The organism is Acidovorax sp. 100, from assembly GCF_003688355.1.
GTDB classification, from domain to species: Bacteria; Pseudomonadota; Gammaproteobacteria; order Burkholderiales; family Burkholderiaceae_C; genus Acidovorax; species Acidovorax delafieldii.
The window spans coordinates 1,474,597-1,700,708 of sequence record NZ_REFD01000001.1 but is presented as its reverse complement, the minus strand read 5'-3'; the positions used below and the strand labels follow the sequence as shown (position 1 = coordinate 1,700,708).

Sequence of the window (226,112 nt, the reverse complement as noted above, 5' to 3'; positions counted from 1 at the left end):
CACCGAAGAAACCGCCACGGTGGGCGGAGCGTTCCAGCTGAAATCACGGCGCATGGCAGCGGCAGGCTCGGCAGCGGGAGCCACTTCAACGGCCAGGCCCAGTTGCGCCGGGATGGAAAACCACAGCGGCGCCGAACGGCCATATTGCGCGGCAAAGTCGATGGCCAGGGTGTCAAAACGGTCGTGCTGCCCGGTGGCCCGGTAAAGGTCGAACAGCGTCATCCAGATTTCCAGCTGCTGCGCTGGATCGTCCTGCTGGTGCTGGGCCAGCACCTCCAGCAGGCCAGACTCGGCCCCTGCATGGTCACCATTGGCAAACCGGATGGCGGCTTCTTCAAGATCGGGTTCGTGCACGAATTCCTCCGGTTCGAATGCGGGCGCGGGGGCAGCCGTGGGAGCCGCAGGGCTGAAGGATGCTTCGACGTGTGGGGCGCTGCCGGGCAGCATGGTGGCGTCCGTGCCACCAAAGCGGCCAATGGCCATGCTGTCATCAGCGAACAGAGGCTGAACGGCGGGTTTGGTATCCAGCGGAGCAGACAGGCTCCCGGGCACCGTGGGCGCATAGGCACGGGCTTGCTCTTCCGCAGACGCCTCCGTGCTGGAATCCGGCATCACCCCTGGCTGGGTGGGTGCGTCGGCGCCCTGCTTGCTCTTCCACCACTGCTGGGACATCTGCGCTTCGATCTCGTCGATCTTCTTGAGCGTGACGGCCCGTTCGTCGGGCGATGCCATGCTGCTCTGGAAAAACGAGGGGCGCCCTGCGGCATCTTCCACCCGCTGCCCGTGCAAGACCTCGCGCTGGCGCAGCTTGCGCAGCTGATCAAACTCGCGGCGCCGCACAAAATCGTTGCGGCGCTTGCGCTCGATCATCTCCTTGAGCATCTGCTTGCTGTACTGGCTCTCCCGGTCGTCCTGGAGGGAGTCCAGCTCCGTCCAGTTGACGGTCGGATTCTTCACGAACCGCACCACCTTCGATAGCAGGCCGCCAGGGGTGGATTCTTCCTTGCTCATGGCTCAGGGTGCAGAGTGCGCGCGTTGATCAACAGGCGGGGGCCTGCTCAATCCCCAAACATCTTCTGCTTGAGTTCGCGGCGTTGCTGCGCTTCGAGCGACAGCGTGGCGGTGGGACGTGCGATCAGGCGGCCCACACCAATGGGCTCACCGGTTTCGTCGCAGTAGCCGTAGTCACCCGCATCGATGCGGGCAATGGATTGCTCGATCTTCTTGAGCAACTTGCGCTCCCGGTCGCGGGTGCGCAACTCCAGTGCGTGCTCTTCTTCGATGGTGGCGCGGTCGGCCGGGTCGGGCACCACCACGGTGTCCTCACGCAGATGCTCAGTGGTTTCTCCGGCACTGTTGTGGATGTCCTGCTTGAGTTGAACGAGCTTGAGGCGGAAGAACGCCATCTGCTTTTCGTTCATGTACTCGCTGTCGGGCATGGCCATGACTTCAGCGTCGGTCAGCTCGGCGACGGACTTGGTTTTCCAGTTGTTCGCCAGCTTGGGGTCTTTTTTGGCAGCCGTGTAAGTAGGCTGCGCTTGCGCGGTCGTGGGCATGGTGTGTTGATAACTGGCTTTGGCAGCTGTCGAAGCCACCGTCTGTGCCATGGATGGTACGGTCAATTGGGCCAATCGGGAAGAAGGCCGGGTTGTGCGCACGGGTACCTGCGAGCCCGCTTGCAGTGCGGGCGCCGGAGCGGGTGCCGCCACTGCCGGGGGCGCGACCACCTTGGGTGCTGCAGCAGCCTTGGCAGTGGCCTTCGCAGCAACTTTGGGTGCCGCTGGGGCGGCGGCGCTTTTTGCCGCGGCAGGGGTTGCCTTGGTGGCCCCCTTGGATTTGCTGGTGTCGGCTTTCACTTCCTGGTCTCCTCGCAGTACGGGCGGGCCCCAGCTGCATTCGCAGCCAAGGGCGTGTGGCAAGCCTTCCGGGGTCTAGAACCTGTTCACAGGTTCTTGCCGGGGCGCGATTGTATCGACCTGGGCTGACGCAAACGGAAACGTTGCAGATACAACACAAATCGGGCTCCATCGCCCCCTCGGAACCGGCGAACAGGTCAAACCAGGCTTTGCTCCAGCCCCTGCAGGAAGATGTCCTTGGGCAGGTCAATGCCAATAAAGACCATCTTGCTGGTACGCGCCTCGCCCTCGGCCCACTGGGGGCCCAGGTCGCTGCCCATGAGCTGGTGCACGCCCTGGAATATGACCTTGCGTTCAGTGCCCTTCATATTCAGCACCCCTTTGTAGCGCAGCATGCGCGGGCCGTAAATATTGACGATGGCGCCAAGGAAGTCTTCGAGCTTGGCCGGATCGAACGGGCGGTCCGATCGGTACACAAAACTCTTCACATCGTCATCGTGGTGATGGTGATGGCCATGGCCGTGCTCATGCTGGTGGGAGGGGTGGCTGCAGTGCTCGCCATGTTCGTGGTCATGGTCGTGGTGGTCATGCCCATCCCCTTCTTCCTTGAGGAAGTCCGGGTCGATGTCCAACTTGGCATTGAGGTTGAAGCCGCGCAGGTCCAGCACCTCCTTGAGCGGCACTTCGCCAAAATGCACGGCCTTGATGGGCGCGCGCGGGTTCATGTGCTTCAGGCGATGGATCAGCGCGTCGGTCTCGTCCTTGGACACCAGGTCGGTCTTGGACAGGAAGATCTGGTCCGCAAACCCCACCTGGCGGCGGGCCTCCTGCCGGTCGTTGAGCTGCTGTGGCGCATGCTTGGCATCCACCAGCGTGATGATCGAGTCGATGAGGTAGGTTTCGGCGATCTCTTCGTCCATGAAGAAGGTCTGTGCCACGGGGCCCGGGTCGGCCACGCCGGTGGTCTCGATCACGATGCGGTCAAAGTCGAGCAAGCCCTTGCGCTTTTTGGCCGCCAGCAGTTGCAGCGTCTCGCGCAGGTCTTCGCGGATGGTGCAGCAGATGCAGCCATTGCTCATCTGCACGATCTGCTCCTTGGACTCGGTCACCAGGATGTCGTTGTCGATGTTTTCTTCGCCGAATTCGTTCTCGATCACGGCGATCTTCTGGCCATGGGCTTCGCTCAAGAGGCGCTTGAGCAACGTCGTTTTGCCCGAGCCCAGGAAGCCGGTGAGGATGGTGACGGGGATCAGTGCCATAAATCTGTCTTTCAAGGGAATCAAATACTTGCGCTGCGCGGCGCAGTGCCCCACCCAGGGGCATCTTTTTCAGTGTACCGAGGCTGTCAAGCCCCTGCTGGCACCGGAAAGCTCACCCCTTGCGCATCACCACCAGCCCCTTGAGGTACTCGCCCTCCGGAAACTCCAGCGTCATCGGGTGGTCGGGCGCGCCGCCCAGGCGCTCCAGGATGTAGCCGTCCACCCCCGCATCGGCGCCAGCCGAGGCCACGATCTTGTGGAACAGGTCGGCGCTGATGCCGCCTGAGCACGAGAAGGTGAACAGCACCCCGCCGGGCGACAGCAACTGCAGCGCCAGCCGGTTGATGTCCTTGTAGGCGCGCGCGGCCCGCTCGGCGTGGGCCGCCGTGGGGGCGAACTTGGGCGGGTCCAGGATGATGGCGTCAAAGCGCTGGCCTTCCTTGAGGAACTGGCGCAGCGAGGCATTCACGTCGGCATCGAGGAAGGTGGCCCGGTTCGGATCAAACCCGTTGAGCGCCACATGGGCCCGGGCGCGCTCCAGGGCCGGGCCCGAGGAATCGATGGAGGTCACGTGCCCGTCGGCCACAGTGCCCGCTGCACGCATGCCCGCCAGCGCCGCCACGCTGAAGCCGCCGGTGTAGCAAAAGCAGTTGAGCACATGCTTGAAGCCCAGGCGCTGGGTGTAGTCGGCAAACCGCTGGCGGCTGTCGCGCTGGTCCAGATAGAAGCCGGTCTTGTGGCCCTCAGCGATGTTGAGCGTCAGACGCCACTGGTGTTCACGGATCGTGAGTTCGAGCGGCGGCCCCTCGCCATCACCTGCCGCACCCGTGGGCCCACCGCGCAGCCAGCCGGTGGCGGGCTCCAGGCCCTCCAGCGAACGCACGCTGGCATCCGAGCGCTCGTAGAGCTTGGTCAGCCCCGTTTCGCGCAGCAGCGCATCGGCAATCACGCCCTTCCAGCGCTCGGTGCCGGCGCTGGTGAACTGCGCCACCAGCGTATCGCCATAGCGGTCCACGATGAGCCCGGGCAGGCCGTCGGACTCGCCATGCACCAGACGTACGCCATCGCTTTGCACGTCAAAACGTGCCCTGGCGATGATGGAACGTGCGCAAGCAGCTATAAAAAACGGAGCATCAATGCGTTGTGCCTCATCAAAGCTCCACACCCGGGCACGGATGCGCGAGCTGGGGCTGTACGCAGCCCAGGCCAGAAACTGGCCTTCGTGCGATTCCACGCGCACGGTCTCGCCGCTGTCGCCGCCGCCCTTGGCGATGGCCGATTCAAAGATCCAGGGATGGCGGCGCAACAGCGAGCGCTCTTTGCCCGCGCGGAGTCGAAGGGTTTTCATGACCCGGATTGTGCGTGCTGGCGGGCACGGGTGAGCCACCCGCCGATGGAAAACTGCGCGCAAAAGCTACCCACGCCCCTGGTCACACCCCCATCAGGCAGGCCCAGCCAGCCCTTCCCAGCCCGGCAGGAACGCAGCCGATCTGCCGCATTGAAATCGCATATTTGACAAATATGATTTGCAATCGATAAAATTGCGTAAATTATCATTTTTATCACAAACACTCCGATGACCACCTCTGCCACACGCCCCAGCATCACCCGCCTGGCCCCCGCGCCCGGCACGGCCCAGGCCGTGATGACCGACCTTCGCGAATTTCTGGCCTTCAAGATAGGCAACGAGGAATACGGGGTGGACATCCTGCGCGTGCAGGAGATCCGGTCGTACGAGAAGCCCACCACCATCGCCAACGCGACCGGTGAGCTTTTGGGCGTGATGAACCTGCGCGGCGTGATCGTGCCCATCCTCGACCTGCGCCTGAAGCTGGGCCAGACCGCTGTGCAGTACGACCACCTGAAGGTGGTGATCGTGCTGCACATCGGCCAGCGGACGGTGGGTGTGGTGGTGGACGGCGTGTCCGACGTGCTCACGCTTGAGCGCGAACAGCTGCGCCCCGTGCCCGCCCTGCGCGGCGACGTCAAGCCCGAACACCTGCTGGCCATCGGCTCGGTCGGCCCGCGCATGCTGATCCTGCTCGATATCGAGAAATTTCTTGCCAAATCGGTAGCGAGTGATACACCTGCCACCAGCCACTGAGCGGCTGCATCACCCACAAGGAACTGCTAATCATGAACTTCAATGACCTGAAGATTTCTACCCGCCTGTCTCTGCTGCTGGCCGTACTTTGCGTGCTGACCGTTGTGATCGGCAGCGCAGGCCTCACCGGCATGCAGCGCGCCAACGCGGGGCTCAATACCGTGTACCAGGACCGCGTGGTGCCACTCAAACAGATCAAGCTGGTGTCAGACGCGTACGCCGTGAACGTAGTGGATACCGCACACAAGGTGCGCGACGGCGCGCTCACCCCGCAGCAAGGGTTGGATTCGATCGCCAGAGCCAAGAAGGACATCAGTGACAACTGGAACGCCTATCTGGCGACCGAGCTGGTGGCCGACGAAGTGCGCTTGGCAGCCCAATTCAAAGAGCTGCAGCCCAAAGCCGATGGCGCCGTCCAAGCGCTGGAAAACCTGATCGGTAACAAGGACCTGCCGGGCCTGACCGACTATGCAGCACGAGAGATGTACCCCGCACTCGATCCGCTGCAAGACGTGCTGGGCGCTCTGGTGCAGGTGCAACTGGACACCGCGCGCAAGGAGTATGACCAAGCGGTCGAGTCCTATGCCAATACGCGATGGTTCGTGGCGCTGGCTATTGCCAGTGGTGTGCTATTCGCCCTGGGCTTTGGCTACCTCGTGACCCGCAGCATCGTGGGCCAGTTGGGCACCGAGCCGGGCACTGCTGCCGCACTGGCGCGCAGCGTGGCGCACGGCGACCTGACCGTGGCCATTGACCTCAGGCCCGGCGACACCTCCAGCCTGATGGCGCAACTCAAGCGCATGCAGGACAGCCTTGCCACCATGGTAGCCATGGTGCACCAGAGCTCCATCAACGTAGCCAGCGCTTCGGAACAAATCGCACAGGGCAACAACGACCTGTCTTCGCGCACCGAAGAGCAAGCCAGTGCGCTCGAAGAGACAGCCGCCTCCATGGAGCAGCTCAACGCCACTGTGCGCCAGAACGCCGAGAACTCCCGCCAGGCCAACCAGCTGGCCCAGACCGCCACCTCGATTGCAGTGCAGGGTGGCGAGGTGGTGGCTGACGTGGTGCGCACCATGAAGGACATCAACGACAGCAGCAACAAGATCTCCGAGATCATCGGGGTCATCGACTCCATCGCGTTCCAGACCAATATCCTGGCGCTGAACGCGGCGGTGGAGGCCGCCCGCGCCGGCGACCAGGGCCGGGGCTTTGCCGTGGTGGCCACCGAGGTGCGCGTGCTGGCGAGCCGCTCGGCCGAGGCCTCCCGCGAGATCAAGGGCCTGATCGGAACCAGCGTGGAGCGCGTGGAAGCCGGGTCTGCCCTGGTGGACCGCGCCGGTCAAACCATGAGTGAGGTCGTTGCCTCCATCCGCCGTGTCACCGACATCATGGGCGATATCACTGCCGCCAGCACCGAACAGAGCCAGGGGGTGGACCAGATCAACGAAGCGGTAACGCAGATGGACCAGGCCACACAGCAAAACGCCGCACTGGTGGAAGAAATGGCCGCAGCCGCTGCCAGCCTGAACCAGCAGGCGGGCGAACTGGTCGACACGGTTGCCACCTTCAAGCTGCCTGCGGTCCAAGCCCTCGTCCACGTCCATGAGCCACTTGCTGTCGCGCAGCACCGGCCCGTACGCCGCCCCTCGCTCGGTCACGCCCATCCGCCGATGGCAGCCGTCTGAGCCGCGCGGCCAGGCGTGCAGGCCGCGCCCCTGATGAACTGGAGGGACTACAGCGCCTTGCCAAAGCGCTCCAGGCGCGGCGCCCAGTGGCCCAGCACATCGGCCGACAGCAGCACGCGGTGCGCCTGCCCGATGAGCAGATGGCGTGGCACCAGGCCGATGTAGCGCGAGTCGGCACTGTTGTCCCGGTTGTCACCCAGCACCAGGTATTCGCCCTCGGGCACCTGCACCGGATCGAAGCTGCTGCGCGCAGTCACGCCCTGCAGCCACTGCACACGGCGCTCATGCCCCAGCAGGCGCTCTGTCCAGCGCGTGGCCGTGAGCGTGTGACCTGGCAGCACCGGCTCCTGCACAGAATCGGGCATCTCGTATTCGGCCGCCTGGCCGTTGATGTAGAGCACCTCGTTGCGCATCTCCACCGTGTCTCCGGGCAAGGCCGCAATGCGCTTGATCAGGCGGGTGCCATCCAGCGGGGACGAGAAGGTGACCACATCGCCGCGCTGCGGATCATCGATGTGTGCCAGGATCATGTCCGTGAGCGGCAGCTTGAGGTCGTAGGCCAGGCGATTGACCAGCACCACGTCCCCCTCCAGCAGCGTGGGCCGCATCGAGCCCGAAGGGATGGGATTCCAGTCGGCCACTGCAGTGCGAAAAACACCAAAGCACAACAGCAACACGATGAACCACCGGTTCGATTGGATCCATTTCAGCAGCATGAGGACAACTCCAGGGCGCTCCACAGCGGGCGCCACGTTGCTCGGAGGCGCCTGGTTGTCACTTGGTTCCGCCAGGCCAGCAGGCGCGCCGCCCTTTGGAGGGACGCCGCACGGCAACTCAGGGGGATTTCTTTCGCGCGCGCGGGTGGGCCGCGTCATACACCTTGGCCAGGTGCTGAAAGTCGAGCCGCGTGTACACCTGCGTGGTCGTGATGTTGGCGTGCCCCAGCAGCTCCTGCACCGCACGCAGGTCGCCACTGCTTTGCAGCAGGTGGCTGGCAAACGAGTGGCGCAGCATGTGCGGGTGCACCGGCGTGGTCAGCCCCGCCTGCTGGCTGCGCTGGCGCAGGCGCAGCCAGATGGACTGGGCGGTAAGGCGTTTGCCGCGCTGGCCCACGAACAGGGCGGTGTCCAGCCGCACAGAGCCCTCGACCCCAAACGGTGTGGCCCGCAGCTGCAGCCAGGCCTGCAGCGCGGCTGTGGCAGCCGCGCCCACCGGCACGCTGCGCCGCTTGCTGCCCTTGCCGAACACATGGGCCTCGCCCGCTTGCAGGTCCACCCAGCCACGGCCCTGGCGCTGGGTGTCGGCGTTGGGGATGGCATCGAGCCCCGCCAGTTCGCCCACGCGCAGGCCGCAGCCGTACAGCAGCTCCACCATGGCTGCATCGCGCGCCTCGAGCCAGGGGTCGGCGCCGGTGTTGTCGAATTCGGCCAGCCGCACGGCGTCGTCCACCCCCAGCGCCTTGGGCAAAGGCTTGGGTGCCTTGGGGGCGCGCACGTCCTGCACCGGGTTGTGCGGGATCAGCCCCTGCCGCCCCGCCCAGATGAAAAAGCCGCGCCAGCCCGACAGGATGAGCGCGATGCCCCGCCCGCTGCGGCCGCCGCTGTGCATCTGCGCGACGAAGCGGCGAATGTGAGCGGTTTGCAACTGCAGCATCGGCACATTCACGCTGGCCGCAAACTGCGCCAGTTTTTCGAGGTCGAGGGTGTAGAGCGTGAGCGTGCGCGCAGCCAGCCGCTTTTCGACGCGCACATGTTCCAGATAACGCAGGACATGGGGGTCGAGCGTGGTGGGTGCCGCGGGCGTTTCAGGCATGGGGGCCGTGGCTGAGACGCCGTTGGGTTGGCAATGGCGGCGGGGCTTGCGACTGCTTACTGAAGCCGCAGAAGGGCTGCGCTCGCCAGCTCTGCCATGCGCGACAAAAAGTCGGTGCCCATCGTGGCATCAAAACGCTGTGGATCGTGCGACCCCAGCACCAGCAGGCCAAACGCAGGCGTGGCGCTGTCGATGGCGCCTGCGCGCAGCGGCAGCAGGGCCAGCGACTGTGCGGGTTCACCGGCCTCTTGCGCCAGCCAGCCCGCAGGCTCAAAACCCAGGTTGGGCCCGCAGAACGGCATGGTCAGCGACGACGCAAAGGCCCGCGCGTCCTCGCTCGCGCCCTGGGTGAAGTCGGCGTCGATATAAGGCGCTGCCACCTCCCATACACGCACCGCCGCCTGGGGCACGTCGAAGAGGGTGCGCACGCCATCGACCACGGCCTGGGGCAGGTCGAACGGGTCGCGCACCTGCAGCAGGCTGCCAGTCCATTGGTGCACCTTCTGGGCAATGGCGGCGTTTTCGGTGCTGTTGCGCACCATTTCCATGATGCGATGCTCCAGACCCTTGATCTTCTCGCGCAGCATCTCGGCCTGGCGCTCCTGCAGGCTCACCGCACGCGCGCCGTGCGGGCTGGTGATCTGCACACTGGCCAGCACCTCGGCATGGCGCTCGAAGAAGCCGGGCGTGTTGGTGAGGAACTGGGCGATGTCGTCTTCGGTGATCGGTGGGATGTGGGTAGTCATACGAGCGTGTCGGGAATGTCGATCTGGCCCTCGAACACCGTGGTGGCGGGGCCTGTCATGAAAACGGAATCGGTGTCGGCACCGCTCCACGCAATGGTGAGGCGGCCGCCGCGCGTGTCCACCTGCACCTCGGGGTCGAGCAGCCCCAGGCGGATGCCGCTGGCCACTGCCGCGCAGGCGCCGGTGCCACAGGCCAGGGTCTCGCCTGCGCCGCGCTCGAACACACGCAGGCGCACATGGGAGCGGTCCACGATCTGCAGGTAGCCGGCGTTCACCCGCTGGGGGAAGCGCGCGTGGCGCTCGATCAGCGGCCCGGTCTGCGCGACCGGAGCGGTGTCCACGTTGTCCACCAGCTGCACCGCATGCGGGTTGCCCATAGAGGCAACAGCTATTAAAACAGAAGCACCAGGGGCATATTCTTCTAGCGCCAGCGGCCATTTTTGCCCCAAACCCTGCTGCACGGACGTGAGACCGGTGGTGTCGAACGGCACCTGGGCGGGGTTGAACTCGGGACGCCCCATGTCCACCGTGACGCGGCCGTCGCCCGTGAGGCGGGGCGCGATCACGCCGCTTTTGGTCTGCACGCGGATGGTGTCCTTGCCCGACAGGCCCCGGTCATGCACAAAGCGCGCAAAGCAGCGCGCGCCGTTGCCACACTGCTCCACCTCGCCGCCGTCGGCGTTGTGGATCACGTATTCGAAGTCAATGCCGTCACCAGGAGAAGGCCGCACGGTGAGGATCTGGTCGGCCCCGACACCGAAGTGTCGATCTGCCAGGAAGCGGTATTGGGCCGTGTTCAGCCCCAGGCGGCCCTGGGTTTCGTCGAGCACCACAAAATCGTTGCCCGCGCCCTGCATTTTGGTGAAGCGAATCTGCATGGGATGGGATTATGGCCCCGCCCCTGCGCCAAACCACGTGCGGGCTTACGCTTGGCAGCTTCTCTCGATTCCACCGGCTTTTTCAGGAACCTCGCATGACCGATCTGTCCGCTTTTGCCATCACCCGCAAATGGCCCGCCCGGCACCCCAACCGCATCCAGCTGTATTCCCTGCCCACGCCCAACGGCGTGAAGGTGTCGATTGCACTGGAAGAACTGGGCCTGCCCTACGAGCCCCACCTGGTGAGCTTTGAGACCAACGACCAGACCTCCCCCGAGTTTCTCTCGCTCAACCCCAACAACAAGATCCCGGCCATCCTGGACCCGAACGGCCCGGACGGCCAGCCGCTGGCGCTGTTCGAGTCCGGCGCCATCCTGGTGTACCTGGCCAGCAAGACCGGCCAGCTGATGCCGCAGGACACCGCAGGGCGCTACGAGACCCTGCAGTGGGTGATGTGGCAGATGGGCGGCGTGGGCCCCATGTTTGGCCAGCTTGGGTTCTTCCACAAGTTTGCGGGCAAGGACTATGAGGACAAGCGCCCGCGCGACCGGTATGTCGCTGAATCGAAGCGCCTGCTCAAGGTGCTGGACGAGCGCCTGGCGGGCCGCCCATGGGTGATGGGCGACCAGTACACCATCGCCGACATTGCCATCCTGCCCTGGGTGCGCAACCTCATCGGCTTCTATGGCGCGGGCGACTTGGTGGAGTTTGGCCAGTTCGCCGAAGTGCAGCGCGTGCTCGATGCGTTTGTGGCGCGCCCGGCGGTGGCCCGGGGGCTGGCGATTCCGGCACGCGGCTGACGGCGGGCGCCAGGGCGCCTGGGTTTCTCATCGGCCCTTGATCTTGATCATGCCGCGCAGCCCGGCACCCGGCCGCCACGCACCTACCATGGGCCTCCTCAAAAAAACAGGGAGTGCCCCATGGGATTGACCGTTGATGTTCTTCAGGATCTGGACCTGCACGACCTGCAAGCTGCCGCCCGTGCAGCGCTGCAGGAAACGAACGCCATCGCCTTGATCGAGTTGCTGGAAATGCTGTGGAGCTGCGATGTGGAGGGTGCCAATGCCGTCATCGACGCGGTGCTCCTTCGCCTGCAGCAGCTGCGCGCATTGCGCTAACGGCGAGCCTGCAAGGCAGGCCTGCTCAGCCCAGACGCTCCTGCAGAAAATCCAGAAAACACGCGATGCGTGCCGCCAGCTGCGTGTTGCGGTAGTACACCGCGCTGATGGGCTGGCGCACCTCCACCGTGTCCTTGGCCAGCACCTGCACCAGGTCGCCACGCGCACGGTCACCGGCCGTCATGAAATCGGACAGGCACACGATGCCCACCCCCTGCAGCGCGAGCTGGCGCAACGTTTCGCCGTTCGACGCGGTGAGGCTGGGCACGATGGGCCAAGCATCGCCATGCTCGCCCCGCAGCGGCCAGTGGTTAAGCGACTCAGGCTGGTGAAAGCCCAGCAGCGTGTGCCGGGCCAGGTCCGCCACGCTCTTGGGCCTGCCCGTCCGCGCCAGGTAGTCGGGACTGGCCAGCACTCGCACGCGGCTGGTGCACAGGGGGCGCGCGTGCAGGGTGGAGTCCTGGAGTTGTCCGATGCGGATGGCCACGTCCGTGCGCCGCTCCAGCAGGTCGATGTACGTTTCGTCCGTGTCCAGTTGCAGCGTGATCTGCGGATACGCCTCGCGAAACGCTGGCACCAGGGGCACCACGGCATGCAGCATGAAGGGCGTGGCGGCATTCACCCGCAGGCGGCCTGCGGGCTGCTGGCGGCGCGCAGCCATGTGCTCCTCGGCGTCGTCGATGGAGGCCAGGATGGCGCGCGTGCGCTGCAAAAAGGCCTGGCCCTCCTCGGTCAGCTCAGTGCGGCGCGTGGTGCGGCGAAGCAGCGTGGTGTCCAGCTTTTTCTCCAGCCGCGCCAGTGCCCGGCTGATGCCAGAGACAGTCTGGCCCAGTGCGTCAGCTGCGGCCGTGATCGAACCGCCATCCACCACGGCGACAAAGGCCTGCAGTTCTTCCAGCGTGGTTTTCATGGGAGCTCCTGGCGCTTTGATTGTTGATTTTCAGTCAATTATCAATGGCGCCTCACCCTCTTTTTCTGCAAGACCCAAACACCCACACTCCAGAGCCCGAAAGCCTGAAAACTGGAGTGTTCCCATGCCCATTGCCTTGCTCGCGCTGACGCTCAGCGCTTTTGCCATCGGCACGACCGAGTTCGTGATCGTTGGCCTGCTGCCCACCGTGGCGGCAGACCTTTCCATCAGCATCCCCTCGGCGGGCCTGCTGGTCAGCCTGTACGCCCTGGGGGTCGCCGTCGGCGCCCCGGTGCTCACCGCACTCACGGGCAAGCTGCCGCGCAAGGCGCTGCTGCTGGCGCTGATGGCCTTGTTCACCGCCGGCAACCTGCTGGCCTGGCAGGCCCCCAGCTACGAGACACTGGTGGCCGCGCGCATCCTCACCGGGCTGGCGCATGGCGTGTTCTTCTCGATCGGCTCGACCATCGCCACCGGCCTTGTGCCGCGCGAAAAGGCCGCAAGTGCGATTGCCATCATGTTCACCGGCCTCACGGTGGCCCTGGTCACGGGCGTGCCGCTGGGTACCTTCATCGGCCAGCACTTTGGCTGGCGCGAAACCTTCCTGGCCGTGTCAACCCTGGGCGCGGCAGCCTTCATCGGCAGCGCCCTCTTCGTGCCGCGCAACCTGGCGCATACCCCGCCCGCCTCGCTGCTGCAGCAGGCCAAGGTGCTGGCCGAGCCGCGCCTGCTGCTGGTATATGCCAAGACGGCCATCGGCTACGGCGGCACCTTCATTCCGTTCACCTTTCTCGCGCCCATCCTCACCGACATCTCGGGGTTCAGCGCGGGTTCGGTGGGCTGGGTGATGCTGGTGTACGGCGTGTCCGTGGCCGTGGGCAACCTCTGGGGCGGCAAGCTGGCCGACCGGCTGGGCCCCATCCCGGCGCTGCGCATCATCTTTGCGCTGCTGGCGGCCGTGTTGCTGCTGCTGCAGTTCACCGCGCCCCACCCCTGGCTGGCTGTGGGCACCGTGCTGCTGTGGGGCGCCGTGGCATTCGGCAATGTGCCGGGGCTGCAGGTGTATGTGGTCAAGCAGGCCGAGCGCTTCACGCCGCAGGCGGTGGACGTGGCATCGGGCCTGAACATCGCAGCGTTCAACCTGGGCATCGCCGGCGCCGCGTGGGCCGGTGGTCTGATCGTGACGCACCTGGGCCTGCAGCACACGCCGTGGATCGGTGCGCTGGTGGTGCTGGTGTCGCTGGCCCTCACGCACTGGAGCGGTGTGCTGGACCGGCGCAGCGGCATCCCCGTGCGTGCCGCTGGTGTGGTGCCTGTGGGGCACTGAGCCCACGTCAGCCCGCCATCACCCGCACGAAAGCCGGCACCACGCCCAGCAGGTCGTCGCGCCGCTGCACCGCATGCACATCGGCGCGCGGCGCTTTGGCGCCCAGGGGCTTGAACACCACGCGCGGCCCGAACAGCATGCCCAGAGACGACGGCACCAGGGCCACGCCCAGCCCGGCCGCCACCAGGCTCAGCACGGCCGCCAGCTCCACCGTGGTCTGCGCCACCTGGGGCGCAAAGCCGGCCTGCACGCAGCACTGCACCATGTGCTCGGCATGGGCCGACGAGTCGCGGCGCAGCATCACGAAGGCCTCGCTGCGCAGATCCTTCAAGGCCAGTGCCTTGCGCGCCGCCAGCGGGTGGCCGGGCGGCAAAGCCGCCACCACAGGGTCGGGCCACAGCAGGGTGCTGGCGAGCTGGTCGTCGTTGACGGCCGTGCGCGAGATGCCCACATCGATGCGTTTGTCGCGCAGGGCCGCCTGCTGCAGCGAAGGCTGCATCTCGTGCAGCACCACATCCACGCCCGGGTGGCTTTGCCGGTAGCGCGCCAGCGCCGCCGGAAACGGCCCGAGGAAATGCGAGCCCGACAGCCCCACTTCAATGCGCCCGGCCTGCCCCTGGCCGATGGCCGCCACACGCTGGCGCGCCGTGTCCAGCCGCTCCAGCACCGCGCGTGCATCCACCAGATAGGCCTGGCCTGCCAGCGTCAGCTCCACGCGCCGGCTGGTGCGCACGAAGAGCTGGGCGCCCAGTTCTTGTTCCAGCTGGGCGATCTGCAGGCTCAGCGGCGGCTGCGAGACATGCAGGCGCTGCGCGGCGCGTGTGAAGCTCAGCTCTTCCGCCAGGGCGACGAAGTAACGCAGATGGCGCAGTTCCATTGATACTTTTCAGGTCTTGATCAAGACCAACAATATATTGGACTGCGGATTCGCTTGTTTCCACAATACCTTCACTACAACATCTGGTGGAGACGAACATGACGATCAAGCACAGCCTGCTGGCTGCCACGCTGGCCCTCTCGGGCCTGGCCATGGCGCAAGACAACTACCCCAGCAAGGCCATCACGCTCACCGTGCCCAACCCGCCCGGCGGCGTGGTGGACACCTCGGCCCGCCTGCTCAACGAGCCGTTGGCGCGTGTCATCGGCCAGCCGGTGGTGATCGACAACAAGGCGGGCGGCAGCGGCAACGTGGCCTACGGCGCCGTGGCCCGCGCAAAACCCGATGGCTACAACCTGCTGATCTCGTACTCGGCCTACCACGTGGGCAACCCGGCCCTCACCCCCAGCCTGCCCTGGGAGGCCAAGGACTTCGCCCCCGTCGCGCTGCTCACCGTGGCCACCAACGTGATTGCCGCTCACCCCTCGGTGCCAGCCAACAACCTCAAGGAATTCATCGCCTACCTCAAGGCCAATCCGGGCAAGGTGAACTACGCCTCGCAGGGCAACGGCTCGCTGTCGCACATCGGCACCGAGATCTTCAAGCAGCAAAGCGGCACCTTCATGACCCACATCCCCTACCGTGGCTCGGGCCCTGCGGTGGCCGATGTGCTGGCGGGCCAGGTGCAGGTGTTCATCACCACGCCACCGTCGGTCATGCAGCATGTGGTCAGCGGCAAGCTCAAGGCCTTTGCCGTCACCGGCACCAAGCGCCACCCGGGCCTGCCCAACGTGCCCACCGTGGCCGAGGCCGGCATGCCCGACTTCAAGCTCGAAGCCTGGGTGGGCCTGTTCGCCCCGGCCGCCACGCCACCCGCCGTGGTGGCCAAGCTCACGGCCGATGTGAAGAAGGCGCTCGACATGCCCGAGACGCGCCAGCGCGCCGACGCTGCCGGCATCGAACTGCGCTACCTGCCGCCCGACGCCCTCGGTGAGCTGGTGAAGACCGAAACCGCCTACTGGGCCAAGACCATCAAGGCCGCCGGTATCAAGGCCGACTGACCGGCCCACAGACATCCCCTGCGCGACCCCATTTCCGGCGCTCCGCGCGCCGGGCGGGCAGCGCTTTGCCCATTGACTCCTGAAAGACCACCATGCAACGCACCTACCGCATCGGGCAGATCGTGCCCAGCTCCAACACCACCATGGAGACCGAGATCCCGGCCATGCTGCGCGCCCGCGAGCAGATCCTGCCCGAGCGCTTCAGCTTCCACGCCAGCCGCATGCGCATGCAGAAGGTCACCAAGGAAGAGCTGGCCGCGATGGACCGCGACTCCGACCGCTGCGCACTGGAGCTGTCGGACGGCAAGATGGACGTGATGGGCTATGCCTGCCTCGTGGCCATCATGAGCATGGGCCTGGGCTACCACCGCGCATCCGAAAAGCGGCTGCATGAGGTCACCGTGGCCAATGGCAAGCCAGCGCCCGTGGTGTCCAGCGCAGGCGCGCTGGTCGAAGGGCTCGAGGCCATGGGCGCGAAGAAGGTGTCGGTGCTCACGCCCTATATGAAGCCGCTGACCCAACTGGTGGTGGACTACATCGAGCACGAGGGCATTGCCGTGCACGACAGCCTGTCGCTGGAAATTGCCGACAACCTGCAGGTGGGCGCGCAGGACCCCGCCGCCCCGGCCCAGCTGGTGCAACGGCTGGACACGCGCGGCGTGGACGTGGTGGTGATCTCGGCCTGCGTGCAGATGCCCTCGCTGGCGTCCGTGCAGATGGCACAGGACCAGTTGGGCATTCCTGTCGTGTCCGCTGCAGCCTGCACCACCTGGGCGATGCTCAAGCGCCTGGGGCTGGAAACGCGGGTACCCAACGCAGGGGCCCTGCTCTCTGGCGCCTACTGACCTCCCCAAGGGCAGGAGGCCGGTCCGTTGACGAAAGCAGCTGGCGGGCAGGCTGCAGGGCAACGCCGGATAATGGCCCGATGCCCCGCTCCAGCCAACAACTCCACCCCCACCGAGAACCGGTAGCCACCCGCCCCGCTGCCACCGTGCTGCTGCTGCGCGATGTGCCTGGCGGCGGCGGGCTCGAAGTCCTCATGACCCGGCGCTCGGCCACGGCCAGTTTTGCGCCTGGCGCGTATGTGTTCCCCGGCGGTGGCATTGATGCGCTGGACGCAGCACCCGCTACGCACGCCGCCGCCGACCGGCGCCCCACCCAAAGCGACCAGCAACTTACCCAGGCGATTGCCGCCATCCGCGAGAGTTTTGAAGAGCTGGGCGTATTGCTGGCGCGCCATGCAGAAGGCCCCCGCCAAGGGCAGATGGCCGATGCGCAGGACATTGCCGCCATCGACCGCCACCTGCCGTTTGCCGCGCAGTGCGCCGCACGCGGACTGCGCCTGGCGGCCGACGGGGTGTACCTGCTGGCCCACTGGACGGCCGACCGTGACCTGGCGCGCCGCTTTGAAGTGCCCTTTCTGGTGGCCCGCATGCCCGAGGGCCAGGAGCCCGTGGCCGACGAGGCAGAGCAGTTCGAGCCCGTGTGGGTGCGCCCTGCCGACGCGCTGGCGCGGCACGAGGCAGGGCAGTTCTTCATGATCTTCCCGACCATCCGCACGCTGCAGCGCCTGGCCCAATTTGCCAGCACCCAGGCAGTGCTGGACGCCGTCGCGCACGAGCAGCCCCTGTGGGTCAGCTGCCCGCGCGCAGGCCTGCTGGCAGGCAAGGAAGCGCGCTACATGGAGGACGACATGCCGTTTGGCGAGCTGGCGCTGGTCTGCCCCGACGGGCAGATCGTGCACCCGCTGGACTGGCAGACCGAGCGCCCCGTGCCGTTGCTGCGCAACGTGATGCGCCTGACCGCCCCCAACCCCGGCGTGATGACCGGCCCTGGCACCAACAGCTATCTGGTGGGCGACCCGGCCACGGGCTTCATCGCCATCGACCCCGGCCCGGCCGATGCCGAGCACCTTGACAAGCTCTGGCGTGCAGCGGGGGGCGACATCCGCATGATTGTGTGCACCCACTCGCACGCCGACCATTCTCCCGGCGCGGCGCCGCTGCAGGCGATGTGTGTGCAGGCCGGCAAGGCACGCCCGCCCGTTCTGGGCCTGCCGTCGGCCCCCACGGCCCGCGCGGCCAGCCAGTTCACCCCCGACCGGGCGCTACAAAATAATGAGCTGCTTGTGCTTGAAGGACTAGCGCCTGAGGGCAAAATCACCCACACCCTGCAGGTGATCCACACCCCGGGCCATGCCGCCAACCACCTGTGCCTGCTGCTGGTGGAAGACGCGCTGCTGTTCAGTGGTGACCACATCCTGAACGGCAGCACCACGGTGATCGACCCACCGGACGGCAACATGGCCGACTACCTGGATTCGCTGGACCGGCTGGATGCCGTGTGCGCCGAACACGGCGTGGAGTTCATCCTGCCCGCGCATGGCTACGTGCTGGGGGGCCCGGTCCTCGGTGCCCGCAATGCCATCGCCAAGCTCAGGGCCCACCGCCTGGCGCGCGAGGCCAAGGTGCTGGCTGCCATGCAGGCCCTGCCCCAGGGCAGCATGGACGACTGGGTGCGCCACGCCTATGACGACGTACCGCCGCGCATGTGGCCCGTGGCCCAGCGCTCGCTGCTGGCGCATGTGGAGCGCATTCGCTCGCTGCAACCCTGCAACAACTGAGCCACAAGAACACCAAGACCGCCTTCATTCAATGACCGACAAGAACCCCGACCCCACCCACATCCGCCTGGCCAAACGCGTGGCCGAACAGCTGAGCTGCTCGCGCAGCACGGCCGAGCAATTCATCGAGGGCGGCTTTGTGAGCGTGGACGGCCAGATCGAGGAGGCCCCCGGCGCGCGCGTGCGCCCCGATCAGGCCGTGACGGTTGCACCCGATGCCAGCCTGCTGGAGCTGACTCCAGTGACCTTGCTGCTGCACAAGCCCGCAGGGTTTGAAGCCGGCCTGGGCCTGCCGGGCGCCCCCACCGGGCAGGCGGCCCACGCAAGCCGCAGTCAGGGTGCGCAACAGGCGCTCACGCTGCTCAGCGCGGCGTCCCACCTGCCGGAAGACGCCTCGGGCATCCGCGTGCTGCAGCGCCACTTCAAGCAGCTCGAATGCTTCACCCCGCTGCCCACCGAGGCCAGCGGCCTCGTGGTGTACACGCAAGACAAGCGCATCGCGCGCAAACTGGCCGAAGACATCGAGTCGCTGGAGCAGGAGTGCATCGTCGAGGTCAAGGGCGACATCGCGCCCAATGGCCTGCAGCGCCTGTGCCATGGCCTCACGTTCAATGGCCGCCCCCTGCCCCCCATCAAGGTGAGCTGGCAGAACGAAACCAAGCTGCGCTTTGCGCTCAAGGGCATCCGCCCGGGCCAGATCCCGGCCATGTGCGAGGCGGTGGGCCTGACGGTGGTGGGCATGAAGCGCATCCGCATCGGCCGCGTGCCGCTGGCCAAGGTGCCCGAGGGGCAGTGGCGCTACCTGCAGCCTTGGGAGAAGTTCTAAGGCAACGCTGAATAAGTCCTCGCAGTGGCGCGCGCCCTGATTTGGGATGGGATGCAAGGCGCAAACCACAGCGATAGCCGTAGCTATCGCGAGGATTTGCAACGCGGCAGACCGCCCAAAGCAGGGGCGCGCGGTGCGCGAGGGACTTGTTCAGCGTTGCCCTAAGGGCTTGCGGGCCCAGCCGCACCCTGCCGATGCGCACCGGACAAGTCAAGCACATATGCTCCTGAAAACATAGCTACCAGCGCTTTTACAACAAGCGCTTCAAGCCTTTTTCATTTGAATTCCTTCGATCCGCACCGCTGCTACACTGCGCAGCACTCTGGAGGGAGTTCATGAACACAAACCAATCGTCTGGCGGCGCTGCGGGGCCGATGTCCACCTTCATGCCGATGAACATCGATGCCCACCCGCTCGAGTTCACGGGCAGCGGGGGCGAGTATTTCCGGGTCTGGATCGTCAACGTGCTGCTGTCCATCGTCACGCTGGGCATCTACACCCCCTGGGCGCGCCGCCGCACCGCCCAGTATTTCTACAGCCACACGCTGGTGGCCGGCAGCCCCCTCGAATTCACCGCGCAGCAACGCAAGATGGTGATGGGCTTTGTGCTGCTGATGCTGCTGACCATTGCCTACAACCTGGCCGCCAACACCGGGCAGGACACGGCGGTGGGCCTGTTCCTGCTGGCGGGCGCGGCGCTGGCGCCCTTCATCTGGGCCAGCGCCATGCGGTTTCGCCTGGGCGCCACGCGGTGGCGCGGGCTGCGACTGCAGTTCACGGCCAGCTGGAAAGAGGTCTACATCGCCAGCTGGCCTGTGTTTGCGCTGGCGCTGGTGTGGTTTGGCGTGTTTTATGGTCTGCAGCTGCTGTCGCCCGACCTGGCCCAGGCGCTGGAGGCCATCGAAGAAGAGGGCAAGAAACAACCCATGCCCCGCTTCACGCCCGCCATGGGCGGCCTGGTGCTGCTGGGCCTGGTGCTGTCGGTGCTGTGCGTGATCCGCACCGAATACAACTTCAAGAGCCTCTTGGTGCTCAAGGCCCAGGTGGGCGCCGAGCGAGGCCGCTGGAAGCCCGTGTACATGGACTTCGTCAAGGTGTGGATGGCCACCGTGGCTGTGTTCATCCTGTGCGTGGTGGGGTTCTCGGCGCTGATCGGCATCCTCGCAGGCAGCTCCATCGCCCTGGTAGCCAGCCAGAGCGACCGCCTGGGCCTGTGGATGTTTGTGGTGATCATCGTGTCCATCATCGCGGGTATCTTCATGCTGATCCTGGCGTCGGCACCGGCCCGCGCATACCGCGAGGCGCGCATGTTCCAGCTGATGTGGAACAACATCGGCGTGAGCCACGTGGCCCGCTTCAAGTGCCACCTCAAGAGCGGCCGCTACGTGTGGCTGCGCATCAAGAACATGCTGCTTACCCTGCTGACGCTGGGGCTGTACCGCCCGTTTGCGCGGGTCAGCGAGTACCGCATGAAGTGCGAGTCCGTCACCCTGCACGTCAAGGGCGGCGTGGAGCAGGTGACCGGTGCCATGGTGCGCCAGCAGCAGGGGGGCCTGGGCGATGCGCTGGCGGATGCGGCTGGCCTCGACCTTATCGGTTGAACATGTCGGCATCTGCGCACCCAGCCCTCGTCCCCGGGCGCTGGTTCGATGGCCAGAGCAGCAAGGCCCGGGCCGTGGTGGTGAGCCTGCGGCCCACGCCGCAAGGCCCCTCCTTGGTGCTGCACCCGCTCTCACAGCCCGGGGCCGAGCCTGTGGTCTTTGCCTGGAAACAGGTGGGCTGGCCCGAGGCCTGGAACGAGCGCAAGCCGCAGCCCCGCGTGGTCGTCGATCTGCGCGACCACGGCAGCGTCGAGATCGACGCCGTGGCCGAGTGGCGCGCTGCCCTGGCAGCAGCGGGCGAACGCCCCGGCATCGCACAACGCATGCAGACCCGCTGGCCCGTGCTGCTGGGCGTGACGGCCGCCGCCGTCATTGGCCTCACGCTGTTCTACCGCTACGGCACACCCTGGGCGGCCACGCAGCTCACGCGGTTTGTGCCCATCAGCTGGGAGACCAGCGTGGCCGAGAACGTGCTCCAGCAGATGGACAACGGCACCCTGAAGCCCAGCAAGCTGCCTTCGGCCCGACAAGACCAGCTCAAGGCGCGTTTTGACGCCCTGGTGCAGCAAACACCCCCTGGCCTGCAGCGTTACGCCGGCTACCGGCCGCCTTTGTCCCTGGAGTTCCGATCCGGCATGGGCGCCAATGCCTTTGCGCTGCCCGGCGGCAAAATCGTGATGACCGACGGCATCGTGAAGGCAGCGGCCGACAAGGGCCTGGACGACAACGCATTGGTGGGCGTGCTGGCCCACGAGGTCGGCCACGTGGTGCAGCGCCACACCACGCGCATGGTGGTGCAGCAGGGCGTGCTCAACATGGGCCTGGGGCTGGCGCTGGGCGATGTGTCCGGCATCGTTTCTACGGGTGCATCCTTGCTGACCGGCCTGGCCTACAGCCGCAGCCATGAGCGCGAGGCCGACTGCTATGCCATCGCCGTCATGCGCCACGCCGCACTGCCCACAGCGCCCATGGGCCAACTGCTGCTGGCGATTGCGCGCGATGAGGACAACGAAGAGGCCCAGAAAAAAGACCAGGGCAAGGGCCCGACCGCCGCAGCATCGGCGCCCTCCTCCGGGGCCAGCACACCCGATGCAGCGCGCCAGCGCAAGGTGGCTCAGGAGATCGGCTCGCACCCTGTCTGGTCGCTGCTGAGCAGCCACCCCGACACGGTGGAGCGTGCAACAGAGCTGGAGCAGGGGCAAGCCCCCCATTGCGCAAAAAACTGAACACAGACGCGCCACAGGGGCGGCGTGCTCACCACACGACCCTTGGCAAGTCGGGGTAAAAATAAAGTGTGAAGCGCGCCGATAAGCCGGATTCTGTGCACCACGGTTGCCCGCAGTGTGACCGCCATTAATCTGGGCCGGGTGTCGCCACCACGGCTCGGTGCTACCTACCCGCCAGCTCTGCGGAACCACATCAACGCTGGCCTACTTGGTATTGCTGCGCGTAGAGATTGCCCGTTTCACCCCCGGTGGTTTGCCTTGCGGCACTCCCCCGGGACTCGTCTCTGTTGCTCTGATCCTCACCTCACGGTGGGCAGCCGTTAGCTGCTACGCTGTCCTGTGCAGTCCGGACGTTCCTCCAGTGCCTGGTTTCCCAGATTGCACCAGCGGCGGTCTGGCGTGCTTCACGCATGGGATTATCGCCCAGCGGCCACGACGCGATCCCAGTCCAGACCAAAGCGCACAAGATACTTGCGCAGCCGGTCCGCGTCATTGACCACCGTGCGCTGCGTGCGCGAGGCCTGGAACAGCAGGCGCCCCGCGTCCGACAAAGTGCGCGATTGGCGGCAGACCTGCAGCACCGCCGCCAGTTGGAGCTGGTCGAAGAGGTCCATGGATTCCACCGCCTCGTCGCCCAACAGGGCCGCGAGTTCGTCGCGTCCCACCGTCCCTGTTGCAGATGCCAGCCCGCTGCGCGCATCGCTGGCGGGCTGCCACAGCCAGCGCAAACGGGCGATCTCGGCCTCGACCAGGGGCAGGCCGATGCGACCGCTGTCAGCCAGCGTGGCCAGGCGCGTGACGCTGGCCGACAGGTCGCGAAAGTTGCCGGTCCACAACGCTTCGGGCGACTGGGCATAGCGCAGGTAGGCGGCGCGCGCTTCGTTGGAAAAGCGCACGCTGCGTCCCAGTTCCGTGCCCGCACGCACCAGCAGGTGCTCCACGTTGGGCTCGATGTCTTCGGGTCGCTGGGCCAGGCCCGGCAGCACATAGCTCCAGAGGTTGATACGCGCAAACAGGTCCTCACGAAAGCGGCCGACGGCCACCTCGGTGCGCAGGTCGCGGTTGGTGCCCGCCACCAACTGGAAGTCGCTCTCCACCTCGCGGTCGCTGCCCAGGGGGTAGAAGCGTTTTTCCTCCACCGCCTTGAGCAGCATGGCCTGCTCGTCCGGGCCCAGCTCACCAATCTCGTCGAGGAACAACACCCCCTTGTGCGCCGTACGCAGCAAACCCGCACGGTCGGCCGCAGCGCCGGTGAACGAGCCTTTCTTGTGGCCGAACAGGGTGGACGCCGCGCCATCGCCATGCAGCGTGGCGCAGTTCACCTCCACAAATTCGCCCTCGACCTGGTGGCGGGATTTTTTCAGCTCATACATGCGCCGCGCCAGGTGCGACTTGCCTGCGCCCGTGGGCCCGGTGAACAGGATGGGCGCGCGCGAGCGCACCGCCACCCGCTCCACCTCGTCGATCAGCGCGTTGAAGCGCGCATTGCGCGTGGCAATGCCGCTTTTGAGGAACTGCACCGCATCCTGCTGCTCCTCGCCGAAGCGCTGCGCGATCACGTCGTAGCGAGAGAGGTCCAGGTCGATCAGCGTGTAGCTGCCAGGGTTGCCCATCTGCTGGCGCTTGGGCGGAGAGGTCTGCACCAGCACACCCGGAATGCGGCGCGACTCCACCAGCAGGAACAGGCAGATCTGCGCGACGTGCGTGCCGGTGGTGATGTGCGTCCAGTACTCCTCGCGCTCGGTGTCAAAGCGGTAGGCCTGCGTCCAGTCGTACAGCTGGGCATAGACCTCGCCAAAGTCCCACGGGTCGGCAATGGGCAGCGGCACCAGGTTCACCGTGGTCTCGGGCGAGGCAGTCGCCATGTCAGCGCGCACCTGGTGGGCCAGCTCGCGGTGCGGTGGTGTGTAGAGCAGCTCCAGCCGCTCGATCACCACGTCCTCATGCTGCACCAGCGATACGGTGGGGCGCCATTTCTCCCACCGCCCGGCGCCCCGGCCGGAGTCGAGCTGGGTGCCAAGGAATCCTATGACCACCTTGTTTTTGCGCATTTATTTTTGTCTATCTAACTAGCTTTCATTCTAGTTATTCTGAAAAGCGCATACCACACCAATTTCGCAAAACAAAAATATCACCATACAAATCAACAGCTTGCGCAAGTTGAATACCACTCACCACAAGCTGGCACACATCTGGCAATAGAAGAAGCATCCAGCGCAAGCGGTGACCGCTCACAGGCTGGGGTTAGGACAAATGTTCGCCCCACCGGTGCCGGGCGTCCGGGGCCTTCGGGTTCTGTTGATGTTCTGCATGCCGCACATCGCCAACGCTGGGTAGTGGCACGGTCGTGGTGACCACTCCGAAAGGAAGTGTCTGGTTCGACTCCAGGCGTGCCACCACTGGTAGCTCAGTCTGGTAGAGCCCCGCCGAAAGGCGGTTGTCGCAGGTTCGATTCCTGCCCACGGTCGCAAGACCTTGATTGGAAGTACCGGTCGAAAGACCACCCGCCGAACGCGGGGAGAGGCCCCGAGGTTGCGCAGCGACCGCAAGGGATTCACCCCGTCAGCCGGTGGCGGTTTGTGCCAGCACCCGGCACAGCCCGCGCCCGCAGCCAGCCGCGCTGCCGCCATTCCCGCTGGGGATGGGGGCAGCCACCACGGCGCACTGCACGGCCCAGGCTGCCCCCCCTGGCACCCCGCCATCGCTGTAACGGCAACCCGATACGACAACGAAGAAGAGAGAGGAAAAAGAGATGCTGACGAAGATGTTCCAACGCGCCACCGTCAAGAAGAACGAACGCGCCCTACTGCTGCGCAACGGCAGCTTTGACCGCGTGCTGCGCAGCGGCACCTACTGGCTGTTTGCGGGCACCGACCAGTTGCGCGTGGAGACCTTCGCCCTGGAACAACCCGCCTTCACCCACGGCCTGGCCGAGTACCTGATGGCGCAAGAGCCCGCGACGGTGGCCGCCGAGTTTGTGCAGGTCAACCTGTCGGAAACCGAAGTGGGCCTGCGCAGCGAAAACGGCGTGCTGGTCGAGATCCTGCCGCCCGGCACCCGCCGCCTTTTTTGGAAAAGCCTGGCGGAGGTGAGCGTGCAAGTGGTGGACCTGCAAGCGGGCGCTGAGTTACCCACCGCATTGGTGGCGCGATTGACGCAAACCCAACTGCGCCAGCGCAGCGTGACCGGCTTGGCCGGCGTGCTGCAGGTGCAGGTGCCCGAGGGCCAGTGCGCACTATTGACGGTGGACGGCAAGGTGGAGCGCCTGCTCACGGCTGGCACCTACGCCTTCTGGAAGTACGGCCGCACTGTGGCCGTGGAGATGGTGGATTTGCGCCTGCAAGCCGTGGAGGTTTCGGGCCAGGACATCATGACCCGTGACAAGGTCAGCCTGCGCCTGAACCTGTGCGCCACCTACCGCTACACCGATGTGCTGCGCGCTTTTGCCCAATTGCAAAAGCCTGCCGACCACCTGTACCGCGAGCTGCAGTTTGCGCTGCGCGCCGCCGTCGGCACCCGCACGCTCGACGAGCTGCTGGAGAACAAGACGGTGATCGACGACGTGGTGACCGCACACATGGCCGCCAAGCTGTTGCCCTACGGCATGCAGCTGGAAAGCGTGGGCGTGAAGGACATCGTGCTGCCGGGCGAGATGAAGACCATCCTGACCCAGGTGGTGCAGGCACAGAAGCAGGCCGAGGCCAACGTGATCCGCCGCCGCGAGGAAACCGCAGCCACGCGCTCGCTGCTCAACACGGCCAAGGTGATGGAGGACAACCCCGTCGCCCTGCGCATGAAGGAGCTGGAGACACTGGAACGCGTGGCCGAGCGCATCGACAAGATCTCCGTCTTCGGCGGTCTGGACCAGGTATTGAATGGATTGGTGAAGATGCGCTGAAGTGAGCAAAGCGCGAGGAGGAATGCGATGAAGAACAAAAAACTGACGCCCCGCGAAAAGCGCCAGCGGCGGGACAACGCTGCGGTCACCTGCGAATCCATTGGCCTCGACCCAGTGGTCTACAACGCGGCCCTGAGTTACCTGTTCGACCGCCCCGCATCCGACAAGAGCGGTCAGGAGTGGTACTGGGACATCGAAGAGCCCGCGTTCGAAGCCACGCCACTGCAATGGACGCACATCCAGACCGTGTTGTTCACCAACGCAGGAACCGACCTGGCGCCCTACAGCGACGATCAGGTCGGCATTGGGCTGAACCACGTGATGAGCAACAACGCCGGAGACATCCCGCACATGGTCAACGATCCGTCCGTGCCGCTGGCCGACGCGATGCGCATGGTGCAGGCGCTGCCCAGCTTGTGGCGTGAGTGTCTTGGTCCGCGCCTGGACACCGGGCCCAGCCCCATCGGGAGCCGAAGCGACCGACTCTACTTCGTGAGCTACATGTGGTTTGACGTGTGGCCCACGTTCTGGAACGCCAAGGACATCCCTGAATGGCGCGACGCGATGTGGCAGGTGTTCTGCGAAATGCTGGCAATGCCTTGGCGCGAAGCGCAGGTGTCGGCACTGCACGGGATCGGGCACGAAGGGTCACGCCTGAACAGACCCAAGGAATTGAAGGCACACATGGATGCCTTCATCCGCCAGTTGAAGAACGACGACGAACTGAAAAACTATGCCCAAGCCGCAGCGCGTGGAATGGTTCAATGAACAACAAAGACGAAAGAACAATATGAACAACAACTATGAACAACTCGAAGTCCCCAACGGCGTTCCCGTGAAGATGTGGACGAACGGCGTGCCCGTGGAAGAAGAAGCCAGGAACCAGCTGCGCAACATCGCGCGCCTGCCCGTCGTGTTCAAGCACGTGGCGGTGATGCCCGACGTGCACCTGGGAATCGGCGCCACCATTGGATCGGTGGTGCCCACCCTCAAGGCCATCATCCCCGCCGCGGTGGGGGTGGACCTGGGGTGCGGAATGATGGCGTGCAAGACCACGCTGACCGCGAGCGACCTGCCCGACAACCTGTCCGGCGTGCGAGCCGCCATCGAGCGCGCCGTGCCGGTGGGCATGACGCCCAAGCGCTTTGGCCGCGACAAGGGGAGCTGGGATACGCCGCCCGCTGAAACCGACCGCGCCTGGGCCGGTCTGGTGGATGAGTTCGAGGAAATTTGCGAGGCGCACCCGCGCATCAAGAACACCAACAACTACAAGCACCTGGGAACGCTGGGAACGGGTAACCACTTCATCGAGATCTGCCTGGACGAACACCAGAGCGTGTGGGTGATGCTGCACTCCGGTTCGCGCGGGGTGGGGAACGCCATCGGCACCCACTTCATCGAGCTGGCCAAGAAGGACGCAGAGATGAACCAGCGCAACCTGCCCGACAAGGACCTGGCGTACTTCGAGGAAGGCGCGCAGTACTTCGGTGACTACGTGAAGGCCGTGGGGTGGGCGCAGAAGTTTGCCGCCGCCAACCGCGAGGTGATGATGGGCCGCGTGATTGCCGCGCTGCGCAAGGTGATCACCAAGCCATTCGAGACGCACGTGGAAGCCGTGAACTGCCACCACAACTACGTGCAGCGCGAAACGCACTTCGGGCAAGACGTGTTCGTGACCCGCAAGGGCGCGGTGAGTGCCGAGCAAGGCAAGCTGGGGATCATCCCTGGGAGCATGGGGGCGAAGAGCTTCATCGTGCGCGGAAAGGGTCACCCCGAGAGCTTCAACAGCTGCAGCCACGGCGCAGGCCGCACCATGAGCCGCACCAAGGCCAAGAAGCTGTTCACCGTGGAAGACCAGATCAAGGCGACCGAAGGCGTGGAATGCCGAAAGGATGCGGATGTCATTGACGAGATTCCGATGGCGTACAAGAACATCGACGCGGTGATGGCGGCGCAGGAAGACCTGGTGGAGGTGGTTTACACGCTCAAGCAAGTCGTATGCGTGAAGGGATGAACGTGCAGCAACTGGACTTAGACGGCTCCACCGGCGAAGGCGGCGGCCAGATCCTGCGCACCGGCCTGGCCCTGTCCATGGTCACCGGCCGCCCACTGAACATCACGCGCATCCGTGCGGGGCGGCCCAAGCCGGGGCTGATGCGCCAGCACTTGGCCTGTGTGCAGGCGGCGGTGGCCGTGTGCGGTGGGCATGCCGAAGGCGCGGAGCTGAATTCGCAAACGCTGGTGTTCACACCCGGCGTGGTGCGTGCGGGCGACTACCGTTTTCAGATCGCGACGGCAGGCAGTTGCCTGCTGGTGCTGCAGACGGTGCTGCCTGCGCTGATGCTGGCCGATGGCCCGAGCAAGGTCGAGCTGGCGGGTGGCACGCACAACCCGATGGCGCCGCCGTTTGATTTTCTGGAACGGGCCTTTGCACCGCTGGTGCGGCGGCTGGGGGTCGGGCTGGAGTTGCAACTGCAGCGGCGGGGCTTCTACCCCGCCGGGGGCGGCGAGCTGGTGGCGCACATCATGCCCGCCACCGCCACCACGCAGCCGCTGGCGCCGGTGGATGTGCTGGAGCGCGGCCCGTTGCAAAACGGCTGGGGCGAGGCACTGGCACCCGGCCTGGCGCGCCACATAGCGACGCGGGAGCTGGAGGCGCTGGGCCAGCGCATGGGGTGGACGTTCGAGTCCGGCCAACTGCGCCAGCCATCCACACGCCAGAACGAGGGCCCTGGCAATGCGCTGATCGCCACGCTGGAGTATGCGCAGGTGACCGAGGTGTTTTGCCAGTTGGGCGAGCGCAGCCTGTCGGCCGAGCAGGTGGCCAAGCGGCTGGTGGACGAGGTGCGCGCCTACCAGCGCAGCACCGGCGCGCTGGGCCCGCACCTGGCGGACCAGTGGATGCTGCCGCTGGCCCTGTCTGTGTGGCGCAGTGGGCAGGCCGCGCGCTACACCTGCACCAAGGTTACGCAGCACACGGTTACCAATGCGCAGACCATCGCGCTAGGCTTGCCGGTTCAGGTTCAGATCACCCCCTCAGAGGATGCAATGCACGTTGAGATATCTCCCGTGCCCTGAAGGGCCAGCGCGGCATGGACCCATACCCTGGCTATATCCATATGACCAGGGCCGTAGAACAAGTGGTTCAGAATGCGCACCACACCCCTTCCCTTTGACCCATCCGACACCTCACAGGAGACGCCATGAAAGTTGACAACATTCTTCAGACCATTGGCAACACGCCCCACGTGCGCATCAACCGCCTGTTCGGCCCCGGCGCCAATGTGTGGGTGAAGTCGGAGCGCAGCAACCCCGGCGGCTCCATCAAGGACCGCATTGCGCTGGCGATGGTGGAAGACGCTGAAAAGTCCGGCGCGCTGAAGCCCGGCGGCACCATCATCGAGCCCACCTCGGGCAACACCGGCATTGGCCTGGCGCTGGTGGCGGCCGTCAAGGGCTACAAGCTCGTCCTCGTGATGCCCGACAGCATGAGCATCGAACGCCGCCGCCTGATGCTGGCCTATGGCGCGCAGTTCGACCTGACCCCGCGCGAAAAAGGCATGAAGGGCGCCATCGCCCGCGCGCAAGAGCTGCAGGCGCAGACGCCCGGCTCGTGGATTCCGCAGCAGTTCGAGAACCCCGCCAACATCGACATCCATGTGCGCACCACGGCGCAGGAGATCCTGGCAGATTTCCCCGACGGCATTGATGTGCTGATCACGGGGGTGGGCACCGGTGGACACATCACAGGCGTGGCGCGGGTGCTCAAAGCCAAGTTCCCCCAACTCAAGGTGTTTGCGGTGGAGCCCACGGCCTCGCCGGTGATCTCGGGCGGCGCGCCGTCGCCCCACCCCATCCAGGGCATTGGCGCGGGGTTCATCCCCAAGAACCTCGACACCAGCCTGCTCGACGGCGTGATCCAGGTCGATGCCGAACCGGCCCGCGAATACGCCCGCCGCTCTGCGCGCGAAGAGGGCATCCTGGTGGGCATCTCGTCCGGCGCTACCTTGGCCGCCATTGCCCAGAAGCTGCCCGAGCTGCCCGCAGGCGCCAAGGTGCTGGGCTTCAACTACGACACGGGCGAGCGCTACCTGTCGGTGGAAGGTTTCCTGCCGGCCTGATGGCCGCTGGCACGCAGCGCACTCACACCAGGGCCCTTCGGGGCCCCTTTTTTTTGGGCTGCGCAGCACAAAGCCACGGCCAGCCGTCCTACAGCGGCGGGGCACGCAGGCCAGAACAATCAGTGTTCGCACCGGCCCACCTCTGCGGTGATTTCGCCGGAGCCCTTCCCAACGATTGCAACTGCCCATGGCCCCGAACTCCGCGACAGACTCCCAGCCTATTGCGTTCAAGGTGCTCACCGTGAACGTGCACAAGGGCTTCACCACCTTCAACCGGCGCTTCATGCTGCACGAGCTGCGCGAGGCCGTGCGCGATGTGGCGGCCGACCTGGTGTTCTTGCAGGAGGTGCTGGGCACGCACCACCGGCACGCCAGCCGGTTCGCCAACTTTCCGCAGGTGCCGCACTACGAGTTTCTGGCCGACACCATCTGGTCGCAATACGCCTACGGCCGCAATGCGGTGTATGACAACGGCGACCACGGCAATGCGCTGTTGTCCAAGTTTCCGATCACGCATTACGAGAACCACGACATCTCGGTGAGCGGGCCCGAACGGCGCGGCATGCTGCACTGTGTGCTGCAGCCTCCCGGGCACCACCTGCCGGTGCATGCCGTGTGTGTGCACCTGGGCCTGCAGGAGTCGCACCGGCAGCACCAGTTGCGCCGCGTGTGCGATCTGGTCAACAGCTTTCCCGCCCACGAGCCTGTGGTGCTGGCGGGCGACTTCAACGACTGGCGCCACCGTGCCCACCGGGTGCTTCAGCACGAGGCGGGATTGCAGGAAGTGTTTGTGCAGGCCTTTGGCCGGGCGGTGCGCACGTTTCCGGCGGCGATGCCTCTGCTGGCGCTGGACCGCATTTATGTGCGCAACGCGACCGTGCACTCGCCACTGGCACTGCCCAAGAAACCCTGGGACAAGCTCTCGGACCATGCGCCCCTGGCTGCGGAGATCCTGCTATGAAACGCCCTACCTTCCGCGCGCCACGCTCGTCCCGCTGGGTGCCCGGCAACCATTTCGAGTTGCTCGAAAACGGCGAGGAGTTCTTTCCCCGCGTGTTCCAGGCCATTGCCGAAGCCCGGCGCGAGGTCATGCTGGAAACCTTCATCCTGTTCGAGGACAAGATCGGCCAGCAGCTGCACGCCGCTTTGCTGGCGGCCGCCCGGCGGGGCGTGGAGGTGCATGTGCTGGTGGACGGCTTTGGCTCGCCCGATCTGTCGGACCAGTTTGTCGGCAGCCTGGTGGAGGCCGGCGTGCACTTTCGCATCTTTGACCCGGGCCGCCGTTTCCTGGGCCAGCGGCTGAACCTGCTGCGCCGCATGCATCGCAAGATCGTGGTGGTGGACGGGCACCTGGGGTTCATTGGTGGCATCAACTACTCGGCCGACCATGTGGCCGACTTTGGCCCCGAAGCCAAGCAAGACTATGCCGTGCAGGTGCGCGGTCCCATCGTGGCTCAGATGCACCACTTCACCCGCGAGGCCGTGCTCAGCCGCCAGGACCGCAAGCGCCACCAAGCCGCAGGCATCACCGGGCGCCCGCACGCGGGCACGGCGCACGCGATGTTCGTGACACGCGACAACCAGCAGCACACCAACGACATCGAGCGCCACTACCGCGTGGCCCTGCGCGCAGCGCGCAGCCGGGTGGTGATTGCCAACGCCTACTTCTTCCCGGGTTACCGGTTCATCCGCGAGATGCGGCGCGCCGCGAAACGGGGGGTAGATGTGCGCATCATCCTGCAAGGCCAGCCCGACATGCCCATCGTGAAGACGGCAGCCAGCCTGCTGTACGACCACCTGCAGCGCGCAGGCGTGCGGGTGTACGAATACTGCGACCGCCCGCTGCACGGCAAGGTGGCGCTGGTGGACGAGGACTGGTCCACCGTGGGCTCCAGCAACCTTGACCCGCTGAGCCTGTCGTTGAACCTGGAGGCCAACGTGATCATCCAGGACCGCGCGTTCAACGCCCACCTGCACCGCCGCCTGTCGCACCTGATGGAGCACAGCTGCAAGCAGGTGCAAGCCACAGCCCCCAGCCGCTGGAACGGCATGCGCCTGCTGCGCAGCTATGCGGTGTTCCACCTGCTGCGCTGGTTCCCCGCATGGGCGGGCTGGCTGCCCCGCCACGAGCCCCAGATCACGCTCGCGAACCCGGGGGCGGGTGCGGCAGAGCCCACTGGCAGCCCCGCCACCTGAGCCGGCAGGCGCCCACCATGGCCACCCCCACGCTGCACGCGGACACCCAGGCGGGCGGCGCCACCGACGCCCTGCAGGCGCCATCCCGCAGGGGCAGCAACCGCCACACCCCCAGTGGATGGCGCCAATGGCCGCAGCAGGCCTGGTGGCCCTGGCTCACCCGGGGGCTCGCCCTCGCCTTCTTTGCGGTGGTGGCCGGACTGATCTTTCGGCAGGCGCGCTCGGTGGACTGGACCGCCGTGCTGCAGGCGCTGCGCGACCTGCCCGCCACCGCACTGGCGCTGGGCGGCGCGCTGGCGCTGCTGAGCCACTTCACCTACGGCAGCTTTGACTGGGTGGGGCGCCATTGCAGCGGCCACCGCCTGACGCGCGGCACCACGCTGGCGATTGCCATGACGAGCTATCCGTTCACGCTCAACCTGGGATCGCTGATTGGCGGCGTGGGTGTGCGCTACCGGCTGTACGACCGGCGCGGCGTGGACCCCGGCACCATCGGCCAGGTGGTGGGCACCAGCATCGTCACCAACTGGGTGGGCTACCTGATGCTGGCAGGCGTGCTGTCATGGCTGTGGCAGCCCCCGGCAGTGGCCGGGTGGACGGTAGCGTCCTGGCAATGGCACTTGGGCGGCACGGTACTGGGCGGCCTGCCGCTGGCCTACCTGGCACTGTGCGCGGTGCGCAGGGGCCGCGCGCTCACGCTGCGCGGCCATGCGTTTCCGCTACCGCACTGGCCCGTGGCGCTGTGGCAAATCGCGGCATCGGCCACCAACTGGATGCTGATGGGCGCCGCACTGTGGACGGTGCTGCAACACCAGGTGGCCTACCCCGCCGCCCTGGCCACGGTGCTGTTGGGCGCCGTGGCCGGGCTGGTGCTGCGCGTGCCTGCGGGCCTGGGCGTGCTGGAGGCCGTGGGCGTGGCGCTGCTGGCCACCGACGCATTGGGGCAAGAACAGGTGCTGGCGGCACTGCTGGCCTACCGGGCGCTGTACTACTTTGGGCCGTTGGTGCTGGCCGCCGTGGCACTGGGTGTGGCCGAGCTGCGCTGGCGCCAGGGGCCTGCGCAAGGCATGCAGCGCACTCCGTAGTCAGAATTTCAGCCAAAAGTGCCAGATGCGCTAGTGCATATTGGCCTTGTTGCTATCATTTTTATATAGCCCTGCCGCCCGATACCCCGGTAACTCGGTCCGACAGGGGTTCCGCCCGCTGCGCGGACCCCGTATCATCCCGGCCCCACGCCATTGCTTTTCGCCCGATCGACACGGGCCCGCAAGACCATGATCCGACTCTCCGAAATCCGGCTGCCGTTCACCGTGGCCGAGGCCCCCGAGGCGCCCCTGCGCGCCGCTGCCGCCCAAATCCTGGGCCTGGCAGACGCCGACATTGCCCACCTGCACGTCTTCAAGCGCAGCTTTGACGCGCGCAAGGCCGACCTGCTGGCGGTCTACATCGTGGACGTGACGCTGGCCCAGCCCGAGCGCGAAGCCGCGCTGCTGGCCCAGTTTGCTGGCAACCCACACATCCAGCCCACGCCCGACATGGCCTGGCACCCCGTGGGCCAGGCGCCTGCCGAGCTGCCCTTGCGCCCGGTGGTGGTGGGCTTTGGCCCCTGCGGCATCTTTGCTGCGCTGGTGCTGGCGCAGATGGGCTTCAAGCCCATCGTGCTGGAGCGCGGCAAGACCGTGCGCGAACGCACCAAGGACACCTGGGGCCTGTGGCGCAAGCGCGAGCTGCATGCCGAAAGCAACGTGCAGTTTGGCGAAGGCGGCGCCGGCACGTTCAGCGACGGCAAGCTCTACAGCCAGATCAAGGACCCGCGCCACCTGGGCCGCAAGGTGATGAACGAGTTCGTCAAAGCCGGTGCGCCCGAAGAAATCCTGTATGTCGCCCACCCGCACATCGGTACCTTCAAGCTGGTGAAGGTGGTGGAAAACCTGCGCGAACAGATCATTGCGCTGGGTGGCGAGATCCGCTTTGAGCAGCGCGTGACGGATGTGGTCATCGAAGGCACAGGCGGTGCGCGCCACCTGCGCGGCCTCAAGGTGCTCAACCAGGCCACGGGCGAGACGACTGAGCTGCGCGCCGACCATGTGGTGATGGCGCTGGGCCATAGCTCGCGCGACACCTTTGCCATGCTGTACCAGCGTGGCGTGGCCATGGAGGCCAAGCCGTTTTCCATCGGTTTCCGCATCGAACACCCGCAGGGCGTGATCGACCGCGCCCGCTGGGGCCGCCACGCAGGCCACCCGCTGCTGGGCGCAGCCGACTACAAGCTGGTGCACCACGCCGCCAACGGCCGCGCGGTGTACAGCTTCTGCATGTGCCCCGGTGGCACGGTGGTGGCCGCCACCAGCGAACCCCACCGCGTGGTGACCAACGGCATGAGCCAGTATTCGCGCAACGAGCGCAATGCCAATGCGGGCATGGTGGTGGGCATCGACCCCCGCGACTACCCGCAGGACGCGCAGGCGTTTGAAACCCACCTGGGCCAGACCTATGGCGTGGAAGCCCTGCCCGCCGGGCAGTTCCACCCCCTGTCGGGCAGCGTGCTGCAGCGCCAGCTCGAATCGAATGCGTTTGTGTTGGGCGGGCGCGACTACAGCGCGCCGGGCCAACTGGTGGGCGAGTTCATTGCGGGCAAGCCTTCGACCCAGCTGGGCAGCGTGGAGCCCTCGTACAAGCCCGGCGTGGCCCTGGGTGACCTGCACGCCGCCCTGCCCGGCTATGCCATCGAGGCCCTGCGCGAGGCGCTGCCGGTGTTCGGCCGCAAGATCAAGGGCTTTGACATGCACGACGCGGTGCTGACGGGCGTGGAAACGCGCACCTCGTCGCCGCTCAAGATTGGCCGTGGCGACAACTTGCAAAGCCTGAACACGCCGGGCCTGTACCCGGCGGGCGAAGGCGCCAGCTACGCGGGCGGCATTCTGTCCGCCGGCGTGGATGGCATCAAGGTCGGCGAGGCCGTCGCCCGGAGCCTGCTGGGCGCAGCGGGCTGACCTGCCTCCTGGCGGTGCCTGCCCGTGGCACCGCTTACTTGCGCTGCAAAAAGTCCACGGCCAGCGCCGCCAGCGAGCGAGCGCCCACGGGCAACTGGTCTTCGTCGATGTCGAACAGCGCAGAGTGGTTGGGCGGGGCCTTGGCAAAATCCTTGCCCTTGGGTGGCGCACCCAGGAAGTAGAAGAAGCCCGGCACGACCTTCTGGAACTCCGAGAAGTCCTCCGACCCTGCCACCTTCGGGATCACCATGGTCTTGCCGCCCATGGCCAGGTTCAGCGCGGGCAGCGAGGCCTGCGTGAGCGGCGCAGGGTTGGTGGTCACGGGGTAGGCCACGGGGCCAAAACGCACGCTGGCCTTGGCACCGCTGGCGGCGGCAATCGACTCGGCCGTGGTGGTGATGCGCTTGAGCGCTTCCTGGCGCATGTCTTCGTCAAAGGTGCGCAGCGTGCCCATCATCTCCACCTTGTCGGGGATGATGTTGTAGCGGGTGCCGCCCTGGATCTGGCCGATGGTGACCACCGCCGGTTCCTGGCTGATGTTGAGCTGGCGGCTCACCACGGTCTGCAGGCCCATCACCACCTGGCTGGCGGCCACTATGGGGTCGATAGTGGCCCAGGGCGACGAGCCATGGCCGCCACGCCCTTCCACATGGATGGTGATGTTGTCCGACCCGGCCATCAGCGGGCCGCTGCGGTAGCCCACCACGCCGCCTGGCAGGTTGGAGGTGATGTGCAGCCCGTATATGGCCTGCACGTCCTTGAGCGCACCGGCTTCGATCATGGCCTTGGCGCCGAAGCTGGGCACCTTGCCGTTGGCGTCGGGCTCCACGGGCGCGCCCTCTTCGGCGGGCTGGAAGATGAACTTGATCGTGCCGGGCAGCTGCGCCTTCATGCCCGCCAGCACCTCGGCCGCGCCCATCAGCATGGCGGTGTGGGCGTCATGGCCGCAGGCGTGCATCACGGGCACTTCCTTGCCCAGGTAGTTGGCCTTGGCCTTGCTCGCAAACGGCAGGCCGGTGTTCTCGGGCACGGGCAGAGCATCCATGTCAGCGCGCAGCGCCACCACCTTACCGGGCAGGCCCCCCTTGAGCGTGCCCACCACGCCGGTGCCGCCCACGCCGGTCTGCACGTCCATGCCCAGCTTCTTCAGGTGCTCAGCCACGAGCTTGGCCGTGCGCACTTCCTGGCCCGAGAGTTCGGGGTGGGCATGGATGTCGCGGCGCCAGTTGACCATCTTGGGCGCCACGGCCGTCACGGCGGCATCGATGGCCTGCAGGCCGGCGGCGTCCAGGGCCTGGGCCTGGGCGGACGATGCGAACGTCAGCCCGCTGAGAAGCAGGCCGGTGGCCAGCGAGATGGCAGAGAGGGGTTTGTGCATGAGACAGATCCGTGCAGGAAGTGAAAACAAAAGGGAATGCGACAAAAAACCGCACGTTCATGCTAAGAGCCCACCCCACGCTGCAGACAAGCGAAAATAGCCATCCACAGAGCCAATATCGCCATGCCCCGTTCTTCTGTCCCATCTGCGACGGCGCCAGTTTTTCGCATCGACATCCCGCTGCTGCCCGAATCGGCGGTGGGCAACGCACTGCAGTTCATCGACCTCTTGCGCAGCGCCAATCTGCTGGCCGGCTTGCGGGGCGGCGCTGGCTCGCCCCGCCTGGCCTGGCGGCTGCTGGACGCCCAGGGCCAGCCGCTGGCGCACCAGCCGGGCCCGCTGGCGGCCTACACGCAGCCCACGGCGGCACCTGCCGAGGGGCCGGCGTTCGCCTGGTTCATCCCCTCCTTCCACGCCGCCGACATCCCCGCCATCCGCAGCGTGGCGTCGCGCCACCGCGCCCTCTCGCGCCAGATCGGCATTGCGCTGGATGCCGGACACAAGGTGCTCACCGTCGGCAACGGTGCCTGGCTGGCGGCGCAGAGCGGGCGCCTGCAGGGCCGCCGCTGCGGCCTGCCGTGGTTCTACCTGGCCGGGTTTGAGCGCGACTTTCCCGACATCGACCTCGATGCAGGCCACGACCTGACCGATGACGGCCCCTGGCTCAGCTGTGCGCTGCCCCACAGCCTGGGAGAAATGGCCATCGCCCTGGTGCGCCACGCACTGGGTGACGCGCTGGCCCAGACCTGTGCCAGCGTGCTGCGGCCCGACCACGAACGCGCCCGGGCTGCGCTGCAGGCCAACGCGCAGCAACACATCCCCGCCACGCGCGACAGCACCCTGGCCCGCGCCATGGCCTGGATGGAGACCCATCTGGACGAGCCCTACTCGCTGGCCCGGCTGGCTGAGGCGGCGGCGGTGAGCCCGCGCACTTTGCTGCGGCACTTTCAACTGGAGCTGTCGCAGTCGCCGCTGGACCACCTGCACAGCCTGCGCTGCGCACGCGCCAAGGTGCTGCTGGAGGTGACGCTGGAGAGCGTGCCCAGCATTGCCACGGCCTGTGGCTATGCCGACCCGGCGGCGTTCCGGCGCATCTTTGTGCGCTACACCGGCATGGCACCGGCCGAGTACCGCAAGCGCCACGCACTGCGTGCGCCCCGGCGGCGCTGGCGGGTGGATCTGACGTGAAAGCCCGGTGTACTCTCGCCTAGCGAGGCAGCGCATTGCCCGAAGGCAGGCGAAACGCCTCCACCAGCTCGGCCAGCTGCTGCGCCTGCACCCGCAGGCCCTGTGCGGCGGCGGAGGATTCTTCCACCAGCGCGGCGTTCTGCTGTGTCATCTGGTCGAGCTGCGAGACCGCCTCACCCACCTGGCTCAGGCCCGTGGTCTGCTCGCGCGCCGCAGTGCTGATCTCGCCAATGATGGTGGCCACCTGCTGCACCGAGTTCACGATCTCGCCCATGGTGCCGCCTGCCGCGTGGACCAGCTGGGTGCCTTCGTCCACCTGCCGCACGCTGTCGCTGATCAGGCCCCCGATCTCCTTGGCCGCCGTGGCGGAACGCTGCGCCAGGCTGCGCACTTCGCTCGCCACCACCGCAAAGCCACGGCCCTGCTCACCGGCACGGGCTGCCTCCACGGCCGCATTCAGCGCGAGGATGTTGGTCTGGAAGGCAATGCCGTCGATCACGCTGGTGATGTCGGCAATGCGGCGCGACGACAGCGCAATGCCGTCCATGGTGCCCACCACGCGGTCCACCGCCTCGCGCCCGCGCTGGGCCACGCTGCTGGCGCCAGTGGCCAGGGTGCTGGCCTGCGCAGCCGCGTCGGCGCTGTGGCGCACGGTGGCCAGCAGCTCCTCCATGCTGGCGGCGATCTCTTCGAGGTTGGAGGCGGTCTGCTCGGTGCGGGCCGACAGGTCGCTGTTGCCTGCCGCGATCTCGCTGCTGGCACCGGCCACCGAGGTGCTGGCCTGGCGCATGCCCACCACCAGCTCGGCCAGCCGTGCCTGCATGCCCCCCAGGCGCGCCAGCAGGGCCTGCAGCTCGTCGCGGTTGCCCGCCTGCGGCGCGGGCACGGGGGAAGTGAGGTCGCCTTCGGCAATGCGGTCGGTCACCTCGGACGCATGGGCCAGGGGCTGCAGGATGGAGCGAGACAGCAGCCAGGCACAGGCCAGGCTCAGCAGCAAGCCCACCAACGAGCCCGCCGCCAGCAGCGTGATGCCCTGGCTTTCGCTGCGGGCGGCAGCGGCACGCGCTTCGGCCACACGCTGGCGCTGGTATTCGGCCAGCTTGTCCACGGCTGCGGCGTAGGCGTCTGCCGCAGGACGCAGCTGCTTGGCAATGGCGTCGGGCGGCAAGGCCTCGCCCGCCTTGCGGCGCTTGACGAGGTCGTCCCGCACCGTGCGAAAACCGTTGCCGGCCTTGTCGATGGCATCGAACAACGCCTGGGATTCCGGGTCTGCCGCCAGCTCGTCCAGGCGCTTGCGCACTTCGGACGAGCGGGCCGAGGTGGTCTTGCGGTCGGCGTCGATGCGCGCCGCGTAGTCGGGGTTGTTGTCGATCTCCAGCAGCGTTTCGGCGCGGGCGGAGCTGAGCACCACGATGGCGTGCAGCTCCCGCGCCAGCAGCGCGCGCTCGGACGACGCACCGCCCAGGTCGTCCGCAATGTCCTGCAGCCCGGCCAGCCGCCAGATGCCCACCGCCGCCGACAGGGACATGACGAGGCAGACCACACCAAAAGCCAGGGCCAGGCGGACAGCAACACGTGCGTGGGAGATGGACATGGGAGGCTCTCGTGAGGGTGAATGGGGCAACGCGGGACAGCGGCTGGGGGTGGCAGGCGTTGGGAATGTATCGACAAAAGGTTACAAGTCCTTGAGCCGGCCCACAACAGGCCACACCCTGCCGGAGCGCCAAAGCAACAGCCGCCACGCACCAACAAAAAGGCCGCCACAGTGCAAGACTGTGGCGGCCCTCGGGGCTGATCAGGCGTTGCGCCTGAGGCGGTTCGGTTTATTGCTGCTGTGCGTTTTGCAGCGCAGCAATGCGCTCTTCAATGGGCGGGTGGGTGCTGAACAGCTTGCCAATGCCACCGGCGATGCCCATGGCCGCCACGCTCTTGGGCAGCTCGCCGGGGTGCATGCCACCCAGGCGGGCCAGCGCGTTGATCATGGGCTGGCGGCGGCCCATCAACTGGGCAGCGCCCGCGTCGGCGCGGAACTCGCGCTGGCGGCTGAACCAGGCCACGATCATCGCGGCCACAAAGCCCAGCACGATGTCGAGCACGATGGTGGTCACGTAGTAGCCGATGCCGGGGCCCGAGCTGTTCTCGTCGTTCTTGCGCAGGAAGCTGTCCACCGCGTAGCCGATGACGCGCGACAGGAACACCACGAAGGTGTTCATCACGCCCTGGATCAGCGTCATGGTCACCATATCGCCGTTGGCGATGTGGGCCACTTCGTGGCCGATCACGGCCTCGACCTCGTCGCGGGTCATGCCCTGCAGCAGGCCGGTGGACACCGCCACCAGGGCGGAGTTCTTGAACGCGCCCGTGGCAAAGGCATTGGGGTCGCCTTCAAAGATGCCGACTTCGGGCATGCCGATCTGGGCCTGGTCGGCGAACTTGCGCACGGTCTCGACGATCCAGCGCTCGTCCGGCGAGCCGGAGCCGTCGATCACGCGCACACCCGAGGTCCACTTGGCCATGGGCTTGCTGATGAGCAGCGAGATGATCGCGCCGCCAAAACCCATGATGAGCGCAAAGCCCAGCAGCGCGCCCAGGTTGAGCCCGTTGGCCGTGAGATAGCGGTTCACGCCCAGCAGGCTGGCCACCACCCCCAGCACGACAACGACGGCCAGGTTGGTCATCACAAACAAAAGGATCCGCTTCATGGAATGGTTTCTCCGTGGGGTAAACAACAACGAGTGTTTGCTGGCTCAGATGGGGGCCGGGGGCGCCGCTTCAAGCGCCAGTCTCCAGGCGGCGAGGCCTGGCAGCCCCCCATGGCCGCGATTTCATCGCGCTATGGTAGGTGCAAACCCCGGCCGGGGCCTTATCACACAAGCCTTGGCGGGAATTACGAAACCGCCGCAGCCCGCAAGGGCCGGAACACCTGCGCATCGGCATAGAAGCCCGGCGCTGCATTGGCCGGCCACCAGCCGGGCACGCCCAGCACGGGCAGCGGCGTGAAGGGCTTGCTGGACCATGCCGAGGCCTCCACCTGCCCTTCCAGCCACGCATCCACCTCTGCTATGGAATCGATAGCTGCTGGTGCATGAAATACGTGCGCCACTATGGGTTTTCGCGGAAAAACCAGCTTTTCGAGCAGTGCGTGCCCGAATAGCACCAGCCGGGCCTGGCCCCACAGCGGGCGCAGGTCGATGAACAGGCGCTGCCAGTCCCTCGCCCGGAGCGCATCCCACAGGGCATCCGGCGCCTGCAGCAGTGCGCCGTTTTCATCAAACACCGTGAGTGCATCGCGCAGCGGTCCGCGCACGGCCTGCACGCCATCGGCGGCGATGGCCTGGGCCTGCAGCTGGTTCAGACGCCGCTTGGTGTGCGGAAACCGCAACCACACCAGGCCGTTGAAAAAGTCGTGCAGGTTGTCGCGCGTAGGCACGCGGCGGGTGTCCCAGATGTACTGCTCGTAGGCTGTGCCTTCGGGCAGCGCGGACTGGGGCACAAAGACCACGGGAGCACCCTGCGGCGCTGCGGTCTGCAATGCCTGGTGCACCGATGGGTCATCCTGCAGCAGCTGCCGGGCCAGGGGTTGGCCCAGGCCGCGCCACGGCGCCAGCCAGGGGGCGCTCCAGTCGATGGCGTCGAAGGGCGGACTTACACCAGCCGCCACGGCAGGGCTTCACCGGCGCGCAGGGGCTTGAGTTCGGCTTCGCCAAACGCAAAGCTGTCGGGCGGTGTCCACGACTCGCGGCGCAGGGTGATGGTGGTGGTGTTGCGCGGCAGGCTGTAGAAGTCCGGGCCGTGGAAGCTGGCGAAGCCTTCGAGCTGGTCGAGCGCACCCGCGTTGTCGAACGCCTCGGCATACATCTCGATGGCCGCGTGGGCGGTGTAGCAGCCCGCGCAGCCGGTAGCGTGCTCCTTGAGGTGCGCCGGGTGCGGTGCACTGTCGGTGCCCAAAAAGAACTTGCTGCTGCCGCTGGTGGCGGCCTGCACCAGGGCCACGCGATGGGTCTCACGCTTGAGCACCGGCAGGCAGTAGTAATGAGGGCGCACACCGCCAATGAAGATGGCGTTGCGGTTGTACAGCAGGTGGTGCGCGGTGATGGTGGCGGCGGTGAAGCGGTCGGCGCTGGCCACGTAGTCGGCCGCGTCCTTGGTGGTGATGTGCTCGAAGACGATCTTCAGCTCGGGGAAGTCGCGGCGCAGCGGGATGAGCTGCTGCTCGATGAACACGGCCTCGCGGTCGAACAGGTCGATGTCGCTGCTGGTCACTTCGCCGTGCACCAGCAGCAGCATGCCGGCCTTCTGCATGGCTTCCAGTGTCTTGTAGGTCTTGCGCAGGTCGGTCACGCCCGCGTCGCTGTTGGTGGTGGCGCCTGCGGGGTAGAGCTTGCAGGCCACCACGCCTGCGGCCTTGGCGCGCACGATTTCTTCGGGCGGGAGGTTGTCGGTCAGGTACAGCGTCATCAGCGGCTCAAAGCGCATGCCTGCGGGCACGGCGGCCAGGATGCGCTGCTTGTAGGCCAGGGCCTGCTCGGCCGTGGTGACCGGTGGGCGCAGGTTGGGCATGATGATCGCGCGCCCGAACTGGGCGGCGGTGTGGGGCACGACGGTGTGCAGGGGCTCGCCGTCGCGCACGTGCAGGTGCCAGTCGTCGGGGCGGGTGATGGTGAGGGTTTGGGGGGCTGCAGTCATGGGCGTCATTGTCCCATTGCGGACATGCCGCCTCCAAACGCTCTCAATTTCATAGCTGGCGAGGCATATGTTCGTAGCGCTACCGCATGAAACGGCTCATCACGGTAGCGCCAGGGGCATATCTGCCGGTTTATTCGGCGGTGATCCCTGCGCGTTTGACGACCGCGCCGAACTTCACCATCCGGTCCGCCATCATTTTTTCGAACGCGGCGGGCGACATCTCTTCAGGCACGATCACGCCACGGTCCTTGAGGTTGGCCACCATGGCGGGCGATGTGGCCACTTGGCGCACGGCCTTGTACAGCGTCTGCACCACCGCATCGGGTGTGCCCGCAGGCGCGGCCAGGCCTGTCCAGGAGGTGAGGTTGAGCTCGGGGTGGCCCACCTCGGCCATGGTGGGCACATCGGGCAGCTGCGGCAGGCGCTGGTCGGCCGCCACGGCCAGGGCGCGCACCTTGCCCGCCTGGATGTGCGGCAGCATGATGACCAGGTTGTCGAGGATGAACTGCACCTCGTTGCCCAGCACGCCCGTGATCAGCGGCGTGCCCCCACGGTAGGGAATGTGCGTGGTGAACACGCCCGTGGACACCTTGAGCATTTCCACATTGAGCTGGCCCATGCTGCCCACGCCGCCGCTGCCGTAGTTGAGCTTGCCCGGGTTCTTCTTGGCGTAGTCGATGAACTCCTTGAAGGTCTTGAACGGCAGGCTGCTGTGCACCACCAGCGCGTTGGGCTGGCGGCCCAGGATGGCGATGTTCTCAAAATCCTTGACCGGGTCGTAGCCGATCTTGGGCTGGGTCAGCGGGTTGGCCAGGTGGCTGCTTTGCGATGACACGACCAGGGTGTAGCCATCGGCCTTGGAGCGCGCCACATACTGCGCGCCCACCGAGCCACCCGCGCCGGCGCGGTTTTCCACCACGATGGGCACGCCCAGCACGCGCGACAGCGGCTCGGAATACTGGCGCGCCATGATGTCCACCGACCCACCCGGCGGGAAGGGCACCACCAGCGTGATCGGGCGCGAAGGGAACTTGTCTTGCGCCATGGCGGGCAGCGCGGCGAGGCCGGCAAGGCCCAGTCCGGTGGTCAGAAGATGGCGACGGGAAGGTGTGGTGTGCATGACGATCAAAGAACTCAAAAAAGGGGCGGGGAGGTACAAGAAATCAGGGGTGTGCCAGCACGGCCAGCGCCACGGCCTGCGCGCGTGGCACAAAGGTGGACAGCTCGCAGTACTCGCGTTCGGTGTGTGCGTGGCCGCCTACCGGGCCCGTGGCGCACAGCGTAGGCACGCCCACCGATGCCGTCAGGCCGCTGTCGGCCGCGCCGCCGGTGAACTCGCCTTGCACCTCAAAGCCCAGCGACCGCGCGCCTTGCTGGTACAGCGCCAGCAGGTCGTCCGGGGTGGGCTTCATGGGCAGGGTGCGGCGCGTGGTGGTGATGCGGCCCTGGGTGCGGGGCACGGACTCTTCTTCGACGATGGCACGCACGCGCTCCAGCAGTTCGTCGGGGTTGGTGTCGGCGGTAAAGCGCAGGTCCACCTCAGCGCGGGCGTGGGGGGCCACCATGTTGGGCACGATGCCCCCTTGCACCACGCCCACGTTGCAGGTGACGCCCGTGGCCGGGTCGGTCAGCGCATGCAGCGCAAGGGTCTTGCGAGCCAGGGCTTCGATGGCACTGGCGCCAGCGGCGTGGTTGATGCCTGCATGCGCGGCCACGCCCTGCACCTCGAACTCCACCACCATCGAGCCCTTGCGGCTGGTGACCACGTTGCCGCTGACACGGCCCGGCTCGGCGTTGAACACCACACGCGCCCCCCGCACGCGGGCCATGATGAGGTCGCGCGTGGCGGGCGAACCGATCTCTTCATCGCACGAGAAGAACAGGTGCAGCGGCGCCTGCAGGCCGCCGCAGCGCGCAAAGGCCTCGGCCACAAACACGTTGAGCACCAGGCCGGACTTCATGTCGGCCACGCCTGGGCCGTAGGCGCGCCCCGCTTCTTCGCGGTAAGGGCGCTTGGCCACGGTGCCATCGGGAAACACCGTGTCCATGTGCCCCATGAGGATGATGGGCGCGCCACTGGCTGCAGCGCCCTCTGCCGGGTTGACCTGCGCATGCAGCAGCACGCCATAGCCAGGCACGGGCTCGAACTGCACCGGCACACCGGCCGCCTGCAGGCGCTCGGCCAGGGCATGGGCCACGGCTGTCACGCCCGCCTCATTGCGGCTGCCGCTCTCGATATTGACCACTTTTTGCAACAGGTCTTGCATGGACTGTTGCTGTCTGGCCAGCCAGTCCAGGACCTGCGCACGCACCGGCAGCAGACCTTCGTTCAGGGTATTGAGCATCGTTGTCCTTGGGCAAGCCCCAGGTAGGGGCAAAATTTGGATCGCAGTGTTGCACGCGACCCGGGGTTCTGCAACGTATTTTGCACGAATGAGAATTTTATGAAATCATCATTGCACGAATCCAGCGCCTTGCTGACCGAGCGGCTGGCCCGCCAGGACGCCGACCTGACCGCCAGCGAACGGGCGCTGGCCGAGGCCCTGGGGCGCGACTACCCCCACGCCCTGCTGGAGTCCGCCACCGCCCTCGCTGCGCGCACTGGCACCAGTGCATCGACCGTGGTGCGGCTGTTTGCCAAGCTGGGCTACGGCAGCTATGCCGAGGCCCAGCGCGAGGCGCGGGCCGAGGTCACCGCCCTGCTGCAAACGGCGGGGCAGCGCGCGCCGGTCACCATCGGCACCCGGCGCAGCCTGCAGCAGTGTGTGGACGACGCGCTGCTGCACGACCAGCACAACCTCACCACCACGCGCGACGGACTGGACATGGCGGCCTTCGAGGCCATGGTGGCACGCATCGCACAGGGCAAGGGACGCATCTTTGTGCTGGCGCAGATCAACAGCGCCCCGGTGGCCGCCTGGCTGGCGCTGCACCTGAACATGTGCCGCCCGGGCGTGCACGAACTGGGGGCTGGCGCGGTGGACGCCACCGACCAGCTGCTGTGGATCCAGCCCGAAGATGCCTTGCTGGTCTTCAGCATCCGCCGCTACGCCAGCGGGCCGGTGAAAGTGGCGCAGCGCTTTCGCGACGCCGGGGCCCAGGTGCTGGCCATCACCGACAGCGCCGCTGCGCCCTTGGCCGCGCTGTCCCACCACCGGCTGCAGGTGCGCACGTCCAATGCGTCGCCGTTCGACTCTTACACCGCCGCGTTTTTCCTGTGCAATGCGCTGGTGTCGGCCGTGGCCCAGCTGCGGCACAAGGCGGTGTCCGAGGCACTGAAGCGGCGCGACGATCTGTGGACAGATTTCGAGTCGCAACTCATCGTGGAAAGCCCCTCGCCAGCCGGTCGGCGGAGCAAGCGCTAGCCTGCGCGCGGCAGACGTTCAGCCTTGAGTAGCCCCATGAAAAAAGCGCTCCGGAGAGCGCTTCTTTTTGTAGCCCCCAACCCTTGCGGCACGGGGGTGCAAGCACCGTTCAGTGCTGCAGGATCTTGTTGAGGAAGTCCTTGGTACGCGGCTGGCGTGCGTCGGGGTTGTTGAAGAAGTCGTCCTTGGAGCAGTCTTCCAGGATCTTGCCGCCCACGTCCATGAAGATCACGCGGTTGCTCACCTTGCGCGCAAAGCCCATTTCGTGGGTCACGCACATCATGGTCATGCCTTCGTTGGCCAGACCCACCATCACGTCCAGCACTTCACCGACCATTTCGGGGTCGAGCGCGGATGTGGGTTCGTCGAACAGCATCACGATGGGGTCCATCGACAGAGCGCGCGCAATGGCCACGCGCTGTTGCTGACCGCCCGAGAGCTGGCCGGGGAACTTGTCCTTGTGGGCGATCAGGCCCACGCGCTCCAGCATCTTGAGGCCGCGCTTCTTGGCGTCGTCCGCGCTGCGGCCCAGCACCTTGATCTGCGCAATGGTCAGGTTGTCCGTCACCGACAGGTGGGGGAACAGCTCGAAGTGCTGGAACACCATGCCCACGCGGCTGCGCAGCTTGGGCAGGTTGGTGCTGGGGTCATGCAGCTTCACGCCATCGACCGTGATCTCGCCCTTCTGGAAGGGTTCGAGCGCGTTGATGGTCTTGATGAGTGTGGACTTGCCAGAGCCCGAGGGCCCGCAGACCACGACCACTTCACCCTTGTTGATGGTGGCCGAGCACTCGTTGAGCACCTGCACCGGGCCATACCACTTGGATACGTTTTTGAGTTCGATCATTTCTTTTTCCTCAATCCAATCTCTTTTGCACCAGCCTCGATCAGCGGATGATCGCGATCTTCTGGTGCAGGCGCTTGACCGCCCAGGACAGCGCATAGCACATGATGAAGTACAGAACCGCAGCGGCCAGGTACGCCTCGATCGGACGACCAAAGTTCTTGCCCGCCACTTCAAAGCCCTTGAGCATGTCGTAGGCGCCAATGGCGTAAACCAGCGACGTGTCCTGGAACAGGATGATGGTCTGGGTGAGCAGCACGGGCAGCATGTTGCGGAACGCCTGGGGCAGCACCACCAGCTTCATGTTCTGGCCGTAGGTCATGCCCAATGCCTGGCCGGCGTACACCTGGCCGCGTGGGATGGACTGAATGCCAGCGCGCATGATTTCGCTGAAGTACGCTGCCTCAAAGGCAATGAAGGTGATGACTGCCGACACTTCCGCGCCAATGGGGCGGCCGATGATGGCGGGCACCAGCAGGAAGAACCACAGAATCACCATCACCAGCGGAATGGAGCGCATGCCGTTGACGTAGATGGTGGCGGGCACATCCAGCCACTTCTTGCCCGACAGGCGCATGAGTGCCAGCACGGTGCCGAACAGCACGCCCCCGATGGTGGCCACCAGCGTGAGGATCAGGCTGAAGTACAGCCCCTTGAGCACGAAGTTGGAGATCAGGTCCCAGTTGTAGAAGGAGAAATCGAGATTCATATCAATGCCCCCCTCCGGCCGCGCCACTCACGACCATGCCAGGGATGCGTGCGCGCTTTTCAATGAAGGCCATGATGCGGTTGATCGCAAACGCCGAGATGATGTACAGCGTGGTCACCGCCAGATAGACCTCGATGCCGCGCGAGGTTTCTTCCTGCGCCTGCATGGCGAACATGGTGAGTTCGGCCACCGACACGGCAAACGCCACGGACGAGTTCTTGAAGATGTTCATCGTCTCGCTGGTCAGCGGCGGAATGATGATGCGAAACGCCATGGGCAGCAGCACATAGCGGTAGGTCTGGAAGGTGGTGAAACCCATGGCCATGCCGGCATACCGCTGGCCGCGTGGCAGGGCCTGGATGCCCGAACGCACCTGCTCGGCGATACGTGCCGAGGTGAAAAAGCCCAGCGCCAGCACCACCAGCGCAAAACCGGGCACGCCCCGCAGCACCGGGAACAGGCTGGGAAGCACGTGGTACCACAGGAAAATCTGCACCAGCAGCGGAATATTGCGAAACAGCTCGACCCAGGCGTTGCCCAGCCGAACGATCATCGGGCGATCCTGCAAGGTGCGCAGCGTACCGATGAATGAACCCAACACAAGCGCCAGCAGCAAGGCCAGCAGCGAAACGGACACCGTCCAGCCCCAGGCCGACAGCATCCAGTCCAGGTAGGTGATCTCGCCGCCTTTGCCAAAGCAGCCCTGCACCACATCCCGGTCCATGGTGTCCTGGCAGAACACCTGCCAATCCCAACTCATAGGAGCACCCCTTTAATTTTTGGTTTTGCGCTGGGGGGCCCACTGGGCCGACCCAACAAAAAAGCCCCTTCAAACCAGCTGGCCGAAGGGGCACAAGCGTTGCAGAGCTTACTTCTTGGCGTAGTCTTCCATGGGCTTGTCGTTAGGCGATGCCCAGGCTGCCTTGGTAGCGTCGGACATCGGCAGGCCGATCTTGGTGTTGGTCGGTGGCACCGGTTGCATGAACCACTTGTCGTACAGCTTGGCCAGCGAGCCGTCGGCAATCTGGCGCTTGATGGAGTCGTCCACAGCCTTCTTGAACGCGGGGTCGTCCTTGCGCAGCATGCAGGCGATGGGTTCCACCGACAGCACTTCGCCCACGATCTTGTAATCGGCAGGGTTCTTGGACTTGGAGACGTTGGCAGCCAGGATGGAGCCGTCCATCACGAATGCGTCAGCTCGGCCGGTTTCCAGCATCAGGAAGCTGTCGGCGTGGTCCTTGCCAAACACTTCCTTGAAGTCGATGCCGCCAGCACGTTCGTGCTTGCGCAGGGTCTGCACGGAGGTCGTGCCGGTGGTGGTGGCCACGGTCTTGCCGTTCAGGTCCTTGATCGAGGTGATGCCCGAGTTGGCCTTCACCACGGTGCGCACTTCTTCCACATAGGTGGTCACGGCAAACGCCACGTCCTTTTGGCGGGCGGCGTTGTTGGTGGTGGAGCCGCACTCCAGGTCCACGGTGCCGTTGGTCACCAGCGGAATACGGTTTTGCGAGGTCACGGGCTGGTACTTGATATCCAGCTTGGGCAAGCCCAGTTGCTTCTGGATGTCGTGCAGAACGATCTCGCCCATTTCGGTGTGGAAACCCACGTACTTGCCGTTGCCCAGCGTGTACGAAAGACCCGAAGACTCGCGCACGCCCAGCGTCACGCTGCCGGAGGCCTTGATCTTGGCCAGAGTGTCATTGGCCTGGGCAAATACGCTGCCTGCAGCCAAGGCGGTCACGGCAACCGCGAGCAAATGTTTCTTCATAGGGATCTCCTTGTGTTGAAAACGAAAAAGGGGGGGATTTTAGAGACAGGGGCCAGCCGGGGGTAACCGGTCAGGACCGCACTCCAAAAAGGGGTAGCACGCAACCAGGGATATTAGTCAGAACGGGACCTGGTCGGTAGGGTATTTCCAGAAGTCGCGCAACAAGTAACTGACCGGCAGGCTCAGCACGGTATTGTTGGGCGGAATGGCCTTGTTGAACCACTTGTCGTAAATCGGGTAAATCTCGCGGCTGGTAATCAGGCGGCGCATTTCCTCGTCCACCAGCTTTTTGAACTCAGGGTCGTTCTTGGGCAGCATGATGGCCAGTGGCTCGGTGGTCATGAAGCGGCCCACCACCTTGAGCGCCTTGGGGTCGGGCCGCCCGGCCGCCAGGCCGTACAGCAGCACGTCGTCCATCACAAACGCATCGGCCTCACCCTTCTCGACCATCTCGACCGCCTTGGCATGGTCGGGTGCCTCGACGACGGTGATGCCCATCAGGCGCTCGCGGTTGGCTTGGTCGGCCGCCTTCAGGGGCGTCGTGCCCTTGGTGGACACCAGCTTCTTGCCGTTGAGATCCTCCACCCTGTCGATGGTGCTGGAGGACTTGACCAGCAGCCGCGCGCCGGTGATGAAGTGGGGGATGGTGAAGGCCACCTTCTGGCGCCGCTCGGCGTTGTTGGTGGTGGAGCCACACTCCATGTCGGCCTTGCCCTGCTCAATCATGGCAATGCGGTTGGCCGGCGTGACAGGCACCAGCTCGATCTCCATGTCCTTCTTGCCGGTCTTCTTGCGCACCAGCTCGGCCATGCGCAGGCACAGGTCCAGCGCGTAGCCCACGGGCTTGCCCGACTGGCTGTCGATGTACGAGAAAGGCACCGAGGATTCACGGTAGGCAATGACCAGCTTGCCACCGCCAGCCACGCGCTCCAGCACGCTGGCCTGCGCAGACGCACCGACCGCACAGCACAGTGCTGCGAGGCCCCAGGCCAATCCCCAATGCTGAACTTTCATACGATGCCTCTGTGAAGGAATGAACCGGGTTTGCAATCTTCGTGCCACCGTGGGGCCCTGCCAAGGCACACGCTGCTATCCACCGATCCGGCGATGGCGCAGACTGTACGTGTCGTTACGGTGAAATTCCAATGCCGTTTGCGCGCACAACTATGCAAAGTGTTTATGTCCGTATTTACCCTTAGCATGAGGCCGCTTGGGCCTGCAGGTAGGTCCACAGCGCCTGCGCCGTGCCTTTAGGGGTGTCCTTGCCATTGGGCTTTTCGCGGTAGGCACGCACATCCATGGTCATCTGCAGGCCTTCGGTATCGGGGGGCGCGGCGCTGACCAGGCGGCGCGAGCGCAGCTCCTTCTTCACGGCGCTGTGGGGCAAGAAGGCCACGCCATGCCCTTCTAGCGCCATGGCCTTGAGACCTTCGGCCATATCGGTCTCGTACACGCGCTCCAGGTGAATGGGCGTCTGCGATTGTTTGAGGATGAGTTCGGTCACCCGCCCCAGGTAGGCGCCGGGCGCATAGCCCAGGTAGGGCAGCGGCTGGCCTGCGCGGCCGGGCAGGCGGTGCACGGGCTGGCCATCGGCGTCGGCCTTGCTATAGGGCGACAACACTTCCTGACCCAGGCTGACCATCTCATACCGATCGGCATCGAGCTGAAAGGGCTGCGAGGGGTGGTGGTAGGCGATCAGCAAGTCGCACCCGCCTTCGACCAGGCGCATCACCGCGTCGTGCACATTCAGCGCAATCAGGCGGCTTTTGAACGGGCCGAACTTGTCGTGCAGGCTGGACACCCAGGCCGGGAAGAACGTGAACGCCAGCGTGTGGGGCACGGCGAACTCGATCATGTCCTTGCCTGCGCTGGTGTGCGCGCGCAGCATGGCACGCGTGTTCTGCAGCGACTGGAGCATTTCCAGGGCCTGGTCGTACAGGGTCTTGCCGGCCGGGGTCAGCCGGGTGGGGTAGGAGCTGCGGTCCACCAGGTCGGTGCCGGCCCAGGCCTCCAGCGCCTGGATGCGCCGCGAGAACGCTGGCTGGGTCACATGCCGCAGCTGCGCTGACCGGCTGAAGCTGCGGGTTTCCGCAAGACTGACGAAATCTTCAAGCCACTTGGTTTCCATCGGTGCATTATCCGCGCGCGGGCTACACCGTGCTGGCCGCTGGCATGAGGGTTTACACAGTGCTGACGCGGCGCACCAATGGTGTGCATGCATAGCAACCCATCGCATAATAGAAAGCGGCGCCTACAGCGCTCAGCGTCGAGGCCCCTGGTGCACAACACTGCCGGGCAGGGCGACCCGCATGCTCCCGTGTTTGTTCTCCTCCTTCCCCTGCCCCATGTCCTCCTCCTCCCCCCAAGGGCCTGCGACCGACGCACTGCCCGGCGCCGCGAGTCCCGAGGCCGAGCCCCGCTCGCTGCGCCTTGAAGACTGGCTCACCGTCATCGTCATGGCGGCCCTCGCACTCATCACCTTTGCCAACGTGCTGGTGCGTTACTTCACCAACTCCTCGTTTGCCTGGACCGAAGAAATCTCGGTGTTCCTGATGATCGCGCTGGCGCTCATCGCAGGCTCGGCCGCCGTGGCACGTGACCAGCACATCCGCATCGAGTACTTTGCCGAGGGCGGCTCTGCCCTGCGCAGCAAGCGCCTGTCCATGCTGGGCGCGGCCACTGTGGCCCTGCTGTTTGGCGTCATCGCCGTCCTGAGCGTGCGCGTGGTGTGGGACGACTACAGCTTTGGCGAAACCTCCCCCGGCATCGGCGTGCCGCAGTGGTGGTATTCGATCTGGCTGCCCGTGTTCTCTGCGCTCATCACGGCACGCGCCATCGGGCTGTTCATCCGCCGCAGCCGCGGCACGGTCAGCGATGCCGCCCCGGCGCACAAGGATGCGCAACCATGATCGCCACGCTGCTGTTTGTGGCCTTTCTGGGCCTGATGTTTGTGGGCGTGCCGATTGGCGCCGCGCTGGGCCTGGCGGGTGCCGCCGCCATCGCGCTGGCCAATGCCGACAGCCAGTGGTTCGGCCTGCTGGCCGTGCCGCAGAACTTCTACGCCGGGCTGGGCAAATACCCGCTGCTGGCCATCCCGATGTTCGTTCTGGTGGGCTCCATTTTTGACCGCTCGGGCGTAGCGCTGCGCCTCGTGAACTTTGCCGTGGCCATCGTCGGGCGTGGCCCGGGCATGCTGCCGCTGGTGGCCATTGCGGTGGCCATGTTCCTGGGCGGCATCTCGGGCTCGGGCCCGGCCAATGCCGCTGCTGTGGGCGGGGTGATGATCGCGGCCATGTCGCGCGCGGGCTACCCGCCCTCGTTCTCGGCCAGCGTGGTGGGGGCCGCTGCAGCCACCGACATCCTGATCCCGCCGTCCGTCGCCTTCATCATCTACTCGGTGCTCGTGCCCGGCGCCTCGGTGCCCGCGCTGTTTGCGGCCGGCATGATCCCGGGCATCCTGGCGGGCGTGGCGCTGATCGTGCCCGCCGTGTGGATGGCGCGCAAGCACAAGATGGGCGCGCTCGAAGCCACCATGCCCCGCCCCCCATTCTGGAAGAGCCTGCGCGAGGCCACCTGGGGCCTGGCCGCGCCAGTGCTGATCCTGGGCGGCATGCGTGCCGGTTGGTTCACGCCGACGGAAGCCGCCGTGGTCGCGGTGTTCTACGGCCTGTTCGTGGGCATGGTGATCCACCGCACGATTTCTGTGCGCGACCTGTTCCCCATCTTGCGCGAATCGGGCGAGCTGTCGGCGGTGATCCTCATCGTGGTGTCGCTCGCGGGCATCTTTGCCTACTCGCTGTCCACACTGGGCGTGATCGACCCGGTGGCCAACGCCATCGTGAACTCGGGCCTGGGCGAGTACGGCGTGCTGGCGCTGCTCATCGTGCTGCTGATCACGGTGGGCATGTTCCTTGACGGCATCTCGATCTTCCTGATCTTTGTGCCGCTGCTCTTGCCGATCATGCAGCACTACAAGTGGGACCCGGTGTGGTTTGGCGTCATCCTCACGCTCAAGGTGGCCCTGGGCCAGTTCACCCCGCCACTGGCCGTGAACCTGATGGTGTCTTGCCGCATTGCCGGTGTGCGCATGGAATCGACCGTGCGCTGGGTGGGCTGGATGCTGTTCGCCATGTTCCTTGTGATGGTGGCCGTGATCGCCTTCCCGCAACTGGCCCTGTGGCTGCCCGCCAAACTGGGCTACTGACCCCTTGCCGACGAATTTCTAACCAGGAGACTGAAACAATGAAACTGCGCACCTTCCTCACTTCCGCCGTGGCCGCTGCCGCCGCCCTGGCGTTCACCGCCCCTGCCGCCATCGCGCAGACCGCGTACAAGAGCGAGTACCGCATGTCGCTGGTGCTGGGCACGGCCTTTCCCTGGGGCAAGGGCGGCGAGCTGTGGGCCAACAAGGTGCGCGAGCGCACCCAGGGCCGCATCAACATCAAGCTCTACCCCGGGGTGTCGCTGATCCAGGGCGACCAGACGCGCGAGTTCAGCGCCCTGCGCCAGGGCGTGATCGACATGGCCGTGGGCTCCACCATCAACTGGTCGCCCCAGGTCAAGCAGCTCAACCTTTTCTCGCTGCCCTTCCTGTTCCCCGACTACGCTGCGGTCGATGCAGTGACGCAAGGCGACGTGGGCAAGCAGATCTTCACCACGCTGGAGAAGGCAGGTGTCGTGCCGCTCGCCTGGGGTGAGAACGGCTACCGCGAAATCTCCAACTCCAAGCTGGCCATCAAGAGCCCCGCCGACCTCAAGGGGCTGAAGATCCGCGTGGTGGGCTCGCCCCTGTTCCTGGACACCTTCACCGCCCTGGGCGCCAACCCCACACAAATGAGCTGGGCCGACGCGCAGCCCGCGTTTGCCAGTGGCGCCGTGGACGGCCAGGAGAATCCCATCGCCGTGTACCAGGCCGCCAAGCTGCATACCGTGGCGCAGAAGCACATCACCATGTGGGGCTACGTGAACGACCCGCTGGTGTTCGTGGTGAACAAGGACATCTGGGCTTCGTGGACCCCTGCAGACCGCGAGATCGTGAAGCAGGCCGCCATCGACGCCGGCAAGGAAGAAATCGCCATCGCCCGCAAGGGCATGGTCGAGGCCGACAAGCCCCTGCTCAAGGAAATCGCCGCCAACGGCGTGACCGTCACGCAGCTGTCCGCCGCCGAGCGCGACGCGTTCGTGAAGGCCACGCGCCCCGTGTACGAAAAGTGGAAGGGCCAGATCGGCGCCGACCTGGTGGGCTCCGCCGAGAAGGCCATTGCCGCCCGCAAGAAGTAATCCTTCAACGGACCCGGCACCGGTGCGTGGCAGTCGCCCGGTGTCTGCCCAAGCCCCGCCATGGCGGGGCTTTTTGCTGGGCGGGCATAAAGGCAACTGCGGGTGACAGGCCTGCGAGATTACTATCTATTTGATAGCAATCAAGGCATATTGCACTAGCGCCACCCGCCACTTTCACTTCAAATCATCGGGAACCGGGTGCTTGACCGCGTTTTTGCGCAGCTTGTTCTCCACCGCCTCGGCCAGGTCCACGCCCGCGTGGTCCGCCAGCTGCAGCAGGTACAGCAGCACGTCGGCCACCTCATCGGCAATGGGCTCTTTCAGCGCCGGGTCCTCACGCACCGCGAGCGACTGTTCCGGCGTCATCCACTGAAAGATCTCGGCCAGCTCGGCCGCCTCGACCATCAGCGCCATCGCCAGGTTCTTGGGGGTGTGGAACGGCTGCCACTGCCGCTCCGCCGCAAACGCGCGCAACCGGGTCTGCAGCGCCGTCAGATCGACAGACATTCCATTGCTCCTGATTCAATAGCTAGCAGCGCATATTCCACTAGCGCTATCGACCTGCACAGCCCCAAACCGGTCACACCGGCGTGACCGGCGCCTCACCCGCCAGATGGCGCCGGACGTTCTCCATGAACCGGTCTACCGAGGCCTGCACGGCTTCGGGCGACCAGCCCGCCACATGGGGCGTGAGCACCACGTTGTCCAGGTCCAGCAGCTCGGCCGGGGGGGCGGGCTCGCTCTCGTACACATCCAGCCCTGCGGCGGCAATGCGGCCGTCGCGCAGCGCTGCGGCCAGGGCGGTGGTGTCGATCACGCTGCCGCGTGCAATGTTGACCACCACGCCCCGCGCGCCGAGCGCCGTCAGCACGTCTGCGTTGACCAGGTGCCTGGTGCCCGCGCCGCCCGGTGTGGCGACCACGAGGAAGTCCGCCCATTCGGCCAGCGCGGTGACATCGGCAAAGTAGCGGTAAGGCACATCGGTGCGTGCACTGCGGTTGTGGTAGCCCACCTCGATCTCGAAGCCCAGCGCGCGCTGGGCAATCTTCTTGCCGATGGTGCCCAGGCCGATGATGCCCAGCCGCTTGTGCGACACGTTGGGCGGCAGCGGCAAGGCCGTGCGCCAGATACCGGCGCGGGTGGCCTTGTCCAGCGGCAGGATGCGGCGCTGCGCCGCGATCAGCAGGCCCCAGGTGTGGTCGGCCACGCAGTCGTCGTTGGTGCCTGCACCGGTGGCCACCACAATGCCACGCGCCTTGGCATGGGCCACCGCCACGTTCTCGTAGCCTGCGCCCAGCGCGCAGATGAGTGTGAGCGCGGGCAGCGCATCGATCTGCGCCGGGCTCAGGCCCACCGCACCGATGGTGAGCACCACACGCACGCGGCTGCCGTGCTGCGCGATGGCGGTGGCGGCCTGCGGTGCATCGGGGGCGTAGATCACTTCAAAGGTCTGGGCCATCTGCGCGATGTGCTCTTCAGACAAAAACATGAGGGCGAGAAGAACGGGCTTCATGGATGACAAATCGCGAAACAAATGAAAGAGAGAAAGACGCTGCTCAAGCGGCGGCATCACTTTGCTGGAGCGACCACATGCTGGCGTAGCGGCCACCCAGGGCCAGCAGCTGCGCGTGCGTGCCGCGTTCGATGATGCGGCCCGCGTCCATGACCAGGATCTCGTGCGCGTCCACCACCGTGGACAGGCGGTGGGCAATCACCAGCGTGGTCTTGTTCTGCGCCACGCCCTGCAGCTCGGCCTGGATGGCGCGCTCGTTGGCGGAGTCCAGCGCGCTGGTGGCCTCGTCAAAGATCAGGATGGGCGGGTTCTTGAGCAAGGTGCGGGCAATCGCCACGCGCTGCTTTTCACCACCCGAAAGCTTGAGCCCCCGCTCGCCGACCATGGTGGCGTAGCCCTTGGGTGTGCTGGCGATGAAGTCGTGGATGCGCGCGGCGCGGGCGGCGGATTCGATCTCGTCCTGCGTGGCGCCAGGGCGGCCATAGGCGATGTTGTAGGCCACGGTGTCATTGAACAGCACCGTGTCTTGCGGCACGATGCCAATGGCCTGGCGCACGCTGGCCTGCTTCACGCTACGGATCTCCTGCCCCGCAATGGTGATGCGCCCCTGCTGGATGTCGTAGAAGCGGAACAGCAGCCGCGCCAGCGTGCTCTTGCCCGATCCCGAGGGCCCCACCACCGCCACCGTCTTGCCCGCCGGGATCTCGAAACTGATGCCTTGCAGGATGGTGCGCCCGCCCTTGGCGTCATAGGCAAACACCACGTCCTCGAAACGCACGGTGGGCTGGTCCAGCCCCGCCAGCGGCTGGGCGCCCGGGGCGTCGGCCACCTCGCGCTCCTTGTCCATCAGCGTGAACATCTTGTCCAGGTCGGTCAGGCTCTGCTTGATCTCGCGGTAGATCACGCCCAGGAAGTTGAGCGGGATGTACAGCTGGATCATGAAGGCGTTGACCATGACCAGGTCGCCCAGCGTCATGCGGCCATCGACCACGCCCTGCGTGGCGCGCCAGAGCATGGCCACCAGGCCCACGGCAATGATGAGCTGCTGGCCGGTGTTGAGCAGCGACAGCGTGGTCTGGCTTTTCAGCCGCGCGCGGCGCAGGCGCTCCAGGCTTTCGTCATAGCGGCGGGCCTCGAAGCCTTCGTTGTTGAAGTACTTCACCGTCTCGTAGTTGAGCAGCGAATCCACGGCCTTGGAATGCGCGGCCGAGTCGAACTCGTTGGCCTCGCGGCGGAACTGGGTGCGCCACTCGGTCACCAGCACCGTGAAGAGGATGTACAGCGCCAGCGCCGCCAGCGTGATCCACGCAAACCAGGCGTCGAACTTGATGGCCAGCACCGACAGCACCAGCACCACCTCGACCAGGGTGGCGACCACGTTGAACAGCGTGAACGAGATCAGCGACTCGATGCCGCGCACGCCGCGCTCGATGTCGCGGGTCATGCCGCCGGTCTGCCGCTCCAGGTGAAACCGCAGGCTGAGCGCATGCAGGTGCTCAAAGGTCTGCAGCGCAATCGAGCGCGCCGCGCCCTGCGTGGCCTTGGCAAACACCAGCTCGCGCAGCTCGGTAAAAAACGACGTGGACAGCCGCAGCGCGCCATAGGCCACCAGCAACCCCACCGGCACCACAAGCAGCGCGGCGGGATCGCCCGGCTTCAGGCTCATGGCATCGACCAGCGTCTTGAGCAGGATGGGCACGCCCACGTTGGCGAACTTGGCGCCCACCATGAAGACGATGGCGGCTATCACGCGCCATTTGTATTGCCACAGGTAGGGCAGCAATCGGTGCAGGGTGACCCAGTCCGACTGGACCGGTGCGGGACTGGCGGCCGTGCCACTGGCGGTGGCACCGGGCGCGTTGGCGGCGGCAGGGGGGGAGGTTTCGCCGTGGTGGCGCATGGGGGACAATTCCGGTTGTTGTTTTTACCGACCTGGCTGATGCCCAGGTGGCTTTTTCAGGGCGCGAGGCCTTGTGAAACCACCGGTTTCCCCAAGGATTGGCTCAGCCCCAACCGAGATTGTGCCCATGTCTGCCGTTTTCAGCCCACCACCCGCCGCATTGCCCACCGACAAGGAGCTGGTGCTCAAGGTCATCCCCATGCCCGCCGACACCAACGGCAATGGCGACATCTTTGGCGGATGGGTGATGGCGCAGGTCGACCTGGCGGGCTCCGTGCTGCCCGCGCGTTACATCCAGGGCCGCATGGCCACGGTGGCGGTCAATGAATTCATCTTCAAGCAGCCCGTGCGCGTGGGCGACATCCTGTCGTTCTTCTCGGCCATCACGCGCGTCGGCAACACCTCGGTCACCGTGGAGGTGGAGGTGTATGCCGAGCGTTTTTCTGCGCAGGGGCAGTATGTGAAAGTGACGGAGGCGCGCCTGACCTATGTAGCCATCGACCACCAGGGCAGGCCGCGCCCGGTGCCCAAGCACAACGCGCCTGCGTGAGCCGCCGAACGGAGTCGAACGGACTGACCGCGCCTATCGGGGCGCGGCTGTGAGTGCAGATCAGGCCGCCAGCGCGGCTGGCTCAGCCCTCAAGGGGGCTGCTGCCCGCTGTGTGCTGCTGGACGACGATGCGGAAAAACCGGCCTCGATCTCTCCTGCCAGCTGTCCACCCTCTTCCACCACCAGCTTGCCGTAGCGGATCTTGCCGTTGACCTTGCCGGTGCTGTAGATCACCAGCTTTTGCCGCACGGTGAGCGTGCCGTTGAACTCACCGTGGATCTCGGCAATGTCGATCTCAGCCGAGCCTTTGAAGGCGCCGTGCTCCGAGATCTGGATCACGCGCGAATCCATCGTGGCCTCGACCGTGCCTTCGACCACGAGCGTGTCGCAGTCGGTGATCTCCACGCCCTTGAGCTTGATGTTCGGGCCCACCGTGAGCTTGCTGCCCGAGCTGTCGCCGGCACTGGCCGACTTGGGGGCAGATGGAGCAGGCACCGGCTGCGCAGATGCGGCGCTGCTGGCCGCCGTGCCGCCCAATACGGAGCCTGAGGTGGTGCTGTTGCGGGGTTGGAACGACTCGGGTTCACGCTTGCCAAAGAAAGGGTTTTGCACGGCCATCAGATCTCCTTGAAAAGAGAGTCATCGTAGGTTTCGCGCCCCTGGAAAGATGCCTTCGTTACGCAAGAACGGTAACCAAACGGTTCTCTCGTAGCATGCGCTTGCAAGGCTTGCGGGATCACACATCCCGCGCACGGGAGCGCGGCCGAATCAAGAAACGATGTAAGCCGCAGCCCCCGCCGACATGATCTGCCCATCCGGCCCCAGAAACTCCATGCGTGTCGTGGCGACACGCGAGCCCAGCCGCAACACCTGCGCGCGCAGCTCAAAGTGGCTGCCAATGCCCGGGCGCAGGTAGTCGATGCGCAGGTCGATGGTGCCCAGCTTGGCAAAGCGGTGCAGGCGCTGCTCGGGCGGCTCGTCCAGGTGCTTGGCGCCAATCGCAGCCATCACGGCCAGCCCGCCCATGGCGTCGAGCCCCGCACTGATCACGCCACCGTGGATGCGGTTGTAGGCGTAGTGACCCACCAGGTCGGGCTTCATGTCGATGCGTCCCACCACGCCGTCAGGCGCCAGGGCGGTTACTTTGAGCCCCAGGACCTGGTTGAACACGATCTTTTCTTCAAAGATGGACTTGAGCCCGGCGATGAACTCGGGCTCAAAAGCCTGTGGCTGGGGGGAAATGGTTTTGCTCATGGTGTGCTGTGTGCGGACCTGCAGCGCGCTGCGCCCACCGGTCCGATGACTCCTGTTTTTATAGCTGCTGGCGCTTGATACACCGGCACCTGGAGGCATTTTGACTTAAAACTGGCCGTGGCGTCCCTGCCCAGCCGCAAAACGCGAGGCGCCACGCAGCGCGTCGGCCAGGCATTCGCGGCCACCCGCCCACTCCTGCAGCAAGGCCTGCTGCAAAGGCAAGCCCTCGGCGGCCAGCGCGCTGGCGCGGTCTGCGCGCAGGGTGGCCTGCGGGAAGGCGGCCAACTGATGAGCCAGCACGAGGGCGGCCTCCAGCGCCTGCCCGGCAGGCACCACGCGGTTGCACAGCCCCATGCGCAGGGCTTCGGCCGACTCCACCTTGCGCCCGGTCAGGATCAGGTCGAGCGCGTGCGACAGCCCGACAACGCGCGGCAGGCGCACGGTGCCGCCATCGATCAGCGGTACGCCAAAACGGCGGCAGAACACGCCCATGTACGCGTCCTCCGCCATCACGCGCAGGTCGCACCACAGCGCCAGCTCCATGCCGCCAGCCACAGCGGCGCCTTCGATCGCCGCGATCACCGGCTTGGACAGATGCAGGCGGCTCGGCCCCATGGGCCCTGGTGGATGGACCGCATCGGCCGTGAAGTCCAGCGTCTCTGCGAGCGCCTCGGGCGCAACGCCGTCGGCCAGCAGACGCGCGCCCGACTGCAGATCCCAGCCCGCACAAAAATGCCCTCCAGCGCCCTGGAACACCGCCACATCGGCACTTTCATCGTGCTCAAAAGCCACGAAGGCCGCATGCAGTGCGCGGGCGGTGTCGGCATCCACCGCGTTGCGCACATCAGGCCGGCGCAATGTCACCAGCGTGACACCGCCTTGCGTTTCAACCTCTACGGACATGCGGCTCTCCTGTGGTCCGGTGCTCAGAACCTGTTCACCCACCCGACGTTACTCCTATTGCGCAGGGTGCAGCGCTGCGTCAATATCCGCCGCTACCCGCTCGCCCACCCCATCAGGGTTAGCCCCGAGTGCGGTATGCACAGCACGCGTGCACCATTATTTATGCAAAGCAATCGCTTTGTAAAAATATTCTGCAGGACCCGCGCAAGCAACGATGCACCCGGCACATGCCCACAAGGCATACGCCCCGCTCTTACCCGCTTTGCGCATCACTTATTCTGGAGAGCCAGGTGCAATTTGTGCAACTGTTGATCAGCGGTGTCTCCCAGGGGTGCATCTACGGCCTGATCGCGCTGGGCTTCGTGCTCATCTACAAGGCCACGGAGACCGTGAGCTTCGCGCAGGGCGAACTCATGATGCTCGGCGCCTTCTGCGGGCTGGCACTCATGACGGTGCTGGGCTTTCCCTTCTGGGTGGCCGTGCTCGCCAGCATCCTGGCCATGGGCTGCTTTGGCGTGGTGCTGGAGCGCGCCGTGATCCGTCCCATCCTGGGCCAGCCCGCCTTCTCCATCGTCATGCTCACCATCGGCATCGGCTACGTGCTGCGTGGGCTGGTGACCATGATCCCCAACATCGGCACCGAGACGCACACGCTGCCCGTGCCCTACAAGGACTTGTCGTTTCGCCTCGGTGCGCTGGTGCTCAATGCCGAGCAGCTGGTGGTGATCGGCGCCACCGGCGTGTTGTGTGTGCTGCTGTTTGCCATGTTCCGCTACAGCAAGCTGGGCATCGCCATGCAGGCGTCGTCGCAGAACCAGCTGGCCGCCTACTACATGGGCATTCCGGTGCAGCGGCTCAACGGCCTGGCCTGGGGCCTGGCCGCCGCCGTGGCGGCGGTGGCAGGCTTGCTGCTGGCGCCCATTACCTTCGTGCACGCCAACATGGGGCTGATCGGCCTCAAGGCCTTCCCGGCCGCTGTGGTGGGCGGCTTTGGCAGCCTGCCGGGCGCCATCGTCGGCGGACTGGTGATCGGCATCGTCGAATCGCTCTCGGGCTTCTATCTGCCCGATGGGTTCAAGGACACGGCCGCGTACATCGTGGTGCTGATCATGCTGATGGTCAAACCCAACGGACTGTTCGGCGAGAAGCTGAGAAAGAAAGTCTGACCCATGCGCTTTCTCTTCAAGACCTCGTACGAGCAAGACATTCGCCTCGCCAAGCATGGCGGGCATGTGTTCTGGTACAGCCTGCTGTGCCTGGCCCTGGTCGCCGCGCCCTGGGTGGCGCCGGAGTATTGGCTGGCGCAGCTCACCTTTGTGCTCATCTACGCCATCGTGGGCCTGGGGCTGATGCTGCTGGCGGGCTTCACCGGCTTGTTCTCGCTGGGGCACGCAGCGTTTCTGGGCGTGGGGGCGTATACGCAGGCGGTGCTCACGGGCATGGGCTGGCCGTTTGCGCTGTCGCTGGCCTGCGCTGCGGGGCTGTCGGCCGCAGTGGGCGTGGTGGTAGGGCTGCCCGCGTTGCGCGTCAAGGGCATTTACCTGGGCATGGCCACGCTGTCGTTCGGGTTCATTGTGGAAGAAGTGTTTGCGCGCTGGGAGTCGGTGACCGGTGGCAACTCAGGCAAGCACCTAGTGCCGCCACAAATCGCGGGCTACTCGTTCGAGACCACGGAGTCGTTCTACTTTTTGTGCCTCGTGATTGCGGTGGTCAGCACGCTGGCCATCCTGAACCTGCTGCGCTCACCCACAGGCCGCGCGTTTGTCGCCATCCGTGATTCAGAGATATCCGCGCAGAGCATGGGCATCCACCTCGCGCGCTACAAGACGCTGTCGTTCTCCATATCGGCCGCACTGGCAGGCGTCGGCGGTGCGTTGTACGCGCACAAGCTGCAGTTCATTTCGCCCGACCAGTTCAACATTCTGCAGTCCATCGACCTGCTGCTGATGATCGTGATCGGCGGGCTGGGCTCGGTGCATGGCGCCTTTCTGGGCGCAATTTTCCTGATCTCCATGCCACAGCTCATCTCCCTGGGCAAGGACTGGCTGCCGGACTCCATCGGCCAGTCACCCGGCCTGCAGGCGGTGGTGTACGGCGTCGTGCTGATCGCGTTTGTGCTGTTCGAGCCCATGGGGCTGTATGGCCGCTGGCTCAAGGTGCGCACCTGGCTGCAGATGTTCCCGTTCTACCGCAAGGGCTTGTTCAAGCGGCAGAAGTCGTTCCAGAAATCGGATCGCTTGAAATGAGCGCGGCGACCACTATGAACCAAGACGTGCTGCTTTCGGCGCAGAACCTCAGCGTCCGCTTCGGCGGCGTGCTGGCGGTCAACAACGTGAGCTTTGACGTGCGCCGTGGCGAGGTGTTCACCCTCATCGGCCCCAACGGCGCGGGCAAGACGACGGTGTTCAACCTCATCAGCCGCATCTACACGCCCACCACCGGCACCATCGCCTATGCGGGCCCGGGCGGGGCCCTGCTGCCACTGACCGACCAGCCGCCGCACAAGGTGGCAGGCCTGGGCATTGCACGCACCTTCCAGAACATCGAACTCTTCGAGCACGCGAGTGTGCTGCACAACCTGCTGATCGGCCGCCACACCCGGCAGCACAGCAGCCTGTGGGCCGAGATGTTCTTCACGCGCAAGGTGCGCGAAGGGGAAATTCTGGCCCGGGAGAAGGCCGAGCAGGTCATCGACTTTCTCGATCTGCAGCACTACCGCGACACCATGGTCGCCGGCCTGCCCTACGGCGTGCGCAAGGTGGTGGAGCTGGCCCGTGCGCTGTGCACCGAGCCGCAGTTGCTGCTGCTCGATGAGCCATCGTCGGGCTTGAACGTGGAGGAGACTGACGACATGGCCTTCTGGATCCAGGACATCCAGCACGAGCTGGGCATCACCGTGCTGATGGTGGAGCACGACATGTCGCTGGTCTCCAAGGTGTCCGACCGCGTGCTGGCCATGAACCAGGGCGAGGTGGTGGCGATGGGCACTCCGCGCGAGGTGCAGACGCACCCCGGCGTGGTCGAGGCGTATCTGGGCACCATCGACGATGTGAGCAACCTGCGCCGTCCAGCGGGTTCACAAATGGGGGTTCGGGCATGAGCGCCGTACTTTCCACCGTCAACACATCTGCAGCAGCGGTTGCTGCAGCTGACCAGCCCCTGCTGCGCCTGCAGAACGTGGAAAGTGCCTACGGCCCCATCAAGGCCATCCGCGGCGTGAGCCTGCAGGTGCGGCGCGGCGAGATCGCGGCCGTGCTGGGCAGCAACGGCGCAGGCAAGACCACCATCCTCAAGACCATCAGCGGCATCATCGACCCGCGCAAGGGCTCCATCGAATTCCAGGGCGCCGACATCACCGCCAACGATCCGGCGGCCATCGTGCGCCGGGGCCTCATGCATGTACCCGAGGGGCGCGAGGTGTTTGCACTGCTCTCGGTGCGCGACAACCTGCTCATGGGCGCCTACACCCGCAGCGATGCCGACGCCGTGGCCCGCGACATCGAAACGGTGTATGGCTACTTCCCCATCCTGAAGGAGCGCGCCGCGCAGGACGCCGGCCTGCTGTCAGGTGGGCAACAGCAGATGCTGGCCATCTCGCGTGCGCTCATGGCCAACCCCGAACTCATCCTGCTCGACGAGCCCAGCCTGGGCCTGTCCCCCAAGCTCACCAAGGAGATCTTCGAGATCGTGGTGCGCATCAACCGTGAGCGCGGCACCACCATCCTGCTTGTGGAGCAGAACGCCAACATGGCGCTCAACGCGTCGGACTACGGCTACGTGCTGGAGAACGGCCGCATCGTGATGGAAGACAGCTGCGAGCGCCTGCGCGAGAAGGACGACATCAAGGAGTTCTACCTTGGGATGAAAGATGTCGGCGTGCGCGGAGAGCGGCGCTGGAAGAAAAAGAAGACCTGGAGATAAGCGCAAATGTCTAACCTCTGGGACCTCAATCACATCCAGCCCGCAGGCACCGACGTGCTCGCGGGCGACACCATCGCCGCCATGTTCTGGAACGCCGTGGCCGAGCGCGGCCCGCGCGTGTGGATGCGCCAGAAGGAGCTGGGCATCTGGAAGAGCTGGACCTGGGACCAGACGGCCGACGCCGTGCGGGAGATTGCGGGCGGCCTGATGTCGCTGGGTTTTGCGCCCGGCGAATGTGCATCCATCCTGTCCAACACCAACATTGAATGGGTGCTGGCCGATCTGGCCGTGCTGAGCTGCGGCGGCGTAGCCAATGGCATTTACCCCACTGACGCGGCGGCGCAGGTGCACTACCTGAGCGAAGACTCTCGCACCACCGTGCTGTTTGTGGAAGACGATGAACAGCTCGACAAGGCCTTGGAAGTGCGCAGCAGCCTGCCCCTGCTGCGCAAGGTGGTGGTGTTCGACATGGAAGGCCTGCGCAGCCTGAACGACCCCGATGTGCTGAGCCTTGCGGGCCTGCGCGAGCTGGGCAGGGCCTGGAATACACAACACCCCGACGCGCTGATGCAGCGCGTCAAGGCCTGCCGACCCGAAGACCTGGCCATCCTGGTGTACACCTCGGGCACCACAGGCAAGCCGAAGGGTGCCATGCACACGCACGCCGCGCTCACCTACACCGTGCGCGGCTACAACACGCTGATCTCGCGCAGCGAGGCCGACGAGACCATGTGTTTTCTGCCGCTGTGCCACATCGCCGAGCGCATGGGGGGTGAATACTTCTCGCTCTATACCGGCGCGCGCCTGAACTTTGTGGAGAACCCCGACACCGTGCCCGAGAACGTGCGAGAGATCGCGCCCACGGTGTTCACCGCCGTACCCCGGGTGTGGGAGAAGTTCTATTCGGGCGTGATGATCGCGCTCAAGGAATCCACACGCATGCAGCAAGCGGCCTATGCCTGGTCGATTGGCGTGGGCACCCGCATCGCAGATCGGGTGCTGGCCGGACAGCCGGTGGGCGGTTTGCTGAAGGCGCAGTTCATGCTGGCGCGCTTTCTGGCACTCAACAATGTGCGCAAGCTCATCGGCATCCACCGTGCGCGCTTTCTGGTCACAGGCGCAGCGCCCATTTCGCCCGATCTGGTGAAGTGGTACCTGGCGCTGGGTGTGCCCATGCTGGAGGTGTGGGGCATGACCGAGACCTGCGGCGCCTCCACCGGTGTGCCTGCCAGCCGCATCAAACCCGGCTCCATCGGCCCCGCGGCCAGCTACAACGAGGTGCGCATCGACCCCACCACGGGCGAAATCCTGGTGCGCGGCCCCAATGTTTTCAAGGGCTATCTCAACCAGCCCGAGAAAACCGCTGAAACCATCGACCCCGAAGGTTGGCTGCACACGGGGGATGTGGGCCTGATCGACGCCGATGGCTACCTTCGCATCACCGACCGCATGAAGGACATCATCATCACGGCGGGCGGCAAGAACATCACGCCGAGCGAGCTGGAGAACGAACTCAAGTTCAGCCCCTACATCACCGACGCGGTGGTGATTGGCGACAAGCTGCCCTACCTCACGGTGATCATCATGATCGACCAGGAGAACGTGGAGAAGTACGCACAGGACAACGACGTGCCGTTCTCCAACTACGCCAGCCTGACCCGCACGCGCGAGGTGCAGGAGCTGATCCAGGGCGAAATCGACCGCGTGAACGCCAAGTTCGCCCGCGTGGAGCAGATCAAGAAGTTCTTCCTGCTCGACACACAGCTCACTGCCGAGGACGAAGAGCTGACACCCACCATGAAGCTCAAGCGCAAGCTGGTGCAGCAGAAGTACGCACCGCAGATTGAGGCGATGTACCGGTAGGTGCGCACATCACGCAACCGCAGGGCACGCCCATCAGGATAGGGAAAGTGCTGGTGCCCCACCCCGGGCATCGTTCTATAACGAGCAACCGAGTTCGATCCAACCAAAGGAGACGTGCCATGAAGTTTCATCACATTGCCGCGCTGGCCATCGTGGCCATGGCCGGAGGTGCTGCACAGGCGCAGCCCAGCCAGGGCGTGAGCAAGGACACCATCACGCTGGGTTCCATCCAGGATCTGTCCGGCCCGCTGGCGGGCTTTGGCAAGCAGGTGCGGCTGGGCATGATGCTGCGCGTGGACGAGGCCAACGAGCAAGGCGGCGTCAATGGCCGCAAGCTGGACCTGAAGGTGGAAGACTCGGGCTACGACCCCAAGAAAGCCGTGCTGGCCGCGCAAAAGCTCGTGAACCAGGACAAGATCTTCATGATGGTGGCGCACATCGGCACGGCGCAAAACCTGGCCGCCATGCCCGTGCAGTTCAGCAAGAACGTGATCAACTTCTTCCCGGTGACGGCCGCGCGGGAAATGTACGAGCCCTTCCACAAGCTCAAATATTCGTTTGCCGCCACTTACTACGACCAGATCCGCCTGGCAGCCCCCAAGCTCATCAAGGAAAAAGGCGCCAAGAAGATCTGCACCATCTACCAGGACGATGAATTTGGCCTGGAGGTGATGCGCGGGGGCGAGGCGGCACTCAAGTCCATGGGCATGGACTTCACCGAGAAGACCTCGTACAAGCGCGGCGCCACCGACTTCTCTTCACAGGTCGCCAAGATGAAGTCGTCCGAATGCGACTTCGTGATCCTGGGCACCATCATCCGCGAGACCATCGGCACGATTGGCGAGGCGCGCAAGACGGGCTTCAACCCCACCTTCCTGGGCTCCAGCGCCGCCTACACCGACCTCATCCACAAGCTGGGCGGCAAGCCCATGGACGGGCTGTACGCCACCATGACGGTGCAACACCCCTACCTGGATGAAGCCAGCCAGCCCATCCGTTTCTGGGCCAACAAGTACAAGACCAAGTTCAATGAAGACCCCACCGTGTTCTCGGTCTACGGCTACAACGCCATCGACGCCTTCATCAAGGCGGCCCAGAAGGCGGGCCCCAACCTGAGCACCGACAGCTTCATCAAGGCCATGGACACCATGGTGATTCCGCCCGACATGTTCGGCAGCGCCGAGGGCACCTTTGGCCCACAAAAGCGCCTGGGCAGCGATCTTTCTCGCCTGTCGCAGATCACCGATGGCAAGTGGAAGGTGGTCTCCGACTACGTCAAGCCATGAGCGCCTGACCCGCCTCCTTCAAGCCGCCTTCGGGCGGCTTTTGCGTTTCAGGGGGTGCATCCGGGCTCAGTCGGTGGCAGAATTTAACCAAGCAGTAACTTTGCATAAATAACCTGGTTGCCCCACCATGATCGAACGCACCCTCTTCCAGCCCGACCACCAGGCCTTTGCTGACAGCTTTCGCCGCTTCATCGACAAGGAAGTGACGCCCCACCACGCCGCCTGGGAAGACCAGGGCTATGTGGCGCGCGAGGTGTGGAGCCAGGCGGGCGCCAACGGCTTTCTGTGCATGAGCCTGCCCGAGGAATACGGTGGCGCCGGGGCCGACAAGCTGTATTCGGTGGCGCAGATGGAAGAGCTGGCGCGTGCAGGCACCACTGGTATCGGCTTTGGTCTGCACAGCGAGATCGTGGCGCCGTACATCCTTCACTACGGCACTGAAGCCCAGAAACAGAAGTACCTGCCGCAGATGGCCAGCGGCGCCGTGGTGGGCGCCATCGCCATGAGCGAGCCGGCTGCGGGCAGCGACCTGCAAGGCATCAAGACCACGGCCATCAAAAGCGCGGACGGATCACACTATGTGCTGAACGGCAGCAAGACCTTCATCACCAACGGCTGGCATGCCGACCTGGTGATCGTGGTCGCCAAGACCGACCCGGCGGCCGGGGCCAAGGGCACCAGCCTGTTGCTGGTGGAGCGCGGCATGCCCGGCTTTGAAAAGGGCCAGCGCCTCAAGAAGATGGGCATGAAGGCGCAGGACACGTCTGAGCTGTTCTTCAACGACGTGCAGGTGCCGGTGGACAACTTGCTGGGCGGCCCCGCCATGGAAGGGCGTGGCTTCATCTGCCTGATGGAGCAGCTGCCCTGGGAGCGCCTGCAGATCGCCATCACCGCCGTGGCCGCCGCCCAGGCCGCCATTGACTGGACGCTGGACTACGTCAAGCAGCGCAAGGTCTTCGGGCAAGCCGTGGCGTCGTTCCAGAACACCCGCCACACCCTGGCGGAACTGCAGACCCAGGTGCAGGTGGCCCGCGTTTTTGTGGACAAATGCTGCGAGTTGATCGTGCGCGACCAGCTCGACACAGAAACCGCCAGCATGGCCAAGTACTGGACGACCGACCTGCAGTGCAAGGTGATGGACGAATGCGTGCAGCTGTTTGGCGGCTATGGCTACATGTGGGAATACCCCATCACCCGCGCCTATGCCGACGCACGCGTGCAGCGCATTTATGGCGGCACCAACGAGATCATGAAAGAAGTGATTGCGCGGGCCATGGGCCTGGGTAAATAGCCGCATGCACCGCACCGTGAATAACGCAGTGCACGATGCCCTGCACAACGCCCTTCACAACGCACAAGTGGGCGCCGAATACCGCTACAGGTACCAGGCGGCGCGGGCTTCTTCGGGGCTGAGCGGCGCACCGGGGCGGCGGTCGGTGACATTCAGCCAGGAGCGCACACCCTGGCTGCCACTCAGCGCGCGCATCAGCAGCAAGCCTGCGCCAATGCCGCGTATGGCCGCCGAGCTGCGGCTGGGCGCCATGAAGGCCGCCACCGCCAGCGCACTGGATGCAGCCAGCACGACATGGTGCTCCAGCGCAAATCCTTCGCGCGTGTCGTCGTATTCGATGGCGCTGCGAGCGATGCGCTGCAATGCAGGGGATGTATTTCGTTCCATAGCCAGAAATGTAGATAGCAACCGCCGAAAGATAGTGCAAAAACCACTGCACCCGCGTCAGAAAGCACCTTGTAGTGGCGTGGGCCAGCCCAGCTGCTTCACCACGATACCCGCTTGAAGTTTAGAGAAACCACCGGAGACCATTCATGACCGAAGCCTATGTATTCGATGCGCTGCGCACCCCGCGCGGCAAGGGCAAGAAGGACGGCACCCTGCACGAGGTCAAGCCCATCGACCTGCTGGCAGGCCTGCTGACGGAGCTGCAAGCGCGCCACCGCTTCGACACGGCGGCGGTGGACGACGTGGTCATGGGCATCGTCTCTCCCGTGGGCGAACAGGGCTCGGTGCTGCCCAAGGTCGCGGCGCTCAAGGCCGGGTGGGACTTTCGCTGCGCGGGTGTGCAGGTCAACCGTTTCTGCGCCTCGGGCCTGGAAGCCGTGAACCTGGCCGCGCAAAAGGTGCGCAGCGGCTGGGAGGACCTGGTGGTGGCCGGCGGCGTGGAAAGCATGAGCCGCGTGCCCATCGGCTCCGACGGTGGCGCCTGGGCGCAAGACCCCGCCACCAACTCCGCCACGCTGTTCGTGCCCCAGGGCATCGGCGCCGACCTGATCGCCACGCTGGACGGCTACACCCGTGCCGATGTGGACGCCTTCGCGCTCGAATCGCAGCGCCGCGCCACCGCCGCGCGTGCCGCGGGCTACTTTAAGAACTCTGTCGTGCCCGTGCGCGACTTCATCGGCCAGACCATTTTGGCCGAAGACGAATTCATCAAGCCCAAGACGACCCTTGAAGGCCTGGGCGCGCTCAAGGCATCGTTCGAGCAACTGGGTGGCATGGGCTTTGATGCCGTGGCGCTGCAGCGCTACCCGCAGGTGGAGCGTATCCACCACGTTCACCACGCGGGCAACTCGTCGGGCATTGTGGACGGCGCAGCCGCCGTGCTCATCGGCAACGAGGCTGCCGCCAAGGCCCACGGCCTCACGCCGCGCGCACGCATCGTGGCCACGGCGCTCAGCGGGGCCGACCCCACCATCATGCTCACCGGCCCCGTGCCCGCTGCCAAGAAGGCGCTGGCCCGCGCGGGCATGACCATCGACCAGATCGACCTGTTTGAAGTGAACGAGGCCTTTGCCGCCGTGCCCATGCGCTTCATGCGCGAGCTGGGCGTGCCCCACGACAAGGTCAACGTGAACGGCGGCGCCATCGCCATGGGTCACCCGCTGGGCGCCACGGGCGCCATGATCCTAGGCACCTTGATTGACGAGCTGCACCGCCGGGGCCAGCGCTATGGCCTGGCCACGCTGTGCGTGGGCGGTGGCATGGGCATCGCAACGATTGTTGAACGTATCTGAACGGGCAGGAGACAAGATCATCATGCAAACCATCCGCTACGAACTCATCCCCGCCCAGGGCACCGAAGGCCAGGTCGCCGTCATCACGTTTGACGAAACCAATTCCCCCGTCAACACCATGTGTCGCCAGTGGCAGAAAGAGCTGGGCGAGGTCACGGCCCAGGTGCTGGGCGACCGCGAACGCCTGGGCACTGCGCTCAAAGGCATCGTGCTCGCGTCGGCCAAGACCAGCTTCTTTGCCGGGGCCGACCTCAAGGCCACCATGCGCCTCACACCCGCCGATGCGCCCAACGCGTTTGGCGAAATCGAGCGCATGAAGAAACACTTTCGCACGCTCGAAACGCTGGGCATCCCCGTGGTGGCCTGCCTCAACGGCGCAGCGCTGGGCGGTGGGTGGGAGGTGGCCCTGGTCGCCCACTACCGCATCGCCGTGGCCGACCCCAAGATCCAGTTCGGCCTGCCCGAGGTCACGCTGGGCCTGATGCCCGGCGCCACTGGCGTGACCAAGATGACGCGCCTGCTGGGCCTGATGGGCGCGCAGCCCTACATCCTGGAAGGCAAGCTCTTCAACCCCGCCGAAGCGCTGGAGCTGCAACTGGTGCACGAGCTGGTGGCCACGCGGGAGCAGCTGCTGCCCGCAGCCCTGGCCCACATCGCCACCCACCCACACGCCGTGCAGCCGTGGGACGACAAGAACTACAAGATGTCCGGCGGCACGCCCGCCAACCCCAAGATTGCAGGCGCGCTGACGGTAGCGCCCGCCATGCTCAAGAAGACCACGCGCGGCCGCTACCCCGCGCCCGAGGCCGCGCTGGCGGCCATGGTCGAAGGCGCGATGGTGGACTACGACACCGCCCTGCGCATCGAAAGCCGCTACCTCGCCCGCCTGATGACCGGCCCCGTGGCGCGCAACATGATCAACACGTTCTTCTTCGACATGAACGCGATCAAGAGCGGCAAGTCGCGCCCCGGCACGGCCCCACGCTACAAGCCGCAAAAGGTCGGCATCCTGGGCGCCGGCATGATGGGCGCGGGCATCGCCTGGGCCCAGGCCAGCCGGGGCATCGCCACCGTGCTCAAGGACGTGAGCGCGGAGAAGGCCGAGGCCGGCAAGGCCTACAGCGCCAAGCTCACGCAAGCTCGCGTGGACAAGGGCCGCATGACGGCCGAGGCGCAGCAAGCGCTGCTGGCGCGCATCACGCCCACCGCCAGCGCGGCCGACCTGGCGGGCTGCGACCTCATCATCGAAGCCGTGTTCGAAAGCCGCGACCTGAAGGCCAAAGTCACGCAAGAGGCCGAGCCGCAATTGGCGCCCGGCGGCTTCTTTGCCAGCAACACCTCCACCCTGCCCATCAGTGGCCTGGCCACGGCCAGCAGCCGGCCCGAGAAGTTTGTCGGCATCCACTTCTTCAGCCCCGTGGACAAGATGAAGCTGGTGGAGATCATCCGCGGCAAACAGACGGATGACGAAACCGTGGCCCGCGCCTTCGACTACGTGCAGGCCCTGGGCAAGGTGCCCATCGTGGTCAACGACTCACGCGGCTTCTACACCAGCCGCACCTTTGGCACCTTTGTGATGGAAGGCGCCGCCATGCTGGGCGAAGGCATCCCCGCCGCCGCCATTGAAAACGCCGCCATGCAGGCCGGCCTGCCCGTAGGCCCCCTGGCCGTGCTCGACGAAACCGCTCTGACCCTGAGCGTGCATGTGCTGGACCAGACCCGCGCCGACTACGCGGCCGAAGGCAAGACCTACACCGCCACGCCTGGCGAGTTGCTGGTGGAACGCATGGTCAAGGAACTGAAGCGCCCTGGCCGCGCCGGTGGCGGCGGCTTTTACGACTACCCCGCAGGCGCCAAGAAGCACCTGTGGCCGGAGTTGAAAACGCTGTTCGAAAAGCCCGGCGTGGAGTGGAGCGTGCAGGAGATTCAGGACCGCCTGCTCTACCGCCAGGCCATCGAGACCGCGCGCTGCCTGGCCGAGGGAGTGCTGACCAGCGTGCATGACGCGAACATCGGGTCGATTTTTGGGATAGGGTTTCCGGCGTGGACGGGAGGGGCGATGCAGTTCGTTTATGGAACGGGTGTTGAGGCGTTCCTGAAGCGTGCGGATGAACTGGCGGCGAAGTATGGAGCGGGGTTCACGTTAGAAACAAAAGTCCGAGATGCCATCCGCGAATTTCAGCCACGCTATTGACTGAACCAGGGCCCTTCAAGTCGGATACCTGAAGGAGCTAACTTCAGGCTCCCGCAATGCATCCCCGACCAACTGCCACATATGTTGGTCTGGGGTTGTTGCGAACACGAACCACAACTCTGCAATGTGCAGGGCGGGAAACACAACCTCCTCCAGAGAGAAACGGCCCTCTCTGTTGAGAAAGATAGCAACTATCAGGTCATCGCCGGAATATTTGCTCAAACCATCGACCAATGCCTGGACAGTTGCACCTTCGTTCAAATGCGCGGGCACTAACTCCTTGAGTTGCACTCGCGCAAAGTGCTGAGCATCAGCAGTCCGCCATGTGGCAACGAAGTCATAGTCACTTGATTCCACGGGGGAAAACAAAACCTGGTGCCCCAGACGCAGGGACATGCCATGGCAAAAAAGCGCAGCATGGCGGAACTCGCGTATGTGCTTCAAGCCGTTGGTTCGTAGATTGCGGACTTGTGGGGACAAGTTTGCGCCTACCATTTGTGCCTCGATCTGGCGGAGTTCACGCAGAACTACCGCGGGGTCACGATACGACAGCGCGGCAAATCCCTTGAGGACCGAGGAGGACTGCGTCACGGACTTTCCCCTTCACCAGCTGTAGAAGACGTTCATGTGATTTTTCCAGTTCGAACGGACTCGTTACGGTCCTGCGTACTCAGCCACCTTAAATGCTCAGTAGAGATGACACCACAAATAGTGAAGAAGCTCGTTTGCGTACTCATTGGCCAAGCAGTTCTCTCTTTCTGTGTAGCGGGCGTGTTCATGGTGTTTCACTCTCCCATGATCAAGACGGACACCATTGGGATGGTCGAAAACATCGACAGAAATTATGTACACCGCGACCAGTTGACTCCTGCGCAGATCAGTGAGTTGAACGAATACAAACGCGCCATCCAAACCAACGAAGACGCTCATTGGGGAAGGCATCGCTTTTCTCGGATGGTGGTGATTTACGGATTCTCGCTATCGGCAGCTTTGAGCCTTGTAGTCGTCTGGCTTCTTGCGCGGCGGGTGTGTCCTGACCCTTCGCAGAGTTAACGCAGCGCTACCCGAGACCACTCCGCCGCTGGGTAAAGTGTCAACTGGCGCTACTAGCTAACCCAAGCTGCGGCGCTGGGCGCTATTCCCGCTCACTGAATGCCCGCAGCCTTCAACCCCAACATCCCCCGCGCCTCCTCCGGCGAAGCCACTTCCCGCCCCGCATTGCGCGCGTACTCCGCCAGCTTCTCAATCAACGGCCCGTTCGAATCCGCCTTGGTCCCATCCGGCAGATAGAACGTGTCCTCCAGCCCCGTGCGCAGGTGCCCGCCCAGTTCGGCCACGCGCTGGTGCACGGGCCAGATCTCGCTGCGGCCGATGACGGTGGCTTGCCAGGGGGCGTCCTTGATTTTTAGCTTGAGCAAGATGGGCAGCAGGTCCGGGTCGGCGGGCATGCCGGATTCGACGCCCATCACGAAGTTGTATTCGGGCAGGCGCTCGGTGTACATGCCGGTCTGCACATACATCTCCACGCAGCGCACGATGCCCACGTCGAAGCATTCGAACTCGGGCAGCGTGCCGGTCTCCAGCATCACGTCGATGAAGTCCTTGACCTTGGCGGGCTGGTTGTCGAACAGCATGGGCGGCCAGGCCCAGGTGCCGTTGCTGCGCACCTTCAGGTAGTTGAGCGAGCCGGCGTTGCACGCGGCCATCTCGGGGCGGGTAGCGCGCAGGCAATCGAGCGGGCCCTGGTAGTTGGGGCCGACCACGCCGGTGGTCTGATTGATGATCAAACCCGGGCAGGCCTCGCGCATGGCTTGCACGCAGTCGCGCGCCACCTGCGGGTCCCAGCTGGGCAGGTGGCCTTTGCCGGGCTCCTGGTTGCGAAAGTGCACGTGAACCACGGCGGCGCCTGCGTCGTAGGCGCGGCGGGCCTCTTTTGCCAGTTGCTCGGGCGTGACGGGCACATGGTGCTGGCCGGGGTCCGTCAGCACGCCGGTGATGGCGCAGGTGATGATGGCTTTGTTGCCGTGGTCGGTGCTGTGCATGGGGCGTGTCTCCTTCAAATGCCGAGCTGCTTGGCAGCCAGGTCTTTCATGATTTCTTCCGCACCGCCGCCGATCATCATGACCTTGACCTCGCGGTAGATGCGCTCGCTGACGGTGCCGCGCATGAAGCCCATGCCGCCCAGGATCTGCACGGCCTGGTCGGCACAGAACTGCATGGTTTGGGTGGCGTGGTTCTTGAGCAGGCACACCTGCGCTACCCACTCGGGACCGGTGCGGCCCGCGTCGGCCTGCGCGGCCACGGACTCGCACCACGCAGCGGTGGACTGGATGCGCATCTGCATGTCCACCAGCTTGTGGCGGATGACTTGGTGCTCGACCAGCGCGGCGCCAAAGGTTTTGCGCTGGCGGGCCCAGGCCAGGGCTTCGTCGTAGCAGGCCTCGGCAAAGCCCAGGGCCGATGCGGCCAGGCCAAAGCGCTCGCCGTTGAAGTTGGCCATGATGATGCGAAAGCCCGCGCCCTCTTCGCCCAGCAGGTAGCGGGCGGGCACGCGCACATTGTCGAAGCGCAGGTGGGCGGTGTCGGAGCAGAGCCAGCCCATCTTGTCGAGCTTGCTGCGCGACAGGCCTGGGCTGTGGCCAGGCATGAGCAGCATCGATATGCCGCCGCTGCCCTTGCTGCCAGCGTCGCCAGTGCGCACAGCCACCGTGATCCAGTCCGCGCGGATGCCAGAGGTGATGAACACCTTTTCGCCGTTGACGAGGTACTCATCGCCCTCGCGCCGCGCGGTGGTCTTGAGCTGGGCTACGTCGGACCCGCCACCGGGTTCGGTAATCGCCAGTGCGGCAATCTGCTCGCCCGCCAGCACCGGTGGAATGACCTCAGCGCGCACAGCGTCGCTGCCATGCGCCAGCACGGGCGGCAGACCGATGTTGTGCGACAGCAGGCTGGCCAGCACGCCGCCGCTGGCGCCGTGGCGGCTGAGTGCGCGCCATAGCGGCATGCGCAAGGCGTAGCTGGCAGGCGTGCCGCCGTACTGCTCGGGGTAGCCCAGACCCAGCAGGCCCAGGTCGGCCGCGCGGCGGTACAGGCTGCGAGGGAATTCACCGGCGGCATCCCACGCGCCCACATGCGGCGCGATCTCGGTGCGGGCAAAGCGGGTGACGGTGTCGGTGAGGGCAGTGCGGTCTTCGTTGCTCACAGGGGTCGCGTCGGACGTGACGGTCATGCGGGCGCTCCTTGCATGGCGGGTGCAAAGCGGGCCAGCACCTGGCCGGGCGACACCTGCTGGCCGGGCGCTACCAGCAACTCGGCCAGCGTGATGGCTGCGGGGCTGGCCAGGCTGTGTTCGAGCTTCATGGATTCGATGACCACCACCGTATCGCCCGCCGCCAGCGCCTGGCCTACTGCCACGGGCAGCGCGACCACCTTGCCGTTGAAGGGCGCGCGCAGCTCTGTGGCGCCAGCAGCGGCGCCCGAGCGTGCGGCAGGTTCCCACGATGCGTCTTCCACCCAGCCGTCCACGCCGCCGGTTTGCCAGTGCCAGCGCCGGGGGCCCACCGCCACGCAGTGCACACCGCGCTGGGGCAGTTGCAAAGTCACAGGTTCTGCCCCGGCCTGCTCCACCAGCAGCCGCCCACTGCCCAGCTCGCGCACGGCAATGGAGTGCACCTCGCCCTGGTGGCGCAGCCGCAGGGGCCTGGCCATGGCACAAGGCAGGTCCGACGTCGGATTTGAAGCAAAAATGGCCGATAGCGCCGAAGGAATATGCACTGATAGCTCATCATTTGATAGCAACCGCTGCAACTCCTGGGCATGCTCCGTCAGGAACGGCACCAGCGCTTGGCCGCTGGCAAACACGGGGTGCTGCAGGCAGACCGCCAGAAACGCGCGGTTGGTGGGCAGGCCCAGCACGCGGGTGCCCTGCAGCGCACGCACCAGCGCGGCGATGGCCTCAGCCCGCGTGGGGGCGTGCACGATGAGCTTGCCCAGCATGGCGTCGTAGTGAGGCGTGACCTCTGCCCCCTCCTCCAGCGCATGGTCAAAGCGCAGCGCGCCCGGCGCAGCCCGCTCAAACGCGGTGGCGGGCGGCGCGCTGAACTGCAGCACGCGGCCGGTGTGGGGGCGGAAATGCGCGTCTTCGGCACACAGGCGCACTTCGATGGCGTGGCCTTGCAAGACCACCTGCGATTGCGTAAGGGGCAGCGGCTCGCCCCGAGCCACGCGGATTTGCCATTCCACCAGGTCCAGCCCCGTGAGCGCATCGGTCACCGGGTGCTCCACCTGCAGGCGGGTGTTCATCTCCATCAAGAAGAATTCAGCCCCATCCAGAAGGAATTCCACCGTGCCCGCACCCACATAGCCAGCGGCCTGTGCCAGCGCCACGGCGCAAGCGCCCATGCGCTCGCGCAGCGCGGCGTCCACGGCGGGGCTGGGGGACTCTTCGATGATCTTCTGGTGACGGCGCTGTACCGAGCAATCGCGCTCGCCCAGGTGGATGCACGCGCCATGGGCGTCGGCAAAGATCTGCACCTCCACATGGCGCGGCTGCAGCAGCGCACGTTCGATCAGCAAGTCGCCACAGCCAAAACCCGCCAGCGCCTCCGACCGGGCGCTGGCCAGTGCTGCGGGCAACTGCGCCAGGTCGGTGACGAGGCGCATGCCACGCCCTCCCCCACCCGCTACGGCCTTGACCATGATAGGCGTTCCGATGCGCGCAGCCTCGGCGGCAAAGCGTTCGTCGCTCTGGTCGTCGCCCGCATAGCCGGGCAGGCAGGGCACGTCCTGCGACTGGGCCAACGCCTTGGCCCCGGCCTTGCTGCCCAGCGCGCGGATGGCGCCGGGCGGCGGGCCGATCCAGGTCAGGCCCGCATCTACCACTGCCTGGGCAAAGTCAGCGTTCTCGCTGAGGAAGCCATAGCCGGGGTGCACGGCATCGGCGCCGGCGGCTCTGGCTGCGACCAGCAGCTGGTCGATGCGCAGATAGGTGTCGGCGCTGGCCGCGCCACCCAGCGCCACGGCCTGGGTGGCTTCGCGCACGTGCAGGGCGTTGGCATCGGGGTCGGAATAGACCGCGACTGTTTCGATGCCCATGCGGTGGGCGGTGTGGATGATGCGGCGTGCGATCTCGCCGCGATTGGCGATGAGGATCTTTTTCATAGACTGTGCCCTCGTGGCTCCATCGCCCGCCAGCACGCTGCGCGTGCACGGGCAATCTGCTTCGCCATGCCTGCGGCATGAACAGCCCGATTGGCTATGAGGATTTTCTTCATGAGTTCGCACTCCAGGGCGGCGCCTTGCGCGCAGCAAACGCCGCCAGCCCTTGCGGCGCCTCGGGCCCGCGCAGCGCTTTCGCAAAAGCCACGGCCGCGTCATCCAGCAGCGCGGGCAACGGCGTCTCAAATTGGGCCAGCAACAAACGTTTGGTGGCGGCTACAGCTTGGGGTGCGGCGGCGGCGTGGCGTGCGATGGCAGCCCGTACAGCAGCATCCATGTCGCCCTCCACCACGTCATCGACCAGGCCCAAGCGCAGGGCGGCAGCAGCATCCCAGCGCTCGCCGGTCAGCAAACACCGCCGCGCAGCAGACGGGCCAAGGCGCCGCACCACAAAGGGCGCGATCTGCGCAGGCACGATGCCCAGCGTGACCTCGGGCGTGGCGAACTGCGCGCTGGTATGGGCCAGCACATGGTCGGCGCAGCACACGATCCCAAAGCCGCCCCCCATCGCCGCGCCCTCCACCGCCACGATGAGCCACTGCGGCAGCGCACACAGGGCCTGCAGCAGCGCGCCAAAGCGGCGGTTCAGGGGCACCAGCGGGTCGGCTTCGCCGGCAGCCAGGGGCTGGCCAATGGTCTTGGCAAAGCCGCCCAGGCTGCCACCCGCGCAAAAGTGGCTGCCCGCGCCGCGCAGCACCACGCCTCGCAGGTCGGCATCGGTTGCAGCCCGCTCACACACGGCTATCAAACCGTCAACCACCGCCTCGGACAGCGCATTGCGGCTGGCCGGGTCGTTGAGCGTCCAGGTTTCCACACAGCCGCTGGCCAGCGGCGCGCGGTCGATCAACAGCGAATCGGCCATGTCAGTGCACGGGCCGCTTGGCGATGCCCATGAGCTTGGACAGGATGCCGAGCATTACCTCGTCGGCCCCGCCGCCGATGGACGCCAGCCGCCCGTCGCGGTACATGCGCGAGACCTTGTTCTCCAGCGTGTAGCCCATGCCGCCCCAGAACTGCAGGCAGGTGTCGGGCACCTCGCGGTTCAGGCGGCCAGCCTTGAGCTTGGCCATGCTGGCCAGCTCCAGCACGTCCTGCCCGTTCACGTACAGGTCGCAGGCGCGGTAGGTGAGTGCGCGCAGGGCCTCGACCTCGGTCTTGAGCTCGGCCAGCTTGAACTGCACCCACTGCTGGTCGGCCAGCGTGGCGCCGAACAACTTGCGCTCCTGCGCGTAGTCGATGGTCCACTGGATGCAGTGGTTCAGCGATTCGAGCGTGCTGGCGGCGCACCACAGGCGCTCTTCCTGGAACTGCTGCATCTGGTAGACGAAGCCCTGCCCTTCAGCGCCGATGCGGTAGCGCTGCGGCACGCGCACCTCGTCGAAGTAGATCAGCCCCGTGTCGCTGCTGTGCATGCCGATCTTGCGGATCTTCTGCGCCACCTCGATGCCCTTGGTGAGCTTGCCGCCAGGGCCATCGCGCATGGGCACCATCACCAGGCTCTTGTTCTTGTGCACGGGGCCTTCGCCCGTGTTGACCAGCATGCACATCCAGTCGGCCTGCAGGCTGTTGGTGATCCACATCTTCTGGCCGGTAATCACGTAGTCGTCACCGTCCTTGCGCGCAACGCTCTTGATGCCCGACACGTCGCTGCCCGCCGCAGGTTCGCTCACGCCGATGCAGCCCACCATGTCGCCCGCAATCGCAGGGGCCAGAAAGTTGCGCTTGAGTTCTTCGCTGCCGTAGCGCGCCAGGGCCGGGGTACACATGTCGGTTTGCACGCCGATGGCCATGGGCACGCCGCCGCAGTGGATGTGGCCCAGTGCCTCGGCCATGGCGAGGCTGTACGAATAGTCCAGCCCCTGGCCGCCGTATTCCTCGGGCTTGCACAGGCCCAGCAGGCCCAGGTTGCCCATCTTCTTGAAGACCTCGTGCGCGGGGAAGATCTCGGCTGCCTCCCACTCGTCCACGTGGGGGTTGATCTCTTCGTCGATGAAGCGCTTGAGGGTCTTCTGGATCTCGCGGTGCTCGTGCGTGAACTGCATGGTGCTTGTCTCCTGCTGTTGCGTTTGTATGTTTGTGTGCCTGCAAACCTCGATCACGAAAGCTGAAACTGCCCCAGCGGCTGGGGTCGCCCGTTGAGCACCAGCTCCACCTGGTGCGCGCCGGGGTAATGGGTGCGTGTGGTCATCTGCTGCAGCGACAGCGTCTTGCCCACCGCCACGGTGGCGCCGGGCGGAATGTCCAGCGTTTGCAGCTTGAACACCTTGGGCGCCGCGCCGCCGTGGGCCTTGACGTAGTGCACCTTGAGGTCCGCCAGCACGCGCTGGGGCTGGGGCGTGGGGTTGTGCAGTTCGACCTCGATGCGCACCTTGTCGCCAATGCGTGCGCAGGCGGGCAGCACGCGCGCGGCCCGCACATCCAGCGCCACGGCATGGCCCACGCCCAGGGCATCGAGCGCGCCGACGTCGCCGCGTTTGATAAGAAAACGCAGGCCGTGGCGCACCAGGGCTTCACGCGGGGCGGGCGCGCCCTGCAGCCAGGTGCGCGCAGTGCCTACGGCGAGGTCGGGGTGGTCCTTGGCGATGTCGCCCAGATGGTTGGCCACGGAGCGGCGCACGTAGGACGATGGGTCGTCCTTGAGCGCATCGAGCAACGGCAGGGCCAGCTGCGGGTTGTTCTGGAATGCAGGCAAACGCGGCGCCCAGGGCAGGCGGGGCCGCGTGCCTTCGCTCACCAGACGGCGCACATGGGCGTTGTCGTCCTGCGCCCAGTCACGCAGCCGCGCGAGCGTGGCGCCCTGGTGGTGCAGCAGGTAGGGGCGGATGCTGAACTCGGCGGTAAAGCGCTGGGTGAGCGCGTGCTGCGCGGCCATCGCTGCCTCGAAGTGCGGCAGACCGTGTGTGCCGATGTAGATGCTGTGCGGCAGGTACAAAAAGGCGCTATAGGGGCGGTCACCCGCATCGGGCTCACCGGCGGCATCGATGCCCATCGACGGGTCCATCGAATCGACCAGCACGCCCAGCGCACGCGGCACGTCTTGCGGCAGGTGGGCCTGCAGGGCGTGCGCAATGCGCTGGCCGCGCGCCATCAGCTCCAGCGATTCGTAGCCGGGCTCTACCTGCTGCAAAAACGCGGTGGTATCGAACTTGCGCCACGCGCGACGCACCATGGCCGCGATGCGCGGGGGCACGGTGTCATTCAGCAGGTACTTGAGAGGCTCGGCCATCGGGGAGATTGCGTGCGAAGCGCCTACATCCGCGCCACGCCAAAGCTCAGGGGCCGCAGCGTGCGCGCCTGCGCCTCGGCACAGGTATCCAGGCAAAACGCCAGCACGGCGCGCGTGTCGCGCGGGTCGATCACGCCGTCGTCCAGCAGCAGGCCGCTGGTGTAGAACGCATCGGCCTGGGCCTCGAACATGGCGACGATCTTGTCGAACTGGGCCTGCGATTCGGCCGGGTCGGGCATGATGCCTTTGCGCGCCAGCGCCGCCTCGGTCACGATCTGCATGGTGCGTGCGGCCTGCTCGCCGCCCATCACTGCCGTCTTGGCACCAGGCCAGGTGAACAGGAAGCGAGGCGCATAACCTCGCCCGCACATGCCGTAGTTGCCCGCACCAAAGCTGGCGCCGCACTGGATGGTGATCTGCGGCACGGTGGCGTTGGTCACGGCCTGGATCATCTTGCTGCCGTGTTTGATCATGCCGCCCTGCTCGCTATCCTTGCCGACCATGTAGCCCGTGGTGTTCTGCAGGTAGACGATGGGGTGGCCCAGCTGGCACATCCACTGGATGAAGTGCGTGGCCTTGTTGGCGCCCGCCACATCGATGGGCCCGTTGTTGCTGATGAAGCCCACCGCATGGCCCTGGATGTGGCCCTGGGCGCAGACGGTGGCCATGCCGTAGCGTGCCTTGAATTCGAGCAGCTCCGAGCCATCGACCAGCCGCGCCATCACCTCGCGCATGTCCACGGGTTGGCGCAGGTCGGCAGACATCAGGGACAGCAGGTCGTCGGCGGGCAACGTGGGCCCGGGTGCGCTGGGTCGCCGGGCTACGCCCCACCCCAGCTGCGCCACCACATCGCGCGCCAGGCCAACGGCCTCGCGGTCGTCCTGCGCCAGGTATTCGCCCAGGCCCGAGACGGCGGTGTGCATATCGGCACCGCCCAGTTCTTCTTCCGTCGCAATCTCGCCCGTCGCAGCCATCAGCAGCGGCGGCCCGGCCAGGAAGGCGCGCGAGCGGCCCTGCACCATGATGACCACGTCCGACAGCCCCGGCATATAGGCGCCGCCTGCGGTGCCCGAGCCGTGCTGCACGGTGATGACCGGAATGCCCGCCGCCGACAGCCGCGCGAGGTTGCGGAACAGCGTGCCGCCGTGCACGAAGCCTTCGACGCGGTAGCGCATGAGGTTGGCACCCGCGCTCTCCACCAGGTGGATGAACGGCAAGCGGTTTTGCAGCGCGATCTCCTGCACGCGCAATATCTTTTCCAGGCCCATGGGCTGGATGGCTCCGGCCTCGATGCCCGAATCGCTGGCCACCACCATGCAGCGCACGCCGCTGACAAAGCCGATGCCCGCGACCATGCCGCCACCGGGCACGGACCTCTCGGGGTCTTTCACGTCCTGCAGGTAGCCCGCCAACGTGCACAGCGGCAGCCAGGGCGCACCCGCATCCAGCAGCAGCGCCACGCGCTGGCGCGGCAGCAGCTGGCCACGCTTTTCAAACAGGGGCAGCGACCGGGCCGAGGCGGCGGCGGCACGCTCTTCCAGCGCGCGCAGGGCATCCAGGCGGGCCTGCAGCGCTGCGCGGCGCTGCGTGGCCTCGGCGCTGCCTGGGTTGAATCGGGAGGTGAAGACGGCGGTCATGCGGCCTCGGTCTTGGGGGTATGGGAAGGGGCAAACACCTGCGGCACCTGCGCGCGATGAAAGCCGTCAAATGGCCGCACGGCCGGGTGTGCAGCGGCGGAGGCACCTGGCGGGCGCTGCGGCCAGCCCATGCGCACCTGGGGCCGCGCGCCGTCCACCCGCAGCGTGGTGCCGCTGATGAAGCTGGCTGCCGGGCTGAGCAAAAAGGTGATGGCCGCCGACACCTCGGCCTCGTTGCCAAAGCGCCCGAGCGGCACCGTGCGCGGCATGGCACGCAGCATGTCTGCCGCCTCGGGCGGGTAGTTGTCCATGCCGCTGGAGGCGATGTAGCCCGGCGCCACGGCGTTCACGCGCACACCGCTGTGTGCCCATTCCAGCGCAGCGGTTTCGGTGAAGCTGACCATGCCCGCACGCGCCGCCCCGCTGTGCCCCATGCCCGGCATGGAGCCCCACATGTCGGCCACGATGTTGACGATGGAGCCGCCGTGCTGCGCCATCCACTGCCGGTAGCACTCTCGCGCCATCAGAAAGCCGCCGGTGAGGTTGGTGTGCAGCACGGCCTCCCAGCCCTTGGCGCTGATGGATTCGAGCGGCGACATGAACTGCCCGCCCGCGTTGTTGACCAGCGCATCGATGCGGCCCTGCGCAGCAAGGATCTGCTGCACCAGCGCCACCACGCCTCCTTCGGATCGGATGTCGCACACCTCGCAGGACACACCACCGCCATCGGCAGTGATCTCTTCAGCCACGGCCAGCAGCTTTTCTGGCTTGCGCCCCACCAGCACCACATGCGCGCCCAGTTGCGCCAGCTCGTGTGCCGTGCACCGGCCAATGCCGGAGCCGCCGCCGGTGACCACCACCACCTGGCCCTGGAACAGGCCCGGAGCAAACACAGACTGGTAGGCGTTGCGCGCGGTGGGGGCCATGGTGACTCTGCCTTGATGGGGTTGTTTGTTATGAACGGATGAACAAGGCCAGCGCATCGTCGGTGAGCGCGTCGAGCGACTTGCCCTTCTTGGGCGAGAACCACTGCACCGCCCAGTTGAGCGCCCCAAAGATGAACAGCCGCGCCACACCGGGCTCGGCCTGCAGCGCGCCCTGCTGTGCCAGCGCTTCCAGCACGGGCATCCAGGTGGCCTCGTAGCTGTCCTTGATGCGGGCAATGCCCTTGCGCTGCGCAGGCGTGAGCGAACGCCACTCGTACAACATCACCGGGATGAAGCTGCTGCGGGGCCCGAGCAGGATCTCGAAATGGTGTCGGACGAGCGTGTGCAGCTGCTCGCGCGGTGCGGCCTGGGCTGGCAGCGCGTCGAGTGCCTGCTGCTGACTTTGTGTGGCCATGGTCATGCCTTCGCTCATCACGGCGTAGAGCAGCGCGCTTTTGCTTTCGAAGTGGTAGAAGGGCGAGCCGCTGTGCATGCCTGCGGCCGCCGCAATGTCGCGCGTGCTGGTGGCGGCGAAGCCCTGGGTGCGGAAGAGCTTGGCCGCGCCGTCCATGAGCTTGCGGCGGCGGTTGCCGTCGTCGAGTTCCTCGGCGGTCTTGCGCGGGCGGCCGCGGGGGCGGCGGGTAGGGGTTGCCTCCACAGTGGCTGCATTGGCGTCGGAGGAGGCTACGGCCTTGCTGCCAGTGCGGGCCGGCGGTTTCTTGGGAGCGGGGGCGATAGCGCTGGTGCGCGGCACGGGTGAATCCATGCAGGCACGATAGCAAAACTGTTTATTTTTAGCAAGCAAGTGCTTTGTAAAAATAAATGGCTTGTCTGATCGTGATTGCTACGGGTGCTTTTTGAGGTGAAGCGCCAGTATTGACTACCTGATTTGCTATGTGTTTGTAATCAAACGGCGTGATTGTGCGAAGGGTGGAGGCCGGGAGTCGCCCGGCGTGCGAGTAACTTTCTTTCGCGTCGCCGAAAGAAAGTCACCAAAGAAAGGGCGACCCTACTGCGCGCGTCCCTTCGCTGCGCTCCGGGCAACCTGCGATGCTCGCACAGAGGGTGCGCCGCAGAACTCACTGCGCGCTACGCGCTCCGTTCAAACAACTGCGGCAAGTCAGTGCACGAAGTGCGTGTGTCCTTCGGCACACGCACGCACCCCCTGCCCTGCGCTTCTCGGCACGCACAGAAGGGAACCCGGGTAGGGGACATCCACTCGGGCCATTGCTTCGCTGCGCTGCGCTCGGCCCCGTCTCGCGGGCGCACGCGCCACGCGCTGCGCAAACTGGGCCGAGCGCAGCAATGGCCCGAATGGATGTCCGGCTGTTCGGTTGTTTGGATGTTCGGCTGTCCACCCCCTGCTGGCTGCGCCTGCGGCGGGGCGGTTGTGGGGTGGCATGGGCGTCGAAGCGCCCATGCTTCGTGATCTGACTCGCCGTGGTTGTCCGAGCGGCGCGCGCAGCGCAAAGCGAGTTCCACGGCGCACCCCGCAACCGCCCCGCCGCAGGTTTGCCCCGGAGCGAAGCGCAGGGGTCGCAGACTGGGGGTCGCCTTTTCTTTGGTGACTTTCTTTTGGCGAAGCAAAAGAAAGTTACTCGCACGCCGGGCGACTCCCGGCTCCCGCACTTCACACGGGCATGCAGTCGCCACCCGCACAAAAGCTTCGACAGGCTCAACCCAAACGGACGGGGCGAGAACGAACTATAAAAACAATAGCTGCCAGCGCTTTATGTACTAGCGTCAGCAGCCCAAAATACCTCAGAACTAGCGAATCAAACCGCGCTGAAATCAGGCTTTCTCTTCTCCATAAAAGCCGAGAACGCTTCCCGCGCTGCCGGCTCGCGCAACATGCGCCCAAAGCTCTCGCCCTCTTCCGCCATCACCTCCAGCACCTTCGCCGTCTGCCCGCCCTTCATCAACCGCTTGGTTTCGATGAGCGACGACAACGGCTTGGCAGCCAGCTTCTTCGCTTGCGCCTGTGCGACGCCATTGCATTCGGTCGGCGGCACCACACGGTTCACCAGGCCGACTTCCAACGCGGCCTCGGCCATGAAAGGCTCGCCCAACAGCAAGGCTTCCGCAGCGCGGTGATACCCCAGCATCTGCGGCACGAGCAGGCTCGATGCGGCCTCGGGGCACAGGCCCAGATTGACGAACGGCATGGAGAACGCCGCGTTGTCGCCCGCATAGACCAGGTCGCAATGGAACAACATCGTCGTGCCGATGCCCACGGCCGGGCCACACACCGAGGCGATCACGGGCTTGGGGAAGGTGGCGATGCCGCGCAGAAAACGGAACACGGGCGAGTCCTGCGTGGCAGGCGGCTGCTGCAAAAAATCGCCAATGTCATTGCCCGCGCTGAAGATGGCCACGTCGCCCTGGAACACCACCACGCGCACGCTGGCATCGGCCTTGGCGGCATCGAGCGCATCGGCCATGGCGGCGTACATGTCGCGCGTGATGGAGTTCTTCTTGTCCACGCGGTTGAAGGTGATGGTGGTCACGCCTGCTTCGGTGTGGGCAAGGATGTCTTGGGTGGCTTCGGTCATGGTGGTAAGGGTTCCGGGGGCTGATGGATGGAGGAAAGAGTGCACGTGCAGAGCAACAGGCCGACTTCCTATTCCTTGTAGTAAACGATCTGATGGCTGGTGGCCAGCATGGTGCCAGCCTCATTCCACAGCTGCACGGTCTGGTCAAAGAATCCGTTGCGGAACTCCTGCCCGCGCGCCTGGCCGAGCAGGAAGCCCGTGCCCGTGGCCTGCAGTTGCTCTGCCGTGGCGTGGAAGTACACGGTGATCGACACCGTGCCCGCAGGCACCTGGCGCGCACGGCGCAGCCACACGCGGGGGAAAAACACATCGGCCAATGCAGACAGCGCCACAAAGTCGAGCGGCCGGGGTGGTGTGTCGCGCATCCACAGCTGCGTCAGGCTGTGGTCGCCACTGCCGTCCCAGGTGCGCGGGATGAAGCCAGCGATGGGGCGCATCTCGTAGCGGTTGAGCCATTCCACGGCGCCCAAGGGGGCGACGATGGCCTTTTGCTCTGCAGGCGGAGGCACCTGAGGCATGGGTACATCGCCCACGCTCCAGGTCTCGCGGCGAACGGCCGTGACGGCGGTGGCGGTGACCACCTGCGCGCCGTCGGCACCGGCCTGCAGAATCGACAGCGTCCAGTGCTGGGTGGAGCGATTGGTGCGAACAGGAGTTGCCTGCACCGTGAACGCACCAGCGGTCAAAGCGCCCGCGTAGTTGACTGTGAGCGACAGCGGGTCGCCCAGCCGGTCGGGATGTTGCAGAACGGCCTGCAGCAGCGTGGCGGCGGTGATGCCGCCAAACGGGCCCACCATGTTCCAGTAGCCGGGGTGGGTCTGCCCTTCGTACTGGCCCGTCGCAGCGGACGAAGCCGTCAGTTGCAGCGCCTCGTCCAGCGGGTGGGTAGCGGAGGACGAAGACGCAGACGAAGAAGTGGATGAAGAGGAAGTCATGCTGCAAGTGTGCCGCGAAACGACCGCTCAGGCCGTCGTACCGGAGACTTCGCCGTGGGGCATTCCGCCACCGCCCAGTGCAGCCAGCGCAGCCGCTGCGCGCGGCCACAGGCTTTGGCGGAATTGGTCGCGAAAGAAACCAAAGTGCCCAATGCGCCGCACCTGCAGGTCGGCCGGCGTGATGCTCTCCACCCGGCGCTCGGTGTTGGCGTACAGGTTCACCAGGTTGTGCGTGCCACGCAAGGTCATCAGCTCGTCGTCCGCCATCGACAGCGCCAGCACCGGGAACCGCACCGCGCCATAACTCTGCGCCACCGCAGGCCCCTCAGCCCCCACGCTGTAAGCGGGGTCCAGACACCAGCGCCGCCACTGCAGGATCACGCCCGCAGGCAGGTCGCCCACCTTCTTGAGCGTGCGCCCCGGGAAGTACCCGCACAGCCGCGTGGCCAGCGGCACCAGCACCCACCAGAAATACGGAACGATGCGCTTGAGCTGCGGCGCGTTATCACGCCAGTAGCCGCTGCCTGCGGCCACGCTCAGCAGGCCCGCCACCTGCTCGGGCTTTTTCAGCAAGCCCGGCAACTGCGCGCCCAGGCTGTGACCCAGCAAATACAGCGGCTGCGACGGCAGCGCGGCCTTGGCGGCAGAAATCACCGCCTCGTAGTCCTGCGCCCAATCAAACAGATCCGCCTTCACATCGCGCATGGCACCCTGCAGCGAATCGCCATGGCCCCGGTAGTCGAACGTGGTGACCCGAAACCCCTGCTGCGCCATCCAGAGCGCAAAGGCCTCGTAAAACGACTGTCGCACCCCCATCGCGCCGCCGATGACAACGCTGGCGCGCGGTGCGCCCTCGGGTTCGTAGACACGCAGTGCCAAAGACACTGCCCCGTTGACCTGCAAGGTTTGCTTGTTCATGTCTGTCTCCTTGGTTCAATGCCGATCTGCGCCAGCTTGAAGAAAAACAGGCAGTGCACTTCCCCCTGCCTTCACACCCCGCCCTCAAGGGCGTAGCGAGCGGCTTTCAGGCTAGGCGGACGGAGCGCAGCAACCGGAACGTACTTGCGGTACGTGAGGATTGCGAGCACCGCCCAACGACGCCTGAAAGACGCGCAGTAGCCAGTTACAACGCCTCGATGATGCCGGCGGCGCCTTGGCCGGTACCTACACACATCGTGACCATGCCGTACTTCAGCTTGTGCCGACGCAGCGCATGCACCACCGTCGCCGCACGGATGGCACCGGTAGCCCCCAGCGGGTGCCCCAATGCAATCGCGCCACCCATGGGGTTCACGTTCGCAGGGTTCAGCCCCAGCGTATTGATCACCGCCAGCGACTGGGCCGCAAACGCCTCGTTCAGCTCGTACCAGCCAATGTCATCGCTCTTGAGACCCGCATAACGCAGGGCCGCAGGAATCGCTTCGATCGGTCCAATGCCCATGATCTCTGGCGGCACGCCGCGCGCGGCGTAGCTCACAAAACGCGCCAGGGGCGTCAGGCCAAACTGCTTCACGGCCTTCTCGCTGGCCACGATGAGCGCACCCGCGCCATCGCTGGTCTGCGAGCTGTTGCCCGCCGTGACGCTGCCGCGTGCGGCAAACACGGGCTTGAGCTTGGCCAGGCCTTCCAGGGACGTATCAGGACGAGGGCCTTCGTCCAGGCTCACGGTGCGGCGCTTTTCCACCACTTCGCCGGTAGCGAGGTTGGGCGAACGCTCCACGATTTCGAAGGGCGTGATTTCGTCGCTGAACTCCCCGGCCTTTTGCGCCTTGATGGCGCGCAGGTGGGATTCGAGGGCAAACGCGTCTTGCGCTTCGCGGCTCACCTTCCACTGTTGGGCCACCTTTTCAGCCGTGAGGCCCATGCCATAGGCGATGCCCACGTTTTCGTCCTTGGCAAAAATCTCGGCGTTGAACGAGGGCTTGTTGCCGCCCATGGGCACCAGGCTCATGGACTCGGCGCCACCGGCGATGAGCACGTCAGCCTCGCCCACGCGGATGCGGTCGGCTGCCATCTGCAGCGCGGTGATGCCCGATGCGCAAAAGCGGTTCACGGTCACGCCGCCCACGGGGTGGTCGAACGCCAGGCCCACCGCGATGCGGGCCATGTTCATGCCCTGCTCGCCTTCAGGGAACGAGCAGCCAATGATGGCGTCTTCAATCGCCTTGGGGTCCAGCGTGGGCACCTGCAGCATGGCGCTCTTGATGGCGGCGACCAGCAGGTCGTCGGGGCGGGTGTTCTTGAAATAGCCGCGGCCCGAGCGCCCGATGGGCGTGCGCGTGGCGGCGACGATGTAGGCGTCCTGGACTTGTTTTTGAGCCATGGTGAAACTCCTTCAATTCTTGGGGGGGCGGCTGGAAGGAACCCAGGCCCACGTAAATACACATTCGACCGGCTCCACACCGGCTTCGTCGGTCACGGTGACCTTCACATGCACCTCGCCCTTGTCGCTGGCCCGCATGGCGGCGCGCTGCTCGGCGGTGAGCGTGGCCACGGCCTTCAAGCCGCCCGTGGCGCGCTTCTTGAACGCCATGCTCAGCTCCTTGGCCAGCGGCAGGCAGTCGTCGCGCACGTTCATGCCCACGACCATGCCGGTGGCCGTTTCGGCCAGCAGGTTCATGGCCGAGGCGTGCACACCACCAATGTGGTTTTGCACACGGTGCTCGTTGGCAAGATGCACTTCGACCCGCTCAGGCGTGAGCGACACGAACTTCACCCCGGCCGTGCCGGTAAAGGGCACAGCCCGGCGCAAGATGATGTTCTGCACGAACCCGCGCATGAAGGCGGGGGCCTCGTCCAGGCGCATCAGCGAGCGCTGCAACTTGTTGGGGGCGTGTTCGCTCATGTCGGTCTACCGGTATCCATCGACGTCCGGATCAGTTGCGAACCGGCTTGCCGGTAGACAACATGCCCAGGATGCGCTCATGCGTCTTGGGCTGGGCGATCAGGTGGCAGAACACCTTGCGCTCCAGCGTGAGCAGGTATTCCTCGCTCACCATCGAGCCGGCATCCACATCGCCGCCACAGACCACCTCGGCGATCATGGCGCCGATCTTGAAGTCGTAGGCACTGATGAAGCCGCCGTCGCGCATGTTCACCAGCTGGGCCTTGATGGTGGCCAGGCCGCTGCGGCCCGCCACGGGGAACAGGCGCTTGTGCGGTGCACGCCAGCCGCTCGCGGCCATGGACTTGGCTTCGTTGATGGCCACGAACAGCAGCTCGTCCTTGTGGGGCACGATGATGTCGCTGTCCAGCAAAAAGCCCAGCTTGCGCGATTCGATGGCGCTGGTGCCCACCTTGGCCATGGCGGCGGCGGTGAAGCCCTCGGTCAGGAAGGGCAGCAGGTCTTTGCTGGTGGAAGCGGCCATGTTCTCGGCCGCGCGGCGGGCGATATAGGTCAGGCCACCCGCGCCGGGCACCAAGCCCACGCCCACTTCGACCAGGCCAATGTAGCTTTCCATGTGCGCCACGCGCTTGGCCGAATACACAGCCAGCTCGCAGCCGCCGCCCAGCGCCATGCCGTGGATGGCTGCGACGACAGGCACCTGCGCATAGCGAATGCGCATCATCAGGTTCTGCAGCTCCTGCTCGATGCTTTCCACCGCATCGGCGCCGCCGACCATGAAGGCGGGCATCGTGGCTTCCAGGTCGGCCCCCACGCTGAAGGGCGCGTCGCCGGACCAGATGACCATGCCCTGGTACTCGGCCTCGGCCAGTTCCAGCGCTTCCATCAGCGCTTCCATCACTTCGGGGCTGATGGCGTGCATCTTGTTCTTGATGCTGGCGATGAGCACTTGGCCGTCCAGCGTCCAGGTGCGCAGGGCTTTCGATTCAGCAATGGTGGTGCCAGCGGTGCGCCAGTCGGGCAGGCTGGTTTCGCCCAGCAGGGCCTCGGGGAAGATCTGGCGCTCGTACACGGGCAGCTGGCGGCGGGGCACAAACTTGTTCTGCGATGCACTCCACGAACCTTGCGCTGTGTGCACGCCACCGGCGTCGGCCACGGGGCCCTTGAAGACCCACTCGGGCAGCGGTGCCTTGCACAGTGCCTTGCCAGCGTCGATGTCTTCCTGGATCATCTTCGCCACGTCAAGCCAACCGGCTTCCTGCCACAGCTCGAAGGGGCCCTGCTTCATGCCAAAGCCCCAGCGCATGGCCTGGTCCACGTCGCGGGCGTTGTCGGCTATTGTTGAAAGGTGCACGGCAGCGTAGTGAAAGCTGTTGCGCAGGATGGCCCAGAGGAACTGGCCGGGCGCGCCTTCGGCATTGCGCAGCAGGCGCAGGCGCTCGGCAGCGGGCTTCTTGAGCATGCGGGCATACACCTCGTCGGCCTTCTGGCCGGCGGGCACGTACTCTTCGCTCTCCAGCTCGAAGCGCATCACATCGCGGCCGACCTTCTTGAAGAAACCGGCCTTGGTCTTCTGCCCCAGGTTGCCCAACTCCAGCAGCTTTTTCAGCACGGCAGGCGTGCCAAAGCTTTCGTAGAAGGGGTCGGTCTCAATGCTCAGGTTGTCCTGCAGCGTCTTGATCACGTGGGCCATGGTGTCCAGACCCACCACGTCGGCGGTGCGGAAGGTGCCGCTGGATGCACGGCCGAGCTTCTTGCCCGTGAGGTCGTCCACCACGTCGTAGGTCAGGCCGAAGTTCTCGACTTCCTTCATCGTGGCCAGCATGCCGGCGATGCCCACACGGTTGGCGACGAAGTTGGGCGTGTCGTGCGCACGCACCACGCCCTTGCCCAGGCCGCTGGTGACGAAGGCTTCGAGCTGGTCTAGCACTTCAGGCTGGGTGGTGGGGGTGTTGATCAGCTCCACCAGCGTCATGTAGCGCGGCGGGTTGAAGAAGTGGATGCCGCAGAAACGGGGCTTGATGCTCTCGGGCAGCACTTCGGACAGCTTGGTGATCGACAGGCCCGAGGTGTTGGACGCCAGGATGGCGTGCTTGGCCACGTGGGGAGCGATCTTGGTGTACAGGTCGAGCTTCCAGTCCATGCGCTCGGCAATGGCCTCGATCACGAGGTCGCATTCCTTGAGCAGGTGCATGTGCTCTTCATAGTTGGCCTGCTGGATCAGCGCCGCGTCGTCGGCCACGCCCAGGGGAGAGGGTTTGAGTTTCTTCAGGCCTTCAACGGCCTTGGTGACGATGCCGTTCTTGGGGCCTTCCTTGGCAGGCAGGTCGAACAGCACCACGGGCACCTTCACGTTCACGAGGTGGGCGGCAATCTGCGCGCCCATCACGCCTGCGCCGAGTACGGCGACTTTTTTCACTTGGAATCGGGACATGGGTTGGGTTCCTGGTTGGGGCGTTGCGCAACACCGCAGGGGGTGCGCAAGGCCACGGGAATGGGGTTTACTGGACGCGGATCCAGGTTTGCGTGCGGCCGAACGGGCCGATCGAGCCGCGCACTTCGAGCTTCTTGCCGCCCTCGACGGGGGTCATGCGCAGGGTGTAGTTGCGGCCGTTCTCAGGGTCGAGAATCTTGCCGCCCTCCCACACCTCTTTGCCGTCGGCCTTCTTGGCGCCACGGATGATCTCCAAGCCCACCAAGGGCTTGCCCTTGCGGTCGTCGGAGCACTCCTCGCAGACATCCTCGGGCTTGGCGTCCTTGGACAGGCGCTTTTCCAGCGCTCCGTGCAGCACGCCGCCACCAATGTCGCGGATGCGGATCTCGGCCTTGGCCTCGCCGGTCTTGTCATCGATGTTGCGCCACAGGCCTTCGGGCGTCATCTGCGCCCAGGCCGGCAGCGCACCCGCTACCAAAACAATAGCTGCTACCGCTTTGAACATCTGCGCTCCCTGGCAAAAAGGCTTGAAATCCGCATCCGGCACCGATCAGGCCAGGGCCAGATCGGTGTCCATCAGCACCTTGCTGCCGGCACGGGCGGTGCGCATCAGCGTGGCGGTTTCGGGGAACAGCTTGGCGAAGTAGAAGCGCGCGGTCTGCAGTTTGGCGCCATAGAACGGGTCGGTGTTGCCGGCGGCGATCTCGCGCAGGGCGACCTGGGCCATGCGGGCGAACAGGTAGCCGAACACCAGGTGGCCGGCCACGCGCAGGTAGTCCACCGCAGCAGCGCCCACTTCGTCGGGGTTTTGCATGCCCTTGAAGCCGATCTCGGTGGTGAACTTGGTCATCTGGTCGCCCAGCATGGCCACGGGGTTGATGAACTCGGCCATGCGCTCGTTCACGCCCTCTTCTTCCACCAGCTGGCCAATCAGCTTGCCCAGCTTTTTCAGCGTGGCGCCGTTGTTGCCCAGCACCTTGCGGCCCAGCAGGTCGAGCGACTGGATGGTGTTGGTGCCTTCATAGATCATGTTGATGCGGTTGTCCCGCACGTACTGCTCCATGCCCCATTCCTTGATGAAGCCGTGGCCGCCGAAGACCTGCATGCACGCGTTGGTGCTGATGTGGCCGTTGTCGGTGATGAAGGCCTTGACGATGGGGGTCAGCAGGGCCACGAGTTCTTCGGAATCCTTGCGCACCTTTTCATCGGGGTGGCTGTGCACCTTGTCCAGCAACAGCGTGCAGAAGATCTGCAGCGCGCGGCCACCTTCGGCGTAGGCCTTGGCGGTGAGCAACATCTTGCGCACATCGGGGTGCACGATGATGGGGTCAGCATCCTTGTCCTTGGCCTTGGGGCCCGACAGGCTGCGCGACTGGATGCGGTCCTTGGCATAGGCCAGAGCGTTCTGGTAAGCCACTTCCGTCAGGCCCAGCGACTGGTTGCCCACACCCAGGCGGGCGGCGTTCATCATCACGAACATGGCAGCCAGGCCCTTGTTGGGCTGGCCCACCATGGTGCCGATAGCGCCGTCCAGTGCGATCTGCGCGGTGGCGTTGCCGTGGATACCCATCTTGTGCTCCAGGCCCGTGCAGAAGATGGGGTTGCGCTCGCCCAGCGAGCCGTCGGCATTCACGTTGAACTTGGGCACCACAAACAGGCTGATGCCCTTGCTGCCCTTGGGCGCATCGGGCAGGCGGGCCAGCACCAGGTGAACGATGTTGGCGGCCATGTCGTGCTCGCCGGCGCTGATGAAGATCTTGTTGCCGGTGATCTTGTAGGCGCCGTCAGGCAGAGGCTCGGCCTTGGTGCGCATCAGGCCCAGGTCGGTACCGCAGTGGGGTTCGGTCAGGCACATGGTGCCGGTCCATTCGCCGCTGGTCAGCTTGGGCAGGTACAGGGCCTTCTGGGCGTCGGTGCCATGGGCGTGCAGGGCTTCGTAGGCGCCGTGCGACAGGCCGGGGTACATAGTCCAGGCCTGGTTGGCCGAGTTCAACATCTCGTACAGGCACTGGTTCAGCACGAAGGGCAGGCCCTGGCCGCCGTAGGTGGGGTCGCAGCTCAGCGCCGCCCAGCCACCCTCGACGTACTTGGCATAGGCGTCCTTGAAGCCGGTGGGGGTCTTCACTTCGTGCGTGGTCTTGTTCAGCACGCAGCCTTCGGTGTCGCCGCTGATGTTGAGCGGGAAGGCGACTTCGGCAGCAAACTTGCCAGCCTCTTCGATCACGGCATTGATGGTGTCCACATCCACTTCGGCGTGGGGTGGCATCGCCTTGAATTCATCACTGACCTTGAGCACTTCGTGCATGACGAATTGCATGTCGCGCAGGGGCGGCGTATAGGTGGGCATGGGTTTACTCCTTGGATGTGGTGGTTTGGTTGGAAACTTTGCGGCGCGCCACTGTGGGTGCCTTGGCTGCCGCTGTCGGCGCGCTGTAACGCGCCAGAATGTTGTGAAAGCCCACGACAGCCCGGTCGATGGAGCCCGGGGTCTGCAGGAACCGCGCCTCGTAGTGCAGCGCGAGGATCAGGCCGTGGATCTCGAAGAGCATCTGCTCTTCCTTGGTGTCGGCACGCAGTTCGCCCAGTTCCTTGCACTGCTCGATGGCGCGGCGCATGGCGGCATGCCAGGTCAGCACCGAACTGGCCAGCGCATCGCGCACGGGGCCGGTTCGGTCATCGAACTCGACCGCGCCGCTGATGTAAATGCAGCCCGAGTCGATTTCGATGGAGGTGCGCTTCATCCAGTTGTCGAACAGCGCCGACAAACGCGCCACGCCACGGGGGGCGGACATGGCGGGGTAGAACACTTCCTGCTCGAAGCGGGTGTGGTATTCGCGGATCACCGAAATCTGCAGCTCTTCGCGGGAGCCAAAGTGGGCGAAAACGCCCGACTTGCTCATGCCGGTGACGTCTGCCAGCGCCCCGATGGACAGGCCTTCCAGCCCGATGTGCGTGGCCAGACCCAGCGCGGCCTCGACGATGGCCGCCTTGGTCTGCTGGCCTTTTTGCAAGGCACGGCCGGTACCACTGCGAGCGCGCGGGATGCGGGTGACCTGGCGGGATTCGGGGATGGAGGACATGGGCACGAATAAAAACGAACGTTCGTTCTATTCTGCAGCAAATTCCCTGCAGCCCCCAAGCCCCCGAAAAAAATAGGGAGACCCATCCAAACCACCCGTTGCAGCCGCGCCACCCCCGCCGTGACGCGCCGCCTCAACAGCGCGGACCGCTACAACATCAGCGCAAGGCTGGCTTCCAGGTGCTCGGTGGGCAGGCGCCGAAACCCCGAGCGGGCGTAGCACTGCAGGCGCCCGACCACAAAGGCCGTCAACACGCTGGCCGCCACCTGGGCATCGACTGTGGGCGTGCTGGATGCGGCTGCACTCGCGCGCAGGCACTGGCGCAGGGTGGATTCGATGCGGTCAAAGAACTGGTTCATGCGCTGCTGCAAGCGCTCGTGCTCGAACACCAGTGCGTCGCCCACCATGACCCGCACCATGCCCGGGTTGCGTTCGCCAAACTGCAGCACCAGCGCCACGATGCGCGCCGCCTGGCGCGCGCCCACGTCGGCAGGCTGTGTGGGGCCGGGCACGTCGCGCCCCGTGATCTGCTGCACCAGTGTGAACACCGACTGCTCGATGAAATCGATCAAGCCCTCGAACATTTGCGCCTTGCTGGCGAAATGGCGGTACAGCGCCGCCTCGCTGACCGACAGGCGCGCGGCCAGCGCGGCAGTGGTGATGCGCTCGGCCCCAGGCTGCTCCAGCATGGCGGCCAGGGCCTGCAGGATCTGGACGCGCCGTTCCCCGGGCTTGGGCCGCTTGCGTGCAGCCGCAACATCACCCGCTTCGGCGGTACTGGCAGGCTCGGGGAGGGGCGAGATTTCAGACATGCAGGACAGGGACTCCGGTGGGGCCCTGCTCCCGGTGCGCATGCCACTGGGCATGGTCGGATCACGGCAGGGCGTGGATCACGATGTCACATCTTGCCGCAGCCAGGAGGGGCCGGGGCGCCACCTGTTTGCACAAGTCAATCGTGTGTGGAAATGATTCTCGCACAGGCCCCTTGTCGGTCCGGACGGCCCGGGGACCCCGCACGACTACAGCGGAAACACCACCCTCACCAGCAGCCCGCGCCCCTGGGGGCCCGTGCCCAGCGTCAGTGCGGCACGGTGTACCCGGGCAATCTCGTCCGCAATGGCCAGGCCCAGGCCCGTGCCCTCGCCTCCCGCGCCGGGCACGCGGTAGAACCGCTGCAACACGCGGGTACGCTCAGACTCCGGCACGCCTGGGCCGTCGTCCTCCACCTCCACGTAGGGCCGGGGCGGGCCCGCGCGCCCCTGGCGCAGTCCGCAGCGGATGGTGACCACGCCTCCTGCAGGTGTGTATTTGATGGCGTTGTCCACCAGGTTGGACAGCAGCTCGCGCAGCAGCCAGCCATGGCCTGTAACATGCACCAGCTGGACATCGAGCCCGAGGTCCAGGCCCTTGCCGGTGGCTGCGTCCAAAAAAGTCTCCAGCAGCGACTCGCACAGATCCTTGAGGTCCACCCGCTGCGGCGGCTGCGCGTCCAGGCTGCGGGCGTCCGCGCGAGACAACGCCAGCAGCTGGTGCGCCAGCTGAGAGGTGCGGCGCGTGGCGTTGCGCAGCTTCTCGATCTGATCCGCTCCCAAAACAATAGCACCTTGTGCACGATCTTCATGCGCTAGCGGCATTTTCCGGTCGAAATCCGGGAATGACGTGCGCGGCGGCGCTGCCGCCTTGGCCATCATGGCCCAGGCCTCCACCTGGGCCTGCAAGCCCGCCAGCGGCGTGCGCAACTGGTGCGCCGCGTCGGCCACAAAACGCCGCTGCCCTTCGGCCTGTGCGTTGACCAGCGCAAACAGGCGGTTGAGCGAGTGCACCAGGGGCCGCACCTCGTCGGGCGAGGCGGCCTCGTCGATGGGACTGAGATCGCGGGGAGAGCGGCGCTCCACCGCCTCCGCAAGCCCCACCAGGGGTTTGAAGGCCTGCCGCACCGCCCAATGGATCGCAAAACCCGCGGCAATCAGCAATACGAGGTTGGGCAACAACACCCTGAGGAGCAGTTGCTGCGCCCATTTCTGGCGAGGGTCCGACCCGTCGGCGAGGGCCACGACCAGTTCGCCCGCCCCCGTGCGCCCGCGTTGCGCCGCCACCCGGTACGTCACGCCGCCGAACTCCACGCTGTGGAACTCCGGGGCCTGTGTAGTGGGCACGGCGCCGTGTACCCAGCCCTCTCCGAGCAACAGGCGCCCCGAGGTATCGCGCACGCTATAGGCCGCAAAGCCCGCGTTCTGGCGCAAAAACTCTTCGATGGGCGGCGCCAGCAGCAGCAGCGGTGGGTCGTTGTCGTGGATGGGCGGCGCCAGCACCGAATCGGCGAGCGCGGGCAGCAGCCGCACCAGACGCTGGTCGTGCTGGCCAGCTGCCTCATCGGCCGACCGGTAGTCCAGCCAGACCCCTGCCAGCACCAGCACACACAGGGGCAGTACCAGCATCAGCAGCAGCCGGGTGCGCAAGTCCGATGTCATGGCGCGCAGGCCGGGCCGCCGGGAGGAGTTTTTCCAAAGCATGGCGAGGCGGCGAACTGGGCGCGGAAAATTTCTGCTCAGGTTGCCTGCAGTTCAAGCCGGTAGCCAAAGCCCCGTATGGACCGCAGCGCCACACCGTGGGGTTCCAGCTTGCCTCGCAGGCGCGAGACATACACCTCCACCGCGTTGGGGGTGATCTCCTTGTCCCAACCCGTCAGCGCTTGCAGCAGCTTGTCTTTGCTAGCAGGCTTGGGGGCGTTGATCAGCAGGTATTCGAGCACCGTCCACTCGCGCGGGCCCAGTTCGATGACCTGCTCTCCAGCCGGTGTGCGCATGCTGGCCCGGCGCCCGGCCGTGTCCAGCTCCAGCGGGCCAAAACTCAGCACGGCCGTGGTCGCGGCCTGGGAACGGCGCAACAGCGCACGCAGGCGCGCCAGCAGCTCGGGCAGCTCGAACGGCTTGACCATGTAGTCATCCGCACCCAGATCCAGCCCCTGCACCCGGTCATGCAGAGCGTCACGCGCCGTCAGGATCAAAACTGGCATCGCGGGGCTTGCCATGTCAGGGCGGCGCAGGCGGCGTGTCAGCTCCAGGCCGTCCATAGCGGGCAGCCCGATGTCGATGATGGCGGCGTCAAACGACTCGGCGCGCAGCACCTCTTCGGCCCGCTCGCCACTGCCCACCCAGTCCACCGCATAACCCGCATCGGTGAGCCCCAGCTTGATGCCGCTGGCCACCATCACATCGTCTTCGACCAACAGCAGACGCATGGAGACCTCACGCGGGGTCAGTGAGAGCGGATCATGGTGCCGTAGGCCTGGTCAGTCAGGATCTCCAGCAGCATGGCATGGGGCACACGCCCGTCAATGATGTGCACGGCATTCACGCCCGCCTTGGCGGCATCCAGCGCACCGGCAATCTTGGGCAGCATGCCGCCCGAGATGGTGCCGTCGGCAAACAGCTCGTCGATGCGGCGGGCTGTCAGGTCGGTCAACAGGTTGCCAGCCTTGTCGAGCACACCGGGGGTGTTGGTCAGCAGCATCAGCTTTTCAGCCTGCAACACCGTGGCCAGCTTGCTGGCCACCACATCCGCATTGATGTTGTAGCTTTCGTTGTTCTCGCCAAAGCCAATCGGGCTGATGACGGGAATGAACGCATCGTCTTGCAGCGCCTTTACTACGCTGGGGTCGATGGAAACGATGTCACCCACCTGGCCCACGTCGTGTTCGACGGTGGGATCCTTGCTGTCCACCATCTTGAGCTTTTGTGCGCGAATCATGCCGCCGTCACGGCCGGTCAAGCCCACGGCCTTGCCACCGGCTTGGTTGATCAGTCCCACGATGTCCTGCTGCACCTCGCCGGCCAGCACCCATTCGACCACTTCCATGGTTTCGGCATCGGTCACACGCATTCCCTGGATGAACTCGCCCTTCTTGCCCAGGCGGTTGAGCGCGGTTTCGATCTGCGGGCCGCCACCGTGCACCACCACCGGGTTCATGCCCACCAGCTTGAGCAGCACCACGTCCTCGGCAAAGTCAGCCTGCAGGGCCGGGTCGGTCATGGCGTTGCCGCCGTACTTGATCACCATGGTCTTGCCATGGAACTTGCGGATGTAAGGCAGCGCCTGGGCCAGGATTTCAGCCTTGTCGCGTGGGGCAATCGAAAGAAGGTCGGTCATGGAGGCGTGCCATCCGGAGAAAACTGTGAGGCGCAAATTGTGCCGCATTCGCCAGGCGCGCGAACACAAGAAGGCTTCAGTGGCGCAGCCAGTTCGGCACTTTGAACCGCACGATGGCCAGATAGGCCATGACATAGCTGACCACAAAAAGCCCACAAAACGCCATGAGCAGGGGCGTGTTGTTCCAGAACAGCACTGCAGGCACCACCGTCAGAAGCGTAAAACCCCACAGATAGGGCGACGTACGGTTGTTGCGCATCAGCACCCGGCGGGACTCATCATCGTGAAACACCCCACGAACAATGCGGCGGTAGATGAGCTGGTGAAAATGCAGCGCATCGGCCACGCCCGGTGAAACGCCCCGCACCGCCTTGCGGTAAATGGAGAAAATCGTCTCCCACACCGGGTAGATCAGCAGGAGCATCGGGAACCAAGGCGATACGTCCGCATTGCGCTGCACCAGCGAGATGCTGGCCAGCGCAATCACGCCACCCCATACGTAAGCGCCGCCATCGCCGGCAAACAACATGCCGCGCGGATAGTTCCAGACGAGAAACCCCCCCGTGGCAGCGGCCGTTGACACCAACAGCGCAGCCAGCGCTCGATCACCGACCTGCAACGCGACATGCGCCAGAGCCAGGCAGACAATGAGTGCAACCATGCCGGCCAGGCCGTTGTATCCATCGATGATATTGAACGCGTGGGGAAGCCCTGACACAGCAATAACCACGATAGCGACGCTCAGCCAAGGAGCAGCCGTGAGCACGGAGTCCAGCCAGGGCCAGCCCGTGCGCGGCAAGCTGAGACCCAGAAGAATGATCGCGAGAGCGCCAGAAGCGCCCGTCAAGCTCAAGCGATACCGCACAGAAAGACGCTGGGTCATATCTTCAGCAATACCTCCAAAGACTGCTGGCAGTAGTGCCACCAGCCATCCTCCGACCCACGCACCCAACTTCAGAGAACCAGGGTCGCCCCAATGAATCGACTGCAGGACACCCAGCCCCCAGCTACAGCCGATTCCAAGAAACAACGCAGCACCGCCAAGTCTGGGTATGTCTCCGAGATGAAACCTTTGCGGCATGCCATTGCCATACACAACCGCGTGGCTGCGCATCCACCGCACGATGAATCCTGCCGCCAACGCGGCCACGATAAATGCCACCACAGATAACCAGATCATGAGCGGCAGATGGTACCCGTACTCGCCACAAGTACCTGCAAGAAAGCGTTGCCAAAGAGTCCAAGAAGATCAGGAGGCGGACAATCTGTGCGAAAACTCACACCTCGACAGCTTTTTCGTTCGAAGCGGATGCAATGCAAACGTACAAACTGGCGCCGCTCGATTCGTGACGGCATAACGCGGCTCACAGCACAATTCACAAATTCGCCCGTTCAGCTGCTACCTGAGCAGGCCACGGTAAAAGCGCATCACCTTCTCAACATACTGTTGAGTTTCAGGATATGGCGGAATCCGTCGCCCATACTTGATCACAGCACCTTCCCCCGCGTTGTAGGCCGCGAGCGCCAGCTCCTTGTCACCATCGAACATACGCAACAGGTCTGCTAGGTATCGCGTCCCAATCTGGGCATTTACCTTGGGCTCCATGGCGGCATGCTCCCCGCCAGAGGAGGGACGCGCTGCCACCCCATAGCGCTCAGCAGTAGCAGGCATGACCTGCATCAGCCCAAGGGCGCCCTTGCGCGATACGGCCCTTACATTGAATGCAGACTCCGCAGCGGCGACTGCAATGACAAATGCGGGGTCCAGCGATTGCGCTGCCGCCGCCTCCTCCAAGTGCAACTTGGCGTCGTCATAACCGGGGAGCTGCAAAGCCGAAACGCCGCGCTCCTTGCTTTTCAGCTCCGAAGCAGGTGGCACTCGGTTGAGCCAGATCAGCGCGCGCGAATTCGCCGACGGGGGCACGTTTCCAATATGGGTCACTCCGTCCTTGTCCACGAACTCCCAGATTTGATTGGCCCGACATGCCGACTGCAAGCACACGAATAATGCCATCAGCAGCACCACAGCCCGGAAAGAGAAAAATCCAGGGAGAACATATCCTCCCTTCACGCAGCCAAACGCAGTCGCGTCCATCGTCATCTCCTCTTGTCCGCGTCAGGCAAAAGAGCTTTCAGTGCTGAAGCAACCCTGCTGCGCCATGAAAGCGGTCGGTGCAGTGCAACAGGCCACGCGTCTCCCCGCCTGGAGCGGATCAAACGCGCGGGCGTGCCCGCTGCAACCATTCCCGCTGGCACGTCCTGCCGCACCAACGCTCCGGCCGCAACAACCGCCCCGCGACCAATCTTTACCCCCTCAAGAACAATGGCCCCGGCGCCGATCCAGGCACCATCCTCAATAATGATTCGCGCCCGGGTAATGCGGTTGCGTGCTATGACGACATCACCCTCGTCGATCGCATGACCCGCCGACAACAGCTTGGCATGCGGCCCAATCAAGACATCCTCACCAATGTCCAGCCCGCCCTCGCCTGACAAGTAGCCACCAACGTTCACGATGGTTCGGGCGCCAATACGGATCCCTACGCAAGGGTCTGCTTCCACGTCTCCCAACACTAGCCGAGTATGGGCGTAGATACTGACACCATCAGCCAGACACAACCCATTGAAACGCTGACCAAAACGCATCACCGAGACCGTTGGATCTATCCGGCAACCATCGCCCAACTGATCGACACCCGAGTGCGAAGTCGTGAAGTCTGGAATTCCCAGCAGCATTTCCTTCACACTCACTGACTCAATGACGCACCAGTGAACCTGCGCCAACGGCTGCGCCACGTGCGGTCCTTCAGTTCCATCGTCTTTGCCTGCAGCTCCACTCGCGTCGTCACAAGCTCGGTGTCCATCAAGGTTTTTTCGGATCGTAGCGAATCCACGTTCGTTCGCAAGTCGCTGATCTCCTGTTGCAGTTTTGCAATCAGTTCCTTAGCCTCTGCAAACGCTTTCTGGTGCTCTAGCAACGAAGCTCGTTCACGCTGATGAACCAGAGTCAACGCCTGCAGCTCATCACGCAGACCGTCCACCAAGCCCCGAGCCTCTTTCAGCTCCCAAATGGGGGCATCCACACAGGGAGTGACAACCACCATCCATTGGTAAACATCAAAGTCCTGCCAACCTGCCAACAACACTTGGCGCTGATCGCCAGAAAGTGCACTCCAATATCCGGCAAATTCGCTGCACTCAACAGGCACCCGGTTGGCCTCCCATACCCGCGGTGCCCACCCACAATCGAGTAATACCTTCTCGATACTGCGCTTGGTAAAGAACCGGACATGCGTTCTGTCCAATTGCCCCTTATCCGAATAATCGAAGACACCACCACGCATGGCAGCCAAGACACCAGCGTAGGCGATGTTAGGCACCGAAATTAGCAACTGCCCCATCGGCGCCAGAAATTCGCTCAATCGTTGCAGCACGTCCTCGGGTTTTTGCAAGTGCTCAAGCACATCACACGCCAGCACCATGTCAAAACGGCGCCCAACAATCGCATCCTGCCAATCCTTACCGTCCAAGTTTCCGGAGATGACTTCCACGTCCATCTTCTTAAGGACTTCTAGGGCCTCGGGGTCGTTTTCCAGCACCGTGACGCGATGACCACGGGCCTGCAAGACACGCGTCATCGCACCAGGACCAGGCCCCAGCTCCAGAACAGAGCATTGGCCTGGCGGAACCCGACGCAGCAAACGGGCAGCCCACGCATCCCCATCGGGATCGAAGGCGTAGTTGTATCTATCAACGTCTGACAAAGCCGCTCCCTCTATTCGGTACGTTTCCACATGTTGTCCCAGACACCCCATTGCCACCACGCCCAGGGGCGTGCGCGAACATCCCGCTCCAGCCGCTGAATGACTGCATCCACGGCGGCCTTGGGATCTTCCGGCAGAGGATCTACGTCCACCGTCAGGCGATCCACCCCCTGCGTGTAGCTGATCGCATGCACCAGGGGAACACCCGTGGACTTTGCCAGCCGCTCGATGCCGGTGGGCAGGCTGATTTCCCCACCCAAAAATGGATGTTTGCGCAACCGGCCAAATGTGGGCTGCCAAACATCCGCCAGAATGATCCAGATCTCACCGGCGGCTAGCCCATCGTGCACGGGGCGCAGGCTCTCGCTGGTGCTGCGGTACTGCCCCCGCATCACGCCCACCAAGTTGTTGACCTTTCGGGTTAGGAAACGGCGGTGCACCGAGTCCAGATCGGGGTTGTCCAGCACCGGCATCGTCAGAGCATTCATCTTCAGCCCCCTGCGCGCGAACGCCACCACGCTTGTCATCAGCCGGTCAAAGTGCGTCAGGACAATGATGAAACCTTTTTTCCGGTCCACCAGCCTTTGCACATGCTCCCACCCGTCAAGCTCTATGGAAGGCCCGTTGGCGCCGCCTAGGCGTGGAAGGGCCGTGCCGTCGATCATTTCCAGGGCAAGCATATCCATGTGAGCACTGGTCCACTGCATGCGCTGCACCTGCGTGGACTCCGGGAACACCTGTTCGAAGCGCATGAGTAAGAAATCCTCCGTAGAGCGGCGCGTCTCACGCGGGTCGCGCCCCAGGCGAGGCGCCAACTTCCAGGGCAAGGTTCCCGGTAATCTGGCAAGGCCAGGGTAGCCATATTGCATCCGCCAGTCATTACTCATGCGACCGCCACCCATTCATGGTTCAAGGCCACCAGCCCGAATTCAGTGTTGCGCAAATTCAGTACTGTGAAGGGCTGCACCAGCTCGGCCATGTCCAGCATCTGGATGGCCGTATCGTCCAGGGTGTAGACACTCCAAAGGTATTCCCCAGACAGCAGGGGCAGCGACGGGAACTTGACTCGCAGGCGGTGCAGGCCAACGCCTCGCAGCCCGCCCTTGGGTTCGTGGAACTGTGTGCCCGTTCCAAACACGTTGTCCTTGTCCGGCCGCACGATGAAGAAGGCCACATGGAACGGTGCGTCGGTGTACGCCTCCACCTCGATCTCCACCGACAAGTCCTGGAACGAATCCACCTGAGCCGGGTTAATGCCGTCGCCCGTCTCGGTGGTGATGCGCACGATCTTGACCAGCGGCGTGTCCACAGGCACGGGCGCAGCGCTTGCGGCTGGCTCCTGCATCGCGCCGTCAGCAGTCCGTTCTGACGATACGCTGGCGCGCAAATGGGCATAACGGCGGCGTTCGTGGGCCTCGTACGCGGTCACGACATCCTCGGTCTTTCCCAGCGCTTCCACTCGGCCGCCATGGATCCATGCAGCTCTCTGACACAGGCTGCGAACCTGGTAAAGATTGTGCGAACAGAACAGCACCGTGGCGCCGCGCTCGCGCAGCCCCAGGATCCGATCCAGGCTCTTTTTCTGGAAATGCAGGTCTCCCACAGACAGCGCCTCATCTACAATGAGTACGTCCGGGTCGATGGCCGTCGCAGCCGCAAACGCCAGCCGCATGAACATGCCCGAAGAATAGGTCTTCACTGGGCGTTCAAGGGTTTCCTGGGTCAGCTCCGAGAATGCCGTGGCGCGTGCGATAAAATCCACCATCGCATCCCCCTCCAGGCCATGCAGGGCGGCCATGAAGCGGACATTGTCAAAGCCCGACTCCTCGGGATGAAATCCAGCACCCAGCTCCAGCAAGGCTGCCACGCGGCCTGTTTTGGTCACTTGTCCGCTGGTAGGCCGAATGGTGCCAGCGGCAATCTTTAGCAGGGTGCTCTTGCCCGCACCGTTCTCGCCGATCAAGCCAAACGTCTCGCCCGCCTGGACCTCAAAGTCCACGCCGGTCAGTGCCACATGGATACGGTGGCGGCGGGTGCGCGCAACCCACTCCCACAGCCGATCCTGCGGACGGGCATACACCGTGTACTTTTTTTCGATGCACTCAAAGCGGATGGTCATGACTTACAGCGCCTCGCCGAGTGCAGATTTCATCGATCGGAAGAACCACCAGCCGCCGCCACCCAACAACACCACCCAAATCCCCAACGCCAAAGGTGTTCCAGGCGGCACCGGCATGTGCAATACAGTGCTCTGGACCATCAGTACCAAGCATGCCAATGGATTCCAAAGAAACAAGCTGTGAAACTTTTCGGGCACCTGGGACAGCGGATAGACGACCGGTGTCAGGTAAAACCAGAGCTGTAGTGCAAAGGCGACCATCGAACCCACATCGCGCCAAAGGAAGTGCGCCATGCTCAGCACCAGCGTCAGACCGAAGGTGAGAACAATCTGCGCCAAAACCAGAACAGGCAGCCAAGCCAGAGACATGTAGGGTCCTACGCCCTGCGCCAACGACAGCACAAGCAACAATCCATAGCCTATACCCAGAACCAGCAGACTCCCTCCTACAGACACAGCGGGCAGTATTTCCGCCGGCATGGGCTGTTTGCGCAGGAAGTCTTCATATGCAGCAAGACTCCCCACGCCACGACCAATGGCATCGGTAAATGGGAGCCATACCGCCAGCCCGGCCAACAGGTGCAACAGATAGCCGTTGTCCACATCCAGTCCGGGCACACGCACTGCAAGCACTAGACCAAACAAGACATAGAAAATCGCCAGAGTGGCTAAGGGTTGAACGATTGCCCAAGCAAACCCCAGCATCGAACCGGCATAACGAGTCTTGAACTCGCGCACCATCCAATAGCGCCAAAGCACCCACACTTGACGTGTATTGCGAGACGATGCCGGCGCAATGGCATGGGAACGGGATGTCGGGTCCGTCATGCCACAGTCCGCAGCCAATCGACCGCCTTAGCGACACCCTCTCCAAAAGCCATCTCAGGCTTCCATTTCAGCTCATCTTGGGCACGCCGAATATCCAGCACGTTGACCGGGGGATCAAATGACCGCGCAGGAAACACGCGGCGCTCTACCGTGCGCCCGAGCAATCGCTCCAGGGTGACCAGAATGTCGTTAACACTGGTTCCCAAGCCTCCACCCACGTTGAAGATGCGTGATTCCCCCTGATGACGTGCTGCAGCCACAAATGCACGCCCCACATCTGCAGCATAAACAAAATCTCGCACGACAGACCCATCGCCCCACACATCCACCGGCGTGGAATGGAGCGCACGGTGCGCAAAAACAGCAATGACCCCTTGCACACCATGAGGCTGCTGCCATTCGCCATAGGGATTGCTCAAGCGCAGGATCCGGATGGGCAGGCCATACTGCGCCTCTTCGATGCGCAGGTGATGCTCGATGGCCAGCTTGGTAGCCCCGTATGCTCCCATGGGCATTGTGAGATGTTCCTCGCTCAAGGGTACTGACACAGGGCGGCCATACACAGCGCCACCAGAAGATGCAAACAGCAACCTCGGACGCGCCGCTTTGCCACGCAAGTCATGGAGTAGCCTCAGCGTCCCCACAAGGTTAGCCTGGACATCACCAATAGGGTCTTCACTCGCCGTTGCGGGCACCGTTGAGGACGCCAAATGGACAATCACGTCCGCCCCCCCCACCATATCCCACCAAGCAGACAGATCAAAACAATCCGCTTGAACCTCACCGGCAAGCCATGGGGCAACCGTGGCCGCCAGCAAGGACCGATCAACGGACCACACCTCAGCACCTTCTCCGGCCATAGCACGCCCAATATGGCGCCCCAGAAAGCCTCCTCCACCTAAGATAACACAGCGCATCAGGAAAGGCCCTTCTTATGCGCCTGCGCCCGCGCATCCAGCAAAGCCACCTCAAACTCTTGTGCCACCATATCCCAAGTGTGTGCACGCGCGAAGGTCTCCGCCCGAACGCTCAAGGCGTGACGCCGCTCGTCATCCTCCAGCAAGCCGCATATGGCTGCGGTCAGACCTTCTGGCGAAGTCTCTGCAAGCACAGCGACGTGCTCGTGCAGCAGCCACTCCACATTTGGGCCCCGATTGGACACCACGGCACACCCGCAGGCCATTAATTCAAGAGGCAGCAGTGACGCATTGGTCAACGACAACACCAGAGCCACATCGCATTGACTGTAAAGATCCGGCAAATCATCCAACGCAACCGTGCCACAAGGAAGATGAGGAAATGGGATGTGATAACCAGCGGTATCCCAACCCGCCAGTACAAACTGCGTGTCCGGCATCCGCTGCCAGACGGCATTGAGCACGAGGAGTCCCAACTCGAATGCACGCCGTGGCGTGGGCGGGCGCGCATAGAAGAAAACACGGCGGATCTCTGGCTCTCTACGTGGCAATCGACGGTAGCGCTCAAGCTCCACACCAAAGCCCACCGGGCGAGTGTCCATCCCATACTCTTTGGCAAGTTTTTCTGCAAGCCAAGCACCCGCAGTGATCCCAAAGAAGCCGAAATGGTATGTGTTCTGTGCCAAGACCGATTCCGAGCCCACGGGATAAAAATGTGGTTCGTAGTCCTGTACGAAATACAGTTTGGATCGAGCGCCGGCAAATGCGCGCACTGTATACGCAGTATCCCAGCCCGTCGCGACTGCAAATTCGCAAGGTGGAAGATTGTCCTGCCCAAGCAATACAGCCGCTTCCAATGGAAAGAAGTGCTTTCGGATCGCATCACGTGCTTCATGGGCGTCGTGGTGCATGACAGGATTTGCAATCACGACGCTAGAAACGTATCCCATCTGCTCCAGATGCCAAATCGTGCGAAAGATATTCAGGTGGCCACCCGAGCCCACATTGAAATCCGGGATAAACCACAGAAGCGTTCCCTGCTTAGCCTCACCGGGCCGAGCTGACAGCACGTAGGGCATCGCAAATCCGTAGTGGCGGAACACATCGACATGGCGACCAGGCCCTTGCCTCAGACGACGCACCACAGCTCGCAATGCTGCAGGCACACCCTCTTTGCGCGCCATTTCTTTAACGCGCCACATTTTTTTTGCAAGGTTCAACGCCATGATCAACCAGCTCCAACACGCTGTAATTGCTCATCGCGCGATACCGAACGCAGCAGCCATGAGGGCAACTGGTCGTGCCTGGTACCAAGATATTGCCCGGCGACACGAGCCATTTCTATGAACCCCATGTATGCGGCATTCTTCAACAGGCGCCGGCCCCTCAGCCCCCCATCACGAAGCCAGCCGAGATCGCGTCTTGCCAAGTAAAGACCCGATTTGATGGCCTGCACTAGGTTATCTTGAATTCGATAGCCAAAGTACAGGTTAAACGACCGCGCCTCATCAAAATTGCGCTGAAGTGTTTCCCATATACCGAAGTCGTGCGAATGGTAGACAACCGCATCCGGCACGAAGGCCTTCGCATAGCCCGCCTCAATCGCGCGCAAAGCCCAGGTCTGATCCTCGGCAAACGCGACTTCTGGCAACGGAATTTGCTGCCAAACCGAGCGACGAATACAGGCATTGTTGCTCGAGAAAAAATGCAACCATTGGCGGTAGCCGACGTCTGCGGCAAAACGAGCGCGATCGTCAAGCCGGACCACAGCCAACTCGCAACCGAAGCCCGCGAAGTGCTGACTCAGCTCACAATGCGTAACATGGCGGGCTTCGGGATGAGCGCGATGCGGCCCAAATGCACCTGCCACAGCAGGCTCGGCATCGCACCCTTTTACCATGTTGTATAGCCAGTCAGTGGTTGCGGGCTTGGCGTCTTGAGTAATGAACACCAAAAACTCTCCCACCGACAAGGAAGCTAGGTAGTTGCGTGTGCGCCCATGACCAAATTCTTGTGGAGAAATCTCTTCACAACGAACGCCCTTCGTACGCACCAGTGCGACGGAGTCATCCTTTGAGCCAGAATCAACAACGATAACCTCAAAGGGCCATGGAGTTTGCTGCTGCAGGATCGCATCAATCACCTCGCCAAGCAGTGGGCCGCCGTTTTTGACAGGAATTAATACGGAAGCGCGAACGTGGGTCATTCAGTGAGGCGGCGAAGCAATCGCTCGAAAAGGAAAATCTGCTGCATCGCCCCCCCCCAGAGCCATAGTGGGCATCCAAAGCGAAAGGCAATATCTAGGCAACCGTACATTGTACCGTCGCCTACTCGCACCGCAAGAAGCGTTGTAACAGGCCGCTACAACAATCCAGACACTTCTACTTTGATTGCGCCTTTTCGAACAGCCCACTGATGGCAGCAGAGTTCATCACCACGCCGTACTTCGCGAGGAGGTCTTGCTCCAGCGTTCTTGTGGCAGTCTGCCGACAATAGTTCACAGCTCTAGCCGCAGCCGAAACCGCCACTTCATCCCATGCCAGTTGACGACTATCACGCTTGTCGTCAATGAAGAAAAGGTACACAAAATCCCCTTCACGCACGGGACCTACCATATCGCCTTGCTTCGCCGCAGCGAGGGTACGCAAAATTGCATTCTCATCGACCAGAACTGCCCAACCGATGTCACCTTGCGCTTCCAGGCGATAGATTCCTTCAACACGCTTAGCCATGGCCTCGAAAGGCTGGGCACCTGACGCAATCAGTTTGGCTTGCGCCATCATCCAATCCATAGCAGCCATGCCGTCCACCGTTTCCGAGGCTGGCAACATCACGCGATTCAAACGTGCCATGGGCGGAACTCTGAACGCCTGCGGATTTTCGTCAAAGAACTTTCTTGCCGCTGTGGCATCTGCGGGCGGATCGCAAGGTGGCATCAGCTTGCGAAATACCGACATTGCATACACATCATCAAATCGGTCGCCTTCTTTCCCGGGCTGCCGTTTTTCACCCAGACGCTCTCCCTCTTGCACAAGCGCCCTTCCCATCGCCATCTCGCGCAGTACTTGCTCCACACCCCACTTGCTACGGGAGCTGGCGCGCAGGTCAACCCTGCGCTCAAGATATTGAGACAGATCAGACGACGTTATGACCTCTCCACTCTTTAACTGAACCAGATCTGCTGCGGCAGCCGCCGACGCCCCCCCAATCATCAGAGCAGATAAAAGGCAAACACCCCAAAATCGACCCGCACCCACAGAACGTCCACGCATTGCCCATACTCCTTTATTGTGCTCGCTGCTTCAACAACCTATTCTGACTCGCACGATCCCACAAAGGGCCGTAAACAACGTCGATCACCTCACCGCCCGAGTTGAACGCGACTACGTCACGCTCGCCGTCTCCATCTATGTCCAACAATTGCAAACTCGTCGCAAAACCACTCACCGCATGCCAGCGTGTTTCAACAACCACGCCTTTCTCATCCAAGCGTTGCAAATACAGCTCTCGATCCTCTCCCCAAATGACCACATCCTCATCTAGCGGTGCGACCGACACACTGCCCGTGAGAGGCGACACGATCATCTGGAGTTCCCCCGTTTCTGCATTCACACGGGCATTCCGCCCCCCCGTCTCCAGCGACACGTAAATCCAGCCCCCTTGCGGCGAAGGGCGGGCATTGCGCGATACTGCAGGGAACCTTGCAACAACAACAGGCGCAGAGAGCAAGTTGGACTCCGGAACCGCCACCAATCGCTTGTCGTCCAGGCATGCTGCCGCTATCGCCGGACCGTTGATACCTGCCACCTTTTTCAGTTTGGTCGGGTGCCACGCCACTTCACACCAAGACACCTTCTTGACGTTGGGCGCCTGCTGATCATCAACCGCCCAGTCCAGAACCCAGGCCACTTCTTTACCGTTGTACGGGCTGGCCAAAAGCGTATAGCGCCCCCCTTCAGCCTTTACCACCATGACGTCGCGCGGAGAAAATCCGACCTTGATCTGCTGCAAACGATCCAGCTTAGATCCTTTAACACGAAAAACATCCAGGCTCGCAGTGCCTTCCACAGCTGCCACCAACAAATCGTCCGCAAGCCACGCGGCAGAGTCCGGGTGGTAACCGACCTGCAGGCGATCCAGCAGCGTGGACTTGCGCCCATCAATGCGATGCAGAGCCAACATATTGTTTTCGTGCTCGACAGCAGCCAACAGACACCCACCGGCCCCACAACGCACCTCACCGCCCCACGCATAGGGGACAGGAACCGCAATTTGCGAAACCGTCGGCACGGCAGCAACGCCTCCAGCCCCCTCAAGCAAGGACTGGGATTGGCATCCCGTCATCATCGCCACGATGACGAGCATGGGCGCAAAGAACGTGGGAAAGCGAAATTTCAAAGCCATATTGCCAATCTCACAAAAGCAAAAAAATAGCGCCTTTCGGCGCTATTTTTTTATCGCCTATTACAGCGATCGTTATGGGTAACTTGTCCAATTGATGGAGGCCCAAACCCCCATCAGATCGGCAATTACTTGTACGAACCCAGAACGGTTTGCACAGCACCGAAAGCGGTGGAGCTGATAACCGAGTACGTGAACACGGAACCGCCGAGTGAGTACAGCGTGGTGCCCAGAGCTGCGGTTGCATCAGAAGGAGCTGCCAAACCTGGTTGCCATTCGATGAAACCGTCGGTGAAAGTAGCAGGCAGACCAGCGATGCCTTCAGGATCGAACCAGTCCAGTTCAGCCTTGGTCAGCTTGAAGTTCACAGACTTGCGGTTTTGCTTGTCATCATAAATGTTGACAGTGTGCGTACCGCTGTGGTTGCCAGTAGACCACACCACCACGGCAGTGTCCGTACCACCAGCGGCTTGGTCGATGGCATAACGCATGCTGAATGCCTTCGTGTCCACGCTAGGGCCAGTGCCGGCAGCAGCAATTGGAGCAGCACCAGCAACAGACACCAAGCTCACGTTGTTCATCTTGGTGATATCAACACCAGAAGCGATCGTCAGAGCACCGTCGATAACGGGCACGAAAGCCACATCCTTAGCAACGCTGTTCACTTGGAATGCATTGCCAGAGATTGCGGAAGCGGTGGAAGCCAGAAAAGCAGCGCCGCCGCAAGCGGTTTGTGCTGTGCCGCCTTCGGTGGTGGCACCAACGGCGAACACCAGGTAACCACGGGTGCCGGACAGACCGCCACCGGACTGCGAAGACCAGATGAAGGGCTCATAGTCCTTGTTGGTCATAGCAAAGCAGCCGTCAGTGATGTGAGTGGAGTTCTGATCGAAGAACGTCCAGTACACAGCAACGCTTTGGCCGGTTTGGTTGATCAGACCAACAGCAGTGGTGTCGGTTGGGCCGTTGTGAATCACGTTAGGAACCACGAAACCGTTGCTGAACGTACCCACGGTGTACGCCTGCGCCACACCAGCACTCAGCGCAGCGGCTGCAACGGCTGCCATTGCAAATTTTTTCATCTTCTCAGTCCTTAGATAATTGAAGGAAGCTTTCCCACCCTGTGCGGGATCTGCAACCCATCCGTACTCCGTTTGGGTTGATGCAATCTTATACTGATACCTTTGAATTTTTCAACCTATTTCCGCCAGAAACCCGGCATGAGTTGGTTTGTTGCACTCAAACAACGAACTTATTTGGCATCCTTGGAGAACATCACGCTGCGGCGCAACACATGGTGCCAGACACCATCGATACGGCGCCACTCGTCTTCGGCAACCGCCTCTTGTCTTTTGATGCGCAGGATGGGGACCGAATAGCGCATCCACACATTCACGATGGCGCGGTCGCCTTCAACACTACGCACGTCCCGCACTTCCAGCGCCTCGTAGGCAACACCACCTCGCTTGAGGTATTCCTCCAAAGTGGCCTTCGGGTCTTTGGATGCCTCTTCATACTTCCAGGCGCCTACATTGTCACCACTGCGCACCAACGCCCAGTACGCCTGGGCGCGCTGCAGCAAAGTGGCTTGGTCATCATCTGACGACCTCGCCCCACCGCCGTTTACAGCACATCCCGCAAGCAAGAGGGTAACTACCGGCACCGCAAAGCCAGCGACCCACTGGCGGCGACCCATGAATTTTGTCATGCTCGAAATCTCCTGTGGACTAAATACGATACGAAAAACAGGCAGCAAGGAGCAAACTGCGCAACATCATTGCCTTGGCACAGCAGGCACATCATCAGCACGCAGCTTGAAGGGCTGCGACTCCAAAGACATGCTGCGCATGCGCTGACGCATTTCGGCGCTTGCAGAGCGCAATTGATCATCATCCTCAAGCGCACGAGGCGTCATCAGGACAAGCAGTTCTGTGCGATTGCGCAAGTTTGACGTCGTGGAGAACAGTGCACCCAGCAAAGGGATATCGGCAAACCCCGGCACACCACTGCGAGTATTGGTGTCGTTTTCACGAATCAAACCACCCAGGACGATTGGCTCCCCAGAACGCACCGCTACTCGCGTTTGGATCTGACGAGTTTGAAAGGCGCGCTGCCCTGTTGCAGTGTCCCGCTCGCCAACATCGGTTACTTGCTGAGAAATGTCCATCGTGATCAACCCTCCCGCATTGACAGAAGGCGTGACAGATAGCATCACCCCCGTATCCTTGTAGGTGATTGACTCGGTCACAAGGTTGCCAGTAGTTACTGCGGTAGACGACTTGATGGGTTGCTGCTGACCGACCTGTATGGTTGCATTGTGATTGTTGAGAACCAGCACCGACGGACTGGACAACAAACGCACCTGAGACTTCTCTGCCAGAGCGTTCAGCGTCGCACGCACTACATTCGCCTTGTTGACGATCGTGTAAGAGAACCCGGGCTGCCTGGCGCTAATGCCCCCCGATGTGTTCATGTTCAGTGATGCCTGCCCTTCACGACCATTGCTGAGACCATTCTGCAAATACCACTCCACCCCATACTCCAGATTGCCCGTCAGCGTTACCTCCACGATGCTTGCCTCGATCAGCACCTGAGACGGGGCCTTATCAAGTTCACGGAGAGCCTGCTCAATCCGACGGTATTCAGTACGCGGAGCGCGGATCAGTAGCGCATTCCGCTTTTCATCTGCTACGACGCGTACATTGCCATCCAGCTGACTGGTCGACGTCAAGGATGTGTTGTTAGCAGATGTCTTGCCCGCACCTCCCAATGCCGACCCCATTGCTCCTCCGCTTAAGCCCAAAGTACCAGCGCTACTGCCATAAGCCCCTGAGCTACCCGTACTTGCGCTCGCCCCGAGACCGGTTCCCTGAGAAAACTGCGTGGGTGCAGAACCCGCGGCCACACCAGCTGTCTTGCCTTGCCCCGCCTGCCCACCGAACAAGCCGTTGAGCATTTCCGCCAATTGCAACGCAGATCCGTTCTGCACAGGGTAAACAAACAGGCTGGCCTCCAGAGTATCCGTAGGGCGATCCAGTCGGCGAATCCAGGTTTCGACCTGGGCCAATAAATGGCTGCGCGGCGTTACAACCACCAATGCATTCAGACGCTCCACGGGGAATACTCGAATCAAGCCGCCCAAGGGTGTTGCCATCTGCGCGCCCGCGCCGCTCGCTCCAGCGCCGCCGGACGTCGAACCAGCCGCGCTACTGCCTGCTGTTGCACTCGGCGCACCACCAGGAGATGCCACAGCACCGGTTCCGCCATAAGGGTCGGATGATTTCTCGTTGCCAAGCATCGCCTGCAGCGCGTCTCGCACCACATTCACGTTCGCGTTCTCCAACACGAACACCCCCAGCGACATGCCAGAGAGAAAGTCCACGTCAAACGCCTCAACCATCTCCAGCCAACCACCAAGCTGTGCTTTGCTGCCCTGCAGCACGAGCAGATTACGCATGGAATCCACGTATACGATCGCCTCACGAGGCGCGAGAGGCGCAAGGATCTTGGCCATCTCGGCCGCAGCAATGTGGTTCAGTGGAACTATGACCGTCCCTGCGCCTGAGAGATCCTTGAATTTTGACGAACCCACTACCGGGCGAGCCCCTAACGTGACAGTGCGCTTCGTCACGTGATACACGCCAGCGTTATCCCGAACAATCGCGAGGTCATGTGGCAGCAATACCGCATCCAGTACATCCAGTACTTGGTTTCGCATCAAGGGCTGGCGCGTATTGAGGCTCACCACCGTATCGCCCCCTGCGTCAATCGTGTAGTTGAGCTTAAGCAGGTCTCCCAGCAATGCCACTGCGAGGTTACTCACAGTGACATTTTCAAAATTGAGCGCAACCTTGTCCCCTGTGGCGAGGACTGGATCCACACGCGGCGACACATCGCGCTTAATGAACTGATCATTGCCGGGAAACAGCTTCGTACTCGAAGACGTTTCCTTTTGCCCCTGCGCTTTGGGCACCGAAACGGCAGGCGTTGGCGCTGTGGTGGCTACCGCAGGCATGACAACAGGGACTACAGCAACCGCCGGTGTAGGCTCTGCCGGTTTGGGTGCGGCAGGAGCGCCTTGCGTGCTAGCGCAACCTGACGCTAGCAACGCCAGCAAAAGGACGGATGGCCGAATGTTCATATAGATAGCTCCAATATTGGGGTAGGCCGCAGTGGCTCACTGATTTGCAGGGGATCTGCGCAGACGATCACCAACGGGCGCTCCTGGCCGCGCCGCAGCCACACTTCCTGCCTCTAGAGGACGCTCCACTCGTTGATCGTCCGAAGATATGAAGGAGGCCCTACGTCCATCAAAGGACTCGATACGCCAGGGTTTGGTTTCCCCGGTGATCTTGAGGGTGCTGCCATCCGCACGCAGCAAGATCGCCACACGCTCAGGCCCGGACTCGAAGACGGCCGTCAAGCGCGACTGCATCAACTCTGAGACAAGACTGCTCTTCTTTTCATCTACCACTACAGGTCGCCTGGAGGTCCAGAACAATGGGTGCTCAATCGCTTGCCTAGCCCGTATCGGAACGACTGACGGCATAGGCTCCACCTTGGGAAGATCAGGTTTTCGAGGGGGCGGAGGCGTCCAGCGCTCCTTCTCAACATCCCACCAATACGCACTGGCCGCCAACGCTGCAGCCCCCAGCAATGGCCCAAAATACCAAGCTTTCATCATGGGTTGACCTTTTCCGGAACCAGAGGTGCCTCCAGTTGCAAGGTCAGTCGGGCATTCTGGGGGCCAGGGCCTGAGCTCATCCCTTCGCGGGTAACGTTGGCGGTACGCACCCAGAAAGGGGGACGGTGAACTTGGAGGCTTTCCATAAAGTTCACCAACTTGACCCATTCGCCACTGACCGTAGCAGTCAAGCGGATTCGCGGGATCTTGTCGTCCGCACCAGGCTCCAACGCAACCTGCAGCGAGACGAGCGTACTGCCCGAAGCCATGATCATCTGGCGCAACTTCTGCTGCACTTCGTTCTGTGCAGCCTCCCCTCCCGAATGCAACAAGGGGGCTACCGTAGAGCTGGCTGCTCCGAGCAGCTCTTCGATTTGGCTGCCGGCGTTGACCACGCCCTCCAGGCGCTCGCTACGAGGCTCAAGTTGCAGTAAGGCATTGTCATAACGTACCCACAGAGCCCGGTAGACCAAAGCAGTCCCTGCCATGGCACCGATCAGCACTACCAATATGAGGGTCAAAGATCGAGCTCGCCATACATTCATTTTCATGGCTTGACTCCTTCACCCCGCCAGCGCATTTCAAAAGTAAAGCGCTCTTTATTCAGTGTGCCGTCACGCACGTTCGCCCCTGTTGACCGAACGTCAACCAGTCCCGGCGCACGCGCAATCGAGGATGTGAGCTCGGTCGCATTGGCCGTAAGACCCGTTATCCGAATTTCGCTGCCATTGACCTCGATACGATCGAGCCACGTATCGGCGGGGATAGCGCCTGACAGTGCATCAATCACGCTGGCGAGCGGGACATCCGCGCTGATGTTCTTGCGCAGCTCTTCGGCCAGCAGGGCTTGCCGACGCAACTCGTCCATCTTTTGGCGCAAGGGTGCCGCCTGGGGCTCCAAAGCGCTGACATGCGATACGGCACGCACCACCGCTTGGCGCTTGAGCACCAGCGGCATGAGGGCTGGCAGGGTCAACGCAGCTAGCAAAATCAACAGTAAAACAACACCTGCACAATCCATCAAACCCTGACGTCGGTCCTGCTTTCGCCAGGCATCGCCTCGCACGGGAAAGACAGCTCCGTTGCGCATTAGATATACCTGCGCCGTCTCGGAAAGCCCCTGCCGCCCCAAGTGCTCCACCAGGGTACTGCGCCGGCACATTCCCCACTGCACAGACCACCCACCCTGCGCAAGAGGCTCCGCCTGCCAGGCTGCAACAATCTGGTCGGGAGGTAAGGGCGACACTCGCCAGAGCGTCTCCTCTACGCCGTTCGGCAAAGACCGCCGCGGCATATCAGGAAGTTGCACATTGCCCCAAAGGCATTCGGGCTCCGGAACCAGCAAAGCACTGGCCCTGCGGTCGCCCTTCAGTCGGCGGGCACGTGTCCCAGTGACGGACCAGCGACCACCATCCAGCCCAATCGCCGTGCACGACGTCGCCGGCCACCCTCCGCGCTCCATAAGTGCACGCTTAAGGTCTCCCAGACCCCAAGCCAATCGGTCCAGCGCCGCGTGCGCACGAAGAGATAACTGCCTCCAAGCTGTCATGGCTTCAATTCCTGTTCTTGCGTGTTGAGACGGCGTGTGGGCTCCAGGGAGAGCATGGTCCAAGGCGTCAGGTTACCCGGGCGCTCACTCAGATCAACCCACGCTTCCCGCTGCCACCAGCGCTCACCCTCCAGCCTTACCGCAGCTTTCAGGCGCACCGTCGTTCCGCCGCCGCGCGCAGGCGAAAAAAAATCGGCGGCGGGCCCAGTCATGAGCACACTGCCCCTCGTTTCTGGTGGAGAGTTGTGAATGCGCGCTCCCAATCCCGGCTGTCCCGTCAGCGCGTCAATCAGTGCGGGGGGAGCTGAATCGATCTCGATGCGTTGCTGCCCATTGATACCCAAATGGGGCGCGATTATCTCATAGAGGCCAGAAGTCATTCCAAGGACCGAACGCAGCTCGGAGAGATCATCCAGAGCCCCATTGCGAGGCATGGACGGCCAGCCTGCAGCTCGGTACTGAGGTGCTTCTGCTCCTCCTACGCCACCTGGCGAATCGTCCGGATCGAGATAATCACGCACTCTCGACGTCAGAATCAACGCTTCGCCGGCGGACAGCCCTCCAGCTCGCTGGAACAAGGTCTGCAGCAGAGCATCGCTCGCAACGTTGACATCAACAAGCCCCCCAGAAGGCGTGATCTCCACCCACACGTCGCCCCCCCCCATGGACAGACGCTGAAAGCGATAAGCATTCCCAGCATTTCTATCGGCGAGCATCTGCTGAGCAGTCAACTCGATCGCGGAGTCCAACACCGACTCAACGCGCATGCGCTCAAGATCCAGCCCTACCCGCTGTGTCTGCTGGCGAACACTCCGTGCACTCGCCATGACGACGAGCGATAACGCTGCCACCAGCCACAGCACGAGGATCAACGCGGCCCCCCGACCACCCTTTAGAGCCGGTATCATCATTTCGCTCTCACCAGCGGGAACACCAGGGAAGGCCAATCTCCGAGAGTGTCTCCTATTTCAAGGCGGATGCGTGCGGGGTACTGACCCTTGGACGCGTCCCAGTCCTGAGTCCATTGGCCGGTACGACCATCCTGGTAGTGCCACTGCAGAGTACGAACGTTCGAAATGAGCGTTTCGCGCAAGGCACGACTCCAGTCCATAGCCATCAAAGCACCATCATAGGGAATGGCCTCCACAGTCAAATCCACCCGGCCGTCTGAATGGCGCAAAGGGGTGGTGCGGAAAACATAAAGCCCCCCGGCATCGCCGCGCTCGGGCAAGGGTGCAACCCAAATGGCACCCGCGGCATTTCCACTAAAGAAATTGACGAAGACACTGCCTTCGCGACGACTCAGCAAGCGCAGCGTATCGAATTTACGGCCCAACCATTGGCTCACTACCAACATGCGCTCGGCCCGCTCGCCCACACGCTGATTGCGCTCCTCGGTGCGGCCAATCAATCCTAAGGCTGCAAAAATCAAAGCCACCACTGCAGCGGTCACTGCCAGACCAATCAATAACTCCAGCAGCGTGAAGCCCTGGGTCAATTTGCGAGTTGCACGACTCATGGTGCAGACCTGTAGGGCTTCCAGGTGATCCAGGTCATGGCCGTGACGCCATCCCTGCTGACCTGCACCATGACTTTGGCCGCACGCAACGGACCCGAGGGTGCAGGACGCCCTGCCTCATCGCTCAGAAAAATCGGCTCTGGCGTTACGTCGACTCGCCAGTTCCACCCACCTGCCTGACCAGAATCCTGCCGCATGAGGTCTTCAGCAAAAATACCCGCAGCCAGCACGGACTTCGCCACCAATGCGGCCTCCACACGCGCTTGCACCCCCATCACGCTTTGCGAGCCCTGCCCCACACTGCGGTACAGACTTGCCAGTGCGATGGCAGCGATCGCCATCGCGACCAATGCCTCCAGCAGACTGAAGCCTAAAGGCTTTGCGAGACAGCGCCGCTGCCAAACAAAGCTCGCGCAAGGGGCACGCACCCGGTTAATCGGCCGCATCATGGCTGCGCCGCGGCCACAGATTGTTCAACCGTTCCGAGGAGCCAATTGACGCGAAAGGCAACACCGCTGCTACCCCTCAGTACAGAGATACGTCCTCCGCGAGCACCACCATCCGGATTGAAGATAAACAAAAGCTCGCCAGCCGGAACGACGGATTTTCCTGACCGCCCATCACCGCGCATTGCTTCCCATTGGATATTGACGGCTTCGTGAAGGTCCAGAAACAGCTTTCCGTCCACCGCCAGCCTACGCGCGTCCGGCAGGTAGGTCACCGATACAGGCCTCCCCTCCTGCACACTGAGCACACGCGCCTTGTTGAGCTGACTTGCCACGTCTCGCACTGCTTGGGTGTAGCGCGCACGCTCCAGAAATGCTTGACCACCCGCACCCACGACCGCCGTGGTGATGCTCGCGAGAACCAGCACTACCAACAATTCAAGCAGGGTGAACCCGTAGGCGCCGCGACGCATGACTACGACGCGCGCACTAAGGCAAGAAATACCGCCAATAGACACAAATGGACCCCAGGCATCCACCGAAACGTCAGTTGTAAACGTCTGCGTTTTCGCCATCACCACCTGGCTTGCCATCAGATCCCAGAGTGAAAACATCGGGGCTGCCATTGCGGCCGGGATTTTTGTACAGGTAAGCAGCGCCCCACGGGTCCGCTGGCAACCCCTTCTTCAGATACGGGCCGTTCCAGCCTTGCGCCGTCGCAGGGCGCTCAGCCAGTGCACGCAAGCCCTCTGCATCGTTGGGATACCGACCCACGTCCAGTTTGAACAAATCCAGACTCTGTTCAATTTCAGAAATTTGGATGCGTGCCGTTTTGGATTTGGCACCACCAAGCTGATCAAGGACTTTCGGGCCCACTAAACCCGCCAACAAAGTCAAGATCACCAACACCACCAGCAATTCAATGAGAGTGAAACCGGAGTTATTACGCGCTCGCGCATGGAGTGGACTTTGCAGCTCTTTCATATTCATTTCAATATCTTCCAGAGGATTCAGAATCAAATAGTGTCATTGATAGACAAAACACCGCCCAAGATCGCAATAATGATGAACGCGACCAAGGCGCCTAAAACAATAATAATTAAGGGTTCCATGGCAGCCAGCACGCGCCCCATAGTGCGTCGCCCTTCATCCTCATAGCGATCAGCCAACCCCAACAGGGTTGCATCCAGCTGACCTGTCTCTTCCGCCACCCGGATCAGCTGGGGAGTGCTTGATCTGCCCAGATACGGGGAAACAAATCCGGACGAGAGTCGCTTGCCCGCCTTCACAATCCCGACCAGGGGCTCGATATCCTTGCGCAAGGCCGTATTGGTCAAGGTATCCACGGCAATGCGCAAGGCGTCTACCATCGGAACGCCTCTCTGCAACAAAATGCCGAATGTACGAAAGTAAATGGCGAACTGAAGGTTGCGCAGTACTTTGCCGAATAAAGGCAGATCCAGCAGAATGCTGTCCAAGCGCAACCTCCCCGATGGGGTGGCACTCCAGCGCGAGCCCAGAAACAAAATGACGGCTAAGACCAGGAGAATTGCCATCCAATGCAGGCGAATCATGTCGCTGAGATCAACGACAAGTCTGGTGGAAGGTGGCAGCTTGTCACCCATGGAATCGAAGATTTCACGAAACTGAGGAACCACGAACGCCAACAGCAGAACCACCGAAAGCACGGCGACTATCAGCAAAATGACGGGATAGGTCATGGACGAGATGACATAGTTGCGCAGCTTGTCTTCTGCCTCCAGTTGCACGGTGAGCTCCTTGAGAACCACATGCAATGAGCCAGAGGTTTCGCCCGCACGGATCAGGACCAGATACTGCCGTCCCAGATCACGCTCAAATGGCAGTAACGACTGGTAGAGCGACTTCCCCCCCCTTACGCCCTCCTCCACCTTCCCGACAAAGGCTCTCAGCCGATCTGTATTGGCAGTTTCCTTGAGCATGACCAGCGCCCTGTCCAAGGGCATGTTCGCCTGCTTGAGATGAGCCATCTCGCGGCTGAACAGCAGGATCTCGCTGCGCCGCAGCTTGCTGCCCCGGGCCTGCGGATCAGCCTGCACAGCCGCAGCCAAACTATCGGTAATGCGCACTGGCGTCACCCCCTGGCCAATCAGCCTCAATCGGGCGGCTTCGACATTCTGCGCGCGCATCACACCCCGACAGGGCTTACCGTCCGACGCAATACCGTCATATTGAAATTCAATCATTTTGACGTGCAACGCGTAAGACTTCTTCAGCCGTCGTCAGTCCCTGGAATACCTTGGTAGCCCCATCCTGCAACAAGTTCCCGCCAGCATAAGAGCCATCGCCGCCCCCCAGAGAAGAGCCTCGCTCCAGTACGCCTTTTTTGACATCTTCCGTCATCAGCAGCAGTTCGTGGACCGCGAGGCGGCCACGATACCCTGTGCCCCGGCATGCAGGACAACCTACCGCCCTGTATAGGGTTTGGCCTTTATCGAGGATCACCCCAAGCGAAGCCGCTGCCGCATCCGCCTGCTCGGCAGGTAGCGCCTGCTTGCACTCTTCGCACAGCTTTCGCACCAGCCGTTGGGCGAGTACGCCGATTACCGAGGCAGTAATCAGATATGGCTCGACACCCATGTTGATCAACCGCACGATGGCCCCCAGCGCACTGTTGGTGTGGAGCGTGGACATCACCAAGTGTCCCGTCAGCGCGGCCTGGACAGCGATCTCTGCCGTTTCACCGTCACGCATTTCCCCGATCATGATGACATCAGGGTCCTGACGCAGAAAGGAACGAAGCACCTTGGCAAAGGTAAGTCCAATCTGCGGCTGTACCTGGACCTGATTGAGCCATTGCAGCCGGTATTCGACAGGGTCCTCCACTGTGAGGATCTTGAGGTTCTCGCCTTCCAACTCCTGCATAGACGCATACAGCGTAGTGGACTTGCCCGAACCCGTGGGACCCGTCACTAAGAATATCCCGTGCGGCACGCTCAAAAGCTGTCGCATGGCCTCCAGAGTCGCCGGAGTGAAGTGCAGACTTTCCAGCGAGAGCAGGTCAAAATTCTTCTCCAGCAAGCGCATCACCACCGATTCGCCGAACATGGTGGGAATGGTGGAGACGCGGGAGTCCATTTCTTTGCCATGCACCCGCAGCTTGGTGCGCCCGTCCTGCGGCATGCGGCGCTCAGCAATATCAAGCTGAGACAGGATCTTGATGCGAGAAACGACAGCAGGTGCGTCCTTGTTGTCGATCTCATCGATCGGGTAGAGCTCGCCATCCACGCGGATGCGAACGACCGACTTTTCCTCGTACGTCTCAATGTGGATGTCCGAAGCCTGCGCTGCCACGGCCTGGGAAAGGATCTGGCTCACGCGTTGGATAATGGGCGCCTCGGACGCCATGTCCCGCAGGTGTTCGATGAATTCAGACGCCTCGAACTGGTCGGCTACGCCGTCACCCTGAGCTTCGGGATCCTCCACATACCAGGCATTGAGCTGGGAAGCGATCTCCGACTCCAAGCCGAAAGAAATCCTGGGTACCTCGCCAAATACAAGCCGCAGCGCGTCGCGCAAAGCACCGCTCTGAGGGTCCACCGAAGCGAAATCTGGCACCGAATCCGCATCGCCCGCTTCGCCCAGAGGCAATAGGTTGTTGACGAGCAAAAAGCTGGTGTTCATCCGCGAGGTGGCGGGCTTCTCCTTGGGAAAGGCGTCCTGACGTACAAGAGGCAAACCCGCTTGCCTTGCCAAAGCGGCATAGACATCCACTTCAGATACTAGACCCAGGCTGATGAGCAGCCGCCCCAGGCGCCCTCCCATGGAGCGCTGGACTTCCAGCGCCCGCTCCAAGTCATTGCGCGACAACTTCTGCTCTGCGAGCAACATTTCTCCCAGCCGGGGCGCAGCGACGTCACCGCTTTCCACTTCACCTACTTCCGCCGAGAACTTCATGACCAACGCCTTTGAACAATTTCCCACCCAACAGTGCTTGGCTGCGCTTCGCGCCACCCGGCACAACCATCATCTGCACCACAGCAGACAACGGCTCAACCGATCCAGCTCAGGCCCGATGTAATAACTGCGGTACCCCAGGAGCCTGCTCCGGAGGGGCGCGCCGCGCCAAGCAAGGTATTCTGACACGTAGCCCCCGGGATAGCCTCGGCCATCCAGACGCGATTGCAGGGCCTCGGCTTGGGCTTTTGTTGCACGGCCGAGGTTGAGCACGCGCCGCAGCACTCCGCGCCCATTCGTGACAAGGCGTAAAAGACGCATCTTCAGCCTTCGATCCTTGGCACCGAGCTGGTTGAATCCATGCTGCCGGTAGAGGATCAGCTGTTCGGCAAGGAAGGTGCGGCGCCCGCTGCTGCTCAACAGAGCGCACCACCAGTCATGCATGATGGTCTGATCAGGCAGAGGCAGGGACATCTCCAACAGCGCGCGGTTGATCATCATCGTACAACCCGTGACCTGATTGATACTGAGTAGCGCGGTAGGAGAACATGCCGCAGGATCCATGCGCTGGTGCTGCGAAAAAGAAGGTGCGATGACGTTCAGCTCATCGTCCACAACGGTCAGATCGGAATGCACCAAGCAAGGTTGATGGACGCCCGTGGCTTGCTCCAACTGCATCAATACATGCAGACAGCGCTCAACTTTTTCTGGCAGCCAGACGTCGTCCTGGTCGGAGAAAGCGATCCAGTGCGCATGGCAGCCTTGAAGGCTGGCTCGCATCAAATTTTCAAAGTTCTTGACAACCCCTTGTCCCATCCCAGGATGGGGCACCACGACCAAACGATCCCCGAGACGGGAACGATACGTCTCTAGCAGGGCCAGGGTGCCGTCTGTAGAACCATCGTCGCTAACCAGCAGACGAAAGTTCTGATGCGTCTGCGCCAACAGAGAATCTAACTGGTCAGCCAAATACTTTGCGCCGTTGTATGTGGCCATAAGGATATCGACCAAGGGCTGCCCCGCTAGGGGCTGCAGCCCCTCGCTAGGTCGTACAGGATCGCGCGCTCCCCACACAGCCGTCACAGGCCCTCCGCCGGATGGGGCAACGCAGCGGAGGACTGGCACTGCGCATACATCAAGGTTTCATAGGCGTCGGTGATGCCCTCCCATGTGTAATAGGTATCCACGATGTCCCGGGCACGTCGACTGCGCTCAGGGTAAGCCAGTTGCCACTGGCCGACCAATTGATCCAAACGGCGCGCCAGCTCCTCCGGCGATCCGAAGTAGTCTGCAGCATCGCGTGCCACTTCTCGGTTGAACGGATTGTCGTGGGCCACCACCCAGTTGCCGCAGGCCATGGCCTCTAGCAAAGAGGGGTTGGTACCGCCGACCGAATGGCCATGGATATAGCAGGCCGCATGCGCGCGCACGCACGCCAGTTGCCGGGGATCGTAAATGCCGCCGACGAACCGCACGCATTCACTGGTGTACTGAAGCAAGCGCTGCTGATAAGGGGTGGCACCGGAGACGTCTCCCACGATCACGAGGGGCCACTCGCCGCCATGCAAGATATAGCCCTCAATGATCTCCAGGAGGTGGTTCTCCGGCTCGGGACGCGCCACTACGACCATATACTGAAACGGCACCAGCCCCCAAGCCGAGAGCGCTGAAGAATCCAGCGAGCCCTCGCGCACGGGCTCAGCGCCATAGGCAATAAAACTGGAAGGCGCACCCTTGGGATAAACGTTCTGCAGCCTCTGCGCAATAGCGTTGGCATCGGCAATCAGGCGTGTAGCAGTCAATGTCGCCACCCATTCCATGCAGCGCAGATACGCGCGCGCCGCCCAGCCCCACTTACTGCGGGCCCATTCCAGGCCATCCATATTGATCCACACAGGGGTCCCGCTGACCCGGGGCCACCAACAAGCCCAAGCGGCACCGTAGCCCAACATGTAAACCAGATCGTATCCGTGGCGGGCATCCCAAAGGCATGCACAGTCGTAGGCTAACACGGAGGCGGGCCCCCATTGCGGGCGACGCCGATAACGCACCCGAACGCCTTGGAACTGGCTATCCGCCACAGCATCCTGATCGGACTCGGCATACACCGTAACCGAGTGTCCCCGCTCTGCGAGGCGAACGGACAGCTGTTCGGCAAACGTCTCAAACCCCCCGTAGCTCGCCGGTATCCCTTTTGCCCCTAGAACGGCAATGCGCAGCGGGGCTGGACGCCCCTCCGAGCTACCTGCCTCCAACAACAATGTCAAAGGTCGGCCTCGGCGAGCAGACGGCCGGACTGGTCCTTGGCCGACAGCTGAATCTGCACGTCCAGCGTGGGCCATGCAATCGCAAGCCTGGGATCATCCCAACGGATACAGCGCTCGTGTTCGGGGCTGTAGTAGTCCGTGGTTTTGTACAGGAAATCGGCAGACTCGGAGAGCACTAAAAAACCGTGTGCCAGGCCTGGGGGAACCCAGAGTTGACGATGGTTGTCCTCCGTCAGCAGCGCCCCCACCCATTGACCAAAGGTCTGTGAGTCTTTGCGGATATCAACCGCCACATCAAATACAGCCCCGCGTACCACACGCACCAGCTTGCCCTGAGCGCGGGGCGGCAGCTGGTAGTGCAGGCCGCGCAGCACGCCCTGGCTGCTGCGGCTGTGGTTGTCCTGCACGAACGCGTCCTGCACGCCGGTGGCCTCGCGAAAGGCCTTCTCGTTGAAACTCTCGTAGAAAAATCCGCGGCTGTCACCGAACACCTTGGGTTCGATCAGTACCACGTCTGGGATGGATTGCCGTATAGCTTGCATGGCAGATCAATAAACCTTGTCGTTCAGCAGGCGCTGAAGGTACTGGCCGTAGCCATTCTTGGCCAGAGGTTTGGCCAGGCGCTCCAGCTGCGCACTGTCGATCCACTGTGACCGCCAGGCAATTTCTTCCGGGCATGCGATCTTGAGGCCCTGACGGTGCTCCAGCGTGGCGATGAACTGGCTGGCCTCCAGCAGGCTTTCGTGGGTACCCGTGTCCAGCCACGCGTAGCCGCGGCCCATGATCTCTACATTCAGCTGCCCCTGCTCCAGGTACAGCCGGTTCAGGTCAGTGATTTCCAGCTCGCCGCGCGGAGACGGTTTGAGGCTCCTGGCCATCTGCGCCACCTGGCTGTCGTAGAAGTACAAGCCGGTGACGGCATAGCTGCTCTTGGGATGTGCGGGCTTTTCCTCCAGCGACAGCACCTTGCCGCTCGCATCGAACTCGGCCACACCGTAGCGCTCCGGGTCATGCACGTGATAGGCGAACACGCTGGCGCCATCCGTGCGCTGCTGCGCGTTGCCCAGCAGTTCGTGAAAGTCGTGGCCGTAGAAGATGTTGTCGCCCAGCACCAGCGCACTGGGCGCACCGGCCAGGAAAGCCTCTCCGATGATGAATGCCTGCGCCAAGCCATCCGGACTGGGCTGCACGGCATATTGCAGGTTCAGGCCCCATTGGCTGCCGTCGCCCAGCAGCTGCTCAAACCGCGGCGTGTCCTGCGGCGTGCTGATGACCAGGATGTCGCGGATGCCCGCGAGCATCAGGGTGCTCAGCGGGTAGTAGATCATGGGCTTGTCGTACACCGGCAGCAGTTGCTTGCTGATGGCCAAGGTGGCCGGATGCAGCCGGGTACCGGAGCCTCCGGCAAGGATGATGCCTTTGCGTTGCGTCATGTGAGGGTGCCGATCAGAGAATTTCAGCCAGCATGCGCGCCACGCCCGCTTGCCAGTGGGGCATCTGCAGGCCGAAGGTGGCTTGCAGCTTGCCGGTATGAAGGCGCGAGTTGTGCGGGCGCACGGCAGGAGTGGGGAATGCGCTCGTCGGGACGGGCGCAATTTCATTTGCTTTTATTTTGATAGCAGGCTGCGCTTGCTGCGCCTTCGCAATCACGAATTTTGCGTACTCGTTCCAGTTTGTTTCACCGGCTGCGACACAGTGGTACAGGCCTGCGTCCTGCGGGCGCTGCTGCAGGTGACGCAGCGCATGCGCCGTCACGTCGGCCAGCAGGTCGCCCCCCGTGGGCGCCCCCCACTGGTCGTCGATCACGGTCAGGCGATCGCGCTCCTGCGCCAGGCGCAGCATGGTCTTTGCGAAGTTGCCGCCGCGCGCCGCATAGACCCAGCTGGTGCGCAGAATGAGGTGCTTGGGGCACGCCTGCGCGATGAGCTGCTCGCCCTCGAGCTTGGTACGACCGTACACGCTCAAGGGAGCAGGCATGTCGGTCTCGACCCAGGGGCGGCTGCCGCTGCCGTCAAAGACGTAGTCGGTGCTGTAGTGCACCAGCCATGCGCCGAGCTTCGCCGCCTCCAGCGCGATGGCGCCGGGAGTGGTGGCATTCAGCGTGCGAGCGAAATCGGCCTCGCTCTCGGCCTTGTCCACGGCAGTGTGGGCTGCGGCGTTGACAATGACGTCGGGGCGCAGGGTGCGCACCGTCTCAGCCACACCCGCAGTGTTGGCAAAGTCGCCACAGTGTTCCGTGCTGTCGTGGTCCAGCGCCGTGATCGTGCCCAGCACCGACAGGCTGCGCTGCAGCTCCCAGCCGACCTGACCGCCCTTGCCAAAAAGCAAAATGTTCATGCAGCAACGTCCGTGACGACTGCAGTGGCGGCCTCCTGCGCATACTGGGTCTGCACCCAGGCGCGGTAAGCCCCCGTCTGCACGCTGGCCACCCAGTCAGCATGGTCCAGATACCACTGCACAGTCTTGCGGATGCCGGTATCGAAGGTCTCGGCGGGCTTCCAGCCCAGATCCCGCTCGATCTTGCGCGCATCGATGGCATAGCGGCGGTCATGACCAGGACGGTCCTTCACGTAGGTGATCTGGGTGCGGTAGCTCTGGCCGTCAGCGCGGGGGCGCAGCTCGTCGAGCAGGCCGCACACCATGTTCACGATCTCGATGTTGGGCTTCTCGTTCCAGCCGCCCACGTTGTAGGTCTCGCCAGGGGCACCGGCTTCCAGCACGCGGCGGATGGCGCTGCAGTGGTCCTTCACGTAAAGCCAGTCGCGTACCTGCATGCCGTCCCCGTAAACCGGCAGGTTCTTGCCGGCCAGCGCGTTGACGATCATCAGCGGGATCAGCTTCTCGGGGAAGTGGTAGGGCCCGTAGTTGTTGCTGCAGTTGGTGGTGAGCACCGGCAGGCCATAGGTGTGGTGCCAGGCGCGCACCAGGTGGTCGCTGGCCGCCTTGCTGGCGCTGTAGGGGCTGTTGGGCTCGAAGCCGCGCGTCTCCGCGAAGGCCGGGTCGGTGGGCGCCAGCGACCCGTACACCTCGTCGGTGGACACGTGCAGGAAACGGAAGGCCGCGCGCTCGCCCTCAGGCATCGCGCTCCAGTAGGCACGCACGGCTTCGAGCAGTCGGAACGAACCGACGATGTTGGTCTGGATGAAATCCTCGGGGCCGTGGATGGAGCGGTCCACATGCGACTCGGCCGCGAAGTTCACCACCGCGCGGGGCCGGTGCTCTGCCAGCAAGCGCTCCAGCAGGCCCGTGTCGCCGATGTCACCCTGCACGAAGATGTGGCGGGGGTCGCCCTGGATGCCGTCCAGGTTGTGCAGGTTGCCCGCGTAGGTGAGCTTGTCGAGGTTGACGACGGGCTCGCTGGAGGCAGCAAGCCAGTCAAGAACGAAGTTGGCGCCGATGAAACCCGCGCCGCCAGTAACCAGAATCATAGGGAGGGCCGTGTGAAATGCCAGCTCGGCAGAACTCATGATTATCCCACCCCGCCCGGCCCCCGGGTAACAGAGTTCAACGCGGGTATTTCTGTCTGGGCCGGCGGGTCATCAGAAGTGGATGCCACGCATCATTTGCTGCAGCGCTACCGCCTCGGCGGACAACTGCGGTTTGGCATCCTTGGCGCCCTTGGCGGCGGTGGAATCCGGGAACATGCGGAAGCTCGTGTTCATGGTGATCTGCGCCACGCGCGGCACCAGGGCGTGCAGCAGTTGGCCGGTGATGCCCAGGCGCGTGGCGATGCGCACCGGCTTGAAGATGCAGGCCTGGGCGATCATGTCCGCCGCCTCTTCAGGACTCAGCGTAGGTACGTTGTTGTAGATCTTGGTGGGCGCGATCATGGGCGTGCGCACCAGGGGCATGTTGATGGTGGTGAAGGTGATGCCCTGGTCCGCGAACTCGCTGGAGGCACAACGCGTCCAGGCATCCAGTGCTGCCTTGCTGGCCACATAGGCCGAAAAGCGGGGTGCGTTGGTGAGCACGCCAATGGAGCTGATGTTGACCACATGGCCCTTGCGCTTTTCGACCATGCCAGGCAAGAAGCCCATGGTCACCCGCAGGCAGCCGAAGTAGTTCAGCTGCATGGTGCGCTCGTAATCGTGGAAGCGGTCGTAGCTCGACTCGATGGCGCGGCGGATGGAGCGGCCCGCGTTATTGATCAGGAAATCCACACCGCCATGCTTGTCGATGAGCAGCTGCACAAAGCGATCGCAGTCGGTCATGTCGGCGATGTCGGCCGAGTACGCAATGAAGCTGTAGCCTTTCGCCTTTGCCTCGGCACAGGCCTCGTCCAGCTTGTCCTGGTCGCGCCCGCAAATGATGGTGGTGGCACCCGCCTCGGCAAACTTGTGCGCCGCCGCCAGCCCGATGCCAGACGATCCACCGGTGATCAGCACCACCTTGCCCGCTACCGTGCCTTTGAGGGTGCGGTCGATGAAAAGCTCAGGATCCAGATTGCGCTCCCAGTAGTCCCACAGGCGCCAGGCGTAGTCCTTGAGGTTGGGGCAGGTCACCCCCGAACCCTTGAGAGCTGCCATGGTCTCGCGGCAGTCGAAGCGGGTGGGGTAGTTCACGAAGGTCAGCATGTCCTCCGGCAAGCCCAGGTCTTTCATGACGGCATTGCGCACGCGGCGCACGGGCGCCAGCGCCATCAGACTCTTCTTCACACTCTTCGGAATGAAGCCCAGCAGCGCTGCGTTGACGAACAGGTTCATGCGCGGCGCATGGGCGGCGCGGCTGAAGATGTCGAGCACATCCCCCACGCGGTAACCCACTGGGTCCACCAGGTGATAACACTTCTTGGTGATGTCTTTTTGGTGGCTGATGACGTTCAGTGCGTTCACCACAAAGTCCACCGGCACGATGTTCACGCGCCCGCCTTCCAGGCCCACGGTGGGCATCCAGGGCGGCAGCAGCTGGCGCAGGCGCTGGATGAGCTTGAAGAAGTAGTAGGGCCCATCGATCTTGTCCATCTCGCCGGTCTGGCTGTCGCCCACCACCATGGCCGGGCGGTACACCGTCCAGGGCACCTTGCAGTCCTGGCGCACGATCTTTTCGCTCTCGTGTTTGGTCTGGAAGTACGGGTGGTCCAGGCCCTCGGCTTCCTCGAACATGTCTTCGCGGAACACGCCTTCATACAGACCTGCGGCGGCGATGGAGGAGACATGGTGGAAGTGCCCGGCATCCATCGCCTTGGCCAGGTCCACCGTGTTGCGCGTGCCCTCGATGTTCACGGCCACCTGGGTTTCTTCGTCAGCAGAGAGGTCATACACCGCTGCCAGGTGGTAGAAGTGGTCGATCTGACCCTTGAGCTTCTTCACGTCTTCTGCCGAGACGCCCAGCTTCTTGGCGGTGAGGTCGCCAAACACGGGGACGGCGCGTGCAGGGCCTACGCCCCAAAAGCTGCGCAGGTCGGCCACCTTGTCCGCACTTTCCTTGCGGATCAGGAAATGCACCACCGCCCCCTTGCGCTCCAGCAGCTTCTTGACCAGCCGCTTGCCAATGAACCCTGTTGCCCCCGTCACGAAATACTGCATGGATAACTCCTCTGAGATAGCTTCATTCTTGCCCAAGGCCTGCACACCCCGATTCAGCAGAAACCCGCGCCGATGCTAGGTGCCCAGCCGGCAGGCGGGCTAGATGGCACGCTCTACATTTTTAGGAGCGCGCGCCTACACCTTGCGCACCGTGCGGCGTACAGTGCGGCCATGCGTCGAAGGCAAAATCGCCCCGGCAACCCCAACCAACCGCACCATGGAGGCCTTATGGTCAAGAAACTGCAGAAACTCAGCGCTGACAAGAAGAAGAGCAACGCCCAACTGTCCAGCACCGTCAAGGACTCCGCCCAGCAGATCTGGCTGGCCGGTTTGGGTGCCTTCTCCAAGGCGCAGGAAGAAGGTGGCAAGGTGTTTGAAGCCCTGGTCAAGGAAGGCCTGACCATCCAGCGCAAGACCCAGGCCGTGGCCGAAGAAAAGATCACCGAAGCCACCAGCCGCGTGACCACCATGGCCAGCGACATCGGCTCCAAGGCCCAGGGCCAGTGGGACAAGCTCGAAAACATCTTTGAAGACCGCGTGGCCAAGGCCCTGGCCAAGCTGGGCGTGCCCTCGGCCCGCGACCTGGAAGCCCTGAGCGCCCGTGTGGACGCCCTGGCCAAGGGCAGCAAGGCTGCTCCCGCCAAAGCTGCTGCCAAGGCAGCCGCCAAGCCTGTTGCCAAGGCCCCTGCCAAGAAGGCGGCTGCAAAGAAGGCCGCGCCTGCCAAGGCAGCGGCAAAGCCTGCAGCCAAGGCCCCCGCAAAGAAGGCTGTGGCCAAGAAGACCGCAACACGTGCCGCTGCCGACGCAGCGCCCAGCACGCCGTCGGCCAGCTGATCACGGCTTGCCAGCGGCAAGCACCCAGCCCGCACCAAGCGGTCCGCGCGCCACGGCGCCTGGACCGCTTTTCTTTTTTTGGTGAAACCCGTGAAGTGCGCTAAAAGCGATCTGGGAGCGACACGCGCGCCCTCTTCTCATGTCGCACTGCAGCATGACTGCGTGGGTTAGAGTAGCCATCAGAGACAACGCAACAACGACACACAACGACGCGAAGGGGCCCACACACATGGTGAAGAAAGCGCCACGCCGCACCGCAGAACGCATTCTGGAAGTGACGCTGGACCTGTTCAACCGGTTCGGTGAACCCAACGTCTCCACCACCCTGATCTCGGCCGAGTTGCGCATCAGCCCTGGCAATCTCTACTACCACTACCCCGCCAAGGACGAGCTGATCAACGCGCTGTTTGATCGCTACGAAGGCTCGCTCACCGAGCTGCTGGCCGCAGCAGATGGTGTGCGCAATGTGGAGGACGCCTGGTTCTTCATGCACTCGCTGTTCGAGCTGATCTGGCAGTACCGCTTTCTGTACCGCGATCTCAACGACCTGCTGTCCAAGAACCGGCGCCTGGAGACGCACTTCCAGGCCATCCTCAAAAACAAGACCCGCGCCGTGCGCGCCATGCTCGATGGCATGGGACGCGCAGACGCGCTGCACATCGACTCGCGCGAGTTGGAGGCCACCGCCACCAGCATGGTCGTGGTGCTCACCTACTGGCTCAGTTTTGAATACGTGCGCGACCCGCGCCGCGCGCTGGAGCCTGAAAGTGCCCAGGCCGCGCTGCTGCGCGGAGCCCACCATGTGCTGAACCTGCTCATGCCCTACCTCGAAAGCGGCCAGCGGGCCCACCTGCTGGAGCTGGTCGGCGCCTACGCCGCAGTGCCTGGCTGATACAGAGACGGCCCACCACAGACACCCAACCACAAGAACTTCCGGAGACACACACCATGGCCAAATGGACCCCCTTCCCCCACGCCGGCGACTACCAGTTCGACGCTGCGAGCGTCAAGAAGCACTGGGCACGACTGCATGGCGGTGATGCCGAACCCTGCCCCAAGGACGCAGCCGCGCTGGAAGCGTGGGCGCTGTTCCACAACGGCGACTTTGAAAAAGCGGCGGCTGCAGGCCTGGCGGCCGGTGGAGCGGGCATTACCGCAGCCAACAAGGCCACCTCCATCTACGCCAACTACCTGGAGCCCAAGGAAAAGACGCGGCTGGACCTGTTCATGCAGGTGGCCGAAAGGGCCGAGGCCCAGGCAGCCGCAGAACCGAACAACGCCAACGCCTGGTACTGGCATGCGTATGCGCTGGGCCGCTACAGCCAGGGCATCAGCGTGGCCAAGGCGCTGGCGCAGGGCCTGGGCGGCAAGGTGAAGGAGTCGCTGGAAAAGGCCATCACCCTGTCGCCCAAACACGCCGATGCGCGCATTGCGCTGGGTGCCTTCCATGCGGAGGTGATCGACAAGGTGGGTTCGCTGATTGGCGGCATGACCTATGGCGCCAAGAAGGACACGGGCCTCAAGCTGTTCCAGGAGGCCCTCAAGCTCAACCCGGGATCGGCCATCGCCATGATTGAGTACGCCAATGCCCTCGTCATGCTGGAGGGCGACAAGAAGATGAAGGAAGCCACTGCGCTCTACGAAAAGGCCGCCACCGCGGAACCCATGGATGCCATGGAGCGGCTGGATGTGGAGATGGCACGGGCGGAACTGGAAGAAGAGTAAGAGGCATCCCTCTGAGCGGCTTTGCCGCTTCCCCCTTCTCTCGACTGGCTACGCCATTCGGGAAGGTGGACGACACCCTCACTGCGGGACGGCCCTTGCTCGGTGTCTCTGGCTTGCGCAGCGCCAGTTTTGCACAGAGGTTTGCAGTAGATTGCCGTGTCGCGCTGCTATGGATGCGGAGCTCAAAAGCCCTCAGCCCCCAAACCGCTGCGCGGCAATCTCCAGAAGTCCGTCAAAAATCAGGTTGTCCACCAGCTCAAACGGCCGCGTCATGCTGGGCGCCATCTTCCAGCCGGCGCCGCCGGTCATGATGCAGGCAGGCTCCTGGCCGCAGTGCTGCAACAGGTGCTGGTACATGCGCTCTACGGCCCCCGCGATGGCGTAGGTGCCGCCGCTGGTCAGCGCATCGCTGGTGTTGGTAGGGAACGGGCGCACTTCGCCCGTAGGCACGTGCAGGCCGGCGGTGCCGGATTCAAGCGCACGCAGCATGATGCCGTGGCCGGGCAGGATCAGGCCGCCCATGAAGCGGCCCTCGGTGTCGATGCACTCCACCGTCACGGCCGTGCCCACCATCACCACCACCAGCGGCCGTGCAGAGCCGCTTGCCAGCACATGGTGGCGTGCGCCGATCATGGCCACCCACCGGTCCGAGCCCAGGCGCGAGGGGTGGTCGTAGCCGTTGGTCAACCCCGCCTCTTGCGCCGATGACACCACCCACGAGGGGGTGACGTCCCAGATTTCCATCTGTTCCTGTACGCGGCGTTTGACGGCATCTCCCGCCACCACACAGCCCAGCATGCGTGTCGGATGGGGCAGCGAGGCCCAGCTGCCTTCGGCCAGGCGGTCGATGTGGTCGAGAAACTCGGCGCCATGCGCAATGAGCGCAGCCCCGGGGCGGGGAGCGTCGTACAACGCCCATTTGAGACGGGTGTTACCGACGTCGATGGCCAGAAAAGTCATGCGGCGGATTATCCCGAGTTTTGCGATGCACCCCTGCCCGAGGGCGACAGCCACTGCAGCACCAACCCTCCCCGGCCCCCAAATTGTGAAAAATCGTGTCGCGCCCCTGTCCGACACGACGCAGCCGCCCGTACCCGCTACAGTGGTCCTTCCTGTTTCTGCAACATTAGGAGGTACGACATGGGTCTTTTCAGTTTCATCAAGGAAGCCGGCGAAAAGCTGTTCGGCGGCAAAGAAGCGCAGGCCGCCACGGCAGCCGCCCCCACGCAGGATGAGCTCAACGCCAAGGCATCCAAGGCCATCGAGACCTACATCGCGTCCCAGAACCTGGGCGCCAGCAACGTACAGGTGGCATTCGACGGCACGCAAGGCAAGGTCACCGTCAAAGGCACCGCGCCCACCCAGGCCGCCAAGGAAAAAGTCACCCTGTGCTGCGGCAACGTGGCCAGCGTGACCAGCGTCGAGAACCTGATGGAGGTGACCAACCCCGAGCCCGAAGCCCAATACCACGACGTGGTGCGCGGCGACACGCTGAGCGCCATTGCCAAGAAGTTCTATGGCGACGCCAACAAGTACCCCGTGATCTTCGAGGCCAACAAGCCCATGCTGAGCCACCCCGACAAGATCTATCCCGGCCAGAAGCTGCGGATTCCGCCACTGGCCAAGTAGTCTCTCGCAGATTCAAGCCCTCTGAGCTGCCAGCGCTAGTAGAAAAAGCGCTGGCAGCTCTTTTTTTGATAGCGAATCAGCCCTGCTTCCACGGCAGGCCATGAAAGCGCCAGCCACCACGTTTGCCGCGTTGGCCTTGCGCATCCGCATCGCCCTCAAACCCTTCGAGGATGTTGTACGCGGTGATACCCAACTCGGTGGCGCGGCGCGCGGCGGCAATGGAGCGCACACCGCTGCGGCACAGCAGCACGGCCCGTCCACCCTCGGGCACCGCAGCGCGCATCTGGGCATCAAAGTCGGCGTTCATCGCCATGCCCGGCCATTGCTTCCAGGCCACCGCAGCGGCGCCGGGCACGTGGCCCACCCACTCGCGTTCGGCGTCGCTGCGCACGTCCACCAGCACGGCCTGTCCCGCCTGCACCCATTGCCAGGCCTGTTGGGGCGTCACGTCACCGGCATAGCCTTCGGCGGGAGTAACGGAGGAGAGCGTATTTTTCATGGTTTCAATCCTTTCTGGGCACTAGGCAAAACGTTTGGACTGGGCGCGACCGGCGCGAGGGACGCAAGCCAAGGGCCGCCCCGCAGCGAGGGCGTCGCCCCCCTTGAGGGAAGGCGCCGAAGGCGACTCAGGGGGGATTCACCATAGCGGGGCGGGTTCATCACGGAGATGGCTGCGCAGCTGCGCATAGTCCGGCACCACGGTGGCCACGGTGTCCCAGAAACGGGGACTGTGGTCCATCACGCGCAGGTGGGCCAGTTCGTGCGCCACGACGTAGTCGATGATGGCCGGGCGGTAGTGCAGCAGGCGCCAGTTCAGGCGGATGGAGCCGTCGGCCTTGGCGCTGCCCCAGCGGGTATTGGCGCTCGACAGGCGCAGGCTGGCCCAGCGCACGCCCAGCAGCGGGGCAAAATGGTCCAGCCGCTCGGTGAAGTGGCGGCGCGCGTCGCGCATCAACCAGGCCTGGACGACATCGCGGACCTGTGCGGGGCTGGCGCTGTGCGGCAGGCCAATGTGCAGGCTGGGCGTCGTGGCTGTGCCGCCCGGCTCCACCGCCGCCACCAGCGCTCCACCTTTGCCCGCAAAGCCGTGGCTCGGGTCCAGCACCAGCCTCAGCGGCTCTCCCAGATAGGGCAGCTCTGCGCCATGGGCCCAGACGATACGACCGCCTTCCATGCGCTGCTGGCGCTCGCGCGCCTCCGACAGCTTGCGCAAGATCCAGTCGGACTTCTCGCGCAGCGCGGCATCCACTGCGCCCAGCGTCACCCAGCTGGGGGCCCGCACCGACAGGCCATCGGCCCCCACGGTAAAGCCGATGCTGCGGCGGCGCGCGCGCTGCAGCGCATAGGCCACGACGGCATCTCCCAGCAACACCTCGCGGCTGGCCTGGGGGTGGCGGAATTCGGCAGGCGACAACAGCGAGGGCAGCGGCACCGCAGGCGCCGCAGGCCGGCTCACTATAGTTTTAGGAGCTACCGGCGATTGATCGACTAGCGCTTGTGGCTGATTGGGCTTGAAACCTGCAGCCACAGGACTGGGGCCTGCTGCGGGGGTCCCGGGCGGGTCAAACAGGTCCAGCGCCAGTTGCACAAGCCGCTGCATCACGGTCGGTTTACTTCCCGCTGGGTGCCGCGGTGTTGGCCGCAGGGGCTGGGTAAGCCTCTGGGTCCAGACGACGCATCTCGGCCTCGATCCAGGCCTCCACCTCGCGCATCAGTTCGTCGGGCTGGCGCCCCACGCTGGAGATGGGCTTGCCAATCGACACATCCACCACGCCGGGGCGCTTGACGAACGCCTTGCGCGGCCACACCTTGGCCGAGGTCACGGCGATCGGAATCACCGGCGCACCGGTGTCAATCGCCAGGCGCGTACCGCCGGTCTTGTAGTTGCCCTTCTGCCCCCGCTCGATGCGCGTGCCCTCGGGGAACATGATGATCCAGATGCCCTTGGCCAGCAGGTCCTTGCCCTGCTGCACCACCTTGTTGAAGGCCTGCGTGCGCTGGTTGCGGTCGATGTGGATCATGTCCAGCCGCCCGATGGCCCAGCCGAAGAAGGGCACGTGCAGCAGCTCCTTCTTGAACACGTAGGCCAGGGGGTGCGGCATGATCACCGGCATCAGGAAGGTCTCGTACGTGGACTGGTGCTTGACCAGCAGGATCGCGCCTTCATTGGCGCCCTGCGGCAGGTTCTCCATGCCGGTCACCTCGGCGCGGATGCCCAGAACCACCCGCGCGCCGCTGATGCACAGCGACAACCAGGCCCGGGCGATACGGTACAGGGGCACACCCCGCACGCCCAGCAGCGTGCCCAGCATGATGGCCAGCGCGTAAGGCACCACGGTGATGCCCATCCAGAGAAGGTGAATGACAGAACGGATAAGAGCCATTGGGATGTCTTTTTGGCCGCAAGCGCTAGTGAAATATGCGCCAACAGCTATGAATTAAATAGCATCAAGATGCTGCTGCGCCCTATTACGACAGCGGCAAGGGCGCTGCGGCCACGGCGGCTGCTGCGCTTGGCACCACCGGCAGCAACTGGTCCACAAAATCTCCGAGGCTGGCGTGCAACTGCGTACCCGCCGGCAACCCCGCAGGCAACGCCCCGCCCGGCCGCAACGCGGCAGACCGGCCGGTGCACACCAGGTGCAACTGGGCCCCCAGGGCGGCACCCGCCTGCAGGTGGGCCTCGCAGCTGCCGACCACGCGGACCTCGTTACGCTCCATGCCGTAGCGGTCGCAAATCTGCTCCAGCAGGCCCGGGGCGGGCTTGCGGCAGCTGCAGTCCTCGTCGGCCGCATGGGGGCAATAAAACACCGCGTCGATGCGCCCGCCCACCGCCGCCACCTGCCGGTGCATCTTGGCGTGGATGGCGTTGAGCGCCACCACGTCAAACAGGCCCCGGCCCAATCCCGGCTGGTTGGTGGCGACCACCACATGCCAGCCGGCATGGTTGAGGCGGGCAATGGCTTCGAGCGCGCCCGGCACCGCCGCCCACTCGTCGGCCGAAGTGATGTATTCATCCCCCATCGGGTTGAGGGTGCCGTCGCGGTCGAGGATGGCGAGTTTCATAGGAGGGGTTTGCCTTGTGAGAACCACCAGCCTACCAGCACCAGGGGTCAGGCCGCCAGACGGGACAAATCGGCCACGCGGTTCATGGCTTCGTGCAACGTCTTGAGCAGGCCCTGGCGGTTCAGGCGCAGGTCCAGCTGCTCGGCGTTCACCATCACGTCGTCAAAGAACGCATCCACGGGCGCGCGCAGCACGGCCAGGGTCTGCAGGCTGGCGGTGTAGTCGCCCGCGTCGAACTGGGCATTGGCCTCGGGCACAAAGCGCTGCAGCGCGGCGTACAGGTCCTGCTCGGCCTTTTCCTGCAGGAGCTCTGGGTTCACATGGGCATCCACGGGGCCCTCTGCTTCCGCCTTTTTGAGAATATTGCCGACGCGTTTGTTGGCTGCTGCTAGGGCGGGGCTTTCCGGCAAGGCCGCGAAGGCACGCACGGCTGCGAGGCGCTGCGGAATGCTGGCCCACTGTCCCAAGTGGCGCGCGTAAATGGCAGCATCCACCTCCGCTGGGGAGAAGCCGCCATCCCGGAGATAGCCCTTGAGGCGCTCAACCAAGAATTCGTCCAACTCAACAGCCTTGTCTTGAACCAAGCCCGATGGGAAGGCAGCAAAAGCCAGCCGCGTTAGCTCGTAAAAATGCAAAGGCAGGCGCTGTTCAATCAGCATGCGGATCACCCCCAGTGCATGGCGGCGCAGCGCGAACGGATCGCGGTCGCCCGTGGGCAGGTTGCCGATACCGAACATGCCGACCAGGGTTTCTAGTTTGTCGGCCAGCGCCACCACCACACCAGCGGTGTTGCGCGGCAGTGCATCGCCCGCAAAGCGGGGTTTGTAGTGGTCTTCGATCGCGTTCGCCACGGTCTCGCCCAGGCCGTCGTTCAGGGCGTAGTAGCCGCCCATGATGCCCTGCAGCTCAGGGAATTCGCCCACCATGTCGGTCACGAGGTCGGTCTTGGCCAGCAAAGCGGCTTGGTCAGCGTCTGCCACCAGTTGCGCGTCGCCCAGCTGGGATGCAATCGCCTTGGCGATGGCGCGCACGCGCTCCACGCGCTCACCCTGCGTGCCCAACTTGTTGTGATAAACCACCTTGCCCAGGCCCTCGACACGCGAGGCCAAGGTCTTCTTGCGGTCCTGGTCAAAGAAGAACTTGGCATCGGCCAGGCGGGGGCGCACCACGCGCTCGTTGCCGCCGGTCACAAAGCTCGTGTCTTCGGGGCTGATATTGCTGACCACCAGGAACTTGTTGGTGAGCTTGCCCGCGGCGTCCAGCAGCGGGAAGTACTTCTGGTTGGCCTTCATCGTGAGGATGAGGCACTCTTGTGGCACACCCAGGAACTGCTCTTCAAACTGGCAGATGACCACGTTGGGGCGCTCCACCAGCGCGGTCACTTCGTCCAGCAGGGCTTCGTCTTCGATGGGGCGGGCGCCGTTGCCCACCTTCGCAGCAGCCGCAGCCAGCTGGCGCGCGATCTCGGCCTTGCGCTCGGCAAAGCTGGCGATCACGGCGCCGTCCTTCTTCAGCGTGGCGGCGTAGCTGTCGGCATCGGCCAGCACCACGGGCGACACGGCGGCTTCAAAACGGTGGCCGGTGGTGCTGTTGCCAGCGGTCAGGCCCAGCGCCTTCACGGGCACCACGGTGCTGCCATGCAGCGCGACCAGACCGTGTGCGGGGCGCACAAAGTTCACGCTGGTCCAGCCGGGCAGCTCGCAGTCGGTTTCGAGCTGGTAGCTCATGACCTTGGGGATGGGGAGCTTGGCAATGGCTTCGTCCAGCGCCTTTTGCAAGCCCGCTTGCAACGTGGCACCGGGCACCACGCTGTCGTAGAACAGGGCTTCGGCCTTGCCGTCCTGCGCACGCTTCAAGGCGGCTACAGCGACTGCGGGGTTGGACACATCGGCGCCCAGCGCCTGCAGCTTTTTCAGCAGCGCAGGCGTGGCGTTGCCATCCGCTTGAAGACCCACGGTCACGGGCATCAGCTTTTGCTGCACGGCCTTGTCAGCGGCCTTGTCGGCCACGGCGGTCACATGCGCGGCCAGGCGACGGGGCGAGGCAAAGGGCGTGACCACCGAGGAGGCAGTCGCCAGGCCCAGGGCCTTGAGCTGATCGCCCAGCACGGTGGCGAAAGCATCGCCCAGCTTCTGCAGCGCCTTGGGCGGCAGCTCTTCGACAAACAGTTCAACGAGGAGGTTTTGGGTTGTCATCGTCATTTCTCTCACGCAGCCTTCTTCGTCATCTGTTCCACCCACTCGCGCGGCGCCATGGGGAAGCCCAGGCGCTCGCGGCTCTCGTAGTAGCTTTGCGCCACGGCACGGGCCAGGTTGCGGATGCGGCCGATGTAGGCAGCGCGTTCGGTCACGCTGATCGCGCCGCGCGCATCCAGCAGGTTGAAGCTGTGTGCGGCCTTGAGCACCTGCTCATACGCAGGCAACGCCAGCTGCTGCTCCATCAGGTACTTGGCCTGCTTTTCGTGCGCGTTGAAGGCAGTGAACAAAAAGTCGGCGTCACTGTGCTCGAAGTTGTAGGTGGACTGCTCCACCTCGTTTTGCTTGTACACGTCACCGTAGCTCAGTGTGTCGGTCCACTTGAGGTTGTAGACGTTGTCCACGCCCTGCAGGTACATGGCCAGGCGCTCCAGGCCGTAGGTGATCTCGCCCGTGGCAGGCTTGCAGTCGATGCCGCCGACCTGCTGGAAGTAGGTGAACTGCGTGACTTCCATGCCGTTGAGCCACACCTCCCAGCCCAGGCCCCAGGCGCCGAGCGTGGGGTTCTCCCAGTCGTCTTCGACAAAGCGGATGTCGTTCTTTTTCAGGTCGAAGCCCAGGGCTTCGAGCGAGCCCAGGTACAGCTCCAGGATGTTGGCCGGTGCGGGCTTGAGCACCACCTGGTACTGGTAGTAGTGCTGCAGGCGGTTGGGGTTCTCGCCGTAGCGGCCGTCCTTGGGGCGGCGGCTGGGCTGCACGTAGGCGGCCTTCCAGGGCTCGGGGCCGATGGCGCGCAGGAAGGTGGCAGTGTGCGAGGTGCCGGCGCCCACTTCCATGTCATAGGGTTGCAAAAGGGCGCAACCCTGCGCGTCCCAGTAGGACTGCAGCTTCAAAATGATTTGCTGGAATGTCAACATGGCGTCTGTGGCTGAGGCACTGGCAAGCCAGGGCCTGGCAAGTAAGGGGAAAAAGAAGAAAACGCGGTGCGCGAGCCAAACCCAGCGCCCGCCGCCCCATGGGCAACAAGGACGGGCATCGCGCGCGCAAACCGGTGATTTTACGGCGCGCAGCCGCGCGTGCTGCGGCAGCGCCAGCAACACCGGCCCGCGCCCATGAAAAAAGGCCGGAGCCCTTTTGGAGCCCCAGCCTTCCCAACCAGTCACGCGAGCTATAAGCCGGTGCGTACCGGTGGCCACACGGGTGTGGCCGTCAACGCATGCATCGCGTCAAAGCATGGCGTTCTAACCTCGGAAACAGGGATCAATACTCCCAGAAAATGCGCTGCAGTTCCTTGCTGTCGTTGGTCTTGGTCAAAGCGACCATGGCCAGGATGCGGGCCTTTTGGGGGCGCAGGTCATGGGCCACCACCCAGTCGTACTTGTCGTCGGGCTGCTCGGCATTGCGCAGCACAAAACCATCGGGCACACGGGCCGAACGGATGATCTGCACGCCCTGGCCACGCAAGGCCTTGAGCGAATCGACCGCCTGTGCAGCCACCGAGCCGTTGCCGGTGCCGGCATGGATCAGCGCCTTGACGCCGGCCTTGCCGTAGGCCTCGATGCCCGTGGTGTTCATGTTGCCGTAGCCGTACACGATGTCCACGGCGGGCAGCGCCTTGATGTCGTCGATGTTGAACTCGGAGTTGGTCGTGTGGCGCTTGACCGGGGCGCGGAACCAGTAGTTCTTGCCTTCCACCACCATGCCCAGCGGGCCCCACTGGCTCTTGAAGGCCTCGGTCTTGATGTTGATGGTCTTGCTCACATCGCGACCGCTCTGGATCTCGTCGTTCATCGTGACCAGCACGCCCTTGCCGGCGGCGTCCTTGCTGGCGGCCACAGTCACGGCGTCGTACAGGTTCAGCGCGCCGTCGGCCGACAGGGCCGTGCCGGGACGCATGGAGCCGACCACCACGATGGGCTTGTTGGTGCGCACGGTGAGGTTCAGGAAGTACGCGGTTTCTTCCAGGGTGTCCGTGCCGTGGGTGATCACGATGCCGTCCACGTCCGCCTGCTTGGCCAGGGCCGACACGCGCTGGCCGAGGCGCAGCAGGTGCTCGTTGGTGAAGCTCTCGGAGGCGATCTGGAACACCTGCTCACCCGACACCTTGGCCACATTGGCCAGCTCAGGCAGGCCTGCCAGCAGCTTGTCCACCGGCACCTTGGCGGCGGCATAGGTTGCGCTGTTGGCGGCCGAGGCGCCCGCACCGGCAATGGTGCCGCCCGTGGCCAGCACCACCACATTGGGCTTGGCAGCCTGGGCCATGGCAACGGCGGAGGCAGCAGACAACAGCAAACCCGCGAGCCAGCGGCTGGCGGTGGGGGAGGAAGAAATGCGCATGAAGAAGTCTCCTGATTTTTTTGGGTGGCAGCACGCGTTGCGCCGCTTTATTCAAAACCGCCGGTGAAGCGGTGCCGCATCCTATGAGAAACCAGAACACAGTCATGCGGAATAATTGACCCACCCTTATGAATTCAGCTCACACCCCAGAACTGCCGTTCGAAGGCCATGAAGTGCCCACCGGCCACCGCCACAAGACAACTCCGCCATGAACTTGAGACAACTGGAAGTTTTTCAGGCCGTGCTGCAAACCGGCAACATGAGCGCTGCGGCGCGGTTGCTGTGCATCACCCCCTCAGCAATCAGCAAGGCCGTGGCGCACACCGAGCTGCAGCTGGGCTACCGGCTGTTCAACCGCTCGCCCGCAGGCCTGACCCCGACGCCCGAGGCCCAGGTGCTGGCCACCGAGTCCACCGGCATCTACCGGCAGCTGGATGCGCTCAAGCGCACCGCGCGCAACCTGGCCACCAGTGATTCGGGCGATGTGCGGCTGGGCGCCATACCGTCCATCACGCACGAATTTCTGCCGCGCCTGCTGCAGCACCATGCCGAGCAGCATCCGCAGGTGGGTGTGGAGGTGCGCACCATTCATCAGGACCAGATGACGCAGGCCCTGCTCACGCGCAGCGTGGACTTTTGCCTGGGTTTCTACAAGCACCCCCACCCACAAATCGCGAGCGACCTGCTGGTCAGTGGTCGCTTGTACCTGGCGGTCGCGACCAGCGTGTGGGCGCGTGCTCCCCGTGCCGCCAGCCCCGGTGCGCGGCTGGCGCAGGTGCCCGTGATCCGCCTGGTGGGCGACGACCCCATGCGCCAGGCGATTGACGAAATCGCACACCGCCTCGGTTCCCCCGCCGGGCCCGGCATCCAGGTGCAGACATCACGCCTGGCACTGGAGCTGGTGCGCCGGGGCATGGGCTGGACGGTGGTGGACTTTCTCACCGCCAAGGGGCTGGACCCTGCACAGATGGTGGCGCAGGAGCTGCACGAGCTGGCCCCCATGTCGCTGTACAGCTACCACGCGCGCGCCTTTCCGCCCGGTCTGCAGGCCACCCGCATGCTGGGCATGTTGCCCGCCTTGCTGCACGAGGCCCTGCAGCCCAACCCCAAGGCCCGTCAGGCGCTGACGGCCCGATAGAGCCCATGAAAAACGGCCTGCATGTCCAGAGACAGGCAGGCCGTTGCGGTGGGGAGTCCGCGGTCAGTGGTTCCAGCGGCGCAGCACCAGGCTGGCGTTGGTGCCACCAAAGCCGAAGCTGTTGGACAACACCGTGTTCAGCTGCGCATCGCGCGTTTGCGTGACCAGAGGCATGTCGCCCAGGGCCGGGTCAGGTGTCTCGACATTGGCAGAGCCAGCGATGAAGCCCTTGTTCAGCATGATCATGCAGTAGATGGCCTCCTGCACGCCCGTGGCGCCCAGCGAGTGGCCGGTGAGCGACTTGGTGGACGAGAACGGTGGCACCTTGTCGCCAAACAGGGCACGCATGGCGCGCACTTCCTGCATGTCGCCCACGGGGGTGGAGGTGCCGTGAGTGTTGATGTAGTCGATGGGGGCGTCCAGACCTTCCATGGCTTGCTGCATGCAGGCAATGGCACCGTCGCCCGACGGGGCCACCATGTCTTCACCGTCGCTGGTGGCGCCAAAGCCCACCACTTCGGCCAGGATGGTCGCGCCACGGGCCTGGGCGTGCTCCAGGCTCTCCAGCACCACGGCACCGCCGCCGCCAGCGATCACGAAGCCGTCGCGGTTCGCGTCGTAGGCGCGTGAGGCCTTCTCGGGCGTTTCGTTGTACTTGCTGGACATGGCGCCCATGCCGTCAAACAGCAGCGACATGCCCCAGCTCAACTCTTCGCCACCGCCCGCAAACATCACGTCCTGCACGCCCCAGGCGATCTGCTGCGCGGCCGCGCCGATGCAGTGGGCGGACGTGGAGCAGGCCGATGTGATGGAGTAGTTGATGCCCTTGACCTTGAAGTTGGTGGCCAGGCACGCAGAAACCGTGGAGCTCATGCAGCGCGTGACCTGATAGGGCCCCACGCGGCGGATGCCTTTTTCGCGCAGCGTGTCGGCCGCTTCGATCTGGTTGGCGGGCGAGCCGCCACCCGACCCCATGATGAGGCCGGTACGCGGGTGGCTGACTTGGCTTGGCGTGAGGCCCGCTTGCTGGATAGCGTCTTCCAGTGCGATCTGCGCATAGGCCGCCGCATCGCCCATGAAGCGCAGCTGCTTGCGGTCAATGCGCGCTTCGATATCGATCTCCGGGGCGCCGCCCACCTGGCTGCGCAGGCCCAGTTCCTTGAACTTCTCCACGGCCTTGATGCCGCTGGTGCCCGCACGCAGCGAAGCTTCCACGGAGGCCAGGTCGTTGCCAATGCACGAGACGATGCCCGCGCCGGTGATGACTACGCGCTTCTTGGTGGTCATGCTGCGTCCTTACCGTCTTCCTCGCGCTTGAACAGACCCACGCGAAGGTCGTTGGCCACATAGATTTCCTTGCCATCGGCCAGCAGGCGGGCATCGCCGATGGCCATGACCAGCTTGCGCTTGATGACGCGCTTGATATCGATTTCGTAGGTGACCAGTTTCACGTCAGGGCCGACCTCGCCGGTGAACTTGACCTCGCCCGCACCCAGCGCGCGGCCCCGGCCCGGCAGTTGCAGCCAGGTCAGGTAAAAACCGATGAGCTGCCACATGGCGTCGAGCCCCAGGCAGCCAGGCATGACCGGGTCGCCCTGGAAGTGGCAGGCAAAGAACCACAGGTCGGGTTTGACATCGAGCTCGGCGCGGATCTTTCCCAGCCCGTGCGCGCCACCATCGCTGTCGATGTGCGTGATGCGGTCAAACATCAGCATGGGTGGCAGCGGCAGACGCCCGCTGTCAGCGCCGAACAGCCGGCCCTCGCCCGAGGCGATCAGTTGTTCGTAGGAAAAGGAATCTGCCATTTTCAGTCGTGCTCCAGAACGGCGGATGGCCCGCCTCAAATCATCGTTTTACGCAACACCAGCCCCCGGTTGCGGGCCTCTATTATCAAGGCATAGGGAGCCGCCTCTAAACACGGGGGTGCGCAGGCCCCTGCGCCGCCGGGCGCAATGCCTGACCTGGATCAATTGCCACGCGGCCTGCGGCCCCTGCTGGCGACCATGGCCCCCACCAGCACCAGAGCCCCCAGCGCCCACAGCGGCCACAGCCCCCAGCGGGACACCCACCACGCGTAAGGCGTGATGGCCCAGCCACTTTGTGCGTCCAGCCCCCGGCCCTGCACCTCGCCTTTGAGCACGCCGCGCGTGTAGCGGGCCAGCTGGTGCGTGACCACGCCCCGGTGGTCGATGATGACCGTGGCTCCCGTGTTGGTGGCGCGCACCATCGGGCGCTCGAATTCGAGCGCACGCATGCGGCTGATGTGCAGATGCTGGTCGATGGCCAGGGTGTCGCCAAACCAGCCGATGTTGCTGAAGTTGACAAACACCGTGGGGGCCTGGGCGGGGTCAATGAATCGCGCCCCCAACTCCTCGCCGAACAAGTCTTCGTAGCAGATGTTCGGCGCGATGCGCTGCCCCGCCACGGCAAACGACGCCTGGCCCACGGTCCCCCGGTTGAAGTCGCCCAGCGGGATGTTCATCATGGCCGTGAACCACTTAAAAAACGGCGGAATGAACTCTCCAAACGGCACGAGGTGGTGCTTGTCGTAGCGGTAGGGCTCGGCTTGTGTGGCAGCACTCATGCCCAGCACGGAGTTGGTGTAGCCCTGCGCTTCATCCCCCAGCGGAATGCCCACCATGGCGGCCCGGGCCCCTTGCGCATAGCGTTGCTGGATGCCCTCCAGATACCCCGGAATGAGCTGCTGCGGCAGCAGCGGTATGGCGGTCTCGGGCGCCACCACCAGGTCAGCCTGGGCGTTGCGCAGGGCGTCGGCATACCACTGCAGGGCCACGGGCACGCCGCTGCCGGACTGGAACTTTTCGTCCTGGGGGATATTGCCCTGCAGCAGCTCCAGGCTCAGGGCGGGCGCTGCGCGCCGTACCGGGGTGTGGCACAGATTGACCGCGCACAGCCGGTCCACCGTGGCCCAGGCCAGCAGGCCGCCCGCCGCTAGCACCAGCGCCCACCAGCGCACGTTGCGCAGGTCGGCGGCACGCACCTGCACCACGCCCATCGCCAACGCAGCAGCCACCGCGCTGATGCCATACACCCCCATGTGGCGGGCCAGCACGGCGAGCGGCCCATCCACATGCGCGTAGCCGCCTGCACCCCACGGGAACCCCGTCCACCAGACGCCCCGTGCCAGTTCGGCCAGCAGCCACAGCGCTCCGAAAAGAAGAGCACTTCCGGCACGATTCACCGGCGCATATCGGCAAAAAGAGGCCAAAGCCGCCGCGTAGTAGCTGGCCAGAAAGGCAGCGAGCCCCAGCACCGCTGCCACGGCCAACGGCGCGGGCAGGCCGCCATAGGAATGCATGGAAATGAACAGCCACCAGAAAGTGCCTGCCAGCCAGGCGGTGGCAAACAACCCACCCACGAACGCACCGCGCCGCCAGGGCGCAGCGACGCGCTGGTGCTCCACAGCGAAAGGCCGCACCATCCAGGCGAGTGCAGCCATCGAAGCCAGCTGCAGCCACCACAAGGGTTGGCCGCTGCCCGGCCAGGCCAGCGAGGCCGCCTGGGCCAGGCCCGCCGCCAGCGCCAGCAGCAGTTGCGGCAGCAGCGGCCCGCCCGCCATCCGAGAGCGCCGCGACATCAGCCGTCGGAGGGCGTGTCTTCGACCCTGGACACCTTGAACCAGCGCACCGCCCCGCCCTTGGTGTGCAGCACCACAAAATGCAGGCCGCTGAGCTGCAGATGCTCACCGCGCTTGGGCACATGGCCCATTTCGTGGGCAATCAGGCCGCCGATGGTGTCGAAATGCTCGTTGGGGTCGCTACCCACGATGGCCACCTCAAAGGCCTCGGCCACACGCTCGATGGGGGTGTCACCACTCACACGGTAGGTCCGGTCGGCCAGGCCAAAGATGTCGCCATCGTCTTCGGGGATGTCGAACTCGTCCTCGATCTCGCCGACGATCTGCTCCAGAACGTCTTCGATGGTGATGAGCCCGGCCACGCGGCCAAACTCGTCGATCACGATGGCCAGGTGGTTGCGGTTGCCCCGGAACTCGCGCAGCAGGTCGTTCAAGCCCTTGCTTTCGGGCACAAAGGCTGCGGGGCGCAGCAGTGCGCGGATGTTGAGCTCAGGGGCCCGCTGCAGCTTGAGCAGGTCCTTGGCCATCAGGATGCCGATGATGTTCTCGCGCTCGCCCTGGTACACCGGAAACCGTGAATGCGCCGTGCTGATCACCAGGTGCAGCAGCTCTTCGAAAGGCGCATCGATGTTGACGAGGTCCATGCGCGGAGCGGCCACCATCACATCGCCCGCCGTCATGTCGGCCATGCGGATCACGCGCTCCAGCATCACGCGCGATTCGGCGCCGATGACCTCGTTGTCCTCGGCCTCGGCCAGGGTTTCGATGAGTTCTTCCGTCGAATCCGGTCCAGGGTGGATGAACTCGGCCACTTTCTGCAGGAAGCTGCGCTTGTCTTCCCTCTCGGGCAGTCGCCCAGGGTGCGCGGGGTGCGGGTCAGACACTGTCTGGAGTGCAGGACGTGCGGTAGTGAATCAGGCCCCTAGGATAGCGGATTGCCGTGACAGGACCACACCGGCCGATCTCACGACCCGGCGCGGCCCGGGTCGCTCACTCGGCCGACTGGTGGCGCGCGTGCTGCACGCCGCTGCGCACTTCCTGCACGCTGGCCAGGAAATCCCAGAACTGCTTGGCCTGCTTCTTGAGCTGGTAGTCCACCTCGGCGAACTGTTGCTCGACCATTTCGGTCATGCGCGTGTCGAGGCTGGCGGGCGGAATCTGCAGGTAAGCCTCGGACTCGGACCCATCGCGGCGCACCGTGGCACCGGCGTTGCGCGCGATCTTGAGCATGGCGGTGTTTTCAGACAGCGCATGGATGAACACCATGTTCACGCCCTCATTGCGCGCATGCATCACGGCGCGCTCGAACAGGCGCGCACCAAAGCCACGGCCCCGCGCCTGCTTGAGCACGGACACGCCAAACTCGGCACAGGGCTTGTGTTCGGGGTTTTCCGAGAACGCCAGGTGGGCCATGGCGATGAGCTCAAGGCGGCGGTTGTAAATGCCAAAAATTTCGTCGCGCTCGAAGTTGAGCTGCTCGGCGTAGCGGCGGATCTGCTCGTCGTTGGCGGCATAGCCAAAGCGCAGGTAGCGGTCTGCAGGCTCCAGCTGCAGCAGGTGCTGGGTGATCCGCTCCCGATAGGAGGGGCCCAGGGAGCGGATAGGAACCATCACGGGCGTCTCCTGCTGGTGGATGTGAATGTCAGAGGCAGAAGAGCCGCCGGTTACCGGGCGCAGCATGTCCCGGCCTGCGTACCAGGATGCCTTGAGCCAGTCTTTGGTTGCGAACATGTCGCCAAATATAAGGGTTTTCCCTCATCTTTTCCAGTCCAAATTGCTGCGCCGCAACAAAATAGTGATCCGACTCAAAATACCGAAAAATCGGCCCTAGGCGCTAGACGATCATGCCTCAATAGCTATCAATTTAAGAGTATCTGTACCCCAAATCTCCTCTGCAGGGGTCGCAGACGCGACGGCTGGAGCGGCTGCACTCCACTCAGCGCCAAGCCGTCTTCGCACAGGGTAGAGCGTAAAGCGCGGACCGCCCTACAGCAACCTCCGCCACATCAATAGACGCCACAGCGAGTCACACCTGTGACGTGCCCGGGCGCATCCCCGGGCCAAGGCCCGCGCCGGGTTACACCGGCACGGCCGTGGTCGCCTTCACGCGGTCGAGCACAAAGCTGGTCTTGCAGTCCTGCACGCTGGGGTGCTTGAGCAGGGTGTCCATGATGAAGCGGCTGTAGTGCGCCATGTCGGCCACCACCACGCGCAACAGGTAGTCCATTTCGCCGGTGAGCGATGCGCACTCCACCACCTCGGGCCAAGTCTGCACGCTGGCGCGGAACAGGTCCATGGGGTTGCGTTTGTGGCTTTCGGTGTGCTTTTCCAGCCGTACGTTCAGGTACGCCGTGAGTCCCAGCCCCACCGCCTCGGGCTGCACCAGGGCCACGTAGCGGTGGATCACGCCGCTGTCCTCCAGCCGCTTGACGCGGCGCAGCACCGCGCTGGGCGACAGACCCACCTGCTCTCCGATGACGTCGTACGTCTCGCGGCCGTTGTCCTGCAGGCGGCGCAGGATAGAGCGGTCCAGCTTGTCGAGTGCGTCAAAGGCTTTCATGGCGCAGGATTTTACGAACAACTGCACAGTTTCTGCATGCTGCGGCGCACACGCGGGTATGTCCCGATAGTGACTCCAGGGGCTGAATACAAGAATTGATCTCGCAAAAAAGAACGGTCGTTCGTTTTTGCAAGCATAAGAAACCATACCAACGGAGACAAACACATGACCGGATTTTTCAGCCGCTTTTTGCGGCGACTGGTGCTGGCGGCCACAGCGGGGTTGCTGTTGCTGGGCGTGGGCGCGCAGGCGCAGACGGGCTACACCCAGACGCGCTACCCCATCGTGCTGGTGCACGGCCTGTTCGGCTTTGACTCGGCCCTGGGCATCGACTACTTCTACGGCATCCCCGACGCGCTGCGCCAGGGCGGCGCCAAGGTCTACGTGGCCCAGGTGTCGGCCGCCAACAGCACTGAGGTGCGTGGCGAGCAATTGCTGGCGCAGGTCAAGACCATCCTCGCGCTGACCGGGGCGTCCAAGATCAATCTCGTGGGCCACTCGCACGGTGGCCCCACCACCCGCTATGTAGCCGGTGTGGCGCCACAGCTGGTGGCATCGGTCACGTCGATTGGCGGCGTGAACCGGGGTTCGCGCGTGGCAGACATCCTGCGCGGCGTAGCGCCCGCAGGTTCAGTGTCCGAAGCCGTGGCCAGCGCCGCCGCCAAGGCACTGGTGGGCCTGATCAACCTGACCTCCGGCGGCACCGGCCTGCCCCAGATGCCCACGGCGGCGCTGGACTCGCTGACCACGGCCGGCTCGGCCAAGTTCAACAGCCGCTTTCCGCAAGGCGTGCCCACCTCCGGCTGCGGCAGCGGCGCCGAGCTGGTGAACGGTGTGCGCTACTACTCCTGGACCGGCACCCTGCCCCTGACCAACGTGCTCGATGCCAGCGACGCCCTACTGGCCACGCTGAGCCTGACCTTTGGCGAAGCCAACGATGGCCTGGTGTCGGCCTGCTCGTCGCGCTTGGGCAAACACCTGGGCGACTACCGCCAGAACCACCTCGACGAAGTCAACCAGCTGCTGGGCCTGCGCGACTGGTTCTCCACCGACCCGGTGACGCTGTACCGCCAGCACGCCAACCGCCTCAAGCAACAAGGCCTGTAAGCCATGGCCCAGCCCTCGCGCACCTGGGCGGTTGCCGCCGCAGTCCTGGCCCTCACCACGGTCGCCGTGGTGTGGTGGCTGGGGGGCCCTGCCGGGTTCGGCGCGGGGGATACACACCCATCACCGGCAGGGGCGACCGCCGCCTCCGCCGGTGCCCAGGTACAACCCTCGCCAGCACAGGGCGCGGACCACAGTTTTTTTGCACGCCGCCGCGCCATCACCACCGACGGCCCAGCCGACCCCCTGCTGGTGCACGGCCTGCGCGACACGCTGGAAGCCCTGCTGATGGAAGCGGGCGACGCCAGCGACCCAGCCACGCTCAAACAGCGCCTGGCCGCGCTGGTCAACCGGCATTTCCCCGCCGCCCTGGCCACGCGAGCCCTGGCACTGGCCGAGCGCTACGTGGACTACCGTGTGGCCCTGGGCAGCTTGCGTGCGCCGCAGGACCTGACTGACCCACGCGCGCTGCGCGACGCGCTGGAGGCGCGCCACAAGGTGCGCCTGCAGTTTTTTGACGACGCCGAATACGACGCCCTGTTTGCCCGCGAGGCCGACCTGGACCGCTACACCCTGGCGCGCCTGGAGATTGAGCGCAACACCCAGCTCAGCCCCGAGCAGCGCGCCCAGGCGCTGCAGGCGGCCGACAACGAACTCTCCACCGAGCGCCGCGCCGAGCGCAGTGCCGCCACCGCTCACATGGCGGCCGCAGCGCAGACGGCCGCCTTTAACGCCAGCAACACCGACGAGCGCAGCCGCTACGCCACCCGCAGCGCGCAGTACGGCCCGGCAGCCGCCCAGGCCATGGCGCAGCTGGACCGTGACGAACAGCACTGGAACCAGCGCCTCGACCAGTACATCCAAGCGCGCACCCAGCAGGGCGAGGGCCCCGGCCTGCAGCAACTGCGCCAGCAGCTGTTCTCGCCCGAAGAGCAACAACGCATTGACGCCGCCCTGGCGCTGCGCCAGCTCAACGCGGGCACCTCGGGCTCATAGGGACCTTCTGCCGACCGCGCAGCGCTGCGGCGGCCAGCCCTGCCCGGCGCGCCGCCAGACTGCGCGAAATTTTGACCATTCACAAGATTCCTGCAAATCAAAGGCCAAAGCCTCTTGATTTCGCCAGAAACATGAGGCAGGCCGCGCCTACAGTCCATGACATTCATCAACGAATGCCGGAGACACCCCATGAACGCCGCCTTGCCGCAAGAAACCACCGCCCAGCTCGCTGCCTGGGACAACCCCATGGGCCTGATGGGCTTCGAGTTCGTCGAATTCACCTCGCCCCAGCCCGGCGTGCTGGAGGCGGTGTTTGAAAAGCTCGGTTTCACCCTGGTAGCCAAGCACCGGTCCAAGGACGTGGTGCTGTACCGCCAGAACGGCATCAACTTCATCCTGAACCGCGAGCCCCACAGCCAGGCCGCCTACTTTGGTGCCGAGCATGGCCCCTCCGCCTGTGGCCTGGCCTTCCGTGTGAAGGATGCGCACAAGGCTTACAACCGCGCGCTGGAACTGGGCGCCCAGCCCATCGAGATCCCCACCGGCCCCATGGAGCTGCGCCTGCCCGCCATCAAGGGCATTGGCGGCGCACCGCTGTATTTGATTGATCGCTTTGAAGACGGCAAGTCCATCTACGACATCGACTTTGAATTCATCGAAGGCGTGGAACGCCGCCCCGTGGGCCACGGCCTGAACCTCATCGACCACCTCACGCACAACGTGTACCGGGGCCGCATGGGTTTCTGGGCCAACTTCTACGAGAAGCTGTTCAACTTCCGCGAAATCCGCTACTTCGACATTCAGGGCGAATACACGGGCCTCACGTCCAAGGCCATGACCGCGCCCGACGGCAAGATCCGCATCCCGCTGAACGAAGAGTCCAAGCAGGGTGGCGGCCAGATCGAAGAATTCTTGATGCAGTTCAACGGCGAAGGCATTCAGCACATCGCGCTGATCTGCGACAACCTGCTGGACGTGGTGGACAAGCTGGGCATGGCCGGCGTGCAGCTGGCCACCGCGCCCAACGAGGTCTATTACGAAATGCTGGACACCCGCCTGCCCGGCCACGGCCAGCCGGTGCCCGAGCTGCAGTCGCGCGGCATCTTGCTGGACGGCACCACGGCCGACGGCACGCCCCGCCTGCTGCTGCAGATCTTCTCCACGCCCATGCTGGGCCCGGTGTTCTTTGAATTCATCCAGCGCGAAGGCGACTACCGCGACGGCTTTGGCGAAGGCAACTTCAAGGCGCTGTTCGAATCGCTGGAGCGCGACCAGATCCGCCGTGGCGTGCTGAACACATAAGACATCGGACATCCAGGGTTAACCCTGCACAGGTGCCTATACTGCGCGCTCCCCGGAACTCAAAAGGATCCCGATGTCGCTCCGTAGCACCCTGTTCAGCACCCTTCTGGCCAGCGCGGCCACTGTCGCGCTGGCGCAGAACCCGTCTGCCCCGCTCACCATCGTGGTGCCCTACCCCGCTGGTGGTCCGCTGGACACCTCGGCCCGCATCGTGGCCGATGGTGCTGCAGCCCAGTTGGGCTCCATTACCGTGGAGAACAAACCGGGGGCAGGTGGCAATACCGGCGCCGACCAGGTCGCCAAGGCCGGGAAGACCAGCAACCAGGTGCTGATGGGCGCCGTGGCCACGCACGCGGTGAACCCCTGGCTGTACAAGAACTTCCCCTACAACGCACTCAAGGACTTCAAACCCCTCGTCCTCGTGGCGCGCACGCCCAATGTGCTGGTGGTGAACGCGGAACAGGCGGCCAAGCTGGGCATCAAGACCACGCCCGACCTGGTGCAGTACCTCAAGAAGAACCCGGACCAGGCCAAGTACGGCTCGGGCGGCAACGGCAGCATCGGCCACATCTCGGCCGAGATGTTCAAGTCGCTCACCAACACCCGGATGGGCCACACGCCGTTCCAGGGCTCCAAGCCCGCGCTCGCCGCGCTGGAATCCGGCCAGGTGCTGATGGTGTTTGACAACCTGGCCTCGGCGCTGCCGCAGATCCAGTCGGGCAAGCTGCTGGCGCTGGGTGTGACCACCCTCAGCCGCAACGAGGCGCTACCGAAAGTGCCCAGCATCAACGACAGCGTGCAGGGCTTCAACGTGTCCACCTGGTTCGGCCTGTTCGCGCCGGCCTCGCTGCCCGATGCGGACGCACGCCGCTATGCCAACGCGTTCAGCGCCGCGATGCATTCACCTGCCGGCAAGGAGAAGTTCAAGAAGATGGGCATCACGCCCGAAGAGCTGACGCTCGACGGGTTTGCGCAGTTTGTGCGCTCGGAAAACAGCAAGTACGAATTTCTGATCCGGGCCGCAAAGATCAAGATCGATTAGCAGCCGCGTGGGCTGGTGCGCACCCCCGTCGCGGTGCGCCGACCATGGCGGCAAAGGAGAAAAAATGGGACAAGCCCCTGTCGTCTATGGCCAATCCACCCGCCCACCGCGTGGCGACTATTCGCGTGCCAACGCGGACTACACCTGCCCGCAAGACTACGCGGCCTACACCGCCGCGGACCACGACACCTACCGCCGCCTGTACGAGCGCCAGCGCGCCCTGCTGCCGGGACTGGCCAGCCAGGCGTTCATCGACGCCCTGCCCTCACTGGGCGCGAGCGACCGCATTCCGCGTTTTGAAGAGGTGAACGAGCGCCTCTACAAAGCCACAGGCTGGGAACTGGTGGGCGTGCCCGGCCTGATCCCCGAGGTGCCCTTCTTCACCCTGCTGGCCAACCGCAAATTCCCGGTGACGGACTGGATCCGCAAGCCCGAGGAGTTCGAATACATCGTCGAGCCCGACATTTTTCATGACCTGTTCGGCCATGTGCCGCTGCTGTTCAACCCGGTGTTTGCCGACTATGTGCAGCGCTACGGCCAGGGCGGGCTGAAAGCACAGGGGCTGGGGTCGTGCGAGATGCTGAGCCGCTTGTACTGGTACACGATCGAGTTCGGGCTGATCCGCGAGGCGGGGCAGTTGCGGGCGTACGGCGCAGGGATTTTGAGTTCTTCGGGCGAGTTGGCGTATTCGGTGCAAAGCCCGGAGCCGCAGCGCATTCCGCTGCAACTGGAGCGGACGATGCGCACGCGCTACAAGATCGATACGTACCAGCAGACGTATTTTGTGATCGACAGCTTTGAGCAGTTGTTTGAGATGACGGCAGCGGACTTTGCGCCGATCTATGAGCGGCTACGGGGGCTGCCGGAGTTTGCGGCGGATGAACGGGAGGCTGTGGCGGCTTGATTTCTAGTGGTATTGGCTGCTAGCGCTAGTGAGTCATGCCTTAGCAGCTACTCTTTTAATAGCATTTTCTCTACATCCGGCAATACGTGGCTGAGGTTGTTGGAGCTTGCGGATGAAGCGGGCGCTGTGCCTGGTTTGAGGGCGGAGGCCGGGAGTCGCCCGGCATGCGAGTCCCTTTCTTTCGCGTCGCCGAAAGAAAGGGACCAAAGAAAGGGCGACCCCACTGTCTGCGTCCCCTGCGCTTCGCTCCGGGGCAACCTGTGGTGCTCGGGTTTGGCGGGGTCTCGCTCGAACTCGCTCCGTTTCACTTCGCTCAGACAATCGCGAGCCCTGATCCGCCAAACCCTGCGCTCCTCGGCGCATCCAGAGGGGCAAAAGGGGCAGAACATCCACACGGGCCTTTGCTTCGCTGCGCTGCGCTCGGCCCCAACTCGCGGGCGCAAGCGCCACGCGCTGCGCAGGCGCAGCCGAGCGAAGCAATGGCCCGAATGGATGTTGGCTGTTTGGCTGTCCAACCCCTGCTGGCTGCGCCTGCGGCGGGGCGGTTGCGGGGTGAGCATGGGCGTCGAAGCGCCCATGCTTCGTGAACTGACTCGCCGTGGATGTCTGAACGAAGCTGCAACGCAGCGCAGTGAGTTCCACGGCGCACCCCGCAACCGCCCCGACGCAGGTTTGCCCCTTCGCACCGCGAAGGGGTCGCAGACTGGGGGGCGCCTTTTCTTTGGTGACTTTCTTTTGGCGAAGCAAAAGAAAGTTACTCGCATGCCGGGCGACTCCCGGCCTCAGCCCTCAACAAAGGCGCGCCCCCCAATCAGCGCACGCAACAAAACACTACAAAATCAATAGCTACCAGCGGATATCCCACCAGCACATCCAGCCAATAAAACCAAAACATCACCCCCGACCAACCTCCTGCAGACAAGCCGCCATCACCCCAGGATCAAACGCCATCTGCACATGCGCCACCCCTTCCACCAACCGGTGTTCCGCCCCCGCTAACGCCGCCGTGGTCGCCGGAAACACGATGTTGTCGCAGTTCGAATACCAACAGGTAAACAATGCCGCCCGCCCCGCAGGCTCCTCCCGCTGCAACGCCACCACCCAGTCCCCCGCCAAACTCATCTGCCGCCCATTCACCGCGCGACTAAAACGCCCCAGCCACGTGCCCCCATGCGGCGTGCCCAGCGTCAACACGCGGTGTACCCGCCCATCCGCCTGGTGCGCCCGCAGCCACGCCCGCGCCGCCAAGCCCCCCATGCTGTGGCACAACAACACCGGTGCCTGCCCCGTGGCCGCCGTCACTTTGCGCACAGCGTCTTCAATGATGTCCGCATACTCGTCAATCGAGCCCATCACCGGCTCCAGATTGACCGCCACATAGGCATGCCCCCGCGCCTGCAACGGCGCCAACCACGGCAGCCAAAGCCCCCGGTTGCACATGAAGCCGTGTACCAGCACCACGCCGCGCTTTCCGGTCGGCTGCGCAGGCAGCCAGTCGGGCACGGACTGGTGGCGAAACGGCTGGCGCCAGCAGAAGACCAGCAGCGCCACCCACACCTCGGCCCACCAGGCACCGACCACCTGCGACAGGCGGGCACGCGGCGCGGCGTCGGTGCAGTTGGTGATGTGCATCAGCACAAACTCCACCGCCATCACCACCAGGTACAGACACAGCGGTACCAAGGCCCCCAGCACGGCGCGCCAGGGTGAATGGGGCCATTGCCACACCAGCCAGGCGGCCATGGCCAGCAGGATGCTCAGAAGAAGGGTTCGTTGCCAGCGCGCGATCATCATGATGGTGGTGATGGGCAAATGTTGTAATGGACCAGCCGCATTGTGCGGTCTGACTACAGCCCGACACCGCACCCCGCAGAACGCTGAAAGGACCCCGCCCCATGGATGCCGCCCAGACCATCCGCGATGCCATTGCCGATGTGACCGCCCTGCGCCTGCACCGCACGGGCGACCCGGCGTTGGGGGCGGCGGTGGGCAGCGTCAAGACCTTTCAGGCGCGGCGCTTTCGCGGCACCTATGCGGACCTTATGGCGTCACCCGCGTTCGGGCCCGCCGCCCGGTTTTTTCTGGAAGAGCTGTACAGCGACACCGACTACACCGACCGAGACCAGCAGTTTGGCCGCATCGCGGGCACGCTGCAGACCATGTTTCCCCAGCCGGTCGTGAATACCGCCGTAGCCCTTGCCGTGCTGCACGCACAGACCGAGGAACTGGACCAGGACATGGGCCGCGCCTGGCTTGCGCATGAAGGTGCCGATGCGGCCAACAACGCCGCCCGCTACGCCGCCGCCTGGCGGGCCGTCGGACAACGCCACGCGCGCCAGCAGCAGCTGGAGCGCGTGCTGGCCATGGGCACCGACCTGGCGCGCCTCACCCGCACACCCGGCCTGCGGATGATGCTGCGCATGATGCGCGGCCCGGCCAACGCAGCGGGCATGGGCGCACTGCAGAAGTTTCTGGAGGCCGGCTTTGACACCTTCGGCCAGCTCGCGCGCCAGCGCGGCGGGGTGGAGCAGTTCCTGGCCACCATTGAACAACGTGAGCGGGCGCTGATGGATTTGCTCTTCGACGCCGATCCTGTCACCTGCGGGACCCAGCTTAACCACACACTAGGACAAGCCCGATAGCCCGCAACGCGCCCGCCTTCCACAATCTGTGCCCACCTATCAATGGCATTTGGCGAGCACAAGGGAAGGAAACACGCGCATGGAAAAGATCTGGCTCAAGAGCTACCCCCCGGGCGTCCCGCATGACGTGAAGCCCGAGCAATACCGCTCTGTGGCCCACCTGCTGGAAGAGTCGTTCCGCAAACACGCATCGAGCCCGTTCTCGGTCTGCATGGACCAGTGGATGACCTATGGCGAACTGGAACGCCGCTCGGCCGCGCTGGGCGCCTACCTGCAAAGCCTGGGGCTGGAGCCTGGTGCGCGCGTGGCCATCATGCTGCCCAACATCCCGCAGTTTGGCGTGACCATGGCCGCCGTGCTGCGCGCGGGCTACACCTGCGTGAACGTGAACCCGCTGTACACCGCCCGCGAGCTGGAGCACCAACTCAAGGACTCCGGTGCCACGGCCATCGTGATCCTGGAGAACTTTGCCCACACGCTGGCCGAGGTCGTGGACCACACCGCCGTCAAGCATGTGGTGATGGCGTCCATGGGCGACCTGCTGGGCTTCTGGTTTGGCAAATGGATCACCTTTGCCGTGCGCCACCTGGCCAAGATGGTGCCTGCGTACGACCTGCCGCTGTCGAATGGCCGCAAGGTCGTCACCTTCAAGAAGGCGCTGTCGCTGGGCGAGCACAAGTCGCTCGCACCCAGCCAAGCCACGCTGGATTCGATTGCCTTCCTGCAGTACACCGGCGGCACCACGGGCCTGTCGAAAGGCGCGGTGCTGACCCACCGCAACATCGTGGCCGCCACGCTGCAGGCCGAGGCGTGGTTCACGCCCGCGCTGTCCAAGGTGGGCGACCTCTCCAAGGCCAACAGCATTGCCGCGCTGCCGCTGTACCACATCTTCGCGCTCACGCTGTGCCTGCTGGCCATCCGCCAGGGCTCCAGCCTCACGCTGATCCCCAACCCGCGCGACATTCCCAAGTTCATCGCCGAACTCAAGAAGCGGCCCTTCCACATGCTGCCGGCGGTGAACACGCTGTTCAACGCGCTGCTGCAAAACCCGCAGTTCAAGACGCTGGACTTCTCGCACCTGTGCGTGTCGCAGGCCGGGGGCATGGCGGCCAGCGAGGGCACGGCCAAGCAGTGGCAGAAGGTAACCGGCAGCACCATGATCGAAGGCTGGGGCATGAGCGAGACCTGCGCCATCGGCACCAACAACCCGGTGATCAGCACCACCTTCAGCGGCAATATCGGCCTGCCGCTGCCGGGTATCGACATTGCCATCAAGGACGACGAAGGCAACAGCCTGCCCCAGGGCGAGTCGGGCGAGATCTGCATCCGCGGCCCCAACGTGATGACGGGTTACTACAACCAGCCTGAAGAGAACGCCAAGGCCTTCACGCCCGATGGTTTTATGCGCACGGGCGACATCGGCATCATGGACCCGCAGGGCTACACCCGCATCATCGACCGCAAGAAGGACATGATCCTGGTAAGCGGCTTCAACGTGTTCCCCAACGAGCTGGAGCAGGTCATCAGCCTGTGCCCCGGCGTGGTCGAATGCGCGGCGATTGGCGTGCCCGATGAGAAACAGGGCGAGGCCATCAAGGTGTTCATCATCAAGAGCGACCCAGCCCTGACCGAGGACGAAGTGGCCAACTACTGCCACCAGAACCTCACCGGCTACAAGCGCCCCAAGTACATCGAGTTCCGCGACGAGCTGCCCAAGAGCAATGTGGGCAAGATCCTGCGCAGGGAGTTGCGCAAGGCCTGACCTTGTTCATGGGCGCGGCGGCCCGAACACCGCACCCGGCAACCTCCCCCAGGGCGCTTCGGCGCCCTTTTTCTTGGGCGCAAAAACTGCAAACCGCCTGCGTGCTCCAGATCCTCCAATATAGGCATCTCCGGGTTTTTACTGATTAGCAAACGTTTGCGCAAACGTTTGCTTTCGTTATCATCCCGATCGCGACAAGGCACCGGGCAGCCGCAGGCGCTCCTTTCTTGCGGAGTCTGCCGGGGGTTTCTCTCCGGGCTGTCAGTCGCCTGAGGGCGGCGCTGAATAAGCCTCCGCGATGCGGCGGGCCCTGGATCGGGATGGGCTGCAAGGCGCAAACCACAGCGATAGCCGTAGCTATCGCGAGGATTTGCAACGCTGCAGACCGTGCTGAGCCAGGGATGCGCCGGGCGCGAGAGGCTTGTTCAGCGTTGCCTTTATCCACATTCCAACCTGGAGACAACACCCATGAAGTTCACCCGCCGTTCCGTTCAGACCGCCGCCGCCCTCGCCGTTGTGGGCAGCCTGCTGGCCAGCCCTGCATTTGCGCAGGACAAGCCGAAGATCGCGCTCATCATGAAGTCGCTGGCCAACGAGTTCTTCCGCACCATGGAAGACGGCGCCAAGGCGCACCAAAAGGCTCACGCCAAGGAATACACGCTGGTGGCCAACGGCATCAAGAACGAGACCGACACGGCGGCGCAGATCAAGATGATCGAACAGGCCGTGGCGCAGAAGGTCAACGCCATCGTGCTGGCCCCGGCCGACTCCAAGGCGCTGGTGCCCGTGGTCAAGGCGGCCATCGACAAGGGCATCCTCGTGGTCAACATCGACAACCAGCTCGATGCCGATGCGCTGAAGGAAAAGAACATCACCGTGCCCTTTGTGGGCCCCGACAACCGCGCGGGCGCCAAGCTAGTGGGCGACCACCTGGCCAAGACGCTGAAGGCCGGTGACAAGGTCGGCATCATCGAAGGCGTGTCCACCACCTTCAATGCGCAGCAGCGCACCCTGGGCTACCAGGACGCCATGAAGGCCGCCAACATCACCGTGGTGGGCGTGCAGTCCGGCAACTGGGAGATTGAAAAGGGCAACACCGTGGCCGCCGGCATGATGCGTGAGCACCCGGACCTGGTGGCCCTGCTGGCGGGCAACGACAGCATGGCTCTGGGCGCCGTGGCCGCTGTGAAGGCTGCAGGCAAGACCGGCAAGGTGCAAGTGGTGGGCTACGACAACATCGGCGCCATCAAGCCCATGCTGGCCGACGGCCGCGTGCTGGCCACCGCCGACCAGTACGCCGCCAAGCAGGCCGTGTTCGGCATCGAACTGGCGCAGAAGGCCCTGGCCGCCAAGACGCCGCAAAACCAGCTGCCTGCCACGGTGAAGACCGATGTGGTGCTGGTGACCAAGGACAGCAAGTAAGCCTGAGTGCGGCGAACAATGCTCTTCTGGCGTTGTTCTCCGCTCCAAGATTGAAAACCGCACACGCCGCCATGCCCACCCCGTCACCCGACTCACCACGTACGCCCCTGCTCGCCATCCAGGCAGTAGGCAAGGACTACACCGCCACCGTGCTCGATGGCGTGAATGTGGAGCTGTTTGCGGGCGAGGTGCTGGCGCTGACTGGGGAGAACGGCGCGGGCAAGAGCACGCTGTCCAAGATCCTCTGCGGGCTGGAGCAGCCCACACGCGGCGGCATGTTGCTGGCGGGGCAGGCCTACGCCCCCACGTCGCGCCGCGATGCCGAGCGCCACGGCGTGCGCATGGTGATGCAGGAGCTGGGCCTGGTGCCCACGCTCACCGTGGCCGAGAATTTGTTGATGGGCCGCCTGCCGCACCGCCTCGGCTGGCTGCAGCGCGATGTGCTGCACGCCGCCGCCCGTGCGCAGCTGGCCAAGATCGGGCTCGATACCATCGACCCCGGCACACCGGTCTCACAGTTGGGTATCGGCCAGCAGCAGATGGTGGAGATTGCGCGCAACCTGCAGGACGACACGCGCATCCTGGTGCTCGACGAGCCCACGGCCATGCTCACGCCGCGCGAGACCAATTACCTGTTTGAGCAGATTGCGCACCTCACTGCACGCGGCGTGGCCATCATCTACGTGTCGCACCGGCTCGAAGAATTGCGCCGCATTGCCGACCGCGTGGCCGTGCTGCGCGACGGCCGCCTGGTGGATGTGCGCCCCATGGCCGGCATGAGCGAAGACGACCTGGTGCAGCGCATGGTGGGCCGCGTGGTGAGCGACCTGGACCACCGCCCGCGCCGCCCTGTGGGCCCCGCGGTGATGAGCGCCGAAGGCCTGGGCCGGGGCACCGCCGTGCAGGACGTGAGCCTGGAGCTACGCGCGGGCGAGATCTTTGGCATTGCCGGGCTGGTCGGATCGGGCCGCACCGAGCTGGTCCGCCTGCTGTTTGGCGCCGACCGTGCAGACCGGGGCAGCGTCACATTGCACCCGGATTTTGAACAAAAACAGGCTCCATCGCTTTCTGGACAAGCGCTAGCAGCTACACAAAACATAGCAGAAGCACCTACCACCACGGCGCCCCGCACCTGGCAGCGGGGCTTTGCGTCGCCGCTGCAGGCCATTGCCGCCGGAGTCGGCCTGGTCACCGAAGACCGCAAATCCCAGGGCCTGCTGCTGTCGCAGCCCATCCGCATCAATGCCACACTGTCCGACCTGTCGGCCGTGTCGCGCGGCGGCTGGCTGCAGCGCGGGCTCGAAAGCCGTCTGGTGCAGGGCTTCATCCGCACCCTGCGCGTGCGCTGCCACGGCCCGGAACAACCCGTAGGGCAACTCTCGGGCGGCAACCAGCAAAAGGTGGTGTTCGCCCGCTGGCTGCACCGCGAAGGCCGCGTGCTGCTGCTCGATGAACCCACGCGCGGCGTGGACGTGGGCGCGCGCGCCGAGCTGTATGGCGAGCTGGACCGGATGGCCGCCGAGGGCCGCGCGCTTCTCATGGTGTCGTCCGACCTGCGCGAGCTCATGGCCATGGCCGACCGCATCGGCGTGATGAGCGCGGGCCGCCTGGTGGCCGTGTTCGAGCGCGGCGAGTGGTCCGAGCAATCGCTGCTGGCCGCCGCATTCTCCGAGCCCGGCGGGCGCCCACACACCAGCCCCCCCCCTTCAACCCCTTCTCCTGTCACCGCATGAACGCCCCCACCGCATCTGCCGCGCCCGCTGCGGCGCCTTCCTCCGCCTCGGTCTGGCGCAGCCAGCTAGGCACCTACCTGGGCCTGATGGCCGTGCTGGCGGGCATGGTGGGGCTGTTCTCGTCACTGTCCGAATACTTCTGGAGCGCCGAGACCTTCATCACCATCGCCAATGAAATCCCGGCCCTGGCCGTGATGGCTGTGGGCATGACCTTTGTGCTCATCATTGCGGGCATCGATCTGTCGGTGGGCTCGGTGATGGCGCTGGCCGCCGCCACCTCGGCCGCCGCCATCCTGCAGTGGGGCTGGACGGTACCCGCCGCCGCCGCGCTGGCCCTGGCCACGGGCCTGGTGTGCGGCACCATCACCGGCATGATTTCTGTCGCATGGCGGCTGCCCTCGTTCATCGTGTCGCTGGGCATGCTCGAAGCCGTGCGCGGCAGCGCCTATGTGGTGACCGACTCGCGCACGCAGTATGTGGGCGATGCGATCTCGTGGCTGTCGGCGCCGTTTTTTGGCGGCATCTCGTTCGCCTTCTTGCTGGCCGTGGTGCTGGTGGTGGTGGCGCAGCTGGTGCTGTCGCGCACGGTGTTTGGCCGCTGCGTGGTGGGCATCGGCACCAACGAAGAAGCGATGCGCCTGGCCGGTGTGGACCCGCGCCCCATCCGAGTGATCGTGTTTGCCATGACCGGCCTGCTCGCGGGCCTGGCGGGCCTGATGCAGTCGGCCCGGCTCGAAGCCGCCGACCCCAACGCGGGCACCGGCATGGAGCTGCAGGTGATTGCCGCCGTGGTGATTGGCGGCACCAGCTTGATGGGCGGGCGCGGCTCGGTAGTCAACACCGCGTTTGGCGTGCTCATCATCGCGGTGCTCGAGGCAGGCCTGGCCCAGGTGGGCGCGAGCGAGCCCAGCAAGCGCATCATCACGGGTTTTGTGATCGTGGCGGCCGTCATTGTGGACACGCTGCGCCAGCGCCGCGCCAAGGTCTGAGAGACTGAACCCGCATCCAGCCGCCCCACCAACCACGACCTCATTCTTCTTTTTGCATGGCTACTATCAAGGACGTTGCGCGCCACGCCGAGGTGTCCGTCACCACGGTGTCGCACGTGGTCAACGGCACGCGCCGCGTGAGCCCCGAGGGCCGCGAGCGCGTCGAGGCCGCCATCCGCGCTCTGGGCTACGTGCCCAGCGCCATCGCGCGCAGCCTCAAGAGCAACAACACGCGCACGCTGGGCATGCTGATCCCCAACAGCTCCAACCCCTACTTTGCCGAGATCGTGCACAGCGTGGAAGACCGCTGCTTTGGCGCGGGCTACAACGTCATCCTGTGCAACACCAATGACGAGGCGCACCGCCAGGGCACCTACCTGCAGGTGCTGGCCGAGCGGCGCATCGACGGGCTGATCGTGGTCTCTACCGGGCATGACGCCACGCTGGCCACGCAGCTCGCAGGCCTGTCCATCCCCACCGTGCTGGTGGACCGCGAAATCGACATCGCCGAACAACAACCCTGCGACCTGGTGGAAACCGCCCACATGCAGGGCGGCCTGCTGGCCACGCGCCACCTGCTGTCGCTGGGTCACCGCCGCATTGCCTGCATTGGCGGCCCCGAGGGCATTGCCCCCAGCGAGCAACGCATTGCCGGCTGGCGCACCGCGCTGGCCGACGCGGGCTGCGGTACCGGCGAGGGCCTGCTGTGGCACGGCAACTTCACGAGCCAGGGCGGCTACGAAGCCATGCACGCCGTGCTGCGCGCGCCCGAGCCGCCCACTGCCGTCTTCGTCTGTAACGACCTCATGGCCATGGGCGCGCTGTGCGCCGCGCACGAGCGCGACCTGCGCGTGCCCGAGGCACTGTCCATCGTGGGCTTTGACGACATCGAACTCACCGCCTTCACCAGTCCGCCTCTGACGACCGTGGCACAGCCCAAGCAGCGCATCGGCGCGCTGGCCGTGGACATGCTGCTGGAGCGCATCGACGGCAAGCGCCAGGACGCACGCAAGGTGATGCTGCAGCCCGAGCTGCGCGTGCGCGCCTCCACGGCCCATGCGCCCGGAGGTGCGGCATGAGCACGAACAACACGCCCCGCATCGCCGTTGTCGGCAGCCTGAACATGGACCTGGTGCTGCAGGTGCAACACGCACCCGGCCCCGGCGAAACCGTGCTGGCCGACGCCCTGCACCTGGTGCCCGGCGGCAAAGGCGGCAACCAGGCCGTGGCCTGCGCGCGCCAGGGCGCCCGGGTGGCCTTGTTCGGCCGCGTGGGCGACGACGGCTACGGCCACACCCTGCGTGCGGGGCTGGACGCTGACGGCATCGACCACAGCGGCGTGCAGACCGACACTGCAACCACCACCGGCGTGGCCGCCATCACGGTAGAAGCGACGGGGCAAAACCGTATCGTGGTCGTGCCCGGCGCCAATGGCCACTTTGTGCTGGATGCCGCCGCGCTGGGCAAAGCGCTGCAAGGCGCAGGCGGCCTGGTACTGCAGTTTGAAACACCCCTGCCCCAGGTGCTGGCCGCGGCCGAGATGGCGCATGCCGCTGGCTGCCCCGTGGTGCTCAACCCCTCGCCCATCCAGCCCCTGCCCGAGGCCCTGTGGCCGCGGGTTCACACGCTGGTCGTGAACGAGGTGGAAGCCGCTGCGCTGGCGGGCCAGAACGTGACCACGCCCGCCGATGCCGCGCAGGCCGCACAAGCCCTGCGCGCCAAGGGCCCCGCCCAGGTGGTGGTGACCCTGGGCGCGGCAGGCGCCGTAGCCGCCGACGCCGCAGGCAACCGCTACCACCCGGGCCTCGTCGTGAAGGCCGTGGACACCACGGCCGCTGGTGACACCTTCCTCGGCGCGCTGGCCGTGGCGCTGGCACGCGGCGAGCCGCTGGACGCTGCCGTGCGCGAAGGCATCCGCGCATCGGCGCTGTGCGTCACCCAGCCCGGCGCCCAGCCCTCCATCCCCACCCGCGCCGCCGTGGCGCACAGCCCCCAACCGCCCGCCTGGAGCCCCTTGTGAAACGCACCGCCCTGCTGCACGCCGAACTCTCCCACGCCATCGCCACCCTGGGCCACGGCGACATGCTGGTGATTGGCGACGTGGGCCTGCCGATCCCCAACGGCCCGCGCCGTATCGACCTGGCGCTCACGCCCGGCATCCCCGCCGTGGCCGATGCGCTGCGCGTGGTGCTGGAAGAAATGCAGGTCGAAAAGGCCGTGATCGCCACCGAGGCGGTGGAACGTAACGGCGGCCAGTTGCCCAGCTGGTGCCAACTGCCAGTCACTCCCCAGGCGGTTTCGCACGAGGACTTCAAGCGCCTGACGCAGCAAGCCCGCGTGATGGTGCGCACGGGCGAGTGCACACCGTACGCCAACGTGATCCTGGTGGCGGGCGTGACCTTCTGAGGTTCTGACGTTGTGAAACGCGCCAGGCCCGCCACGGGCCAGGCGTTACGGGTTTTGGAGAACGTCTGGCAAGGCACACCTGGGGTACGCTGGGGCTTCACCTATTGCCTGCCCCCATGCCCAGCTCCGAGCCCCACGACCTCCTGCCCCCCGAAATCACCGTCCTCGAACGCGGCTGGCTGTCGGCCAACAACATCCTCTTCATCGGTCAGCACGACACGGCCATCGTGGACACCGGCTACTGCAGCCATGCCGATCAGACCGTGGACCTGGTGCGCGGCACGCTGCAGGACCGCGCGCTGGACCGGATCCTCAACACCCACCTGCACAGCGACCACTGCGGCGGCAATGCCGCACTGCAAAAAGCCTGGCCCAGCGTGCTCACCGCCATCCCGCCCGGCCAAGCCGACCATGTGCGCCAGTGGGATGCCTACGCACTGAGCTACACGCCCACCGGGCAGGAGTGTCCGCCCTTTCGGGCCGACACGCTGCTGGTGCCGGGCTCGTGTGTGCTGCTGGGCGACAAGCCCTGGCAGGTGCACGCCGCGCCCGGGCACGACCCCCATTCGGTAGTGCTGTTCGAGCCCCAGGGCCGCGTGCTGATCTCAGCCGATGCCCTATGGGAAAACGGCTTTGGCGTGGTGTTCCCGGAGCTGGAGGGCGACGATGCCTTTGCCCAGGTGGGTGCCACGCTGGACCTGATTGAGGCGCTGTCGCCCCAGGTCGTCATCCCCGGCCATGGCCCCGTGTTTGCCGACGCTCCGCGCGCCATCGACGGCGCCCGCCGCCGCCTGGATGGTTTTGTGCGCAACCCGGGCAAGCACGCGCTCTATGCGGCCAAGGTGCTGCTCAAGTACAAGCTGCTCGAATGGCAGCAGATCGGCATCCCCGACCTCACGGCCTGGGCGCAGGCCACGCCGTATTTCGGCATGCTGCGTGCACGGCACTTTGCCACGCAGACCGAGGCCGAATGGCTGCAGAGCCTGGCAGATGAACTGGTGCGGACAGGCGCCGCTGCGCGCCAGGGCGAGGTGCTGCACAACGTGTGAGGCCTGACGCCTCGGCATGACTGGGTGCCAGTGCGTGCCCTGACGGAGGGACCCCGCCACTGGCGCAAAGCGCCTGGGCGGATCAGCACAACGCCGTCAGTGTTTGTATTGCTTGTCGCAGCCCGTCACGTGGTTCTTGCTGCTGGACATGCACTGGTAAAACGACTTCTTGTTGCCCGATGCGCCCTGGCAGTCGGACACGCTGTATTTGCCCTTGGCTTCGCGGATCTTGGGTGCCGTGGCATCGAAAGCCGCTTGGGTCATGTAGCCGTCCCGCACGTTCTTCTGGCCCACTTCCAGCATCAGGTCGGCCTGGTAGTGGATGTTGTCCACGGCCACGGCGCAGTTCAGGGGGACCTGCTGGCTGTCCACCGTGCCCAGCGATTTCTTGAGCCCTTCGCCAAACTCCTCAACGTCCTTGGAGACCTTCTTGGTGCCATCGGGGTTGTACTGCTGGCCCGCCTTGGCGCCGGTGCCCTTGCTGCCAGAGGAAGAGCCGCTGCCCCCGCTGGTGCCGTTGTTGCTCTGCAGCTTCAGCGGCTCGGCATCCTGCTTGGCGGGCGGGGGCTGTGAGCCGTAGTGGGTCTTGCCCTCGGCATCCACCCATTTGTACACGGGTTGCGCCTGCGCGCCCACGCTCCACGCCGCTGCCGCGGCCATTGTGGCCACACAGGCCATCCATGCCAGTTTGCCCATCACACCCTCTCTTTTTGAATAAAACCCCGCTGAGGCGCTAGTTGAATATGCGCCTTCAGCTCCTCTATTGATAGCAATCCAGATACCTCTCGCCTCCGCCTGGCGAGCAACAGGGCCTCAGGGCAAGTCCTTGTTCACCTCGGGCAGGTTCGCGTCGCGGGGGCCAATGGTGCCCAGGCGGCTCTTGAGCGACTGGGGCAGGCCGGTGAGGATGGCTGCATAGTTGGTGGTGTTGGACAGCACCTTCTTCACATAGTCGCGCGTCTCGGCAAAGGGCACGTTCTCGGCCCAGATGGCGGCGTCCAGCACCGGGCCGTTGCGCCAGCTGCGTGGACGGCCAGGGCCCGCGTTGTAGGCGGCTGCGGCCATGGGCATGGAGCCCGCAAAGTCGTCCAGCGCCAGCTTGAGGTAGGCCGTGCCGATGGTGATGTTGGTGTCGCGGTCGGTGATCTGGTCGGGCGTGAAGTTGGTGAGGCCAATCTTCTTGGCCGTCCAGCGGGCCGTGGCGGGCATCACCTGCATGAGGCCCGAGGCCCCGACATGCGAGCGGGCATCCATCACAAAACGGCTTTCCTGGCGGATCAGGCCGTACACATAGGCCGGGTCGATGCCGATGCCTTGGGCACGCTCCACCACGGTGCTGCGAAACGGCATGGGAAAGCGCTGCGTGACGTCCACCACGCCCTTGGTGCGTTCGCTGGTGTTGATGCAGCGGTCCCACACCTCCCGCTGGCAGGCGAAGTCGGCGGCGGCCAGCAGTTCGCGGTCGGGCATGCCGCCGCTCTGGTGCAGGTTGGTGGTGTAGTTCCACTCGCGCACGCCTTCGCTGCGCAGGCCCAGCAGGATGGCGTACAGGGCGCGGTTGAGCCCCGGGTTGGCGCGGGCGACGGCCTTTTCTTCGGCGGTGAGGGGCGCGGGAGCGGGGGGCGTGGTGATGCGCTGGCCCAGCTCTTCGAGCGCCAGCTGCTCATAGAAGCCGCGCGTTCCGGCAATGCCTTCGAGCAGTTGCCGGGCTTCGGCGCGTTCGGCATCGCTCACGCGGCCCGCCAGCAGCGAGCGCGCCTTCCAGTACACCCAGGTGCTGTCCTGGCGGCCTTCAGGGCCCATGGCATCCACCGCCTTGCCCACGGCCTTCCACTGGCCGGCGCGCAAGGCGGCACGCACCTTCCAGCCCAGCAGGTCGTCGTTGAGGTCGCTGTCCTTGGTCACGTTGGCGAAATAGCCGTGGGCGTTGCTGGCCAGTTTCTGCGCAGCGGTCTTGCCGATCACGCCCCAGGCCCAGTTGCGCTCTTCGGCCGAGAGGTGCACGCCCCATTTGTTCTCCAGCTGGTAGGCCGCGCCGTCCGGGTCGCTGGTGGCCAGCTTCAACAGGGCGAGCAGCACCAACTCTTGCCGGGCCTTGCCGGCCGCCGTGGCGCGCGAGAGCAGATACTTGCTGGGCGCATCGAGCACATCCTTGAGCTGCGGCAGCGATTCGGGCGAAACGATCTCGACCGCCGAGCGCACCACGCGGGGGCGGTTGGCCTCCACGCCCAGGCGGGCCTTGCGCCACACGTCCAGGGCCGAGAGCTTCTTGTAGCCATACAGCTCGCGCGCGGCGTGGGTGCAGCCATCGTCGGCGTCGCGGATCGCATACCAGTTGCTGCGCACGTCCTCGGCCACGGTGGCCGGTGCCGTGCCCTTGATCTGGTCGATCAGCAGCGCGTAGCAGCGCACTTCGCGGTCGTCCGACATGCGGTAGCTGGGGTGTTGGTCGGCAAACTGGCCCCAGTCGCGCCGCTGGCCCAGCAGCAGCAGCCAGTCGTTGCGCAGGCGGTCTTCCTGGTAGGTGCCGGCGTAGCGCTGCATGAAGGCCTGAATCTCCTGTGGCGAGGCCTCGCCCAGACGCACGCGCAGCTCCCAGTAGGCGGCCCAGGGCTCGAGCGCATGGCCGCGTGCCGCAGGCAGCAGCTGCGCGAGCTTGTTGCGGTCGCCCTTGCGGAACGCCTGCTGCATCTCCAGCAGGGTATCGTCACCACGGTTTTGCGCCATGACAAGGGGCGCGGTGGCGGCCAGCAGGGTGGCGGCCACAAGGGGTGTCAGAATCGCTCTGAGAAATTGCATGGGGGAATTATCTGATGGACAAAGCAGCCCTTCGGCGCACATTGATAGAAGAACGCCTCAACCTGCCCGACCGCCTACAGCGGGCCGACCTGTTACAGCAGGTGATGCGCATCTGGCTGGTGAACCGGCCGGATACGGTGATCGGCGCCTACTGGCCCATCAAGGGCGAGTTCGACCCCCTGCCCGCCCTGCACCGCTGGAAGGAAGACGGCGAGCTGCTGGACGAACCCCTGCGCCGCCGCATCGGCCTGCCGGTGGTCAACAAGCAGCACAAGACCCTCACCTTCCACGCCTGGTACCCCGGCTGCCCCATGGAAGAGGACGCCTATGGCATCCCCAAGCCCAAGGACACCGAGGTCATCGTGCCCACGCTGCTGTTTGTGCCCTGCGTGGGCTACGCACCGGGTGGCTACCGGCTGGGCTATGGCGGCGGCTTTTACGACCGCACGCTGGCGACGCTGCAGCCCAAGCCGTTCACAGTGGGCCTGGGCTTCACCCATGGCTACCTGGACGACTTCGAGCCCGAGGAGTTCGACCTGCCACTCGACGCCATCCTGAACGACAACGGCGTGGTCTGGCCCATCTGATCCCCGGCCAGGCAGACCTGCACGATGCCCTGTGATGCCGGCAGCGCATCATTCAGGCCAGTTTTTGGCATCGCCGACGCGCCCGGCAGCCGCTAGCATGGCGGGCTGACCTCTTCATCTCAGGTGCCCAACATGCTCAAGCTCTACATCGGCAACAAGAACTACTCGTCCTGGTCCATGCGCCCCTGGGTGCTGCTCAAGCAGGCGGGCATCGTCTTTGAAGAAGTGCGCGTGCGCTTTGACAGCTTTGACGCGCAGTCGGAATTCAAGCGCACCATCGGGGCCGTGAGCCCCACGGCCAAAGTGCCCGTGCTGGTGGACGGCGACCTGGTGGTGTGGGACACCCTGGCGATTGCGGAGTACGTGGCCGAAACCCACTCCGACAAAAAGCTCTGGCCCACCGACGCCAAGGCCCGCGCACGCGCCCGCAGCGTCTGCGCCGAGATGCACAGCGGTTTCACCGCCCTGCGCAGCCACTGCCCCATGAACATCGAAGCGAACCTTGCCGACACCGGCGCCCTGATCTGGCGCGACCAGGCTGGCGTGCGCGCCGACGTGCAGCGCCTGGTGGAGATGTGGAGTGCGCTGCTGCAAGAGCACGGCGGTCCGCTGCTGTTTGGTGAATTCACCGCGGCCGACGCCTACTTTGCCCCCGTCTGCATGCGCCTGCATACCTACGCCCTGCCCGTGCCTGCGACCATCCAGGCCTATGTGGATCGCGTGCGCGCCCTGCCCGGCGTGCAGGCCTGGATCGACGAGGCTCTGGCCGAGAAGGACTTTCTGGACTTCGAAGAGCCCTACCGCCTGCGCCATACCGAAGGCTGAGCACCACCATGGCCGTCACCATCTACCTGCGCTATGTGCTCAACACCAGCAAGCTGAAAGAGTTTGAGCACTACGGAAAACTGTGGATTCCGCTGGTCGAGAAGTTCGGCGGCCAGCACCACGGCTACTTCATGCCGAGCGAGGGCGCCAACAACATCGCGCTGGCGCTGTTCACGTTCGAGAGCCTCGCGGCCTACGAGGTGTACCGCGAGCGATCGATGCAGGATGAAGAGTGCCAGGCGGCGTTCCGCTACGCCGAGGAAACGGGGTGCATCGTGAGTTATGAGCGGAGTTTTTTCCGCCCCGTGTTCCGCTGACCCGGCGGGGCCGTGCAGCCCCGTTACCGGAACTGCTTGCGCAAGAACGCCTTGTGCCGCGCGATGTGGGCCAACTGGGCGGGGGCGATGGTGCCGCCCAGGTCTTCGTCCTCGGTGTTGAGCACCTGGTTCGCGTAGGCCATGGCGCGGGCCACCACATCCTCCTCGCTCACGCCCTGGGTGGCTGCAAGGTCCATCGCCACGCGGCGCATGGCGCGCTGCGACAGCATCCACATAGCGCCGAAGGAATCCCATGCGGCCGCCACCTCCTTGAACTTGTCGTGTTCAGCCAGGATGTCGTTGAGCGGCTTGGCCAGGATCTCCTGCAGCGCCTCCACCTGGGCCTTCAGGGCCTCGAATTGCGCCTCGCGCTGCAGGGCCTCGGCGGCCGCATTGGCAGCGGCGTCTGGTGCCTGGGGCACAGGAACGCTGCCGTCGGGGTTGAGCTGGGCAATGGTGAGGTCGGACGATAGGGACATGGTGGCGGGACTATACGACCCTCGTCCTAAACTACGCCGATGCAAATCTATATGGTGGGCGGCGCGGTCCGCGACAAGCTGCTGGGCCGACCGGTGAATGACCACGACTGGGTGGTGGTGGGCGCGACGCCTGGGCAGATGCTGGCGCAAGGCTACCTGCCCGTGGGGCGCGACTTCCCCGTCTTCTTGCACCCCGAAACACGCGAGGAATACGCGCTGGCCCGCACCGAGCGCAAGAGCGGGCGCGGCTACCGGGGCTTTGTGGTGCAGAGCTCGCCCGATGTGACGCTGGAGGAAGACCTCTCGCGCCGCGACCTAACTATTAATTCAATAGCATCCAGCACAGATGAATCCGGCGCCACCCGCCTTTTTGACCCCTACCACGGCGAAAAAGACCTCCGTGCGCGCGTGCTGCGCCATGTGACCGATGCCTTCCGCGAAGACCCGGTACGCATCCTGCGCGTGGCGCGGTTTGCTGCGCGCTTCACCGACTTCACGGTGGCGCCCGAGACGATGCAGCTGATGCGCGAGATGGTCGCGCATGGCGAGGTGGACCACCTGGTGGCAGAGCGCGTGTGGCAAGAGCTGGCGCGCGGGCTGATGGAAGCACAACCCTCGCGCATGTTCGAGGTGCTGCGCGGGTGTGGCGCGCTGGCCGTGCTGCTGCCCGAGGTGGAGCGCCTGTGGGGCGTGCCCCAGCGGGCCGAGTACCACCCCGAGGTGGACACCGGCGTGCACCTGATGATGGTGCTGGACATGGCTGCGCGGCTGCAGGCGCCACTCACCGTGCGCTTTGCCTGCCTGGCGCACGACCTGGGCAAGGGCACCACGGCCGCCGATGTACTGCCGCGCCACATCGGGCATGAGGAGCGCAGTGCCGAGCTGCTGAAAGACGTGGCCGAGCGCCTGCGCGTGCCCGTGGACTGCCGCGAGACCGCCGAAGTGGTGGCGCGCGAACACGGGCACATCCACCGCAGCGCCGACCTCTCCGCCGCTGCCCTGGTGCGCCTGCTGGAGCGCTGCGACGCCATCCGCAAGCCCGAGCGTTTTGCCGAGGTTCTACTGGCCTGCGAGTGCGATGCGCGCGGGCGGCTGGGGTTTGAAGAGTCCGCGTATCCACAGCGCCCCCGCCTGCTGGCCGTGCTGGCCGCCGTCCAATCGGTCGTCACGCGCGAGATTGCGGCCCAGGCCGCCGCCAAGGGCCAGAGCGGCCCGCAGGTGGGTGCGCTGATCCACCAGGCACGGGTCGAGGCGGTGGCGCAGTGGCTGCACACCCAGGCGCACGGCGCTACCACCTGACCGCGTGCGCTGCGTCGCCAAGATCGGTCCAACCCTCCCTACAATCCGCGTCCGCTCGCACCCTGGGAAGGGTGCGCCTCTTGGCTATTTTGCGATCACGACGCCTCCATGACCTCTGTGCACATCCGACCCGCCACCCCGGCAGACGCCGACACCATCGCGCCGCTGTTGGATGCCTACCGGCAGTTCTACGAACAGGCACCAGACCTGGCCGGAGCGAGGGCCTTCATTGCAGAGCGGTTGGAACGCGAGGAGTCCGTGATCTTGCTTGCGATGGATGGGGCACAGGCAGCGGTGGGCTTTTGCCAGCTCTACCCCACGTTCTGCTCGGTGGAGGCAGCGCCCATCTACACGCTGTACGACCTGTTCGTGGCGCCCGCAGCGCGCAAGACAGGGGCCGGGCGCAGCTTGCTGCTGGCGGCAGAAGCGACGGCCCGCGCCCATGGCAAGGTGCGCATGGACCTGACCACGGCCCACACCAACACCACGGCGCAAAAGCTCTACGAATCGCTGGGCTGGACGCTGGACACAGTGTTCCGCGCGTACAACAAGCGTGTCAGCGCCTGAAGCTCCATTCCCCCACCAGCGCTACCAGCGCAGCAGACGCGGCCCCAGCACAGCCCCCAAAGCAGTCGGTATGGCCATGCCCGCCAGATACCACACCGCCAAAAACGGGGTGGCCATCTCGGGGCAATGCAGGGCATACACCAGCGCCCCCAGCGCGCCTGCCAGCAAGCCAGCGCCCGCTCCTGCCCACGCCAGCCGCGTGGGCGCAGCGCCCTTGAGCGCCCAGAAGCCTCCAACGAACGCCGGGACCGACAGCAAGGCGATATTGAAGGGACAAGTCCGCCAGGTGCTGCCCAGAATCAGCGGCACACGCTCCGTCGCCGGCACCTGCCACAGAGCCCCCAGGGCCATGGCCCACAGCACCAGCGGCGGCACCGCCAGCCACAGGGCTGCGAGGCCCAGCGGCATGCCCGGGCGGGCCATGCGGCGCAGCAGCGCCAGGCCAGCGGCTGCCAGGGCGGCCGCAAACACCAGCTTGCCCCAGAACATGGGCAACGCCATGGTCGCCAGCAGGTCAGGGCGCAGACCGAACAGGGCCAGCATCAGCACCCCGGCACCGGCAATGCCCACAGCGCTGGCGACAGCAAACCGTCGCTCAATAGCGGCGGGCTGCACCGGCCGGTCATCGGTGGCCAGCAGGTGGATCAATTCATCGGTTTTCATGCCATTCCCCTGATCTTGGCGGCCAGGGCCTTGAGCCCCCGGTGCACGCCGACTTTGACGGCCGACTCCGACAACCCCGTGAGGCGCGCCGTCTCGACCACCGACAACCCTTCCAGCTTCACATACTCAATGGGCAGCCGCTGCTTGTCTGGCAACGTGCGCAACAGTTGCCCCAGGTCCCGCCGGGCTTCCGCGGCCTCGCTGTCGCTGGTGGCAAACAACTCGTCGGCATCGTCCAGCGGGTCGTTGCGACCCTCCTTCACGGCATGCGAGCGCAGCCAGTCGATGAGCTTGTAGCGCGCAATCGCGTGCGCCCAGGCCGTCACCGGCATCTCGGGCCGGTAGGTGTGGCGCTGGTTGTGCACGGCCAGCAGCGTCTCCTGCACCAGGTCTTCCACCTCATCGGGCCGCTGCGCCAGGCGGCGGCGCAGGAAGGCGCGCAGGTGGGCGCTCAGCTCCTTCAAAAAACGCTGGTAAGCGGCTGCATCGGCATCCAGCCCCTGCATCAGCAAGCCGCGCAGGCGCTCTTCCACTATCTCCATGGTGTCTCCCTGCAAGGAATTCGTATGCCGGGGCCAATGGGTTACACGCAACACAAAAAATATTTGCGCAACGCCGCCACGATTTTTTTAGCAGTGCTGTAACCCGCCTGCTGCACAGCCCGAATTACAACGCAGATCGGGCCACTCAATGCGACCTCAGTGCCGCCACCCGGTCGGATTCAACCTTTATCCAACCCTCGGAGAACCGTACCATGACCACTCGCACCCTCAGCCTCGGCGCCCTCGCACTTGTTGCCCTGACCTCTGGCGCCGCCATGGCCCAAACCAACGCCGCCCCCATGGACGGCGCCAAGCCTGCCATGGAGAAGTGCTACGGCGTCTCGATGGCTGGCAAGAACGACTGCGCCGCAGGTCCCGGCACCACCTGCGCGGGCACGTCCAAGATGGACTACCAGGGCAACGCCTGGAAGTTTGTGCCCGCAGGCACCTGCACCACCATCAAGACGCCCAAGGGCATGGGCATGCTGACGCCCATGAAGAGCTGACCATGGCATCCCCTCTCACCGCCGGCCTGGGTCTCAAGCCCCAGCACTACGACGAGGCGCTGCGATGCACTGCCCCCGGCCTGTGGTGGGAGGTGCACCCCGAGAACTACCTGGCCGACGGCGGCCCGCGCCTGGCCTGGCTCGAAGCCATCCGCTCGCGCCACCCAGTGGCACTGCATGGCGTGTCACTGTCGCTCGCGGCCGATGCGCCGCCCGATGAGGCCTACCTGGCGCGCCTGGCCGCCCTCGCAAGGCGCGTGGAGCCCGCCATCATTTCAGAGCACCTGGCCTGGTCCACCTGGCGCGGGCAGTACTTGCCCGACCTGCTGCCGTTTCCACGCACGCACGCGGCACTGCACCGCATCGCCGGCAACATCGCCCGCACGCAGGACGTGCTGCAACGCCCCATTGCCATCGAGAACCCCACGCATTACCTGCACATCGACGGCCACGACTGGGCGGAAACCGATTTTCTGGCCGAGCTGGTGCTGCGCACTGGTTGCACCCTGCTGCTGGACGTGAACAACGTGTACATCAGCGCCAACAACCTGGGATTTAGCGCGCAGGCTTACCTCGACGCCTTCCCTCTGCACGCCGTGGCAGAGGTCCACCTGGCAGGCCACCATGCCGACCCGGTGCATGGCAATGCTCTGCTGATCGATAGCCACGATGCGCCCATCGCGCCAGCGGTATGGGCGCTGTACGAGCAGGTGATGGCGCGCACCGGCCCCGTGCCCACCCTGATCGAACGCGACGACCAGTTGCCTACCTTCAATGAACTGCTGGCCGAGCGGGAGCAGGCCCACCGCGCGCTCGCCCATGCACAGCCCCGGGAGGTTGCATGCCGCTGAGCACCTTTCAGGACGGCTTCTCTGCCGCGTTGCTCGGCCAGGCAGCAGATGCACCGTGGCTGTCTGCATTGGAAGCTCAGCCCGGTTTTGCCGTGTACCGCAACACCGTGCTCAAGGGCTGCATTGATGCGCTGCAGGCCAATTACCCCACGGTGTGCCAGCTGGTGGGCGAAGACTGGTTCCGCGCCGCTGCGGCGGTGTTTGCCCGCGCGCAGCCGCCGCGTGACGGCCTGCTGGTGGACTATGGCGCGGGGTTTGCCGACTTTCTGGCCGGTTTTGCACCGGCGGCCGAACTGCCCTACCTGAGCGCCGTGGCAAGCCTTGACCGCTGCTGGACCGCATGCCATCTGGCGGCAGACGCCACCGCCGTGGACCGCCACTGGCTGGCACAGCAGGCCCCTGACACCTTGCCCCACGCATCACTGCAGCCGCACCCCGCCGCGCGCTGGGCCTGGTGTGAAGACTTTCCAGCCTATGCGCTGTGGCACCACCACCGCGAGGGCCTGGCCCTGCCCGGTGCCTTGGACTGGCACGGCGACGGCGCACTGCTCACCCGGCCCCATGCGGAAGTGATATGGCGGCCCCTTTCCCGCGCCGGCGTGGCGTTTCTGGACGCCTGCGCCCAAGGCCTGCCGCTGGAGACTGCCGCCACCCGCTCCCTGGAGGCCGACCCGGCGACCGACTTTGCCGCCCTGATGACCAGCCTGCTCGACGCGGGCGCCTTGACGACCACCAACCCACACACCGCCCACACCGGCTGAGGAGCCCACCATGCACATCCCCAACACCCCGGCCACCCACGTCCCCACGCCCCCCGCCACAGGCCCGCGCATGCTGTGGGCGCGCCTGGCCGATGCAGCCACCTGGCTCACCCCGCACAGCCTGCTGGCACTGGTCAACCGCGTGGCCATTGCAGGCATCTTCTGGCTGTCGGCCCGCACCAAGGTCGATGGCTGGTTCACCATCTCCGACAGCGCCTACACGCTGTTCCGCGACGAGTACAAGCTGCCCGTGCTGCCGCCCGAGCTGGCGGCGCAGATGGCCACCGTGGCCGAGCACCTGTTTCCGGTGCTGCTGGTGCTGGGCCTGTTCACACGCCTGTCGGCCCTGGCGCTGCTGGGCATGACGCTGACAATTCAGCTGTTTGTCTACCCGGACGCCTGGCCCACCCACCTGTCATGGGCGGGGCTGATGCTGTACCTGGTGGGGCGCGGTGCCGGCAACGTGTCGCTGGACCGGGCGCTTGGGATTCGTTGAAGAACCCGTCTGCGCGGGATCAACAGCTACCATTTCGATAGCACTCAAGGCATATTCAACTAGCGCTTGCGGCCTAAAACGCTTCAAAACCTGCCAAGTCGTTCCCAATCACCCCACCACGGTACGCACCCAGCGCACGATGTCCGCCGCCCCCAGCGCGCCCGAAATGCGCGCCACCTCACGCCCCTGCTGGAACAGGATCATGGTCGGAATGCTACGGATGGCATAGCGCGCCGCAATGGCCTGCTGGTCTTCGGTGTTGAGCTTGGCCAGGCGCACGCGGGGTTCCAGCTCACGGGCAGCCTGCGCAAAGGCGGGCGCCATCTGGCGGCAGGGACCGCACCACGGGGCCCAAAAATCCACCAGCACCGGGATGTGGCTGCGCACCACATGCTTGTCAAAGCTGGTGGCATCCAGCTCCAGCGGCGCCCCAGCAAACAGGGGCTGATGGCATTGGCCACAGTCGGGCGCGCTGCCCAGGTCGGCGCTCTGCACGCGGTTGGTGGTGTGGCAATGGGGGCAGACGATGTGCAGGGCTTCGGTCATGGCGTGGCGGGGGCATTGGGATCTCTGAACACATTGCGGCACTGGCTCTCCGTTTCAAGAGGTCGCAAACCTTGCGCGCGTTTACCAGCCCAGAATCCCCCTGGTCGCCATATCTGCATTGCGGCGTCTGCTATGGTTTCGTGCATGCAGCTGCTCCCCACACTGACAACTGCCCATGCGCTTTTTCTCGACTTCGATGGCACGCTCACCGAGCTGGCACCGCGCCCCGAGGCGGTGCGCATCGCGTCGGGGCTGATTCCCACGCTGTCATCGCTGCATACCCAGCTAGGCGGCGCGCTGGCCATCGTGACTGGCAGGCCCGAGGCGGACATCGACGGATTTCTGGCGCCACTGCGCCTGCCGCTGGCGAGCGAACATGGGGCCCAATACCGCCTGGGTGAGACTTCCGTTCCCGCCACCGAACCACCCGCCCTGGAGCCCGTGTTACAGGCCGCCCAAGACCTTGCAGCACGGCACCCCGGCCTGCTGGTGGAGACCAAGCGTGCGAGCGTGGCCCTGCACTACCGCCAGGCGCCCCACCTCGAATCCCTGTGCCATGACACGCTGGTGCGGGCCATGCGCGAGGTGGAAGGTGTGGAACTGCTGCGTGGCAAATGCGTCTTTGAAGTGAAACCCCGTGGCGTTCACAAAGGCCAGGCCATCGTCGACTTCATGACACAGCCACCCTTTGTGGGCCGCACGCCGGTCTTTGTGGGCGATGACGTCACCGACGAGGCCGGCTTTGCCGCTGTGCAGACGCTCGGCGGCTGGGGCATCAAGGTGGGCGAAGGGCCCACCATGGCACAACACCGCTGCATGACATCGGCCGCACTGCGGGGCTGGTTGTCGTCTGCACGCACAACGCTGGAGCGCGAACGATGAACACAGCCGCCACACACCCCCAGACGGGCTCGCTCAACCTCGGGATGATCGGCAACTGCGCCATCAGCGCACTGATCGACGACCATGCCCGCATGGTGTGGTGCTGCCTGCCGCGCTTTGATGGCGACCCGGTGTTCAACGCCCTGCTGCAGCCCGGGGATGAGGGCAGCCACTTTGCGATCGAACTGGAAGACCTGGCATCGGCCCACCAGTGGTACGAGCCGAACACCGCCATCCTGCGCACGCAGTTGTTCGACAAGGCGGGCCACGGCATCGAGATCACCGACTTTGCGCCACGCTTTTACAGCCGGTCACGCTACTTCCGGCCCATGACGCTGGTACGCCGGGTACGCCCCATCCAGGGGTCGCCGCGCATCCGGGTGGCGCTCAAGGTGCGCTACGACTGGGGCCAGACCACCCCCGAGATCACGCGCGGCAGCAACCACATCCGCTACGTGGGCGAGAGCATGACGCTGCGCCTGTCCACCGATGCACCGGTGTCGCATGTGCTGTCGGGCCAGGCGTTTGTGCTCACGCGCGAACACAACTTTCTGCTGGGCGCCGACGAGACGCTGGTGGACGGTATTGCCGACACCGCCCGCCGCTTTGAACAGGAGACCACGGCCTACTGGCGCAGCTGGAGCCGCGCCCTGGCCATTCCACTGGAATGGCAGGACGCGGTGATCCGTGCGGCCATCACGCTCAAACTGTCGCTGTACGAAGAAACCGGTGCCATCGTGGCCGCCATGACCACCAGCATCCCTGAGTCGGCCCACAGCGGCCGCAACTGGGACTACCGCTACTGCTGGCTGCGCGATGCTTTTTTTGTGGTGCGCGCACTCAACAGCATCTCCGAGGTGGGCACCATGGAGGACTACCTGCGCTGGCTGAGCAATGTGGTGATCGAAGGCGGCGACGGCCACATCCAGCCGCTGTATGGCATCGGGCTGGAGAAAGACCTGCCCGAAAGTTTTGTGCCCCAGCTGGCGGGCTACCGGGGCATGGGCCCGGTGCGCGTGGGCAACCAAGCGGCCGAGCATTTTCAGCACGACGTGTACGGCAACATCGTGCTGGGCGCGGCCCAGGCCTTTCATGACCACCGCCTGCTGCACCGCGCGGGCCTGGCCGAATTCAAGCGGCTGGAACAGGTGGGCGACAACGCAGTGCGTGTGTACGGTCAGCCCGATGCCGGCATGTGGGAGCTGCGCACGCGCGCCCGGGTGCACACCTCGTCCGCACTGATGAGCTGGGCCGCCTGCGACCGGCTGGCCAAGATCGCCGCCACGCTGCAGCTGGCCGACCGTGCCAGCCACTGGCAGCAACATGCCGACCGCATGCGCGCCGAGATCCTCGACAAGTCGTGGTGCGAAGAACGCCAGGCGTTTGCCGAGAGCTTTGGCGGGCATGAGCTGGATGCCAGCGTGCTGCTGATGGCCGAGGTGGGCCTGATCGACCCCAAGGACCCACGCTTTATGAGCACCGTGGAGGCCATGGAAAAGAGTCTGTGCGATGGGCCCTACATGCGCCGCTACGAGGCGGCCGACGACTTTGGCAAGCCCGAAACGGCCTTCAACATCTGCACCTTCTGGCGCATCGACGCGCTGGCGCGCATTGGCCGCAAGGCCGAGGCACGGGCCATCTTCGAGACCATGCTGGCCGCACGCAACCCGCTGGGCCTGCTGTCCGAAGACACCCACCCCGAAACCCGCGAGATGTGGGGCAACTTCCCGCAGACCTATTCGATGGTGGGTGTGATCAATGCCGCCGTGCGCCTGTCAGCGCCCTGGGACAGCGTGATTTGAGGCGCTGTCCGACACCGGCCGGGGGCGGTCAGCACGGATGATTGCCCCCATGAGCCGTCTTGTCGTCATCTCCAACCGCCTTGCCGATCCGCGCAAGCCCGCCGCCGGTGGCCTTGCTGTAGCCCTGGGCGAAGCCCTGAACCAGACCGGAGGACTCTGGTTTGGCTGGAGCGGCACCGTGGTCGAAGACGGCACACCCGGCGAGAGCGAACTGCACACCCGCCAGGCCGGCGCCGTCACCCTGGCCACCGTGGACCTGTGCCGCGAAGACCATGACAGCTACTACCACGGCTACAGCAACAGCGTGCTGTGGCCGGTGTTCCATTACCGGCTGGACCTGGCCGACTTCAACGCCCGCTACATCACAGGCTACCGGCGTGTGAACCAGATGTTTGCGCGCAAGCTGCTGCCCCTGCTGCGCGACGACGACGTGATCTGGGTGCACGACTACCACCTCATTCCCCTCGCCGCCGAGCTGCGTGCCATGGGCTGCAAGCAGCGCATCGGGTTCTTTCTGCACATTCCCATGCCGCCGCCGCTCATCATGGCGGCCATTCCGCAGCACGAGTGGCTGATGCGCTCTTTGTTCGCCTACGACCTGGTGGGCCTGCAGAGCGAGGCCGACGTGTCGCATTTCACGCGCTATGTTCGCAACGAGGGCAGCGCCGAAGCGGTGGACGAAAAGCGCGTGCGCGCCTTTGGGGCTACCGTGGTGGTGCAGTCCTTTCCCATCGGCATCGACGTGGACGAATTCACGCGCCTCACACACGCCCCCGACGCGGTGGAGACCTACGAGAACATGCGCGACGAGTATTCGCGCAGGCGCCTGCTGCTGGGCATTGACCGGCTCGACTACTCCAAGGGCATCCCACACCGCGTGCGCGCATTCCGAGAGCTGCTGGATCGTTACCCCGAAAACCGCGACAGTGCGACGATGATCATGATCGCCTCACCCAGCCGCGACGACGTGCACGCCTATGCCGACCTGCGCCAGGAACTGGAGGGCCTGTGCGGCTCGGTCAATGGCGACTACGGCGAACTGGACTGGATGCCCGTGCGCTACATCCACCGCATGGTGGCGCGCAAACGTGTTCCGGGCCTGTGCCGCGCCGCTGCCGTGGGCCTGGTCACGCCACTGCGCGATGGCATGAACCTGGTGGCCAAGGAATACGTGGTGGCGCAAGACCCGGACAACCCCGGCGTGCTGGTGCTGTCACGGTTTGCAGGTGCAGCAGAACAGTTGAAAGAAGCGCTGCTGGTGAACCCCTACGACCCCCAGGGCATGGCCGACAGCATCCAGCAGGCCCTGCAGATGCCGCTGGCCGAACGGCAGGCGCGCCACCAGAAGCTGATGGCGCGCATCCGCGAGCACGACGTGCACTGGTGGCGCAAGGCGTTTCTGGACGCGCTACAGACGGCGGGCTAGCAGGCGCAGTGGCCGCGGTGATGGCGGCCCTACAACAGCTTGGTGATCAGGCTGACCACAAAGCTCAGCAGCAGCGTGGACGCCAGCGGCACATCCCAATCGCGCCCCAGCCAGCGAAACCGGAAGTCCCCGGGCAACCGCCCAAAGCCCATGCGGCGCAGCAGCGGCGACAGCCAGCTGATGAACATCAGGGCCAGGAGAATGACGAGGAGCCAGCGGAACATGGTGCGCCCAGTGTAGGCGCCACCGCATTCGACTAGGCGATGGCGGTTTCGGCCAGTTGGGCCAGCGCCTGGGCATGCAACTGGGGCGTGGCAGCCGCCACCACCCGACCATCCGATGCCACCGTGAGCGCGCGGCCCTGCCAGTCGGTAATGCGCCCGCCCGCGCCCTCCACCAGGCAGACCAGCGAGAGGTAGTCGTAGGGCTGCAGCCCCGCCTCCACCACCAGGTCCACATGCCCCCCCGCCAGCTGGGCATAGGCATAGCAGTCGCCGCCAAACCGGCGCAGCGCGCACTGGCGGCTCAGCGCGTCAAAACGCTGCCAGTCGGCCACACCAAAGGCGTCCGGCGACGTGGTGTAGATGCTGGCCTGCGCCAGTTGCTCGCACCCGCTGGCCCGCACGGGCTGGCCATTGCACAGCGTCAGCTGGCCTGCCAGCCCCGTCCAGCGCTCACCCAGCACCGGCAACTCCATGAGCCCCAGCACGGGCTGGCCCTGGTGCAGCAGTGCAACGAGCGTGCCCCACAGCGGCGATCCGGTGATGAAGCTCTTGGTGCCGTCGATGGGGTCGATCACCCACACGCACTCGGCGTCCAGCCGCTCGCGGCCATGCTCCTCGCCCAGGATGCCGTGCGTGGGTGCCTGCGCCTGCAGCACCGCGCGCATCGCAGCTTCGGCCTCGCGGTCGGCAATGGTGACCGGGCTCTCGTCCGCTTTGGTCAGCACATCCAGCGGGGTGCGGAAGTACCGCAGCGAGTGGACGCGGGCCGCATCGGCCAGGGCGTGCGCCAGGGCCAGGAAGGGGGAAACGGGGGTTGGCAAAGTGTTCATGGGAAGGGTCAAGGGAAGAGGTCCGGGCAGTGGTTGGGCAATGAAAAAGGGCCTTCCGCTCGGCATGAACGGGTTGGCATATTTAGTGCTTGTGTATTTTCGTGCAAAAACAATAATTTGCACAAGTGCAATAAAACGCACAACTTTGGTGAACAAATCCCCTGGCCTGCGGTGACCCCGCACTGTTTTTTGGCAACACACCGTTCTGGAGAAATTCATGCGCACACGCTCCTCCCTCTTTGCCGCCCTGCGCCTGCTGCCCGTGCTGAGCGCCTTGGCCTGCGGGCTGACCGCCGCCCAGGCGGGCACCGTCACGGCCTACACCGCGCTCGAAGAAGACGAGATCAAGGAATACCTGGCCGCCGCCAAAAAGGACTTGCCCGATGTGGATGTCAAAGTGCTGCGCCTGTCCACGGGCGACCTGGGCGCGCGCATCCTGGCCGAAGCTGCCAACCCGCAGCACGACGTGATCTGGGGCTGGGCGCTGACCAATACGCTGGACCCGCGCATCACCGCCCTGCTGGAGCCCTACAGCCCCAAGGGCAGCGACAAGTTGGCCGCCAAGGACAAGGCCGCCGATGGCAAATGGTTCACCACCACCGGCTACATGGCCGCGTTCTGCGTGAACACCGAGGTGCTCAAGGCCAAGAAGCTGCCCATGCCCACGTCGTGGAAGGACCTCACCAACCCCGTCTACAAGGGCGAGGTCGTCATGCCCAACCCGGTGTCCTCGGGCACAGGCTACCTGCAGATTGCCGCGCTGATCCAGTCGCGCGGCAATGACGAGGGCTGGAAGCTCATCAAGGCCATGGACGGCAACGTGGCGCAGTACATCAAGTCGGGCTCGCGCCCCTGCAAGGCCGCGCGGGCGGGTGAGTTTGCAATTGGCACCTCGCTGGCGTTTGCGGCCATGCAGTCGGCGAACGAGGGCTACCCGGTCAAGATGGTGATCCCCACCGACGGCGCGGGCTATGAGCTGGAAGCCTCGGGCCTGATGGCCAGCTCCAAGAACAAGGCCGACGCCAAGCGCTTTCTGGACTGGACGCTGTCGCCCGGCGCGGCGCAGCTCTACACCAAGTACAAGGAAATCGTCACCGTGCCCGGCGTGCCGCAATCCAAGGCGGCCGCAGCGGCAGGCCTGCCCGCCGACCTCTCCAAGGTGCTCTACCCCATGGACTTTGCCAAGTCCGCCAAGGAACGCGACGCCATCCTGGGCACCTGGCAAAAGACGATCGGCCGCTGAACCGCTGTACCGAACCGCTGCACTGAACCGCACTCCCCGAGGACCACACACCATGTCCCTGCAGATCACCGACCTGCACAAGAGCTTTGACGGCCAGGTCGCGCTCGAACGCATCCACCTCGCGGTGGGCGCCTCGGAGTTCGTGTGCCTGCTGGGCCCCAGCGGATGCGGCAAGACCACGCTGCTGCGCATCATCGCGGGGCTGCTGCCTGCCGATGGCGGCCGCATCACGCTGGGCGGGCGCGACCTGGCCACGCTGCCGGCGCGCGACCGGGGCTTTGGCATCGTGTTCCAGTCGTACTCGCTGTTCCCGCACATGACGGTGGCGCAGAACGTGGGCTACGGCCTGGCCATCCGCCGCACGCCGGCCGATGTGGTGCAGGCGCGCACGGCCGAGCTGCTGGACATGGTGAAGCTGGCAGACTTTGGCGCGCGCTACCCGGCGCAGCTGTCGGGCGGCCAGCAGCAGCGCGTGGCCATTGCGCGGGCACTGGCGGTGAACCCTTCGCTGCTGCTGCTCGACGAGCCCCTGTCGGCCCTGGACGCCCGCGTGCGCGCCGACCTGCGCCATGAGCTGCGCGAGGTGCAGCGCCGCCTGGGCATTCCCACCATCATGGTCACGCACGACCAGGAAGAAGCCCTGGCCATGGCCGACCGTATCGTCTGCATGCAGGGTGGGCGCATTGCACAAGCGGGCTCACCACGCGAGCTGTACCTGGCGCCGCGCACCCGCTTCGTGGCCAACTTCATGGGGCACAGCAACCTGCTGCCGCCTGCCCAGGCCCGGCTGCTGCAGCCCGCGCTGGGCGATGCCCCCGAAGGCATGGCGCCCGAATCGGCCCTGCTGTGCATCCGCCCCGAACGCCTGCAGCTGCAAGCCAGCGCGCAGGGCGCGGGCCGCGTCACCGGCACCACCTTCCTGGGCAGCATCCAGCGGGTGCAGCTGCGCTGGAACGACCTGGACCTGCTGGCCGAATCCAGCAGCGCCAGCACCTGGGAGGCTGGCCAGAGCGTGGACATCTCGGTGAGCGCACCGGACTGCGCCTGGGTGCACGCATGAGCACCACTGCCGCCCCACACCTGCCGCCCATGCATGCCAGCGAGCGCTGGCTGCTGCGCGCCTGCCTGCTGCTGCCGCTGGCCGCGCTGGTACTGTTCTTTGGCGTGCCCATGCTGGCCATTGCCTGGCGCAGCCTGGTGCAGGACACGGGTGGCATCGGCTGGGGCAACTACGCCGCGTTGCTCGACACCCCCGGCGTGTGGCGGGCCTTGGCCAACAGTCTGCTGCTGGGCGCCGTGACCACGGCCGTCACGCTGGTGCTGGCCTTTGTGGTGGCGTTTGGGCTGGAGCGCACCGGCATGCCGGGCCGCCGCTTTGTGGCCGGTGCGCTGGCCCTGCCCATGCTGGCGCCCTCGCTGGTGCTGGGGCTGGGCCTGATCTTCCTGCTGGGGCGCAACGGCATCGTGGGGAAGATGCTGGGCGTGCGGCCCGAAATCTATGGTTTTTGGGGCCTGCTGATTGCGGACGTGCTCTATGCGCTGCCGCAGGCCGTGCTCATCGTGCGCACCGCGCTGCGCCAGGGCGATGCCCGGCAGTACGACGCCGCCGAGGTGCTGGGCGCCACGCCGTGGCGGCAGTTTCGCGACATCACGCTGCCGCAGGCCCGCTACGGACTGCTGAGCGCGGGGTTTGTGGTGTTCACCATCACCATCACCGACTTTGGCAACGCCGTGGTCATTGGCGGCAACTTTGCCGTGCTGGCGACCGAGATCTACAACCAGGTCAGCGGGCAGATGAAGTTTGGCATGGGCGCGGTGGTGGGCATGCTGCTGCTGGCGCCCGCCGCGTTGTCGGTGTTCATCGAACGCATGGCCGCACAGCGTGCCGGGGCAGGTGCCGAATCGGCCCTGCCGCCCACGCCCACCCGCCGCCCGGGGCGCGATACCGCATTCTTCATCGCCTGCATGGGCATTGCGGGCAGCATCGTGGTCCTGGTGCTCACGGTGGTGGTAGCCAGCTTCATCCGGCTGTGGCCCTATCGACTAGACCTCACACTCAAGCACTACGACATCACCATTGCGGGGGGCTATGCGCCGCTGTGGACCTCGGTGTGGGTGTCGGCCCTGGCCGCCAGCGTGGGCACGGCGATGCTGTTTGTGCTGTGCTTTGGCATCCGCCGCCTGCCGGGACGGCTGGCGCAGGCGGCCACGGCGCTGTCGGCCTTGCCGGTGGGCGTGCCCGGGCTGGTGCTGGGGCTGGCCTATGTGTTCACCTTCAACACGGCCACCTGGCCCTGGGCCATGCTGTATGGCACTGCCATTTTGCTGGCGCTGTGCAATTACTACCACTACCACACACAGGGCTTCATGACCATGATGACCGGCATGCGCAACGTGCCCACCACGCTGGAAGACGCCACCACCGTGCTGGGCGGCAGCACCGCCCGTGTGCTGCGCGACGTGTACCTGCCCGCCCTGCTGCCCACGCTGCTGGCGGTGCTGGTGTTCTTGTTCATGCGCTCCATGGTCACGCTGTCGGCCGTGATCTTCCTCATCACGCCCTCGCTGCCCATGGGGGCGGTGACGGTGATGCGGCTGGATGAAGCGGGGCTGACCTCGCAGGCGGCAGCGTTCTCCACCTGCATCATGGCGGTGGTGGGCTCGCTGGCGCTGCTGCTGCACTTTGGCACGCAGCGCCGCGTCCGACGCACCCCAGGTTCCAAGCCCGCCTAACATCGCCACCATGCTGCAAGAAGAACGTTTCCTCCGCATCCGCACCCTGCTGTCCACGCTCTCGCGCGTGAGCACGGAGCGCATTGCGCAAGACCTGGACGTGTCCCGCGAAACCGTGCGCCGCGACATCCTCGCGCTGGAGTCGCAGGGCATTCTGCGGCGCGTGCACGGGGGCGTGGTGGCCCAGGGGCCAGAGCCCGAACCCCCGCTGGTCGTGCGCCAGGCGGTGCGCGAGCGCGAAAAACGCGCCATCGCCCGCGCCGCCCTGCAGCTGCTGCAGCCGGGGCAAACGCTGTTCATTGATGCGGGCAGCACCACCACCCTGCTGGCCGAAGCGTTGTCGAGCCTGTCGGGCCTGACCATCATTACCAACGGGCTGAACGTGGCGCTCAAGCTCGCTGCAGCCGACGCCGGGCGCAACACGCGCAACGACGTGATCCTGCTCGGTGGCCGCACCGACCCTGCCGTGCAGGCCACCCATGGCGACACCACCGTGGCCGAAATCCACCGCTACCGCGCCGACGTGGCCCTGCTCTCGCCCGTGGGCATCAGCGTGCACAGTGGCGCCACCAGCTTTGAACACCACGAGGCCGCCGTCGCCCGCGCCATGGCTGCGCAGGCCAAGGAGCTGATCTTGCTGGCCGACCACAGCAAGGTGGGGCAAGCCAGCCGCGTGACCTATGCCAGCCTGGCCGACGTGGGCACGCTGGTCACTGACGCGGGCGCCCGCGCCCTGCCCGCCTTCGCGGCCCTGCAGGCAGCAGGCTGCCATATTGTGGTGGCCTGATCAATTCAGAAGGGGCAGAGCACACCATGGCCTACCAGCACACCATTGGCGGCGAGCGCTGGCAGTTCAGCGACTTGCGGGAGGTGATGGCCAAGGCCACGCCGCTGCGCTCGGGCGACGCCCTGGCAGGTGTGGCAGCCACATCGGCTGTGGAGCGCATGGCCGCGCGCCTGTGCCTGGCCGACATTCCCCTGTCGCGCTTTCTGAGCGAGGCGCTCATCCCCTACGAAAGCGACGAGGTCACGCGCCTCATCCTCGACACCCACAACGCCGCCGCGTTCGCGCCCCTCGCCCACCTCACCGTGGGGGACTTCCGCAACTGGCTGCTGGCCCACGGCACCGACAGCGCCATGCTCGCCGCCGTGGCACCCGGCATCACACCCGAGATGGCGGCGGCCGTGAGCAAGCTCATGCGCAACCAGGACTTGATCGCCGTGGCGCGCAAATGCCGCGTGGTCACGCGGTTTCGCAACACCATCGGCCTGCCGGGCCACCTGGCCGTGCGGCTGCAGCCCAACCACCCCACGGACGACCTGCGCGGCATTGCGGCGTCGATGATCGACGGCCTGCTGTACGGCGCGGGCGACGCGGTGATTGGCGTGAACCCCGCCACCGACAGCATCGCCGCCCTGACGGGGCTGGTGCACATGCTGGGCGATGTGATCGAGCGGCTGCAGATCCCCACCCAGTCGTGTGTGCTCACGCATGTGACCAACACCATCCAGATGGTGGAGCAAGGCGCGCCGGTGGACCTGGTGTTCCAGTCGATTGCGGGCACCGAGGCGGCCAACGCGAGCTTTGGTATTTCACTCGCGCTGCTGAAGGAGGCGCGCGATGCTGCGCTTTCACTGCAGCGTGGAACCCTGGGCGACAACGTGATGTATTTCGAAACCGGCCAGGGTAGCGCCCTGTCGGCCAACGCGCACCATGGCGTGGACCAGCAGACCTGCGAGGCGCGGGCGTATGGCGTCGCCCGCGCGTTTGCGCCGCTGCTGACCAACACGGTGGTCGGTTTCATCGGGCCCGAGTACCTGTACGACGGCAAGCAGATCATCCGCGCGGGCCTGGAAGACCACTTCTGCGGCAAGCTGCTGGGAGTGCCGCTGGGCTGCGATGTTTGCTACACCAACCACGCCGAGGCCGATTCGGACGACATGGACACGCTGATGACGCTGCTGGGCACGGCGGGCCTGACCTTCATCATGGGCGTGCCAGGGGCGGACGACATCATGCTCAACTACCAGAGCACTTCGTTCCACGACGCGCTGTATCTGCGCGAGGTGCTGGGCCTGCAGTGCGCACCCGAGTTTGGCGCGTGGCTGCAGCGCATGCACGTCACGGATGCAGGCGGACGCCTGCTGCCTGCCCACGATCAACACCCGGCGCTGGCACAAATGCGGCAATGGAGGCTGGGCGCATGACACACGAACCAGCGCCACACGGCATCCCTCCCGACCCCTGGGACGACCTGCGCGCCCACACCCAGGCACGCCTGGCCCTGGGGCGTGCGGGCGCAGCCCTGCCCACGGCCGAGCTGCTGCGTTTTGGCCTGGCCCATGCGCAGGCGCGCGATGCCGTGCACATCCCGCTGGACGCCGAAGCGCTGGCCACCCAGCTGCAGGCCCAGGGCTGCGCAACGCTCCCCGTGCACAGCGCCGCCCCCGACCGTGCCACCTACCTGCTGCGCCCCGACCTGGGCCGGCGGCTGTGCGATACCGATGCGCAGGCGCTGCGCTCACTGGGCGATCAGCACAACGGCGGCCGCCCCGTGGACCTGCTGCTGGTGGTGGCCGACGGCCTCTCATCCCTGGCCGTGGCGCGGCAGGCGCCACCGCTCATCGACGCGATTTGCCAACAGGCGCCCGCAGGCTGGCAGCTGGGCCCCGTGGTGATTGCCCAACAGGCCCGCGTGGCGCTGGGTGACGAGGTGGGCGCACTGCTGGGCGCGCGCCTGGTGGCGGTGCTGATCGGCGAGCGGCCGGGCCTCAGCTCGCCCGACAGCCTGGGCATCTACCTGACCTGGCACCCGCAGGTGGGGCGCAACGATGCGCAGCGCAACTGCATCTCCAACGTGCGGCCGGAAGGCCTGCCCCCCGCCGCCGCCGCTGCGCGCCTGTGGTGGCTGTGCCAGGAGGCGCGGCAACTGGGGCTCACGGGGGTGGGACTCAAGGACCGCAGCGATGGGATGACGCTGGTGGCGGGGAGCTCCCACAAGATCTCCGACCGTTCAGGCTGAACCGGTCGAAGCCAAGGAAACTTCAAGCCAAATTCGGCTCTAGCGCTTGCCCACCAAGCGCCTGCAGCTATCTTTCTCGAAGCAAACGAATACCTGGATCACAACCGGTGCGACCGGTCCCCGTGCGCAAACCCCACGGGTTCCCAGGGCTCGCCTGCCCCCACGGCCAGCACCTTGAACAGCTCGCCCATCTCGTGTTCCATGATCAATTTGGCCGCTGTCGCCCGTCCCGCTTGTGGTAGCAGCTCCATTTTGGGGAGCAACCCACAGTTGATGAGGAAATGCGCCTGCGTGGTGTAGCCCAGCACGTTCAGGCCCGCCTCCTGCGCGGCCAGCGCCATGGCGGTGAAGTTGACGTGGGCAGTGATGTCCTTGAGCCCCACCGCCACCAGCGGGTCGCCATCGGCCAGGTGGCCCTGGTGGCACATCACGGTGCCCATGTGGCGCTGGGGGTGGTAGTACTCGTCTTCGCCAAACCCATAGTCCAGCAAGAAGGCGGCGCCGCGCGTGAGCCGGTCGGCCAGCATGCGCATGAAGCCTTCGCCCTGGGCGTGGATCTCGGTCAGGTAATCCTGCGGGCCTTCGATGTCGATGGGCGGGCGCAGGTCGGTGGGGCGGTCGGCCCAGGCAAAACTGCCGTCCTGAGCTACCGCCACGCCGCGCTCATGCCACACACCGCCCTGCTGGCCGCCGTGGCGCGCCAGCAGTTGCACGGGCATGGCGTCCAGTACCTCGTTGCCCACCACCACGCCGCTAAACTTTTCGGGCAAGGCGTCCACCCAGCGCAGCTTGTGGGCGTGGGCTACCAGCTTGGCTTGCTGGCGCGCACGCAGGCTGCCCGACAGATCAACGATGGTGTAGCGCTGCACCTGGTCGCCCAACGCATCCAGCAACTGCAGCGCCAGCGCGCCCGAGCCAGCGCCGAACTCCCAGACCTCGTCGGTGCCGGTTTGGACCAGCGCCTCGCCCACCTGCACGGCCAGGGTCTGGCCGAACAGTGGGGTCATCTCGGGCGCGGTCACGAAATCGCTGCCTGACTCCGGCATGGCGCCGAATTTGGTGGAATCGTTGGCGTAGTAGCCCAGGCCGGGCGTATACAACGCCAGGGCCATGAAGCGGTCAAAACCCAGCCATCCGCCCTCGGCGGCAATGGCCTGGGCGATGTGCTGGTGCAGGGCGGTCGTTAAACTGTCGGGTCTTTGGGTCACGGCCCGCATTGTCCCCCACATGTCCACCCCTTCCCTTCCCCACCGCCCCCGCACCGTGCTGGTGACCGGTGCCGCCAAGCGCCTGGGCCGTAGCATTGCGCTGGCCCTGGCTGCCGGCGGCTGGCAGGTGGCTGTGCACTACCGCTCGTCAGCGCAAGATGCTATCAATACAGTAGCTGAATGTGCAAGATTGACTAGCGCAAGCGCCCATTTTGAGGCCGATTTTGATGACGAAGCCGCCGTGCGCGGCCTGCTGCCCCGCGTGATCGCGCACTTTGGCCATGTGGATGCGGTGGTCAACAGCGCCTCCCTGTTCGAGCACGACAACGTAGAGACCTTTGGCTTTGCTGCACTCGAAAAGCATCTGCGCAGCAACACCGCCGCCCCCGTGCTGTTGGCCCAGGCCCTGCACCAGCATGTGGCCGACCGGGTGGCGGCGGGTGAGGCCGATGCGCAGGGCGCCGTGGTCAACCTGCTGGACCAGAAGCTCTGGAACCAGAACCCCGACTTCATGAGCTACACGCTCTCCAAGGCCGCGCTGGAAGCCGCCGGCACCATGCTGGCGCTGGCCCTGGCGCCGCGCGTGCGTGTGGTGGGCGTGGCGCCCGGCCTCACACTGACCAGCCATATGCTGAGCGACGAAAAGTTCGCGCAGCTGCATTCCCTCAGCCCCCTGGGCCGCTCTTCCACCGCCGAGGACGTGGCCGCCACGGTGAAGTTTGCGCTGGAGAACCGTTCCATCACCGGCACCACGCTGCTGGTCGATGGCGGCCAGCACCTGATGAAGTTTGACCGCGATTTCTCGTTGATGTGAGCCCAGCGCTTGCGCACACAACGAGCCCCCACCATGACACAGACCCCTCCCCAGATGACTGGCACGCAGATCCTGACGCTCACCGGTTTGCGCTTCGATGCCAACCTGGGCATCCTCGACCACGAGAAGACCGACCCGCAACCCATTCAGGTCGATGCCGAACTGAGCCTGGGCGTGCAGCCGCTGGCCCCGCGCGACGACGACATCGGCCATGTGCTGGACTACCGGCGTGTGCGCCAGATCATCATCGACGAGTGCACGGCCGAGCATGTGAACCTGCTGGAGAGCCTGATCGGCAAGCTGGCCAACCGCCTGATGCAGCTGCCCGGTGTGCTGGGCGTGCGCGTGAAGATTGCCAAACTCGAAATTTTTGACGACTGCGAAGTGGCCATTCGCGTCGAGACAGGACAGTGGTGACCCCATGAGCACCGTAGTGAACGAAGCCCCGACCACCAACCCCGCCCTCTTCGCCCCCGTCGGCTGGGCCGACGAGCCTGCAGAGGCAGCCGCCAGCGGCGCCGCCCGCATGAAGATCGAGCGTGAAACCCACAAGCTGGAAAAGCGCCTGTGCCGCGAAGTCGGCAAGGCCATCGTCGACTTCAACATGATTGAAGAAGGCGACAAGGTCATGGTGTGCATGTCGGGTGGCAAGGACAGCTACGCGCTGCTGGACATCCTGCTCAAGCTCAAGGCCCGCGCGCCCATCCACTTTGACCTGGTGGCCGTGAATCTGGACCAGAAGCAGCCGGGGTTTCCCGAGCATGTGCTGCCCGAGTACCTGGCCAGCACCGGCGTGCCCTTCCACATCGAGAACGAAGACACCTACAGCATCGTCAAGAAGCTGATCCCGGAGGGCAAGACCACCTGCAGTCTGTGCAGCCGCCTGCGCCGGGGCATTCTGTACCGCGTGGCCGATGAGCTGGGCTGCACCAAGATCGCGCTGGGCCACCACCGCGACGACATCCTGCAGACGCTGCTGCTCAACATGTTCTTCGGCGGCAAGATGAAAAGCATGCCCCCCAAGCTGGTCAGCGACGACGGCAAGCATGTGGTGATCCGCCCGCTGGCCTACGTAGCTGAGAAAGACACCGCCCGCTGGGCTGCGCACCGCAACTTCCCCATCATCCCGTGCAACCTGTGCGGCAGCCAGGAGAACCTGCAGCGCAAGCAGGTGGGCGAGATGCTGCGCGAATGGGAAAAGCGCTTCCCCGGCCGCGTGGAGAACATGTTCAACGCCCTGCAGAACGTGGTGCCCTCGCACCTGCTGGACGGCAGCCTGTACGACTTCAAGAACGCCAAGGCCACCGGCATCGCCAGCGAAGACGGCGACAAGGCCTTTGACAAGGAAGAGTTTGCGGCGCCATCGCCCTCGCTGCCCGGCGTGCAGGTGGTGCAACTGTCGTGAACTGCCGGGGCCAGCGGCACTCTCACGGAGATCCTTGTTTCAGGACACTCTGACCATGACACAGCGCCGATGGATTCCCGCCCTGCTCCTGGGCCTCACCGTCACCCTGCTCGCAGGCTGCAGCACCACCCGCGTGGTGGAGGGCCAGGTGCAAAGCTTCTCAACGCTGGCGGCCGTGCCCGCACCTGCCACGTACCGCATTGAGCGCCTGCCTTCGCAGCAGGCCCCTTCGTTCGACACCATCACCACACTGGCCGAACAGGCCCTGGCGCGCGCGGGCCTGCAGCGCGACGATGCTGCGCCCCGCCTGCTGGTGCAGCTGGGCGTGCAGGCCGACGCCGTGCCGCGCTATGACCCGTTCCGCCCGTACGGCCCCTACGGCCCCGGCCCCTGGGGCATGGGCGGCTGGTATGGACGGGGCTGGGGGGTGCATGGCATGTGGCGTTTTGGCGAGCCCACGCCCCTGCACCGCCGCGCGGTCAGCATCGTGATGCGCGACGCCAGCACCCAGGCCGTCGTGTACGAAACCTCCGCCGTGCACGAAGATGTGTGGGTGAGCGATCCGGCCGTCTATGGCGTGCTGTTCGACGCCGCACTCAACGGCTTTCCGAAGCCGCCCGAGGGGCCACGGCAAGTACGCCTGCCATTGGTTCCGCCCTCACACTGATTCCCTCTACGCCTGTCTATTGCATGCACGCCACCCGCATCGTTGCCATCCGCCACGGCGAAACCGCCTGGAACGTGGACACCCGCATCCAGGGCCACCTGGACATCCCGCTCAACGACACCGGCCTGTGGCAGGCCGCCCAGGTCGCGCAGGCCCTGGTGGGCGAGCCGATTGCAGCCATCTACTCCAGCGACCTGCAACGCGCGCACGCCACCGCCCAGGCCGTGGCCCACACCACAGGCGCCCCGTTGAAGACCGAGCCCGGCTTGCGCGAACGCAGCTTCGGGCACTTCCAGGGCCGCACGTTTGCCGAGATCGAGGCCGAGCTGCCCGAGGACGCATTGCGCTGGCGCAAGCGCGACCCCCACTACACGCCCGAGGGCGGCGAGTCCCTCGTCACCTTGCGTGACCGCATCGAACGCACCGTGACCGCGCTGGCGCAGCAGCATGTGGGCGAGCAGGTGGTGATGGTGGCGCACGGCGGCGTGCTCGATGTGCTGTATCGCCTGGCCACGCGCCAGGACATCCAGGCGCCGCGCACCTGGCAACTCTCCAACGCCGCCATCAACCGCCTGCTGTGGACGCCTGACGGCCTCACCCTCGTCGGCTGGGCGGACACCCAACACCTTGACCAGATTGTCGTGCGCGATGAAAACCACGCCTGAATTGCAATCCACCATCGGCCAGCGGGTGGACGCTATCGACACCCCCGCCCTGGTGGTGGACCTGGATGCCATGGACCGCAACATCCAGCGCATGGCCGACTTCGCGCGCAAGCACCACGTGCGCTGGCGCCCCCATGCCAAGCTGCACAAGAGCGCCGAACTCGCGCTGCTGCAGCAACGCGCTGGCGCCCAGGGCGTGTGCGTGCAGAAGGTCGCTGAGGCCGAGGCGCTGGCCGCTGGCGGGGTCGATGACATCACCATCACCAACCAGGTCATTGCCATGCCCAAGCTGCACCGCGTGGCGCGGCTGGCGGCGCTGCTGGCGACGCGCGGCGGTCGCCTGGGCGTGGCCGTGGACCACATCGATGGCATCGAACGCCTGGCCGAAGCCATGGCGCAGTACGGCAGCGACGCGGGCATCGATGTGCTGGTCGAGATCGACGTGGGCCAGGGCCGCTGCGGCGTGCCGCCGGGCGAGGCCGCCGTACCGCTCGCGCTGGCCGTGTCGCGCAGCCACCGCCTGCGGTTTGCGGGGCTGCAGGCCTACCATGGGCGCGCCCAGCACCTGGCCAGCAGCGTGGGTCGGCGCGAGACCATCGCCGCTGTCGTTCGTGCGGCGGATCACACGCGCCAGCTCATCGAAGCCGCCGGGCTGCCCGTGCCGCTGATCACCGGATCAGGCACAGGTACCCTGGTCCATGAGGCCGCCAGCGGCGTGTTTGGCGAGTTGCAGGCGGGCTCGTTTTTGTTCATGGACGCAGATTACGCGCGCAACGAACGCGATCCTGCGCAGCCCGCATTTGAACATGCGCTGTACGTCAAGACCCAGGTGGTGTCGGTGCGCGACACCCACGCCGTGTGCGACGCCGGTCACAAGAGCCACGCCATCGACTCCGGCCTGCCCACGGTGGCCCTGCTGCCCGCCGACCGCACCCTGCGCTATGCCAACGGGGGCGACGAGCATGGCTTGCTCTACGCGGACGCTCCCGATGCCCGCCTGCCCAGCCTGGGACACATGCTCTGGCTCATCCCTGGCCATTGCGACCCCACGGTCAATCTGCATGACTTTTTGATCGGCGTGCGCGGCGGTTTGGCGGCCGGCACGGTGGAGCGCATCATCCGGGTGGATGCACGGGGAGCGCTGACATAGGCGCAGCCCTCTAAACACCGGCGCTATAGGGGTTCACCTGCCCCGGTGTGAGCTGGCTGCTGGACCACAATCCGGCAACATGAGCCCCAGCCAGATCATCGTCCTTGCCACACCCGTCTTCTTCCTGCTGATCGCCCTTGAGCTGGCCATTGGCTTCAAGCGCCAGCGCAACACCTACCGCCTGGCCGATGCCGTCAGCAGCATCAGCCTGGGCATGCTGAGCCAGACCAGCGCAGTGTTCACGCGGCTGCTGCGCATTGGCATCTACACCGCCCTGTTCGAGCACGTGGCGCTGTGGCGCAACGATGCGTTTTGGACCAGCCTGCCCGGCTGGCTGCTGGCGCTGGTGTTCTACGACTTCTGCTACTACTGGCTCCACCGCATGGGGCATGAATCGGCGGTGCTGTGGGCCGCGCACGCGGTGCACCACCAGAGCCAGGACTACAACCTCAGCACCGCCCTGCGCCAGACCAGCTCGGGCGCGCTGCTGGGCTGGATCTTTTATGTGCCCATGGCACTGGCGGGCGTTCCGCCGCTGGTGTTCGGCGTCGTGGCGCTGATTGACCTGCTCTACCAGTTCTGGGTGCACACCGAGCAGGTGGGGCGCCTGGGCTGGTTCGACCGCTGGTTCTGCAGCCCCAGCAACCACCGCGTGCACCATGCCGTCAACGACGCCTATCTGGACAAAAACTACGGCGGCATCCTGATCCTGTGGGACCGACTTTTTGGCACCTTCAAGGACGAAGACGACCAGGAAAAATGTGTGTATGGCACCCGCGGCCTGCTCAACAGCTGGGACCCACTGTGGGCCAACGCCCAGGTGTACGCCGGGCTGGCGCACGACAGCTGGCACGCACGCAGCTGGCTCGACAAGCTCAAGGTCTGGATCAATCCGCCGGGCTGGCGGCCTGCGGACGTGGCGGAGCGTTTTCCCAAGCCGGCCTTCAGCATGGCGCAGATGGCGCTCTACCACCCACCGATGTCGCGCGCCGTGCAATGGTTTGCACTGGTGCAGTTTGTGCTGCTGCTCGGGGGCGTGGCGGCCTTTTTGTGGCAGGCCGATACGGCGCCGCTGGCGCACAACGCCGTCTGGTTCGCCGTGCTGCTGACAGTGCAATGGTCGCTGGGCGCTGTGATGCAGGGGCGCCTTCGCATGCTGATGGCGCTGATGCTGCAAAGCGCGGCACTGGCCACGGCCACCAGTGCACTGGGGTTCACACAATGGCATTGGCTGTTCAAACCGCTGACCATGGCGATTGCTATTATTTTGGCAGCTGCCAGTGCATATTCGACTAGCGCAAGAGGTGCACCAGGCGCAAAAACGCCCTGGGTCTTGCTGATCGCGGCCCTGGGCGGGTCATTGGCGGGGGATGTGTTTCTCATGTTCCATGGCTTCTTCATCCCCGGCCTGGTGAGCTTTCTGGTGGCGCATCTGTTTTATGTGGCGCTGTCCAAAAGTGGACAGGCATGGTTTCCGCACCGGGGTGCGCTGGTGGCCACGCTGGGCATCGGCGCGGCCATGTACGCCTTTCTGTGGGCGGGCGGCCTGCCGCCTGCACTCCGCGCCCCCGTCGCGGCCTATGTGCTGGTGATTGCGCTGATGGCGGCCCAGGCCATTGGCCGCGCCACCGTGTTGCGCGACGCCGCTTCGCTGTGTGTCGCCATCGGCGCCGGGTTTTTCATGCTCAGCGACTCGCTGCTGGCCACCAACCGGTTTGTGACGCCCCTGCCCATGGCGCAGGTCTGGGTGCTGGCGACGTATTACGCTGCACAGGCGCTGATCGTGGCAGGCATGCTGCGGGGCACAGCCCGCGCAGAGCCCGGCTCTGCCACGCCCCTCACACCCCAAACAGATCTTGCCCGCTCGCCTTCGGGGGCGTGACCCCCAGGTGGCGGAACGCCGCCAGCGTGGCAATGCGTCCACGCGGCGTGCGCTGCAGGAAGCCCTGCTGGATCAGGTAGGGCTCGATCACATCCTCGATGGTGCCGGCCTCTTCGCCAATGCTGGCCGCGATGTTGTCCAGCCCCACGGGGCCGCCATCGAAGCGGTGGATCACGGCTTCGAGCAGCTTGCGGTCCATCACGTCAAAGCCTTGCGGGTCCACATCGAGCATGGCCAGCGCCTTGTCGGCAATGGGTTTGGTAATGCGCCCATCGCCCTTGACCTCTGCATAGTCGCGCACCCGGCGCAGCAGCCGGTTGGCAATGCGCGGTGTGCCGCGCGAGCGGCGGGCGATCTCGAAGCCACCTTCCTCATCCATCGGTGCATGGAGCAACCCGGCACTGCGCTGGACAATGCGCGCCAGCTCCTCGGCCGTGTAGAACTCCAGCCGCGCCACGATGCCGAAGCGGTCGCGCAACGGGTTGGTCAGCATGCCTGCACGCGTGGTGGCGCCCACCAGGGTGAAGGGCTGAAGGTCCAGCTTGATGCTGCGCGCTGCCGGCCCCTCGCCGATCATGATGTCGATCTGGTAGTCCTCCAGCGCGGGGTAGAGGATTTCCTCCACCACGGGTGACAAGCGGTGGATCTCGTCGATGAAGAGAACGTCGTTCTTTTCCAGGTTGGTCAGCAGCGCCGCCAGGTCCTTGGGCTTTTCCAGCACCGGGCCGCTGGTCTGGCGCAGGTTCACGCCCAACTCCGCCGCGATGATGTGCGACAGCGTGGTCTTGCCCAGGCCGGGCGGGCCGAACAGCAGCACATGGTCCAGCGCCTCACCCCGCTTCCTCGCCGCGCCGATGAAGATTTCCAACTGCTCCCTGGCCTTGGCCTGCCCCACATACTCCTGCAAGAGTTTGGGGCGCAGGGCACGTTCGATGGCCTCCTCTTGGGGGGAAACGGGAACTGCGGAGATGACGCGTTTGGCGGGGGCGGGGGTGAAGTCGTCGGTCTGGATGGTCATTGCCGTAGCTTACTTACTGGTTCGCCCAGGCGTAGTAAGCGACTCCTTCGTAGCGGTAGTCAGGCATGCTGGCCTGGATGAAATCCCGCTCTGAGGGGCTGGTCGTATAGAAATGCACGCCTTTCGAGAGACGGTAGAACCGATAGACAGGAATCCCACCTCCTGCTGCGCTGGGCATTGCGTACCAAGCGATGCCCTCCAGCTGGAAATCCGGGTTACTGCGTTGCACGCTATCCCGCTCTGCAGGATTGATGGTGTAAAAATGTGCCCCGCCGGTGAGGCCATAAAAGCGGTACACCGCACTGTTACCCGACTGCAGCGCCGCTTGGGCATAGAACGCAATGCCCTCGTAATTGAACACCGGAAAATTCACGATGGTGTTGTCGCGCTCTGCTGCGCTGGTGGTGAAGAAGTGGGCCCCCGTGGTGCCGTTAAAAAAACGGTAGACGGGCACACGCACTCCGGATGACGGTGTCTGCGGCTGGCCAGAAGACAGCCAGTTTTTCAGCGCCGTGTTGTATGCGACATCAAAGCGGCCATAGAACTCGGGAGACGAGATGGAGGTGCAGCTTGCGCTGCCACCGTACAGTGTCCCAATGACCTGGGTGCCGCCTTTGAACAGAGCTGAACCGCTGCTACCGCCTTCGGTGGTACCTTGGCTCCAGTTCACACGATAGAAATTTCCCGACGAACCCACGCACTGGAATTGGGTTCCACTGGTGGCCGTGCAGGAAGTCAAGCTGTTCAATGCGCCAATACTCACCTTGAGCAAATCACCCCGGGGATGATGCAGGCCCACCACCGACGCGCCCGTGGCCTGCGTGCTGGCATCCCACCCGGCAAAGAAGGCCCCCGCTGGCGGCGTGTCGTTGAGCTTGAGCAACGCCGTGTCGGTAACGTCCGTCGCGTAGAGCAACACCGCACCATTCAGACGCTTGGTGGTTGCGCTGGAAAGGGTGCGGCTGTTGCATGTCGGAGCACGGTAAAACCAGTCGGTCTGCAGCGAAGACGCCTCTGTCTGGGTGGATATGCAATGGTTGGCCGTCAGAAAGTACGGTGTGCCAGAAGACTGCGCGTCATTGAGCAACGTACCAGTACATACATAGGTCCCACCACCGGACGTAAAGATCATGCGGGCAACGGCGTTGCGCTGGTTGGCATAGGCCTCATAGCAACTGGCGTCCAACTGGCACGAAGCCGATTCGTTAATCTTGGCAGTCAGTTCACCTTCTGTGGGAATCGACAGATTTTCGAAGATGTGGGAGACGCGTGGCACCGAGATATCCACGGCGTCCGGGGCTACGCCAGCGGGCAACTCCAACTCCAGGGTCACCTCGTGCGAACCCAGGTCCGGGGACCACCAGGTCTGGCCGTCGATCGAGGTGTCGCCCGCCTGCGCATTACGTTCAATGCGCTGCATCACTTCATGCCCGGCAATCTGAAAAACTGAGGCTGCATCTGCTTGGCTGTACACACGCATTACAGCGCCTGGAGGCAGCTTTCGGGCGACCACCCCCAGGCGCAGGCCATAGGCCCCCTCGGCGGAGAAGCTGATGGCGGCCACCTGACCGCCGCTGGAAGTGGGGGTCCAACGGAACTGCTGCAATGTTTGCGGTGCGGCTCGGGTAGCTGCTACGTCACGCGCAACGCCCACTTGGCGCGGACCGATGCCACCGCCTGCGGGAGTTGCCTTGGCCTCGGCCAAAGCGCCCAGGCTCACCAATGAGGGTACAGGCGGGGACGCCAGCATACTGCGCGACTTGACGTTGGACACCCCCTGGTCGGCACTGACTGGCTGCACCCACCCATCTACTTGCAGCACGGCGGAGGAAGTCTGTGCAAGGCCTTCCTGGCCCCCGCCGCCACACCCCGCCAGCAGCGCAGCCGCTGCCGCAAACCCCCACCCCAAACGAGCGAACATATTAGATTTCATTTTTTCCCCTGGCCCCAAACAAATCATCATTGAACACTGAAATGCGCCGCGACGAAAGCCAACCGTGACTACTTTGCCAGCGCCTTCAGCGCCAGCTTGATCCCCTCACTCACCCCCACCTCCGCTGGCAGCGCCTTGAGCGCTGCAGCCGCCTCCTTGTCGCTGTAGCCCAAAGCCAACAGCGCCTGCAGAATGTCGGCTTGCGCATCGCTGGTGGCCGCGCCATGCACAGCCCCCATGTCCGCACCCAGCTTGCCCTTGAGCTCCAGCAGCAAACGCTCGGCTGTCTTTTTGCCGATGCCCGGCACCTTCACCAAACGGCCCGCCTCCTGCAGAGAAATCGCTTGCGCCAGGTCGCTCACGCCCATCCCGCTCAGGATGGACAGCGCAGTGCGTGGTCCCACGCCGGAGATCTTGATCAGCTCACGAAACGCCTGGCGCTCAGGGGCGGTTGCAAAGCCGTACAGCAGCTGAGCATCCTCACGCACGATGAACTGTGTCAGCAGGCTCACACGCTCTCCCACGGCGGGCAGGTTGTAGAACGTGCTCATGGGCACATTCACCTCGTAGCCCACGCCGTGGCAGTCCAGCAGCACCTCGGGGGGATTCTTCTCCAGCAGGGTGCCGGTCAATTTGCCTATCATTGATGTCCTTTGACGACGCGGGCATGACATGCCGCGCCGCCGTTCTTGCTGTTTTCCGTTGCCTGACTGGAATTATCCGCGTGATCCTGCGCCACACCTTCACCCCCCACAACAACACCCGGCTCACCCACCTGTGTGGCCCGGCCGATGCGCACCTGCGCACCATCGAGGTGGCCTTGCAGGTGAGCATTGCGCACCGGCACGAGCAGTTCAAGGTCGACGGCCCCAAGGCCAAGGCCACGCAGGCGATGGAGCTGCTGCAGGCCCTGTATGAAATGGCCGAGCGCCCCATTGGCGAGGACTATATCCAGCTGATGCTGGCGGGCGACAGCGAACTGCTGGAGGCCCCGGACGACGCCATCATCCTCAACACCCGCCGTGCGGACCTGCGCGGGCGCACCCCCACGCAGAACCTGTACCTGCAGAACATCGCCACGCACGACATCACCTTCGGCATCGGCCCTGCCGGCACCGGCAAGACGTATCTCGCCGTGGCCAGTGCGGTGGATGCATTGGAGCGCAGCAGCGTGCAGCGGATCGTGCTGACCCGCCCGGCGGTGGAGGCTGGAGAGCGCCTGGGCTTTTTGCCCGGCGATCTGGCGCAGAAGGTGGACCCTTATCTGCGCCCGCTGTACGACGCGCTGTACGAGCTGATGGGACACGACAAGGTGCAAAAGGCGTTTGAGCGCAACGCCATCGAGATTGCGCCGCTGGCCTTCATGCGCGGTCGCACGCTGAACAACGCATTCGTCATCCTCGACGAGGCACAGAACACCACGCCCGAGCAGATGAAGATGTTCCTCACCCGTATCGGCTTTGGCGCCAAGGCCGTGGTGACCGGAGACGTCAGCCAGATCGACCTGCCCAAGGGGACGCTGAGCGGCCTGATCGACGCCGAGCGCGTATTGAAGCGCGTCAAGGGCATCTCGATCACCCACTTCACCAGCGCCGACGTGGTGCGCCATCCGCTGGTGGCCCGCATCGTGGACGCCTACGACGCCCCCCGCCGTGCCGCAGCGGCCCGTACTCGCGACTGAACTCCTAATTTGATAGCTACTTACGCTTATACATCGCGCACCAGTAGCCTAAAACACCCCAAATGTCCTTAAACCAACTCTCCCTGTCGCTGCAGTTTGGCGCGTTTGACGAAGCCGCCGCCCACCGGGCTGTGCTGCCCCGCCACAAGGTCACGCGCTGGATTCGCCACGCCCTGGCCACCGACGCGGAGATCACCGTGCGCATCGTGGGTGCCGAAGAAGGCCAGCAGCTCAACCGCGAGTACCGCAAGAAGGACTACGCCACCAACGTGCTCACCTTCGACTACACGCAGGAGCCGGTGGTGACCGCCGACCTGGTGCTGTGCGCCCCCGTGATCGAGCGCGAGGCGAAGGAGCAAAACAAGAGCCTGGAAGAACACTACGCCCACATGCTGGTGCACGGCACGCTGCACGCCCAGGGCTGGGACCACGAGACGAGCGAGGCCGACGCCGAGGAGATGGAGGCGTACGAGACCGACATCCTGCGCGAGCTGGGCTTTGCCGATCCTTACGCGACCTCCTGAACGCCATTCCGACTGCCGAGGGCAGTGGCGCACTTTTTACCATTTGGTACAAAGTGCTCGCGTCTGTCGGGGCCAGGCGGTACCTTGATAAGCGACGATTGACTCCTCCAGCGGGCGTCTCGCAGACCTGCCGGCGCTCCCGCCGCGCGCAGCGCCTGTCTCCCCCCCCTTTTCTTTGAGGAGTCTTCTCTGTGATGCATTTCCAGCGCCCCCCTGCGCCCGCTGCGAATTCGGGCCTGCCCTACTTGTATCGCGCTTTGCTGCTGGCGGCGCCACTCGTTCTGGCGGCCTGCGGGGGCAGCAGTGGCGAATCAACGCCCGCCGGACTCCCGGCCCCTTCCGGCTTCAGCGTGGCGAGCTACGGCCCCAAGACCTACAACTTCGGCTGGGCCGTCACCCCGGGCGCAACGCGCTACGAACTGTTCGAGGACCCTGATGGCGCAGCAGGCCCCCAGCCTGAGGCGCTCGAAAGCACCGGCGCCGCCAATAACGTCACCAGCGACACTGTGCGGATTCAGGTGCCACTGCACGAGCGGGTGAACGCCAGCTACCGGCTGCGCGCCTGCGACGCGAGCGGCTGCGGCCCGTTCACTGCCGCGGTAACACCCGACATCACCCAGGCCATAGGACGGTTCGACCTTGCTGGCGGCGATCTGACCAAGCGATTTGGAGCCTACGAGAACACCATTGCCCTGTCGGCCGACGGTTTAACGCTGGCCGTCGGTTCGCCCCGCGAGGGCAGTTCAGGTGACCTGGCAGGGGCGGGCGCGGTGTACGTCTTCAGCCGCAGCCAGTCAGGTATTGGCATGCCAGCCCCTGCCTGGGGTCTGCGGGCACGGCTGGAAGGCAGCAGTCCCGCCGCAAAGATGGCCTTTGGCGCCAGCCTGGCGCTGTCGGCCAACGGTCACACGCTGGCAGTGGGTGCGCCCGAGGAAAGAAGCAATGCGCGCGGCATCAACGGCGATGCGACCAACCGCGACGCGTATGGCGCGGGGGCCGCGTATATCTTCACCGACAACGGCAGCACCTGGAGCCAGCAGGCCTACATCAAAGCACGCAACACGGCTGCAAAAGTCGAGACCTGCAGCCGAGGGACCATCACGGGCACAGCTGTATTTCCATGCACCCCCCAACACTTTGGCTTCAGCGTGGCGCTGTCCGCCGATGGGAACCTGCTGGCGGTAGGAGCACCTGAAGAAGGCGCTAACTTCACCCTGGGGACTTCCGCCGTGCTGGGCGGGCTCCACTTCATCGGCGAAACCATTTTTGGGGGCGGCGTGGGAGCCGTTCACACCTTTGCCCGCAAGAACGGCGGCTGGGTCGAGCAGGCGCACCTGCCAGGCAGCAGCGCTGACCCAACCATCGCTCGCTTTGGGGCGGTTGTAGCCCTGTCCAGCGACGGCACAGTGCTTGCGGCGAATACCGACAAGGACGTCTCGGTACTGACACAGCTCGGCGATACCTGGAGTGCATCCACACAGGTGTGGCGCGTTCCTACCATCGGTGTGCAGCCGGTTTCGCACAATCCCTTTGCGATGTCCAAGGACGGTAGCACACTGGCTGTATTGGATCGCTCAGCAGGTACTGACGTTCAGCTGCGAACATTCACACGCACGGGGGACGTCTGGACGCAGCAGCCCGCACTGCCGGTCAAAATGGCCGACCAGGGCTTTTCCAACAATGTGATGCTGTCGCTTTCTGCGGACGGCCGCACGCTCGCCCTGGGCGACTTCAACGAAGCGAGCAACGCCTCTGGCATCAATGGCAACCCCAACAACGAAACCTTATTTTGGGCTGGATCCGTCAATGTCTACCGCCGCGACGGCACCACGTGGAGCCATCGCGCCTACCTCAAGGCACCCCAATCGGAAACACTTGCGCGCTTCGGTGCCAGCGTCGCCTTGTCCAGTGATGCCCGCACCCTGGCCGTAGGTACCAGCCGTGCCACGTACGGCGTGGCCCCCATCAAAGCCGACAATGCTTATTTGTACTGATGGCATCGGTGGTGGGAGCCTCGCTGGCGAGGGGGGCGAACCCCTGAAGAGGTTCATTGCAGGCAAAGGTGTTGCACCTAGGCTGTCGCCAACGGCGTCCACGCCACCGCCTACCATTGATGAATGTTTGACACCTCTTTGCTGCTCACCGCCGCCTTCGTCGCTGGCGCCCTCAATGCCGTCGCCGGAGGCGGCAGCTTTCTGACCCTGCCCGCCCTCGTCTTCACCGGCGTGCCGCCCGTGGTGGCCAATGCCACGGGCACGGTAGCCCTGCTGCCGGGGTACGTGGCCGGCGCATGGGGTTTCCGCGAAGACACGGCCCCGCCGCCGGGGCTGTCGATGAGCCTGTTGGTGGTGCTCTCACTCATCGGGGGCGCGGCCGGGGCCGCGCTGCTGCTGGTCACGCCCGACGCCACCTTCCGCCGCGTGGTTCCCTGGCTGCTGCTGGCGGCCACGGCGCTGTTTGCATTCGGGCCGCAGCTGCGCCGGATGCTGGCGGGCGGCAAACCCTCCACCGCCAAGGCCACGGTGGGCGTGCTGGCGGTGGCTGCCTATGGCGGCTATTTCAACGGCGGGCTGGGCATCCTTCTGCTGGCGCTGTTCGGCCTGCTGGGGCAGACGAACCTGAACGCTATGAACGGCCTCAAGAACTGGGTGTCGGCCCTGCTTACCGCCATTGCCGTGGCCATCTACGCCGCTGGCGGCGTGGTGCTGTGGCCGCAGGCGCTGATGATGATGGTGGCCGCCACAGCAGGGGGCTACGGCGGGGCACGCTTGGCCCGCAAGCTGCCCCCGGTGGTGTTACGCTTGGGAGTCGTAGCCACCGGCCTGGCGATGTCGCTGGTTTTTTTTGCGCGGCAGTAAAAGTCGGACGTCCGCGCGGCAACGTGGTTGCTGCTGCCTCTACCGAGGCGCGAGCGGGGGCTCGTCAACACGGGCTTGCGCCGCACCGCCCCTTCAACGATGCATCCATCCGCCCAGGCAGTTATCCGCCCACTGAGGAGATCTCATGTCTAACGTCACACCTTTGCTCAGTTCCGTCACCGCCAACGCGGCCCTGCGCAGCCTCGGTGGCCTTGCCACGCCACGCTGGCGCGCGGCAGGCATCAGCACCAGCCTGATGTTGTCGCTGCTTCTTTCCGCCTGTGGCGGCGGCAGTGGAGACAACGCCAGCGAACCACCGCCGCCTGCCCCTCCACCTACCTCCGTGCCGGTTCCCGGGACGCCCAACGGAGCATTCGACACCATCGGCACAGCGGAATTCAGCCTGCGCTACGGGGTGGAGCGCTACGACTTCGTCTGGAGCCCCTCGGCCCCAGCCACGCACTACGAGCTCTGGGAGGACCCGGACGGCCCAGGTCCGCTGCCCGAGGCGCAGGCCGGCTCTGCGATCACCGGCACACGGCACACCTTTGAAATCAAGCAGCTGCACCAACGGGTAAACGCCACCTACCGGCTGCGCGAGTGCAATGGCACCAGCTGCTCCTTCCGGGCCACCACGCTCGCGCCGGACGCGCTGCGCGCGCACTTCCTCTTTGACCGCCAGGGCAGCAGCGTGCTGGCACCGTTTAACCCCACCGCTGGCACCCCGGTGCTCGTCGCAGCGGACCTCAAGACGCTGGTGATCGGAGCGCCCGACCCGGTGAGCACCACCACCTTGCCCCGGCCAACGCCCGCCGTTGACGACAGCGCCGTCCACGTCTTCGTGCGCAGCGCCGTGGGCGTGGCCTGGCAGCCGCAGGCCCGACTGCAGGCGAGCAATCGGCGTGCGCCGGCCTGCAACAACGTGGCCCAGGATTACTGCCACTCGTCCTCCTTCGGCGCCCAGCTGGCGCTGTCCGCCGATGGGAACACGCTGGCAGTCAGCGCTACCGGAGAGACCAGCAACGCCCGGGGCGTCAACGGCGATCAGGCCAACACCGACAGCATGGCCGCGGGCGCGGTGTATGTCTTCGCCCGCACTGGCGGCAGCTGGAGCCAGCAGGCCTATGTCAAGGCCAGCAACACGCCGGCACGCAACAACACCTGGTGCAACCTTTCTTATTGGGCCACACAGCCCTGCGACGGGCAGAACTTCGGCGCCAGCGTGGCCCTGTCCGCCGACGGCAATCTGCTGGCCGTGGGCGCCATCGGTGACGACAGCAAGTCCACCGGCGTCAACGGCGATGCGAACGACACCTCGGCGGTCTTTGCGGGCGCCGTTCACACCTATGCCCGCACCGGCTCCACCTGGGCGCCGCAGGCTTACCTCAAGGCCAGCAACACGGATGCTGGCGACGGGTTCGGTACGTCGGTGTCCCTTTCGGCCGATGGCTCGACCCTGGCCGTCGGCGCCATCTTCGAGCGCAGCAGCGCCACCGGCGTCGGTGGCAATCAATCAGACAACGCGCAATCGCCCTTTGGAGCCGTCTATGTCTTCAGCCAGGACCGCGGCAGCTGGAGCCAGCAGGCTTATGTGAAGGCCCCCGTGAACACGGTCGTCGGCGGCACCGAGCCAATGAGCTACTTCGGCGGACGCACAGCCCTGTCCGCCCATGGCGAAACCCTGGCGGTGGGCTCTGTACGGGGCATGGCTTTCGTTTATGCACGAACCCAGAACACATGGCAAGCCCAGGCCCACATGTTCCCGGCCGGGCCCAACGTCATTCGATTCGGAGAGGCGGTGGGTGTGTCGGCGGACGGAAACAGCGTGGTCACTGCAGCGCAGGATGTGGGGAGCGAAGCCTCCGCATTTACGCTTTACTTCTTCAGCCGCACCGCCGGCACCTGGAGCCAGTAGGCACCACGGAGTCAGGCGGCGCCACGCCCCAGCAACGACGACCGCGGCAAGAAGCGAAACGCGGTCGAGGCCGCTGCCAGCATGCACGCGATACTGACCATGACCGCCTGGTAGGGCTCGTGGCCATGGCGCTGCGCCCACGCGGCCAACAGCCCCGTGAGCGATTGCATCAGCGCCACGCCCAGGAACATGGACATGGTGTACAGCGACAGCGCGCGGCCCGTCATTTCAGCGGGGTAGGACGAACGCACGTCCGCGTACTGCAGCACGCCGTAGCCCGACAGCAGGCCCATGAGGAAGATCAGCGCCACGTTGGCAGTGGCGTGATGCCAGAAGGCCAGCAGCAGGAACAGGCTGCCCATGAGCAGGGAAAAGTGGGTGATCCAGCGCCGCCGCCGTGTGGGCCCGGGGTCCATGCGGCCAAATGCGGCGGGCACGAACAGCGCGAGCATCGACAGCACCAGGGCCACGTTGCCGCTGTCGATGAGCGAAAACCCATACCGCCCCATCAGCAGGGGTCCCAGCCACAAGCCGCGCAAGGTCAGGAAGGCGGCGTAGCAGGTCATGCCCAGGATCAGGATGCCCCAGGTGTGGGGCACCTTGAGCAAGCTGCCAAACCGGCCCGCCGCCTGCGCCCACGACTCGCGCGGACCCTGGGGTGCTTGCGCCAATGCGGGCTCGTGCACACGCAGAAAAATCAGCAGCCACGACAGAAGCGACAACACCGCCAGCACCGCGAACCCCGCGCGCCAGCCCCCGTGCTGCACCATCCAGGCCAGCGGTGTGCCGGTGAACAACAGCCCCAGCCCGCCCACCCCCATGCCCACGCCCGAGAAAAAGGCGAAACGCTGCGCAGGAAAGTGGCGCGCAACGAAGACGGTACAAGCCAGGAAGGCGGGAGAGCAGCCCACGCCGATCAGCAGCTGGCCCACCATCAGCCAGCCATAGCCAGGCGCGAGGGCTGATACCGCGGCCCCCAGCCCCGCCAACGGGAAAGCCACCAGCACCGTGCGGCGCAGGCCGTACAGGTCCATGCCGATGCCCATGAGGAGCTGGGTCACGCCAAACGACAGGCCAAACAGGCCGGCAAACGCGCCCAGCGAGTCCGGCGAAATGCCAAAGTCCGCCTGCAGCCCTGCGGCGACGATGCTGGTCACGGTGCGGTAAGCCTGGCTGAGCGCAAAGGCCGACAGCAGGCATAGGTACATCACCCAAAGGGCGCGGCGTGGCGAGGGCGGATCAGGCAGGACAGCGGGGGCGGCTTGGGTCACGGGTGAAGCAGGGCTGGCAGTGGGCGCGCGGCAGGTGGACGGCGGAGTGCGCGCCGCATCACAAGAACAGGAGAACGGAAGGCGCGTGCCCGAGCCTACAGAATTTGCAGCCCGCGCGTCGTCGCCGTGCGGACAACCCCACGGCCAGCTGCGGGCCGAGGCCAGCCCACGCGTTCAGCCAGCCGCCGCTGTCGCCAGCGCAGGCGCCATCCGCAGCGGGATGGTCACCGGGCCGTCATTGATGAGATGCACCTGCATATCGGCGGCAAACTGGCCCGTGGCCACCTCGGGGTGCACCTTACGCGCCTGGGCAACCACATAGTCGTACAGCCGCCGCCCCTCATCGGGTGCAGCCGCCTGGGTGAAGCTGGGGCGGTTGCCGCCGGTGGTGTCTGCCGCCAGCGTGAACTGGCTGACCAGCAGCAGGCCGCCACCGATGTCCTGCACGCTCTGGTTCATCTTGCCTGCGGCGTCCGAAAAGATGCGCAGCTTCAGGATCTTGGCCAGCAGCCTGTCGGCTTCGGCCTCGGTGTCTCCACGCTCCGCACACACCAGCACCAGCAGCCCCGCGCCGATGGCGCCTACGGTCTGCCCGTCCACATCCACACGCGCTTCACGCACACGTTGCAATACGCTGATCACTTCACGGCATCCTTCACATCGTCACGGGGGTCGTCGAAATGCGCTTCCACATCGGTTGGCAGCAGCTCGATGGTGGCGCGCAGGCCGGGTACGGCGGTCATCAGCGCGCGCTCGACCTGGCCGCGCAGTTCGGCGGCGTGCCGCAGGGTCCAGTCGGCGGGCATGTGCAGGTGCATGTCCACAAACTGGCGCTGGCCCGCGCGGCGGGTGGAGACATGGTCGAACCGCACAGCGCCCGGCGCCTGGGCGGCCACAAACTGCTGCAGCGTGGTGTCGATGGTGGACTGAACCTCGGGCTCCACCGCCGAATCCATGAGGCCCTGGGACGACCGCCACACCAGCTCCACGCCCTCTTTCAGGATGTTCAGCGCCACGGCAATGGCCGCCACCGCATCCAGCCACCACCACCCGGTCAGAGCAGCCCCCGCAATGCCCACCAGCACACCGGCCGAGGTCCACACGTCGGTGACCAGGTGGCGTGCATCGGCCTCCAGCGCGATGGAGCGGTGCTCGCGCGCCGAGCGGAACATCACCCAGGCCAGCAGCCCGTTCAGGGCCGAGCTGAGCACCGACAGGCCCAGGCCCCAGCCCACCTGCTCGATGGGTTGTGGGTCAAACAAGCGGTGCCCGGCCGCCCACAGAATGCCCGCCGACACGCCCATGATGAGGATGCCCTCAAAGCCCGAGGAAAAGTATTCGGCCTTGTGGTGGCCGTAGGGGTGGTCGTCATCGGCTGGCTGTGCCGCCACCGTCACCATGGCCAGCGCAAACATGGCGCTGGCCAGGTTCACAAACGACTCCATGGCGTCAGACAACAGGCCCACCGAGCCCGTGACCACCCAGGCCAGCGTCTTGAGCGCAATGGTGACCACCGCCACGGCCACCGAGGCCCACAGCAGGTTGCGGGGTGAAAGCCAGGGGTGGGATGCGGGAGAAGATGCTGACATGGCGGGTGGGCGAAGGAGCGGAAACAGGCGAGTCTGAAATTACACCAGAGCCACCTTAAGAACCTGTTCAGAATCTGAGCGCCGTTTAACAGCAGGCCCCAGCCAAGAGCCTGTTCAACATCTTTTTGGAGTCGCACAACGCCCTTGCCCGAAGGGTTGGAGTGAAATCGGGCCGATGAACTCGGAGTTTTGGCGCCCCGGCTGCTTGCATGGGCACGAGCCCATGCGGCGCATCCAAAGCATCCACTCCTCCCGATTGCACTCCAATGCGATCTCCAAAAAGATGTTGAACAGGCTCTAAGGCCCCCATGCCAGAATCCGCGCATGCTCCCCGCCTGGCGCCGCCTTCTGCCCCGACACGCCCTGCACCTGCCCAGCCTGCTGTTGTGGGTGGCGGTGGCCTGCATCGGTTGCGGCTGGCTGGTGGTGGACCGCCTGCAGCAACTGCACGCGGCGTTTGAGACCGACGCGCGGATCGTGCACCGGCTGCTGAGCCAGCGCGTGGTGCAGCACGACGCCATCATGGCCACGCTGGCGCTGCTGCAGCCAGCCGCTGCGGTGGATGACCTGCACAACGCGGCATCGCCCCTGCCCCGCCTCACGTCGGTGTATCCGCAGATCCTGGCGGTGCTGCAGCGCTCGGCCCACAGCGACTGGCCGCCCGCACTGCAGGCCGAGCTGACAGCCGCCGAGGCCACCTCACGGCGCACCGGTCACGCCGCTACGGCAGGCTTGAACCTGCCCGCAGGCCGTTACTACCTGGTGCTGGCGGGCACGCCAGCCAGCTATGCGCTGCACATCGACCTGCGCACCACCATCCCCGCCGACGAGTGGCCCATGGACATGGCCGCCAGCCCGGTGCGCGTGACGCTGGAGCAGGGCGGCACGGCCTTTGTGGTGCAGCCCGGCCAGGCCGACCAGGGCAGCGGCATCCGCACCTACGACTTTCACAAACTGCTGGCCGCCGCCAGCCAGCCGCTGGACGTGGTGGCCCGCCGCACCGTGGGCATGCACGAACTGCCCTGGTGGCGCATGTTGGGCTGGTGCCTGCTGACCACAGCGCTGTGGGCCGCAGGCCGCGCACTGTGGCGCCAGCGCGTGGCGCGCCAGCGGGCCGAAGAGCTGCTGCGCCTGGGCCAGGTGGCGCGGCTGAACACATTGGGCGAATTGGCCGCTGGCATGGCCCACGAGCTGAACCAGCCGCTGACCGCCCTGCTGTCCAGCACCCAGGCCGCCCAGCGCCTGCTGGCCGACGACCCACCCGACCTCGACACCGCACAGACCGCCATGGCCCGCGCCGTGGAGCAGGCGCGCCGCGCATCCACCGTGGTGGGCCGCCTGCGCCGCCTGGTGGAGCGGCCCGACCTGGCCGGTCAGGCCCAGCCCCTGGCACTGCCCACCGCCTTGCAGGACGTGCTGCACCTGCTGGAGCCCGAGCTGGCACAGCGCGGCGTGGTGCCCGAGGTGTTGGCCGCCGCAGACCTGCCCCCGGTGCTGGCCGAACCGGTGGCCCTGCAACAGATCATCCACAACCTGCTGATGAACGCGCTGCAGGCGCTGGAGCAAGTGCCCCCCGCTGAACGCCGGCTGCACCTTGCAATGGCGCAGGCTGGTGCCGGACAGGTGGCGCTTTCGGTGCGCGACCACGGCCCCGGCATCCCGCCCGAAGCACGCCAGCACCTGTTCGAGCCCTTCTACACCACACGCAACGGCGGCCTGGGCCTGGGCCTCACGCTGTGCGAGAGCCTGGCGCAGGCCATGGGCGCGCAGCTGAGCCTGGCGCCCGAAGCCACGCCCCCATCCGCCGCCCAACGGGGGGCTGAGTTTGTGCTGACCCTCAACGTCGCACCACCCACCGATGACCGATAGCGCCCCCTCCCTCTCGCCCCTGATCCATCTGGTGGACGACGATGCTGCCGTGCGCGAGGGCCTCTCCCTGCTCATCAGCACCGTGGGCCTGCGCGTGCAGACCTGGGCCGACCCGCAGTCGTTCATGGCCGGGTTTGACCGCGCCAGCATCGGCGCCATCGTGCTGGATGTGCGCATGCCGGGCATCAGCGGCCTCACGGTGCTGGAGCAACTGCTGGCGCAGGGCGTGGACCAGCCCGTGATCCTGCTCACCGGCCACGGCACGGTGGAGATGTGCCGCCGCGCGTTCAAGACCGGCGCGGCCGAGTTTCTGGAAAAGCCGGTGGACGACGAAGTGCTGATCGAAGCCCTGCAAAACGCCGTGCGCCAGCATGTGCGCTCGCGCGAACGCCACCAGGCCGACCAGCAGGCGCGCGAGCGTTTTGCGCAGCTCTCGGCCCGCGAGCGCGAGGTGCTGGGACTGATCGTGGAGGGTCTGACCAACAAGGAAATCGGCCGGGCGCTCGAACTATCGCCCCGCACGGTGGAAACACACCGCGCCAACCTGTTCGCAAAGCTGGGGGCCGAGTCGCTGGCGCAGCTGATCCGGCGCTACGCGGCGCTGGTGGACGCGGCCGCGTGAGCTGCCCCTTGGCGGGCTTTCCGTAGTTCTACGGAGGCCCGCGCGTAGCCGCCCGAATGGCCGAAAACGGCGGCCATTTCTACAGTTCTCCCACGGCGCCACAACGGGTGGCACCGACCCAGAAACACCGGAGAACATCATGCAAAACCGCCTCGCCACCGTCGCCGCCCTCACCCTGTCCCTGATCGCCACCGCCGCCAGCGCCGAAGGCGTGCGCACCGAAAAGAACATGTCGCTGGACCTGGCCACGCAGATCGCCGCGCAAACCGTGGCCACCTGCACCGCCAACGGCTACGCCGTCACGGCCACCGTGGTGGACCGCGCAGGCACCGTACGCGCGGTGCAGCGCGCCGACAACGCCGGCCCCCACACGCTGGAAGCCAGCCGCCTCAAGGCCTACACCTCGGCATCGGCCAAGAACACCACGCTGGCCATGATGGAAGGCGCGCAGAAGAACCCCGCTGCGGCCAACCTGGTGAACATCCCCGGCTACCTGCTGCTGGGCGGCGGCGTGCCGGTGAAGGTGGGCAACGAGGTGATCGGCGCTGTGGGCGTGGGCGGTGCACCCGGCGGCCACCTGGACGAGCAGTGCGCGGTGGCGGGCATCGCCAAGGTGCAGGATTTGCTGAAATAAGCCAGCCCAACCACAGGCACCTAAGCATTCAACGGAGGCCCCCATGAAGCCGTGGAATCTTGTTTTCGCCCTGGCCACCGCACTGGCCTGTGCCACCCCGGCCCAGGCCCAGGTACCACCCACGGCGGCAGAAACAGCGGCCTACCAGGGCCTGCATGCCGCTGCGGCGCGGGGCGATGTGCCCAGGCTTACTCAGCTGATCGCAGCGCGGGCCGACGTGAATGCCCGCGATGGCTACGGCCGCACGCCACTGCATGTGGCCACCTATGCGCGGCAGGCCGATGCCATCCGCACCCTTGCCCAGGCTGGGGCCGACATGAATGTGCTGGAGAACGACCGCTACGACGCCGTGACCATCGCCGCCGTGGCGGACGACGAGGCCACGCTGCGCGTGCTGCTGCAGCTGGGCGCCAGCGCCAAACAGGTGACCAGCCGTTACGACGGCACGGCCCTGATCGCCGCCGCCCACCTGGGGCACGACGGCGTGGTGCGTCAGTTGATCGCCGCCGGGGCGCCGCTGGACCATGTGAACAACCTGCACTGGACGGCGCTCATCGAGTCCATCGTGCTGGGCAACGGCGGTCCGCGCCACCAGGCGACACTGCAAGCCTTGCTACAGGCGGGGGCCAGCCAGGCACTGACCGACCGGCAGGGCAATACGCCCCTGCAGCTGGCGCGCCAGCGGGGCTTTGGAGAGATGGTGCGGATGCTGGAGGCTGCCGCGGCACGGCGCTGATGCCGCCAGGGCAGGACGCGCGCCCACTATCAAATTGATAGCTATTGGCGCATGATTGACTAGCGCATCCGGCGCTTTTTACTCAAAGTCCTGGGTTCCCGTCACCAGGCGGGCCTTCACGGTCTTGCCCTTCACCCGGCCCTGGTTCAGACGCTGGGCAGCTTGGGCGCCGATGGCACGGTCCACCGCCACATAGGTGGAGAAGTCGTTCACGTTGATCTTGCCGATCTGCTCTCGGGTGTAGCCCATCTCGCCGGTCAGCGCGCCCAGCACGTCGCCCGCACGGATCTTCTCCTTGCGGCCACCGATGATCTGGATGGTGACCATGGGCGGCACCAGCGGGCCGTTGCCGGTCGGTGTCAGGTCGGCCACGGGGAACCAGCGCGACTCTCGGCCCTGCAGTTGCTCGATCTTGCCCACGCTGCCCATCTCGTCCAGGCTGGCCAGGTTCAGCGCCAACCCTTCGGCATCGCCCCGGCCCGTGCGGCCGATGCGGTGGATGTGCACCTCGGGGTCGGGCGTCACGTCCACGTTGATCACGGCGGCCAGGTTGGCAATGTCCAGCCCGCGCGCGGCCACGTCGGTGGCCACCAGCACCGAGCAGCTCTTGTTGGCAAACTGCACCAGCACCTGGTCGCGCTCGCGCTGCTCCAGCTCGCCAAACAGCGCCAGCGCGCTGAAGCCCTGGGCCTGCAGCACGGCCACCAGGTCGCGGCACTGCTGCTTGGTGTTGCAGAACGCGATGGACGAATCGGGCCGGAAGTGGTTGAGCAGCAGCGACACGGCATGCAGGCGCTCGCTGTTCTTCACCTCGTACCAGCGCTGCTCGATCTTGCCCTCGGCATGCTGCGCCTGCACGGTGATCTGCTCGGGCGACTTCATGAACTGGGCGCTCAGCTTGGCGATGCCCTCGGGGTAAGTGGCCGAGAACAGCAGGGTCTGGCGCTCTTTGGGACACTGCTTGGCCACCACGACGATGTCGTCGAAAAAGCCCATGTCGAGCATGCGGTCGGCCTCGTCGAGCACCAGGGTGTTGAGCGCCTCCAGCGTCAGGTGCTGGCGCTCCAGGTGGTCCATCACCCGGCCGGGCGTGCCCACCACGATGTGCGCGCCGTGCTCCAGGCTCAGCATCTGGCCGCGCAGCGGCACGCCGCCACACAGGGTCACGACCTTGATGTTTTCCTCGGCGCGCGCCAGGCGGCGGATTTCAGTGGTCACCTGGTCGGCCAGCTCGCGTGTAGGGCACAGCACCAGGGCCTGTACCGCAAAGCGGCGGGGGTTGAGGTTGGCCAGCAGCGCCAGCGCAAACGCGGCCGTCTTGCCACTGCCAGTGCTGGCCTGGGCGATCAGGTCCTTGCCCAGCAGGGCGGGCGGCAGGCTGGCCGCCTGGATGGGCGTCATCGTGGTGTAGCCCAGCTGCTGCAGGTTGGCCAGCATGGCGGGGCTCAGGGCCAGCGCGCTGAAATCAGTGCGGGCTTGGTTTTCTTTGGAGGTCATGGGCGGATTATCCGGTGCGGGGTATCCGGGCAACTACCTTACGCCCCCGTCAGGTGTATCGGCTATAACAAACAGATACGTACCGAGCGGTCCATGCCAGACTCATCCAACGCAGCCAACACGCCAGGTCAAGGGAGTTCCAGCGACTCGCTGCTGCGCCTGATCGCCGACTCGGTCCCGGCCCTGATGGCTTACTACGACCTGCCGCGGCTGCGCTGCCAGTTCGCCAACCAGGGCTACGCCGCCTACAACGGCCACAGCACAGAATCCATCCTGGGCCTGACCGTGCAGGAGGCGATTGGCGACAAGGCCTGGCAGGCCATCCAGCCGTACGTGGAGCGCTGCTCGCACGGTGAGCGCGTGAAATACACGCGCGAGCAAACCCTGCCCAACGGCGAGGTGCGGATGATCGAGGTCAACCTGATCCCGCATTTTGGCAACGCGGGGCTGCAGCTCGGCTCCTTTGTGCTGATCACCGACATCACCGAGCGTTGGCGCGCCGAGCGCGAGGTACGCCAGAGCGAAGAACGCATGCGCAAGTTCACCGAGGCCACGGACGAGGCCATCGTGTTCCATCGCGACGGCATCATCACCGACGGCAACGAGGCACTGTACCGCTTGACGGGATTTGCACTGCACGAAGTGTTGGGCCTGTCGATCTTCAACTTCATCAGCCCCGAGTGGCGCGCCACCGCGCTGGAATACACCCGCAGCGGACGGGAGGATCCGTACGAAGTCACCATCCGCCACAAGGATGGGCATCCCATCCCCGTCGAGGTCGTCGGCAAGACCATGCCCCTGCACCATGCCGACTACCGCATCGTGGTGGTGCGCGACATCACGGCCCGCAAACAGGCGCAGGAGCGCGAAGCCTTCATCGCACTGCACGACCCCCTCACACAATTGCCCAACCGGCACTTCCTGATGGAGCAGCTGTCGCAGGTGCTGTCGCTGGCCCGCCGGCGGCATGGCCGTGTGGCGGTGCTGTTCATGAACCTGGACCATTTCAAGACCGTGAACGACTCGCTCGGCCACCATGCGGGCGACCAGCTGCTGTGCAACGTCGCCGAGCGACTGCGCCAGGGTGTGCGCGATGCCGACGTGGTCGCGCGCATCGGCGGCGACGAGTTTGTGGTGGTGCTGACCGACGTGCAGACGCCCGATGACGCGGCCATGGTGGCCGACAAGCTGCTGGAGTCCATGCACGGCGTTTTTACGGTCGATCAGCTGCCGCTCACCATCTCCCCGTCCATCGGCATCAGCCTGTACCCGGACCACGGCGGCAGCGCCGACATGCTGCTGCGCTGCGCCGATGCGGCCATGCAGCATGCCAAGGACAGCGGGCGCGGCAACCGCCAGTTCTACGCCACCAGCATGGAGGCCAGTGCCCTCGATGTGCTCCACCAGGAGCGCCTGCTGCGCGACGCCATTGCACGCAACGACTTCGTGCTGCATTACCAGCCGCAAATTTGCCTGGCCGACGGCTCGCTGCAAGGCCTGGAAGCGCTGGTGCGATGGCGCCACCCCGAGCGTGGGCTGGTGGGGCCCGATGAGTTCATCACGTTCTCGGAGTCACGGGGCCTCATCACGCCCATCGGCCGCTGGGTGATGCGCGAAGCCTGCCGCCAGCTCAAAGCCTGGCAGGACCAGGGCCTGGCCAAGGTGCCCGTGGCAGTCAACCTCTCGGCCCTCGAATTCCGGCAGCGCGATGTGGCCGCTGAAATCGCGGCCGTCCTCCAGGAAACAGGGCTGGCACCGCAATACCTGGAGATCGAACTGACCGAGTCCGTGCTCATGCACCAGACTGGCCAGACCCTGAACACCCTGCACGCCGTCAAGGCGTTGGGCGTCGGCATCTCCATCGATGACTTCGGCACCGGGTACTCCTCCCTGGCATATCTGAAGCGCTACCCCATCGACAAGCTCAAGATCGACCGGTCATTTGTCACCGACACCCCCGGCAGCGCCGACGACGTCGCCATCGTCACCGCCATCATCCAGATGGCCCGCAGCCTGCAGCTCAAGACGGTGGCGGAAGGGGTGGAGACACAAGGGCAGATCGCATTGCTCAAGGAACTGGGGTGCGATGTGATCCAGGGGTTTGTGGTGTCGGTACCCATGGATGCCCTGGCCACCGGCAGCTGGCTGGAACGCCAGCCACCGCAATAGCGGCAAGTTGTCCGCTGGCCCCTCTGGCTTGTGGACAATAGCGGCATGCCCCTCATCCCCGACTTCATCGCCCCCACCCGCCACACCGACCCGGCCGACGCTCTGGCCCAGGTGCAGCGCATTTATCAGCAACAAATCGGCCACCTGAGAGACGCCATGCAGCGTTTTGTGGCGGGCGAGACGCCCGAGGGCCCGGTGCGCGCGTTCTACCCGTTTGTGCGGGTGCACACCACCACCGTGGCGCGGGCCGACACCAAGCTGGCCTATGGCTTTGTGGAAGGCCCCGGGCGGTATGAGACCACCCTCACCCGGCCCGACCTGTTTGCCAACTACTACGCCGAGCAGTTCCGCCTGCTGCGTGCCAGCCACAACGTGGAGCTGGAAGTGGGCACCAGCACCCACCCGATTCCCATCCATTTCTCATTTGCGGAGCACGACCACATCGAGGGCACGCTGACACAGGCCCGCCGCATGCTGATGCGCGACGTGTTCGACCTGCCCGACCTGGCCGCCATGGACGATGGCATCGCCAACGGCACCTGGCAGGCCGCGCCCGGCGAGGCGCAGCCGCTGTCGCTGTTCACCGCGCCGCGCGTGGACTACTCGCTGCACCGCCTGCGCCACTACACAGGCACAGCGCCCGAGTGGTTCCAGAACTTCGTGCTGTTCACCAATTACCAGTTCTACATCGACGAATTCGTGCGCCTGGGCCACGCCGAGATGGCCAAGCCCGACAGCGAATACATCGCCTTCATCGAACCCGGCAACGTGGTCACACGCCGTGTGGGCCTGAGCGCCGAGGCTGGCGACGACCTGGGCGCCGCGCCGCCCCGCCTGCCGCAGATGCCCGCCTACCACCTGGTGCGCAAGGACGCGAGCGGCATCACCATGGTCAACATCGGCGTGGGCCCGGCCAACGCCAAGACCATCACCGACCACATCGCTGTGCTGCGCCCCCATGCCTGGATGATGCTGGGCCACTGTGCGGGCCTGCGCAACAGCCAGCAACTGGGCGACTATGTGCTGGCCCACGCCTACGTGCGCGAGGACCATGTGCTGGACGAAGACCTGCCGCTGTGGGTGCCCATCCCGGCGCTGGCCGAAATCCAGCTGGCGCTGCAGCAGGCGGTGGCCGATGTCACACAGATCAGCGGCGCAGACCTCAAGCGCGTGATGCGCACCGGCACCGTGGCCAGCACCGACAACCGCAACTGGGAGCTGCTGCCCGACAACACGCCGCAGCGCCGCTTCAGCCAGAGCCGCGCCGTGGCGCTGGACATGGAAAGCGCCACCATCGCCGCCAACGGCTTCCGCTTCCGCGTGCCCTATGGCACCTTGCTGTGTGTAAGCGACAAACCCCTGCATGGCGAGATCAAGCTGCCCGGCATGGCCAACCACTTCTACCGCGAGCGGGTGGACCAGCACCTGCGCATCGGAATGCGCGCCATCGAGATCCTGCGCAACGGCGGCGTGGACCGCCTGCACAGCCGCAAGCTGCGCAGCTTTGCCGAGGTCGCATTTCAGTAAACGACAGGCCCGAGGCCGCTGCGCATGCCACTGGATTTCCTCACCCTCATGACGGTCATGGCGGCCAACCTGTTCATGATCTCGGCCGCGCTGCCGCTGATCATGGGCCGGGACGTGAGCCGCGCCGCCCGCAACATGCAGGCCAGCATGCTGCTGCAGGCGGTGGCCTGGTCGACCATCATCGCCTCGGCCACCCTGTGGGACCAGGCCCTCTCCACCCTGTCGATTGCCTGCAACGCGGCCGCGCAGTGGATGCTGTACCGGGCGCTGGAGGAATGGCTGGGCCCCCGCCCCTTGCGCCGCGTGCTGCTGGTGTTGGTGATTGCCGCCCCGCTGGGCTACACCCTGGGTTTTGGGCACTACGCCTGGCGCGTGGGCTGGGCCAACTTTTTGATGGCCACCATTTTGTGCATCGTTGCGCGCGCCACCCTGGCGCCCGTGGTGGAGGCCAACCTGCGCTGGCGCAGCCTGCTGATGGGCTGCCTGCTGACGTCGGCCGCTTTCACGCTGGCGCGGGGCATGCTGGGCGCCTTCACCGACCAGTACCCGAGCTTTCGCACGCCCCATCCCGTCAACCTGGCAGCTGCTGTGGCCACCAATGTGAGCCTGGTGCTGGGCACCGTCGCCCTGCTGGTGGCGTGGCGGTCGGAGGCAGAACACAAGCTGCGCACGCTGGCGATGACCGATGGCCTCACCGGCGTGCTCAACCGGCGAGGCTTCACGACCCAAGGCAGCAGCCTGCTGGCACACGCCGCACGCCACCAGTTGCCCATGACGGCAATGATGCTGGACCTGGACCACTTCAAGCAGGTCAACGACACCCACGGCCACGAGGCCGGAGACCGCGCCCTGCAACTGTTTGCCCGCCTGCTGGGCGACACCTGCCGCAGCGGAGACCTGGTCGGGCGCCTGGGTGGCGAGGAGTTTGGCGTGCTGCTGTTGCACAACAGCGCACCCGCTGGGCTGGCCCTGGACCGGCGACTGCGCAGGCGTCTGCATGCCGTCAGCGTGGCAGAGCTGGGCTTTGCGCTGGACTACAGCGCCGGGATGGCCGTGCTGCAGCCGGGCGAAGCTGGCTTGGCCGAACTGATGGCCCGTGCCGACGGTGCCCTCTATGCAGCCAAGACGGCGGGCCGGGGGCGGCTGGTCGCGGCGGACTGAGGCAAACAGTCCTGTTTTGATAGCATCAGGCGCAATACCCACTAGCGCCTGCGGCAGATTCTGGCAAAAATCCGTCCCCAAGCACCACGGACGCACTCGTCGCACACAATCCCTCCATGACCGCACTTTTTGAAGCCCTGCACCTGCGCAAACGTTATGGCGAGACCACGGTGGTGGACGACGTGTCCTTCGCCATTGCTCCCGGCGAATGCCTGGGGGTCATCGGCCCCAACGGCGCGGGCAAGACCACCACCATCCGCATGTGCCTGGGCCTGGCGTCGCCAGACGGGGGCGAAGTGCACTTCACGCCCCAGCCCGGCACGGCCCCGCTGCTGATGCCCCGCGATGCGCTGGCCATCAAGGCGCAGCTGGGTGTGGTCACGCAGTTCGACACCCTCGACCCGGACTTCACCTGCGCCGAAAACCTGCGCGTGTTCGGCCGCTACTTCGGCCTGAAGGGCCCGGTGATGGACGAGCGTGTGCCCCAGTTGCTGGAGTTTGCCGCCCTCACCCACAAGGCCGACGCCAAGCCGGGCGAGCTGTCGGGCGGCATGAAGCGGCGCCTGTCGCTGGCGCGCGCCTTGGTCAACAACCCGCGCCTGCTGCTGCTGGACGAGCCCACCACCGGCCTGGACCCGCAAGCCCGCCACCTGATGTGGGAGCGCCTGCAACTGCTGCTGCAGCAAGGCAAGTCGATCCTGCTGACCACCCACTTCATGGACGAGGCCGAGCGCCTGTGCTCGCGCCTGCTGGTGCTGGACCACGGCCGCAAGATTGCCGAAGGCCGCCCGCGCGAGTTGATCGCCCAGCACCTGGAGCCGGATGTGGTGGAGGTGTTCGGCGTGGGGGCCGTCCAGATGGCCGAAGACACCGCGCTGCGCGCCCTGGCCGCCCGCGTGGAAATCAGCGGCGAGACCGTGTTTTTCTATACCCAGAACGCCCAGCCGCTGCTGCAGGCCTTGGCCGCACACGGCCACCTGCGCACGCTGCACCGGCCGGCCAATCTGGAAGACTTGTTCCTCAAGCTCACGGGGCGGCAGATCCGGGAGTGAGGTCGGCAGGGCGGTCTGCCACTCGGCCCTGCCACCAGTTTTCAAGGTCTTGTGGCGCGCAAGGCAGGGAAAAGAGGTAACCCTGCAGTTCGTCGCACCCCAGCCGGGTCAGCCACTGGGCTTGGTGCTCGGTTTCCACGCCCTCGGCCACCGTACGCAAGCCCAGCTTTTGCGCCAGGGCCACGATGGCGTCCACCAGTGCTTCGCCCCGGTCATTGCTCCCCAGATCGTTGACGAAAGAGCGGTCGATCTTGAGCTTGCGCACCGGAAACCGCTTGAGCTGGCTCAGTGACGAATAGCCGGTGCCGAAGTCGTCGATGGCCAACTGCACGCCCAGAGCGGCGAGGCGCTGCATGGTCTGCAAGGCCTCCTCCACGGGCTCCATGATCGCGCTTTCAGTGATCTCCAATTGCAGCAACCGGGGTGGGCACCCGGTGCTTTGCAGGGCGCGGGCCACCACCTGGTCCAGCTCGGGCTCCTGGAACTGACGGGCCGAGAGATTCACCGCCACCGGGATCTCCCCCCAACCGGCATCCAGCCAACGGCGTGCCTGCGCGCAGGCCTCGTTCAGCACCCATTCGCCCAGGGGCACGATCAGCCCCGTTTCTTCCGCAATACCGATGAACTGCAGCGGAGACACCAGCCCACGCTCCGGGTCCGCCCACCGCACCAGCGCCTCCACCGACGACACACGCCCCGTCCGCGCATCCATGATGGGCTGATAGTGCAGGCGCAGCCCGTCGTGCTCGATGGCATGGCGCAGGCCCGCCTCCACCCGCAGGCGCTCCGTCAACACCTCCGTCATGTGCGGGCTGAAGAAAGCCAGCCGGTTCCCACCCAGGTCCTTGGCGTCGTACATGGCCACATCCGCATTGCGCAGCAGGAGATCCCCGGAGTCCCCATCCTGCGGGAAGACCGCAATGCCCAGGCTGGTGCCCAGCAACCAGCTGGACGTGCCGGTCTCCACAGGCAGGGTCAGCGCCCGCACAATGCGCCGCGCCATGGGCTCCACCACGGCTGGGTCCGGCAGGTCGGGCAGCACCACCACAAACTCATCCCCTCCCGGCCGGGCCACCACATCGCCGGGACGTACACAACCCTGCAACCGGAGCGCCACCTCCTTGAGCAAGGCATCACCCCGGGCATGGCCCAGGCTGTCGTTCACCCCTTTGAACCGGTCCAGGTCCATGGCCAGAACGGCCACGCAGTGGCCCTGCTCTCGCGCCCGGTCCAACGCCGCGTCCAGCCGCTCCGTGAGGCTGTAGCGGTTGGCCAAGTCGGTCAGGGGGTCTCGCCGCGCCTGGCGCTCCAGCGTCTCCGTGTGTTGCGCGATGGACTGCTGCTGGCGCAGCAGGGACTCCGCCATCCGGTCCAGTGCCCGGGCCACCTGCCCCAGCTCTCCCGGGGGATAGGGTGTGCCAATGGGTTCGGCGTAGTTGCCAGCATCCATGCGGCCAATGGCGCGGATGGCGCGCATGGCATGGCGGCGCACCGCAAATTCCACCAGCAGAAAAGCAGCAACGAACACGATGACCGCCAGTGCCAGCACCCCGAGCAGTGCGCTCCGGAACTGGCGCTCCACCGGGCCACGCAGGTCGTCCTCGGGCACGGCCAGGGCCAGACGCAGATCCGAGCCCTGTGCGCGCGGCAACTGGGCGCGCACCCAGACGCGACGCACGCCATCGGCCCCCTCCATCACGGCATGCCCTTCGACCGCTTGCAACATGAAAGTGCGTTCGGCGTCCCCCAGGGTCAGCGGCGCCACCTCCGGCCGGCGGAAGTCCATGACCACCGAACCGTCGGAATTCCATACCTGCAGATGCATACGCTCATAGCGCTGTGCATGCACCGTGGCCTGCCCGTAGTCCTGCATGTCGAGCGAGGCCAGCAGGATGAAGCGCAACGTGCCTCCCGCATCGCGCACCGGGTAGGCCACCTGCAGCACTCCTTTGCCCGTCAGGCGGCCTACGACCGCTTCCAGCACCGGCCCGGAGGCCGTCAGCGCACGCTGAAAGTAACTGCGGTCCCGGAGGTCCAGGGAACGGCCACTGCGCAGCGAATCACAGAACAAGGAGCCATCGGGCTGGATGGTGAGGATGCCGGTGTACTGAGGATGTTCCTTGAGGACATCTGCCAGGAAATCAGAGCAGGCCGCCTTGTCGCCCGCTGCCAGCAGGGGGACACGCCCAAGGCCAAACAAGAGTTGCCCGGTACCAGCGATCTTGTCGTCCAGGTTGCTGGCAATGATGCCTGCCCGGGTCACCAGCCGGTCGCGCGCCTGTCCGGTGGTGGTCACCCGGAACTCCAGCAGCAGCCACACCAGGGCCGGCACAGGCAACAAAGAGGCTGCCAGCACCAGCCACAGGATCCGCGCACTCAGGCTCACAGGGGTTTCTCCTTCAGAAGCGCGGTCGTCGCACCGGCCCGCCGCAACAGCGGCCGCAGGCTATCAGGCCACGCGGGGCCTGACCTTGCTCGCCGCCAGCTTGGCGTTCGCACGCGCCGTGTCCACATTCTCAGCCCGCGCCAGCGCCACGCCCATGCGGCGCTTCACAAAACTCTCGGGCTTGCCAAACAGGCGCAGGTCGGAGCCCGGCACGCGCAGCGCTTCTTCCACACCATCGAACACGATGCCCTGGGCTTCCACACCGCCGTAGATGACGGCACTGGCGCCGGGGTTGCGCAGACTCGTGTCCACCGGCAGGCCCAGGATGGCGCGGGCG

The 226,112-nt window shown here is 65.0% G+C and carries 211 protein-coding genes, 1 tRNA gene and 1 other RNA gene (2 of these 213 only partly in view); 94 read left to right on the top strand and 119 right to left on the bottom strand.

The genetic code is table 11. From position 1 onward, the window contains the following. From C8C96_RS08000 to C8C96_RS07985, 4 genes are all read right to left on the bottom strand, one after another. A protein-coding gene (locus tag C8C96_RS08000; RefSeq protein ID WP_121941976.1) for an STAS domain-containing protein crosses the window boundary here: on the bottom strand, positions 1-1,011 show its 5' portion. The gene continues 729 nt to the left of window position 1, outside the view; the window shows 1,011 of its 1,740 coding nt (coding positions 1-1,011); the start codon lies at positions 1,009-1,011; the stop codon falls past the left edge of the window. Positions 1,012-1,058: 47 nt separating this feature from the next. Continuing rightward, positions 1,059-1,856 (bottom strand): RNA polymerase-binding protein DksA, encoded by a 798-nt coding sequence (dksA, locus tag C8C96_RS25405; protein ID WP_082522359.1) that lies wholly within the window; start codon positions 1,854-1,856, stop codon positions 1,059-1,061. Between the two features lie 197 nt (positions 1,857-2,053). After that, positions 2,054-3,115 (bottom strand): GTP-binding protein, encoded by a 1,062-nt coding sequence (locus C8C96_RS07990; RefSeq protein ID WP_099731227.1) that lies wholly within the window; start codon positions 3,113-3,115, stop codon positions 2,054-2,056. Between the two features lie 112 nt (positions 3,116-3,227). Beyond that, the gene (locus C8C96_RS07985) at positions 3,228-4,463 is read right to left on the bottom strand and encodes a class I SAM-dependent rRNA methyltransferase (protein ID WP_099731228.1); all 1,236 of its coding nucleotides are present in this window, start codon (positions 4,461-4,463) and stop codon (positions 3,228-3,230) included. A gap of 228 nt (positions 4,464-4,691) precedes the next feature. Here C8C96_RS07985 and C8C96_RS07980 point away from each other — a divergent pair, with 228 nt between their 5' ends. Next, positions 4,692-5,219 (top strand): chemotaxis protein CheW, encoded by a 528-nt coding sequence (locus C8C96_RS07980; protein WP_121941975.1) that lies wholly within the window; start codon positions 4,692-4,694, stop codon positions 5,217-5,219. A 32-nt stretch (positions 5,220-5,251) separates the two neighbouring features. Continuing rightward, positions 5,252-6,907: a methyl-accepting chemotaxis protein gene (locus C8C96_RS07975; RefSeq protein ID WP_056745281.1), complete on the top strand. Its 1,656-nt coding sequence runs from the start codon at positions 5,252-5,254 to the stop codon at positions 6,905-6,907. A 47-nt stretch (positions 6,908-6,954) separates the two neighbouring features. Here the strand turns inward: C8C96_RS07975 and lepB are convergent, their stop codons facing one another. The 4 genes from lepB to dapF form a co-directional block, all read right to left on the bottom strand. Further along, positions 6,955-7,623, bottom strand: a complete 669-nt coding sequence (lepB, locus tag C8C96_RS07970) for a signal peptidase I (protein WP_082522360.1) — start codon at positions 7,621-7,623, stop codon at positions 6,955-6,957. A 118-nt stretch (positions 7,624-7,741) separates the two neighbouring features. Beyond that, positions 7,742-8,719: a tyrosine recombinase XerC gene (locus C8C96_RS07965; RefSeq protein ID WP_121941974.1), complete on the bottom strand. Its 978-nt coding sequence runs from the start codon at positions 8,717-8,719 to the stop codon at positions 7,742-7,744. Between the two features lie 56 nt (positions 8,720-8,775). Further along, positions 8,776-9,465, bottom strand: a complete 690-nt coding sequence (locus C8C96_RS07960) for a DUF484 family protein (protein WP_056059265.1) — start codon at positions 9,463-9,465, stop codon at positions 8,776-8,778. Then, positions 9,462-10,343 carry a diaminopimelate epimerase gene (dapF, locus tag C8C96_RS07955; protein WP_121941973.1) on the bottom strand — a complete coding sequence of 294 codons (882 nt, stop codon included), beginning with the start codon at positions 10,341-10,343 and terminating at the stop codon, positions 9,462-9,464. Before dapF ends, C8C96_RS07960 begins: the two co-directional genes overlap by 4 nt. A gap of 95 nt (positions 10,344-10,438) precedes the next feature. Between dapF and C8C96_RS07950 the strand changes: the two genes are divergently transcribed. Together C8C96_RS07950 and C8C96_RS07945 are read left to right on the top strand one after the other, a co-directional pair. After that, the gene (locus C8C96_RS07950; RefSeq protein WP_121941972.1) at positions 10,439-11,143 is read left to right on the top strand and encodes a glutathione S-transferase N-terminal domain-containing protein; all 705 of its coding nucleotides are present in this window, start codon (positions 10,439-10,441) and stop codon (positions 11,141-11,143) included. A 120-nt stretch (positions 11,144-11,263) separates the two neighbouring features. Next, complete coding sequence (locus C8C96_RS07945; RefSeq protein WP_015012532.1) at positions 11,264-11,461, top strand: hypothetical protein; 198 nt, start codon at positions 11,264-11,266, stop codon at positions 11,459-11,461. Positions 11,462-11,486: 25 nt separating this feature from the next. Here the strand turns inward: C8C96_RS07945 and C8C96_RS07940 are convergent, their stop codons facing one another. Next, entirely contained in the window at positions 11,487-12,371 is an 885-nt protein-coding gene (locus C8C96_RS07940) for a LysR family transcriptional regulator (protein ID WP_099731232.1), read from the bottom strand. A gap of 124 nt (positions 12,372-12,495) precedes the next feature. Between C8C96_RS07940 and C8C96_RS07935 the strand changes: the two genes are divergently transcribed. Next, the gene (locus tag C8C96_RS07935; RefSeq protein WP_056059279.1) at positions 12,496-13,698 is read left to right on the top strand and encodes an MFS transporter; all 1,203 of its coding nucleotides are present in this window, start codon (positions 12,496-12,498) and stop codon (positions 13,696-13,698) included. A 7-nt stretch (positions 13,699-13,705) separates the two neighbouring features. Here the strand turns inward: C8C96_RS07935 and C8C96_RS07930 are convergent, their stop codons facing one another. Next, complete coding sequence (locus C8C96_RS07930) at positions 13,706-14,575, bottom strand: LysR substrate-binding domain-containing protein (protein WP_056745290.1); 870 nt, start codon at positions 14,573-14,575, stop codon at positions 13,706-13,708. 98 nt (positions 14,576-14,673) lie between these two features. Between C8C96_RS07930 and C8C96_RS07925 the strand changes: the two genes are divergently transcribed. The 6 genes from C8C96_RS07925 (at position 14,674) to C8C96_RS07900 (ending at position 21,912) form a co-directional block, all read left to right on the top strand. Then, the gene (locus C8C96_RS07925) at positions 14,674-15,636 is read left to right on the top strand and encodes a tripartite tricarboxylate transporter substrate binding protein (protein WP_052952277.1); all 963 of its coding nucleotides are present in this window, start codon (positions 14,674-14,676) and stop codon (positions 15,634-15,636) included. A gap of 92 nt (positions 15,637-15,728) precedes the next feature. After that, positions 15,729-16,481, top strand: a complete 753-nt coding sequence (locus C8C96_RS07920; protein WP_056059285.1) for an Asp/Glu racemase — start codon at positions 15,729-15,731, stop codon at positions 16,479-16,481. 80 nt (positions 16,482-16,561) lie between these two features. Continuing rightward, entirely contained in the window at positions 16,562-18,259 is a 1,698-nt protein-coding gene (locus C8C96_RS07915; RefSeq protein WP_121941971.1) for an MBL fold metallo-hydrolase, read from the top strand. Between the two features lie 31 nt (positions 18,260-18,290). After that, a complete protein-coding gene (locus tag C8C96_RS07910; protein ID WP_108497158.1) occupies positions 18,291-19,085 on the top strand; it encodes an rRNA pseudouridine synthase in 795 nt (264 codons plus the stop codon). Positions 19,086-19,420: 335 nt separating this feature from the next. Then, on the top strand, positions 19,421-20,686 hold the full coding sequence (locus C8C96_RS07905; protein WP_056059294.1) for a YjgN family protein: 1,266 nt from the start codon (positions 19,421-19,423) through the stop codon (positions 20,684-20,686). A 2-nt stretch (positions 20,687-20,688) separates the two neighbouring features. After that, on the top strand, positions 20,689-21,912 hold the full coding sequence (locus C8C96_RS07900; protein WP_121941970.1) for a M48 family metallopeptidase: 1,224 nt from the start codon (positions 20,689-20,691) through the stop codon (positions 21,910-21,912). A 66-nt stretch (positions 21,913-21,978) separates the two neighbouring features. Here the strand turns inward: C8C96_RS07900 and rnpB are convergent. Together rnpB and rtcR are read right to left on the bottom strand one after the other, a co-directional pair. Next, positions 21,979-22,318, bottom strand: an RNA gene (gene rnpB, locus C8C96_RS07895) — RNase P RNA component class A. A gap of 10 nt (positions 22,319-22,328) precedes the next feature. Next, positions 22,329-23,963 (bottom strand): RNA repair transcriptional activator RtcR, encoded by a 1,635-nt coding sequence (rtcR, locus tag C8C96_RS07890; RefSeq protein ID WP_121941969.1) that lies wholly within the window; start codon positions 23,961-23,963, stop codon positions 22,329-22,331. 344 nt (positions 23,964-24,307) lie between these two features. On the opposite strand from rtcR, the gene C8C96_RS07885 reads away from it, so the two are divergent. The 10 genes from C8C96_RS07885 to C8C96_RS07840 all read left to right on the top strand — a co-directional run bounded on the left by C8C96_RS07885 (position 24,308) and on the right by C8C96_RS07840 (position 35,120). Next, positions 24,308-24,380, top strand: a tRNA-OTHER gene (locus C8C96_RS07885). A 296-nt stretch (positions 24,381-24,676) separates the two neighbouring features. After that, the gene (locus tag C8C96_RS07880) at positions 24,677-25,810 is read left to right on the top strand and encodes a slipin family protein (protein WP_121943925.1); all 1,134 of its coding nucleotides are present in this window, start codon (positions 24,677-24,679) and stop codon (positions 25,808-25,810) included. Positions 25,811-25,837: 27 nt separating this feature from the next. Then, the gene (locus tag C8C96_RS07875; protein ID WP_121941968.1) at positions 25,838-26,578 is read left to right on the top strand and encodes a hypothetical protein; all 741 of its coding nucleotides are present in this window, start codon (positions 25,838-25,840) and stop codon (positions 26,576-26,578) included. A 22-nt stretch (positions 26,579-26,600) separates the two neighbouring features. Then, entirely contained in the window at positions 26,601-27,824 is a 1,224-nt protein-coding gene (locus C8C96_RS07870) for an RtcB family protein (RefSeq protein ID WP_121941967.1), read from the top strand. Further along, positions 27,809-28,888 (top strand): RNA 3'-terminal phosphate cyclase, encoded by a 1,080-nt coding sequence (gene rtcA / locus C8C96_RS07865; protein ID WP_233584188.1) that lies wholly within the window; start codon positions 27,809-27,811, stop codon positions 28,886-28,888. The genes C8C96_RS07870 and rtcA overlap by 16 nt, the downstream gene beginning before the upstream one ends. 125 nt (positions 28,889-29,013) lie before the next feature. Then, positions 29,014-29,931 carry a cysteine synthase A gene (gene cysK, locus C8C96_RS07860; protein ID WP_056059308.1) on the top strand — a complete coding sequence of 306 codons (918 nt, stop codon included), beginning with the start codon at positions 29,014-29,016 and terminating at the stop codon, positions 29,929-29,931. A gap of 187 nt (positions 29,932-30,118) precedes the next feature. Continuing rightward, positions 30,119-30,892: an endonuclease/exonuclease/phosphatase family protein gene (locus tag C8C96_RS07855; protein ID WP_056745297.1), complete on the top strand. Its 774-nt coding sequence runs from the start codon at positions 30,119-30,121 to the stop codon at positions 30,890-30,892. Then, positions 30,889-32,127, top strand: a complete 1,239-nt coding sequence (clsB, locus tag C8C96_RS07850; RefSeq protein ID WP_121941966.1) for a cardiolipin synthase ClsB — start codon at positions 30,889-30,891, stop codon at positions 32,125-32,127. Before C8C96_RS07855 ends, clsB begins: the two co-directional genes overlap by 4 nt. A 17-nt stretch (positions 32,128-32,144) precedes the next feature. Next, the gene (locus tag C8C96_RS07845; protein WP_121941965.1) at positions 32,145-33,212 is read left to right on the top strand and encodes a lysylphosphatidylglycerol synthase domain-containing protein; all 1,068 of its coding nucleotides are present in this window, start codon (positions 32,145-32,147) and stop codon (positions 33,210-33,212) included. 189 nt (positions 33,213-33,401) lie between these two features. Further along, entirely contained in the window at positions 33,402-35,120 is a 1,719-nt protein-coding gene (locus tag C8C96_RS07840) for an NAD(P)/FAD-dependent oxidoreductase (RefSeq protein WP_121941964.1), read from the top strand. Positions 35,121-35,154: 34 nt separating this feature from the next. On the opposite strand, the gene C8C96_RS07835 is transcribed toward C8C96_RS07840, so the two are convergent. Next, positions 35,155-36,498, bottom strand: coding sequence for an amidohydrolase (locus tag C8C96_RS07835; protein ID WP_056059323.1), 1,344 nt, complete (start codon positions 36,496-36,498; stop codon positions 35,155-35,157). 123 nt (positions 36,499-36,621) lie between these two features. Here C8C96_RS07835 and C8C96_RS07830 point away from each other — a divergent pair, with 123 nt between their 5' ends. Then, entirely contained in the window at positions 36,622-37,686 is a 1,065-nt protein-coding gene (locus tag C8C96_RS07830) for a GlxA family transcriptional regulator (RefSeq protein ID WP_121941963.1), read from the top strand. A 19-nt stretch (positions 37,687-37,705) separates the two neighbouring features. Here the strand turns inward: C8C96_RS07830 and C8C96_RS07825 are convergent, their stop codons facing one another. The 6 genes from C8C96_RS07825 to C8C96_RS07800 form a co-directional block, all read right to left on the bottom strand. Next, positions 37,706-39,280 carry a methyl-accepting chemotaxis protein gene (locus tag C8C96_RS07825; protein WP_116748910.1) on the bottom strand — a complete coding sequence of 525 codons (1,575 nt, stop codon included), beginning with the start codon at positions 39,278-39,280 and terminating at the stop codon, positions 37,706-37,708. 229 nt (positions 39,281-39,509) lie between these two features. Then, positions 39,510-40,388 (bottom strand): protease HtpX, encoded by an 879-nt coding sequence (gene htpX / locus C8C96_RS07820; RefSeq protein WP_056745306.1) that lies wholly within the window; start codon positions 40,386-40,388, stop codon positions 39,510-39,512. Between the two features lie 185 nt (positions 40,389-40,573). Continuing rightward, positions 40,574-41,347 carry a DUF3025 domain-containing protein gene (locus C8C96_RS07815; RefSeq protein WP_121941962.1) on the bottom strand — a complete coding sequence of 258 codons (774 nt, stop codon included), beginning with the start codon at positions 41,345-41,347 and terminating at the stop codon, positions 40,574-40,576. Then, complete coding sequence (gene pyrC / locus C8C96_RS07810; RefSeq protein ID WP_108499027.1) at positions 41,332-42,372, bottom strand: dihydroorotase; 1,041 nt, start codon at positions 42,370-42,372, stop codon at positions 41,332-41,334. The genes C8C96_RS07815 and pyrC overlap by 16 nt, the downstream gene beginning before the upstream one ends. 130 nt (positions 42,373-42,502) lie before the next feature. Next, positions 42,503-43,492 (bottom strand): tripartite tricarboxylate transporter substrate binding protein, encoded by a 990-nt coding sequence (locus C8C96_RS07805; protein ID WP_099731250.1) that lies wholly within the window; start codon positions 43,490-43,492, stop codon positions 42,503-42,505. Positions 43,493-43,535: 43 nt separating this feature from the next. Further along, entirely contained in the window at positions 43,536-44,717 is a 1,182-nt protein-coding gene (locus tag C8C96_RS07800; RefSeq protein ID WP_121941961.1) for a M20 family metallopeptidase, read from the bottom strand. A gap of 99 nt (positions 44,718-44,816) precedes the next feature. Between C8C96_RS07800 and C8C96_RS07795 the strand changes: the two genes are divergently transcribed. Then, complete coding sequence (locus C8C96_RS07795) at positions 44,817-45,737, top strand: MurR/RpiR family transcriptional regulator (RefSeq protein WP_055400817.1); 921 nt, start codon at positions 44,817-44,819, stop codon at positions 45,735-45,737. A 109-nt stretch (positions 45,738-45,846) separates the two neighbouring features. Here C8C96_RS07795 and C8C96_RS07790 read toward each other — a convergent pair whose 3' ends face one another. The 6 genes from C8C96_RS07790 to C8C96_RS07765 all read right to left on the bottom strand — a co-directional run bounded on the left by C8C96_RS07790 (position 45,847) and on the right by C8C96_RS07765 (position 51,186). Continuing rightward, on the bottom strand, positions 45,847-46,584 hold the full coding sequence (locus tag C8C96_RS07790; RefSeq protein ID WP_056059339.1) for an amino acid ABC transporter ATP-binding protein: 738 nt from the start codon (positions 46,582-46,584) through the stop codon (positions 45,847-45,849). A 40-nt stretch (positions 46,585-46,624) separates the two neighbouring features. Beyond that, on the bottom strand, positions 46,625-47,290 hold the full coding sequence (locus tag C8C96_RS07785) for an amino acid ABC transporter permease (RefSeq protein WP_056059987.1): 666 nt from the start codon (positions 47,288-47,290) through the stop codon (positions 46,625-46,627). Position 47,291: 1 nt separating this feature from the next. Continuing rightward, positions 47,292-48,050: an amino acid ABC transporter permease gene (locus C8C96_RS07780; protein ID WP_056059340.1), complete on the bottom strand. Its 759-nt coding sequence runs from the start codon at positions 48,048-48,050 to the stop codon at positions 47,292-47,294. 108 nt (positions 48,051-48,158) lie between these two features. Beyond that, positions 48,159-49,058, bottom strand: a complete 900-nt coding sequence (locus C8C96_RS07775) for an amino acid ABC transporter substrate-binding protein (RefSeq protein ID WP_056059342.1) — start codon at positions 49,056-49,058, stop codon at positions 48,159-48,161. Between the two features lie 117 nt (positions 49,059-49,175). Beyond that, positions 49,176-50,072, bottom strand: a complete 897-nt coding sequence (locus tag C8C96_RS07770) for an amino acid ABC transporter substrate-binding protein (RefSeq protein ID WP_121941960.1) — start codon at positions 50,070-50,072, stop codon at positions 49,176-49,178. Between the two features lie 181 nt (positions 50,073-50,253). After that, positions 50,254-51,186, bottom strand: a complete 933-nt coding sequence (locus C8C96_RS07765) for a LysR family transcriptional regulator (protein WP_056745314.1) — start codon at positions 51,184-51,186, stop codon at positions 50,254-50,256. 217 nt (positions 51,187-51,403) lie between these two features. Here C8C96_RS07765 and C8C96_RS07760 point away from each other — a divergent pair, with 217 nt between their 5' ends. Genes C8C96_RS07760 through C8C96_RS07750 form a run of 3 tightly spaced genes read left to right on the top strand, consistent with a single transcriptional unit; the run spans position 51,404 to position 54,338 of the window. Continuing rightward, positions 51,404-51,967 carry a TRAP transporter small permease gene (locus C8C96_RS07760; protein ID WP_056745316.1) on the top strand — a complete coding sequence of 188 codons (564 nt, stop codon included), beginning with the start codon at positions 51,404-51,406 and terminating at the stop codon, positions 51,965-51,967. Further along, complete coding sequence (locus C8C96_RS07755; RefSeq protein ID WP_056745317.1) at positions 51,964-53,262, top strand: TRAP transporter large permease; 1,299 nt, start codon at positions 51,964-51,966, stop codon at positions 53,260-53,262. Before C8C96_RS07760 ends, C8C96_RS07755 begins: the two co-directional genes overlap by 4 nt. 38 nt (positions 53,263-53,300) lie before the next feature. Beyond that, complete coding sequence (locus C8C96_RS07750) at positions 53,301-54,338, top strand: DctP family TRAP transporter solute-binding subunit (protein WP_099731254.1); 1,038 nt, start codon at positions 53,301-53,303, stop codon at positions 54,336-54,338. Between the two features lie 174 nt (positions 54,339-54,512). Here the strand turns inward: C8C96_RS07750 and C8C96_RS07745 are convergent, their stop codons facing one another. From C8C96_RS07745 to C8C96_RS07735, 3 genes are all read right to left on the bottom strand, one after another. After that, a complete protein-coding gene (locus C8C96_RS07745) occupies positions 54,513-54,845 on the bottom strand; it encodes a nucleotide pyrophosphohydrolase (protein WP_121941959.1) in 333 nt (110 codons plus the stop codon). Positions 54,846-54,918: 73 nt separating this feature from the next. Continuing rightward, the gene (locus C8C96_RS07740; protein WP_121943923.1) at positions 54,919-55,851 is read right to left on the bottom strand and encodes a 2-hydroxyacid dehydrogenase; all 933 of its coding nucleotides are present in this window, start codon (positions 55,849-55,851) and stop codon (positions 54,919-54,921) included. 43 nt (positions 55,852-55,894) lie between these two features. Then, a complete protein-coding gene (locus C8C96_RS07735) occupies positions 55,895-57,751 on the bottom strand; it encodes an ABC transporter ATP-binding protein/permease (protein ID WP_121941958.1) in 1,857 nt (618 codons plus the stop codon). 127 nt (positions 57,752-57,878) lie between these two features. Here C8C96_RS07735 and C8C96_RS07730 point away from each other — a divergent pair, with 127 nt between their 5' ends. Next, positions 57,879-58,301 (top strand): acyl-CoA thioesterase, encoded by a 423-nt coding sequence (locus C8C96_RS07730; RefSeq protein WP_015012492.1) that lies wholly within the window; start codon positions 57,879-57,881, stop codon positions 58,299-58,301. 60 nt (positions 58,302-58,361) lie between these two features. Here C8C96_RS07730 and C8C96_RS07725 read toward each other — a convergent pair whose 3' ends face one another. The 3 genes from C8C96_RS07725 to C8C96_RS07715 form a co-directional block, all read right to left on the bottom strand. Further along, complete coding sequence (locus tag C8C96_RS07725) at positions 58,362-58,919, bottom strand: polymer-forming cytoskeletal protein (RefSeq protein WP_121941957.1); 558 nt, start codon at positions 58,917-58,919, stop codon at positions 58,362-58,364. A gap of 150 nt (positions 58,920-59,069) precedes the next feature. Continuing rightward, positions 59,070-59,555 (bottom strand): thioesterase family protein, encoded by a 486-nt coding sequence (locus tag C8C96_RS07720; RefSeq protein WP_056059361.1) that lies wholly within the window; start codon positions 59,553-59,555, stop codon positions 59,070-59,072. A gap of 105 nt (positions 59,556-59,660) precedes the next feature. After that, the gene (locus C8C96_RS07715) at positions 59,661-60,458 is read right to left on the bottom strand and encodes a crotonase/enoyl-CoA hydratase family protein (protein WP_121941956.1); all 798 of its coding nucleotides are present in this window, start codon (positions 60,456-60,458) and stop codon (positions 59,661-59,663) included. Positions 60,459-60,748: 290 nt separating this feature from the next. Here C8C96_RS07715 and C8C96_RS07710 point away from each other — a divergent pair, with 290 nt between their 5' ends. From C8C96_RS07710 to C8C96_RS07680, 7 genes are all read left to right on the top strand, one after another. Further along, a complete protein-coding gene (locus tag C8C96_RS07710; protein ID WP_056059365.1) occupies positions 60,749-61,624 on the top strand; it encodes a branched-chain amino acid ABC transporter permease in 876 nt (291 codons plus the stop codon). 3 nt (positions 61,625-61,627) lie between these two features. After that, complete coding sequence (locus C8C96_RS07705; RefSeq protein ID WP_057229158.1) at positions 61,628-62,704, top strand: branched-chain amino acid ABC transporter permease; 1,077 nt, start codon at positions 61,628-61,630, stop codon at positions 62,702-62,704. Positions 62,705-62,718: 14 nt separating this feature from the next. After that, entirely contained in the window at positions 62,719-63,558 is an 840-nt protein-coding gene (locus tag C8C96_RS07700; RefSeq protein ID WP_121941955.1) for an ABC transporter ATP-binding protein, read from the top strand. Further along, on the top strand, positions 63,555-64,379 hold the full coding sequence (locus tag C8C96_RS07695) for an ABC transporter ATP-binding protein (RefSeq protein WP_199737455.1): 825 nt from the start codon (positions 63,555-63,557) through the stop codon (positions 64,377-64,379). The genes C8C96_RS07700 and C8C96_RS07695 overlap by 4 nt, the downstream gene beginning before the upstream one ends. Before the next feature lie 6 nt (positions 64,380-64,385). Next, the gene (locus tag C8C96_RS07690) at positions 64,386-66,242 is read left to right on the top strand and encodes a long-chain fatty acid--CoA ligase (protein ID WP_121941954.1); all 1,857 of its coding nucleotides are present in this window, start codon (positions 64,386-64,388) and stop codon (positions 66,240-66,242) included. A 119-nt stretch (positions 66,243-66,361) separates the two neighbouring features. Further along, positions 66,362-67,528, top strand: a complete 1,167-nt coding sequence (locus tag C8C96_RS07685) for an ABC transporter substrate-binding protein (RefSeq protein WP_056059375.1) — start codon at positions 66,362-66,364, stop codon at positions 67,526-67,528. Positions 67,529-67,655: 127 nt separating this feature from the next. Then, positions 67,656-68,819: an acyl-CoA dehydrogenase family protein gene (locus C8C96_RS07680; RefSeq protein ID WP_121941953.1), complete on the top strand. Its 1,164-nt coding sequence runs from the start codon at positions 67,656-67,658 to the stop codon at positions 68,817-68,819. An 84-nt stretch (positions 68,820-68,903) separates the two neighbouring features. Here C8C96_RS07680 and C8C96_RS07675 read toward each other — a convergent pair whose 3' ends face one another. Continuing rightward, on the bottom strand, positions 68,904-69,206 hold the full coding sequence (locus C8C96_RS07675; protein WP_225581100.1) for a hypothetical protein: 303 nt from the start codon (positions 69,204-69,206) through the stop codon (positions 68,904-68,906). Between the two features lie 146 nt (positions 69,207-69,352). On the opposite strand from C8C96_RS07675, the gene C8C96_RS07670 reads away from it, so the two are divergent. Then, entirely contained in the window at positions 69,353-70,558 is a 1,206-nt protein-coding gene (locus C8C96_RS07670) for an acetyl-CoA C-acetyltransferase (protein ID WP_099731265.1), read from the top strand. A 22-nt stretch (positions 70,559-70,580) separates the two neighbouring features. Then, complete coding sequence (locus C8C96_RS07665; protein ID WP_121941952.1) at positions 70,581-72,752, top strand: 3-hydroxyacyl-CoA dehydrogenase NAD-binding domain-containing protein; 2,172 nt, start codon at positions 70,581-70,583, stop codon at positions 72,750-72,752. A 15-nt stretch (positions 72,753-72,767) separates the two neighbouring features. Here C8C96_RS07665 and C8C96_RS07660 read toward each other — a convergent pair whose 3' ends face one another. Beyond that, a complete protein-coding gene (locus C8C96_RS07660) occupies positions 72,768-73,343 on the bottom strand; it encodes a hypothetical protein (protein WP_121941951.1) in 576 nt (191 codons plus the stop codon). 204 nt (positions 73,344-73,547) lie between these two features. Here C8C96_RS07660 and C8C96_RS07655 point away from each other — a divergent pair, with 204 nt between their 5' ends. Next, positions 73,548-73,805 carry a hypothetical protein gene (locus C8C96_RS07655; RefSeq protein ID WP_147455655.1) on the top strand — a complete coding sequence of 86 codons (258 nt, stop codon included), beginning with the start codon at positions 73,548-73,550 and terminating at the stop codon, positions 73,803-73,805. Between the two features lie 92 nt (positions 73,806-73,897). Here the strand turns inward: C8C96_RS07655 and C8C96_RS07650 are convergent, their stop codons facing one another. From C8C96_RS07650 to C8C96_RS07385, 53 genes are all read right to left on the bottom strand, one after another. After that, the gene (locus C8C96_RS07650; protein ID WP_121941949.1) at positions 73,898-74,794 is read right to left on the bottom strand and encodes a 3-keto-5-aminohexanoate cleavage protein; all 897 of its coding nucleotides are present in this window, start codon (positions 74,792-74,794) and stop codon (positions 73,898-73,900) included. A 14-nt stretch (positions 74,795-74,808) separates the two neighbouring features. Further along, on the bottom strand, positions 74,809-75,981 hold the full coding sequence (locus C8C96_RS07645; RefSeq protein ID WP_121941948.1) for an acyl-CoA dehydrogenase family protein: 1,173 nt from the start codon (positions 75,979-75,981) through the stop codon (positions 74,809-74,811). Then, positions 75,978-77,912, bottom strand: coding sequence for a biotin carboxylase N-terminal domain-containing protein (locus tag C8C96_RS07640; RefSeq protein ID WP_121941947.1), 1,935 nt, complete (start codon positions 77,910-77,912; stop codon positions 75,978-75,980). The genes C8C96_RS07645 and C8C96_RS07640 overlap by 4 nt, the downstream gene beginning before the upstream one ends. 109 nt (positions 77,913-78,021) lie before the next feature. After that, entirely contained in the window at positions 78,022-78,831 is an 810-nt protein-coding gene (locus C8C96_RS07635) for an enoyl-CoA hydratase/isomerase family protein (RefSeq protein ID WP_121941946.1), read from the bottom strand. A 1-nt stretch (position 78,832) separates the two neighbouring features. After that, a complete protein-coding gene (locus tag C8C96_RS07630) occupies positions 78,833-80,011 on the bottom strand; it encodes an acyl-CoA dehydrogenase family protein (protein ID WP_121941945.1) in 1,179 nt (392 codons plus the stop codon). Positions 80,012-80,064: 53 nt separating this feature from the next. After that, positions 80,065-81,195, bottom strand: a complete 1,131-nt coding sequence (locus C8C96_RS07625) for a DNA alkylation repair protein (RefSeq protein WP_121941944.1) — start codon at positions 81,193-81,195, stop codon at positions 80,065-80,067. A gap of 23 nt (positions 81,196-81,218) precedes the next feature. Next, complete coding sequence (locus C8C96_RS07620; RefSeq protein WP_121941943.1) at positions 81,219-82,832, bottom strand: acyl-CoA carboxylase subunit beta; 1,614 nt, start codon at positions 82,830-82,832, stop codon at positions 81,219-81,221. Further along, positions 82,829-83,758: an SDR family oxidoreductase gene (locus tag C8C96_RS07615; RefSeq protein WP_121941942.1), complete on the bottom strand. Its 930-nt coding sequence runs from the start codon at positions 83,756-83,758 to the stop codon at positions 82,829-82,831. The genes C8C96_RS07620 and C8C96_RS07615 overlap by 4 nt, the downstream gene beginning before the upstream one ends. Before the next feature lie 28 nt (positions 83,759-83,786). Continuing rightward, the gene (locus C8C96_RS07610) at positions 83,787-84,524 is read right to left on the bottom strand and encodes a TetR/AcrR family transcriptional regulator (RefSeq protein ID WP_121941941.1); all 738 of its coding nucleotides are present in this window, start codon (positions 84,522-84,524) and stop codon (positions 83,787-83,789) included. Positions 84,525-85,533: 1,009 nt separating this feature from the next. Then, positions 85,534-86,310 (bottom strand): enoyl-CoA hydratase, encoded by a 777-nt coding sequence (locus C8C96_RS07605; RefSeq protein WP_010462523.1) that lies wholly within the window; start codon positions 86,308-86,310, stop codon positions 85,534-85,536. A 68-nt stretch (positions 86,311-86,378) separates the two neighbouring features. Further along, positions 86,379-87,245, bottom strand: coding sequence for an acyl-CoA thioesterase II (locus C8C96_RS07600; RefSeq protein WP_121941940.1), 867 nt, complete (start codon positions 87,243-87,245; stop codon positions 86,379-86,381). 27 nt (positions 87,246-87,272) lie between these two features. Continuing rightward, entirely contained in the window at positions 87,273-88,163 is an 891-nt protein-coding gene (locus tag C8C96_RS07595) for an alpha/beta fold hydrolase (RefSeq protein WP_121941939.1), read from the bottom strand. A gap of 205 nt (positions 88,164-88,368) precedes the next feature. Then, positions 88,369-89,568 (bottom strand): acetyl-CoA C-acyltransferase, encoded by a 1,200-nt coding sequence (locus tag C8C96_RS07590; RefSeq protein WP_116748882.1) that lies wholly within the window; start codon positions 89,566-89,568, stop codon positions 88,369-88,371. A gap of 12 nt (positions 89,569-89,580) precedes the next feature. Continuing rightward, on the bottom strand, positions 89,581-90,090 hold the full coding sequence (locus C8C96_RS07585; RefSeq protein ID WP_121941938.1) for a DUF4442 domain-containing protein: 510 nt from the start codon (positions 90,088-90,090) through the stop codon (positions 89,581-89,583). A 31-nt stretch (positions 90,091-90,121) separates the two neighbouring features. Continuing rightward, positions 90,122-92,524 carry a 3-hydroxyacyl-CoA dehydrogenase/enoyl-CoA hydratase family protein gene (locus C8C96_RS07580; RefSeq protein ID WP_121941937.1) on the bottom strand — a complete coding sequence of 801 codons (2,403 nt, stop codon included), beginning with the start codon at positions 92,522-92,524 and terminating at the stop codon, positions 90,122-90,124. A 67-nt stretch (positions 92,525-92,591) separates the two neighbouring features. Beyond that, the gene (locus tag C8C96_RS07575) at positions 92,592-93,029 is read right to left on the bottom strand and encodes a DUF2147 domain-containing protein (RefSeq protein WP_056059410.1); all 438 of its coding nucleotides are present in this window, start codon (positions 93,027-93,029) and stop codon (positions 92,592-92,594) included. 45 nt (positions 93,030-93,074) lie between these two features. Continuing rightward, the gene (locus C8C96_RS07570) at positions 93,075-94,871 is read right to left on the bottom strand and encodes an acyl-CoA dehydrogenase C-terminal domain-containing protein (protein WP_121941936.1); all 1,797 of its coding nucleotides are present in this window, start codon (positions 94,869-94,871) and stop codon (positions 93,075-93,077) included. A gap of 4 nt (positions 94,872-94,875) precedes the next feature. Beyond that, a complete protein-coding gene (locus tag C8C96_RS07565; RefSeq protein WP_099731283.1) occupies positions 94,876-95,604 on the bottom strand; it encodes a TetR/AcrR family transcriptional regulator in 729 nt (242 codons plus the stop codon). A gap of 149 nt (positions 95,605-95,753) precedes the next feature. Then, positions 95,754-96,416 (bottom strand): nucleoid occlusion factor SlmA, encoded by a 663-nt coding sequence (slmA, locus tag C8C96_RS07560; protein ID WP_121941935.1) that lies wholly within the window; start codon positions 96,414-96,416, stop codon positions 95,754-95,756. A 207-nt stretch (positions 96,417-96,623) separates the two neighbouring features. Then, on the bottom strand, positions 96,624-98,075 hold the full coding sequence (locus tag C8C96_RS07555) for a sensor histidine kinase (RefSeq protein ID WP_121941934.1): 1,452 nt from the start codon (positions 98,073-98,075) through the stop codon (positions 96,624-96,626). Positions 98,076-98,152: 77 nt separating this feature from the next. After that, complete coding sequence (locus C8C96_RS07550) at positions 98,153-98,845, bottom strand: response regulator transcription factor (RefSeq protein WP_056059420.1); 693 nt, start codon at positions 98,843-98,845, stop codon at positions 98,153-98,155. A 17-nt stretch (positions 98,846-98,862) separates the two neighbouring features. Continuing rightward, entirely contained in the window at positions 98,863-99,753 is an 891-nt protein-coding gene (gene argB, locus C8C96_RS07545; protein ID WP_121941933.1) for an acetylglutamate kinase, read from the bottom strand. A 76-nt stretch (positions 99,754-99,829) separates the two neighbouring features. After that, on the bottom strand, positions 99,830-100,933 hold the full coding sequence (locus C8C96_RS07540) for a glycosyltransferase family 4 protein (protein WP_121941932.1): 1,104 nt from the start codon (positions 100,931-100,933) through the stop codon (positions 99,830-99,832). A 219-nt stretch (positions 100,934-101,152) separates the two neighbouring features. Next, the gene (locus C8C96_RS07535) at positions 101,153-101,848 is read right to left on the bottom strand and encodes a lytic transglycosylase domain-containing protein (RefSeq protein ID WP_199737454.1); all 696 of its coding nucleotides are present in this window, start codon (positions 101,846-101,848) and stop codon (positions 101,153-101,155) included. Positions 101,849-101,850: 2 nt separating this feature from the next. Further along, complete coding sequence (locus C8C96_RS07530) at positions 101,851-102,504, bottom strand: DapH/DapD/GlmU-related protein (RefSeq protein WP_233584187.1); 654 nt, start codon at positions 102,502-102,504, stop codon at positions 101,851-101,853. Then, positions 102,501-103,517 (bottom strand): class I SAM-dependent methyltransferase, encoded by a 1,017-nt coding sequence (locus C8C96_RS07525; RefSeq protein ID WP_121941931.1) that lies wholly within the window; start codon positions 103,515-103,517, stop codon positions 102,501-102,503. The genes C8C96_RS07530 and C8C96_RS07525 overlap by 4 nt, the downstream gene beginning before the upstream one ends. Positions 103,518-103,528: 11 nt before the next feature. Further along, a complete protein-coding gene (locus tag C8C96_RS07520) occupies positions 103,529-104,386 on the bottom strand; it encodes a lysophospholipid acyltransferase family protein (RefSeq protein WP_233584312.1) in 858 nt (285 codons plus the stop codon). Positions 104,387-104,400: 14 nt separating this feature from the next. Beyond that, positions 104,401-105,636: an ABC transporter ATP-binding protein gene (locus tag C8C96_RS07515; protein ID WP_121941929.1), complete on the bottom strand. Its 1,236-nt coding sequence runs from the start codon at positions 105,634-105,636 to the stop codon at positions 104,401-104,403. Between the two features lie 3 nt (positions 105,637-105,639). After that, positions 105,640-106,464 carry an ABC transporter permease gene (locus C8C96_RS07510; protein ID WP_233584186.1) on the bottom strand — a complete coding sequence of 275 codons (825 nt, stop codon included), beginning with the start codon at positions 106,462-106,464 and terminating at the stop codon, positions 105,640-105,642. Then, positions 106,461-107,381 carry an NAD-dependent epimerase/dehydratase family protein gene (locus C8C96_RS07505; protein WP_121941927.1) on the bottom strand — a complete coding sequence of 307 codons (921 nt, stop codon included), beginning with the start codon at positions 107,379-107,381 and terminating at the stop codon, positions 106,461-106,463. Before C8C96_RS07505 ends, C8C96_RS07510 begins: the two co-directional genes overlap by 4 nt. Further along, the gene (locus C8C96_RS07500) at positions 107,381-108,607 is read right to left on the bottom strand and encodes a glycosyltransferase family 4 protein (protein ID WP_121941926.1); all 1,227 of its coding nucleotides are present in this window, start codon (positions 108,605-108,607) and stop codon (positions 107,381-107,383) included. Before C8C96_RS07500 ends, C8C96_RS07505 begins: the two co-directional genes overlap by 1 nt. Before the next feature lie 2 nt (positions 108,608-108,609). Next, complete coding sequence (locus C8C96_RS07495; RefSeq protein ID WP_121941925.1) at positions 108,610-109,587, bottom strand: glycosyltransferase family 2 protein; 978 nt, start codon at positions 109,585-109,587, stop codon at positions 108,610-108,612. Between the two features lie 175 nt (positions 109,588-109,762). Next, positions 109,763-110,653 carry a peptidylprolyl isomerase gene (locus C8C96_RS07490; protein WP_233584184.1) on the bottom strand — a complete coding sequence of 297 codons (891 nt, stop codon included), beginning with the start codon at positions 110,651-110,653 and terminating at the stop codon, positions 109,763-109,765. Between the two features lie 13 nt (positions 110,654-110,666). Beyond that, positions 110,667-111,785, bottom strand: coding sequence for a VCBS repeat-containing protein (locus tag C8C96_RS07485; protein ID WP_147455654.1), 1,119 nt, complete (start codon positions 111,783-111,785; stop codon positions 110,667-110,669). Between the two features lie 125 nt (positions 111,786-111,910). After that, a complete protein-coding gene (locus C8C96_RS07480) occupies positions 111,911-112,864 on the bottom strand; it encodes a hypothetical protein (RefSeq protein ID WP_121941923.1) in 954 nt (317 codons plus the stop codon). 170 nt (positions 112,865-113,034) lie between these two features. Continuing rightward, positions 113,035-113,490 carry a hypothetical protein gene (locus C8C96_RS07475; protein WP_056745410.1) on the bottom strand — a complete coding sequence of 152 codons (456 nt, stop codon included), beginning with the start codon at positions 113,488-113,490 and terminating at the stop codon, positions 113,035-113,037. 66 nt (positions 113,491-113,556) lie between these two features. Continuing rightward, positions 113,557-115,797, bottom strand: coding sequence for a type II secretion system secretin GspD (gene gspD, locus C8C96_RS07470; RefSeq protein ID WP_233584183.1), 2,241 nt, complete (start codon positions 115,795-115,797; stop codon positions 113,557-113,559). A gap of 665 nt (positions 115,798-116,462) precedes the next feature. Then, a complete protein-coding gene (locus tag C8C96_RS07460; RefSeq protein ID WP_199737452.1) occupies positions 116,463-117,017 on the bottom strand; it encodes a GspMb/PilO family protein in 555 nt (184 codons plus the stop codon). Beyond that, complete coding sequence (locus tag C8C96_RS25125; RefSeq protein ID WP_233584182.1) at positions 117,014-117,556, bottom strand: PilN domain-containing protein; 543 nt, start codon at positions 117,554-117,556, stop codon at positions 117,014-117,016. Before C8C96_RS25125 ends, C8C96_RS07460 begins: the two co-directional genes overlap by 4 nt. Before the next feature lie 455 nt (positions 117,557-118,011). Continuing rightward, entirely contained in the window at positions 118,012-118,782 is a 771-nt protein-coding gene (locus C8C96_RS07450; RefSeq protein WP_233584181.1) for a type II secretion system protein GspK, read from the bottom strand. A gap of 140 nt (positions 118,783-118,922) precedes the next feature. Next, on the bottom strand, positions 118,923-119,534 hold the full coding sequence (locus C8C96_RS07445) for a prepilin-type N-terminal cleavage/methylation domain-containing protein (protein ID WP_121941918.1): 612 nt from the start codon (positions 119,532-119,534) through the stop codon (positions 118,923-118,925). Next, positions 119,531-119,983, bottom strand: a complete 453-nt coding sequence (locus C8C96_RS07440) for a prepilin-type N-terminal cleavage/methylation domain-containing protein (protein ID WP_233584180.1) — start codon at positions 119,981-119,983, stop codon at positions 119,531-119,533. Before C8C96_RS07440 ends, C8C96_RS07445 begins: the two co-directional genes overlap by 4 nt. Beyond that, positions 119,980-120,594, bottom strand: a complete 615-nt coding sequence (locus C8C96_RS07435; RefSeq protein ID WP_233584179.1) for a Tfp pilus assembly protein FimT/FimU — start codon at positions 120,592-120,594, stop codon at positions 119,980-119,982. Before C8C96_RS07435 ends, C8C96_RS07440 begins: the two co-directional genes overlap by 4 nt. Next, the gene (gspG, locus tag C8C96_RS07430) at positions 120,527-120,964 is read right to left on the bottom strand and encodes a type II secretion system major pseudopilin GspG (RefSeq protein WP_199737524.1); all 438 of its coding nucleotides are present in this window, start codon (positions 120,962-120,964) and stop codon (positions 120,527-120,529) included. Before gspG ends, C8C96_RS07435 begins: the two co-directional genes overlap by 68 nt. Positions 120,965-120,996: 32 nt before the next feature. Further along, positions 120,997-122,205 carry a type II secretion system F family protein gene (locus C8C96_RS07425; protein WP_121941916.1) on the bottom strand — a complete coding sequence of 403 codons (1,209 nt, stop codon included), beginning with the start codon at positions 122,203-122,205 and terminating at the stop codon, positions 120,997-120,999. Next, positions 122,198-123,916, bottom strand: coding sequence for a GspE/PulE family protein (locus C8C96_RS07420; RefSeq protein WP_199737451.1), 1,719 nt, complete (start codon positions 123,914-123,916; stop codon positions 122,198-122,200). The genes C8C96_RS07425 and C8C96_RS07420 overlap by 8 nt, the downstream gene beginning before the upstream one ends. Positions 123,917-123,985: 69 nt before the next feature. Continuing rightward, positions 123,986-124,912, bottom strand: a complete 927-nt coding sequence (locus C8C96_RS07415; protein ID WP_121943917.1) for a glycosyltransferase family 2 protein — start codon at positions 124,910-124,912, stop codon at positions 123,986-123,988. 83 nt (positions 124,913-124,995) lie between these two features. After that, complete coding sequence (locus C8C96_RS07410; RefSeq protein WP_121941915.1) at positions 124,996-126,258, bottom strand: DUF1972 domain-containing protein; 1,263 nt, start codon at positions 126,256-126,258, stop codon at positions 124,996-124,998. Continuing rightward, a complete protein-coding gene (gene rfbC / locus C8C96_RS07405; protein WP_056745424.1) occupies positions 126,180-126,725 on the bottom strand; it encodes a dTDP-4-dehydrorhamnose 3,5-epimerase in 546 nt (181 codons plus the stop codon). The genes C8C96_RS07410 and rfbC overlap by 79 nt, the downstream gene beginning before the upstream one ends. A gap of 6 nt (positions 126,726-126,731) precedes the next feature. Continuing rightward, positions 126,732-127,616, bottom strand: coding sequence for a glucose-1-phosphate thymidylyltransferase RfbA (gene rfbA / locus C8C96_RS07400; RefSeq protein WP_121941914.1), 885 nt, complete (start codon positions 127,614-127,616; stop codon positions 126,732-126,734). Positions 127,617-127,629: 13 nt separating this feature from the next. After that, positions 127,630-128,520: a dTDP-4-dehydrorhamnose reductase gene (rfbD, locus tag C8C96_RS07395; protein WP_121941913.1), complete on the bottom strand. Its 891-nt coding sequence runs from the start codon at positions 128,518-128,520 to the stop codon at positions 127,630-127,632. Continuing rightward, positions 128,517-129,611, bottom strand: coding sequence for a dTDP-glucose 4,6-dehydratase (gene rfbB, locus C8C96_RS07390; protein WP_121941912.1), 1,095 nt, complete (start codon positions 129,609-129,611; stop codon positions 128,517-128,519). The genes rfbD and rfbB overlap by 4 nt, the downstream gene beginning before the upstream one ends. Before the next feature lie 111 nt (positions 129,612-129,722). Further along, positions 129,723-131,708 carry an SDR family oxidoreductase gene (locus C8C96_RS07385; protein ID WP_121941911.1) on the bottom strand — a complete coding sequence of 662 codons (1,986 nt, stop codon included), beginning with the start codon at positions 131,706-131,708 and terminating at the stop codon, positions 129,723-129,725. Positions 131,709-131,936: 228 nt separating this feature from the next. Between C8C96_RS07385 and C8C96_RS07380 the strand changes: the two genes are divergently transcribed. The 3 genes from C8C96_RS07380 (at position 131,937) to C8C96_RS07370 (ending at position 134,267) form a co-directional block, all read left to right on the top strand. Then, a complete protein-coding gene (locus C8C96_RS07380; RefSeq protein ID WP_121941910.1) occupies positions 131,937-132,542 on the top strand; it encodes a phasin family protein in 606 nt (201 codons plus the stop codon). A 229-nt stretch (positions 132,543-132,771) separates the two neighbouring features. Then, positions 132,772-133,434: a TetR/AcrR family transcriptional regulator gene (locus tag C8C96_RS07375; RefSeq protein ID WP_056059478.1), complete on the top strand. Its 663-nt coding sequence runs from the start codon at positions 132,772-132,774 to the stop codon at positions 133,432-133,434. 56 nt (positions 133,435-133,490) lie between these two features. Continuing rightward, on the top strand, positions 133,491-134,267 hold the full coding sequence (locus C8C96_RS07370) for a hypothetical protein (protein ID WP_121941909.1): 777 nt from the start codon (positions 133,491-133,493) through the stop codon (positions 134,265-134,267). A 192-nt stretch (positions 134,268-134,459) separates the two neighbouring features. On the opposite strand, the gene C8C96_RS07360 is transcribed toward C8C96_RS07370, so the two are convergent. Then, the gene (locus tag C8C96_RS07360; protein WP_121941907.1) at positions 134,460-135,227 is read right to left on the bottom strand and encodes a type III pantothenate kinase; all 768 of its coding nucleotides are present in this window, start codon (positions 135,225-135,227) and stop codon (positions 134,460-134,462) included. Between the two features lie 180 nt (positions 135,228-135,407). Here C8C96_RS07360 and lysM point away from each other — a divergent pair, with 180 nt between their 5' ends. Then, positions 135,408-135,896 (top strand): peptidoglycan-binding protein LysM, encoded by a 489-nt coding sequence (lysM, locus tag C8C96_RS07355; RefSeq protein ID WP_121941906.1) that lies wholly within the window; start codon positions 135,408-135,410, stop codon positions 135,894-135,896. 76 nt (positions 135,897-135,972) lie between these two features. Here the strand turns inward: lysM and C8C96_RS07350 are convergent, their stop codons facing one another. The 7 genes from C8C96_RS07350 to C8C96_RS07320 all read right to left on the bottom strand — a co-directional run bounded on the left by C8C96_RS07350 (position 135,973) and on the right by C8C96_RS07320 (position 143,494). Then, positions 135,973-136,395, bottom strand: coding sequence for a rhodanese-like domain-containing protein (locus tag C8C96_RS07350; protein ID WP_056059486.1), 423 nt, complete (start codon positions 136,393-136,395; stop codon positions 135,973-135,975). A 138-nt stretch (positions 136,396-136,533) separates the two neighbouring features. Continuing rightward, on the bottom strand, positions 136,534-137,496 hold the full coding sequence (locus C8C96_RS07345; RefSeq protein ID WP_056059488.1) for a M48 family metallopeptidase: 963 nt from the start codon (positions 137,494-137,496) through the stop codon (positions 136,534-136,536). Positions 137,497-137,506: 10 nt separating this feature from the next. Then, entirely contained in the window at positions 137,507-138,280 is a 774-nt protein-coding gene (locus C8C96_RS07340; RefSeq protein WP_056059490.1) for a 1-acyl-sn-glycerol-3-phosphate acyltransferase, read from the bottom strand. An 85-nt stretch (positions 138,281-138,365) separates the two neighbouring features. Continuing rightward, positions 138,366-138,962, bottom strand: a complete 597-nt coding sequence (gmhB, locus tag C8C96_RS07335; RefSeq protein WP_056059492.1) for a D-glycero-beta-D-manno-heptose 1,7-bisphosphate 7-phosphatase — start codon at positions 138,960-138,962, stop codon at positions 138,366-138,368. Between the two features lie 47 nt (positions 138,963-139,009). After that, positions 139,010-141,157 (bottom strand): glycine--tRNA ligase subunit beta, encoded by a 2,148-nt coding sequence (glyS, locus tag C8C96_RS07330; RefSeq protein WP_121943916.1) that lies wholly within the window; start codon positions 141,155-141,157, stop codon positions 139,010-139,012. A gap of 11 nt (positions 141,158-141,168) precedes the next feature. After that, the gene (gene glyQ / locus C8C96_RS07325; RefSeq protein WP_010462637.1) at positions 141,169-142,074 is read right to left on the bottom strand and encodes a glycine--tRNA ligase subunit alpha; all 906 of its coding nucleotides are present in this window, start codon (positions 142,072-142,074) and stop codon (positions 141,169-141,171) included. 343 nt (positions 142,075-142,417) lie between these two features. Then, a complete protein-coding gene (locus C8C96_RS07320; RefSeq protein WP_099731311.1) occupies positions 142,418-143,494 on the bottom strand; it encodes a type II asparaginase in 1,077 nt (358 codons plus the stop codon). 208 nt (positions 143,495-143,702) lie between these two features. Between C8C96_RS07320 and C8C96_RS07315 the strand changes: the two genes are divergently transcribed. Further along, positions 143,703-144,632 (top strand): LysR family transcriptional regulator, encoded by a 930-nt coding sequence (locus C8C96_RS07315; RefSeq protein WP_099731312.1) that lies wholly within the window; start codon positions 143,703-143,705, stop codon positions 144,630-144,632. Positions 144,633-144,695: 63 nt separating this feature from the next. Here C8C96_RS07315 and fabB read toward each other — a convergent pair whose 3' ends face one another. The 6 genes from fabB to C8C96_RS07285 form a co-directional block, all read right to left on the bottom strand. Further along, complete coding sequence (fabB, locus tag C8C96_RS07310) at positions 144,696-145,919, bottom strand: beta-ketoacyl-ACP synthase I (protein ID WP_108499965.1); 1,224 nt, start codon at positions 145,917-145,919, stop codon at positions 144,696-144,698. Then, complete coding sequence (fabA, locus tag C8C96_RS07305) at positions 145,916-146,437, bottom strand: 3-hydroxyacyl-[acyl-carrier-protein] dehydratase FabA (RefSeq protein WP_008907199.1); 522 nt, start codon at positions 146,435-146,437, stop codon at positions 145,916-145,918. The genes fabB and fabA overlap by 4 nt, the downstream gene beginning before the upstream one ends. Positions 146,438-146,598: 161 nt before the next feature. Beyond that, the gene (gene lnt / locus C8C96_RS07300) at positions 146,599-148,230 is read right to left on the bottom strand and encodes an apolipoprotein N-acyltransferase (protein ID WP_121941905.1); all 1,632 of its coding nucleotides are present in this window, start codon (positions 148,228-148,230) and stop codon (positions 146,599-146,601) included. Continuing rightward, positions 148,230-149,114 (bottom strand): HlyC/CorC family transporter, encoded by an 885-nt coding sequence (locus C8C96_RS07295; protein WP_121941904.1) that lies wholly within the window; start codon positions 149,112-149,114, stop codon positions 148,230-148,232. The genes lnt and C8C96_RS07295 overlap by 1 nt, the downstream gene beginning before the upstream one ends. A 106-nt stretch (positions 149,115-149,220) precedes the next feature. Further along, complete coding sequence (locus C8C96_RS07290; protein WP_015012404.1) at positions 149,221-149,961, bottom strand: GNAT family N-acetyltransferase; 741 nt, start codon at positions 149,959-149,961, stop codon at positions 149,221-149,223. A 346-nt stretch (positions 149,962-150,307) separates the two neighbouring features. Beyond that, on the bottom strand, positions 150,308-150,790 hold the full coding sequence (locus tag C8C96_RS07285) for an Lrp/AsnC family transcriptional regulator (RefSeq protein WP_121941903.1): 483 nt from the start codon (positions 150,788-150,790) through the stop codon (positions 150,308-150,310). A gap of 165 nt (positions 150,791-150,955) precedes the next feature. Here C8C96_RS07285 and C8C96_RS07280 point away from each other — a divergent pair, with 165 nt between their 5' ends. The 5 genes from C8C96_RS07280 (at position 150,956) to phhA (ending at position 156,138) form a co-directional block, all read left to right on the top strand. After that, positions 150,956-151,897: a triacylglycerol lipase gene (locus C8C96_RS07280; protein ID WP_121941902.1), complete on the top strand. Its 942-nt coding sequence runs from the start codon at positions 150,956-150,958 to the stop codon at positions 151,895-151,897. A gap of 3 nt (positions 151,898-151,900) precedes the next feature. Further along, positions 151,901-152,890: a lipase secretion chaperone gene (locus tag C8C96_RS07275; protein WP_121941901.1), complete on the top strand. Its 990-nt coding sequence runs from the start codon at positions 151,901-151,903 to the stop codon at positions 152,888-152,890. A gap of 189 nt (positions 152,891-153,079) precedes the next feature. After that, on the top strand, positions 153,080-154,192 hold the full coding sequence (gene hppD / locus C8C96_RS07270; RefSeq protein ID WP_056745461.1) for a 4-hydroxyphenylpyruvate dioxygenase: 1,113 nt from the start codon (positions 153,080-153,082) through the stop codon (positions 154,190-154,192). A gap of 73 nt (positions 154,193-154,265) precedes the next feature. Then, positions 154,266-155,234, top strand: coding sequence for a tripartite tricarboxylate transporter substrate binding protein (locus C8C96_RS07265; protein WP_121941900.1), 969 nt, complete (start codon positions 154,266-154,268; stop codon positions 155,232-155,234). 64 nt (positions 155,235-155,298) lie between these two features. Beyond that, positions 155,299-156,138, top strand: a complete 840-nt coding sequence (gene phhA, locus C8C96_RS07260) for a phenylalanine 4-monooxygenase (RefSeq protein ID WP_056059511.1) — start codon at positions 155,299-155,301, stop codon at positions 156,136-156,138. A gap of 894 nt (positions 156,139-157,032) precedes the next feature. On the opposite strand, the gene C8C96_RS07255 is transcribed toward phhA, so the two are convergent. Beyond that, a complete protein-coding gene (locus C8C96_RS07255) occupies positions 157,033-157,929 on the bottom strand; it encodes a triacylglycerol lipase (RefSeq protein WP_199737523.1) in 897 nt (298 codons plus the stop codon). A 104-nt stretch (positions 157,930-158,033) separates the two neighbouring features. On the opposite strand from C8C96_RS07255, the gene C8C96_RS07250 reads away from it, so the two are divergent. The 9 genes from C8C96_RS07250 to C8C96_RS07210 all read left to right on the top strand — a co-directional run bounded on the left by C8C96_RS07250 (position 158,034) and on the right by C8C96_RS07210 (position 168,141). Next, entirely contained in the window at positions 158,034-158,780 is a 747-nt protein-coding gene (locus C8C96_RS07250; RefSeq protein WP_121941899.1) for a hypothetical protein, read from the top strand. A 79-nt stretch (positions 158,781-158,859) separates the two neighbouring features. Further along, the gene (locus C8C96_RS07245) at positions 158,860-160,542 is read left to right on the top strand and encodes an AMP-binding protein (RefSeq protein WP_110961523.1); all 1,683 of its coding nucleotides are present in this window, start codon (positions 158,860-158,862) and stop codon (positions 160,540-160,542) included. A 468-nt stretch (positions 160,543-161,010) separates the two neighbouring features. Further along, positions 161,011-161,964, top strand: a complete 954-nt coding sequence (locus C8C96_RS07240) for a sugar ABC transporter substrate-binding protein (RefSeq protein ID WP_056647163.1) — start codon at positions 161,011-161,013, stop codon at positions 161,962-161,964. Between the two features lie 71 nt (positions 161,965-162,035). Next, the gene (locus tag C8C96_RS07235; RefSeq protein ID WP_121941898.1) at positions 162,036-163,697 is read left to right on the top strand and encodes a sugar ABC transporter ATP-binding protein; all 1,662 of its coding nucleotides are present in this window, start codon (positions 162,036-162,038) and stop codon (positions 163,695-163,697) included. Further along, the gene (locus C8C96_RS07230; protein WP_121941897.1) at positions 163,694-164,686 is read left to right on the top strand and encodes an ABC transporter permease; all 993 of its coding nucleotides are present in this window, start codon (positions 163,694-163,696) and stop codon (positions 164,684-164,686) included. The genes C8C96_RS07235 and C8C96_RS07230 overlap by 4 nt, the downstream gene beginning before the upstream one ends. 56 nt (positions 164,687-164,742) lie before the next feature. Beyond that, positions 164,743-165,765, top strand: a complete 1,023-nt coding sequence (locus C8C96_RS07225) for a LacI family DNA-binding transcriptional regulator (RefSeq protein WP_063459936.1) — start codon at positions 164,743-164,745, stop codon at positions 165,763-165,765. Continuing rightward, positions 165,762-166,706 (top strand): ribokinase, encoded by a 945-nt coding sequence (rbsK, locus tag C8C96_RS07220; protein ID WP_121941896.1) that lies wholly within the window; start codon positions 165,762-165,764, stop codon positions 166,704-166,706. Before C8C96_RS07225 ends, rbsK begins: the two co-directional genes overlap by 4 nt. Next, on the top strand, positions 166,703-167,092 hold the full coding sequence (gene rbsD / locus C8C96_RS07215; protein ID WP_121941895.1) for a D-ribose pyranase: 390 nt from the start codon (positions 166,703-166,705) through the stop codon (positions 167,090-167,092). Before rbsK ends, rbsD begins: the two co-directional genes overlap by 4 nt. 116 nt (positions 167,093-167,208) lie before the next feature. Then, positions 167,209-168,141: an MBL fold metallo-hydrolase gene (locus C8C96_RS07210; protein ID WP_121941894.1), complete on the top strand. Its 933-nt coding sequence runs from the start codon at positions 167,209-167,211 to the stop codon at positions 168,139-168,141. A 96-nt stretch (positions 168,142-168,237) separates the two neighbouring features. Here the strand turns inward: C8C96_RS07210 and C8C96_RS07205 are convergent, their stop codons facing one another. Beyond that, a complete protein-coding gene (locus C8C96_RS07205; protein ID WP_121941893.1) occupies positions 168,238-168,837 on the bottom strand; it encodes a DUF4124 domain-containing protein in 600 nt (199 codons plus the stop codon). A gap of 117 nt (positions 168,838-168,954) precedes the next feature. After that, positions 168,955-170,940, bottom strand: coding sequence for a lytic transglycosylase domain-containing protein (locus C8C96_RS07200; RefSeq protein WP_121941892.1), 1,986 nt, complete (start codon positions 170,938-170,940; stop codon positions 168,955-168,957). Between the two features lie 14 nt (positions 170,941-170,954). Here C8C96_RS07200 and C8C96_RS07195 point away from each other — a divergent pair, with 14 nt between their 5' ends. The 3 genes from C8C96_RS07195 (at position 170,955) to C8C96_RS07185 (ending at position 172,669) form a co-directional block, all read left to right on the top strand. Continuing rightward, complete coding sequence (locus C8C96_RS07195; RefSeq protein WP_056059531.1) at positions 170,955-171,527, top strand: 5-formyltetrahydrofolate cyclo-ligase; 573 nt, start codon at positions 170,955-170,957, stop codon at positions 171,525-171,527. Between the two features lie 132 nt (positions 171,528-171,659). Then, positions 171,660-172,352: a glutathione S-transferase family protein gene (locus C8C96_RS07190; protein WP_121941891.1), complete on the top strand. Its 693-nt coding sequence runs from the start codon at positions 171,660-171,662 to the stop codon at positions 172,350-172,352. Positions 172,353-172,360: 8 nt separating this feature from the next. Continuing rightward, a complete protein-coding gene (locus C8C96_RS07185) occupies positions 172,361-172,669 on the top strand; it encodes an NIPSNAP family protein (RefSeq protein ID WP_121941890.1) in 309 nt (102 codons plus the stop codon). Positions 172,670-172,692: 23 nt separating this feature from the next. Here the strand turns inward: C8C96_RS07185 and C8C96_RS07180 are convergent, their stop codons facing one another. Continuing rightward, positions 172,693-173,148, bottom strand: a complete 456-nt coding sequence (locus tag C8C96_RS07180; RefSeq protein WP_121941889.1) for a hypothetical protein — start codon at positions 173,146-173,148, stop codon at positions 172,693-172,695. A 39-nt stretch (positions 173,149-173,187) separates the two neighbouring features. On the opposite strand from C8C96_RS07180, the gene C8C96_RS07175 reads away from it, so the two are divergent. Together C8C96_RS07175 and C8C96_RS07170 are read left to right on the top strand one after the other, a co-directional pair. Continuing rightward, complete coding sequence (locus tag C8C96_RS07175) at positions 173,188-174,447, top strand: multifunctional CCA addition/repair protein (protein WP_121941888.1); 1,260 nt, start codon at positions 173,188-173,190, stop codon at positions 174,445-174,447. 108 nt (positions 174,448-174,555) lie between these two features. Then, positions 174,556-175,014 carry a GNAT family N-acetyltransferase gene (locus C8C96_RS07170; protein WP_121941887.1) on the top strand — a complete coding sequence of 153 codons (459 nt, stop codon included), beginning with the start codon at positions 174,556-174,558 and terminating at the stop codon, positions 175,012-175,014. Positions 175,015-175,035: 21 nt separating this feature from the next. Here the strand turns inward: C8C96_RS07170 and C8C96_RS07165 are convergent, their stop codons facing one another. Together C8C96_RS07165 and C8C96_RS07160 are read right to left on the bottom strand one after the other, a co-directional pair. Continuing rightward, on the bottom strand, positions 175,036-175,677 hold the full coding sequence (locus C8C96_RS07165) for a DUF1109 domain-containing protein (protein WP_121941886.1): 642 nt from the start codon (positions 175,675-175,677) through the stop codon (positions 175,036-175,038). After that, a complete protein-coding gene (locus C8C96_RS07160; RefSeq protein ID WP_056059542.1) occupies positions 175,674-176,219 on the bottom strand; it encodes a sigma-70 family RNA polymerase sigma factor in 546 nt (181 codons plus the stop codon). The genes C8C96_RS07165 and C8C96_RS07160 overlap by 4 nt, the downstream gene beginning before the upstream one ends. A 212-nt stretch (positions 176,220-176,431) precedes the next feature. On the opposite strand from C8C96_RS07160, the gene C8C96_RS07155 reads away from it, so the two are divergent. The 4 genes from C8C96_RS07155 to C8C96_RS07140 are packed head-to-tail and all read left to right on the top strand — an operon-like array spanning position 176,432 to position 178,833. Next, positions 176,432-176,725: a DUF2282 domain-containing protein gene (locus C8C96_RS07155; protein ID WP_056059544.1), complete on the top strand. Its 294-nt coding sequence runs from the start codon at positions 176,432-176,434 to the stop codon at positions 176,723-176,725. A gap of 2 nt (positions 176,726-176,727) precedes the next feature. Further along, a complete protein-coding gene (locus tag C8C96_RS07150; protein ID WP_121941885.1) occupies positions 176,728-177,576 on the top strand; it encodes a DUF692 domain-containing protein in 849 nt (282 codons plus the stop codon). Further along, the gene (locus C8C96_RS07145; protein WP_121941884.1) at positions 177,567-178,337 is read left to right on the top strand and encodes a DNA-binding domain-containing protein; all 771 of its coding nucleotides are present in this window, start codon (positions 177,567-177,569) and stop codon (positions 178,335-178,337) included. The genes C8C96_RS07150 and C8C96_RS07145 overlap by 10 nt, the downstream gene beginning before the upstream one ends. A 10-nt stretch (positions 178,338-178,347) precedes the next feature. Then, positions 178,348-178,833: a DoxX family protein gene (locus tag C8C96_RS07140; protein ID WP_056059550.1), complete on the top strand. Its 486-nt coding sequence runs from the start codon at positions 178,348-178,350 to the stop codon at positions 178,831-178,833. Between the two features lie 108 nt (positions 178,834-178,941). On the opposite strand, the gene trxC is transcribed toward C8C96_RS07140, so the two are convergent. After that, positions 178,942-179,379: a thioredoxin TrxC gene (trxC, locus tag C8C96_RS07135; protein WP_108498515.1), complete on the bottom strand. Its 438-nt coding sequence runs from the start codon at positions 179,377-179,379 to the stop codon at positions 178,942-178,944. Positions 179,380-179,523: 144 nt separating this feature from the next. Between trxC and otsB the strand changes: the two genes are divergently transcribed. The 3 genes from otsB to otsA are packed head-to-tail and all read left to right on the top strand — an operon-like array spanning position 179,524 to position 183,489. Then, positions 179,524-180,261 (top strand): trehalose-phosphatase, encoded by a 738-nt coding sequence (gene otsB, locus C8C96_RS07130; protein WP_121941883.1) that lies wholly within the window; start codon positions 179,524-179,526, stop codon positions 180,259-180,261. After that, positions 180,258-182,063, top strand: a complete 1,806-nt coding sequence (locus tag C8C96_RS07125) for a glycoside hydrolase family 15 protein (protein ID WP_121941882.1) — start codon at positions 180,258-180,260, stop codon at positions 182,061-182,063. Before otsB ends, C8C96_RS07125 begins: the two co-directional genes overlap by 4 nt. A gap of 49 nt (positions 182,064-182,112) precedes the next feature. Next, positions 182,113-183,489 carry an alpha,alpha-trehalose-phosphate synthase (UDP-forming) gene (gene otsA / locus C8C96_RS07120; protein ID WP_108498523.1) on the top strand — a complete coding sequence of 459 codons (1,377 nt, stop codon included), beginning with the start codon at positions 182,113-182,115 and terminating at the stop codon, positions 183,487-183,489. A gap of 29 nt (positions 183,490-183,518) precedes the next feature. Here otsA and C8C96_RS07115 read toward each other — a convergent pair whose 3' ends face one another. Together C8C96_RS07115 and hisN are read right to left on the bottom strand one after the other, a co-directional pair. Continuing rightward, positions 183,519-183,713 carry a DUF2905 domain-containing protein gene (locus tag C8C96_RS07115; RefSeq protein ID WP_056745516.1) on the bottom strand — a complete coding sequence of 65 codons (195 nt, stop codon included), beginning with the start codon at positions 183,711-183,713 and terminating at the stop codon, positions 183,519-183,521. Between the two features lie 32 nt (positions 183,714-183,745). Further along, a complete protein-coding gene (gene hisN, locus C8C96_RS07110) occupies positions 183,746-184,543 on the bottom strand; it encodes a histidinol-phosphatase (protein WP_121941881.1) in 798 nt (265 codons plus the stop codon). 217 nt (positions 184,544-184,760) lie between these two features. Between hisN and C8C96_RS07105 the strand changes: the two genes are divergently transcribed. Genes C8C96_RS07105 through eutC form a run of 6 tightly spaced genes read left to right on the top strand, consistent with a single transcriptional unit; the run spans position 184,761 to position 191,542 of the window. After that, a complete protein-coding gene (locus C8C96_RS07105; protein ID WP_121941880.1) occupies positions 184,761-185,786 on the top strand; it encodes an ABC transporter substrate-binding protein in 1,026 nt (341 codons plus the stop codon). Positions 185,787-185,838: 52 nt separating this feature from the next. After that, a complete protein-coding gene (locus tag C8C96_RS07100; RefSeq protein ID WP_121941879.1) occupies positions 185,839-186,846 on the top strand; it encodes an ABC transporter ATP-binding protein in 1,008 nt (335 codons plus the stop codon). Then, complete coding sequence (locus C8C96_RS07095; RefSeq protein WP_121941878.1) at positions 186,843-188,519, top strand: ABC transporter permease subunit; 1,677 nt, start codon at positions 186,843-186,845, stop codon at positions 188,517-188,519. Before C8C96_RS07100 ends, C8C96_RS07095 begins: the two co-directional genes overlap by 4 nt. Positions 188,520-188,529: 10 nt before the next feature. Further along, complete coding sequence (locus tag C8C96_RS07090) at positions 188,530-189,306, top strand: DeoR/GlpR family DNA-binding transcription regulator (RefSeq protein ID WP_121941877.1); 777 nt, start codon at positions 188,530-188,532, stop codon at positions 189,304-189,306. Positions 189,307-189,332: 26 nt separating this feature from the next. Next, a complete protein-coding gene (locus C8C96_RS07085) occupies positions 189,333-190,727 on the top strand; it encodes an ethanolamine ammonia-lyase subunit EutB (protein ID WP_121941876.1) in 1,395 nt (464 codons plus the stop codon). Continuing rightward, complete coding sequence (eutC, locus tag C8C96_RS07080; RefSeq protein WP_121943913.1) at positions 190,724-191,542, top strand: ethanolamine ammonia-lyase subunit EutC; 819 nt, start codon at positions 190,724-190,726, stop codon at positions 191,540-191,542. The genes C8C96_RS07085 and eutC overlap by 4 nt, the downstream gene beginning before the upstream one ends. A gap of 98 nt (positions 191,543-191,640) precedes the next feature. Here the strand turns inward: eutC and C8C96_RS07075 are convergent, their stop codons facing one another. Further along, complete coding sequence (locus C8C96_RS07075; protein WP_121941875.1) at positions 191,641-192,759, bottom strand: class I SAM-dependent methyltransferase; 1,119 nt, start codon at positions 192,757-192,759, stop codon at positions 191,641-191,643. Between the two features lie 10 nt (positions 192,760-192,769). Here C8C96_RS07075 and C8C96_RS07070 point away from each other — a divergent pair, with 10 nt between their 5' ends. From C8C96_RS07070 to C8C96_RS07040, 7 genes are all read left to right on the top strand, one after another. Then, positions 192,770-193,564 (top strand): SDR family oxidoreductase, encoded by a 795-nt coding sequence (locus C8C96_RS07070; protein ID WP_121941874.1) that lies wholly within the window; start codon positions 192,770-192,772, stop codon positions 193,562-193,564. 33 nt (positions 193,565-193,597) lie between these two features. Beyond that, positions 193,598-193,981, top strand: a complete 384-nt coding sequence (locus C8C96_RS07065) for a dihydroneopterin aldolase (protein ID WP_233584178.1) — start codon at positions 193,598-193,600, stop codon at positions 193,979-193,981. Positions 193,982-193,985: 4 nt separating this feature from the next. After that, the gene (ttcA, locus tag C8C96_RS07060) at positions 193,986-194,969 is read left to right on the top strand and encodes a tRNA 2-thiocytidine(32) synthetase TtcA (protein WP_199737450.1); all 984 of its coding nucleotides are present in this window, start codon (positions 193,986-193,988) and stop codon (positions 194,967-194,969) included. A gap of 55 nt (positions 194,970-195,024) precedes the next feature. Continuing rightward, the gene (locus C8C96_RS07055; RefSeq protein WP_121422176.1) at positions 195,025-195,636 is read left to right on the top strand and encodes a DUF4136 domain-containing protein; all 612 of its coding nucleotides are present in this window, start codon (positions 195,025-195,027) and stop codon (positions 195,634-195,636) included. 23 nt (positions 195,637-195,659) lie between these two features. Next, positions 195,660-196,301, top strand: a complete 642-nt coding sequence (locus C8C96_RS07050; RefSeq protein ID WP_056745541.1) for a histidine phosphatase family protein — start codon at positions 195,660-195,662, stop codon at positions 196,299-196,301. Next, positions 196,285-197,451, top strand: coding sequence for a DSD1 family PLP-dependent enzyme (locus C8C96_RS07045; RefSeq protein WP_121941873.1), 1,167 nt, complete (start codon positions 196,285-196,287; stop codon positions 197,449-197,451). Before C8C96_RS07050 ends, C8C96_RS07045 begins: the two co-directional genes overlap by 17 nt. 79 nt (positions 197,452-197,530) lie before the next feature. Next, entirely contained in the window at positions 197,531-199,333 is a 1,803-nt protein-coding gene (locus C8C96_RS07040; protein WP_121941872.1) for a lysoplasmalogenase family protein, read from the top strand. Here the strand turns inward: C8C96_RS07040 and ruvB are convergent. The 3 genes from ruvB to ruvA form a co-directional block, all read right to left on the bottom strand. Next, complete coding sequence (gene ruvB / locus C8C96_RS07035; protein ID WP_056059575.1) at positions 199,290-200,351, bottom strand: Holliday junction branch migration DNA helicase RuvB; 1,062 nt, start codon at positions 200,349-200,351, stop codon at positions 199,290-199,292. The genes C8C96_RS07040 and ruvB overlap by 44 nt on opposite strands. Before the next feature lie 13 nt (positions 200,352-200,364). Next, positions 200,365-202,056 carry a trypsin-like peptidase domain-containing protein gene (locus C8C96_RS07030; protein WP_233584177.1) on the bottom strand — a complete coding sequence of 564 codons (1,692 nt, stop codon included), beginning with the start codon at positions 202,054-202,056 and terminating at the stop codon, positions 200,365-200,367. Positions 202,057-202,352: 296 nt separating this feature from the next. Beyond that, positions 202,353-202,928 (bottom strand): Holliday junction branch migration protein RuvA, encoded by a 576-nt coding sequence (gene ruvA / locus C8C96_RS07025; protein ID WP_121941870.1) that lies wholly within the window; start codon positions 202,926-202,928, stop codon positions 202,353-202,355. An 80-nt stretch (positions 202,929-203,008) separates the two neighbouring features. On the opposite strand from ruvA, the gene C8C96_RS07020 reads away from it, so the two are divergent. The 5 genes from C8C96_RS07020 (at position 203,009) to C8C96_RS07000 (ending at position 209,262) form a co-directional block, all read left to right on the top strand. Then, positions 203,009-203,965 (top strand): PhoH family protein, encoded by a 957-nt coding sequence (locus tag C8C96_RS07020; RefSeq protein ID WP_056059579.1) that lies wholly within the window; start codon positions 203,009-203,011, stop codon positions 203,963-203,965. A gap of 62 nt (positions 203,966-204,027) precedes the next feature. Continuing rightward, positions 204,028-204,489: an rRNA maturation RNase YbeY gene (ybeY, locus tag C8C96_RS07015; RefSeq protein ID WP_121941869.1), complete on the top strand. Its 462-nt coding sequence runs from the start codon at positions 204,028-204,030 to the stop codon at positions 204,487-204,489. 257 nt (positions 204,490-204,746) lie between these two features. Then, a complete protein-coding gene (locus C8C96_RS07010; RefSeq protein WP_147455653.1) occupies positions 204,747-206,483 on the top strand; it encodes a hypothetical protein in 1,737 nt (578 codons plus the stop codon). 123 nt (positions 206,484-206,606) lie between these two features. Further along, a complete protein-coding gene (locus tag C8C96_RS07005) occupies positions 206,607-207,347 on the top strand; it encodes a sulfite exporter TauE/SafE family protein (protein ID WP_121941867.1) in 741 nt (246 codons plus the stop codon). Between the two features lie 145 nt (positions 207,348-207,492). After that, positions 207,493-209,262, top strand: coding sequence for an FG-GAP repeat protein (locus C8C96_RS07000; protein WP_121941866.1), 1,770 nt, complete (start codon positions 207,493-207,495; stop codon positions 209,260-209,262). Between the two features lie 11 nt (positions 209,263-209,273). Here C8C96_RS07000 and C8C96_RS06995 read toward each other — a convergent pair whose 3' ends face one another. The 3 genes from C8C96_RS06995 to C8C96_RS06985 all read right to left on the bottom strand — a co-directional run bounded on the left by C8C96_RS06995 (position 209,274) and on the right by C8C96_RS06985 (position 212,122). Continuing rightward, the gene (locus tag C8C96_RS06995; protein ID WP_121941865.1) at positions 209,274-210,533 is read right to left on the bottom strand and encodes an MFS transporter; all 1,260 of its coding nucleotides are present in this window, start codon (positions 210,531-210,533) and stop codon (positions 209,274-209,276) included. A 174-nt stretch (positions 210,534-210,707) separates the two neighbouring features. Further along, positions 210,708-211,175, bottom strand: a complete 468-nt coding sequence (gene dtd / locus C8C96_RS06990; RefSeq protein WP_121941864.1) for a D-aminoacyl-tRNA deacylase — start codon at positions 211,173-211,175, stop codon at positions 210,708-210,710. Then, entirely contained in the window at positions 211,172-212,122 is a 951-nt protein-coding gene (locus tag C8C96_RS06985; protein WP_121941863.1) for a cation diffusion facilitator family transporter, read from the bottom strand. The genes dtd and C8C96_RS06985 overlap by 4 nt, the downstream gene beginning before the upstream one ends. A gap of 324 nt (positions 212,123-212,446) precedes the next feature. Between C8C96_RS06985 and C8C96_RS06980 the strand changes: the two genes are divergently transcribed. From C8C96_RS06980 to C8C96_RS06965, 4 genes are all read left to right on the top strand, one after another. Then, complete coding sequence (locus C8C96_RS06980) at positions 212,447-213,991, top strand: sensor histidine kinase (protein ID WP_121941862.1); 1,545 nt, start codon at positions 212,447-212,449, stop codon at positions 213,989-213,991. Further along, the gene (locus C8C96_RS06975) at positions 213,981-214,613 is read left to right on the top strand and encodes a response regulator transcription factor (RefSeq protein WP_056059589.1); all 633 of its coding nucleotides are present in this window, start codon (positions 213,981-213,983) and stop codon (positions 214,611-214,613) included. The genes C8C96_RS06980 and C8C96_RS06975 overlap by 11 nt, the downstream gene beginning before the upstream one ends. A 139-nt stretch (positions 214,614-214,752) precedes the next feature. After that, positions 214,753-215,247 carry a heme-binding protein gene (locus C8C96_RS06970; RefSeq protein ID WP_056745563.1) on the top strand — a complete coding sequence of 165 codons (495 nt, stop codon included), beginning with the start codon at positions 214,753-214,755 and terminating at the stop codon, positions 215,245-215,247. A gap of 43 nt (positions 215,248-215,290) precedes the next feature. Next, positions 215,291-215,983: an ankyrin repeat domain-containing protein gene (locus tag C8C96_RS06965; protein WP_121941861.1), complete on the top strand. Its 693-nt coding sequence runs from the start codon at positions 215,291-215,293 to the stop codon at positions 215,981-215,983. A gap of 78 nt (positions 215,984-216,061) precedes the next feature. Here C8C96_RS06965 and dbpA read toward each other — a convergent pair whose 3' ends face one another. Next, a complete protein-coding gene (dbpA, locus tag C8C96_RS06960) occupies positions 216,062-217,480 on the bottom strand; it encodes an ATP-dependent RNA helicase DbpA (protein ID WP_056745567.1) in 1,419 nt (472 codons plus the stop codon). Between the two features lie 93 nt (positions 217,481-217,573). Here dbpA and C8C96_RS06955 point away from each other — a divergent pair, with 93 nt between their 5' ends. From C8C96_RS06955 to C8C96_RS06940, 4 genes are all read left to right on the top strand, one after another. Then, complete coding sequence (locus tag C8C96_RS06955) at positions 217,574-219,649, top strand: bifunctional diguanylate cyclase/phosphodiesterase (protein ID WP_121941860.1); 2,076 nt, start codon at positions 217,574-217,576, stop codon at positions 219,647-219,649. Positions 219,650-219,694: 45 nt separating this feature from the next. Then, positions 219,695-221,176 carry an AMP nucleosidase gene (locus C8C96_RS06950; protein WP_056745571.1) on the top strand — a complete coding sequence of 494 codons (1,482 nt, stop codon included), beginning with the start codon at positions 219,695-219,697 and terminating at the stop codon, positions 221,174-221,176. Between the two features lie 24 nt (positions 221,177-221,200). Continuing rightward, a complete protein-coding gene (locus C8C96_RS06945) occupies positions 221,201-222,337 on the top strand; it encodes a GGDEF domain-containing protein (RefSeq protein WP_056745573.1) in 1,137 nt (378 codons plus the stop codon). Between the two features lie 116 nt (positions 222,338-222,453). Continuing rightward, the gene (locus tag C8C96_RS06940) at positions 222,454-223,389 is read left to right on the top strand and encodes an ATP-binding cassette domain-containing protein (protein ID WP_056745575.1); all 936 of its coding nucleotides are present in this window, start codon (positions 222,454-222,456) and stop codon (positions 223,387-223,389) included. Here C8C96_RS06940 and C8C96_RS06935 read toward each other — a convergent pair. Both C8C96_RS06935 and purT read right to left on the bottom strand, forming a co-directional pair. Then, positions 223,364-225,775 (bottom strand): bifunctional diguanylate cyclase/phosphodiesterase, encoded by a 2,412-nt coding sequence (locus C8C96_RS06935; protein ID WP_121941859.1) that lies wholly within the window; start codon positions 225,773-225,775, stop codon positions 223,364-223,366. The genes C8C96_RS06940 and C8C96_RS06935 overlap by 26 nt on opposite strands. A gap of 63 nt (positions 225,776-225,838) precedes the next feature. After that, positions 225,839-226,112: the end of a formate-dependent phosphoribosylglycinamide formyltransferase gene (gene purT / locus C8C96_RS06930; RefSeq protein ID WP_121941858.1), read on the bottom strand. It continues 929 nt past the right edge of the window; 274 of the gene's 1,203 nt are visible here — the last part of the coding sequence; its start codon lies beyond the right edge, outside the window; it ends in the stop codon at positions 225,839-225,841.

Coding starts and splice junctions, on each gene's coding strand:
- C8C96_RS07990 (WP_099731227.1), bottom strand. CDS start 3,115: ATGGCACTGATCCCCGTCACCATCCTCACCGGCTTCCTGGGCTCGGGC.
- C8C96_RS07985 (WP_099731228.1), bottom strand. CDS start 4,463: ATGAAAACCCTTCGACTCCGCGCGGGCAAAGAGCGCTCGCTGTTGCGC.
- C8C96_RS07980 (WP_121941975.1), top strand. CDS start 4,692: ATGACCACCTCTGCCACACGCCCCAGCATCACCCGCCTGGCCCCCGCG.
- C8C96_RS07975 (WP_056745281.1), top strand. CDS start 5,252: ATGAACTTCAATGACCTGAAGATTTCTACCCGCCTGTCTCTGCTGCTG.
- lepB (WP_082522360.1), bottom strand. CDS start 7,623: ATGCTGCTGAAATGGATCCAATCGAACCGGTGGTTCATCGTGTTGCTG.
- C8C96_RS07965 (WP_121941974.1), bottom strand. CDS start 8,719: ATGCCTGAAACGCCCGCGGCACCCACCACGCTCGACCCCCATGTCCTG.
- C8C96_RS07960 (WP_056059265.1), bottom strand. CDS start 9,465: ATGACTACCCACATCCCACCGATCACCGAAGACGACATCGCCCAGTTC.
- dapF (WP_121941973.1), bottom strand. CDS start 10,343: ATGCAGATTCGCTTCACCAAAATGCAGGGCGCGGGCAACGATTTTGTG.
- C8C96_RS07950 (WP_121941972.1), top strand. CDS start 10,439: ATGACCGATCTGTCCGCTTTTGCCATCACCCGCAAATGGCCCGCCCGG.
- C8C96_RS07945 (WP_015012532.1), top strand. CDS start 11,264: ATGGGATTGACCGTTGATGTTCTTCAGGATCTGGACCTGCACGACCTG.
- C8C96_RS07940 (WP_099731232.1), bottom strand. CDS start 12,371: ATGAAAACCACGCTGGAAGAACTGCAGGCCTTTGTCGCCGTGGTGGAT.
- C8C96_RS07935 (WP_056059279.1), top strand. CDS start 12,496: ATGCCCATTGCCTTGCTCGCGCTGACGCTCAGCGCTTTTGCCATCGGC.
- C8C96_RS07930 (WP_056745290.1), bottom strand. CDS start 14,575: ATGGAACTGCGCCATCTGCGTTACTTCGTCGCCCTGGCGGAAGAGCTG.
- C8C96_RS07925 (WP_052952277.1), top strand. CDS start 14,674: ATGACGATCAAGCACAGCCTGCTGGCTGCCACGCTGGCCCTCTCGGGC.
- C8C96_RS07920 (WP_056059285.1), top strand. CDS start 15,729: ATGCAACGCACCTACCGCATCGGGCAGATCGTGCCCAGCTCCAACACC.
- C8C96_RS07915 (WP_121941971.1), top strand. CDS start 16,562: ATGCCCCGCTCCAGCCAACAACTCCACCCCCACCGAGAACCGGTAGCC.
- C8C96_RS07910 (WP_108497158.1), top strand. CDS start 18,291: ATGACCGACAAGAACCCCGACCCCACCCACATCCGCCTGGCCAAACGC.
- C8C96_RS07905 (WP_056059294.1), top strand. CDS start 19,421: ATGAACACAAACCAATCGTCTGGCGGCGCTGCGGGGCCGATGTCCACC.
- C8C96_RS07900 (WP_121941970.1), top strand. CDS start 20,689: ATGTCGGCATCTGCGCACCCAGCCCTCGTCCCCGGGCGCTGGTTCGAT.
- rtcR (WP_121941969.1), bottom strand. CDS start 23,963: ATGCGCAAAAACAAGGTGGTCATAGGATTCCTTGGCACCCAGCTCGAC.
- C8C96_RS07880 (WP_121943925.1), top strand. CDS start 24,677: ATGTTCCAACGCGCCACCGTCAAGAAGAACGAACGCGCCCTACTGCTG.
- C8C96_RS07875 (WP_121941968.1), top strand. CDS start 25,838: ATGAAGAACAAAAAACTGACGCCCCGCGAAAAGCGCCAGCGGCGGGAC.
- C8C96_RS07870 (WP_121941967.1), top strand. CDS start 26,601: ATGAACAACAACTATGAACAACTCGAAGTCCCCAACGGCGTTCCCGTG.
- rtcA (WP_233584188.1), top strand. CDS start 27,809: ATGCGTGAAGGGATGAACGTGCAGCAACTGGACTTAGACGGCTCCACC.
- cysK (WP_056059308.1), top strand. CDS start 29,014: ATGAAAGTTGACAACATTCTTCAGACCATTGGCAACACGCCCCACGTG.
- C8C96_RS07855 (WP_056745297.1), top strand. CDS start 30,119: ATGGCCCCGAACTCCGCGACAGACTCCCAGCCTATTGCGTTCAAGGTG.
- clsB (WP_121941966.1), top strand. CDS start 30,889: ATGAAACGCCCTACCTTCCGCGCGCCACGCTCGTCCCGCTGGGTGCCC.
- C8C96_RS07845 (WP_121941965.1), top strand. CDS start 32,145: ATGGCCACCCCCACGCTGCACGCGGACACCCAGGCGGGCGGCGCCACC.
- C8C96_RS07840 (WP_121941964.1), top strand. CDS start 33,402: ATGATCCGACTCTCCGAAATCCGGCTGCCGTTCACCGTGGCCGAGGCC.
- C8C96_RS07835 (WP_056059323.1), bottom strand. CDS start 36,498: ATGCACAAACCCCTCTCTGCCATCTCGCTGGCCACCGGCCTGCTTCTC.
- C8C96_RS07830 (WP_121941963.1), top strand. CDS start 36,622: ATGCCCCGTTCTTCTGTCCCATCTGCGACGGCGCCAGTTTTTCGCATC.
- C8C96_RS07825 (WP_116748910.1), bottom strand. CDS start 39,280: ATGTCCATCTCCCACGCACGTGTTGCTGTCCGCCTGGCCCTGGCTTTT.
- htpX (WP_056745306.1), bottom strand. CDS start 40,388: ATGAAGCGGATCCTTTTGTTTGTGATGACCAACCTGGCCGTCGTTGTC.
- pyrC (WP_108499027.1), bottom strand. CDS start 42,372: ATGACTGCAGCCCCCCAAACCCTCACCATCACCCGCCCCGACGACTGG.
- C8C96_RS07805 (WP_099731250.1), bottom strand. CDS start 43,492: ATGCACACCACACCTTCCCGTCGCCATCTTCTGACCACCGGACTGGGC.
- C8C96_RS07800 (WP_121941961.1), bottom strand. CDS start 44,717: ATGCTCAATACCCTGAACGAAGGTCTGCTGCCGGTGCGTGCGCAGGTC.
- C8C96_RS07795 (WP_055400817.1), top strand. CDS start 44,817: ATGAAATCATCATTGCACGAATCCAGCGCCTTGCTGACCGAGCGGCTG.
- C8C96_RS07790 (WP_056059339.1), bottom strand. CDS start 46,584: ATGATCGAACTCAAAAACGTATCCAAGTGGTATGGCCCGGTGCAGGTG.
- C8C96_RS07785 (WP_056059987.1), bottom strand. CDS start 47,290: ATGAATCTCGATTTCTCCTTCTACAACTGGGACCTGATCTCCAACTTC.
- C8C96_RS07780 (WP_056059340.1), bottom strand. CDS start 48,050: ATGAGTTGGGATTGGCAGGTGTTCTGCCAGGACACCATGGACCGGGAT.
- C8C96_RS07775 (WP_056059342.1), bottom strand. CDS start 49,058: ATGAAGAAACATTTGCTCGCGGTTGCCGTGACCGCCTTGGCTGCAGGC.
- C8C96_RS07770 (WP_121941960.1), bottom strand. CDS start 50,072: ATGAAAGTTCAGCATTGGGGATTGGCCTGGGGCCTCGCAGCACTGTGC.
- C8C96_RS07765 (WP_056745314.1), bottom strand. CDS start 51,186: ATGGAAACCAAGTGGCTTGAAGATTTCGTCAGTCTTGCGGAAACCCGC.
- C8C96_RS07760 (WP_056745316.1), top strand. CDS start 51,404: ATGTCCTCCTCCTCCCCCCAAGGGCCTGCGACCGACGCACTGCCCGGC.
- C8C96_RS07755 (WP_056745317.1), top strand. CDS start 51,964: ATGATCGCCACGCTGCTGTTTGTGGCCTTTCTGGGCCTGATGTTTGTG.
- C8C96_RS07750 (WP_099731254.1), top strand. CDS start 53,301: ATGAAACTGCGCACCTTCCTCACTTCCGCCGTGGCCGCTGCCGCCGCC.
- C8C96_RS07745 (WP_121941959.1), bottom strand. CDS start 54,845: ATGTCTGTCGATCTGACGGCGCTGCAGACCCGGTTGCGCGCGTTTGCG.
- C8C96_RS07740 (WP_121943923.1), bottom strand. CDS start 55,851: ATGAAGCCCGTTCTTCTCGCCCTCATGTTTTTGTCTGAAGAGCACATC.
- C8C96_RS07735 (WP_121941958.1), bottom strand. CDS start 57,751: ATGCGCCACCACGGCGAAACCTCCCCCCCTGCCGCCGCCAACGCGCCC.
- C8C96_RS07730 (WP_015012492.1), top strand. CDS start 57,879: ATGTCTGCCGTTTTCAGCCCACCACCCGCCGCATTGCCCACCGACAAG.
- C8C96_RS07725 (WP_121941957.1), bottom strand. CDS start 58,919: ATGGCCGTGCAAAACCCTTTCTTTGGCAAGCGTGAACCCGAGTCGTTC.
- C8C96_RS07720 (WP_056059361.1), bottom strand. CDS start 59,555: ATGAGCAAAACCATTTCCCCCCAGCCACAGGCTTTTGAGCCCGAGTTC.
- C8C96_RS07715 (WP_121941956.1), bottom strand. CDS start 60,458: ATGTCCGTAGAGGTTGAAACGCAAGGCGGTGTCACGCTGGTGACATTG.
- C8C96_RS07705 (WP_057229158.1), top strand. CDS start 61,628: ATGCGCTTTCTCTTCAAGACCTCGTACGAGCAAGACATTCGCCTCGCC.
- C8C96_RS07700 (WP_121941955.1), top strand. CDS start 62,719: ATGAACCAAGACGTGCTGCTTTCGGCGCAGAACCTCAGCGTCCGCTTC.
- C8C96_RS07695 (WP_199737455.1), top strand. CDS start 63,555: ATGAGCGCCGTACTTTCCACCGTCAACACATCTGCAGCAGCGGTTGCT.
- C8C96_RS07690 (WP_121941954.1), top strand. CDS start 64,386: ATGTCTAACCTCTGGGACCTCAATCACATCCAGCCCGCAGGCACCGAC.
- C8C96_RS07685 (WP_056059375.1), top strand. CDS start 66,362: ATGAAGTTTCATCACATTGCCGCGCTGGCCATCGTGGCCATGGCCGGA.
- C8C96_RS07680 (WP_121941953.1), top strand. CDS start 67,656: ATGATCGAACGCACCCTCTTCCAGCCCGACCACCAGGCCTTTGCTGAC.
- C8C96_RS07675 (WP_225581100.1), bottom strand. CDS start 69,206: ATGGAACGAAATACATCCCCTGCATTGCAGCGCATCGCTCGCAGCGCC.
- C8C96_RS07670 (WP_099731265.1), top strand. CDS start 69,353: ATGACCGAAGCCTATGTATTCGATGCGCTGCGCACCCCGCGCGGCAAG.
- C8C96_RS07665 (WP_121941952.1), top strand. CDS start 70,581: ATGCAAACCATCCGCTACGAACTCATCCCCGCCCAGGGCACCGAAGGC.
- C8C96_RS07655 (WP_147455655.1), top strand. CDS start 73,548: ATGATCAAGACGGACACCATTGGGATGGTCGAAAACATCGACAGAAAT.
- C8C96_RS07650 (WP_121941949.1), bottom strand. CDS start 74,794: ATGCACAGCACCGACCACGGCAACAAAGCCATCATCACCTGCGCCATC.
- C8C96_RS07645 (WP_121941948.1), bottom strand. CDS start 75,981: ATGACCGTCACGTCCGACGCGACCCCTGTGAGCAACGAAGACCGCACT.
- C8C96_RS07640 (WP_121941947.1), bottom strand. CDS start 77,912: ATGAAAAAGATCCTCATCGCCAATCGCGGCGAGATCGCACGCCGCATC.
- C8C96_RS07635 (WP_121941946.1), bottom strand. CDS start 78,831: ATGGCCGATTCGCTGTTGATCGACCGCGCGCCGCTGGCCAGCGGCTGT.
- C8C96_RS07630 (WP_121941945.1), bottom strand. CDS start 80,011: ATGCAGTTCACGCACGAGCACCGCGAGATCCAGAAGACCCTCAAGCGC.
- C8C96_RS07625 (WP_121941944.1), bottom strand. CDS start 81,195: ATGGCCGAGCCTCTCAAGTACCTGCTGAATGACACCGTGCCCCCGCGC.
- C8C96_RS07620 (WP_121941943.1), bottom strand. CDS start 82,832: ATGACCGCCGTCTTCACCTCCCGATTCAACCCAGGCAGCGCCGAGGCC.
- C8C96_RS07615 (WP_121941942.1), bottom strand. CDS start 83,758: ATGGCCCCCACCGCGCGCAACGCCTACCAGTCTGTGTTTGCTCCGGGC.
- C8C96_RS07610 (WP_121941941.1), bottom strand. CDS start 84,524: ATGGATTCACCCGTGCCGCGCACCAGCGCTATCGCCCCCGCTCCCAAG.
- C8C96_RS07605 (WP_010462523.1), bottom strand. CDS start 86,310: ATGACCGAAGCCACCCAAGACATCCTTGCCCACACCGAAGCAGGCGTG.
- C8C96_RS07600 (WP_121941940.1), bottom strand. CDS start 87,245: ATGACTTCCTCTTCATCCACTTCTTCGTCTGCGTCTTCGTCCTCCGCT.
- C8C96_RS07595 (WP_121941939.1), bottom strand. CDS start 88,163: ATGAACAAGCAAACCTTGCAGGTCAACGGGGCAGTGTCTTTGGCACTG.
- C8C96_RS07590 (WP_116748882.1), bottom strand. CDS start 89,568: ATGGCTCAAAAACAAGTCCAGGACGCCTACATCGTCGCCGCCACGCGC.
- C8C96_RS07585 (WP_121941938.1), bottom strand. CDS start 90,090: ATGAGCGAACACGCCCCCAACAAGTTGCAGCGCTCGCTGATGCGCCTG.
- C8C96_RS07580 (WP_121941937.1), bottom strand. CDS start 92,524: ATGTCCCGATTCCAAGTGAAAAAAGTCGCCGTACTCGGCGCAGGCGTG.
- C8C96_RS07575 (WP_056059410.1), bottom strand. CDS start 93,029: ATGTTCAAAGCGGTAGCAGCTATTGTTTTGGTAGCGGGTGCGCTGCCG.
- C8C96_RS07570 (WP_121941936.1), bottom strand. CDS start 94,871: ATGCCCACCTATACGCCGCCCCTGCGCGACATGCAATTCGTCATGCAC.
- C8C96_RS07565 (WP_099731283.1), bottom strand. CDS start 95,604: ATGTCCTCCATCCCCGAATCCCGCCAGGTCACCCGCATCCCGCGCGCT.
- slmA (WP_121941935.1), bottom strand. CDS start 96,416: ATGTCTGAAATCTCGCCCCTCCCCGAGCCTGCCAGTACCGCCGAAGCG.
- C8C96_RS07555 (WP_121941934.1), bottom strand. CDS start 98,075: ATGACATCGGACTTGCGCACCCGGCTGCTGCTGATGCTGGTACTGCCC.
- C8C96_RS07550 (WP_056059420.1), bottom strand. CDS start 98,845: ATGCGTCTGCTGTTGGTCGAAGACGATGTGATGGTGGCCAGCGGCATC.
- argB (WP_121941933.1), bottom strand. CDS start 99,753: ATGACCGACCTTCTTTCGATTGCCCCACGCGACAAGGCTGAAATCCTG.
- C8C96_RS07540 (WP_121941932.1), bottom strand. CDS start 100,933: ATGATCTGGTTATCTGTGGTGGCATTTATCGTGGCCGCGTTGGCGGCA.
- C8C96_RS07535 (WP_199737454.1), bottom strand. CDS start 101,848: ATGGACGCGACTGCGTTTGGCTGCGTGAAGGGAGGATATGTTCTCCCT.
- C8C96_RS07520 (WP_233584312.1), bottom strand. CDS start 104,386: ATGCAATATGGCTACCCTGGCCTTGCCAGATTACCGGGAACCTTGCCC.
- C8C96_RS07515 (WP_121941929.1), bottom strand. CDS start 105,636: ATGACCATCCGCTTTGAGTGCATCGAAAAAAAGTACACGGTGTATGCC.
- C8C96_RS07510 (WP_233584186.1), bottom strand. CDS start 106,464: ATGACGGACCCGACATCCCGTTCCCATGCCATTGCGCCGGCATCGTCT.
- C8C96_RS07505 (WP_121941927.1), bottom strand. CDS start 107,381: ATGCGCTGTGTTATCTTAGGTGGAGGAGGCTTTCTGGGGCGCCATATT.
- C8C96_RS07500 (WP_121941926.1), bottom strand. CDS start 108,607: ATGGCGTTGAACCTTGCAAAAAAAATGTGGCGCGTTAAAGAAATGGCG.
- C8C96_RS07495 (WP_121941925.1), bottom strand. CDS start 109,587: ATGACCCACGTTCGCGCTTCCGTATTAATTCCTGTCAAAAACGGCGGC.
- C8C96_RS07490 (WP_233584184.1), bottom strand. CDS start 110,653: ATGCGTGGACGTTCTGTGGGTGCGGGTCGATTTTGGGGTGTTTGCCTT.
- C8C96_RS07485 (WP_147455654.1), bottom strand. CDS start 111,785: ATGGCTTTGAAATTTCGCTTTCCCACGTTCTTTGCGCCCATGCTCGTC.
- C8C96_RS07480 (WP_121941923.1), bottom strand. CDS start 112,864: ATGAAAAAATTTGCAATGGCAGCCGTTGCAGCCGCTGCGCTGAGTGCT.
- C8C96_RS07475 (WP_056745410.1), bottom strand. CDS start 113,490: ATGACAAAATTCATGGGTCGCCGCCAGTGGGTCGCTGGCTTTGCGGTG.
- gspD (WP_233584183.1), bottom strand. CDS start 115,797: ATGCCTGCGGTAGCCACCACAGCGCCAACGCCTGCCGTTTCGGTGCCC.
- C8C96_RS07460 (WP_199737452.1), bottom strand. CDS start 117,017: ATGAAAATGAATGTATGGCGAGCTCGATCTTTGACCCTCATATTGGTA.
- C8C96_RS25125 (WP_233584182.1), bottom strand. CDS start 117,556: ATGCGCAACGGAGCTGTCTTTCCCGTGCGAGGCGATGCCTGGCGAAAG.
- C8C96_RS07450 (WP_233584181.1), bottom strand. CDS start 118,782: ATGCGCGTTGAGTCGGTGTTGGACTCCGCGATCGAGTTGACTGCTCAG.
- C8C96_RS07445 (WP_121941918.1), bottom strand. CDS start 119,534: ATGAGTCGTGCAACTCGCAAATTGACCCAGGGCTTCACGCTGCTGGAG.
- C8C96_RS07440 (WP_233584180.1), bottom strand. CDS start 119,983: ATGATGCGGCCGATTAACCGGGTGCGTGCCCCTTGCGCGAGCTTTGTT.
- C8C96_RS07435 (WP_233584179.1), bottom strand. CDS start 120,594: ATGTTTTCACTCTGGGATCTGATGGCAAGCCAGGTGGTGATGGCGAAA.
- gspG (WP_199737524.1), bottom strand. CDS start 120,964: ATGAAAGAGCTGCAAAGTCCACTCCATGCGCGAGCGCGTAATAACTCC.
- C8C96_RS07425 (WP_121941916.1), bottom strand. CDS start 122,205: ATGATTGAATTTCAATATGACGGTATTGCGTCGGACGGTAAGCCCTGT.
- C8C96_RS07420 (WP_199737451.1), bottom strand. CDS start 123,916: ATGAAGTTCTCGGCGGAAGTAGGTGAAGTGGAAAGCGGTGACGTCGCT.
- C8C96_RS07415 (WP_121943917.1), bottom strand. CDS start 124,912: ATGGCCACATACAACGGCGCAAAGTATTTGGCTGACCAGTTAGATTCT.
- C8C96_RS07410 (WP_121941915.1), bottom strand. CDS start 126,258: ATGGCCCACGCTGGACGTGCAGATTCAGCTGTCGGCCAAGGACCAGTC.
- rfbC (WP_056745424.1), bottom strand. CDS start 126,725: ATGCAAGCTATACGGCAATCCATCCCAGACGTGGTACTGATCGAACCC.
- rfbA (WP_121941914.1), bottom strand. CDS start 127,616: ATGACGCAACGCAAAGGCATCATCCTTGCCGGAGGCTCCGGTACCCGG.
- rfbD (WP_121941913.1), bottom strand. CDS start 128,520: ATGAACATTTTGCTTTTTGGCAAGGGCGGTCAGGTCGGCTGGGAGCTG.
- rfbB (WP_121941912.1), bottom strand. CDS start 129,611: ATGATTCTGGTTACTGGCGGCGCGGGTTTCATCGGCGCCAACTTCGTT.
- C8C96_RS07385 (WP_121941911.1), bottom strand. CDS start 131,708: ATGCAGTATTTCGTGACGGGGGCAACAGGGTTCATTGGCAAGCGGCTG.
- C8C96_RS07380 (WP_121941910.1), top strand. CDS start 131,937: ATGGTCAAGAAACTGCAGAAACTCAGCGCTGACAAGAAGAAGAGCAAC.
- C8C96_RS07375 (WP_056059478.1), top strand. CDS start 132,772: ATGGTGAAGAAAGCGCCACGCCGCACCGCAGAACGCATTCTGGAAGTG.
- C8C96_RS07370 (WP_121941909.1), top strand. CDS start 133,491: ATGGCCAAATGGACCCCCTTCCCCCACGCCGGCGACTACCAGTTCGAC.
- C8C96_RS07360 (WP_121941907.1), bottom strand. CDS start 135,227: ATGACTTTTCTGGCCATCGACGTCGGTAACACCCGTCTCAAATGGGCG.
- lysM (WP_121941906.1), top strand. CDS start 135,408: ATGGGTCTTTTCAGTTTCATCAAGGAAGCCGGCGAAAAGCTGTTCGGC.
- C8C96_RS07350 (WP_056059486.1), bottom strand. CDS start 136,395: ATGAAAAATACGCTCTCCTCCGTTACTCCCGCCGAAGGCTATGCCGGT.
- C8C96_RS07345 (WP_056059488.1), bottom strand. CDS start 137,496: ATGCAGCGGCTTGTGCAACTGGCGCTGGACCTGTTTGACCCGCCCGGG.
- C8C96_RS07340 (WP_056059490.1), bottom strand. CDS start 138,280: ATGGCTCTTATCCGTTCTGTCATTCACCTTCTCTGGATGGGCATCACC.
- gmhB (WP_056059492.1), bottom strand. CDS start 138,962: ATGAAACTCGCCATCCTCGACCGCGACGGCACCCTCAACCCGATGGGG.
- glyS (WP_121943916.1), bottom strand. CDS start 141,157: ATGACAACCCAAAACCTCCTCGTTGAACTGTTTGTCGAAGAGCTGCCG.
- glyQ (WP_010462637.1), bottom strand. CDS start 142,074: ATGTTGACATTCCAGCAAATCATTTTGAAGCTGCAGTCCTACTGGGAC.
- C8C96_RS07320 (WP_099731311.1), bottom strand. CDS start 143,494: ATGCGCATTTCTTCCTCCCCCACCGCCAGCCGCTGGCTCGCGGGTTTG.
- C8C96_RS07315 (WP_099731312.1), top strand. CDS start 143,703: ATGAACTTGAGACAACTGGAAGTTTTTCAGGCCGTGCTGCAAACCGGC.
- fabB (WP_108499965.1), bottom strand. CDS start 145,919: ATGACCACCAAGAAGCGCGTAGTCATCACCGGCGCGGGCATCGTCTCG.
- fabA (WP_008907199.1), bottom strand. CDS start 146,437: ATGGCAGATTCCTTTTCCTACGAACAACTGATCGCCTCGGGCGAGGGC.
- lnt (WP_121941905.1), bottom strand. CDS start 148,230: ATGTCGCGGCGCTCTCGGATGGCGGGCGGGCCGCTGCTGCCGCAACTG.
- C8C96_RS07290 (WP_015012404.1), bottom strand. CDS start 149,961: ATGTTCGCAACCAAAGACTGGCTCAAGGCATCCTGGTACGCAGGCCGG.
- C8C96_RS07285 (WP_121941903.1), bottom strand. CDS start 150,790: ATGAAAGCCTTTGACGCACTCGACAAGCTGGACCGCTCTATCCTGCGC.
- C8C96_RS07280 (WP_121941902.1), top strand. CDS start 150,956: ATGACCGGATTTTTCAGCCGCTTTTTGCGGCGACTGGTGCTGGCGGCC.
- C8C96_RS07275 (WP_121941901.1), top strand. CDS start 151,901: ATGGCCCAGCCCTCGCGCACCTGGGCGGTTGCCGCCGCAGTCCTGGCC.
- hppD (WP_056745461.1), top strand. CDS start 153,080: ATGAACGCCGCCTTGCCGCAAGAAACCACCGCCCAGCTCGCTGCCTGG.
- C8C96_RS07265 (WP_121941900.1), top strand. CDS start 154,266: ATGTCGCTCCGTAGCACCCTGTTCAGCACCCTTCTGGCCAGCGCGGCC.
- phhA (WP_056059511.1), top strand. CDS start 155,299: ATGGGACAAGCCCCTGTCGTCTATGGCCAATCCACCCGCCCACCGCGT.
- C8C96_RS07255 (WP_199737523.1), bottom strand. CDS start 157,929: ATGATCGCGCGCTGGCAACGAACCCTTCTTCTGAGCATCCTGCTGGCC.
- C8C96_RS07250 (WP_121941899.1), top strand. CDS start 158,034: ATGGATGCCGCCCAGACCATCCGCGATGCCATTGCCGATGTGACCGCC.
- C8C96_RS07245 (WP_110961523.1), top strand. CDS start 158,860: ATGGAAAAGATCTGGCTCAAGAGCTACCCCCCGGGCGTCCCGCATGAC.
- C8C96_RS07240 (WP_056647163.1), top strand. CDS start 161,011: ATGAAGTTCACCCGCCGTTCCGTTCAGACCGCCGCCGCCCTCGCCGTT.
- C8C96_RS07235 (WP_121941898.1), top strand. CDS start 162,036: ATGCCCACCCCGTCACCCGACTCACCACGTACGCCCCTGCTCGCCATC.
- C8C96_RS07230 (WP_121941897.1), top strand. CDS start 163,694: ATGAACGCCCCCACCGCATCTGCCGCGCCCGCTGCGGCGCCTTCCTCC.
- C8C96_RS07225 (WP_063459936.1), top strand. CDS start 164,743: ATGGCTACTATCAAGGACGTTGCGCGCCACGCCGAGGTGTCCGTCACC.
- rbsK (WP_121941896.1), top strand. CDS start 165,762: ATGAGCACGAACAACACGCCCCGCATCGCCGTTGTCGGCAGCCTGAAC.
- C8C96_RS07210 (WP_121941894.1), top strand. CDS start 167,209: ATGCCCAGCTCCGAGCCCCACGACCTCCTGCCCCCCGAAATCACCGTC.
- C8C96_RS07205 (WP_121941893.1), bottom strand. CDS start 168,837: ATGGGCAAACTGGCATGGATGGCCTGTGTGGCCACAATGGCCGCGGCA.
- C8C96_RS07200 (WP_121941892.1), bottom strand. CDS start 170,940: ATGCAATTTCTCAGAGCGATTCTGACACCCCTTGTGGCCGCCACCCTG.
- C8C96_RS07195 (WP_056059531.1), top strand. CDS start 170,955: ATGGACAAAGCAGCCCTTCGGCGCACATTGATAGAAGAACGCCTCAAC.
- C8C96_RS07190 (WP_121941891.1), top strand. CDS start 171,660: ATGCTCAAGCTCTACATCGGCAACAAGAACTACTCGTCCTGGTCCATG.
- C8C96_RS07185 (WP_121941890.1), top strand. CDS start 172,361: ATGGCCGTCACCATCTACCTGCGCTATGTGCTCAACACCAGCAAGCTG.
- C8C96_RS07180 (WP_121941889.1), bottom strand. CDS start 173,148: ATGTCCCTATCGTCCGACCTCACCATTGCCCAGCTCAACCCCGACGGC.
- C8C96_RS07175 (WP_121941888.1), top strand. CDS start 173,188: ATGCAAATCTATATGGTGGGCGGCGCGGTCCGCGACAAGCTGCTGGGC.
- C8C96_RS07170 (WP_121941887.1), top strand. CDS start 174,556: ATGACCTCTGTGCACATCCGACCCGCCACCCCGGCAGACGCCGACACC.
- C8C96_RS07165 (WP_121941886.1), bottom strand. CDS start 175,677: ATGAAAACCGATGAATTGATCCACCTGCTGGCCACCGATGACCGGCCG.
- C8C96_RS07160 (WP_056059542.1), bottom strand. CDS start 176,219: ATGGAGATAGTGGAAGAGCGCCTGCGCGGCTTGCTGATGCAGGGGCTG.
- C8C96_RS07155 (WP_056059544.1), top strand. CDS start 176,432: ATGACCACTCGCACCCTCAGCCTCGGCGCCCTCGCACTTGTTGCCCTG.
- C8C96_RS07150 (WP_121941885.1), top strand. CDS start 176,728: ATGGCATCCCCTCTCACCGCCGGCCTGGGTCTCAAGCCCCAGCACTAC.
- C8C96_RS07145 (WP_121941884.1), top strand. CDS start 177,567: ATGCCGCTGAGCACCTTTCAGGACGGCTTCTCTGCCGCGTTGCTCGGC.
- C8C96_RS07140 (WP_056059550.1), top strand. CDS start 178,348: ATGCACATCCCCAACACCCCGGCCACCCACGTCCCCACGCCCCCCGCC.
- trxC (WP_108498515.1), bottom strand. CDS start 179,379: ATGACCGAAGCCCTGCACATCGTCTGCCCCCATTGCCACACCACCAAC.
- otsB (WP_121941883.1), top strand. CDS start 179,524: ATGCAGCTGCTCCCCACACTGACAACTGCCCATGCGCTTTTTCTCGAC.
- C8C96_RS07125 (WP_121941882.1), top strand. CDS start 180,258: ATGAACACAGCCGCCACACACCCCCAGACGGGCTCGCTCAACCTCGGG.
- otsA (WP_108498523.1), top strand. CDS start 182,113: ATGAGCCGTCTTGTCGTCATCTCCAACCGCCTTGCCGATCCGCGCAAG.
- C8C96_RS07115 (WP_056745516.1), bottom strand. CDS start 183,713: ATGTTCCGCTGGCTCCTCGTCATTCTCCTGGCCCTGATGTTCATCAGC.
- hisN (WP_121941881.1), bottom strand. CDS start 184,543: ATGAACACTTTGCCAACCCCCGTTTCCCCCTTCCTGGCCCTGGCGCAC.
- C8C96_RS07105 (WP_121941880.1), top strand. CDS start 184,761: ATGCGCACACGCTCCTCCCTCTTTGCCGCCCTGCGCCTGCTGCCCGTG.
- C8C96_RS07100 (WP_121941879.1), top strand. CDS start 185,839: ATGTCCCTGCAGATCACCGACCTGCACAAGAGCTTTGACGGCCAGGTC.
- C8C96_RS07095 (WP_121941878.1), top strand. CDS start 186,843: ATGAGCACCACTGCCGCCCCACACCTGCCGCCCATGCATGCCAGCGAG.
- C8C96_RS07090 (WP_121941877.1), top strand. CDS start 188,530: ATGCTGCAAGAAGAACGTTTCCTCCGCATCCGCACCCTGCTGTCCACG.
- C8C96_RS07085 (WP_121941876.1), top strand. CDS start 189,333: ATGGCCTACCAGCACACCATTGGCGGCGAGCGCTGGCAGTTCAGCGAC.
- eutC (WP_121943913.1), top strand. CDS start 190,724: ATGACACACGAACCAGCGCCACACGGCATCCCTCCCGACCCCTGGGAC.
- C8C96_RS07075 (WP_121941875.1), bottom strand. CDS start 192,759: ATGCGGGCCGTGACCCAAAGACCCGACAGTTTAACGACCGCCCTGCAC.
- C8C96_RS07070 (WP_121941874.1), top strand. CDS start 192,770: ATGTCCACCCCTTCCCTTCCCCACCGCCCCCGCACCGTGCTGGTGACC.
- C8C96_RS07065 (WP_233584178.1), top strand. CDS start 193,598: ATGACACAGACCCCTCCCCAGATGACTGGCACGCAGATCCTGACGCTC.
- ttcA (WP_199737450.1), top strand. CDS start 193,986: ATGAGCACCGTAGTGAACGAAGCCCCGACCACCAACCCCGCCCTCTTC.
- C8C96_RS07055 (WP_121422176.1), top strand. CDS start 195,025: ATGACACAGCGCCGATGGATTCCCGCCCTGCTCCTGGGCCTCACCGTC.
- C8C96_RS07050 (WP_056745541.1), top strand. CDS start 195,660: ATGCACGCCACCCGCATCGTTGCCATCCGCCACGGCGAAACCGCCTGG.
- C8C96_RS07045 (WP_121941873.1), top strand. CDS start 196,285: ATGAAAACCACGCCTGAATTGCAATCCACCATCGGCCAGCGGGTGGAC.
- C8C96_RS07040 (WP_121941872.1), top strand. CDS start 197,531: ATGAGCCCCAGCCAGATCATCGTCCTTGCCACACCCGTCTTCTTCCTG.
- ruvB (WP_056059575.1), bottom strand. CDS start 200,351: ATGACCATCCAGACCGACGACTTCACCCCCGCCCCCGCCAAACGCGTC.
- ruvA (WP_121941870.1), bottom strand. CDS start 202,928: ATGATAGGCAAATTGACCGGCACCCTGCTGGAGAAGAATCCCCCCGAG.
- ybeY (WP_121941869.1), top strand. CDS start 204,028: ATGTCCTTAAACCAACTCTCCCTGTCGCTGCAGTTTGGCGCGTTTGAC.
- C8C96_RS07005 (WP_121941867.1), top strand. CDS start 206,607: ATGTTTGACACCTCTTTGCTGCTCACCGCCGCCTTCGTCGCTGGCGCC.
- C8C96_RS07000 (WP_121941866.1), top strand. CDS start 207,493: ATGTCTAACGTCACACCTTTGCTCAGTTCCGTCACCGCCAACGCGGCC.
- C8C96_RS06985 (WP_121941863.1), bottom strand. CDS start 212,122: ATGTCAGCATCTTCTCCCGCATCCCACCCCTGGCTTTCACCCCGCAAC.
- C8C96_RS06980 (WP_121941862.1), top strand. CDS start 212,447: ATGCTCCCCGCCTGGCGCCGCCTTCTGCCCCGACACGCCCTGCACCTG.
- C8C96_RS06975 (WP_056059589.1), top strand. CDS start 213,981: ATGACCGATAGCGCCCCCTCCCTCTCGCCCCTGATCCATCTGGTGGAC.
- C8C96_RS06970 (WP_056745563.1), top strand. CDS start 214,753: ATGCAAAACCGCCTCGCCACCGTCGCCGCCCTCACCCTGTCCCTGATC.
- C8C96_RS06965 (WP_121941861.1), top strand. CDS start 215,291: ATGAAGCCGTGGAATCTTGTTTTCGCCCTGGCCACCGCACTGGCCTGT.
- dbpA (WP_056745567.1), bottom strand. CDS start 217,480: ATGACCTCCAAAGAAAACCAAGCCCGCACTGATTTCAGCGCGCTGGCC.
- C8C96_RS06955 (WP_121941860.1), top strand. CDS start 217,574: ATGCCAGACTCATCCAACGCAGCCAACACGCCAGGTCAAGGGAGTTCC.
- C8C96_RS06950 (WP_056745571.1), top strand. CDS start 219,695: ATGCCCCTCATCCCCGACTTCATCGCCCCCACCCGCCACACCGACCCG.
- C8C96_RS06945 (WP_056745573.1), top strand. CDS start 221,201: ATGCCACTGGATTTCCTCACCCTCATGACGGTCATGGCGGCCAACCTG.
- C8C96_RS06940 (WP_056745575.1), top strand. CDS start 222,454: ATGACCGCACTTTTTGAAGCCCTGCACCTGCGCAAACGTTATGGCGAG.